This window comes from Neisseria subflava, from assembly GCF_003044935.1.
Lineage (GTDB): Bacteria > Pseudomonadota > Gammaproteobacteria > Burkholderiales > Neisseriaceae > Neisseria > Neisseria subflava_E.
The window spans coordinates 340,963-571,648 of sequence record NZ_POXP01000001.1; the positions used below are offsets into that span (position 1 = coordinate 340,963).

Consider the following 230,686-nt stretch of genomic DNA (forward strand, 5'->3'; position numbering starts at 1 on the left):
AAGTTAAAATGTACAACAGCAAACAGTTAATCAAACTAACCGCGTGCGTACCGTACATGCCTTACGCGTAGGTTTTGAAGTTACAGTAGGGGTGTAGCGTAACCACGCACGCGATAGGTTGAGTATACAGACTACAGTTTGCTAAAGTGAACAGTTAGAGCTTATTGGTTTAAATACTGTATTTTTGCATCATTTAAACTATCGGCTAGTTTTTGGATACTGTTCAGTAGTTTATCAATATCCTGTTCAGGATCAGCATAGAAATAGTCGATGGTGAACGTTAGAGTTTTACCAAACTGCTCAGGGATTGGGGGAAGAGCTAGAGCGCGCAGCTGGATACTATCTCCACCTCGTGCATAGTCGCGTACCCACCATGACAAAAACTCTAATGCATTCAATCCGGTTTCATCACGCGTAATCATGAAGTCGATCGAAATCAAGATTTCGTCCGATAAACCGCCATCAGTCCGTTTCAATGCACCTAACGGATAGTCACCAAACATGGGAAGCGTAAAATCATCCGATGTGATTTCGAATAGCATATGGCGATTTACCGCAGCAAGTTTGATACCGGGAATACTTTTAATGGCAGTACTGAGTTCTTGTACGGGTTGAGGAATATCGGAATTATCTTCGTCTGCTTCCGGCTCTAATTCTTGGTTATCTTGAGTAAATGCCAAATTTTCCTGTTCTAGCTCTACAACAATTTGTTTTACTTGGATTTTTGTTTCATCTTTTTCTTGTTTTTGTTTTAGCATAGTGGAGAGAAAGTCTTTAATACTCATGATAATGGTTATTCCTAAATTTGAGATAACAGTAAAGATTTGATTGTATTTTATTTTTTTAATGTGTCAAGATGACAAAATAATTTATAGATAAATAAACCTTAAAGTCAAGTGAGGTATGTGGCATAGCTACTCACGCGGTCGGTAGTGTTTTATAGCGCATTCACTCCCCAAAACTCATTACCGCTGTTTCTTTTGTTCCGCCCCAATCTAACAGCAGCCATCCATCTCGCACATAACGGTGGAACGACGAAAACGCCCAATCGCGGACATTGTCACATAATCCATGTTTGACAGGATTGAAATGGATGTAGTCCGCGTAACGTTGCAAATCCGTTTCGTCGCGCACGGTGTGTTCGTAAAAACGCCGTTGCCAAATACCGCGTTCGTTCCGCCGCTGTTTGCTGGCAGACAGGTTTTCTGCACGAGGGAAATGTGCGGAGAATTTGGTTTTAATCAGCCGCCAGCGCAGGGAATAATCTGCATCGTCAGGCGGCAGCGTCCAAATGGCGTGAATGTGGTTCGGCAGCACGCATACGGCGACGGTTTCAAAGGGATATTGTTTTTGCACATCCATATAAGCCGCACGCGAAGTCGATATGTTCGACAAGCAGGTGCGATTTCGGGTTGGCGAGTTTGACAGTGAAAAAGAATGTGCCGCCGGCAATGAAGTTTCTGCGATAACGCGCCATAGGATTTTTGCTTGTGGTTTGGGTGTTGGAGAAGGAATGGTTTATTGTTTAAGGTTTTAACTTCGTTGAAGCTGATGTTTTCAGACGACATTGGAGGCCGTCTGAAAGCTCTAGCTTCAACGAAGTTAAAAGTTGAAACAGCAAACCGTCAATCAAACCTTGAGTGTTGGGGAAGAAATGGTTCGTTATTTAAGGTTTTAACTTTGTTGAAACGGCAAACCGTCAATCAAGCAACTGAAAGCGCTAGCTTCAATGAAGTTAAAATTTAAAACGGCAAACTGTCAATCAAACAACCGCGTGCGTGCGTACCGCACATACGCGGGGGTGGGTATGCAGGCTAAAACTTCTTTGGTTGTTTATCAAAAAATTCTGAGTATAGAGTTGATACATCTATTGCAATATAATTTGGGGAACATTTAGGATTCATTCTACCTAGACGATGTCTAAACTGCGAACATGTCTCATGAGGGAAGACAAAATATTGTTTTTGGTAAATTGGTAGTTTAAAAAAATGCCGTGAGCAATGAGTGGAATATGTTACCTTTCCATCTAACTCATCTTTCTTGATATTTGATACTATTTTGTAATTAAGACGAAATTCAGCTAATACGGTAAAAATATTTTCATTATCCTCAATAAAAAAAGCTATATCCATTGATGGATTATTTTGCTTTTTCCCTTTTCTTCTCTCTCGGCGTGCACACTCAAGTGAGTCCAAATCTATACATAGATAACTATCATCAAATATGGGAGTATCGTAATCACGAGTCTTAGGGCTGAGTAATTTGTATGGCTCTTCTCCCATATCATCTTCTCGACAGATTATTTGATGTATAGAGATTTCAATCTGTTTACTTGCAAAATAATTTTTGAATATATTTTGAATGCAAGGAGGAGTGTTAATATATGACATTAATCCTCTCCATATTGTTCAAGTTTTTCATATGATATATTAAATGAGTCAAATATTTCTGAAATATTATCCCCCAAATCTTTAAAATCAAATTGCAGGTTAGATACTTGTTTTGCTAAATAAAAGTTAACTTTATCTTCAATCCCTTCTTTTTTAGGGATATATTTTAGAGACTGAACCATATCAGGACTATGTGTTGCAACGAATATTTTTGCACCGATATATTTATTAATCAGTGTCAGCATTCTTCCATACTCAACAATCCATTGAGGATGTAAATGAGCCTCTGGTTCATCTAGGATTAAGAGTGTCTTATCATTAATTGATTTATTTTTCACTAAAAAATTAATAATTGCAAAAGATTTTATTCCCGTTGCACAATCTCTTAAATCAATTTCGATGCCTTGTTTAGTTCTAAATACAAAATGATCTAACTCTTCATTATATTCAATAGTAGCATTTCCTTCTAATATATCATTAAAAAAGAATTTTTCAATATTTTGATTTGATCTATCATCAATGATGCTATCTTGATAAAGTAATTTTAAATTAACATCATTCCAGTGAGAAATTTCATTATTTCCTAGTAGCATAGGTGTATCTATATAAATTACATTTAAAATACTAAAAGGAGTCTGCATTGTTTGTTTTCCAGAAATAATTAATTCTGAAAATTCTGACACTTCAATTAAGTCTGGCAAACTAGCGGTATGGAAAGCTTCTCGAATTTCTCTGTGCAAGTATAATCTAGGTTTTGTAATAAGATGTTGATTGAATCGATTATATAAACTATTAACATATATCTTTAGAATATTAACAAAGGGTACCAAGTTTGTAGCAGATGAAAGTTGATCTAATTCAGTCTTTAAACTTGAATCACCCTTAAAAATATCCCTGAAAATTACGATAGATCGTTCTATTTGATTTTTTTTAATATCATCATTTTTTCCTTTATCTTCATTTATTTTATTTGATAACCAATCAAGAAAGTCCAAAATATTTCTTTCTTTAAGAAGAATATTATTCTCTTCAAATTCAAACAATCTTTGATGAATTGAAACGAGAAGTTGCGTATTAACCCGTATAGTATTTGATAAGTATATAACAGCACTTCTAAATTTGTTTAATTCACTATTTATCTCTTTTGCAACAGATTGTTCAAAATTATTAGTTACTTTGAATACATAATAAAGTAACTTGGATAAAGTACTTTTACCACATCCATTGAGCCCTGCAACAACAGTTATTCCATTAATTTTAATTTCGGCTTCGTGTATAGCTCTAAAATTTTTTACATGTAAGTTAATGATATCTTCGTTCATAGTGCTATCCTAAAAAGAGATTTCTAAATATCAAATAAAATATTTGCTAAATATTGACCAGTATAACTTTTTCTTATTTTTGCAACATCTTCTGGAAATCCTTTAGCAATAATCTGTCCCCCACCATCTCCCCCTTCAGGCCCTAAGTCGACAATATAATCAGCAGTTTTTATAACGTCAAGATTATGCTCGATAATCACTATCGAGTTGCCTTTGCCTTTCAGACGACCTATGACTTCCAGCAGCAGGGCGATGTCGGCAAAGTGTAGACCGGTGGTGGGTTCGTCGAGGATGTAGAGCGTTCTGCCGGTGTCGCGCTTGGAGAGTTCCAAGGCGAGTTTGACGCGCTGGGCTTCGCCGCCGGAGAGGGTGGTGGCGGACTGTCCGAGGCGGATGTAGCCGAGTCCTACGTCCATCAGGGTTTGCAGTTTACGCGATACGGTGGGAACGGCGTCGAAAAATTCGCGGGCTTCTTCAACGGTCATGTCGAGGACTTGGCTGATGTTTTTGCCTTTGTATTGGATTTCGAGGGTTTCGCGGTTGTAGCGTTTGCCGTGGCAGACTTCGCAGGGGACGTACACGTCGGGCAGGAAGTGCATTTCGACTTTGATGACGCCGTCGCCTTGGCAGGCTTCGCAGCGGCCGCCTTTGACGTTGAAGGAGAATCGACCGACGTTGTAGCCGCGTTCGCGCGAGAGGGGGACGCCGGCGAAGAGTTCGCGGATGGGGGTGAACAGGCCGGTGTAGGTGGCGGGGTTGGAGCGCGGGGTGCGGCCGATGGGGGATTGGTCTACGTTGATGACTTTGTCGAGGTGTTCGAGGCCGTGGATGTCGTCGTATGGGGCGGGTTCTTCTTGGGCGCGGTTGAGTTCGCGGGCGGTAATTTTGGCGAGGGTGTCGTTAATCAGGGTGGATTTGCCGCTGCCGGATACGCCGGTGATGCAGGTAATCAAACCGAGCGGCAGTTCGAGGGTGACGTTTTTGAGGTTGTTACCGCGCGCGCCTTTGAGGACGAGCATTCGCTCGGGATTGACGGGCGTGCGTTCAGACGGCACGGCAATGGATTTTTTGCCGCTGAGGTATTGTCCGGTAATGGAGTTTTCGCATTGGGCGACGTTTTCGGGGGTGTCGGCAATCAGTACGTTGCCGCCGTGTTCGCCTGCACCGGGGCCCATATCAACGACGAAATCGGCTTCGCGGATGGCGTCCTCGTCGTGTTCGACCACAATCACGCTGTTGCCCAAATCGCGCAGGCGTTTGAGGGTGGCGAGCAGGCGGTCGTTGTCGCGCTGATGCAGGCCGATGGAGGGTTCGTCCAAAACGTACATCACGCCGGTCAGGCCGCTGCCGATTTGGCTAGCGAGGCGGATGCGCTGGGCTTCGCCGCCGGAGAGGGTTTCGGCGGAGCGGCTCAAGTTTAGGTAATCCAGCCCGACGTTAATCAGGAAGCCGAGCCGCTCGGTGATTTCTTTGAGGATTTTTTCGGCGATTTGTTTTTTGTTACCGTCCAAATCCAGCGTTTCGAAAAATTGGTGGGTTTTGGTCAGCGGCCAGGCGGAGACTTCGTGCAACGGTTCGCCGCTGACGTAAACGTAGCGGGCTTCTTTGCGTAAACGTGCGCCGCCGCAGCTCGGGCAGGCACGGTGGTTCTGGTATTCGCGCAGTTTTTCGCGCACGGTTTCGCTGTCGGTTTCGCGGTAGCGGCGTTCGAGATTGGGAATGATGCCTTCAAAGGCGTGGCTGCGGTTGAAGGTGGTGCCGCGTTCGGACAGGTAGGTGAAGTCGATGACTTCTTTGCCCGATCCGTGCAACACGACTTTTTTGACTTTTTCAGGTAACGTTTCCCAAGCAGCATTGACATCAAATTTATAATGATGCGCCAGCGATTGAATCATTTGGAAATAGAATTGGTTGCGTTTGTCCCAGCCGTCAATCGCGCCTGCGGCTAAGGATAATTCCGGATGGGCGACCACTTTTTCGGGATCGAAGAAGTTGGTATTGCCTAAACCGTCGCAAGTCGGGCAAGAGCCCATCGGGTTGTTGAACGAAAACAGACGCGGCTCTAATTCGGGCAGACTGTACGAACATACGGGGCAGGCGAAACGCGCGGAGAACCAATGTTCTTCTCCGCTGTCCATTTCCATCGCCAGCGCGCGCTCGTTGCCGTGGCGCAGCGCGGTTTCAAAACTTTCTGCCAGCCGTTGTTTGATGTCGGCTTTTACTTTAACGCGGTCGATGACCACGTCGATGTTGTGCTTGATGTTTTTTTCCAGCTTCGGTACTTCGTCAAGCTGATAGACCTCGCCGTCCACGCGTACACGCGCAAAGCCCTGAGCCTGCAAGTCGGCAAAGAAATCGACAAACTCGCCCTTACGCTCACGCACCGCCGGCGCAAGAATCATCACGCGCGTGTCTTCCGGCAGTTTCAATACGGCATCGACCATCTGCGATACGGTTTGACTGGATAGCGGCAGGTTGTGTTCGGGGCAATACGGCGTACCGACGCGTGCGTACAAAAGACGCAGGTAATCGTGGATTTCCGTAACCGTGCCGACGGTGGAGCGCGGGTTGTGGCTGGTGGATTTCTGCTCGATGGAAATCGCGGGCGACAGGCCTTCGATCAAATCGACATCGGGTTTGTCCATCATCTGCAAAAATTGACGGGCATAGGCGGAAAGGCTCTCAACATAACGGCGTTGGCCTTCGGCATACAAAGTATCAAATGCCAGCGACGATTTGCCGCTGCCGGACAATCCTGTTACCACCACGAGCTTGTGGCGCGGAATGTCCAAATCGACATTTTTCAAATTATGCGTGCGTGCGCCGCGGATGCGGATGGTGTCATTATCGTGTGAATGTTTAGGATGATGGTTGCACATATTGTCAGGCCGTCTGAAAAATAAAATAAACGGCTATTGTAGCACTTTTCAAATGACAGACTGGATAGATAAAGCATTTGATATAAAAGAAACAAAGAGGCCGTCTGAAAATATGTTTTCAGACGGCCTTGATATAGGTGGATCAGCTTATCAGTCGATTTTGCGGAGAATTTCGCGCAGGGCTTTTTGCCAGTCGGACGGTTTGATACCGAATTCGGTCTCTAGGCGTGAGCAATCCATAATGCTGTATGCCGGACGCGGAGCGGGTAGGGGGTATTGTTCGGTGGTGATTGCGTTCAGTTCCGGAATGCGGAAGCTGTCGTCTAATTGGTGGGCGGTCTGAAAGATGGCTTTGGTAAATTCGTACCATGTTGCCGATTTATTGCCACAGTAATGGAAGATACCGCGTGGGGAAGTGGGCTGTTGCAATAAACTGATGATGGCATGAGCCAAGTCGCCTGCATAAGTCGGGCAGCCGGTTTGGTCGTGGACAATGGAGAGGGAATCGCGTTCTTTGGCAAGGCGCAGCATGGTTTTAACGAAATTGTTGCCGTATTCGCTAAACAGCCATGAAGTACGGACGATTGTACTTTCCGGATGCGCGGCTAAAGCCAAAAGCTCGCCCGCTACTTTGGATTGACCGTAAGTGCTGCGCGGATTGGTGTAGTCGGTTTCGCGGTAAGGGCATTTGCCTTCGCCGTCGAATACATAATCAGTGGAAATATGAATAAAGCGGGCGTGTGCGGCGCGGGCGGCTGCAGCCAGGTTGTGAACAGCGCTTGCATTGACGGCAAAAGCGGCTTCAGCGTTTTCTTCTGCTTTATCGACGGCAGTGTAAGCTGCGGCATTAACGATGGCATCTGGTTGGAAATTTTTGATCATGTGATGCACGGCTTCGGTATCGGTAATGTCCAGCGAAGTAGAGTCGGTAGCAATCAGTTCCCAATCTTCGGGCAGGCGGTCGCGCAGACAACGGGCAAGCTGGCCTTTGGCTCCGGTCAATAAAGTACGCATGGTTGAGTATCTCCTCTGATAGCTGTTAAATAGGTGTTCGTATCATTATAGTGTAAATACGACAAATTCACATTATTGGCGTAGAACAAAATGCAGAGGCGGCTGTATTTGGGTAAATTGTCGATATTATCTATCCAGAATAATAACCACTTATTGGTATTATGTTTGTTTACTATAACTAGAGTTAAAATTCAGCTTTTAACAAGATAGATAAAGGATCTATGCTGTTTGAGAGAGTGTGAATCAATGTTAATGTTTTTATTGTTGCTAGGATAATGGAATTTAAAAACAGGCGAAACTCCGTCCTTTTATCGGCAAATTCTACCGTTTGATATTTTTGAGTAAATATTTTGCAAAATATTACTAAAATAATAATTGGGCAAGGGCGGATTTGCTCGTTCCGTCAACCCAATATTTTATTAACTTTTGGGAGTAATTATTATGGCATACTGTTACGGGGGGTATTATACTAGACCCCTGGTTAGTTCTTACTGCGCTCCTGCGCCTAAGGCTTCCTACTCTTCTTACTACTGCGCTCCTGCAGCAAAATCTTCTGTTTCTATCGGCAGCATCGCTAGCATTGCCAGCGTCGGCGTGTCAGTAGTTAATGCGGTAACTGGTTTGGTTTCTGCTATTGCGGCTTTCTGCCCACCGGCAAAAACTCCTAACTACAAATGTGTTCCGGTTTGCCCACCTTACAACTGCGATCCAATCAAACCGATCCCATGTCCAAAACCACAACCTAAACCTCAGCCTAAGCCTCAACCAAAACCTGAGCCTAAACCTGAGCCACAGCCAGAACCGCAACCAGAACCAAAACCACAACCAAAACCTGAGCCTAAGCCAGAACCGAAACCTGAGCCTAAACCAGAACCAAAACCTGAGCCTAAGCCAGAGCCTAAACCAGAACCGAAACCTGAGCCAGACTGCAAAGACTGTGTTGACGACCATAACCAAAACAACTCATACGGTCACGAAGACAAAAACCCAGGTAATGTCATCCGAGCTGAAGACTGCAAAGACGGCAACGTTATCCGTGGTACCGATGCTAAAGATACCATTTATGGTACTGCTTGCGAAGACATCATCTACGGTGGCAACGGCACAGACGTAATCTACGCCGGTGCCGGTAACGACACCATTTACGGCGATGCCGACGGTGACTCTCTGTACGGTGAAGAAGGTAAAGACTACCTGCAAGGTGGTGCCGGTAACGACTACCTGAACGGTGGTTCCGGCGCGGACATCATGCGCGGTGGCGACGGTAACGACGTTTACTTCGTTGACAACGTTAACGACCAAGTTATCGAGTACGGCAATGCACACGCCGGTATTGATACTGTTCGTACCGTTATTGACTACACACTGACCGATCACGTTGAAAACCTGATTTTGCAAGGTATGCAAAACCTGAACGGTACCGGTAATTCTTTGAACAACAACATCGAAGGTAACGGCGGCAACAACCATCTGTACGGTTTGGCCGGCGACGACTGTCTGGTTGGTAAAGACGGTAACGACTACCTCGACGGCGGTGTCGGCAACGACATCCTGATCGGTGGTACCGGTAACGATACTTACTTCTTCGACAAAGGTTACGGTCACGACACTATCCGTGAAGAAAGTGGTAATGACACCCTGTTGTTCGGTAAAGGCGTTGCAGCTTCCGACGTATTGCTGAGCAAATCTGGTGCTAACCTGACTGTTTCTGTCGGTACTAACGATAGCATCACCATCGATGACTGGTTCACCGGTAACGATCACAAAGTTGAAAACTTCAAGTTTGCTGACGGTAGCACTTACCAAGTAACCGGCCACGGCGACTACTACTCTCTGTCTGCTGTGAACCAAATCCAAGATCAGACTCAAGCTTCTGTAATCTGATAGGATGGTGATTTTCAGGGTTCTTCTCTGAAATCAACGGTTAAGGCCATCTGAAACCAAAATATAAGGTTTCAGACGGCCTTTATTTTGTAAACAATCTGACGAAAAATTCCAAATTGGGCTAAAATACTGCATTCTTCTGTCTACCAAAGAGATACCCAAAATGTCTGAAATCAGCTTGAAAAAAATCTACTCCGGCAAAGTACGCGATTTATACGAAATTGACGATAAGCGAATGTTGATGGTTGCTTCCGACCGCCTGTCTGCATTTGATGTGATTTTGGATGACCCGATTCCGGGTAAAGGGGAGATTCTGACGCAGATTTCCAATTTTTGGTTTAAAAAACTGGCTCATGTCATGCCTAACCACTTTACCGGCCATACGGTTTACGACGTTTTGCCTGAAAACGAAGCCAAAGTTTTAGAAAAACGCGCCGTTGTGGCTAAAAAACTCACTCCGGTGAAAGTAGAGGCTATTGTGCGCGGTTATCTGGCAGGCAGCGGTTGGAAAGATTATCAAAAAACAGGTTCTGTTTGCGGGATTCAACTACCTGAAGGTATGCAGGAAGCGCAACAACTGCCTGAAGTGATTTTTACGCCATCAACCAAAGCCGAGGTTGGCGATCATGATGAAAACATCAGCTTTGAAGAATGCGAACGCATTATCGGAAAAGAATTGGCGGCGGAAGTGCGCACCAAAGCGATTCAGCTGTATACAGAAGCGGCCGAATATGCCAAATCTCGCGGCATTATTATTTGCGATACCAAGTTTGAATTTGGTTTGGATGAAGAAGGTACGCTGACTTTGATGGACGAAGTATTAACGCCTGACTCCAGCCGTTTTTGGCCTGCAGACCAATACAAAGTCGGCACCAATCCGCCGTCTTTTGACAAACAATTTGTCCGCGACTGGCTGGAGCAAAGCGGTTGGAATAAAAAAGCGCCTGCACCTAAAGTGCCTGCCGATGTGATTCAAAAAACAGTCGAAAAATATCAGGAAGCATTGACTTTGCTGACTCAGGATTGATTTTTAAGTTTAAAGGCCGTCTGAAAGAGATATGTTTCAGACGGCCTTTTTATTGTATAAATACTGGATTTTAAGGATGGTTGCCTTTATAATCGAGAGTTGTTTTCAGCGCCTTAAAGGCCGTCTGAAAGCTTGTTTATAACCTGCCGCACGGTCTGAAACCCTAACTATGCACATTCGGATTTTAGTGTGCATTATTAGTGTTTTAGCAGTGCGGTATTTTGAAAGGAACAATGATGTTCAATAAACACGTTAAGACCTTCCAATACGGTAATCAAACCGTTACTTTGGAAACCGGCGAAATCGCTCGCCAAGCCGCTGCTGCCGTTAAAGTATCTATGGGCGACACCGTTGTTTTGGTTGCTGTGACTACCAACAAAGAAGTGAAAGAAGGCCAAGACTTCTTCCCTCTGACTGTCGATTACCTCGAGCGTACTTACGCAGCAGGTAAAATCCCCGGCGGTTTCTTCAAACGCGAAGGCAAACAAAGCGAAAAAGAAATTCTGACCAGCCGTCTGATCGACCGTCCGATCCGTCCTTTGTTCCCTGAAGGTTTCTACCACGACATCCAAATCGTAGCGATGGTGGTGTCTGTTGACCCTGAAATTGATTCTGACATTCCTGCAATGTTGGGTGCATCTGCCGCGCTGGTGTTGAGCGGCGTACCGTTTGCTGGTCCGATTGGTGCGGCACGCGTGGGTTATGTAAACGGCGTGTACGTTTTGAACCCGACTAAAGCCGAATTGGCCAAATCACAATTGGACTTGGTGGTTGCCGGTACTTCTAAAGCCGTGTTGATGGTGGAATCCGAAGCCGACATCTTGTCTGAAGAAGTGATGTTGGGTGCGGTTGTTTACGGTCACGATCAAATGCAAGTGGCCATTAACGCCATCAATGAGTTTGCCGACGAAGTCAACCCGGAAGTTTGGGATTGGAAAGCACCTGAAACCAATGAAGAATTGGTTGCAAAAGTACGCGAAATTGCCGGCGAAACCATTAAAGAAGCGTTCAAAATCCGTCAAAAACAAGCGCGTTCTGCCAAATTGGACGAAGCTTGGAGTGCTGTAAAAGAAGCGTTGATTACCGAAGAAACCGACACTTTGGCAGCCAACGAAATCAAAGGCATTTTCAAACACTTGGAAGCCGATGTTGTCCGCAGCCAAATTTTGGACGGCCAACCGCGTATTGACGGTCGCGACACCCGCACTGTTCGTCCGTTGAACATTCAAACCGGCGTATTGCCGCGCACTCACGGTTCTGCACTGTTTACCCGTGGCGAAACCCAAGCTTTGGCGGTTGCAACTTTGGGCACTTCACGCGACGAGCAGATCATTGATGCGCTGTCCGGCGAATACACCGACCGCTTCATGCTGCACTACAACTTCCCTCCATACTCTACCGGCGAAGTGGGTCGCGTAGGAGCGCCAAAACGTCGTGAAATCGGTCACGGCCGTTTGGCTAAACGTGCATTGTTGGCCGTATTGCCAGAACCTGAAGATTTCAGCTACACCATGCGCGTGGTTTCTGAAATTACCGAATCCAACGGCTCTTCCTCTATGGCTTCCGTCTGCGGCGGCTGCTTGAGCCTGTTGTCTGCCGGTGTGCCTTTGAAAGCACACGTTGCCGGTATCGCCATGGGTCTGATTTTGGACAATAACAAATTTGCCGTTCTGACCGATATTTTGGGCGATGAAGACCACTTGGGCGATATGGACTTTAAAGTAGCCGGTACAACCGAAGGCGTGACCGCGCTGCAAATGGACATCAAAATCCAAGGTATTACCAAAGAAATCATGCAAATCGCTTTGGCTCAAGCCAAAGAAGCACGTTTGCACATCTTGGATCAGATGAAAGCCGCTGTTGCAGGTCCACAAGAGCTGTCAGCACACGCGCCACGCTTGTTCACCATGAAAATCAACCAAGACAAAATCCGTGATGTTATTGGTAAAGGTGGTGAAACCATTCGTTCGATTACTGCCGAAACCGGTACTGAAATCAATATCGCTGAAGACGGTACCATCACTATCGCTGCGACTACTCAAGAAGCAGGCGATGCAGCGAAAAAACGCATCGAAGAAATCACTGCCGAAGTGGAAGTGGGCAAAGTGTACGAAGGTACTGTGGTTAAAATCCTCGACAACAACGTTGGCGCGATTGTCAGCGTAATGCCGGGCAAAGACGGTTTGGTACACATCAGCCAAATCGCCCACGAGCGCGTACGCAATGTCAGCGACTACCTGCAAGTAGGTCAGGTTGTGAACGTGAAAGCATTGGAAGTAGACGATCGCGGCCGCGTACGCCTGTCTATCAAAGCTTTGCTGGAAGCTCCTGCTCGCGAAGAGAAAGCAACCGAATAATCTGATTATTCAAGCTTAAAACAAAAGGCCGTCTGAAATTTTCAGACGGCCTTTTGTTTATTTAAAAGATGAGTTTAAAAAACGGGTTTTGCCTTTACTTTGATGGAACGGATTACTACAATACTTGCAATTTAATAAATATATTAATCTCTCAAGGAGTATGCAATGAATGCTACACAATTAATCAGTCGGCTGACGCAAACCGTCGGCGAAAAATATATCATCACAGACCCGGCAAAAACTGAACAATACCGTCAAGGCTACCGTTTTGGCGAAGGTAAGGCGCTGGCAGTTGTCCGTCCTGGTACGGTTTTGGAAATGTGGCAAATCTTGCAGGCGTGTGTTGAGGCTGATGTTATCGTGATTACGCAGGCCGCCAATACCGGCCTGACCGGCGGCTCGACTCCTGACGGCAATGATTACGACCGCGATATCGTGATTGTAAATACCATGCGTCTGAACATCATTCAGCCGATTAACAATAACGAACAGGTTGTCTGCCTGCCCGGTTCTACCCTGAATCAATTGGAGCTGCTGCTGAAACCTTTAGGCCGTGAGCCGCACTCTGTAATTGGTTCGTCCTGTATCGGCGCATCTGTATTGGGTGGCGTATGTAATAACTCCGGCGGTGCATTGGTACAGCGTGGTCCGGCTTATACGGAAATGGCCCTGTTTGCGCAAATCAACGAAGAGGACAAGCTGGAGCTGGTCAACCATTTGGGCATTGATTTGGGCGAAACCCCTGAAGAAATTTTGACCAACTTGCAAGGTTTCCATTATCAGCGAAAAGACATTACGCAAGATGCCGGCAAAGGGCATGACCATGCATACTGCGATCATGTCCGCCAAGTGAATGAACCGACTGCCGCCCGTTTTAATGCCGACCCTGCACGCCATTACGAGGCTTCAGGCTGCGCGGGCAAGCTGATGGTATTTGCCGTGCGTCTGGATACGTTCCCTCAAGAAAAGCAAACTGCCGTGTTCTATATCGGCACCAATGATATTAATGAGCTGACCGATATTCGTCGTGCCGCTTTGAGCGAGTTTAAAAACCTGCCTATTTCCGGAGAGTATATCCATCGTCATGCTTTTGATATTGCTGCCGTTTATGGTAAAGATACGTTTTATATCATTAAGACGTTCGGTACCCACCAACTTCCGAAACTGTTTGATCTGAAAGCCCGTGTGGATAGATTCAGCAAAAAGATAAGTTTCTTACCAAAACACTTCTCTGATAAATTCATGCAACTGATCAGTAAAATTTTGCCTGATCACTTGCCGAAATCTATGCGCAACTATCGGGATAAATATGAACATCACCTAATTTTAAAAATGGGTGGCGAGGGCGTAGAAGAAGCGCGTGCTTTCTTGAAGGAATATTTTGCAACTCATGGCGGCGCATTCTTCGAATGTAATGCCGAAGAAACGCAGGCGGCCATGCTGCATCGCTTTGCTGTGGCTTCTGCCGCGATCCGCTATCGTTCTGTACATGATGATGAAGTAGAGGATTTGGTTGCACTCGATATCGCCTTGCGCCGTGATGATCGTGATTGGTTTGAAACACTGCCGCCTGAAATCGACAATAAAATCATCCATAAATTGTATTACGGACATTTTATGTGTCATGTGTTCCATCAGGACTACATCATTAAAAAAGGCAACGACTGCATGGCTTTGGAACATGAAATGCTCCATCTGCTTGACCAACGCGGCGCGCAATATCCTGCCGAGCACAACGTCGGTCATCTGTATGAAGCCAAGCCTGAACTGAAACAGTTCTATAAAAAACTTGACCCGACCAACAGCTTCAACCCCGGTATCGGTAAAACCAGTAAGAAGAAAAACTGGGCAGAATAAAGCATAGTTAATAAAGGCCGTCTGAATATTTCAGACGGCCTTTTTATATGCTTGCTTATCAGAACAGGTTGCTGATGAAAATCAGCAGAATCACCAACGGCACGAGGTATTTCACATAAGCAAACCAAATATTGACCGTCGTATGGTTGCCTTTATAGAGCAATTCGTCCTTCGCTTCATCCTTCATCACGAAACCGACAAACAGCGCGGAGCCGAGCGCGGTCAGCATAAACAGGATATTGCCGCTGATATAGTCAAAGGCATCAAAAATGTTTTTACCAAACACGGAAATATCTTTCCATGGGCCGTAGCTCAAAATAGACGGAATGTTGCCGAAGATGAAGATGGCGGCCAAGACAATCGTAATCGCGGCGGTACGGCGGATTTTGGTTTTCTCCTGAATCGTCGTAATCAACACTTCATAAATCGTCAGAGAAGTCGTCAGCGCGGCAATCAGAAGCAGTGAGAAGAAAATCACTGCAAACACCGGGCCTGCCCACATATTGGAAAACACGATCGGCAGGCTTTGGAACACCAGCGTCGGGCCGGAGTTAGGGGCGACGCCAAAGCTGAAGAGGGAAGGGAAAATCATAAAGCCGGCCAACACGGCAATCAAAGTGTTGGTAATCGCGGTAATCACGGCCGTCTGAACCAGATTTTCGTTTTTATCCAGATAGCTGGATAACGTAATCATCACGCCGAAACCCAAGCTTAAGGCGAAGAATACTTGGCCCAAAACGAAGACGAACAGTTCGGCTGTAATTTTGCTGAAGTCAGGCTTCAGATAGAAGATGATGCCTTCCATTGCGCCCGGCAGGGTAACGTTGCGCACAACCATGGCAATCAGGAATAAAAACAGCAAAGGCATCAGGTATTTTGCCGCTTTTTCAATACCACCGATCACGCCTTTGACCAAGATCCATTGGTTCACAACCACAAATAGGAAGGTGTAAAACGCAATTTCCCAAGGGCTGTTTTCGATGTGTTCGGTAAAGAAGCTTTTGGTGACTTCTCCGGAAACCGGACTGGAAATGTCCAAATTGCCGCCGATGATATTGATGATGTAGCTGATAACCCAGCCGCCGAGCACCATGTAATAGGCCATGATGCCGAATGCGCCGAGCAGGCCCATCCAGCCGACCAATTTCCAAACTTTGGCAACGGGTTTGCCATTCATTGTGCCGCCAAACGCATCCAGCGCGTTCACGCCTTTACGGCGGCCGATGACGTTTTCCACCAAAATCATCGGAATACCGATGACCAGCATGGCGATACAGAACAGAAACACATATGCACCGCCGCCGTTTTCACCGACCAAATACGGGAAACGCCAAGTTGCACCAAAGCCGACAGTCGCGCCGGCAACGGTAAGGATGTAAGTCAAACGGTTGGACCAGGTTTGACGGGGTTGATTGGAAGACATAAATACTCAGATGCATTAAAATAAAGACAACATTTTACCGCAAAGATTTAACGAATCTTGACTAAAGTCTGAAAAGAAAATTAGTTAAAAAAACTATGTAATGAAGAATTTTTAGTGGGTTTCTCTGGTTTGCTTGGTATTGAAACCTGCAAACAGAGAATTTGTCTGAAGCGATACGAATGATTGAAAGAGCCGTAACGATAAAGGCCGTCTGAAAAGTGGGATATGGGAAAGGGTTGTTGTGAGGAGATTGGATAGCACTAAGGTGTGCTTTCAAATATGTCGGCAACAAAGATGGTATTTCTCTAAGGTTGTCTAATAACATCCTGTAACCTTAGCTTGGATAGTCGCCGATGGTTTTTCTTTCTATAAAACGATTTGTCTGAAATTGGAATGGTACAGATTGATGCGGAAGAGACGAGAAAGAGAAAAGGAGGAATGGCAAGGTAATGAGTGGGAGATGAGGTTTAGTAATGATGGCTTCTTTAGATGAGAAAGGCCGTCTGAAAGTACGCCCGCTTGATTGCCAAATTTTAGATAAAAAAAACCATCTATACTAAGGGGAAAGTATAGATGGCCAAACACATTACGGGGAAAACGTCTTACTCACTTACTCACTTCTTTCGAAGCAAGTGTTACTCAGACAGGCGAATTATACAATAGTTCAGTCTTTACAGTGTTAAATTCTGTTAAATAAAAATGATAAGATTTAGATGTTTGATTTTAAATAAATAAAAAATCCATATTGTTTAAAAATTTATCGAAAAAATTTAGAACTTTTTTAGATTTGGATAAATTTCCATTCTCCCGCGGCCAAATCATCGACATTCCAGTCGCCGAATTTCTCACGGTGGAGCTGCTCGACACGGTTGCCTGCGGCTGCAATCATGCGTTTGACCTGATGGTATTTACCCTCGGTAATGGTCATCATCAATGTGGTTGGGGCGGCTAATACTGCTTCGACTGCGGCGACGGTTTCATGATCGTCATGCAGGAGAACGCCGTTTTTCAGCGTAGTGCAAAGGGTATCGTCGGCAGGATGTTTCAAAGTGACACGGTAGAGCTTCGGAACTTTGTGTTTGGGCGAGGTAACGCGATGGTTAAATTGCCCGTCGTTGGTAATAAGAATAATGCCGGTTGTGTCTGCATCCAAGCGGCCGACTGCCTGCATATCGATATTGCGCATGTGGTCGGGAAACAGACTGAAGATGCTTGGATATTGCTGGGGTTTGTGCGAAGTTTCGTAATCTGCAGGTTTATGAAGCAGAATGTAGAAATAGGGCATGGGGACGGCGGCAATTTCTTCGCCGTCAACAGACAGGGTGTGCACTTGAGACGGGTCGATATTGTCTTTGGCACGATTATGAATTTCGCCGTTAATGGCAATGCAGTCATTGTCTATCAGCCATTGGCATTGCTTGCGGCTGCCGAGGCCTTGCGATTGGATGTATTTGAGCAGTTGCATGGTTGGTTGAAAAGTAGGAAATGTTCAGACGGCCTTTATTGTACTGGAAAACCGGTTTTGAGGCTGTCTGAAAAGTAGGGGCAAAAAAATCGCCCCTTTAAAATGTTAAGGGGCGCAAAAGGAACACAAACCACTACCAAAAACTGTTACAGGGCAAATTCTCCTATTTGATGTGTTGCCGGATAAAGTGCTTTCATCAAGTCATGTGGTGAAAGCGAAAAATCTTTGCTGTTTGTCGTCAGACGGCCTTGCTGAGGCGTTAGCTCAAGCAATCGTGCGTTTGCCGATTGGATAAACTTGTTTTTCGTGCGCTGCATTTTTCTTTGCAGGGCGGAAACAACGCGGTTGTACAGACTGTCTTTTTGTTTGACTTCGCGTGTACCGGCAACCCAGCTCAAACGCGTATTGCCGTCTTCATCTTCAATCAGCAGGATGCCGGTTTCTGATTGGGGCGATTTGCCCATGCAAGGGAGCCAAACATAATAGCGGCCATCTAAAGTAATGAATACTGCGTCGTGTACTTCGCACTCATCGCAACACTTGGTGGCGATTAAAGAGCGGATGGCTTGTTGGTGCAGTCTCAGAATGTCAAGGGAGACTTGCTTAAAAATACTTTCGGGCATTTTCTTCTCCTTTCATTCTGTTGTGCGGTTGTTTTGTTTCGATGGGTTGTATTATACGGCGATTTTCTAAATTTGCAAATGATAATTGTTCCTATTATTTAATTTATAAGTAAGATATTAATTATTAAAGAAATTAAATTTAAAAAATTTTTTTAGAAATTGGGCTTTCTACTTAAAAATGCAGTAATAGATAGCCATTAAATGCAAAAAGAATAAAGGCCGTCTGAAAAAATCCAGCTATAAAAAGGTATTTCAAAAGCAGCTAAAGTTTTGCTGACTATACATTTCAGACGGCCTTCAGTATGATTCAGGACGTTTTGATAATTGCAGAAACTACCAACCATGAGCCAACGTCAGATTATCCTCGATACGGAAACTACGGGTCTTTATCCTGAAAACGGCGACCGTCTGGTCGAATTTGCCGGCTTGGAAATGATCAACCGCCAAATGACCGACTCCAACCTTCATTTATATGTCCACCCCGAACGCGATATGCCGGAGGAAGCGGCGAAGGTGCATGGTTTGACGATTGAAGTATTGGAAGCGAAGAATGCGCCGCCGTTTGCCCAAGTGGGTAAACAGATTGCTGACTTTATACGTGGTGCAGAGCTGATTATCCATAATGCCAAGTTTGACGTCGGCTTCCTGAATATGGAATTCCGCCGCATGGGCTTGCCTTCTATTGAGGAACTGGGTTGTAAAGTGACCGACACGCTGGCTATGGCACGTGAAATGTTTCCGGGACAAAAGGCAAGCTTGGATGCGTTGTGTAACCGCTTTTCCGTTGACCGCAGCAAACGGGTCTTGCACGGCGCGTTAATCGACTGTGAGCTTTTGGGTGAAGTCTATCTTGCCATGACGCGTCAGCAGTTCGACCTGATGGGCGGCGAGTCGGAAGAAGAGGGCGAAGTCAAACAAACCGTTATTGCGGAAACCAAACGTACGTCGCAGTTGAAAGTCATCAAAGCCAATGCGGACGAGCTGGCCGCACATGAAAAATATTTGGACGATTTGGGAGAAGCGTGTGTATGGCGCAAGGTTGAAACGCCTGATGAGGCCAATGCCGGAGCGTCAGCATGATACGCCGCAATATCGCTTTGATTCCTGCTGCCGGTGTGGGAGCGCGATTTGGTGCAGGAAAACCAAAACAATATGTTGAAATCAATGGTAAAACCGTATTGCAACATACCATAGAAATCTTTGAGCAACACCCCCGCATAGATTTAATTGCCGTTATTCTTTCGCCGGAAGATTCGGTTTTTCAGACTGCCCTGTCTGAGAAAGTACGCGTCTTTCGAGTAGGCGGCGCAAGTCGTGCCGAAACGGTACGCAATGGCGTATCTACTTTATTAGAACAAGGTTTGGCCGAGGCACAAGACAATATCTTGGTTCATGATGCCGCGCGCTGTTGCTTGCCTGCTGAAGCATTAACACGTTTGCTTGATGAGGCTGAAGAGAGCAATGAGGGCGGTATTCTGGCCATACCGGTGGCCGATACGCTCAAGCGGGCAGACGGCAGTCATCATATTGATGAAACCGTTGCACGCGCAGGATTATGGCAGGCGCAAACGCCGCAGCTTTTTCAGACGGCCTTATTAAATCGCGCCTTATCGGTTGATGATTTGAGTGAGATTACGGATGAAGCGTCAGCAGTTGAAAAACTGGGTATCCGGCCGCGCTTGGTGCAGGGCGATACGCGTAATTTAAAATTGACGCTGCCGCAAGACGAATACATTGTCAGATTGTTGCTCAAGGCCGTCTGAACAATCAAAACCCATTATTTAAGGAAGCAAACATGAATATCCGTATCGGACAGGGCTACGATGTCCATCAGTTGGTCGAAGGGCGAGATTTGATACTCGGCGGCGTAAACATTCCGTTTGAAAAAGGCTTGCTGGGTCATTCAGATGCCGATGCGCTGTTGCATGCGATTACCGATGCTCTGTTGGGTGCGGCCGGTTTGGGCGATATCGGCAGCCATTTTCCCGATACTGCCGCCGAGTTCAAAGATGCTGACAGCCGTGTGCTGTTGCGCGAGGCTTATCAAAGCGTGCAGGCATTGGGTTGGAAGGTGGTTAATGTCGATACGACCGTGATTGCGCAAAAGCCAAAACTTGCGCCACATATTCCGGCAATGCGCGCCAATATTGCCTCAGATTTGGGTTTGCCTGAAAACTGCGTGAACATCAAGGGTAAAACCAACGAAAAACTTGGCTATCTGGGACGTATGGAAGCCATTGAAGCACAAGCGGCAGTATTGCTGATTAAAGCCTAAGAGCTTAAAATTACTTTATTATTCAAACTGAAAGACTGACAATATGGCAACTCAAGACGAACTTAAACGCATTGCCGCCGAAAAAGCGGTGGAATATGTTCCTGAAAACGAATACATCGGTATCGGTACCGGCTCTACCATCAACTTTTTTATCGAAGCTTTGGGTAAAAGCGGTAAGAAAATCAAGGGTGCCGTATCTACTTCTAAAAAATCCAGCGAGCTTTTGGCAAAATACGAGATTCCAGAAGTTTCACTGAATGAAGTGATGGGTTTGGCGGTTTATGTTGACGGCGCAGATGAAGTCAACCACGCGCTGCAAATGATTAAAGGTGGCGGCGGTGCGCATTTGAACGAAAAAATCGTGGCCAGCGCATCCGATAAATTTGTCTGTATCGCTGATGAAAGCAAATACGTTTCCCGTTTGGGAAAATTCCCATTGCCGGTCGAAGTCGTTGAAAATGCCCGTTCGCTGGTGTCGCGCAAACTGCTTGCCATGGGCGGACAACCTGAGTTGCGTGTCGGCTATACTACTTTCTATGGCAACCAAATCGTCGATGTTCACGGCCTCAATATCGACCAAGCCCTGAAAATGGAAGACGAAATCAACAAAATCACCGGCGTACTCGAAAACGGTATTTTTGCCCGCGATGCCGCCGATGTGTTGGTTTTGGGTACGGCAGAAGGTGCAAAAGTCATCTTGCCTTGTCAGGATTAATGGAGATTAATCAATTTTAAAGGCCGTCTGAAAGTGCATCAGGTCTTTCAGACGGCCTTCAATTTGGCAAAATATGCAAATCAGTAAAATTATAAAATGGTTGCCCGTTGTTTTATCCGTGTTGGGCGCGCTTGGTTACAGCTCACGCGATACCGAGTTGATTCGTACCGGGGTAAGCGTTGCTGCAACATTGGCACAAGGCGACAATATCGGTTTGGAAAAGGTCAATGAATGGCTGGGAAAAAATGTCGTCAAAGCCACATCTGACACCAAAGCCGAAGCTAAACCTAAACCTAAACCGGAACAAAAACAAAAGTCATCGCGACAATCCTACACATACAACGGAAAAATCATCAAAATCCATGATGGCGATACCATGCACATTATCGATAGCGACGGCAGGAAACATAAAATCCGTATGGCCCATATCGATGCACCAGAAATCAATCAGGCTTATGGTACGCAATCACGAGACAATCTGATTGATGCTGCATTGAATAAAAAAGCCAAAGTCCGCGTGTTTGAAGCCGATCGCTACCAGCGCGAAGTTGCCCAAGTATCAGTCGGCACGATTAACTTGAATTTAATGCAGATACGGGATGGCGCCGCATGGCATTATGAAAGTTATGCCAAAAAACAACAAAGTAAAACTGCCTACACTGACTATTCGGCCGCACAAAAACAAGCCAAGGAAAAACGTAAAGGTTTATGGAAAAAAGATAATCCGCAAGCGCCTTGGCAATTTCGCCGTCAAAACCACGAGCAGCAGAACGGTAATAAAAAGCAGTCTGATAAACAATGGTTTGGGATTTGGTAGGTTTTAAGAAAGAGGCCGTCTGAAAACTTTCAGACAGCCTTTAATCATTAAGGTTTAGTATAAGATAAGAATGAGTGGCAGGTTTATGATTAGAGGGTAATAGAAATAAAAGTGTGGTGTAATATTTTTAAGAAGGGCGGATATGAAAAAAGACACCGTTAGCTGGTGTCTTTAGTATCTGGCAGAGAGGAAGGGATTCGAACCCTCGATACGTTATTCACGTATACACGCTTTCCAGGCGTGCGACTTAAACCACTCATCCACCTCTCTGTGGACTATTATCCTGACTTGTTATCAGAATAATGTAAAACTTGACTGATTGATTTATCAGTGGTGCCCAGGAGAAGACTCGAACTTCCACACCCGTGAGGATACTAGCACCTGAAGCTAGCGCGTCTACCAATTCCGCCACCTGGGCAATTTAAATTTTCTTAAGCAAAGAAGCACCAAATTATTTGGTGCCCAGGAGAAGACTCGAACTTCCACGCCCGTGAGGACACTAGCACCTGAAGCTAGCGCGTCTACCAATTCCGCCACCTGGGCTTTGCTTTATTCTTCAATTTAAGGTAGAGTTGACTACCTGAACTGCGAAGAAGCAGCTATTATATATTTTAAAAAAAGAATGTCAACTATCAAAATGAACAAAAATACTAAATCTTTAAATTTACGAGAAAAAGACCCGTATTTGGAGCGGGAGAAACAACGTTACGCTCATCCGTTGCCCAGCCGCGAATGGGTTATTGAATTATTGGAACAAAAAGGTGTGCCGACCAAAATCGAAGCTTTGGCACATGAATTGTCGATTGCAGAAGATGAATATGAATTCTTCGAACGCCGTCTGAAAGCGATGGCGCGTGATGGTCAGGTGTTGATTAACAGACGTGGCGCGGTGTGTGCGGCAGAAAAATTGGCATTGGTTAAATGCCGTGTCGAGGCGCATAAAGACGGCTTTGGTTTTGCCGTGCCGCTAACGCCGACAGGCGAGGGCGATTTTGTTTTGTATGAGCGTCAGATGCGTGGCGTGATGCATGGGGATATTGTTACCGTGCGTCCTGCTGGTATCGACCGCAGAGGCCGTCGTGAAGGTACGGTTTTGGATGTGGTGGAGCGTGCGCAGTCTAAAGTGGTCGGCCGTTTTTATATGGATCGCGGTGTGGCTATTTTGGAGGCCGAAGACAAGCGTTTGAGCCAAAGTATCGTGTTAGAGCCTGAAAGTGTGGCGAACTTTAAACCGCAATCCGGCCAAGTGATTGTGGCTGAAATTGAGACGTATCCTGAAGCGCATCGTCCTGCAGTGGCTAAGCTGATTGAAGTGTTGGGCGATTATGCCGACAGCGGTATGGAAATTGAAATCGCTGTACGCAAGCACCATTTGCCTCATCAATTCAGCGAAGCATGTGTCAAAGCCGCGAAGAAAATTCCTGATCATGTGCGTAAAACCGACTTGAAAGGGCGCGTGGATTTACGCGATTTGCCTTTGGTAACCATTGACGGCGAAACTGCGCGGGACTTTGACGATGCGGTTTTTGCTGAAAAAGTCGGCCGCAATTACCGTTTGGTGGTAGCGATTGCCGATGTCAGCCATTATGTCCGTCCTGATGACGGAATTGATGTAGATGCTCAGGAACGCAGTACCAGCGTGTATTTCCCACGCCGCGTGATTCCGATGCTGCCGGAGAAGTTGTCCAACGGTATCTGCTCGCTCAATCCTGATGTCGAACGCCTGTGTATGGTGTGCGATATGGTGATTACCTATGCAGGCAATATCAAGGAATACCGTTTCTATCCGGCAGTAATGCGTTCTCATGCGCGACTGACTTACAATCAAGTTTGGGATTGGATTTCAGACGGCCAGGATCATCCGTTTAAGCAGCAAATTGATACTCTGTATCAGTTATTTAAAATCTTACAGAAAAAACGTTTTGAGCGTGGCGCGGTTGAGTTTGAGAGCGTTGAGACTCAGATGATTTTTGATGACAACGGTAAAATCGACAAGATTGTTCCCGTCGTCCGCAACGATGCGCACAAGCTGATTGAAGAATGTATGTTGGCAGCGAATGTTTGCGCGGCAGAATTTTTGCTGAAAAACAAACATACGGCTTTGTTCCGCAATCACTTGGGCCCGACTCCTGAAAAACTGGCTACTTTACGCGAGCAGCTTGGTTTACTGGGGCTGAGTTTGGGGGGCGGCGATAATCCGACGCCGAAAGACTATGCTGCGCTTGCCGAGCAATTTAAAAACCGTCCGGACGCGGAGCTGTTGCAAGTGATGATGTTGCGTTCTATGCAGCAGGCGGTTTATGAGCCGCATTGCGACGGTCATTTTGGTCTGGCTTATAGCGCATATACACACTTTACTTCGCCTATCCGCCGTTATCCTGATTTGACGGTCCATCGTGCCATCAAGGCTGTGTTGAACGGACAAACTTACCAACCCAATAAAACCTGGCAGGCTTTGGGCGTGCATACCTCTTTCTGTGAGCGCCGAGCAGATGATGCCAGCCGCGATGTGGAAAACTGGCTGAAAACTTATTATATGCGCGACAAAGTCGGCGAAGTCTTTAGTGGCAAGATTTCGGGCATGACCAGCTTCGGTATTTTTGTAACGTTGGACGATATTCATATCGATGGCTTGGTACATATCAGCGATTTGGGAGAAGATTATTTCAACTTCCGTCCTGAAATTATGGCGATTGAGGGCGAACGCAGCGGTGTCCGTTTCAACATGGGCGATACGGTCACTGTGAAAGTCGCTCGTGCCGATTTGGATACCAGTAAGATTGATTTGACCTTAGTCAGCGGCGGTTCGGTCGGTAAGAAACGTGGCAGTAGAAAAGCAAAACCTGTGAGCAAGCCGATAGCTGCTGACAAACCTGTCGAAAAGCGTAAGCGTAAACTTTCGGCTAAAGAAATTGATGAAGCGTTGGCCGCTCCTGTGAAGGCAAAGAAGAGCAAGGTGAAAAGTAAACCTGCCTCCAAGCCGGCCAAGCCAAGCAAACCTAAAGCCGTAAGCAAGAAAAAAGTGCAGGCGAAAACAGCTTCCGTCAAAGCAGGGGGTAAAAATAATGCTCAAGGCAAAAGCGTGAAGATTAAAGTGAAGAAAGCTGCTAAGAAATAAGCTGCATTCAATTCAGGCCGTCTGAAAAATTTCAGACGGCCTGAATTTGTGATTTTATGAATAAAACCAAGGATAAATAAGATGATAAAACTATACGGTATTCCCAATTGCGATACGGTTAAAAAAGCGCGCAGTTGGTTGGCGGAAAACGGCATTGAGTTTGAGTTTGTAGATTTTAAGAAAAACGCCCCGACTGCCGAATTGATTGATGGCTGGATGGAGCAGGTAGCTTTGGAAATTTTGCTCAATAAAAGAGGCACGACTTGGCGCAAGTTGGATAAAGATGCGCAAGAATCTGCCGCCACAAAAGAAGGTGCGATTGCTTTAATGGTGGAAAATCCCAGCATCATCAAGCGGCCTGTATTGGTCAAAGAAGGACAGGTTCATGTCGGATTTTCAGTAGAAGCGTATCAGGAAATTTTCGGATAAGGTATTTTTAGATTTTTAGGCCGTCTGAAAAAAGCAAGCCTCGAAAAAATACGTTACAATACGCGCTTTGAGCCTGTTTTCAGGATTTTAAGATTTTTGCGGCAGCATTTTCCGGCTGCCGCGCCAAACTTTTCTTTCGGATAAATATGTTCCATATTGTTGAAAAATATAAAACACCCGCCCAGATTGTTTTAGGTATCATCGGTCTGACCTTTATCGGATTCGGTGCCAATAACTTGTCTTCGCCGGGTTCTGATTACATTGTCAAAGTCGGGGATGAGAAGGTCAGCGAGCATGCTTTACAGATTGCGATACAGAATGAGCAGGCTGCCGGCAATAATGCGCCTTCGCGTGATGCTATATTCCAATCTTTATTGCAACGTGCTTACCTGAAGCAGGGTGCCAAGCTGATGGGCATTGCTGTGTCTCAGGAACAAATCAAGCAAGTTATCGTGGATGATCCGAATTTCCATGATGCTTCCGGCAAATTTAGTCAGGATTTGCTCAAGAAGTATTTGGATCAGCGCAAAATGACAGAGGATCAGTTTGTTGAAGATATCCGCGAACAGTTCCAATTGCAAAATCTGTTGAATTTGGTGCAAAACGGTGCTTTGGTCAGCGATGCGCAAGCGCGTCAGTTGATTAACCTGACTCAAGCAACACGTACCATCCGGTCATTTACTTTCAGCCCTGAAGCATTTGCGGCACAAGTAAAAGTAGATGATGCGGCTTTGCAAAAGTATTATGAAGCGCATAAAAAAGATTACTTGATTCCTCAAGCCGTTAAGCTGGAATATGTGGCTTTGAACATCAAAGATTTGGCTGATAAGCAAACCGTCAGTGCGGAAGAAGTACAAAAAGCTTACGACAGCAAAAGTGTAGATTTGTCGCCAAGAGCCGAAATTGCGCATATTTTCATTCCGGTCATGCCTAACGGAGATGAAGCAAGCAATGCGGAAATTAAAGCCGAAGTAGACAAAATGGCTGCAGAGCTCAAAGCGCATCCAGATGCTTTTGCTGAGCTGGCAGCCAAGTACTCCAAAGATTTGTCCAGCAGCAATAAAGGCGGCAATTTGGGCTACCTGAGCAAAAGCGGTGGCAGTGGCTTTGGACCTGAATTTGATAAAGCGGCATTTGCATTGGGCAAAGGCGAAGTCAGCGATACCGTTAAATCGTCTTTGGGTTATCACGTCATTAAAGTTTTGAATGTCGAAGCTGAGCCGACTTTGGAACAAGCCAAAGCGCGTATTGAAGCAGCCTTGAAACTGAAAAAAGCGGCTTCTGCCTTTAATGCCGCTAAAGAAAAACTGGGTGAAGATACCTTCAATGATCCATCTTCTTTGGCAAAAGCAGCTGCCAATTCAGGTTTGAAAGTAGAAAGCCTGGATGAATGGGTGACCAAAGCGGGCGCGAAAGAAGCCGGCTTGCCTGAAGCGTTGATTAATGCCGCGTTTAGTGATGATGTACTGAAGAAAAAACACAATTCTGAAGTCATTGCCATCAACAACGAAACCGTTTGGGTCATTCGTGCGAAAGAAGTGCGCGAAGAGAAAATCGCACCATTTGCGGAAGTCAAAGACACTGTCCGTGCAGCATATCAGCGCTCTGAAGCCGCCAAACTGGCAGAGAAAAAAGCCCAGGAAACTTTGGCCGCATTGAAAGCCGGTAAAGCTGCCGATGTTCAATGGTCGCCTGTTTCTCAATTGAGTGCGCAAGATGCACGTAAAACCATGTCTCCGGAGGCTTATGCAGCTTTGTTGAAAGCGCACCCTGTCGGCGGTAAACCTGCGTACGCATTGTTGGAAGGTATGCCTGCACCAGTGATTATGGAAGTTCAGAGCATTTCTGCTCCTGAAAATGCCGATTCACAGATTCCGGCTGCCAAACAGGCTTTGGTTCAGCAGCTTTCCGCCAATGTTTTCGATGCCTTGCTCCAGTATTTGGATAAGAAAATCGATCGTACGCAAGGTGCACAACAAGTTAATAATGCTGCCGAATAAGCAGAATATTAGAGTAGGGCAGCCGGATGAATTCCGGCTGTTTTCTTATTTTTAGCTATCTTTTTAAAGGCCGTCTGAAATCATGAGTAAAAATCCTGATGCCTTTGTCCGCTTGATTAATGCATTAAAAATCCTGCCTAATGTCGGCCCGAAATCCGCTCAACGCATGGCTTACCAGCTTTTACAGTACAAACGCGAAGAAGCGCAGGAGTTGGTGGATGCTTTGCAGTTTGCCTTGAGACAGGTGCAGCATTGTCGGATGTGCAATACATTTTGCGAAGGCGATTTGTGTGAAATTTGCGCAGACGAAAAACGCGATAAAAGCCGTTTGATGATTGTGCATATGCCGGCGGATGTCTCCAGCATGGAGGCGGCCAATTGCCATGATGGCCTGTATTTTGTTTTGATGGGGCAAGTCAGCCCGGCGCAGGGGATGGATATTTCGGCAGTCGCATTAGATAAGCTGGTGGCCCGTTTGCAGGCGAGTGATATTGAGGAAATTATCATTGCAACCAACTTCACAGCCGAAGGCGACGCGACAGCATATATATTGGCGGAATTGTTTAAAAATCTTCCTTATAAAGTCAGCCGGTTGGCAAGGGGAATCCCTTTGGGCGGCGAGATGGAATATGTGGATGCCGGTACTTTGGCACAAGCTGTTTACGATAGAAGAAATATCCAATCTTAAATGCCAATATAAAAAGGCCGTCTGAATGTTTTTCAGACGGCCTTTTCATTGATTAAATCAGATTATTTGCAGCTGACGCCTTGAATTTGAGGAGTATCGCCGTTGCCGACTTTGAATGCGCATTTGGTTGCGCTGCTGCCGGATACGGTAACAACACCGTTTCCGCTGTTGAGGCTGACAGGTTCTTTTACGCCCATGCCGACAGCAGTGGCTGCCAGTTTTTGAACATCGGCGTCGGAGTAAGCGGTATTGTTTGAACTGATTTTGATTTCTTTGGCGGCATATGCATTGAAGCTGAATGATAAACCTACAGCTACGGATACGAGAGCCAAGAATTTTTTGCTGTTCATTAGTGTATTTCCTTTTTGATGGTGACAAAGTGTGTCACAGCTTCAGAATAAGGGCGATTGGCCGATTGTGCAAGTTTTTCGGCGGAATTTACGGGAAGATACATGGTTTTACATACACCTTATCCTTGAATGCTACATCAGTCGGGCAATCGGACGACCTGTCGGTTTTACGGTACAATAAGTATTTTTTGACAAACGAATGAGGCATTTTTGAATGGCTTCTTTAGAAACTTGGATAGGCCTGCGCTATCTGCGTGCGAAAAAACGCAACGGCTTTATGTCATTTATTACCATGATTTCAATCGCCGGTATCGCCTTGGGCGTAACGGCTCTGATTGTGGTGTTATCGGTAATGAATGGATTTCAGAAAGAGATACGCGGTCAATTGTTGAATGTCGCACCTCATGCGGAAATCGGCTATTACGATGTCGGCAGTGCGCCGGGTTGGCAGAGTTTGCGCGAATTTGTAAAAGGCAAAAAGGAAGTGTTGGCTAGCGCGCCTTATGTTTCCGATCAAGCTTTGCTTGCCAATGCCGGCGAAGTGCGCGGTGTGCAGATACGCGGTATTTTGCCGTCTGAAGAAAAAAATGTCGTTGATTACGGCAAGGATATGCCGGCCGGCAGTTTTGACGATTTGAAGCCGGGCGAATTTGATATTATTTTGGGTCAAGGGCTTGCTGAGGCATTGGGCACGGAGATTGGCGGCAAGGTTACAGTGATTACGCCAGAGGGTAATGTTACTCCTGCCGGCGTGGTGCCACGCTTGAAGCAGTTTAATGTGGTTGGTGTGGTAAAAACCGGTGTTTATGAGGTCGATAATACCTTGGCCATGACGCATATCAAGGATGCACAAGTCTTGTATCGACTGGGAGAAAATGTCGGTGGGCTGCGTTTGCGACTGGCTGATCCTCAGAATGCGCCCTCTTTCATTGCCAAGTTGATTCCTGATGCTAAAAAAGATGAAGTATGGGTGCGTGACTGGACGTTTAACAACCGCAGCTATTTTGAAGCTGTTGAGTTGGAAAAACGCATGATGTTTATCATTTTGACACTGATTATCGCGGTTGCTGCGTTTAACCTCGTTTCTTCTTTGGTAATGGCGGTAACGGAAAAGCAAGCCGATATTGCAATTTTGCGTACGTTGGGTTTGTCCCCGGGCGGCGTCATGAAGATTTTCTTGGTGCAGGGTGCTTTTGCGGGGTTCTTTGGTACGCTTGTTGGTGTCGTATGCGGTGTATTGCTGGGTTGGAATGTCGGTAAGATTGTCGCATTTTTTGAAGACCTGTTTGGCGTGCATTTGATTAACTCACAGGTTTATTTCATCGATTACCTGCCTAGTGATGTGAATTTGAAGGATGTCGCCGTTATTGCCTGCATTTCGCTTGGCTTGGCATTTATCGCCACACTGTATCCGAGCTGGCGTGCTGCGAAAACCCAACCCGCGGAGGCTTTACGTTATGAGTAAGACAATTTTGAAATGTATCGGCGTTGGCAAAAGCTATAATGACGGCGCATTGAATGTACAAGTGTTGAATCATTTGGATTTTGAAGTTGCCGAAGCGGAAAGCGTGAGTATTATCGGTTCATCAGGCAGCGGTAAATCTACGTTGCTGCACCTTCTTGGTGGCTTGGATATGCCGTCTGAAGGCAAGGTAATATTGATGGATCAGGATTTGGGCGGTTTGAGCCAAAAACAGTTGGGCGAATTGCGCAACCGTTATTTGGGCTTTGTGTATCAGTTCCACCATCTATTGCCTGAGTTTTCTGCGTTGGAAAATGTCATGATGCCGCTTTTAATCGGCAAAATGCCCAAGGCTATGGCCGAGGAGAAGGCTGTCAAGATGCTGAAGAAGGTCGGCTTGGACAAGCGTATGCTGCACCGTCCAAGCGAACTTTCCGGCGGCGAGCGTCAGCGTGCGGCGATTGCCCGTGCTTTGGTTAATAAGCCGAAATGCCTGTTGGCGGATGAACCGACGGGGAACCTTGACCGTAAAAATGCGCAAAATGTGCTGGACATGATGCTGGATTTGAAACGCGAATTGAACACCAGCCTGATTGTAGTGACCCATGATGATGAGCTGGCTGAGCGTTTCGACAGGGTAATGACCATGAAAGACGGCAGCCTGCAAGTGCTGCAATAAGGTTATTATTTCAGGCAAATATTTTATGCTTTGAACGGTATAATAGAGGCCGTCTGAAAAATAGGTTTTCATTTATGGAAACACTGTTTTTCAGACGGCCTTTCTTTTTCCGTATCCATCAATCCTGAGCCATGAACCCGACCGACTCTATCCTTTCCTCTGCCGCAGATGCGGCCATAGCGTTTTTCCGCCGCCACGAAGTACAGGGCGCATCCGTTATTGAGCCTTATGTGGTTCGACTGTTTGCAGCCTTGCAAAACGGGCATTCGTTTATTTACTTGGATAAAGCGGATGTCGATGCCTTAAGCAATTTGCCGAATTTAGTCGGCAATGCGGATAAACCGCTTATCCTGCAAGGCAGGAAATTGTTTTTAGGGCGGATGTGGCAGTTGGAGCATGATTTGGCTGTCGAAATCAAACGGCTGGCCAGTGCCGAGGCGGAAGAAGTGAATTTCATGGCGGCTTCAAAAAGCCTGAGTGATTGGTTTGATCCTAAAGACAGTAAAGAGCAGAGGGATGCTGCGGCTTTGGCCTTGCTGCAAAACTTTATGTTGATTACCGGCGGGCCGGGTACGGGTAAGACGACAACCGTCGCAAAGCTTTTGGGCCTGATTTGTAATAACAGTACGAAGTTGCCCCGTATCGCGTTGGCGGCACCGACGGGCAAAGCGGCTGCGCATATGGCACGGGCTTTGCAACGTGCTTTGGACGGTTTTGATTTGTCTCCGAGCGTCAAAGCGCATCTGGAAAACTTGGAAGGGCAGACTGTCCATCGTTTGTTGAAACTGCGTCCGCCGCAAATGCGCCCTGCGTTCAATCATGAATATCCGCTTGCATTGGATGTTTTGGTGGTGGATGAGGCTTCGATGTTGGATTTGCCGCTGGTATTGGATTTATTGCGCGCCGTGCCGACCGGTTGTCGTTTGGTGTTGCTTGGCGATGAAAACCAGTTGCCGTCGGTTGGGTTAGGAGCCGTATTGGCGGCATTGTCGCGTCCAACGGCTTTGGATAAAGAAACCGCTGAAAAGCTGGAAGTGTACCTGCCCAATCATGGCTTTGAGATAAAAGGGCAGCCACAGGCTTTATCACAAAACAATGCCAAATTGACGTTCAGTCACCGTTTTGGTGCAGACAGCGGTATCGGCTGTTTGGCAAGGGCGGTGGTGTCCGGGGAAAAGCAAACTGCGGTCGAACAGTTTGACAAGTTCCCCAAAGAATTGGAAATGAAACCAGGCCGTCTGAAAGAGCAGGTTGCTTTACTGTATCAAAAGCAACAGGATTATTGGCAGGCCGTGACAGAGAATAATGTTGCACTTGCCTATGGTCATGCTGCCGATGTGGTGGTATTGGCAGCTTGGCGGCAGGATGCGGATGATTTGAATCAGGCTTATCAAGAATACCTGCAACGACAAGGAAAAGTTTTGGGCGAAATGCCTTGGTTTGCCGGACAAATCATCATGATTACGCACAATGATTACATGCTGGAAGTGTTTAACGGCGACATCGGGCTGATTATGAAAGATGAAGAATCGTTGAATGGCTTGTCTGCCTATTTTCCTGAGAAAGATGGATTCAAAAAAATTGCCATCAGCCGTTTGCCGGATTTTGAATCGGCTTTTGCTATGACTGTGCACAAGAGCCAAGGTTCGGAATATCGGGAAGTATGGCTGTTACCTCCGTCAGTGCCTGCAACGACGGAGAGTGAAGAAGAGGCTCGAGGTTTAGATAAGGCTTTGCTTTACACAGCCATTACCCGCGCGCGTGAACGTTTTGTGTTTTGGGGAAATGCGGAGGAATTGTGTCAGGCTGTGGGATGCCATCAAAAACGCAGGACGGCATTGGCCGATGCCTTGAAATGGCAGTTTGAAGAGCCTGATGAGCAGGCTTCCGTTTGACCTGAATCAAGAGGCCGTCTGAAAGAGGATAAAGCGTTTAAATCTGCTTGACTGATTACACTAATTTACATACGATAAAAATAATTAGTAAATAAAATGAATAATTTATACAAAATTCATAATTTTGTACGCTTTATCGAATACTTCACTTTCAATATCTTCTTTTGGAGAGTCGGCATGAAATTTCAAACCAAACTGATTGCAACCTGTATTTTATTGGCTTCATCGTCTTATTCTTTAGCAGAAAATGCTGATGGCGGACGTGATGCGGTGGCTTTGGCCACCACCAACGATTATGTCAATTCTGGCAGTATTATTCGCAAAGATGACGATAAAATCAGCATTTTCAATGATTTGTTGACTGTGAATGGTGGCTTGCGCGTACGTGCGGATACCAAAGACATCAATGCCAACAACAGCAGCATCAATCCGACGCCTGAAGACACCAATACCAATTTTAATGCAGAGTTTTGGTTACGCGCAAAACTGTATAAAGATTGGAAATTGGTTGCGCAAATCGAGCCGAATATTGATTTGGAAACCGGTAAGTTCAACGGTGATCATGATGTGCCGGTGAATAAACTGTATGCCGAAGGTACTTTGTACAACAACATTAAAGCGCGTGTCGGTAAATTTGGCGCGTTCTCTTCATACGGTCGCGTATGGGATACCGAAGTAACCGGCGGCGAAATCTTCTTCGACAATAAAACCCTGCCTACCAAAATCTATGCGGGCCGCCGTACTGGCAATCTGAACGACAACGCATGGGGCATTGGCGGCCGCCGCAGACATTTTGCCGCGGTTCAAAGCATGTTGCCTGTGAATGAGAATATCAACGTCGGCGCAACCGTCAGCTACATGAAAGACATCGATGTACGCGGTGCGAAGAAAAATGCGGTCTTCGGAGAAATCGGTACGGACATCAAGTTTAATGACGATTGGCATTGGATGGCTGCAGTCAGCAAGTCCAATATCAAAGCCTATAATGATGCCGGCCAAAAAATCAAAAATGATGGCGTGTTCACGGAAGTGCGCTATAAATCAGCCGACTGGAACGTCCGCAATTCTTACGATGTATTCTTGAACTACCGCCGTGTCGGTTCATTGTCCGGTGTCTCTTCTGTTGAGGATTACAGCAAAAACGTCCAAGGCGTGCAAATCGGTGCGACCTATATCCCTTGGAAAAACTGGAAACTCAAAGGCTTCTATTTGGCCGGCAAACAGGTTACGCCTACCGTCGGCACGGATAAGCAGGACGTAAACGTTATCCGTGGTCAGTTAGAATATAAATTTTAATCATCACAAATAAAAACAGGCAGGATGTCCTGCCTGTTTTTGGTTTTCAGACGGCATGGATATGGAGCCGTCTGAAACAATGGATGAAACGCTTTACCAGCTATCGCGCTTCATACGGTCAAGCTGACGGCGGTCGCGTTTGGTTGGGCGTCCGTCCGGATAAGCGGCACTGATGCGGCTGGCCTGGTCGAGCTGTTTTTGAGCTTCGCGTTCGGCAGCCGTTTTCATGTCTTCTTCGTAGAGTAAACGCGCTTCCGGTGCCGGGCGGCGTTGATGATTGAGCGCGGCAACTTTGAATTTATAGGGTAGGGAGTTCAAAGTCATGTCGATGGTGTCGCCGGCAGAAATATTTTTGCTGTTTTTCACCTTCGAGCCGTTTACCAAAACCCTGCCCAGCTCAATATGTTTTTGTGCCAGCGCGCGGGTCTTGAAAAAGCGCGCGGCCCACAGCCATTTGTCCAAGCGCATGGACGAATTGTCATGATCGTTTTTCATAGCCTGTTTGAAATGATTGAACTGAATTGAAGTTTATCATAAGATACGGCACTTCATTCGTTTAGTGCAGATATACTATTTCTTTGTTAAAGGCCGTCTGAAAGATTTTTTATTGCAAAAGATGGCAGTTTCCCTTTGAGAAATGCTGTCAAATACGTCTGATTAGCGTATCATGTCAGCAACCGTTACCGAGAGCTTTGTTTTATGAAACCCGTTTTTTTGGACTTCGAACAACCCATCGCCGAATTAACCAATAAAATCGACGAGTTGCGATTCGTACAAGACGAATCTGCCGTTGATATTTCCGACGAGATTGCCAGACTGCAAAAGAAAAGCAGCGAGTTGACCAAGTCGATTTTCAGCAAGCTGACTCCGGCTCAAATTTCACAAGTGTCCCGTCATCCGCAACGTCCTTATACTTTAGACTACATCAACGGTATTTTTACTGATTTTGAAGAGTTGCACGGCGATCGCCATTATTCTGACGATCATGCCATTGTCGGCGGTTTGGCTCGTTTCAACGGCCAAAGCGTGATGGTTATCGGCCATCAGAAAGGTCGCGATACCAAAGAAAAAATCCGCCGAAATTTCGGTATGCCGCGTCCAGAGGGTTACCGTAAAGCGCTGCGCTTGATGCAGACTGCCGAAAAATTCAATATTCCGGTCATGACCTTTGTCGATACCCCGGGTGCGTATCCGGGCATTGGTGCAGAAGAACGCGGCCAGTCTGAAGCCATCGGCCGTAATTTGTACGAACTGACCCGCCTGCATGTGCCGGTATTGTGCACCATCATTGGCGAAGGCGGTTCGGGTGGTGCGTTGGCAGTGGCTGTCGGTGACTACGTCAATATGCTGCAATATTCGACTTATTCGGTGATTTCTCCCGAAGGTTGCGCCTCTATTCTTTGGAAAACCGCTGAAAAAGCAGCGGATGCCGCGCAAGCATTGGGTATTACCGCCAAACGCCTGCAAGAGTTGGATGTCATCGATAAAGTAATTGATGAGCCTTTGGGCGGCGCACACCGTGATTTTGAAACCACGATGAAAAACGTCAAAACCGTTTTGGAACAGCAATTAAGCGAAGCGCAAAGCATGACTATGCCTGACTTGCTTTCCCGCCGTTTCGACCGCATCATGGCTTACGGTAAATTTACCGATAAATAAGTTTGACTGTTGAAGAAGCAAGCAGATGCCGTCGCTGCTTGCTTTTTTTGTGTTCTATTTTTGAGTAATTCACAATTTCAGGCCGTCTGAAATGTCGCAAGTATCCCCTGATCCCCTATTTAAAAGTTTTCAAGCAGCTTTTCCTGATTTGCCGAGCTATACTGTTTTTGAAGTTGGCTTGAGTGGCGGATTGGATTCTGTCGTCCTATTGCATCTTTTGCACCGGATGCGCGAATTCCGCCGTTTTGATTTGCGTGCCGTCCATGTTCATCATGGTTTAAGCACCAATGCCGACAGTTGGGCAAAATTTTGTCAGGATTATTGTCAGCGTCTGAATGTTGCCTTGCGGGTGTGCCGTGTCAATGTGGAAAAACAAGAAAAAGGTTTGGAAGCGGCGGCTAGGGCTGCCCGATATCAGGCATTTTCAGACGGCCTGAAGAAAATTATTGTTTTGGCACATCACCGCAATGATCAAATCGAAACATTTATGCTGTCGGCTGTGCGCGGTGGCGGATTGCGCGGTATGGCGGCCATGCCGGTATGGCGTGATTTAAATGAAGAGATTCAAATTTGGCGGCCGCTTTTGGCATTTTTCCGTCAGGAACTGGCTGAGTATGCGCAACAGTGGGGGCTGTCTTTTGTCGAAGACGAAAGTAATGAAGACTCCGGCTATTTACGCAATTGGATGAGAAATCAGGCTTTACCGCAATGGCAGCAGCGTATTCCGAATTTTGAGCAGCAAATTTGTGCCAATGTTCGATTATTGCAGGAAGATTTGCAGCTTTTAGATGAATTGATTGAGTCTGAATACCAGCGCATCAGTCCAAACGGAATATTCAGCATCAGTCTGTGGCGACAATGTACGCCGCTTTTGCGTCGTCGGCTGCTTTGGTATTTTTTGCGAAAGCAAACGGAATCATTGCCTTCTTATCACAGTATTGTCGATTTTGCCCGAGTATTGGAAACCGCTGATCAGGCGCAGTTGAATTTGCCAGATGGGGAACTGGTCGCATATCGGGACAAGCTGTTTGTTTGTCAGGAAAGTGAGTTTCAAAAACTGCCTTGGTGTAATGGCAGGGAAGTTCAAGGCCGTCTGAAAGATATTTTGCTCGAAAATGGTTTTGTTTTATTACCGTTTAAGGGAGGTTTGTCGGAAGAGGAGTTGGAGAAGCCGGCGGTACTTAGAAGTGTGGCCAAAAGTGATGTGATTCAGTCGGGACAGAGGGAAAAATCAGTCGAAAAACTATTGCAAGAGTGTCATATTGTGCCACTCGTCCGTAAATATTGGCCGATTATCCTAAGTATGGGCAACAAGTGCCTTGCTGTTGTTAATCTTCGGGTGGGAAGCGATGTTCAAATAGGGGAAGGCTATCTGCCTGTTCATGAAAAGTTGGTCAAATATATAGCAGAAAAGCAAAGAGACTAACTGTAAATTTAGTAAGTATTAGTAATTTAACTACTTGTGCTAAGTGTATATATAATAAGCAATACAGCTTATGTTAGAGCATCTGCACGAATAAACTTTTGCGATTAAATGTAATCTTGTGGAACTATTTCAAAGCGATGCTGTCTTTATTGTGCACAGCACGCTTTACTATTTTTTGGTTTAAAGCAGTAAAACGATTAAAGGTTGGGTATGAACGATCGCCAAATAGATCAAGTTTTGGTGGAGCGCGCGCAGAAAGGTGACCATAAGGCATTCGAGATGCTGATGTCCAAGTATCAGCGTCGGCTAAACAGACTGATTTCCCGTTTTATTCAGGATGAGCATGAAGTGCACGATGTAACCCAAGAGGCAATGATTAGGGCTTATCGTGCGCTGGTTAATTTTCGAGGTGAGAGTGCATTTTATACGTGGCTGTACCGTATCGGTATCAATACGGCAAAGAATTTTCTGACCACTTCGGGTCGCCAGTTTTTTGTCAGCTCGGAAGCAGCCAATGAGGAGGGAGATGTTCTTGATTTAACCGATCAGATTGCGGATTACCATACGCCGGAAGCTGAAATGATGAATCGGGAAATCTTGCAGACCGTCGAAGCAAGCATTGCGCAACTGCCAGACGATATGCGTCAAGCCATTACGCTTAGGGAAATGGATGGCTTGTCTTATGAAGAAATAGCTCGGGTAGTGGATTGTCCGATAGGTACTGTACGTTCGCGTATTTTCAGAGCGCGTGAACTGATTGCAAAAGATTTGCGGCCGCTGTTGGATACTTCTGAAGATCAAAGGTGGTAATAAAAATGAACGAAAAAACAAATAAAGCATTGGAGTATGTGTCTGCATTGATGGACGGTGAAGCATTGACTGATGAGATGCTGGATGCCGTATTGGCAGACGAAGAAGCCATGCGCGCTTGGCATGAGTACCACATTATCGGCGACTGTATCCGTCAGGGCGCGGCGGTAAAGGTGGCTGATGAAAGCATGCAAAGCAAAGCATTTACAGTGCCTCAAGCCGAAGCTGAAGGCAAACAGGAAAAATATGCTCAGCGTGAAGCGGCCAATAGCGGCTTCTTCAAATTCTTCGCAGCCGTTGCCAGCGTGTGTGCCATTGCTGTGACGGCATGGCAGTTTACGCCGCAAACTTCTCGTGACACTCTGCCGGTTGCAGAGAAGTCTATTACTCAGCCTGCCCAAAATATCATTCCAGTGAGCGGTACACCTAGTGATAAAGCAGCTTCAGAGCCTGGCGAGACTGTTGTGCCGAATGCGGCAAAAGACGGTAAACTTGAAAACCGTCCGACTGTCCGTACCGAGCAGCAACATGAGCAGCAGACTGTTGTACAGTAAAAAATGAAATTATGTGAAACCCTTGCTTCATTGCAAGGGTTTTTTATTTTCGTAGCAAAACCGTCAGGCCGTCTGAAAGCATAGCTTCAACGAAGTCAAAACAGTTATAATGCGCTCCATGAAATTGATTACCTCTGCTCAAAACGAACAGCTCAAACATTTATTCCGTCTGCTGACGCAGGCCAAAGCAAGGCGTGAAAGCGGTGAAACCGTATTGGAAGGCGTACATCTGCTGCAAACTTATTTGCAAAGCGGCGGTACGCCCAAACAGGTTTATCTGCCTGAAAAGAAACAGCAACATCCTGAAATTCAAGACATGACGGCGCAGTTGGATGAGGGATTGATTACTTGGGTTGGTAACGAAGCACTGTCTAAAATCACCAGCCTGACCGATGCCGATGATGTGATGACTTGGATTGATATTCCGCAGCAGGCAGGTTTACCTTCAGACGGCGATTGTGTGGTATTGGAGCGGGTACAAGACCCCGGTAATGCAGGCACAATTTTGCGCAGCGCGGCGGCGGCAGGAGTCAAGCAAATTGTGTGCGGCAATGATTCCGTGGATATCTGGTCGCCTAAAGTGTTACGAGCGGGGATGGGCGCGCATTTTCTGCTGTCTATTTTCAGCCGAGTGGAATTATCCGCTTGGATAGAAACGTATCAGCATCAAATTTGGGCAACCGCCTTGGGCGGGCGCAATATCGGTTTGTATGAAATGAACCTCAGTCAACCTTGTGCTTGGGTATTTGGCAACGAAGGCAGCGGCGTGAGCGAAAGGGTAAAAGAGAAGGCCGATGCCTGTGTCAAAATTCCCATGTTGGGGCAAACCGAATCCCTGAATGTCGCGATGGCAGCAACGGTTTGTCTGTTTGAACAAATGCGGCAGCGTATCCATGCTCAGGCCGTCTGAAAACAATAATACGATTTTATTTTAAGGAACAAAAATGCAAATACTGACTTTTGATGAAGCGGCACGCAGCCGCTTGATGGAATTGTTGGATGCCAAATCCGAAGCCCACAACACCATGCGTTGTGATGAAGTTCAAGGTTTTATGATGGCTTTATTGAGCGGTCCGGATGCTTTGAATCCGACCAACTGGCTGCCTGAGATTTTAGGTGAAGAATCTTTGTTTGATGCCAAAGAGCGCACTGAAATCGAGCGTTTGGTGATGGCAATGGCCGCCGATATGCGCATGAAGCTCAACGAAAAAATTCTGCCTGATTTGTGGTTTTATGAAGATGAAGCCGGCAATCCGGATTTTTACACTTGGTGTAACGCCTACCTTTACGCATTGGATATTGTGCCTACCGATTGGTTTGAAGCAGTCGATCAGGAAGAGTTTGAAGATTTGTTCTATCCGATCATGGCTTTGGGGGGCATCTACGACGAAGAGGAAAACGGCGAAGTTATTTTACATCTGAATGAAAAAGAGTTGACCCAGCTGGAATCTGATTTGCCGCATGTCCTGCTTGATATTTACTGGTATTGGCAGTCCATCATCAATAAACCTCAAACCGTACGCCGTGAAGGCGAAAAAGTGGGGCGCAACGATCCTTGCCCTTGTGGCAGCGGTAAAAAATACAAAGCCTGTTGCGGTAAATAAATAGCGAAATAAAAAGGCCGTCTGAATGCTTGAAATTCAGACGGCCTTTAATGTTTTGTCTTAGAACAACGAGGCCAACCAAACAAACAGGATGGTCAGTGCAATGGTCAAGGCACAGCCGATTTTGGCTACTGTGCCGATGATGAAGCCGATAAACGTACCGATACCGACTTTGCCTGCCTGCCAAGTGTCTTTGCGTGCGATAAATTCGCCGATGGCCGCACCGGTCAACGGGCCGAGCAACAAGCCGGGAATGGAGAAGAATGCGCCGACGATGCCGCCGATAAATGCACCCCAAACCGCGGTTTTACTTGCGCCGGTATATTTTGCACCCAACGCACCCGCCACATAGTCCATCGCAGTACCGAATACGGCAACGATGGCCAAAAATGTCAGCGTACCCGAGCCAAACACTTGATAATCGCCGGCATAACCCAACAGCCATGCACCACCAAACATCAAACCCAATCCGGGCAAGGCAGGATAAATAGTGCCTAAAATACCGACAACAATGGCGATCAAGCCGAGAACGATGAGAACAGCAGTCATGAGGTTCCTTTTGAATTTAAGAGTGTAATAACGGCAGTATTATGGGCACGTTTTGTTATATTTTCATGAGAGATTGTGCAATAAAATGAAAAATTATCCGGAGGCGCGCTCAATTAAAATCGATGAATAAATATCTAAGCGAATTATTGTGAATCACGATCCGAATGATTGAATAAATTTCTATTCAAATATAAAAGCAGGCCTACCAATACGGCCAAGTACACTGCAACCCAATACGCATCTGTATAACCAATAGACTTTGCCAGCCGTAGGGCGGCAAAACCGGCCGCGTAACTGCCGAGCAGGACGACGGAAAATTGCAGGCTGCTGTCGAGTACGGCGGTGGCGCGGTCGGATTTGTCCATCACCAACGCCAGTATCACCGGCAGCAGCAGCGTGTAGCTCAGGCTCAGGGCGATGATTTGCGCGGGGGGCAGCCAAGAGTGGACGCGGGCGAGCGTATCGATGGCAGTCATGGACACCAAAAGCGGCAGTTGCAGCACGTAGAGTAGGAACACGAGTTTGCGGCGCGGATAATTGCGCGCAAACCAGCCCGACAGCGGCGTTACAATCAGGCAGGCAACAGGAATACCTACCGCCAAAATCCCGCCCGTCTGCTTCGGGTTGAAGCCCAAATCTGCCAGTTTGGGCACAAAGGTTGCCGCCATAAACGCATATGGTGCGGCAACGGCAAACAGCAAAACCAGCCACCGCCAGCCCGTTTCAGGCTGCCGCCAAAAGGAAATCAGCCGCCTCGCTAACGCCGTCAAACCGCCTTGCGCCGTCGGGCTGTCCGACTCGCGGTAGTACAAGAGTTGCAGCAGCATCAGCAAGCTGAACGCCAGCATAAAGCCGGCCGCCGCCGTCTGTCCGTATTCCTGATACAGCCACAATACCAGCGCACCGCCGATCATCTTGCCACCGCGCGCCGCCATCGTCTGAATCACGCCGCCGAAACCGCGTTCGCGGTGCGGCAGGACGATGCACGACAAACCCAGCATCGCGCAGCCGTACACCGCCGACATCGCCGAGAGCAGTACGCAGCAGGTCAAAAGCAGCGCGAAGTTCTGCGTTATGTCGGTACAGGCCATCAGCCCGAACACTGCCGAAAGCCCCAGCGTCGCCGCCAGCAGCCAGCTGCGAAACCGCCCGAACCGCCCCGCCGGCCGCCGCTCCATCAGTGCGGCAAACAATACCTTCGCTGCTTCGATACTGCCGATTAAATGAATCCAGCTCAGTTGGTTCAGGCTGTAACCGTGATTTTTCAAAATAGCGACCAGCGCGACCAGATAAAAACCGGTTAGCGTGAATTTGTAAGTGCTGCCGCCGATAAGCAGCAGCCAGTCGCGTGAGTTTGGAGAAGTCTGATTGTCGGACATCACATGATTCTTTTGAAGATGAGGCAAATAAAGGGACAAGGCCGTCTGAACATATTGGGTGGCAATACTTGATTTGTATTTAAATAGGTTTAGTATCTTTTCAGACGGCCTTCAATGCTTCTTCTGCGCGAAACAGGGCGGTTGTTTCATCTGCTTCGACGATGTAGTTCACGCCCAGCGCGGGGCCGAGTTTGGACGATTGTTCGCGGAAGAACGCCAGCTGCGCCACGTTGGGTTCGATAAGGAGCATGGCGGCGCAGCGTTCGGACAGTTGCGGCCGATGTGCCTTTATCCATTCGATGTAGGTTTTGCGATCGGCAATGCGCTGTTCATCGCTCACCTGCCGCCGCATCGGGGTGCAGACGGTGGCGAAGCGGCAGTTTTGGCTTAACAGGGTTTCGAATTCGGCCAGCCAGTCGGCGAAGTCGGCGACGTGGGTCAGGTCGGTCAGGTAGATGGTGCCTTCGGGCAGGGTTTTGGCGGGGGTGAAGTAGTGCATGGGATTCCTTTGGGTGTTTTGGAGGAATAAACGGTAGGTCGGGCATAAATGTCCAACCTATGTTTTTTCAGACGGCCTCCATCATTTCAGCTTCATTTAAAACTTCCATTCCGCGCTCACGCCTACGCTTCTGGGGCGTTGGTAGAGCGCGTCTTGGCGGTCGGCGCTGGAAATGAATATGGGTTGGCGGCGGTTGAACACGTTGTCGGCGTAGAGCGAGACGCGGCCTTGTTTGAAGTTGTAGGCGGTGTAGAGGTTGACTTGGTTGTATGCGCTGATTTTGCCTGATTCGGCATTGTCGGCAGCGGAGTAGTAGCCGCCGTAGAAGCGCACGTCGCCGCCGGCTTCCCAGCCTTTGTCGTTCAGGTATTTCACGCCGATGTTGGCGGTGTATTTGGGCGCGCGGCCGAGTTTGTTGCCTTCGATGCCGCTGTCGGGATAGCTTTTGATTTTGGTGTTGAGCAGTCCCAGTCCGGTGGTGAGTTTCAGGCTGTCGGTCGCCTGCCAGTCGGCGGCGAGTTCCGCGCCGTAGGTATGAACTTTTTTGGCGTTGCGGATGACGACGGAGTTGGTGCCAAGATAGAAGGGGAGCTGCATGTCGCGGTAGTGGTTCAGAAACAGGTTGCCGGAGAGTTGCAGGCGGCGGTCTGCGCTGCGCCAGCGGGTGTACCACTCGTAGTTGTTCACATATTCGGGTTCATAAGTGTAGGTTACGACGGGGCGGCCGAAGGTGATGCCCGCGCCGCCGGGGTTGTAGCCGCGCGCGGCTTTGATGCCGCTGACCCATTGGTCAGTGGGTTTGAAGGCGATATCGATTTTGGGCAGGAACACGGTCTGGCCTTTGTCTAAATCAAGGTGCAGTGCGCCGCTACCGCCGCTTCGTTTGTGCGTTTCTTTTTCAATGCGGGCGGCGGCCGTGATGTCCCATTTTTCGCTGGGGCTGTATGTGGTTTCGGCAAACAGGGCGCGCACGCTGTTGCGGTCGTCAAAGGTATTGCGGCCGCCGACGCTGCGGATATCCACCCATTCGTCTTGTTTGCTGCGGAAGTAGTGCAGCCCGGCAAGGCCTTTCAGACGGCCTTTGTTTGAAAAATGCAATACCGGCTCCCATTGCAGTTCGCGGCCTTTGAGTTCGGCGGGTACGCCTTGCGGGCTGACGGTCATCGGCAGGTGCAGCCGCTCGTTGTGGTAGCGGCCGTAAACCAGTTTGTTTTCCAGTTTTAGATAGTCGTTAAGCTGCCACGATACGTCCCAGATGCCTGATGTCGAGCCGGTTACGAACACGGGTTTTTCTTTTAAAAAACGGCGGCTGGCGGTGTTGCCCATGATTTCGTTTTGCGGAGCGCACGAACGGATATGGTTCAGTGTCAGGCGGCTGTAAAAATCGGGATGGTTTTCGGGCGTGAGCAGGAGTTTGAAGCGCACGTTGTTGTTTTCCACGCGGCGCGGGTTGCCGGTCGGCTCATAGGACACGAACGGCTCATAGCTTTCGCGCTGCTGCCGTTCCGCGCTCAAGCGGAAGGCAAGGTTGTTTTTCACAATCGGACCGGACACTACGCCGGCGATGTTGCGCGTTTTCTGGTTGCCCAAACCCAAGCGCAGCGCGCCTTCCCATTCGTCGGTCGGGTCTTTGGATCGCATCACCACCGCGCCCGCCACCGCGTTCTGCCCGCGCACATGGCTTTGCGGCCCGCGCAAGACTTCCACTTGCTGCATATCCCACAGCGACTGCGTGCCGAAGGCGTATTCATTGTAAGTGGCGGAGCGGCCGTCTATGGACAGGTTCAGGCGCGGCCGCGTGCCCGCAAAAAACGCCACCGCGCCGACGGCGGGGCCGGAGCCGTCCACGCCGCGCACGGTCGGTAAATCGTTACCGCTGCCCAAGTCCACCGTGTTCACGGTCTGTTTGAGTAGGTCGGTTGCGGAAAGATTGTGGCCGCTGCGGTCGATATTCGGCGTGGTGAAAACGCGGTTGGACGTGGCAGTTTCAAAGCCGCTGCGGTTGGTGCGTTCGCCGGTGACGACGACTTCTTCCAACTGCACTTGTTCCGCATCTTGTACCGCATCGGCGGCATAAATCCATTCGGAGGCGAAAGCGGCGGCAATCAATAGGGGGAGGCGGCGGAGGGTGTGTTTCTGCATTTCCTTATCCTTTCAGACGGCATACGACGGGGTGGATTGAACATCAGGTAATCCAATTGCTCCGTCAGTATGCAAATATTTGTGTTTACACATTTACATAAAATAAACTATTAATGTAAAGTATAAGAAATAAGAAACAGGAATGCAAGTGTTTATCATTCACTTTACTTCCCTCTTATCTTGTGAATCGACCAAAAAAAATCCCTCTCCTATTTTGGGGAGAAGGTTGGAGGAGGCAGATTCTGTAATCTTCATGAATTTGGCCTGCTAAGCATCCGATAGCCCTCATTCGTAGGGCGGAGCGGAGGGATAAGGAAAGAGGTCGTCTGAAAGCCGCCATATTGCCATTGCCGCCGTGGGGAAATATGATAAGCATCCGACTTGCGGATAACTTTAATGAAAAACCTTTATGAACAAAATCAAAATCTTCTTATCGTCATGACTGCCAGCAAACAACAAACCATCGCCGACACCGCCCGCCGCCTGTTCCGCGAACACGGTTTTTCCGCCGTATCCGTGGGCGGAATCTGCACCGAGGCCGCCGTCAGCCGCGTCACTTTTTACAAATATTACAGCGGTAAAAACGCACTCTTGCAGGCAATCGTTACCGAGCAGAAAAACTACGTCCGTGCCGAATTTGAAAATCTGCTTAAACGGCAATGCAGCTTGCGCGAAGCTGCCGAGGCTGTGTTTTCCCTGCAAAAACAATCATTTGAAGAGCTTTATTCCGCCGTTTTCCTGCGCGACATCGAAGAGAATACCGATTTAGAGCTGGAGCGGTTTTTCCACGAATTGAACGAAGAAAAATACGCCTTTATGCGCGGTTTCTTCCACACCCTGCAACAACGCCGCCTGATTCAGCCCGATTTGCCGGTGGAACTCATCGACCTGTTCATCCGTCAGGCGGATATATTGATGCGCCATCCTCAACTGACCGCGCTTTATGCCGCCGCGCCGCAAAAGCTGCCGCAAGACGTATTGGGATTGTTGCTGCACGGTTTGTCAGGGAAAGAATAGATAAAAAAGAATAGAAAAATTTTAAATATGAATATTCAGACGGCCTTTCGGTAAATAGCTACCGAAAGGCCGTCTGAAAATTAAATGGAATTATAAACCGCAGGTTTTAGGTTTGTTTGCCAGAATATTGATGACTTTGCGTTCGGCTTTTTGCGGCTCGATTTTGATTTCGCTTTCGTCTTCTTCGCTACCGTCGGAGAAACGTTCCGGCATTTTTTCGCTGTCAAACGCTAAGTCGCCACCATGTTTCAGGCTCTGACCGCGTTCCAAGCCGACAAAGTCAAAGAGTTCGGTATCGGCCAAATGCGATGGAACAACGTTTTGCAGGGCGGAGAACATCGATTCGATACGGCCGGGGAAGCGTTTGTCCCAATCGCGCAGCATGTCGCCGATGACTTGGCGTTGCAGGTTGGGCTGAGAGCCACAGAGGTTGCATGGAATAATTGGGAATTGCTTCAGCTCGGCGTATTTGATCAAGTCCTTCTCTTTGACATACGCCAGAGGACGGATGACAATGTGTTCGCCATTGTCGCTCACTAGCTTGGGCGGCATGGCTTTGAGTTTGCCGCCGTAAAACATATTCAGGAACATGGTAGCGAGGATGTCGTCGCGGTGGTGTCCCAAGGCGATTTTGGTGCAGCCCAATTCTTTTGCGGTGCGGTAGAGGATGCCGCGGCGCAGGCGGCTGCACAGCGAACAAGTCGTTTTGCCTTCGTCCAATACGCGTTTAACGGTGGAGTAGGTGTCTTCTTCAACGATTTTGTAGGGAACGCCGATGCTTTCGAGATAGGTCGGCAATACTTCTTCAGGGAAGCCCGGCTGTTTTTGGTCGAGATTGACGGCGACCAGTTCAAAATCAATCGGCGCACTGGCTTGAAGCTGGCGCAGAATGTCTAAAAGGGCGTAGCTGTCTTTGCCGCCGGAAAGGCAGACCATGATTTTGTCGCCCGGTTCGATCATGTTGAAATCGTTAATGGCATCGCCGACGGCGTGGCGCAGGCGTTTGCTGAGTTTGTTGTTTTCTAATTCTTGCTTGGTTTTTTTGGACATGGCTGTTTGTGCTTTGAAATAATAGAAAAATTTAAGGGCGGTATTGTACCGCAAAAGAATAAAGGCCGTCTGAAAAACTGCGCTTACTTGGTTGAAGCTGCGTTTTCAGACGGCCTGAGGATTGTGTTTTATTTGATTTGAAGGGCGGTGATTTTGATTTCAACCTTCCAGTCGGGCGAAGCCAGTTTCGCTTCCACGCAGGCGCGGGCCGGAGCGCGTTCAGGGGCTGTCCATGCATCCCAGGCTTCGTTCATGGCGGCGTAGTCGTTCATATCGGGCAGATAGATGGTGGCTTCTAAAATATGGGCTTTATCGGATTGGCATTGCGCGAGCCACGAATCGATTTGCGCCAAAACATTTTCAGTCTGCGCTTTGGCATCGGCTTCAGGATTTTCCGGAACCATGCCGGAGAGGAAAACCAAGCCGTTGGCTACGACGGCTTCTGAATAGCGTTTGCTTGCACCAAGATAGCGGATGTCCATGTTGTCTCCTGATTTCAAAAAGAAGGTATGGTAACATTGCGACTGTTTACGTTCCACATTTAAGAGGGGCCGTCTGAAAAGGATGGCAGAAAACAACCCATGAGTAAAGCAGAATATCCGGTTACGCAGGCAGTGCGCTTTTTACGCAGTAAGAAAATCGATTTTGTCCCTTATGTTTATGCGTATGAAGAACATGGCGGTACAGCGCGTTTTGCCGAATGTACGGGCAAGCCCGAGCATCAAGTCATCAAAACGATTGTCTTGCAGGATGAGCATAAAAAAGGCTTGGTTGTTTTAATGCATGGCGACAAACATATTTCCACCCGCAATCTGGCGCGCGAACTGGGCTTGAAACACATCGAGCCGGCAACGGCGGATCAGGCAGCGAAATGGACAGGATATTTGGTCGGTGGGACGTCTCCGTTCGGTATGAAAACCGCGTTGCCGGTTTATGTGGAAGAAAGCATTTGGGTTTTAGACGAGATTTTTATCAATGGCGGAAAACGTGGGTTTATCGTAGGCATGAAGCCTGAAAACCTGCGGACGCTTAATCCGCAAGATGTTCATGTTGCAGTGGACGCGTAAAGGAGGGGAATATAGATGGAACAAGTGAATTTATACGAAATCTTGGGTGTGTCTCAGGATGCTGATATCAACCTTATCCGCGAGGCTTATGGCAAATTGGTGACCAATCCGGATATTCAGAAAGATGCGGAGCGTTTCAAAGCCATCGGACAGGCGTTTGAAGTATTGTCTCATCCGGAAAAACGTTTGGCTTATGATGCGGCTATGCAGTACGAACGTCAGGAAGTTAAAGACAACAGCTTCAATGATACAGCGACAAATGTGGTCAACACGCCCAGCTCTGACGTAAAAAACTATGTTTTTATTGCTTATGTTACATATGCTGTGGGCTTATTGATTTTGTTTACCCCCGTTGTCGGTGTGATTATGGCGTATGTTAAACGCGATGAGGCTCAAGGCAGTATTTACGCCAGTCATATCGATTATTTGATTAAGACATTTTGGGTGTCTTTAGTGGGTACGGTTTTGGGAACTTTTACTACACTGATCTTAATTGGTTGGCTGATTTTGTTGGTAACTGCCATTTGGTTTATTTACCGTGTAGTCATCGGACTGATTAAACTGAATGAAGATAAGCCCATCTCCACTCAAGGATGGTTTTAAAGCATGGCATATTTATTGGCAAGTATCGTTTGCAGCGTGTTGGTGTCCGTATTGCTGAAAGTGGCGCGCAAGCAAAAAATCAATATCGAGCAGGCGGTGGCGGTGAACTATATCGTTGCCGTCACTTTGACCATGCTGGTGTTAAAGCCTGATTTGAGCAATCCGCAGGTATTTTTACCGACGTGGTGGCTTTTTGCGGCCTTGGGTATTTTGCTGCCAACCGTGTTTGTCATTATGGGCAAATCGGTAGATGCGGCAGGTATCGTCAAATCAGACGCAGCACAACGCTTATCGCTGTTTCTGCCGATTGTCGCTTCATTCATGCTTTTCCATGAGCAGTTGACTGAAGACCGTCTGATTGGTTTGGTATTGGCATTTACGGCACTGTTTTTCTTACTTTGGAAAAGCGATGGCGGCAAGAAATCCGGCGGCCTCAGTACGCAAGTGATGCTGCTTTTGGGCGTTTGGTGCGGCTACGGCGTCATCGATATTTTGTTCAAACAAGTGGCGAAAAGCGGTACCGCGTTTGCCGGTAATTTGCTGGTGGCGTTTTGTTTGGCTGGTATCTTGATGTTTGGCTACCTGTTTGCCAAAGGAAGCAAATGGACCAAAGAGGGCATCTTGGGCGGTATGATTTTAGGCTGCCTGAATTTTTTGAATATTGTTACCTACATTTCGGCACACCAAATCATGAAGGATAATCCGACTTTGGTTTTTGCCGGTATGAATATTGGCGTGATTGTTTTGGGTACGCTGATTGGTGCGGCAATGTTTAAAGAAAAAATCAGCAGCATTAATGCAGCTGGTATCAGTATTGCTATTTGCTCGATAGCCTGTCTGTTTTATTGGCCGCAAATTCGAAGCTTGGTAGGTTAAAAATACTTATGCCGTCTGAAAATTTTCAGACGGCCTTATTTTTATTATAAAATAGCCATTCATGCGCCGATTTGGCCGTATGGGAATTATTTTGCGCTTACGGGCGTTTCTATGTTAAACAAAGAAGTTGAACTCACACAATAATATCGATAGTTACATCATGAAACATATTAAAAAACACATTCAATACGCCGTTTTCGGCATGCTGGTATTGTCCGGTTGCCAATCGTATCAGGAAGATCAAAGCCGCCGCAGTAAAATGGCACAATTTGCGCTTAACCATCCCGTAGCCGCCCAAGTTATCGGCATGGAAGACGAAGGCTTAATCAATATGACCAGTAATGCCACACGCTTTGCCGAGCGTACAGGTTTGGACGACAAAGCAAACGGCGACAGCAGGGGAACACAGGTCAATGCCGTACGCCAAGCATTATGGCAGGCGGCGATTGCTTCTAAATTCGACAGCATTATTGCCGAAAAAGCAGGTAATGCGCGCCTGACGGATATGGAGTTGCGAGAAGGTAAAGACGACTACTTCAGCCGTTACCTTGCCGACCAGGCAGTCGATCAGCGAAACAACCGTATCGGCCGCAGTATCGGCAGTGCCAAACCCGACAGCGATATGAAGACGCTGGCGGCAAGCATTTTGTTCTACTACAACAAAGTAGGCTTATGGACGGCTTCCGAAGTGAACAACCGTTGGCGCATCAAACAGGAAAAACTTTCAGACGGCCAATATGCCGAGGCATTGAAAAATATCGCCAAATTGGATCAAAACGGCATGACCGAGCAGGAACGTAATAGTTATAAAACCGGTACGCTCAGCGAAATCAAACGTTCGGTCAAAGCCATACGTCAAGTCGAAGACTGATTTTAAGACTTCATTATTGAAAGGCAATTGTTATGAATTTCCCTCCGCGTTATGTCTCAAACACCCGTATGCGCCGTATGCGTAAAGACGATTTTTCACGTCGTCTGATGCGCGAGCATACTTTGACGGCAGATGATTTAATCTATCCAGTTTTTGTATTGGAAGGCCAGAATCAGGAAGAGGCAGTCCCATCCATGCCGGGTGTCAAACGCCAAAGTTTGGACAAATTGTTGTTTACCGCTGAAGAAGCACTGAAGCTCGGCATTCCTATGCTGGCTTTGTTTCCTGTGGTAACGCAAAACAAAACCGAGTTTGCGGAGGAAGCTTATAACCCTGAAGGCTTGGTGCCGACAGTGGTACGAACCCTGCGCGAGAAATTCCCAGAGCTGGGTATCATGACCGACGTTGCCTTGGATCCCTATACCATTCACGGCCAAGACGGTTTAACCGATGAAAATGGCTATGTCCTCAACGATGAAACCATTGAAGTTTTGGTAAAACAGGCTTTGTGTCATGCCGATGCAGGCGCACAAGTCATTGCCCCATCCGACATGATGGACGGACGTATTCTTGCCATCCGCGAAGCCTTAGAAGATGCCGGACATATCCATGCGCGCATCATGGCGTATTCGGCAAAATATGCTTCAGCATTCTACGGCCCGTTCCGCGATGCTGTCGGCAGCTCCGGCAATTTGGGTAAGGCAGACAAGAAAACCTACCAAATGGATCCTGCAAACACTAACGAAGCCTTGCACGAAGTAGCATTGGATATTCAAGAGGGCGCAGACATGGTAATGGTAAAACCGGGTCTGCCGTATCTGGATGTTGTCCGCCGAGTTAAAGACGAGTTCGGCGTACCGACTTATGCTTACCAAGTTTCCGGCGAATATGCCATGCTTCAGGCTGCCATTCAAAACGGTTGGCTGGATGGCGAAAAAACCATTTTGGAAAGCCTGTTGGCATTCAAACGCGCCGGTGCTGATGGTATTTTAACTTACTATGCGATTGAAGCGGCAAAATTGTTGAAGAAGTAAAATAAAGAAATAAATCAAAAAGCGGCAAACAGTGTTTATCCTGTTTAGCCGCTTTTTTGTATTACTTAAGATTGGCTCAATCATTATATTTCAGACGGCCTTGATACGGAAAAATGTATAGTTATTAATAGATTAATTGAAATCTAAGTTACTGAATTTCAAATTATGCAATTTTGAAATTTATGGTTTGTTTTTAATAATATCGTCTGATACTTAAGGCTTCCAATACGTTTTCAAGCAACGGCATGGTAACGAACGACAGTATTAATGAAGATACGATGCTTATCAGAATAATCTTATTTAAAAATTGAGCATATTGAGTTTTTGTAAAAGCCAAAGCCACAGCAATAATGAAATACAGTAATGTCATGAAAGGTGGGAACGCCAAGTAGTAAAAAGCAGCACCGCATATCACGCCGGATAGGACGATTTTGCTTAATTTGGACAGTTTCTCAAACTCAAGAGGAACGATAACTATTGAAAGCACAAATGGTTTAAAAAATAGATAATTCATTTGTGTAAATAGTGGATCAAATGCCCAATATTCTTTTATGCGGACGTATTTCAAAAAAATAAAGGTCTGTAGGAATATGGATAGTAATACACCATAGAAAATAACTTGTTTTTCAAGCTGCTTCTTAGAGTAGAATCCAGCAAGCCTGATAAAGGCAATGACAGCTGCAACTAAGCATAGACCCATTAGGAGGAAAAGGATAAATCCCATTTTTTTCTCAATTCATTATAAATATCGGTGGATTGAATTTTTAGTTTTCTTTAGAGCCTGACTAAGGTTTATTTTTTGAAAATCTAAAAAAATCTTGTATAGTAATTTTGACCAAATAAAGGTCGTCTGAAAAATAGCCTACTGATTTTTCAGACTAAGTAGCCTAGAAGGTGATCCGAATGTCCAATTATCGAATATTCAAGGAGGAAAAGGGGAAATAAAGGGGAGATTTGGAACAAAAACAGCTGAAATCCTGTATTTGGATCTCAGCTGTTGGGTAGAGTTTTTGCCCAGGCATAGACTTATTGATCCAATCGGATTGACTTACCTTTTATTCTGGTGCAAATACCTCCATCCTCTCCACATCGCATCAGTTTACCATTATCAATAGCTTTATTAATTTCCTCAACCCATTCTATACGTTTTATCTGGGTATTAGCCAGTTGAATAGAATAAACTATTGTACCTAAACATAATAGAGCAGTTAGGCAAAATAGAGTGATTGATGCTATTACCAAATATTTTAAATTTTTAGCTGATTGCTGCTGCTGTTTTTCAATTTCACGAGAATTTTCGAGCAACCATCTTCCACTTGTCTCCATCCTTTCGGTAAATTTATCTACTGACTGATTTAAACCACGATGTACTTCTTCTGCGGCTGTTTGCTTAATTGTATCTGCTGAGCGGTTCAAATCGGTAGTTGCTGTATTCAATTCTTGGAATGCTTGTGAAATTAATAGTTCAGCATTTTTTGCCCGCTTTTCTGTTTGCCCAGCTAAAGCAATAATATTATCAGTCAGATAATCAATTTTTTGGTCCAGATCCATATGCTTTCCTTAGCTTCGGGATATACCTGAAGCCCTTGATTGCTCTTCAGCCAATCTCATACTTTCCTGCTCCTGAAACATTTTTTCCGTATTTTGTTGTAAACCTCGATTAATGTTGGAAGCAAGTAGACTGTCTAGCGAATGTTGCATTGTTTTGTCGTCTGCTAATAATGCTGCAAAACCGTATTCACGGAATTCTTTAGAGGAAGCATTTGAAGCTAAAGGTTTGCTAAGATCAAGTTTATTTGCATCAGCATAAATAGTTTTATCGCTATGAGGATGTTTACCCTTATCTTGCATAAGATGCATTGACCGACTATCGAATATAGATTTTGGAGTAGGCGCACTATTAATAAACTCCTTAATCTTTTCCTGATCTCTATCAAATTTTTCTGTCATGTTACGTATGATTTTCATTTTTTCGAAAAGATTGGCATTCGCAAAACTGGCTGCAGCAAATAAAGTTTTTGCGGTAGCTACATCACCTCGATAGTCTGAAATCATAAATTTATTTGCTTCCGCTAGTTGGCGAGCACGAGTGTAATTATGTTCAGAAAGGATCGAATCTTTACCCACAAAATGATCAGATGAGTGAGCTTTATATGATCTTGCTGCTGCAGTCACCGCATGGTAAGCAGACGTATTGCTTTTATTGTTATAGCCAGATTTTTTTAATGGGGCAAGGTCGTCTTGTTCGGCTAGAATGATAACTTTGCCGTAATGCGGATTAGCAGAAGAGACGGCATCTGCGGCTTTAACGTAATTGATCACATCACCATTACCCTGTCGTACACCATGCATACGGACAGCGCCATATGCATTAAAGGTTACTCCTTCATGGCCAAAGCGGTATGTTTGAATTTGAACGTGTGTCCCACCGAGTGAGTGTCCGGTATGAGTAACAGAAGGTTTGGGTAGATATGGGTTTTTACTATGAAATTCTTCTGCTTTTGAAATAGCCATGCGTGTTAGTTTTTCTGCATCGGCTGATTGATTATTCATACTTCGGGTAACCATTTTTAAGTCTGTATACCCATCACTCAAATCCTTAAGACTGATCGCGGTTCCTCTATGGGCAGCGATAAAGTCATTGGTACGGACATCTTGATATACAGCACCATAATATCCAGTTTTCGGATTATTCCATACAGCAGCCACTTTATATTCATTACCTCCGATTCTAATAGTTTCATTTCCTTTGGTAACGGAGCGTGTGATATAAGCATCTACAGCCAAATCGGCATGTTGTTGTCTAGTAATTTTACTCATGGTTGAATTTCCTCCAGAGAGACAGTAATACTGAACATTTCTTTATGTTTTTCTGCATCATACAGTTCAGGTGACACTATGCCATAATGAACAGAATCAGTATAAAGAGTACCATCTTCTTTTTTTGAAAAGGGATATGTCCATTTCCAGTAATATTGTGTCAGTGTTTTTTTACTCAGTAGCTTTTCCAATATATCGCTAAAATTGAATCTAGTTTCTTCCGGTTTACCCGTTGCTGATAGTGAAAAACCAAATCCTTCAGGGTTCCAATGACAAACTCCGTCGCCAAAGTAGTCTTCATTTAAAACAGCATCTGCATATACAATGGATTCATATTCAAACTCATTGATTTGATGGATATCAAACTGTACATTTTTTTCAGGATGGGCGGGAGCTCCTTCAATTTTATTGATAATGTATGTACAATCCTCAGCTTTATAGCCAACACCCATCTTTCCCATGAGTTTTAAGGGGCCTGGAGCATCATTAATTTTAATTTTGAGGCGGTATGCCTGTTTAGGCTGAGGATTTAAATGAAATTTGGCTTCTGTCTCTTGTTGAATACTCATACTGTTCTCCGAATTACTACAAGCACTTATGCTGGAAATTGAAAGCAGGGTTGCAGTCAATAATACGGTCATCGGTTTCATTAGGTTGTCCTATTAGAATAGAGAGGATAGTCCGAAGACTGGTGCAGATGGCTTTTTATTTTACACGAATAAACTAGTGAATCAACATATTAATCATTTTGGACATTTCTTTATCGTTAGGAGAAGGCATTTTTAAGAAGCCTTTGATGGGAAATTATTGTTTTGTAGACACACTTGTTTATAATGATAGGTTCATCGAGTATAGATAAAATGCTGATACCTTGATAAAACAGCCTTTTCCTATCAATAGCCGGCACTCAAACAAAGTTTTGGGCTATTGATAGGAAAAGGCTGTTTTATCAAGGTATTAACTATTTACTACGTCTTAGTGGTGGCTACACCCGCCGTGGGTTTCACGCAAAGCTTCTGCTGCTTGCTCGTCTGCATGGTAGCTGGAGCGAACCATTGCGCCGATGGCGGCATTGGTAAAGCCCAATTCATATGCTTCTTTTTCAAAAACTTTGAATTGGTCGGGCGTTACATAGCGCAAGACGGGCAGGTGGCCGTCTGAAGGTTGCAGATATTGGCCGATGGTAATCATTTCGATATTGTTGGCACGCATATCGCGCATGATTTCGCGCACGTCCTCGTCTGTTTCGCCCAAGCCGACCATGATGCCGGATTTGGTCGGGATATGTGGCATCATTTCTTTGTAGCGGCGCAGAAGCTCGAGGGAGTGTTGGTAGTTGGCACCCGGACGGGCTTTTTTATACAGGCTTGGATGGGTTTCCAAGTTGTGGTTCATCACATCGGGCGGTGTTTCTGCCAAGATTTCCAGTGCGATGTCCAGACGGCCGCGGAAATCGGGAACAAGGATTTCGATTTTGGTATTCGGGCTGGTTTCGCGGATGGCTTTGATGCAGTCGGCGAAATGTTGTGCGCCGCCATCACGCAGGTCGTCACGGTCGACGGAAGTGATCACGACATAGCGCAGGTTCATGGACTTGACGGATTCGGCCAAGTGTTTAGGCTCGTCAGGATCCAACATGTTGGGGCGGCCATGGCCAACGTCACAGAATGGGCAGCGTCGGGTACAAATATCGCCCATAATCATGAATGTGGCCGTACCCTTGGTAAAGCATTCGCTGATATTTGGACAAGATGCTTCTTCGCATACAGTATGCATTTTTTGTTCGCGAAGAATGTTTTTGATTTCAAAGAATTTCTTGCCCGGTAATTTGGCACGGATCCATTCGGGCTTTTTCAATTTTTGTTCCAATGGAACAACTTTAATCGGAATGCGTGCAGTTTTATCTGCGCCTTTCAGTTTGATGCCGCGTTTTGGGTCGTTTTTTACTTCTTCACTCATGGTGATGTGTTCTTTCTGTCGTTATAAAGGCCGTCTGAAAAGCTGATTGCGGCCTTTATAGCCTAAGGGCTTGTGGGTTCAGAGGGGCAGTTAAAAGATGGTGTTGGAGCTGAATATTTTCAGACGGCCTTATGCCAGCTCTTTTTGTAAATGCTTGGTCAGTTTGTCTGAAACTTCTGCCAAACTGGGTGCCGGAGAGACGTAGTCGGCAATTTGGGTCATTTCCATACCGGCATAACCGCAGGGGTTGATATGGGTAAACGGACTTAAATCCATGTTCACGTTAAGCGCCAAGCCGTGGTAAACGGAGCCGTCTTTGATACGCAGGCCCAGGGAAGCGATTTTACGCTCGCCGACATAAACGCCGGGGCGTTTGGGATCGGCTGCTGCTTCGATGCCGTATTCTGCCAAGGTGGCGATGATGCTGTTTTCAAGTGCGGAAACAATATGGCGCACACTGGTCTTACGGCGTTTGAAATTGATCATCGTATAGACGACCAGTTGGCCGGGGCCGTGATAAGTAATTTGACCACCTCTGTCAATTTGGACAACGGGTATATCGTCGCGGATGAGGAGGTGTTCGGGTTTTCCGGCCAAGCCCTGGGTGAATACGGGCGGATGTTCGACCACCCATAATTCGTCTTCGGTGTTTTCGTCACGCGAGGCATTAAATGCCTTCATGGCTTCGAAAGTCGGCAGGTAATCGACCAAGCCTTTGTGCACGATTTTCATTACAGCACCACTTTTACCAATTCGTGTGAAGTCAGGTCGCGGTAGATATTGTCGAGCTGCTCTTGGTTGTCGACATTTACTTTGACGGTTGCGCTGGTGTAGTTGCCTTTGCTGCTTGGGCGCGTAGTAATGTGGTGCGGCTCGGTATCGGGAGCATGTTTGCGCACAGTTTCCAAGATGGCGGATTCAAATTCCGGATGAACCGCGCCCATGACTTTTACAGGAAAGGTGCAAGGGAATTCAATTAATGATTTTTTTTCAGTTGAGTCTGTCATGGTTTACTACCTTGTTTGGTTAGCCAGGGCCGTCTGAAAAGTTTTCAGACGGCCCAAAATCCGATATATTTTATCGTAAACGTCCATATCGGGCTATAAAAATGATGTTTTCGAAAATAGGTGCGGATAAGCTGTTTTCAAGTCTTGAAATGCAGCGCTTCAGCCCAATTTTGAGCTACATTCTGATTTAACAATGATTGAGATTTCTAACTATGCCGACAAAAGACAAATATTTCGAGGAATACAGTGCGCTGGCTACCTTGCCTTTACGCGATGTCGTGGTATATCCGCATATGGTATTGCCGCTGTTCGTCGGTCGTCCTAAATCGATTGCAGCCCTTGAGGCGGCAATGGCTAATGATGATCCGGTTTTCCTGTTGGCTCAGCTTGACCCTAATACAGAAGACCCTAAAGCTGAAGATTTGCACCAAACTGGTACTGTCGCCCAAGTTTTGCAGGTTTTGAAGCTGCCTGATGGCACCGTTAAAGTGTTGGTAGAAGGTATCCGTCGTGCGCGAGCATTGACGGTTGATGAAACAGGCGGATTGTTTTTGTCCCATGTTGAGGCGATTGATGAGAATAGCGACAAGGACAATCCTGAAATTGAGGCCTTGCGCCGTACTCTGCTGACTCAATTTGAGCAATATGCGAAATTGAACAAAAAAATCCCTGCCGAAGTCATCAGTACCATCAGCAGTATCGATGACAACAGCCGCCTTGCCGATACTATTGCCGCGCATTTGCAGCTGAAATTGGAGCAGCGTCAATATGTACTGGAAACTGCCGGCATTGTTGACCGTTTGGAATTTCTGCTGGCTCAGTTGGAAGCCGAACTCGACATCATGCAGGTCGAGAAGCGCATTCGTGGCCGTGTGAAACGCCAAATGGAAAAATCCCAACGCGAGTATTACTTGAATGAGCAAGTAAAAGCGATTCAGAAAGAGTTGGGCGAAGAAGACGAACGCGGCGAGCTGGACGCATTGGAAGCAAAAATCAAAGAAGCAGGCATGAGCAAAGATGCTGAAGAAAAATGTCTGTCTGAATTGAAAAAACTGAAAATGATGCCGCCGATGTCTGCGGAATCTACCGTCGTGCGCAACTATATTGATACTTTGCTTGAGTTGCCGTGGAAGAAAAAATCCCGTGTCAGCAAAGATATTGCCAAGGCTGATTTGATTTTGAATGCTGACCACTATGGTTTGGAAAAAGTCAAAGAGCGCATTTTGGAATATTTGGCTGTTCAAAAACGTATGGACAAGCTCAAAGGCCCGATTTTATGTCTGGTTGGCCCTCCGGGCGTGGGTAAAACTTCCTTGGGTGAGTCGATTGCCAAAGCCACAGGTCGCCAATATGTGCGTATGGCCTTGGGCGGCGTGAGTGACGAAAGCGAAATCCGCGGCCACCGCCGTACCTATATCGGCTCTATGCCGGGCAAAATCCTGCAAAACATGGCGAAAGCGGGTGTGAAAAATCCATTGTTCCTGCTGGATGAAATCGACAAGATGGGTAGCGATTTCCGCGGTGATCCGGCCAGTGCATTGCTTGAAGTGCTGGATCCTGAGCAAAACAACAAGTTCGCCGACCACTATGCCGAAGTCGATTATGATTTGAGCGATGTGATGTTTATTGCCACTTCAAATAGCTTGAATATCCCGACTCCGCTGCTTGACCGTATGGAAATTATCCGTCTGTCCGGTTATACAGAAGACGAAAAAATCAATATCGCCATGCAATACCTTGTGCCGAAACAAATGAAGCGCAATGGTGTGAAAGAGGGCGAGTTGGTGGTTGATGAAAGTGCAGTGCGCGATATTATCCGTTACTACACCCGTGAGGCCGGTGTCCGCTCGTTGGATCGCGAAATTGCCAAAATCTGCCGTAAAGTGGTGATGCAGGTTACTTTGAATGAGGACAAGAAAAAAGCGTCCAAATCCAAAACAGTAAGCAAGGCCAAACCTAAAGCGATTAAAGTTACTGAAAAAAATCTGCATGACTATCTGGGCGTGCGCCGTTTCGACTATGGTGTGGCCGAAAGTGAAAACCGCATCGGTCAGGTAACCGGTTTGGCTTGGACCGAAGTCGGTGGCGAGTTGTTGACTGTTGAGGCAGTAGCTTTGCCGGGCAAAGGTACGATTCAATGTACCGGCCAACTGGGCGAGGTCATGAAAGAATCGGTATCGGCCGCATGGTCGGTTGTCCGTTCTCGTGCTGAATCAGTGGGTCTGGCTCCTGATTTTTATGAGAAGAAAGACATTCACGTCCATGTACCTGAAGGTGCGACGCCGAAAGACGGTCCGAGCGCAGGTATCGCCATGACTTTGGCGATGGTTTCTGCCTTCACCAAAATTCCGGTGCGTGCAGACGTGGCGATGACCGGCGAAATCACTTTGCGTGGCGAAGTCTTGCCGATTGGCGGTTTGAAAGAAAAACTGCTGGCTGCTTTGCGCGGCGGTATCAAGCATGTATTGATTCCAAAAGACAACGTCAAAGATTTGGAAGAAATCCCTGAAAATGTCAAAACCGGTCTGACTATTCATCCGGTCAAATGGATTGATGAAGTGTTGGCTTTGGGTTTGGAAGCTCAGCCTGAGCAATGGGCGGCTGAATTGGCAGTTGCCGAGACCCCGCAAACTTCTAAGACGAAGTCAAGAACAAAGGCAACCAAGCATTAAGTTGGTCGTCTGATGTTGCAAAAAATGTGGTTTTGCCCTGAATGCCACAAAAATAGGGCAATTCCACATCTTTTACTTGACATGATAATTTCAGAATTGCTATAAAGTGCGTATGTGCTTTAAAAGTGCTTAAGCCCCGAGTATTCGGGCATTTCATCATTTTTTACGATAGGAAGGGACTAATTGTGAACAAGTCTGAATTGATCGAAGCAATTGCTCAAGAAGCCGGCATTTCCAAATCTGCTGCGCAAAAAGCTTTGGATGCTACTACTAATGCCGTAACCAACGCATTGAAAAACGGCGACACTGTTACTCTGGTCGGTTTCGGTACTTTCTACGTCGGCGAACGCGCCGAACGTCAAGGCCGCAACCCAAAAACTGGCGAGCCTTTGACTATTGCTGCTGCTAAAACTCCTAAATTCCGTGCCGGTAAAGCATTGAAAGACGCTCTGTAATTTATAGTCTTTCCCTGAATGGGAATAAAAAACCGATTTGATTCGGTTTTTTATTTTGAAGGCCGTCTGAAACCTTTCAGATGGCCTTTAGTTTGTTGAGTGCATAAAAAGGCTGAAATCCTAATGATAAAAGGATTTTAGCCTTTTTAGTTTATCTTGTTACATTTGATTTTTATATTGATATACCTTATCATTAAGGGAAACAATAACAGTATTCAAAACAAACCGCACTTATCGAAAGAAGGGGCAAATAGCCATTCGTAAACAATCTTTCAAATGTGCTACACATTCATCATACTTCTCACGTTTTTTCAATAATCTATTTTTAAAACAAAAAGAAAAGAGAGACTTATGTCTGCTGTTCCTTTGTCGCGCCTGAAAAAAGGCGCAGTCGTACATATTGATTCCATTGCTCCCAATCCTGTTTTTGGTGATTTGGATACCTTGGTAACCCGTCGTCTTGCAGATTTGGGTTTTTCCAGCGGAATGCCGTTGCAAGTGATTGCAGTGGGTGGTTTTGGGAGAGGCCCGTTTGCGGTACGTTTGGGTAACCAATCTCAATTTTCCCTGCGTTCGGAAGAGGCCGGGAAGATTATGTGTCGTATCGTTGAGGCCGTTTAAGGCCGTCTGAAAGAATAAGGAAAAATGATGGAACTAAGCTATTTTGCCTTGATTGGCGCGCCAAACTGCGGCAAAACCGTTTTGTTCAACGGTTTGACCGGCTCACATGCCAAGGTTGCCAATTATCCGGGCGTAACTGTCGATAAGCGCGAGGGCGCCTTCCTCGACGACGAGGCCGTCCGCATTATCGACCTGCCGGGCACATACAGCCTACGCACGACCAGCCCCGACGAAGCGGTGGCGAAAGATGTAATGGTAGGCAAGATGGGCATTCCGCCCGATGCCATTATTGCCGTTGCCGACGCGACCAACCTGCGTATGACCCTGCGCATGATTTTGGAACTGAAAACGCTGGGACTGCCTATGGTGGTGTCGCTGAATTTGAGCGACGTGGCCCGCAAAAGGGGCTTGAATATCGACGCGGCCAAACTGAGCGAGTTGTTGGATGCACCTGTTTTGGAAACAGTTGCAGTGAGCGCGTCGGGTGTACAGGCTGTACGCGAAGCCGTGGCGAAGCTGCCGCGCAAACGCTCTTTCCCCGCAAACCCCGCCTCTGCCGAACGCACGCTCGATGCGCTGGATAGCGACAAACTTTATCAAGAAGTCGAATCGATTTTGGCACAAGTGGTACGCACCCAGATGACGCTGCCCGCATGGCACAAAAAACTCGACGACATCGTGCTGCACCCCGTCTGGGGCATGATTATGCTGCTGGTCATCCTGTTTATGGTGTTCCAAGCGGTTTACACATGGGCGGCGCCGATTATGGACGCCATCGAAGGTGGCTTTACCGCGCTGGGCGAATGGATAGGCGCCAACATGGAGCCGGGCATCCTCAACGATTTGCTGGTCAACGGCGTCATTGCCGGTTTGGGCAGCGTGTTGGTGTTCCTGCCTCAGATTACGATTTTGTTTGCCTTTATCCTGCTATTGGAAGACTCAGGCTATCTGCCGCGTGCAGCCTTCCTGCTGGATAACATCATGGCAAAAAGCGGTTTGTCCGGCCGTTCGTTTATTCCCCTTTTGTCCAGCTTTGCCTGTGCCGTTCCTGCCGTGATGTCGGCGCGTACCATTAACGACCCGCGCGAACGCCTTGTTACCATCGCGGTTGCGCCGTTGCTGACTTGTTCCGCACGTTTGCCGGTGTATGCGCTGATTATCGCCGCTGTTATTCCTGACCGTACAGTGGGTGGGATTTTCAACCTGCAAGGCCTGACATTGTTTATTCTTTATATCGTAGGCATTCTGTCGGCCGCATTGGCAGCGTATATCATGAAACGCTTGGCGCGGATGAAAGGCAATGTGCAACAATTCCCACTTTTGATGGAATTGCCGACTTTCCGTACGCCTAACTTCAAACACATCATGACCAGCTTGTGGGATAGGGTAAAAGCCTTCCTGAAACGCGCGGGTACCATCATTTTTGCGTTGGCCGTGGTTCTGTGGGGCTTGGTAAGCTGGCCGCAACCGCCTGAAGGCGCAACCGGTGCCGCCATCGATTACAGCTTGGCAGGTACGCTTGGTCATGCTATTCAGCCGTTTTTTGCACCTTTAGGCTTTACTTGGGAAATGTGTATCGCCATGATTCCGGGTATTGCCGCGCGCGAAGTGGTCGTTGCCGCTTTGGGTACTGTTTACGCCGTCAGCGCATCGTCTGAAGATGCAGTACAAAACGCACTGATTCCTATCATACACAACAACTGGGGCTTGCCGACTGCCTTTGCCTTCTTGGCTTGGTATGTGTATGCTCCGATGTGTGCCGCGACTTTGGCCGTGATTAAACGCGAAACCAAATCCACGAAAAATATGCTTATGATTACAGGCTATTTGTTCCTGATGGCTTATTTTGCCGCATTCGTGGTTTACCAAATTTCTTCAAGGATACTATCATCATGACTCAATATATTATCGTCGGCTTGATTATGCTCGCCTGCGTATTCTTCCTCTTGCGAAAATTCGTGTTCAAACCGAAAAAACGCGACTGCAGCAGCGGCTGCGGCAAATGCGGCGGTTGCGGTTAAATAAAGAGGGTTAGGTAAAAGTAAAAGGCCGTCTGAAATGGTTTCAGACGGCCTTTTTTATTGCTCTATGGCTTTTCAGATGCAAAACTAGGTATTTAGAGCTTAGCACTAGGATTTATTGAATGGGAAGCCTGAAATGTCCAGTGATGGTGTAGCGGTAGAGGATATATCATCTTCACGGGTTCCTGAACCGATATTATGGATAATCAGAGGCCTATCGCCGATTTTTCGATCGGAGACGATGCCGATATGGGGACGGTTGCCTTTCAGTTCCCAAGTTACAATATCGCCAGCTTGATAGTTTGTATCTTGAACTGCCCAGCCTTGACGCGTGAAATAAGTTATTAGGTTAGGGACGCGGCGGTGATCGATATTAGTGTCCGGCTGTTTTAATCCCCAGCGTTTCGGATAAACGGAAAAATTCCGACTCATATCTTGATGAACAAGCTCTTGCAAATCTATATTTTGGTCACGTAAGGCTCGGATAATGACGTCTGTGCAAACGCCTTTTGATATCGGCACATCGCCCATCGGATAAGTGAGCTTCGTGTAAGCTGGGTCGTAACGAAGGGTTTTGCCAATTTGGTTTCGCGCAAATTGTACGATTTGCGGTGATGGTCCTTCGGGTTCGGTAATCTTCTGTTGTAGGAAATTGGTATTAATACTTGAGATAGAGTTGTGATGACGGGCAAAAAATACCGCTGTTGTAATCAGAAGGATAGAAAGCGCAATACTGAGAACTATGGGCTTAAAGAGAGTTTTGTGTTTCATGATATATGCACAGATTAGATGTTGTCTGCATTATTATCAGATTTTGGGGAGGCTTGGCAATGCATAATGGAAAAATGGTCTTGAGCAGGTATGTATAGGCTAATAATGGATGGGTGCTATTTGGGTATTACTAAAACATTTTTCGTAAATATAAATTTTAAATTGGCACATGATAAAAGGCCGTCTGAAAACTTTTCAGACGGCCTTGGTTATTGGAGAAGGCTTATTTCAACGCTTCCAACAGCTTTCCGTGTATTCCGCCGAAACCGCCGTTGCTCATGACCAAAATATGGTCGCCTGCTTCGGCATTTTTCACGATTTCGGCAACAAAGGCATCGAAGTCTTTGCCGACGTGCAGCTTGCTGCCTAAAGGCGCGAGGGCTTCGGCAACGTTCCAGTCCACGCCACCGGCGTAGCAGAACACTTGGTCGGCATCGTTTAAGCTTTCGGGCAGGGCGGCTTTCATGGTGCCGAGCTTCATGGTGTTGGAACGAGGCTCGAGGACGGCGAGGATGCGTGCGTTACCGACACGTTGGCGCAGGCCTTCGATGGTGGTTTCGATGGCGGTCGGATGGTGGGCGAAGTCGTCGTAAACAGTAATGCCGTTTACCGTGCCTTTGATTTCCATACGGCGTTTGACGTTTTTAAATGCACTCAAAGCTTCGCAGGCCGTCTGAATATCGACTCCGGCATGACGTGCGGCAGCGATGACGGCGAGGGCGTTCATGCGGTTGTGTTCGCCCATCAGTTCCCAAGCGACGTGTCCGACCGTTTCGCCGTGATGGCGTACGTCAAACGAGCCGTCGGCATGGACGGTACCAACCTGCCAGCCTTGTTCGGTACCGAATTTTTCTACGGGCGTCCAGCAGCCTTTGTCCAAAGTATCTTGCAGGCTTTGCTGCTGGCCGTTGCAGACGATGAGGCCTTCAGACGGCACGGTGCGCACGAGGTGGTGGAACTGGGTCTGTATCGCGCCTAAGTCGGCAAAAATGTCAGCGTGGTCGAATTCCAGATTGTTCAAAATGGCGGTACGTGGACGGTAGTGTACGAATTTGGAGCGTTTGTCAAAAAAGGCGGTATCGTATTCGTCGGCTTCGATAACGAAGAATGGGGATTTTGAGTTAGGGTCTTGGCGCGGGGGTTGTGGCAGACGGGCGGAAACGCTGAAGTTTTCCGGTACGCCACCAATCAGGAAGCCCGGAGCGAGACCGGCATATTCCAAGACCCAGGCGAGCATGGAGGCGGTAGTCGTTTTGCCGTGTGTGCCGGCTACACCGAGTACCCAATGATGGTGTAATACGTTTTCAGCAAGCCATTGCGGGCCGGAAATGTAAGGCAGGCCTTTATTCAAAATGGCTTCAATCACATCCATGCCGCGTTTGGCAACATTACCGATAACGTAAATATCGGCTTTAAATTCGTCCAATTGAGCGGCATCAAAACCTTCATGTACGTCTATGCCCAAGGCTTCAAGCTGGGTGCTCATCGGCGGATACATCTTTGCGTCGCAACCGCTGACTTTAAAACCTGCTTCTTTGGCAATAGCCGCTACGCCGCCCATAAATGTGCCGCCGATACCGATAATGTGGATGTGTTTCATGATAAGACTGTCTTTGGATAAATTAATTTTAAAGCCGTCATTATAACGGAGTTTGGATAAAGAAAGGGGTCGTCTGAAAAGTTAGACAACAATAAGAATAGGAAACAAATACGAGGAATTTGATTTTAAAAGGAGGGCATTGAGGTTTTGCAAGTATGGGATTGGGGTTAGCCCTGCTTTGGAAAGAGTTATTTGATACGGTAAAGTTGTTCACGAAGGTCAGGTGAAGCATTGCCTTGAATTCCTCCATACTTGATGGCGTGAGGTTTTCGGTAACTGGTTTATTTGGATAGACTTTAGAAAATGGATGGTTGTTGTTATTAAAATAATGCCGTCTGAGAAATAAGTCTTGATTAAAACAAGTCATGACTTTTTTCAGACGGCATTTATATCCTGTGTTTTACGATTTCTATTAAAGTGCTGCTTCTGAGCGTTCTCCGGTACGAATACGGATGGCTTCTTCAACCGGATAAATAAAGATTTTACCGTCACCGATTTTGCCGGAATGCGCGGTTTCTAAAATGGCATCCACAGCCTGATCGACTTTATCGTCAGCCAATACTAATTCGATTTTTACTTTAGGCAGAAAATCGACTGCGTATTCCGCGCCGCGATAAATTTCCGTATGGCCTTTTTGGCGGCCGAAACCTTTGACTTCGCTGACAGTCATGCCGGTAATGCCGATTTCGGTCAAGACTTCGCGCACATCGTCGAGTTTGAAAGGTTTGATAATGGCTTCGATTTTTTTCATATTAATTCTCCTTATTTGAGAAAAGGCCGTCTGAAACATTCAGACGGCCTTTGTTCCATCAAGTTCGTTCAAATTTTATTTGAGTGAACTTATTTCTTTTTCTGAGCAGGTAGGTCGGTACATACGCCCAATGCCACTTCCGCAGCCATACCGATGGATTCGCCCAGGGTTGGGTGTGGGTGGATGGTTTTACCGATATCGGCGGCATCACAGCCCATTTCAATCGCCAAGCAGACTTCACCGATCATATCGCCGCCGTTAGGACCAACGATACCGCCACCGATGATGCGGCCGGTTTCAGCATCAAAAATCAGCTTGGTGAAACCATTGTCGCAACCGTTGGCAATTGCACGGCCGGAAGCAGCCCATGGGAAGTTGGCTTTGGTAATTTTGCGGCCGGAAGCTTTGGCAGACAACTCGGTTTCGCCAACCCATGCCACTTCAGGAGAAGTGTAAGCAACACCCGGAATAACGCGCGCGTCAAAGTAGGCTTTATGGCCGGCACAGTTTTCCGCAGCAACGTGGCCTTCGTGAACGGCTTTGTGTGCCAACATCGGTTGACCGACGATGTCGCCGATAGCGTAGATGTGCGGCACGTTGGTGCGCATTTGTTTGTCCACTTCGATGAAGCCGCGGTCAGTTACAGCAACGCCTGCTTTTTCGGCGCTGATGAGTTTGCCGTTAGGCGCACGACCGGCAGCCACCAATACGGCATCGTAACGTTGTGGCTCTTTAGGCGCATTTGCACCTTCAAAAGTAACGTAAACGCCGTCTTCTTTAGGCTCAACAGCAACAGTTTTGGTGTTGATCATGATGTTGTCAAAACGGTATTCGTTTTGTTTTTGCCATACTTTAACCAAGTCGCGGTCTGCGCCTTGCATCAGGCCGTCCATCATTTCAACAACATCCAGGCGAGACCCCAAAGTGCTGTAAACCGTACCCATTTCGAGACCGATAATACCACCGCCGATGATCAACAGTTTGCCTGGTACTTCTTTCAGAGCCAGTGCACCGCTGGAATCGATGATGCGTGGATCTTCAGGAATGAAAGGCAGTTTGGTTACGCGGCTACCTGCTGCAATGATACAGTTTTTGAAGGCAACGATTTTTTTCTCGCCGGTAGGAGTCGCTTGCTCGTACACGTCGCCGGTAGTCAGCGACACTTCCAAGTGGTGCGGATCTAAGAATTGGCCGTCGCCTTGGATAACGTCTACTTTACGGCCTTTGGCCATGCCTGCCAAACCGGTAGTCAAACGGGAAACCACGCCGTCTTTGTAAGCACGCAGCATGTCGATATCGAGTTCAGGCTCTGGGTATTTGATACCGTTGGCAGCCAAGTGACGCACTTCATCGATAACGGCAGCATTGTGCAACAGGGCTTTGGAAGGGATACAGCCAACGTTCAAGCAAACGCCGCCCAAAGTTTTGTAACGCTCGACGATGGCAACTTTCAAGCCTTCGTCAGCAGCGGCAAATGCAGCAGAATAACCGCCAGGGCCGCCACCCAATACAACTACGTCGTATTCGGCATCGGCAGAACCGCCGAATTGAGCAGCTTGAGGAGCAGGAGCGGCTGCTTTAGGTGCTTCTTGTACAGGAGCGGCAGGCGCTTCGGCTTTAGGGGCAGCAGCTGCACCTTCGGCCTCAACGACAACAATCAAACCGCCTTCAGAGATTTTGTCGCCCACTTTAACTTTTACTTCTTTGACTACGCCTGCAACTTCGGCAGGTACGTCCATAGTGGCTTTATCGGTTTCCAAAGTAATCAGGGTATCGTCCACAGCAATGGTATCGCCCACATTTACTTCAACCGCAATAATATCTACATTTTCGTGACCGCCAATGTCGGGCACTTTCAATTCAACTAAGCTCATGTCTAATCTTTCTGAATGATGTTCGGACTTCTTTTTTCAGACGGCCTTTCTATATAGGCCGTCTGAAAATGCTCGGATTACAGGGTAATGCGGCGGAAGTCTTTCAACAGGTTAGCCAGGAATACGGTGAAGCGCATACCGGCGGCACCGTCGATGACACGGTGGTCAAAGGACAGGCTCAACGGGCACATCAGGCGAGGAGCAAATTCTTTGCCGTTCCAAACCGGTTTGATTTGGGATTTGCACACGCCCAAGATAGCAACTTCAGGAGCATTCACGATTGGTGTGAAACCTGTACCGCCGATACCGCCCAAGCTGGAAATAGTAAAGCATGCGCCTTGCATTTCTTGTGGTTTGAGCTTGCCTTCGCGGGCTTTTTTAGACAATTCGGTCAGCTCTTGGCTGATTTGTTTCAAGCCTTTTTGATCTACGTCTTTGATTACTGGAACAACCAAGCCGTTTGGCGTGTCTGCTGCGAAACCGATGTTGAAGTAGTTTTTCAGCACCAAGTTGTCGCCATCCAAAGAGGCATTGAATTCAGGGAAGGCTTTCAGCGCAGCAACAGAGGCTTTAATGATGAACGCCAATGGGGACAATTTCACGCCTTCACGTTCCCATTCTTTGTTCAGTTGTTTGCGGAATTCTTCCAATTCGGTCATGTCCGCTTCTTCGTGTACGGTAACGTGAGGAATCACAACCCAGTTGCGAGACAGGTTTTGACCGGAGATTTTCTTAATGCGAGACAGTTCTTTAACTTCGACGCTGCCGAATTTAGAGAAGTCAACTTTAGGCCATGGCAACAAGTCCAGACCACCGCCCAAAGAGGCAGCGGCAGGTTTGCCTACACCGCTTTGCATAACGGATTTAACGAAGGCTTTAACGTCTTCGCCCATGATACGGCCTTTCAGACCGGTACCTTTGACTTGACCCAGATCTACGCCCAATTCGCGTGCCAGTTTGCGTGCGGAAGGACCGGCATGAGCTTTGGCAAATGCAGCTTCGTCGATTTTGGCAGCTGCAGGTGCAGAAGGTGCAGGTGCAGCGGCTGGTGCGAGAGCGGCAGCAGGAGCTGGAGCAGCGGCTGGTGCAGATGCGGCAGCTTGAGCGACAGGAGCAGCTGCGGCGGAACCGGCGGTTTCTACTTCGATAATGGCAGAACCTTCAGATACTTTGTCGCCAACTTTTACAAATACGGCTTTAACCACACCGGCTTCTGTACATGGTACGTCCATAGTGGCTTTGTCGGTTTCCAAAGTAATCAGGGTGTCATCAACGGCAACAGTGTCGCCAACTTTAATTTCAACGGCAATAACGTCTACGTCAGAGTGACCGCCGATATCAGGTACAACAACTTTTACAGTTGCACCGCCTGCAGGGGCTGCGGCAGGCGCAGCAGCTGGAGCAGCAGGAGCTTCTGCTGCAGGGGCAGGAGCGGCATCAGTAGCGGCAGCACTGGTTTCAACGGTCAGAATAACGCCGCCTTCAGAGATTTTATCGCCAACTTTAACTTTAACTTCTTTCACGACGCCGGCTGCATCAGCAGGTACATCCATAGTGGCTTTGTCGGTTTCCAATGTAATCAGGGTGTCGTCAACGGCAATAGTGTCGCCTACTTTGACTTCTACGGCGATGATGTCGACGTTTTCATGACCGCCGATATCAGGGACTTTGATTTCTACGATACTCATTTGAGTTCCTTTAATATTTTCAGTTTGATGCCGTCTGAAAACTGTTTCACACGGCATCGGTACAGTTTGTCTGTTCAAACCTTTCAAGCATTCGGTTTTCAGACGGCCTAATGTTGGCATGAAGCAAACAGGCCGTCTGAAACATCAATTAGCGTTTCCAGCTAGGAGCTGCATCGGCTTTGATACCATATTTTTCAATGGCTTGTTGAACGGTTTCTTTGCTGACTTTGCCCTGTTCGGCCAGAGCGCTCAATGCAGCAACGGCAACGTTGTAGCGGTCAACTTCGAAGAAGCTACGAAGGTTGGCACGGCTGTCGGAACGACCGAAGCCATCGGTACCCAAGACGTGGTAGTCGTTAGGGATGTAGGCGCGGATACGGTCGGCATAGCTGCGGATGTAGTCGGTAGCGGCAATAACCGGACCGTCATGACCTTGAAGTTGAGAAGTAACAAACGGTACTTTTGCAGTTTCCAAAGGATTCAGGCGGTTGAAACGTTCTGCTTCGATAGCGTCGCGATGCAACAGGTTGAAAGATGGGCAAGACCAAATGTCTGCTTCTACGCCGAAGTCGGCTTTCAACAATTCGGCACCGGCAATTACTTCTTGCAGGATGGTACCGGAACCCATCAATTGGACTTTTTTATCGCCTTTGCCGCCGGCTTTCAGCAAGTACATACCTTTCAGGATGTCTTGTTCTACGCCTTCAGGCATGTCCGGATGGGTGTAGTTTTCATTCATCAGGGTGATGTAGTAGAACACATCTTCGTGGTTAACATACATGCGGCGCAAGCCATCGTGTACGATAACGGCTACTTCATATTGGAATGTCGGATCGTAAGTTACACAGTTTGGAATCAAGTCTGCTTGAATGTGGCTGTGGCCGTCTTCGTGTTGCAAACCTTCGCCATTCAGTGTTGTACGGCCGGCTGTACCACCCAGCAGAAAACCGCGTGCATGCATATCGCCTGCTGCCCATGCCAAGTCACCAACGCGTTGGAAGCCAAACATAGAGTAGTAGATGTAGAAAGGAATCATGGCAAAGTCGTTGTTTGCGTAGCTGGTCGCAGCAGCAATCCAGTCAGCCATGGCACCTGGTTCGTTAATACCTTCTTGCAAGATTTGACCGTCAACAGACTCTTTATAGAACATCAGTTGGTCTTTATCTTGAGGAGTGTATTGTTGGCCTTTAGGGTTCCAAATACCGTATTGACGGAACATACCTTCCATACCGAACGTACGGCTTTCATCTGGAACGATAGGCACCACGCGTTTGCCGATTTTTTTGTCTTTCAGCAAAGTAGACAGGATGCGGACGAAAGCCATGGTGGTTGAGAATTCACGGTCACCGCTGGATTTCAGTTGAGTCTCAAATGCTGACAACTCAGGCACTTCCAGAACTTCTTGGGTAGGTTTGCGTTGAGGCAGGTAGCCACCCAAAGCTTCACGGCGTGCATGCAGGTATTTGTATTCTTCGCTGTCGGGAGCAAAAGTCAGGTAAGGCAGGTTGCCACTGTCGATTTGCTCGTCGGTAACAGGAATGTCAAAGCGATCACGGAATTGTTTCAGAGAAGCTTTGTCCATTTTCTTGGCTTGGTGGGCAACGTTTTGACCTTCGCCGGATGCGCCCATGCCGTAACCTTTAATGGTTTTAGCCAAAATGACAGTAGGTTTGCCGTCAGCGTGGTTCACTGCGCGGTCGTAAGCGTTGTACACTTTTTGAGGATCATGGCCGCCGCGGTTCAATGCCCAAATTTGTTCATCAGTCATATCGGCGACCAATGCTTTCAGTTCAGGCGTATTGAAGAAGTGTTCGCGAACGTATGCACCGTCTTTGGATTTGTAAGTTTGGTAGTCACCGTCCAAGCACTCTTCCATACGTTTGCGCAGGATGCCATCTTTGTCTTTTGCCAAGAGGCGGTCCCAACGACGACCCCAGATGACTTTCACAACATTCCAGCCGGCGCCGGCAAAGTTGCCTTCCAGCTCTTGAATGATTTTGCCGTTACCGCGTACTGGACCGTCCAAACGTTGCAGGTTACAGTTGATGACGAATACCAGGTTATCCAAGCCTTCGCGTGAAGCCAGAGCAATAGCACCTTGGCTTTCAGGTTCATCCATTTCGCCGTCGCCACAGAATACCCATACTTTACGGCCTTTGGTTTTAGCCAGGCCGCGAGATTCCAAGTATTTCAGGAAACGGGCTTGGTAAATCGCCATCAATGGGCCAAGACCCATAGATACGGTTGGGAATTGCCAGAAGTCAGGCAACAGGTGAGGGTGAGGATAGGAAGGCAGACCATGACCGGCAACTTCTTGACGGAAGTTGTTCAATTGGTCTTCAGTCAGACGGCCTTCAACGAAAGCGCGTGCGTAGATACCAGGGGCAACGTGGCCTTGGAAGAATACCAAATCGCCTTCTTCGCCTTCACCTTTAGCTTTCCAGAAGTGGTTGAAGCCGACTTCGTACATAGTGGCGGCTGATTGGAAAGATGCAATGTGTCCACCCAATTCCAAATCTTTTTTACCTGCGCGCAAAACGATAGCGGCAGCGTTCCAACGAACGAATGCACGGATACGGTGTTCGATGTTTTGGTCGCCGGGGATGCCTTTTTCGTCTTCAACGGAAACGGTGTTCAAGTATGGAGTAGTGGTGCCATGAGGCATACGGATGCCTTTGTCACGGCTGTATTTGACCAAACTTTCCAGCAGATACTGGGCGCGTTCGCTGCCTTCATATTCTAAAACAGAGCTTAACGCGTCTAACCATTCTTTGGTTTCAATTGGGTCAACATCGTGTAATTGGGTGGACATAATATCTATCCTTGTGTTGAGTGTTTTTCAATGACGGAGTATTACTCCGATATTTTCGTTTGTGAATAAATACGGCTTATAAACGAAAATTCCAAGAGTCAAATTCGAAAAAATTTTAATTATTTAAATATTTTCAATACGTTATATGAGGCAATGAAAATTCTGAAAAATTAAAATTTTTTGCAAACTGGCTAACCTGCAAATGCTATCAGTAATTGGGCAAACTGGCAAATCGCGCTGTTGATATTAATAGGAGGGTAGAGGTTGAATTGATAATTTTTAAAAGTGCCCTTATGATGGTTTTAAAATTAGAATATTAAACAGACACGGTAAAAGTCTCTGTTGTTTGGATGAAAAAAATCAAATACGAAAATTAATTTTCAAAATTTGTCTAAAATCGAAAATTAAATTTAAACTTTGAGTTTGAAAAAGAAAATTCAGACCGTGTTATTTTTTACAAGCGAATGGGCCGTCTGAAGATTTTGGAAGAGGTTAAGAAAGAGTGAAATTTTAAGAGGACGATGATTGAGGAAGGGAAAATTAAAAAATGACATGCACAGGCTGGTTGAATAGCTGGCATGTCATTTGTTAGTAGTCTGAGAATTTCAGACGGCCTTTAAACTGCAGAGGATTTTTGAGCAAATTGCTTCCATTGAGCTAAAAGCTCTTTGAGAACATCTTGCTGCTCATGTCCATGTTGGATGGCTTCTTGCAGCCAAAAACATGCATTATTGATGTCTTTCTCTACACCCAGGCCGTGGTAATACAGACAGGCAAGATTATATTGAGCCATTGTATCCCTTTGTTTGGCTGCTGCCTCAAACCATTTCGCCGCTTGGGCATAATCGACAGGTACACCTTGTCCGCTGTAATACATCATGCCAAGATTGGTTTGTGATTTACTGTGTCCTCGTTCTGCAGACTGAAGGTATAGCTCCAGTGCTTCAGCATAATTTTGTTGGCGTTTTAAGCCATAGTGCGCTGCAAATGCCAGCTTGTAAAGACGTTCAGCTTCCTGACGTTGGAGGGCGATTTCTTTCGTCAGCTGATAGTTTTGCTGGTTATTCAATGCGCTGTCAGACAGAAGTTTTTGGTAAGCGACAAGATTACCTAAATCAGCCGAGCGTTGATAATATTGACGCGCGGTGTCTGCATCAACTGCTCGTCCCAATCCGTAGCGATGGATATCGCCTAAAAGACGCAATCCTTCCGGGTCATTTTGATCTGCAGCCAATTTAGCATGCTGATAGGCCTTTTGAGGGTCTCGTTCGGTGTTTTTACCCAGAAGATAGATTTCGGCAAGTGCTACATGCGCATTGCTGTCACCTTGTTCGGCAGCTTTTTCAAACCATTCCAATGCTTCAGCAGGATTTGATACGGCTAAGAGTTCTGCAAGAGAAGTTTGCGCTGGAACAATGTCGTAATCGGCGGCAATACGCAAATGTTCGATTGCTTTTTCAGGGTTTTGTGCAACACCTTGCCCCAATTTGTATTGAAGGCCGAGTTGCCAGTGTGCCGCAATAAATCCCTGTGCAGCGGATTGCTGATAAAGTTTATGGGAATATTCCAAATCAGGAGAGCTGGAATATTGGTAATGCTGGGCTAAGAAGTATTGTGCCTGAGGATTTTGTTGTTCGGCAGCTTTCAGTGCCCATTTGACTGCTTCTTGGTCATTGCCATTGTCTGCATATAAACGCATCAGGCGCAGTTGGGCAGGAGCCAATCCTTCTTCGGCAAGCTCTTGATAGGCTGCGATGAGCTTTTCTACTTCTATTCCATTATTTTCTTGTAATTGGAGAAGATTATAGCGGGCGTATGGATGACCAGCTCTTGCAGCTTGCTTTAAATATTCAACTGCAATTGCCAAATCTTGTGCATTTTCGTGGTGTTCGATCAGGCATCCTGCCAGCTGAAATGCAGCCTCAACATGCCCGGCTTCTGCTGCTTCGCAGAGCAATGGGATGGCCCGTGCAAAGTCAGGTGGGTCTTGAGTGATTAATTTTTCTGCCAGAAGAAAAGATTCTTCATATTGTTGAGCATTCATCGGTTTGCTTTTATATTTTGTGAAGGATTAAGAATAAAATAATCGGCCGACAGGGTGCGGCCGTTATGATTTTGTAATTTTGAGGTTATTTACAAAAACAGGCAACCGTATTTGTATTTTTATACTTAGAATAATGGAATAATTTGTCTTATGCTGCATAAATACAACAGAGGCATGTGATAAAGTGGGTTGAGAAAATACTTCTGCTGTTTATTCACTTTAAATTATTTATCGTCCGGTTTTTTACGCCACAAAACAAGTAATTTGCCAATATGTTGCACCAGTTGAGCACCCAGTGTTTCACACAGGGTATTGCAAATTTCAATACGTTCTGCACGGTCATCGCCAAAAACACGGACTTTAATCAATTCGTGTGCTGTCAATGCGGCGTCGGTTTCTTTAATGACGGAGTCGGTCAAACCTTGTTGGCCAACAATAACAACGGGATGAAGGTGGTGTGCTTGGGCTTTCAATGCCAAAATTTCTTTGGTGCTTAATTTGTTGTCGCTCATATTAATAAGTATCCAATTAAAAAGAATAATGGCTATATTGTACGCGATTTAGAACATTTACGGGGGAAATAACGTACAATGCTGATTTTAACTTAAGCATTTCAAATCAAGATGGCTGTACGCTCAAAATCTTCAAAAGCATGGCTGCATGAGCACGTCAACGATCATTATGTCCATATGGCACAAAAGGACGGATATCGTGCCAGAGCGGCTTATAAATTATTGGAAATCAATCAAAAAGATAAATTAATCAAGCCAGGTACGGTTTTGGCGGATTTGGGTAGCGCGCCGGGAAGTTGGTCACAGGTAGCGGCCAAGCTGGTCGGTAAAACAGGGGCAGTGTTCGCTTTGGATATTTTACCGATGGATGCGATTGATGGTGTGTCGTTTATCCAGGGCGACTTTAGGGAAGATGCTGTTTTGGAGCAGTTTGAAGCCTTATTGGATAATCGTCCGTTAGACCTTGTAATCTGCGATATGGCACCCAATATGTCAGGCAATGCCGTAACAGACCAGGCACGCAGTTTTTATTTGTGTGAACTGGCTTTAGATTTTGCCTCCCAACATTTGAAAACCGGAGGCAGTTTTTTAGTGAAGGTGTTTCAAGGTGCGGGTTATCAGGAGTATACGGCGGCTATGCGCGAAATTTTTGCCAGTGTACAAACTCGAAAGCCGGATGCTTCCCGCAATCGTTCCAGTGAGATTTACCTATTAGGTAAAAATAAACGCTGACAATGTAGGGTGGGTGCTTTAAAATTCTTTCCCTTGATTTTATTTATTTTGTAACCATGGAGCCTGTTCAGTGGGGAATACCATTAAAAACATATTAGTCTGGGTAGTGGGTGGTGCTATGCTTTTAGCAGCATTCAATGCGCTCAGCGATAAGCAGGAAGATAAACAGCAAATCGAATATTCTCAATTTATTCAGCAAGTTAATAGTGGCGAAGTATCCAATGTCAATATTGAAGGATCTGTTGTCAGCGGCTATCTGATTAAAGGTGAGCGCACCGATAAAACTGCCTTCTATACCAATGCGCCTTTGGATGACAACTTGGTTAAAACACTGTTGGACAACAAAGTACGCGTCAAAGTGACTCCGGAAGAAAAACCAAGCATGCTGGCCAGTCTGTTTTACAGCCTGCTGCCTGTTTTGTTGTTGATTGGTGCATGGTTCTACTTCATGCGCATGCAAAGCGGCGGTGGCGGTAAAGGCGGCGCATTCTCTTTTGGTAAGAGCCGTGCACGTTTGTTGGACAAAGATTCCAATAAAGTGACTTTTGCTGATGTTGCCGGTTGTGATGAGGCAAAAGAAGAAGTACAAGAAATCGTGGATTACCTGAAATCGCCTAACCGTTACCAAAGCCTGGGTGGTCGCGTACCGCGCGGTATTTTGTTGGCCGGTAGCCCTGGTACAGGTAAAACATTACTGGCCAAAGCGATTGCTGGTGAGGCCGGTGTGCCATTCTTCAGTATTTCAGGTTCTGACTTCGTAGAAATGTTTGTCGGTGTCGGCGCGAGCCGTGTCCGCGATATGTTCGAGCAGGCCAAGAAAAACGCGCCATGTATCATCTTTATCGATGAAATTGATGCTGTCGGCCGTCAGCGCGGTGCCGGTTTGGGCGGTGGCAATGATGAGCGTGAGCAAACATTAAACCAATTATTGGTTGAAATGGATGGTTTTGAAAGTAATCAAACCGTTATTGTGATTGCAGCAACCAACCGCCCTGATGTACTTGACCCTGCGTTGCAGCGTCCGGGCCGTTTTGACCGTCAAGTCGTTGTTCCATTGCCTGATATCCGTGGCCGTGAGCAAATCTTGAAAGTACACGCTAAAAAAGTACCTTTGGATGCATCCGTAGATTTAACTTCTTTAGCTCGCGGTACACCTGGTTTTTCAGGTGCGGATTTGGCAAACTTGGTCAATGAAGCAGCTTTGTTTGCCGGTCGTCGTAATAAAGTTAAAGTCGATCAAAGCGACTTTGAAGATGCTAAAGACAAAATCTACATGGGTCCGGAGCGTCGCAGTATGGTAATGCACGAAGATGAAAAACGTGCGACAGCCTATCATGAGGCCGGTCATGCAATCGTAGCGGAAAGCCTGCCGTTTACCGATCCGGTTCACAAGGTAACCATTATGCCTCGTGGCCGTGCATTGGGTTTGACTTGGCAACTGCCTGAGCGTGACCGCATCAGTATGTACAAAGACCAAATGCTGAGCCAGCTCTCAATCTTGTTTGGTGGCCGTATTGCTGAAGATATTTTTATTGGCCGTATTTCTACCGGCGCATCTAACGACTTCGAGCGTGCAACTCAAATGGCACGCGAGATGGTAACGCGTTATGGTATGAGCGACAAAATGGGTGTGATGGTTTATGCTGAGAACGAAGGTGAGGTATTCTTGGGTCGCAGCGTAACCCGTTCTCAAAATATTTCCGAGAAAACCCAACAAGATATCGATGCGGAAATCCGCCGTATTTTGGATGAGCAATACCAAGTGGCTTACAAAATCTTGGATGAAAATCGCGATAAGATGGAAACCATGTGCAAGGCACTGATGGATTGGGAAACCATCGATCGAGACCAAGTTTTGGAAATTATGGCCGGTAAACAGCCTAGTCCACCTAAGGATTACAGCCACAATGTCCGCGATGACAAAGTAGAAGAGCCTGAAGCACCTGTTGCTGAAGCTGTTGAACCTGTTGAGCAAAATGAGGTTCAGAATACTGAGTCAGTAGAAGCAGACAAAACAGATAAATCTGTATAAGGCTTGAAACAGAAAACGGTAGCTTTTAAGCTACCGTTTTTATTTTGAAGATAAGCTAAAGGTCTCAGGCCGTCTGAAAATTTTCAGACGGCCTAATTTTATTTGGTTAATTACAAAACAGCCAAAGCCGCTTCGTAGTCAGGCTCATTTGCAATTTCAGAAACCAACTCAGCGTGGAGAACTTGGTTTTGCTCGTTCAAAACCACCACTGCGCGGGCAGTCAGGCCGCGTAATGGGCTTTCTGTCAGTGTAACACCGTAATCGTTAGAAAAGCTGCTGCGGAATGTGGAAAGTGTCACTACATTTTCCAAACCTTCTGCGCCGCAGAAACGGGCTTGTGCAAACGGTAAATCGGCAGAAATGCACAAAATAACGGTATTATCCAAAGACGAGGCATGTTTGTTGAAAGTGCGGACGGACTGGGCGCATACGCCGGTGTCAATGCTGGGGAAAATATTCAGCACTTTGCGTTTGCCTGCAAAGTCAGCCAATGATTTCTCAGATAGGTCTGCTGCTACCAATGTGAAATCAGGTGCAACCTGGCCGATGGCAGGCAAATTGCCGTTTGTAGAAATAGGTGAGCCTTGGAAAGTAACTTGGGCCATGATTCAGTCCTTGTGTCAGGGGGAAAATAGGATGGTCAGGGGTTTAGTAATGACGGCGGCGGAAATAGAACATGCCTTCGCTGTCAATTTCTAAAATATAGCGGCCGTTTTGGACGGCAGCATAACCGCTTTTGCCTTCGGTATAAGGCTGTAAAGCAGCGTGTGAAATCAAATAGTCAGTCAGCTTGCTGCCGTCTTGGGCAATATTGTCCACCATTTTTGCAAAGGCAGTGTGGCAGACGCCGTTGGCTGACCAGCCGGCTGGAACACCTTTTTCATTTTTTTCCATGCATTGGCCGCTGATGACTTCTAAGTCGGTAGGGTGCTTGCCAATCAGATTAATGACACCACCCTCTATGCCGTTAATCGGGTAGGTACGTTGTTTTTTGCCTTCTTTGGTTTCGCCTTCTTGTGCTGTACCCAAATCCAAACCGGATATGGCTTGTTCATCGATATATTTAACTTTGAAGGTAGGCTTGGGTGCTTTGCCTGAAGCAGCATCATTGGCTACAGTATCTTCAGATTTACCGCCGCAGGCAGCCAAAGACAGGCTGAGTAAGATAAGGGGGAAGGTTTTTTTCATATGAGAAACCCTAGAAAACGATTATATTTCAAATGATAAACGATATTATGGCCGTCTGAAATATTCAGACGGCCTTACTATTATTATTTCAACGGACGAATACCTACTGCATCGCGTACTTTATCCAACAATTCGCGTGCTTCTTTACGCGCTTTTTGTGCGCCGGCCTGCAAAATGTCTTCAATTTGAGAGGGTTTGGCTGTTAACTCATTGTAACGCTCGCGGGGTTCTGCGAGTTCGGCATTGATTTTTGTACCCAAGAGTTTCTTAGCCTCACCCCAAGCAAGGCCTTCGGCCAGCATTTGCGTGAACTCGGCAGTTTCAGACGGCGTGGAGAAGGCTTTGTAGATTTCAAACAGAGGACTTTCATCAGTCTGTTTCGGCTCGCCGGGTTCTTTCATATTGGTGATGATTTTGTTAACCGATTTTTGGGTCTTCTTGTCGTTTTCCCAAAGCGGAATGGTGTTGCCGTAGGATTTGGACATTTTGCGTCCGTCCAAGCCGACCAAGAGTTCGACATTTTCGTCGATTTTCACTTCTGGCAGGGTGAAGAGTTCTTGGAAGCGGTGGTTGAAGCGGCCGGCAATATCGCGAGCCATTTCAACGTGTTGGATTTGGTCGCGACCGACCGGTACTTCATGGGCATTGAACATAAGAATGTCGGCAGTCATGAGGATAGGGTAGCTGTACAGGCCCATTTCCACGCCATGATCCGGATCTTCCTGACCGTTTTCGGTATTTGCCTGTACTGCGGCTTTATAAGCGTGGGCGCGGTTCATCAGGCCTTTTGCGGTGATACAGGTCAGAATCCAGTTCAACTCCATTACTTCGGGAATATCGCTTTGACGGTAGAAAGTGGTCTGTTCAGGGTTGAGTCCGCAGGCGAGCCATGTGGCGGCAACAGCTTGAGTAGATTGATGAATCATTTCTGGCTCATGACATTTGATGATGCCGTGATAGTCGGCCAAAAAGAGGAATGATTCGGTATTGGAATCTTGTGCTGCGCGGATAGCCGGGCGGATGGCACCGACATAGTTGCCCAAGTGTGGAATACCTGTTGTGGTAACGCCTGTTAAAACTCGTTTTTTGCTCATGAAAGTATCCTTCGGCACAAAGGCCGTCTGAAAATAAATATGGTGCCGATTATACCTGATTATTCTTGATTTTTCAGACGGCCTTTTGAGTAAAGGGTAACTGGATAATAAAGTTATACACATAAAATTATAAAAATAAAACTTTATAAAACAATAAGGTAATAAAAATTTTTGGTTAATGGAGTAAATAGCTATTGAGTTATCCACATTTGCGCTTATATAGGCTCTAACAGAATATATTTGAAGAGGAACTTAAAATGAGATTTGATAAATTGACTGCCAAATTTCAGCAAGCTTTGCAAGAAGGTCAAAGTTTGGCTTTGGTTGCGGACAGCAGCTACCTTGAGGCCGGCTTTATCTTAAAAGCGTTGCTTGACGATCAAAACAGTGGTGCCGCTGCGTTACTTGCTCATGCAGGTGTGAATGTGCCTCAAGTAAAACAACGTTTGCAGCAACATTTGAGCAGCTTGCCAAAAGTATCCGGTCAAGGTGGCGACATTATGCCTAGCCGTGAGCTGCAAGCTGTGTTAAACCTGATGGATAAGGCTGCAACCAAACGCGGCGATGCCTATATCGCCAGCGAACTTTTCCTGCTTGCCTTGGTACAACAGAACGATGCGACCGGCAAAATCCTGAAAGAAGCCGGTGCGACCGAACAAAATATCAATGCCGCGATCGATGCGGTACGAGGAGGACAAAACGTGAACGATGCGAATGCCGAAGACCAACGCGATGCTTTGAAAAAATACACACTCGACCTGACTCAACGCGCCCGAGACGGCAAGCTCGACCCTGTTATTGGTCGTGATGATGAAATTCGTCGTGCAATTCAGGTATTGCAACGCCGTACCAAAAACAACCCTGTGCTGATTGGTGAGCCTGGTGTGGGTAAAACCGCTATTGTTGAAGGTTTGGCGCAACGTATTGTTAACGGCGAAGTGCCTGAATCCCTGCGTAACAAACGCCTGCTGGTTTTGGATTTGGCGGCTTTGATTGCCGGCGCGAAATACCGTGGCGAATTTGAAGAACGCTTGAAAGGCGTGTTGAACGACTTGGCTAAAGATGACGGTAACACTCTGATTTTCATTGATGAAATCCATACTTTGGTCGGCGCGGGCAAAACCGACGGCGCAATGGATGCGGGCAATATGTTGAAACCGGCTTTGGCGCGCGGCGAATTGCACTGTATCGGTGCGACCACTTTGGATGAATACCGTCAATACATCGAAAAAGACGCGGCACTCGAACGCCGTTTCCAAAAAGTATTGGTTGGCGAGCCAAGCGTGGAGGATACCATCGCTATTTTACGCGGTTTGCAAGAGCGTTATGAAATCCACCACGGTATCGATATTACCGACCCTGCTATCGTTGCCGCAGCGGAGTTGAGCGACCGTTATATTACCGACCGCTTCCTGCCTGATAAAGCGATTGATTTGATCGATGAAGCAGCCAGCCGCATCAAAATGGAGTTGGACAGCAAACCTGAGCAAATGGATAAACTTGACCGTCGCATTATCCAGCTCAAAATGGAGAAAATGCACGTTGCCAAAGAAAGCGATGATGCCAGCAAGAAACGTCTGGAATTGATAGACGAAGAAATCGACGGCTTGCAAAAAGAATACGCCGATTTGGACGAAATCTGGAAAGCAGAAAAAGCCGCCTCTTCCAGCACCGCCGACATCAAAAAACAGATGGACGACATCAAAGTCAAAATCGAGCAGGCCAAACGTCAAGGCGATTTTGCCCGTGCGTCCGAACTCGAATACGGTGAGTTGCCTAAATTGGGCGCACAGTTGCAAGCTGCGGAAAGTAACCCCGACGGCAAAAAACAAAACAAACTCTTCCGTACCGAAGTTGGTGCGGACGAAGTGGCCGAAATCGTTTCCCGTATGACCGGTATCCCTGTGTCCAAAATGATGGAAGGTGAACGCGATAAGCTGCTGAAGATGGAAGAAGTATTGCACCGCCGCGTGGTTGGTCAAGACGAAGCCGTGCGTGCCGTGTCCGACGCTATCCGCCGCAGCCGTTCCGGTTTGGCCGATCCGAATAAACCTTATGGCAGCTTCCTGTTCTTAGGCCCGACTGGTGTGGGTAAGACCGAATTGTGTAAGGCATTGGCAGGTTTCCTGTTCGACAGCGAAGATCATTTGATTCGTATCGATATGTCCGAATACATGGAAAAACATGCTGTTGCCCGCTTAATCGGCGCGCCTCCGGGCTATGTCGGCTACGAAGAAGGCGGTTACCTGACTGAGCAAGTCCGCCGCAAACCATACAGTGTGATTCTTTTGGATGAAGTGGAAAAAGCCCATCCAGACGTGTTCAACATCCTGTTGCAAGTATTGGATGACGGTCGCCTGACCGATGGACAAGGCCGCACTGTGGACTTTAAAAATACTGTTATCGTCATGACTTCCAACATCGGTAGCCAACATATCCAACAAATGGGTACTCAGGACTACGAAGCGGTGAAAGAAGTTGTGATGGAGGATGTGAAAGAACATTTCCGTCCTGAAATGATCAACCGTATTGACGAAGTAGTCGTGTTCCATGGTTTGGATCAGGCCAATATCCGCAGCATTGCGAAAATCCAGCTTAAAGGTTTGGAGAAACGTTTGGAAGCACAACATCTGCATCTGAAAGTCGATGATGCTGCCTTGGATCTGATTGCCGAAGCCGGTTTTGATCCTGTGTATGGTGCCCGTCCGCTCAAACGCGCCATCCAGTCAGAAATCGAAAATACGCTGGCAAAAGCATTACTTGAAGGTAAATATGCACCTGATAGCACAATCCATGTTAAAGAAGAGGATGGTAAGCTCTTGTTTGCATAAGGTTAAAACAATGTAGTATGTTGTTGTAAAAGGCCGTCTGAAAGAATTCAGACGGCCTTTCTTAGTTATTGATTCACATCATATATTTGTTATGTAATTTGATTATTCATTGAATTCTAGAGAATATTAATTGAAAATCTTGTTCTATAGGTTGACAAAGAATGCGATATAATCTGACCTGTTTGCCGAGGTTCTTGCTAAATATCTCATTTTGTGTAATAATACTACAATGCAAAAACTGACTAATCAAAATCTTCACATTATTTTGTCGGAGCGCTTAAATGATACCGACTTTGTTCTTATTCTCAATGCATTAATCAAATTTTTGCGCAGAGGAGGCAAAAAACAGGCTTCCGAACGTTTCGATTTGATTTTATCTACTTTAAAACAAGACGATGCTTTATGCCGTCAATTCAGCCTGCGCTTCTATGCCTGGCTGTCCAAAGTTCACATCTATCCTGCGCTGATTAAGCTGGGTATTTTCTCGCGCCATAGTTTTACTCGGGAGATGGGCATACGGATTTACGAACGTTTCAGCCCGTCTTATAAAGACTTTTCCAATCTGCGCGAAGTATTTTTATATCTTTTTCATTCGAAAAACGATGATAAATGGTTGCAAACTTTGAGTTTGCGCCAATGGTTGAGTATGTATGAGTTGTTGCAGGGTAAGGCGGATCCTACTTTGCTTCAGACGGCCAGCCGACAGTTGGCAGATGCCCGTTTGCGTGCAGTAGAAATGCTGTCTATTTGGATTGCTTCCGAAGCGATTGAGCCGGATTTAATACGGATTGCCCCCCGTTTGTTGGAGGCAGATTCGGCATTTGTTGCCTTACAACGTGAAATTGCAAAATTGGTAGAACACTATCGCCACAGTGAAGAAACTTACGACACGGCGCACTTGGAGGTCATGTTTGACCAGTGCGACAAGCAAATTGAGTATCTGCGTCGTCGTGGTACAGGAGCAGGGTCTGGCTCATCAGTGAAAGTGGCGCACTTGCTGGAGCGTTTGCAGCAAACTATCAGCCGTCTGAAACTGTTGACCAATATTCAAATTGAAACCGGCAGCCGCACCCGCTTAACCATCAATCTGATGAATGCGATGATTTATGCGGCGGTGGAGCAATACAGCACCAGCCACTTGCGTAAAAGCAGTATCCGAATGCTGGCACGCAGTATTACGGAAAACAAAAGCCATCATGGTGAGCATTACATTACGCGCAACCGTAGTGAATATTTCAAAATGTTTTATTCTGCAGCAGGTGGCGGTGTAATTATTGCTTTGATGGCATTGAATAAAATCCATATTGCGTCTTTGGGATTCGGCGAGTTTACTACTTCATTCCTTGCCGGGCTTAACTACGGCTTAGGCTTTATGCTGATTCATATGCTGCACTGTACCGTTGCGACCAAACAGCCTGCTATGACGGCGGCGAGCTTTGCCGAGCAGGTGGACTCAAATGAAGGCAGCAAAGCAGTGGACAACAAATTGGCAAAACTGCTGATTGACGTGTGTCGTTCGCAAAGTGTTGCCGTGTTTGGCAATGTATCGATTGCCGTATTGTTGGCGGCGGGGATCGCTTGGGGCTATGCTTACACGCATGGCCAGCCTTTGTTGAATGAGGCGGTTACAGCCTACCAGCTTAAATCTATTGAGATTTTTACTCAGCCGACCTTATGGTATGCCGCTATTGCCGGTGTATGGTTGTTTTGCTCGGGGATTATTGCCGGCTTCTTTGACAACCGTTCTGATTATCTGAACCTGCGTCAGCGCCTGCCGTTTAATCCGTTTTTACGAAAAATCATGCGTCCGCAGCCGCGCCGCCGTTTGGCCGCTTATATTCATAAGCATTACGGCTCGCTTATGGGCAATTTTATTTTCGGTATGCTTTTGGGGATGACCGGCTATTTCGGCCATCTTTTCGGCTTGCCGCTGGATATTCGCCATGTGGCGTTTTCTTCGGCAAATTTGGGTTATGCCGCGATTAGCGGTCATGCAGATATATTCACTTTTATGCTTGGCTTGGCAAGTGTATTGGCAATCGGTATGGTGAATCTGGTGGTCAGCTTTTCTTTAGCTTTGGCCGTTGCGCTCCGTTCTCGAGGCACGCGTTTGGGCAGTATGCGTAATCTGCTGAAGAGTTTCTGGAGTCAAGTGAAAGCCAATCCTTTGATTTTGCTGTATCCGGTTCAAGTGAATAATAAAGACAACGCGAAGTAAGATTGAAGAAAGGCCGTCTGAATATATATTTTTCAGACGGCCTTTTGATTTAAAAACTATAAAGATTAGGCTTGCAGAGAGGCGCGGTTTTCCAAAACTTGGTCAATCAAACCATATTCTTTAGCTTCATCGGCAGACATATAATTGTCGCGGTCGGTATCGCGTTCCAAGTCGGCCAAATCGCGATCACAATGTTTGGCGAGTAAGCGGTTCAGTTTCTCTTTGATTTTCAGCAGCTCTTTAGCGTGAATTTCAATATCGGAAGCCTGACCGGCCAAGCCGCCGCTGATGAGCGGTTGGTGAATCATGATGCGGCTGTTTGGCAGGGCAAAGCGTTTGCCTTTTTCGCCTGCGGACAACAGGAATGCTCCCATGCTTGCCGCTTGGCCCAAGCATAAAGTAGAAACATGAGGCTTGATGAAGTTCATGGTGTCGTAAATCGACATACCGGCAGTAACCGAACCGCCCGGAGAGTTGATATAGAAGAAGATATCTTTATCAGGGTTTTCACTTTCCAAGAACAGTAATTGCGCAACAACCAAGTTGGCAGATTCGTCTGTCACCGGGCCGATCAAGAAAACGATGCGCTCTTTCAAAAGGCGTGAGTAGATGTCGAATGCGCGCTCGCCGCGACCGCTTTGTTCGATAACGGTAGGGACAAGGTAATTATTGAAATCGAAGGACATTTTTGTCTCCTGTTAATGTTGGAAAAGCACCAAAGCATTTAAAGCGCTTCGGTGCTTTTGATTGTCTGTTTCAGACGGCCTTGGAGCAATTAAGCTTGTGCGCCCATTACTTCGTCAAAAGACAGCGCTTTTTCGGTTACTTTAGCTTTGCTCAGAACGAAATCAACAACGTTGCTTTCTACTGCCAAAGAAGTCGGGCCTTGCAGGCGGGAAAGCTCTGCGTAGTACCAGTCGATAACTTCTTGAGGATCTTCGTAGCTTTCTGCGAAGTTGGCAACAACGGCTTTGATTTGGTCTTCAGTTGGCTCAAGTTTGTTTTCTTCAACCAATTTAGCCAAAATCAGACCCAAGGCAACGCGGCGTTCTGCTTGTTCTTTGAACATATCCAAAGGCAGATCCAAGTTGGCAGCGTCAGCCATACCTTGGTTAACGAAGTTTTGTTTCATTTCGTTTGCCAAGCGGGCCGCTTCTTCGTTGACCAAAGCAACAGGAACTTGCAAGTCAGTCGCTTTGAGCAGGGCGTTCATGACAGATTCTTTGGTTTGTTCACCGATGCGACGTTCAACTTCGCGGCCGACGTTTTTCTTCACTTCTTCACGCATTTTGGCAACGTCGCCGTCTTCAATACCCAGAGCTTTAGCAAAGTCAGCGTTAACTTCAGGCAAAGTAGCTTCAGAAACGTTGTTCAGAGTGATGGTGAATACGGCAGATTTACCGGCAACATCTTTACCGTGGTAGTCTTCAGGGAAGTTTACGGTAACATCTTTGCTTTCACCGGCTTTCATGCCGACAACACCGGCTTCGAATTCAGGCAACATTTGACCTGCGCCCAATACGAAAGCGTAGTTTTTAGACGCGCCGCCAGCGAAAGGTTCGCCGTCGATTTTGCCTTCAAAGTCGATGATGACGCGGTCGCCGTTTTGGGCTTCGCGGTCAACATGGTTGAAGCGGGTGCGTTGTTTACGCAGAATTTCTACAGTTTGGTCAACTTCGGCATCGCCAACGGTTGCAGTAACTTTTTCTACTTCTTGGGCAGACAGGTCACCAATAGTTACTTCAGGGAAAACTTCAAAAATAGCGGCAACTTTGAAAGACTCTTGATCGTCTTGTTCTTCAACGCCTTCAAAGCGTGGGTAACCGGCAACTTTCAATTCTTGGGCAACGGCAACTTCGTAGAATTCGCGTTGTACCAATTCGTTGATAACGTCGTTTTGTGCGCTTGCGCCGTATATTTGGGCAATCATTTTGAACGGTGCTTTACCCGGACGGAAGCCGTCAATTTTTGCGCGGCGTTGGGTTTGTTTCAGTTTTTTCTCAGTTTCTGCGTTGATTTTGGACCAAGGCAGAGACAATACTACTTTGCGTTCCAGATTTTCTAAAGTTTCAACAGTTACGCTCATCGTAAGCCCTTAAATTTGTTGTGTTTAAACGGTTATCCTTCTGCTCAGTATTCCGAAGAATTTCGGAAGCGTGCATAAGGTCAAAATTTAGCTGCTTAGTATAACACAATGTTTCATGAATAACATAAAAAGGCCGTCTGAAAAGTGGGGAATTCTTTTCAGACGGCCTTTGCGTTTCGATATTGTTGTTTTTTACAGCTGGTCTTTTTGAGCCAGAATCCGTCGGCTGCCGTTGATGTCTGCCGGAGAGAGAACTCCGGCATTTTCAAGCGCATCTACCAAATTGGCGGCACGGTTGTAGCCGATGCGTAATTGGCGTTGCAGTGCGGAGATGGAAGTTTTCCGGCTTTCCAATACGAAGGCAACGGCTTGATCGAATAGCTCATCGCTGTTTGCATTCGGATTGACAATATTGGTGGTTTCGATGGCCGCTTCGCCACTGAGCAGACCTTCCACATAATTGGTTGGAGCCTGTTCTTTGACGAAATTGACGACCTGATGCACTTCATCATCGGAAACAAACGCACCTTGCAGGCGTGTCGGTTCTGCGCTACCCGGTTGCAGGAATAATGAGTCGCCGTATTTGAGTAATTCGTCCGCACCCATTTGGTCAAGAATGGTGCGGCTGTCGATTTTGCTTTGTACGGTAAAGGCCATGCGTGTCGGAATGTTGGCTTTAATCAGGCCGGTAACCACATCAACGCTTGGGCGTTGGGTGGCGACAATCATGTGTATGCCTGCTGCACGCGCTTTTTGGGCAAGGCGTGCGATTTGCTGCTCGACGGATTTGCGTTCGGTCATCATCAAGTCAGCCAACTCATCGATAACGACTACAATCAACGGCAGTTTTTCCAGAGGCTCGGGATCATCGGGATTTAAGCTGAACGGATTGAGTAATGGCTTGCCTGCCGCTTTGGCCTGTTCGACTTTTTGGTTGAAGCCGTCCAGATTGCGCACGCCGGCATGGGAAAGCAGGCGATAGCGTTTTTCCATTTCGGCAACGCACCAGTTTAACGCTTGCCCTGCCTCGCGCATATCGGTTACAACCGGGCAGAGCAGGTGTGGAATGCCGTCGTAAATGCTCAATTCCAGCATTTTCGGGTCAATCATAATGAAGCGGACTTCGTCGGGCGAGGCTTTGAAGAGCATGGACATAATCATGCCGTTCACGCCGACGGATTTACCCGATCCGGTCATACCTGCGACCAAAAGATGAGGCATTTTTGCCAAGTCGCCGACAACGGGCGTACCTGCAATATCTTTACCCAAAGCAACGGTCAGTTTGGACTTGGCATCGGTAAACACGGGAGAAGAGAGGATCTCACTCAACATCACGTCTTGGCGTTTCTCATTGGGTAATTCGATGCCCATGGTGTTTTTACCGGCAATGGTTTCTACGATACGTACCGCTTGCAGAGACATTGAGCGCGCCAAATCTTTGGACAGGGCGACAATTTGGCTGCCTTTGACACCTTGTGCCGGTTCGATTTCGTAGCGGGTAATCACAGGGCCGGAAGTGGCGGAAACAACCTGTACGCCAATGCCAAATTCAGCCAGTTTGGCTTCAATTAATTCTGCGGTCTGTTGCAATTCATCCGGATTGACGGCAACCGGTTCTTTAGACGGCATACGCAACAGGTTCATGTTGGGTTTGTGGTATTCGCCGTTGTTTTTAGGCTCGGTATCGTCAAACAGGGAAGTTTGGATTTTAGGGGGCGGCGCAACGGATACGGCAACGGTTTTGCGGTTGCTGCTGCTGCCTGCCAACGGAGCAACCGGGGTGGCGGTAATGGTTTTGGCCTCTTTAACCATGCGGCGCGTATTTTGGGTTTCCAAAGCTTCGGAGTGGACATCTTCTTTTTTATTTTGGAATTGAGACAGTTTTTTCATTAGGCTGCCAAACAGGCCGCCCATATGGCTGCCGGATTTGGCCATGACTTCCAACCATGACACCTGAGCCAGCAGGGAAATGGACAACAGCAACATCACCAGCATAATCAACAGGCTGCCTGATTTGCCCAACAGCCAAGCCAAGCCTGAGCCCGCAAGTAAGCCGACCAAGCCGCCGGCGCCAACGGGAAGGGATTCGCTTAATGCGTTGTCAAACAGGAAGTGTTCGATAATCGGGCTGCACACCAGCAGGAGAAACAATGCCAAAGCGGCTACGCCATGATTGTAGGGCTTGTGGTTTTCCTGCTTTTTCATGGGGCGGAAATTTTTGTAGAGGAAAACGCAAGAGGCGGCTATCCACCACCAAAACGATAAGCCGAACAGATAATATCCAACATCGGAAAGATAGGAGCCAAAGAGGCCGCCGAGGTTGGCAACATCATTGCTTTTGGGAACGCTGCGCGACCATGCAGGATCGTCCATGCTGAAGCTGGCCAGGGAAATGGCCAGATAAATGGTGATAACCAAGCCAAACAGCCATAAAGCATCATTAATCAAGTTGACGACATGCTCGGGACGCGCTTTTTTTTCTTCGTTTTTTTGCAGCTCTTTGGCGGCTTTCAGGCGTTGGGAGACTTTATTGTCGGCTTGAGTTTGTGCTTTAGTGGATTTGCGTGTGGTCGGTTTGGCTGCCGGTTTGGTAGAGACGCGTTTTTTTGTTTGGGTTTTAGAAGATTTTGCAGTCATGAGATAAAGGCCGTCTGAAAAGACCGGAGGTAATGTGCGTAAAGGGCAAATTATACCGTATTTACTAGGCACAAGAAATTGAAACGGGCGTAATCATTTTAGGATTCAGGCCGTCTGTTCGGCGTGACGAAAATTTTGGATTTCGTTTCCACCTGTTCAGACGGCCTGATGTTTTGATTGATTTGGACTTACATTCTGCCCAGTTCGCGCTGGAGGGCTTGAATATTTTTCTCCCTATCCAAAACCGCACCTTGCAATGTGCTGATGGCCTGTTGATTGACGCTGCCGCCTTTGGCTGTCCGTGCTTGGCTCAGTTGCTTTTTGGCATCGGCCAAAGCCGCGCGTTCATTGGATAACTCGGTTTCCAAAATAGAACGGCGACTGTTGACGCCGGAGGATTTTGGAACCGGAGGAGGAGCTGTTTCAGAAGCGGTGCGGACAGGGGCAGGTTTGGGTGTTGCCTTATTGTTGGATTTTGCCGCTGTATTTTTGCTTTTTGCCGGAGCAGTTTGTGATGTCGGCGCATTGAGTGTAGGCGCATCGCTAACCGGGGCATCGTATCGGCTGCTGCTGTATTTGCCGACAATCGGCAAGTCGTTGACGGCTTGGCAGTTTCCGCTTGGGCGCGAGGTATAGACAATCGAGCCGTTGACTTCGCAGGTGTAGATTTTTGCGGCGTGGGCTTGGCTGTTGAAAACAGCAAGCGGCAGCAGGGATAGGGTAAGCAGATATTTTTTCATGATTCAGGTAGGGCTGATTCGTTGCAGTTGAGCATTTTATTCTTGTTCAGACGGCATGGGCTGCTGTTTTTTAGCTTTTTTACCGTTCTTGTTTTTGCTCGGTTTGTCGGCTTTTTTCTCTTGTTTATCGGATTTTTCCGCGCGTGCCTTTTTCTTAGGCTTTGCACTTGCGCGTTCATCAGAGGCATTGAGGCTGCGGATGTTGAGGTGGTAACCGCTGCCTTGATGGCCGCTGATTTTAGGCAATTCGGCCTGTGCGCAGGAGGATTTGGGTTCGGAAGTATAGCTGCCGTTGCCGCAGGAATAAACTGCGGCGGCTGCGTGAAGAGAAATGCCCAAGACGAAAGAGGATACGAGGAAGTATCCGGCTTGTTTGATGGTTGAAGTCATGTTTTTCCGTATTGTGTTTTTTTTCAGACGGCCTGATGGCTCTATTTTTATTGGGAAAACTCGGCTTCGACATCAACTTGGATTTGCTCAAGCTCTTCCTGCCATTGCAGCCAGTTTTCTTCCAGTTGCGTTAATTTTACTTTAGTTTCTGTTAATTGTGCGAGTGTCTCTTGCAATTTGGGTTTATTTTCTTCTGAATAAGCAGATTCTTGTGCCAAAAATGCTTCACAGGCCGTCTGAATATCAGTCAATCGTGCGATTTCTTTTTCGGCTTTGTCGATTTTTTGCTGAATCGGTTTGCTGCGTTTGGCTTTTTCCTGACGAATTTGTGCCTCGATACGCTTGGTGTCCTTGCGGCTTTGGCTTTGTGCAGATGCGGCGGGGGCCGTTGCAGCGTTTTCTTGTGCCAACCGCCATTGACGGTAGTCGTTCAAATCGCCGTCAAAGTTGTTCAGACGGCCTTTGTCGATAAGGAGGAAGCTGTCGGTAGTCGCTTCAAGCAGGCTGCGGTCGTGCGAAACAACAATCAATGCGCCTTGGAAACTTTGCAGGGCAAGTGTCAGGGCGTGGCGCATATCCAAGTCTAGGTGGTTGGTCGGTTCGTCAAGCAGCAGCAGATTAGGTTTTTGCCAGATAATCATGGCAAGGGCGAGCCGCGCTTTTTCACCGCCCGAAAAAGGCTCGGTCTTTTGAACCGCCATATCGCCGACAAAGTTGAAACCACCTAAAAAGTTGCGGATTTCCTGTTCGCGGACTTCGGGCGAAAGCTGTTGGATATGCCAAACCGGACTTTGGTCTGCACGTAAGGTATCCAGTTGGTGCTGGGCAAAATAGCCGATATTGAGCTTTTCGGAGCGGACGATGCTGCCGGAAAGTAAATCGATTTTTCCTGCCAATGCTTTGATAAATGTGGATTTACCGCTGCCGTTAACGCCCAACAGGCCGTAACGTGCGCCGCTTTCCAGAGACAAGGTGATATCGTGCAAAACGGTATTGTTGCCATAGCCCAAGTCGGCATGGTCGAGTTTTAACAATGGATTGGGCAGGTGGGTCGGATTGGCAAACTCAAAGGAAAACTCGCTATCCAAATGCGCAGGGGCGATGCGCTCAAGTTTGGCTAATGCCTTCATGCGGCTTTGGGCTTGTACGGCCTTTGTGGCTTTGGCTTTGAAACGGTCGATAAAGGATTGCAGATGTTTGATTTGCGCCTGCTGTTTGACGTAGGCGGCTTGTTGTTGCGCCAGACGTTGGGCGCGTTCGGCTTGATAGAAATCGTAATTGCCGCCGTATTGGGTCAGTTTTTGTTGCGACAGTTCGATGGTTTGTGTTGTGGTGGCATTCAAGAAGTCGCGGTCATGGGAGATGATGATTTGCGTACAGGGCAGGGAAGCGAGATGGTTTTCCAGCCACAACACGGTTTCTAAATCCAAATGGTTGGTCGGTTCGTCCAAAAGCAACAAATCGGCACGACAAATCAGCGCTTGGGCAAGGTTGAGGCGCATACGCCAGCCGCCGGAGAAGGATTTGACGGGGCGGGTATGTTCTTCTTGCGCAAAACCTAAGCCGTTAAGCAGTTTGGCGGCGCGTGCCGGCGCGGTATAGGCATCGATTTCTTCAAGTTTGGCGTGATATTCGGCTTGCCTCATGCCGTCGTTTTGCGCTTCTGCATGGGTCAAGGCCGTCTGAAAAGCCTGCAATTCGGCATCGCCTTGCAAAACGTAGTCTAAAGCGGAAATATCTAAATCAGGCGTTTCTTGAGAGACAGAAGCCAGACGCCATGTTTTGGGAATAAGAATTTCGCCGCCATCTTGTGTGATTTCACCTTTTATCAGCGCAAACAGGCTGGATTTGCCCGTACCGTTTTTACCGATTAAACCAACGCGTTGGCCGGGGTTGATTACGGCATCGGCTTTATCGAGCAGGACTTTCAAACCGCGTTGCAGGGTGAGTTTTTTGATTTCTATCATGATGGCAGGCAAGAGGGTGTAAAACGAAAGGCGTTATTTTACCTGAAAAGACATATAAAAGGCCGTCTGAACAAGTATGAAAACGAAATCAACGATTTCTATTTCACTTATTCAGACGGCCTTTATGAAATGACGGTCGGAAAGGCTTTCAAATTGTCTGTCGTTTCAATTAAATTTGAAGATCGCCATTGTCCGCACGGATTTGGCGCAGGAATTTTTGTGTCCGCTCATGTTTGGGATGATTGAACAAATCTTGCGGGCTGCCTTGTTCGACAATAACGCCGCCGTCCATCACGACAACGGTGGTTGCCACTTCCAAGGCAAATTTGATTTCATGCGTAACGACAACCATGGTCCAGCCTTCTTGTGCCAACTCCTTCATGGTATCCAAAACATCTTGCACCAATTCAGGGTCAAGCGCGGAAGTCGGCTCGTCAAACAGCATCAGTTCAGGCTGAATCGCCAATGCTCGGGCAATGCCGACACGCTGCTGTTGACCGCCGGAAAGCTGGTAGGGGTAGAGGTCAATTTTATCGCCCAAACCGACTTTTTTAAGCAATTTGACAGCCTCTTCACGCGCTTTGGCGACAGGCTTACCTTGTACGGCAACCGGCCCTTCCATAACATTTTCCAACGCAGTTTTGTGCGGAAAGAGGTTGTATTGTTGAAACACCATGCCGGACTTGCGGCGCAGTGCCAAAATATCGTGTTTGCTTGGTTTTTTGGAAAAATCGATGCTTAACGGCTGCGCGTTGTCAAACTCGATCTGACCTTGTTCTGGCATTTCCAAAGCATTTAAACAGCGCAAAAACGTGGTTTTACCTGAGCCGGACGGGCCTAGGATAACAACCACCTGTCCTTTGCCGACATCCAAATCGATGCCGCGCAAAATGGTATTTTCGCCAAAGGTCTTATGGATATTGCGGATTTTAATCATGACAACTCCTTATTTGGCGACATAGCGGTCGAAACGTTTTTCCAAACGCGCCTGAATCAAAAACAGCACTTTGCAGAAACACCAATAAACCAATGCGGCTTCGATATAAACGGGCAAAAAGTCATAAGTACGGTTTGCTGTCTCTTGGGCAACACGGAAAAGCTCGGTTACCGTTACCACTGCGGCAAGCGAGGTGTTTTTGAACAGGCCGATAAACTCGTTGCTTAAAGGTGGTACGGCAACGCGGAATGCCTGCGGTGCGACAATGCGGCGGAAAGTCTGCATATAGGTCATACCGATAGAGAAACCTGCTTCCCATTGGCCTTTAGGTACGGACAAAATTGCCGCGCGTATGGTTTCGGAAGCGTATGCGCCGACGTTGAGCGAAAAGCCGATGATAGCGGCAGGAATCGGATCGATATAGATGCCGACGGAAGGCAAACCATAGAATACGATGACCAACTGCACCAAAAGCGGCGTACCGCGAATGACGGAAATATAAAATTCCACCAGCTTCAGCAAGCATTTTTGGAAAATGCCGCCGGAGGGCATGATTCGCACCAAAGCAACGGCTACGGCAATAATCATGCCGATAACGAAAGAAGCGATCGCCAAAGGCAAAGACACTGCGAAGCCGGCTTTAACCATGGGCCAAAACGCGCTGATGAGCATATCAGCACGTGTTTCCGTCATAAACGGCAGAGAGGCAAGGAAATTATTTAACACTGATGTCTTTTCCGAAGAATTGTTCACCCAGTTTTTTCAGCGTGCCGTCGGCTTTCAGTTCAGTCATGGCTGTGCTGAATTTAGCCAATGCTTCATCATTGCCTTTATTGACAATCAAGCCGGAGCCGACTTTTTCGTCAGCCGGGGCAGACCAAACGATTTTTACACCGGCATTTGGGTTTTTCTTCAGGTAATCCAATACCGCCAATTCGTCGTTCAGGGTTGCGTCGGCACGTTTTTGTTCAATCAGGGTCAACGATTGCGCCAAACCATCAACAGCCACCAAATCTGCGCCTGCAGCTTTGGCTTTTTCGCCATAGTTACTGGTCAGGGATTGTGCGGTTTTCACGCCTTTGATGTCGTTGATAGATTTGATGTTGCTGTCTTTACGGGCAACCAATACGGCACCGCTCCAGCTGTAAGGCTCGGATTTATCAAAAGTCGCTTGACGCTCAGGGCTGGTCAGGCCGACTTGGTTGGCAACCACGTCGAAACGGCCGGCTTTCAAACCTGCCATCATGGAGTCCCATTGTGTTTCTTTAAATTCGACTTTTACGCCCAATTTGTCGGCAACGGCGCGGGTAACTTCGACATCGTAGCCGGTCAATTTGCCGTCTTTGTCGTGGTAGGTGAAGGGTGCGTAAGTGCCCTCTGTGCCGACAGTGATGGTGCCTTTGTTGTTGATACGCTCAATCAGTGAGCCGGAAGCCGCGCCGGATTGGGCCGGTGCAGAAGAAGCTGAGTTGCTGCCTTCTCCGCCGCAAGCAGCCAAAACTACTGCAGCGATGGTGCCGAGTACGAATTTTTTCAACATGGATTTTTACTCCTGATTTTTAGTGTGTCATCTGGTATTAAAGCATGCATTCTAAGCGAAACTGCCCAAAATACAAAATACATCTTATTTCTTGAAAGGCCGTCTGAACGCTGATGTGTTCAGACGGCCTTGAGTGGTGTATCAAAATTTCGGCTTATGCAATTTCAAGCCACATGACTTGATAGGGTTGCAGTACCAAATCCTGATTCAGGGAAACGGTTTGACCGCTGATCAAATCGTGTGCTTTAAACGGCATGGCTTGCAGCGTATGCGCACTGATGGTTTGCGGATGTTCGCTGAAGTTGCCGAATGCCAATAGTGCGTTGTTGCGCATATAGCCGATGATGTGTTTGTTGTTGGTGTTGAAGGTGACCAATCTGTCGCCATTAAAGCGCGGATTGCTTTGGCGGGTGGAAATCATATGGCGCAAACTTTGGAAGATTTGACCGGCAGTGGTCGAGCTGTCATGGCGTTGGTTGTACAACTCCTCATTGTAACGAGGACGGTGTGCCCAGCGGCTGTCGTCGCTCTTGTTGCTGTCGTTCGACCAGTCGTCGTCGTTGAGCGTACCGACTTCGTCGCCTAGGTAAATCAGCGGCAGGCCGCCGGTACTCAAAGTAATACTGTACAAAAGTTTGATGCGGTCAACGGCATATGGATCGTTTTGCGCCAAGCCGACCAATGCTGCGGCTGTACCGCTGACACGGCAGTCGCCTGTGTTTGGGTTGTATTGGAACGGTACACCGCGCGCGAAGCTGCCGTCGAAATGGTTGACGAAGAAGCGGTTGAGGAATTGTCGGTGGTCGTAGCCGTGGATGCCGAACTGCCATGCGTCCTCATCGGCAAATGTCCAGCCGATGTCGTCATGGCTGCGGACGTAGTTGACCCATGCAGTGTGGTCGGGCAGGTTGTGGCGGTAGGTCAGTGCTTGATGGAGCAGGTTGACTTCGCGCGTGGCAAGGGTGTTCCACAACAATGCCATTTGCAGCGGGTTGTAACCGATCTGGCATTCATCTTGGCTGATGTATTGGACAACTTGGTCAGGGTGGACGATGGCTTCGGATTTGAAGAACACGGCCGGGGCGGCAATACGCATCACAGAGTTAAACACGCGAATTAAGGCATGGGCTTGCGGCAGGTTTTCGCAGCTTGTGCCCATTTGTTTCCAAATAAAGGCAACGGCATCCATGCGCAGAATATCAACGCCCAAGTTGGCAAGGAACATCATTTCGCCTGCCATAGCGCGGAATACCCATGGGTTGCTGTAATTCAAGTCCCATTGGAAGGAGTTGAACGTCGTCCATACCCAGCGTCCGTCTTCCAGTTGGGAGAAGCCGCCCGGATGTTGGTCGGGGAAGATTTCACGCAGGGTGCGGTCGTATTGGTCGGGCATCCAACGGTCAGGGAAAATGTAGTAGAAATTGTCGTAGAGCGGGTCGCCGGCGGCGCAGCGTTTTGCCCATTCGTGTTCATTGGAAGTGTGGTTAAAGATGAAATCGACAACGGCGGAAATGCCTGCTTCGTGCAGTGCGGCAATGACATCGCGTAAGTCGTCTATCGTACCCAAAGCCGGATTGACATCGCGGTAGCTGCTGACTGCATAGCCGCCGTCGCTTTTGCCTTCAGGACATTTAAACAGGGGCATCAGGTGCAGATAGGTCAGGCCCAATTCTTGGAAATAAGGGATTTTGGCTTTCAAGCCTTGCAGATCGCCTGCGAACAAATCGACGTAGCACACGCCGCCGACCTGTTTGTTGGACAAAATCCAGTCAGGATCGTTTTCGCGCGCGATATCGATATCTTTTAAAGATGCGTTGCGTTGGGAATAGCTTTGCCATGCTTGGGCAATCAGTTGCTCCAGCATGGGGAGGACGGCTTCGTTGTTATTGTAAACGTTGTCCAGCTCGTGCATCAGTTTGGGAAAGTGTTCTTCAAGCCGTCTGTCAAACTGTTTCCAGTCTTCAGATGCCTCGATGCTTGCACGCTGTTCGGGAGTATAAATCGATAAGGTGCGTTCTTTAAGGTGATGCAAGGTCAAATCAACCTGTTGAGTCTGGGTCAACATAATGCCTACTCCGAAGTTAAGGTGAAATTGTTTTGAAGCTTGGTTTCACTTCTTTTGCAAATCCATGCCGATTGTGGGCGGCTAAGATTGTAATTTTGCGTCAAGAAACTGTCTCAATGATACTGGAAGTGCTTGAGTGTGCATAGGGTTTTCGCGGCTCTGGAAAAGGTTTTTTCAAGTGTTTGATTTTGATTAAAAGTAGGGTTGAGTATACGGAAAGTAGCTTTTTGACGAACTTATCTTTCAGACGGCCTGAGTCTTGTGAGAAAAACTTTTATTTTTATTGTCTTAGATATCTTTTTATTCCAATATGGCCGTCTGAAACATATTTACAGCATAGCGGATTGCTTGTTTCATCTAAAAACGTGTCATAGAGATTAAGTTCATGACTTCTGATGTAAATCAAAATTCTATAAAGAGGCAGTGATTGTGTTTTGAAGAGGGAAGGAATGTACGAGTTTCATTTATTAAAAAATGAATCCATCAGTTTTCTTATTGATAGTGGTTATTATGTAGATTATCAAGTTAATAAGGAAAAGGTGTTTGTCTGGTTTGTCATGCTTTTTTAATATTATTTTTTAAAATTAGACTTGACCCATTACAAGCAATTACTTAAAGTACCCATCTTATTTTTACACAAGAAAACGGGTTGTCCCGTTCCAAAAAAATGAGCGCAATCAAACCACCACAAATCACCGTATTCGACAGCAAGCCAACCGATGCTTATTTCTTCGGTACTTGCGTTCTTGACCTTTTCATGCCCGAAGCAGGCATGGATGCCATCACTTTAATCGAACAACAGGGCATCCGTATCCATTATCCGATGGAGCAAAGCTGCTGTGGTCAACCGGCCTATTCGTCAGGTCATCCTAAAGAAGCCTTTGATGTTGCCAAAGCGCAACTGGATTTATTCCCTGAAAATTGGCCGATTGTCGTGCCTTCTGGTTCTTGCGGCGGCATGATGAAACACCACTGGCCGACTTTGTTCAAAGGCACCGAGTACGAGCAAAAAGCGATTGATTGTGCCAACCGTATCATTGAATTCACCCACTTCCTGCTGGCGATTGGTTACAAACCTGAAGATAAAGGAGAGCCGGTTAAAGTGGCTGTCCATACTTCCTGCGCTGCACGTCGCGAGATGAATGTCCATTTGTCAGGCTGGCAGCTGATTGACGGCATGGAAAATGTTGAACGTATCGTTCACGACCATGAAAGTGAATGCTGCGGTTTTGGCGGTACATTCTCTGTAAAACAAGCCGATATTTCCGGCGCGATGGTAACCGACAAAGTTGCAGCACTGAAAGAAACAGGCGCAACTGAAATCATCAGCGCGGACTGCGGCTGCATGATGAATATCGGCGGTAAAATTGCCAAAGACGAACCCAATATGCCACGTCCGAAACATATTGCATCTTTCCTGTTGGAACGTACCGGAGGTAAAGCATGAGCGCGCGCGAAAATATTTTAGCGAAACTGAAAAAAGCCGATGCCTTGCCGATGGAAGAACCGCCAGTTTTCGATTATTACCGTGAAATGGGTGTTTCTTGGGCAAACGATGTCGAGCGTTTGAAACATTGGGCGGCTGCCATGCGTGCCGTCAAAACTGAAATCTATTGGGTTACCAAATCCAACTGGCCGCAAGTATTCCGTCAAGCAGCCGAAGGCAAAGGCTTGAAAAACATTCTGCTCCCATTGGAAACAGAACATGGTCAGCTGGCCCGTGCAGCTTTGGCCGATACCAATATTGAACCTCGTGGTTTTGAGCGAAAAATCGACGACTGGAAAAACGAATTCTTTACCGATATTGAGGCCGGTTTTAGCGGCTCGAAATGCGGTATTGCCCGTACCGGTACGATTATGCTGGAGTCCAGCCCTCTTGAGCCGCGCAGCCTGAGTTTGGTTCCGCCCGTGCATTTCTGCCTGTTTGACACCAGTAAAATGTACAACGAATTCCATAATGCTGTTGAAGGCGAAAAACTGGTAGAAAAAGGCATGCCTACCAACGTTATTTTGATTTCTGGCCCGTCCAAGACTGCCGATATTCAATTGACTTTGGCCTATGGTGCACACGGCCCGCGCGATTTGGTGGTTTTGGCCGTTCTGCCTGATCATATTTCCCCTGCCGATTTGGAGGAAAAAGCATGAGTTCCCAAACCATTAAATTCCATATGAAGCCGGAAACATTCAAGCAAAACGCTGCGATTTCTTTGCAAGACAAGCCTCTGCGTAAAAGCTTGCGCACAGCGATGGATATGCTGATGACCAAGCGTAAAGCCGTTTTGACAGATGAAGAAGAGCTGCAAAGCCTGCGTGACTTGTGTGAGCATGTCCGTCAACGTTCGTTGTCCAAATTACCTGCATTATTGGAACAATTAGAAGCAAACCTGACCAAGTTGGGCGTTAAAGTCCACTGGGCGGAAACACCTGCTGAAGCTTGCCAAATCATTCACAACATCATTACCGATAAAAACGGTAAGCTGATGGTGAAAGGCAAATCTATGGTCAGCGAAGAGATTGAGCTGAACCATTATCTGCAAGACCAAGGCATCAAAGCAGTTGAGAGCGACTTGGGCGAGTTTATCGTTCAAATGGCTGGCGAGAAACCAACCCATATCGTGATGCCTGCCATTCACAAGACCAAAGAGCAGGTTAGCGAGCTTTTCCATCAAAACCTTGGCACGCCTTTGACAGACGATGTAGATCAGCTAACCGGATTTGCCCGTAAAGCATTGCGCGATATTTACAGCATTGCCGATGTTGGTTTGAGCGGTGTGAACTTTGCCGTTGCGGAAACGGGTACTTTGTGTCTGGTTGAAAACGAAGGCAACGGCCGCTTGAGTACCACTGTACCGCCTGTGCACATCGCCATTACCGGTATTGAAAAAGTGGTTGCGAAGCTGTCGGATGTTCCGCCTTTGTACAGCCTGTTGCCACGCTCCGCCATTGGTCAGAACATTACCACTTATTTCAATATGATTACCGGCCCTCGCCGTAGCGAAGAGCTGGATGGTCCTCAAGAAATGCACTTGGTACTGCTTGATAACGGTCGTAGCCAAGCGTATGCAGAAGATCAAATGCGCCGTACCTTGCAATGTATCCGTTGCGGTGCGTGTATGAACCACTGTCCGGTTTATACCCGTATCGGCGGTGCGGCTTACGGTACGACTTATCCCGGCCCGATTGGCGAGATTATCTCTCCGCACTTGTTGGGCTTGGATGCGACACGCGATCTGCCGACTGCGTGTACCATGTGCGGTGCCTGTGTTGAAGTTTGTCCGGTACGCATTCCGATTACCGAACAAATGCAACGTCTGCGTGTTGAAGCGCAACGTTCGCCAACCGAAACCGTTCCTCATCCTATCCGTGGTCAAGGTGCATCGCATACTTTCGGCGAACAAATGGCATGGCGTACGTTTAACGGTATTTTCAGCGGCAGTAAAGCTTATCGAGCATTCGGCTGGGCTGCTACCAAATTCCGTGCATTGACGCCAAGCAAGCAGTTAAGCTGGACCAATAACCATGTTCCGATGAAACCTGCCAAGCAAACATTGCATGAGATGATGGCAGAAAGAAAACGTCAGCAAGAAAAAGCATAAGACTTGAAAATAAAACCTGAGGGATAAAAGCCTCAGGTTTTATTTTTTATTAAATACTGCTGGTGTAGCATCGCTATTTGTAAAGGCATTTGATTTGATTATTGTATTTTGATTCTTTTGAATAAAAAGGCCGTCTGAAAGATTTTCAGACGGCCTTTATTACATCCAAAAGTTTTTGTCTAAGTCCTTAGAGCAATACTTTTTCTACACCGCCGTTATTGGCTTTTTTCACAAACTCATCCAGCCAGTTTTCGCCGAGGATGTGTTTTGCCATTTCGATGACGATGTAGTCTGCAGGCATATTGTTGTCGTCGGCGTAGCGGCTCAAGCCTTGCAGGCAGGCTGGGCAGGAGGTAAGCATTTTGACAGGTTCGCCCTGCGGCAGCTCTTTGAGGTTTTTCTCAATTTCCTCTTGTTTGCGGAACTTGACCTGAGTGGCAATGTCTGGTCGTTTGACGGCAAACATACCGGACTCGCCGCAACAGCGGTCGCTTAAGACGACTTTCTGTCCCATCAGGCTGCTGGCCATTTGGGTGGCGTTCATAGTTTTAATCGGGGTATGGCAAGGGTCGTGGTAGAGGTATTGCTGACCTTTCACGCCGTTTAGTTGCACCCCTTTTTCAAGCAGATATTCGTGGATATCGATGATACGGCAGCCTGGGAAGATTTCTTCAAAACGGTATTTTTCCAGTTGGTCATAGCAGGTACCGCAACTGACGACGACGGTCTTAATGTCGAGGTAGTTGAGGGTGTTTGCCATACGGTGGAAAGCCACGCGGTTGTTGGTGCTCATTTCTTCGGCTTTAGCCTTATTGCCGCCTGCGTCTTGTGGATAGCCGCAACACATATAGCCGGGTGGCAGGACGGTTTGTACGCCGACATGCCAAAGCATGGCTTGAACGGCAAGCCCGATTTGGCTGAACAAGCGCTCAGAGCCGCAGCCGGGGAAGTAGAACACAGCTTCGGCATCTTCGGGCGCGGCGGGATTGCGGATGATGGGGATGCTTTTGTCGTCTTCTATGCCGAGCATGGAGCGCGGTGTTTTGGCGGGCACGCTTTTGGGCAAAGGACGGTTGATGAAATGGATAACCTGTTCTTTGATTGAGGCGGTACCGACGGTGGATTTCGGTTCGGCTTTTTGCTTTTTAGTGCCAATCGGAAGAAGTTTGCCGATTTTGTAGGCAAAGTTTTGCGCTGGGAAGCCGGTCTGTATCATGGCGGCACGAAGAGCTTTGATGGTTTTTGGGCCTGTGGCGTTCAAAAATGCCATGCCCATTGAAGCCGCAGGCGCAAAGCGTTTGTGGCCGGAATCGGCAAGGTAGTTACGGACGGCTACGGTAACGTCGCCAAAGTCGATGTTGACAGGGCAAGGTTTAACGCAGCGGTGGCACACGGTGCAGTGGTCGCCGATGTCCATCAGTTCTTCAAAATGTTTGATGGAAACGCCGCGACGGGTTTGTTCTTCGTATAAGAAGGCTTCGGTCAGCAAGCCTACGCCGAGGATTTTGTTGCGGGGACTGTACAGCAGGTTGGCACGCGGAACGTGAGTAGAGCAAACGGGTTTACATTTGCCGCAGCGCAGACAGTCTTTGACGGAATCAGCGATGGTGCCGAGGTCTGATTTTTCCATAATCAGCGATTCCGCTCCCAAAAGCTCGAAGGACGGCGTATAGGCGTTGCGCAGGTCCGAGCCTTTCATCAGTTTGTGACGGTTGAAGGTGTGTTTGGGATCGACTTGGTTTTTGTAGTTCCAAAACGGTTGCAAATCTTCATCGGTCAAAAATTCGAGCTTGGTAATGCCGATGCCGTGTTCGCCGGAAATTACGCCGCCGAGCGAACGGGCGATTTTCATGATGCGTTCTACAGAACGGTAGGCCGTCTGAAGCATTTCGGCATCGTCTGAGTTAACCGGAATATTGGTATGAACGTTACCGTCGCCGGCGTGCATATGCAGGGCGACAAAGACGCGGCTGCGTACGGTTTTGGCATGGATTTTGCCCAAGCCTTGGATAATTTTGGTATCGGTTTTGCCGCTGAAAATTTCAGAAAGAGGCTTCATTACGTCTGCTTTGACAGACACGCGCAGGCGGAAATCGCGGAAGGCAATAAAGCAGCTTTCATTGTCTTTGGCTTCGGGAGCGGCATGGACGGCTGCGCCATAGCGAGCTTTATAGTCGGCAAGTGGCGCATCCAAGTTAGCAAGCAACCATTCCCAACGCGCTTTGACAGCGGAAACGTGGGCTAGGGCGTGTTTGCCGCGTTCGCCCAATAGTTCGGCGGTTGGCAGGTCTGTTCCCATTTTGTCGATGGGGAGTTTGCCGGACAGATATTGCTCCAAGGCGGCACAGAGTTTGAGCTTGTTTTGGATGGAAAGCTCAATGTTGATGCGTTCGATGCCGTCTGAATACTCACCGAGTCTTTCGAGTGGGATTACCACGTCTTCATTGATTTTAAAGGCGTTGGTGTGTTTGGCTATGGCGGCGGTGCGGCTGCGGTCAAGCCAGAAGGTTTTGCGGGCTTCGGGAGATATGGCGATAAAGCCTTCGCCGTCGCGGGCGCGGGCGAGTTCGCAGATGTGTTCGGCGGCTGCCTGTACGGCGGTTTCGTCGTCGGAAACCACGTCTGCCAGCAAGACCATTTTCGGCCGCCCTTTGCCTGCTGCTTTGGTGGCATAACCGACAGCGCGGACGTAACGCCAGTCTAAATGCTCCAAACCCGCCAGCCGTACGCTTTCATGGGTAAGCAAGAAGTCGCGGATTTCGACAATGGACGGCGTGGCGGTGGCGACCGTACCGAAAAATTCCATACACACAGTGCGCGTGTATTTCGGCATTTTATGTAACACGAAAGCAACGCTGGTGATGATGCCGTCCGTGCCTTCTTTTTGTACGCCGGGCAGGCCGCTCAAGAATTTGTCGGTAACGTCTTTGCCCAAACCGACTTTGCGGAATTTGTGGCCGGGGATTTCCAAACGTTTGGTATTGACGATATTGCGGCCGTCTGAATCCAGCGTATGTACGTCAAACACGGCGATTTCTTCGTCGTGGATTTTGCCGAAATTGTGGCGCACGCGTTCAATACGCAACCATTCGCCTTGAGGATTGACCATGTTCCAGTAGGCGAGGTTGTCCAAGGTAGTACCCCACAGCACGGCTTTTTTACCGCCTGCGTTCATCGCCACATTACCGCCCACGCAAGACGCATCGGCGGAAGTCGGATCAACGGCGAACACTAAACCTGCCTGATGCGCGGTTTCTTCTACCCGGCGGGTTACTACGCCTGCGCCGCAATGGATAATCGGATGTCTGCCGTCCAAGCCTGCCAGCTCAACGTATTCGACGCCGCGATGCTTGTCGAGTTTTTCGGTATTGATGACTGCGCTGTTTGCGTCCAAAGGTACTGCGCCGCCGGTATAACCCGTACCGCCGCCGCGCGGGATAATAACTAAGTCCAACTCGATTAAGGCGCGCACTAAAGGCGCGATCTCTGCCTCGGTATCAGGATTGACGACGACAAATGGATACTCCACGCGCCAGTCGGTCGCATCGGTAACGTGCGTTACGCGAGCCAAGCCGTCAAACATGATGTTGTGCGGCTTGGTGATTTTGCTTAAGCGTTCCAAAATCTGATGGCGTTTTTGGCTGGTTTCATCAAAACTGCTATCAAAATGCTCGACTGCTTTTTCTGCTGCGGCAACCAAGACATCCACTTGCCGATTATCGTCGCGGCGTTTGCGGATTTCATTTAAGCGGTGGCGCATTTCGCGTACCAACGCGGCGCGGCGTTTTGGGTGCTCCAGCAAGTCATCGACTAGATACGGATTGCGCACGACCACCCAAATATCGCCCAATACTTCAAACAGCATTCGTGCTGAACGTCCTGTTTTGCGTTGACCGCGCAGGTCTTGCAGAATTTGCCACGCTTCGTTGCCCAACAGTCGGATGACGATTTCGCGGTCGGTATAAGAAGTATAGTTATAGGGAATTTCTCGAATACGCTGAGGGGCAGTAGTCGTGGTCATGGTCGTGTTCCGTTGATGGATGTAATGTTTTTATATTAAAGGCCGTCTGAAAAATGCAATTTCTTCTTGATGGCGTAAAGTGTTAATGTAGTGTAATTTTCGATATTTTTCAACGGAAAAGACAATAAACATTTCAATGGGAATGATTTGCAACTAGGCAATATTGTTTACAATCTTGTCGTGTAAATGGTTTTCAGACGGCCTGAGAGATTTTATCGCTTGAGTTTTTCTGTAAAACCGCTATAATGCGTTTCTTCTATGGCGGGTCTCCCCGCATGGTAATTCGGAACACCGGGTCAGGGGCGGAAGCCAGCAGCCCACTCTGATGAGCCAGTGCCGGGGGTTCGGCTCGCCACCTTATTCAAAAATGCCGGAGATGGTTAAGTCTCCGGCATTTTTCATTGTATAAAGCGTAAGAAAAAGGCCGTCTGAAATCTCATTTTCAGACGGCCTTTGAGTTTATGAACCAGCTATTTATGCTTCTTCTGATTTTGTATTGGGCAAAACGCAGTTCAGAATAATCGCCAATACGGCGCACAAACCTACACCGGCGAAGCTCAAAGTACCTACTTTGATAATCATGCCGCCGATACCGGTCGTCAATACGGAGCTGACGATAACCAGATTTTTCGGCTGCATCAAATCGACTTTCGCATCAATCAACGTTTTGATGCCCAAAGAGGCGATTGTACCGAACAGCAGCAACATAATGCCGCCCATAACCGGCATAGGAATCGAAGCCAAAAACGCGTTGAACTTACCGAAAAACGCCATGAAAATCGCAAAAATTGCCGCCCAAGTCATGATAACGGGGTTGCTGTTTTTGGTAATCATCACCGCGCCGGTCACCTCGCCGTAAGTGGTCACAGGAGGGCCGCCGATCAAACCGGCCACGCACACGCCCAAGCCGTCGCCGGCGAGGGTTTTGTCTAAGCCAGGGTCTTTGGTGTAGTTTTTGCCGGTCACATTACCGATGGCCATAATGCCGCCAATGTGTTCGATGGCAGGGGCAATGGCAACGGGTAACATAAACAAGGCAGCCTGCCAATTGACTTGAGGCGTTTCAAAATGAGGGACGGCAAACCAAGGAGCGTTGATGATGGCGCTGGTATCGACCAAGCCCATGATCAACGCCAACACATAGCCTGAAGCCACGCCGATCAGAATCGGAATCAGCTTCATCATCTTGCTGCCGAAGACAGAAACAATGACGGTTACCGCAAAGGTAAAGCCGGAGAGAATCAGCGAGTCGATATAGTCGATGACCTGTTTTCCATCCGCCTGACCCATAGCCATGCTGCTGGCTGCAGCGGCCACGGACAAGCCGATTACCATAATTACCGGACCGATAACCACGGGCGGCAACAGCTTGTGTACCGCATCCAGACCGCGCCATCTGATCAGAGCGGCAAAAACAAAGTACATGAAACCTGCCGCAAACAGACCGAACATGGTAGAAGGCAGGCCCCATTCGCCGATGGAGTAGATAATCGGTGCAATAAAGGCAAAAGAAGAGCCGAGGAAAATCGGCACTTTACGTTTGGTAACCAATTGGAACAACAAGGTGCCCAAGCCTGCGCCCAATAATGCCAAAGCCGGGTTCAGTCCCGTCAGAAGCGGTACAAGCACCATGGCACCGAATGCGACAAACAAAATCTGCGCACCGGCTACCGCCGTTTTAAGCTGATTCATAAAAGCTCCGAAGAAAATTCAAACGGCGCAGATTATACTGATTTATCCTAATTGTGAACATTTATTTACAAAAGGCCGTCTGAACATATGTAACGATGACACCTGTTCAGACGGCCTTGTTCAATAGCGGATGGTTAATAACTTATCAAAATCGATTAGGAAAATTTTCAGCCGCGTGTTTCGCGCCAAACCAAATAATCGCGCAGGGGCGGCATGGGCGGATTGATGCAGTGCGGACAGATGCCGGTTGTGTCTTCATCGTCGCTGTCGATATGGTAGTCGTTTGGATCGAAGCGCACCTGCTGCATGACGGCTTGCGCCAAAGCTTGCGCCTGTACGACATCAAAGCGGAATTTTTCAAGGATTTCGTTTAATAGGCGGATTTCGCCGTCGCTGAAAGATTCGCTGTGTTTGACAATGAGACGTTGATAATCTTCATTGCTGATTTTTTCGTGAAGTAAATCGGTCTGGATAGTCATGATTTTTATTGTTGAAATAAGATGGTCAAGGTGCGGATTATAGCAGATATCGTGGTGGCTGTTTTAAAGGCTGTGTTCTGGTTCGGAAAGTGCCTCTGTTTTGGCTTTTTTTGGCATTAGGCTATTTAATTTTGAGTTAATTGCTTGGTAATCGTCGCTATAAAAAAATTCTCCGATATATATGGTTTCCCCATGATAAACAAATGACCATGCACCTTGTTTACTATTTGGTTGTCGTAAGGGGCTGGAGATGGTGGATGTATTCCTTCTCTGGCTCAAATAGTTACGTAGTGTTATTTTAGTGTTTTTAGTATTTGCATGGTTCTCATGTGGCTGCCATTGCGCTATTTCTACGAGTGAAAATTTTTTACCTTTTCCCAATCCAAACAGCGTGAACTGGTGTGAAAGTATTCCATTTTGAACATGAATATGTTCTTGTCCAAAAAGTTGCCACAGTAAGTCATAAATACATTGGAAAGAAAGCAGACCCAAAAATATGAGGAGTATGATATTAAATACTGATTCAAAGTTTAAATTTGGAATGTTTGCCAATATCAATAGTACGATTACAAGGTCTCTGCAAGTTAATAGAAGTTTGAGTCGGTTACGTATAATTTTTGCTGACAAGGTAATTTTGCTAGGTGTTTGTTCAATTTTATAACGCGAAGATGTCATCAATATCCTCTTACTTTGTCTGCCTGATACGCTTTTTGCAGCGGTGTAATTTGTGCTAAGCGGGCATGATCGATTTGTTCGGCAATTAAATGGGCTTTCCCTTGTGCGCGGCACTCGGTGGCAATTTTGCCTGCATCTACTTGGTTGGCGGCCTCAAGTAAGGCCAGCCAGTGTTCGCGTTGCGGATAGGGGGTGTCTTTAAGGTTCAGACGGCCTTGTTTGTCGGCCACGCAGACGTTTAAGGCCGTCTGAAAACGTTCGGGGCGGCGGAATGCATCGGTTTTTTTCAAAACATTCAAAATGGTTTTGCTTTTAAACTGCCCGACTTGATGGAGCATGATGTGCCAACGGCAGACGAGTTCGGCAAGCTCGGCGCAGTGTTTGGGTGCGCGCAGGCGTTGATTGACTTCGCGGACGGGTTCGACGCCGTTGACGTCGTGTTCGTAGTGTTTCGGCAGGATATCGGCCGGTGTTTTTGCCTTGCCCAAGTCGTGCAATAAGGCGGCATAGCGTTCGGCGAGGGACAGATTCATTTCTGCGGCTCGTTGTACAACCATCAGCGTATGAATACCGCTGTCGATTTCAGGATGATAATCGGCGCGTTGCGGTACGCCAAAAAGGGCATCGACTTCGGGCAGCAAGACTTTGAGTGCGCCGCATTCGCGTAAAACTTCAATCATTCGGCGCGGATTTTTCTCCATCAAACCTTTGGCCAATTCCTGCCAGACGCGTTCGGCAACCAAGGCATCCGCTTCTCCGTTTTCTACCATTTGCCGCATCAGCGACATGGTTTCATCGGCAATTTGAAAACCATAACGCGCGGCAAAACGGGCAATACGCAAAATCCGTACGGGGTCTTCGGCAAAGGCAGGCGAAACGTGGCGCAGGATGCCGGCCGCCAAATCTTGTTGTCCGCCGAAAGGGTCGATGATCGTGCCATCTGCATCCTGAGCCATGGCATTGATGGTCAGGTCGCGGCGCATCAGGTCTTGTTCCAGCGTAACGTCTTTATCGGCATGAAAACTGAATCCGGCATAGCCTTTGGCGGTTTTGCGCTCGGTACGGGCGAGGGCGTATTCTTCGTGGCTGTCCGGATGGAGAAAGACGGGAAAATCTTTGCCGACCGGCTGATAGCCTTGAGCCAACATGGTTTGCGCATCTGCACCGACGACTACCCAATCGCGGTCTTTGACGGGCAGGCCTAACAGATGGTCGCGGACGGCGCCGCCGACAAGATAGGTTTTGATGGTTTGTGTATTCATATAAAAATCGAACGATATAAAAAGGCCGTCTGAAAAGCCGTATTGGGTTTTCAGACGGCCTGAGTCAGAACGCTATTATGAGGCTTTAGGCTTGTTGCCGTCGATGATTTTCAAACCGGCGGACACCAAGCTGCCGATATCGGCAACGTTGGCAGGCATAATCAGCGTGTTGCTTTCTTTAGCCAAATTGCTGAAGGCAGCAACGTATTGCTCGGCAACTTTCAGGTTGACGGCTTCAGCACCGCCCTCTGAGCGAACCGCCTCGGCGATTTTACGGATGGCGTCGGCGTTGGCTTCGGCCACCAGGCGCAGGGCTTCAGCTTCACCTTGTGCGCGGTTGATGCGGGCGATTTTTTCACCGTTTGACGCATTGATGGCGGCTTGCGCTTCACCTTCGGATTGTTGGATTTCTGCCTCGCGCTGACCGCTGGCAAGGTTGATCTGCTCGATTTTACGGCCTTCGGATTCGGCAATGCGCGCGCGTTTTTCACGTTCGGCGGTAATTTGCGCCTGCATTGAGCGCAGAATTTCTTGCGGCGGAACCAAGTCTTTGATTTCGTAACGCAATACTTTCACACCCCAAGCGCCTGCCGCTTCGTCCAAAGCAGCAACAACAATGCTGTTGATTTCGTCGCGTTCTTCAAAGGTTTTATCCAATTCCATGCGGCCGATGACAGATCGCAAAGTTGTCTGCGCAAGCTGGGTAATCGCCATGATGTAGTTGCTGGAACCATATGAAGCGAGTTTAGGATCGGTAACTTGGAAGTAGATGATGCCGTCCACAGTCAGCTGAGTGTTGTCGCGGGTAATACAGACTTGGCTGGGAACATCCAAAGGAACTTCTTTCAGCGAGTGACGATAGGCGACACGGTCGATAAATGGGATAAGGATGTTCAGACCTGCAGTCAGCGCTTTGTGAAAACGGCCTAATCGTTCGACTACATAAACTTCCTGTTGCGGTACAACGATAAAGGATTTGAAACCAAAAACAACAACAACGATGAGGATGAGGACGGGGAGACTGAGCAGAAATTCCATAATGTTTCCTTATGATGATGGTTGGGAGAGTGTGCGGATAATCAGTAGATTACCGTTTTTGGCAGTAATGACTGCACTTGAGGCCGTCTGAAAAGTATCTTGGGGCCGTTCGGCTTGCGCCTGCCAGTGTGTACCGCGGTAGGCGACTTCGTAAATATTGTCATGCAGGTGGCATAGGATGCGGACATTTTGCCCAATATCCAAATCATCGTTGAGTGCTTGGGGAGCCAACTGGTTTTTCAGACGGCCGTGTACCAGCCAGATACCAAGTGCGCTGATGATGGCAGCGGTCAAAACGGCGGTAGAAAAGTGACTGCTTAATCCGTACATGATTCCGGCGGCGGCCAGCGCTACGCTGACCACCAAAAGATAAACCGTTCCGATAAACAATTCGACAATCAGAACAACGGCGGCGGCAACAAACCATATCGTCATGCGGCATATCCTTTTAATAATCTTTTGATAATCCTTATCATAATGGCAATGGCTTAAAATGAAAAGGCTAAGGCTGAAAATTATTTCAGTTATAATAAGTCCATTCAAATACGGAGCGGCAAACAATGCAGACTTGGCACGAGGCAATTGGTGCGGAAAAAGAGAAGGCGTATTTTCAAACGATTTTGGAGAAGGTTCGCCATGAAAGGCAGGCGGGGATAACCGTTTATCCGCCCGAGCGCGATGTATTCAATGCCTTTCGGACAACGGAGTTCGGACAAGTAAAGGTAGTGATATTGGGGCAAGACCCGTATCACGGCGCGGGTCAGGCGCATGGTTTGGCGTTTTCCGTGCAGCCTGAAATTGCGGTGCCACCGTCACTGGTCAATATTTATAAAGAATTGGCGACGGATATTGAGGGATTCCAGATTCCGCAACATGGCTATTTGCAGCATTGGGCGGAACAGGGCGTGTTGCTATTGAACACGGTGTTGACTGTCCGTGCCGGTGCGGCGCATTCCCATGCGACTTTTGGCTGGGAGGCGTTTACCGATGAAGTCATCCGACAATTGGATAAGGAACGCGAACATTTAGTCTTTATGCTCTGGGGCAGCCATGCGCAGAAGAAAGGCGCGTTTATAGACCGCAACCGTCATTTGGTGCTGACCGCGCCGCATCCTTCGCCTTTATCGGCGTATCGTGGCTTTTTCGGCTGCAAACATTTTTCGCAGGCAAACGCTTATTTGCAGGCGCATGGTTTAGAGCCGATTGATTGGCAGGTTTAAATAAGATGAAAGGCCGTCTGAAAGCAGATTTTCAGACGGCCTTATGATTTAGTCTCAAATCGAATATTCAATCAGTTCGTTTTGAGAAAAGACATAAACCTGTTTCGGAATCAGCTTCAATTCTTTGCCTTCGGCGATTTGGTAACGCGCGGCATCGCTGCCAGCCAGCGTGATATGTACGTCCTGTTTGTCGTGTTTCACCACAATATGCGTCAATGCGCCGACGGCGTGGATTTTTTCGATTTCGGCGCGGATCATCGGTGTTTCGTTTTCGGCGGCCAGCTGCCATTCGTGCGGACGAATGTAGCCGATGGCAGTTTGCTCCTGCCATTTGTATTGCGCGTCCAATTTCCATGCGAAGCCGTTGTAATGCCAGATGCCTTTTTCGATGCGTCCTTCAAAAGCATCGGTTTCGCCGAGGAACTCGGTAACGAAGGCGTTTTCGGGTTTGCGGTAAATGGCTTCGGCGCTGCCGGTTTGTTCGATTTTGCCGTGGTTCATGACGACGATTTCGTCGGAAACTTCAAGGGCTTCTTCTTGGTCGTGTGTGACCAAAATGCTGGTTACGCCCAAGTTGTGATGGATGTCGCGCAGCCAGGTACGCAATTCTTTGCGTACTTTGGCATCCAAAGCGCCGAAGGGTTCGTCCAAAAGCAGGAGTTTCGGTTCGACTGCAAGCGCACGGGCGAGGGCGATGCGTTGGCGTTGTCCGCCGGAGAGCTGGTGCGGATAGGATTTGGCGAGGTGGGAGAGCTGTACGAGTTTCAGCAATTCTTCGACTTTGGCGCGGATTTGTTCTTTGGACGGGCGTTCGGATTTGGGCAATACGGTCAAACCGAAAGCAACGTTGTCAAACACGTTCATATGGCGGAAAAGGGCGTAGTGTTGGAACACGAAACCGACTTTGCGCTCGCGCACATGCTTGGCGGTGACGTCTTGCCCGTCAAAGAGAATTTGGCCACCGTCGGCGTTTTCCAGCCCGGCGATGATGCGCAGGAGCGTGGTTTTGCCGCAGCCGGAAGGGCCGAGCAGGGAAACGAGTTTGCCGGTGGGGACGTTGAGGTTGATGTTTTTCAGCGCGTGGAATGCTCCGAAGTGTTTGTTTAAATTTTGAATAGTGATGCTCATACTGCGTTCCTTTCGGCGGCGGCGAGTTTTTTGTCTTGTAATTTTGTGATGATGTTTTGCACCAGCAAGGTGGCCAAGGCTAAAAGTGCCAATACGCCGGAGAGGGCGAATGCGCCGGTGAAGTTGTATTCGTTGTAGAAGATTTCGACCAAAAGCGGGATGGTGTTGGTTTCGCCGCGTATGTGTCCCGATACTACGCTGACTGCGCCGAATTCGCCCATCGCGCGGGCGTTGGTAAGGATGATGCCGTAGAGTAGCGCCCATTTGATGTTGGGCAGGGTAACGCGCCAAAACATCTGCCAGCCGCTTGCGCCGAGAATCAGCGCGGCCTGTTCTTCGTTGTCTCCCTGCGCCTGCATCAAAGGAATGATTTCACGCGCAACAAAGGGGAAGGTAACGAACAGCGTCGCCAAAATAATGCCGGGGATGGCGAAGATAATCTGTATGCCTTGCGCTTCGAGCCAGCCGCCCAATGCCGTGTGCGCGCCGAACAATAAGACGAACATCAAACCGGCCACCACGGGTGATACGGAAAACGGCAAATCGAGCAGGGTGGTCAGCAACTGCTTGCCTAGGAAGTCAAAACGGGTCAGCAGCCACGCCATCGCCACACCCAGTACGGCATTGACGGGAACGACAATCAGCGCGGTAATCAGTGTTAATTTGATGGCAGACCATGCTTCGGGATCGGTCAGAGATTGCAGGTACAAATCCCAACCGCCTTTTAAGGCCTCGTAGAATACGGCAACCAAAGGCACGACCAGCATCAGCAGCAGAAAGCCCAAGGCAGTAGCAGTCAGCAACACGCGCAGCCAACGCGGTTCGCTCAGGTTTGGATTGGTAGAATGGGTTTTCATGTTAGTGAAGTCTCGATTTATTCTTGTATCCGTTTAGGCCGTCTGAAAAATGTTTGCTTGATGTTTCAGACGGCCTATTGTTTGTTAAACCTTCGCTCCGGCACGGCGGCTCAAGGTCCATTGCATGATGTTTAAAATCAGCAGGATGACAAACGAAATCATCAGCATAAACAGAGCAACGGCAGACGCACCCTGAGCATCGTATTGCTCCAGTTTGCCGGTAATAATCAAGGGCAGGATTTCAGACACCATCGGAATATTGCCCGCGATAAAAATGACCGAGCCGTATTCGCCGGTAGAGCGGGCAAACATCATGCCTGCGCCGGTCAACAGGGCCGGCGTGATTTCAGGTAAAAGGACGCGGCGGAACGTAGTCCAACGGCTTGCGCCCAACGTCGCCGCCGCTTCTTCATACTCGCCCGACAATTCTTCCAATACCGGCTGTACGGCACGGACGATAAAGGGCAGGCTGACGACAATCAGTGCAATCCAGATGCCGATGGGCGTAAAGGCGATTTTGATGCCCAAAGGCTCGAAAAAACGACCTATCCAGCCATTGGGCGCATACAAGGTTGCCAACGCAATGCCTGTTACCGCCGTCGGCAGCGCAAACGGCAAATCGACCAAAGCGTTTACCAATCCTTTGCCCGGAAATTCATAGCGCACCAATACCCAGGCAACCAACGTGCCGAACACGATATTGGTCAACATCGCATAAAACGACATCCGCAAACTCAGCCAGACGGCCGCCAAGACATTGGGTTCGGTAATTGTGTTCCAAAATCCGCTCCAGCCGATTTCCGCCGCTTTGGCCGCCATCATCGCAAACGGCAAAACCACCAAAAGCGACAGGCATAAAACCGTCAAACCCAGGCTGAGCTTGAAACCCGGCAATACAGAAGGCGTTTTGAGTAACAACATAATGGCAACCGTCAGAATTTAATACACGCTTACTTTAACAAGGCCGTCTGAAAACTGGAAAGAATGCTTTGTTAGGTATAAAGACGATTTTGTTATATTGAAAAGATGAAAAGGCCGTCTGAAAACCAAATTTCAGACGGCCTTGCTGGTGTGGTAAGGATCAATAGGCAACAGGATCTTGAGATGCAGGTTGGCGTTGCGCCGCGTCATAGTTTTCCTGAGCCGAGCGGACGGCTTTTTCCAAACCCTTGATCCGTTCGAGATAGCGGGCATAGTTGCGTTCATTGCCATAACGCACTTTTTTGCCTTCTTCCAAATTTTTCTTGGCGGTATCCAAAGCACGCTTGGCCGCACCGACATCAGCCGGATTGACCGGGGCGACAGCTTCTTCCGCCTGCTCGGCTTTGCTTGGGGAAGTCGGCGTTGCCGGTGTTGAAACAGGCGCAGAAGTATATACGGACGGTTTGCCGATATTGCTGGCTTTGCAGTTTTTGCCGCCGGCTTGGGTATAGACTTTGCGGCCGGCAGAATCGGTGCATTCAAAAATAGGCGCGGCGGAAACCGCAGTTGTCAAAGCGAGCAGTAATGTGCAGATCCAGATTTTGTTCATTTTTATTTTTCCTTAAAACCATTTCCACCAAACAAACAAAGCCGCAATCATGATGATGTTGGCGAAGAGGATGGGTTTCCACTGTCTGGGTGCGCGTCGTAATTCAGTGCCAGATCGCGTGCGGCGGATATAGAAAAACGGGCTGAGCAGCATAGAGGCGGCACATACCAAGATAATCACGGCGTAATAGATTTTGTGCGTTTCCATATCGTTTCTCCGTTTTAGACGGCCTGAAATGCTGACTACAACGCATTTTTGTGTGAAGCGCTGCCTGTTTTCATCTTAACATCGAAATTGGGCACATTCGCCATGGCCTCAATCCTGAGGTCTTTGCAAAAATATGCTACAATCGCGTCCGATTATAACATTCTATTTATAAAGGTTTTACGAATAATGATTTCTACCAACGGCATCACCATGCAGTTCGGCGCAAAGCCGCTGTTTGAAAACGTATCCGTCAAATTCGGCGAAGGCAACCGTTACGGCTTGATCGGCGCCAACGGCTCAGGCAAATCCACCTTCATGAAAATCCTCGGCGGCGATTTGGAACAGACTGCCGGCGAAGTCGCGATTGAAAACGGCGTGCGTTTGGGTAAATTGCGCCAAGACCAGTTTGCCTACGAAGACATGCGCGTGCTGGATGTGGTGATGATGGGTCACACCGAAATGTGGGCGGCAATGACCGAACGCGACGCGATTTACGCCAATCCCGAAGCTACTGAAGACGATTACATGAAAGCCGCAGAACTGGAAGCCAAGTTCGCCGAATACGACGGCTACACCGCCGAAGCACGCGCTGCCGAATTGTTGAGCGGCGTGGGCATTTCTGAAGATTTGCACAATGCGACCATGGCAGAAGTTGCCCCAGGCTTCAAACTGCGCGTATTGCTGGCGCAAGCCCTGTTCTCCAAACCAGACGTATTGCTCTTGGACGAACCGACCAATAACTTGGATATTAATACTATCCGCTGGTTGGAAGGCGTGTTGAACCAATACGACTCCACCATGATTATCATCTCGCACGACCGTCACTTTTTGAACGAAGTCTGCACCCACATGGCGGATTTGGACTACAACACCATCACCATCTATCCGGGCAACTACGACGACTATATGCTCGCTTCCGCCCAATCGCGTGAGCGCGCCCTGAAAGACAACGCCAAAGCCAAAGAGAAACTGCAAGAGCTGCAAGAGTTCGTCGCCCGCTTCTCTGCCAACAAATCCAAAGCTCGTCAGGCAACCAGCCGTCTGAAACAGGCAGACAAAATTAAATCGGAGATGGTCGAAGTCAAACCTTCTACCCGTCAAAACCCATATATCCGTTTTGAAGCCGACGAAAAAGCCAAATTGCACCGTCAGGCTGTGGAAGTTGAAAAACTGGCCAAACGTTTTGAAACCCAGTTGTTTAAAAACCTGAACTTCATCCTTGAAGCAGGCCAACGCCTTGCCATCATCGGCCCGAACGGCGCAGGTAAATCCACCTTGCTGAAACTCTTGGCAGGCGCGTACAACCCCGAATATTCAGACGGCCTGTTGCCGGACGAAGGCACCATCAAATGGGCGGAAAAAGCCAGTGTCGGCTACTATCCGCAAGACCATGAAAACGACTTCGACGTCGATATGGACCTGAGCGAATGGATGCGCCAATGGGGACAGGAAGGCGACGACGAACAAGTCATCCGCGGCACTTTGGGCCGCTTGCTCTTCGGCAGCAACGATGTCGTGAAAAAAGTGAAGGTTCTCTCCGGTGGCGAAAAAGGCCGTATGCTTTACGGCAAACTGTTGCTGTTGAAACCCAATGTCTTGGTTATGGACGAACCGACCAACCACATGGACATGGAAAGCATCGAATCCTTGAACATGGCGCTGGAAAAATACAACGGCACGCTGATTTTCGTCTCACACGACCGTCAGTTTGTATCTTCATTGGCTACCCAAATCATCGAATTGGATGGCAAAGGCGGATATGAACACTACCTGGGTGATTACGAAAGCTATCTGGAGAAAAAAGGCTTAGTTTAAGCTCATACTGATAACCTATTAAGGTATTGAAATGCCGTCTGAAAACCGTTGTGTTTTCAGACGGCATTTTTTTCTTTATCAAACTTAATAATAGATTACTGAACTTTTATGCTAATTTTATGACCAATAGGAGCTTGTATCGTAGATTAATTTAAAAATACAATATTTTTGAAGGAATATATCAAATGGTAGACCTTAAAACTGTAGTGCCAAACGCTTCCCAATATGGTGCAAAACTTGCCTACACGACTTATGAGGCAGAACAAGGCGAGTTGAAGAACGGTATCGTTGAGAACCACTCTTCTTCTAAAGAAACAGATCGCGCAACTGCCCGTGAAGCAAGCGGTCAGGCATATGTCGATTTGCCGACCAATGCGTCCGTTTCATTTATTGCGCAAGCAGAAGCCAATGCCGCAACCATCCGTTATACCGTTCCTGACGGTGAAAGCGGTAAAGTAGAAGTCAAAGTCAATAATACAGTGATCGGTACTTTGGATTTATCTTCCAAATCCAACTGGCAATATTTGGATAACTATACATATCATCCGAATGACGATATTAAAGTTCATGATACGCCTGCGGCAGATAGGCTTGCCCGCTTCCAATTTGACGAAGTCAGCCAATTATTTAAAGATGCCCATATCAATAAAGGAGATACAGTTACTATCACTAATCTCGACAGCACGCCCGTAGGCATTGACTTGGTTGACTTGGAAAAGGCACCGGACGCCATTAGACAGCCTGAAAACAGTGTCAGCATTACTGATTTCGGCGCAATTGCCAATGACGGCTCGGATGATTACCAAGCATTTATGGCTGCGATTGAATCTGCAAAAGCGTCTAAAAAATCTGTTTACATTCCTGAAGGTCAATTTGATTTTTCACGACCGATTTCTCTTTATGTTCCTGATGGCATTAAGATTACCGGTGCAGGGCAATGGCACACTAAGTTACATTTTTTGAATACTGAAGCTGCTAAATACGATGATAATGGGTATGTGAGCGGTGGTGGCGGTATTACTTTTGAGCCCGGTAGTAAAGATATAGATTTGGGCAATCTCTCTATGGATTCAAATCTAAATTCAAGACATGATGAGAAAGCCAATTATAAAGGGATATCCGGCACTTTAGGTACTGGCTCTTCTATTCACGATATCAAAATTGAACATTTTGAAGTAGGTGTTTGGATTGGGGATTATTCTAAAAACAAACCTTTAAATTACACCGATGGTTTGACTATCTCCAATGCCACTATTCGTAATAACTTTGCAGACGGCGTTAACTTTGCCCAAGGTACCAGTAATTCCACCGTTATCAATTCCAATATCCGCGGCAATGGTGATGATGGCTTAGCAACATGGTCAAGTCATCATGAGAATACCAATGCCCATGTTGCTGAAAATAACCGCTTTTTGAATAATACCGTTGAATTAGGCTGGCGTGCAGCAGGTATTGGTATCTTTGGCGGTAAAGGTCATGAAGTAGCCAATAACCTTATTAAAGATAATGCCAATTGGGGTGGCGTACGCTTAAACACTGTATTCAAAAACAGCCATAATTTTGATTTCAATGATACGGGTATTTCCGTTCATGATAACTTGCTGGTAAACAATGGGACTAATACGGACACATATGGTCGTGTTAAAGGTTCTATAGATTTGGAAGAAGGCAGGGATTATGCTACTCCAGAAAATGTTATTTTGGGAGAACTCAACAATATCAAAATTGAAAATAACACTATTGTGAATAATCTTTCCGACCAAGAGATTACTAAAACCCGTAATCCTAAAGAAGGCAATATTCCGGAGCCTGTAAACGAGACTACATTAACCATCGAAAATAATCATAGCCTTTCGGTAGCAGAAAATACTTCTGCAAAAAATGTAGCGGAAATAGATGATCACAGTCTTACCCAAGCTGCGAATCATTTAGGTGCTGATAATATCATCACAATTACAGACAGCAGCCATGCTCTTGTCAGCGGCGGCGATGGCAATGACCGTATCAGAGGCGGTTTGGGCAATGATACGATTAACGGTGATTCAGGTGATGACATCATTTTCGGCTATGGTGGAGATGACCGTCTTAATGGCGGTCTTGGTAACGACTCTGTACATGGAGGCAATGGCAACGATACTTTATGGGGCGAAAGTGGCAATGACCGTTTGAATGGCGGCGATAGTAACGACGTTTTGTTCGGCGGACAAGGAACCGATTACTTGGTAGGCGGTAAGGGTGCCGATACTTATGTTTTCAGCCTTGGAGAAGGTAAGGATACGATTACCGATAATGTGGGCGAACATAATGCACTGCAATTCGGCCAAAATATCTCTGTTAATGACCTGCATATTGATGCCATCACTGATGTTCGAGGTAATATCGATTGGAAAATTACCATCAAGGGATCAGAAGGGGACAGCATAACCATCAATGACCAATTCGTTTCCGGTAAAACTGATGCTGTGATTGATACCTTCCGTTTCGATGAAGGTACATTGAGCCTGCAAGAGTTGATGGGTAGGTTGTCAGGTAATGGCAATATCAGTAATTTGTCAGACGTCAATACGCATACTGACCGCATGAGCTACTCGTCTGTCGATACGGTTGATGTTCACGATGACACAGCATCTACCGCCAACGCTGGAATTATCTAATTAGCTGTCTTTTAGGCTGAATAAAGGCCGTCTGAAATCTAGAAAATAGGTTTCAGACGGCCTTTATTTATGTTTTGATAGAAAGAGGATTAACTGAATAAACCTTTAAACCACAACACAATCGCGTCCCACATACGGCGCAACCAGCTGCCTTCTTCCACGCCGGTTAGGGCGACGACGTCTTTTTCGGCAATGACTTTGCCGTCTTTCATGACTTTCAGTTTGCCCAATACTTGGCCTTTTTCAATTGGGGCGAGGACAGGCTGAAGTGTTTCTAAGATAGGTTTGACGTTTTTGCCGGTATCGTGGGGGATGGTAATGTAAACATCGTCCAAGAAACCGATGTCTACGGCTTTGGTGCTGCCTTTGTAAACTTTGACTTGGGAAATTACTTCTCCGCCGTTATAAAGTTTGGGTGTATCAAATGCCTGTAACGCCCAGTTGAGCAGTTTGCTGCTTTCACTGGCGCGCGCTTCGGTAGATTCGGCACCGGCAAGGATGGAAACAATACGGCGGTTGTTGCGTTTGCTGGAAGCGGCGAGATGGTAGCCTGCGCCTTCAGAATAGCCGGTTTTCAAACCGTCGATACTGCTGTCGCGATAGAGCAGAAGATTGCGGTTGGGCTGCTCGATATTATTGTATTTGAAAGATTTATTTGCAAATAAAGGATAATATTTCGGATAGTCATTAATGAGCGCGGCTGCCAAGATGGCAAGGTCGCCAACGGTTGAAACATGGCCGTTAGAAGAAATACCGGTCGGGTTGTTGAAGTGGGTGTGCTTCATGCCCAAGCGTTTTGCTTCTTCATTCATTTGTTTGACGAATTCGTCGATAGAGCCGTTGCCGATGGCTTCTGCAAGGGTAATGGCGGCATCGTTGGCCGATTGGATGGTTGTACCCTTAATCAAGGAGCTGACGCTGACAGGAACTTTCGGATCAAGGAACATGCGCGAACCTTCGACTTTCCATGCGGCATTGGAAACGGTCAGCATTTGGCTTGCTTCAAGTGTACCGTTTTCCAGTGCTTTAAAGGCAAGGTAGGCGGTCATCATTTGCGTCAACGCGGCTGGCTCGATAGGTGTATCGGCATTATTGGATGCCAAGGTTTGCTTGCTGTGCAGGTCGGTAACGATATAGGCCGTCGCCGCAATTTCCGGCGGCGTTGTCGGGCTGTTTATGCTGTGCAGCAGCGGCTGCGTTTGAGCCTCGCTTTGTACGGCAGGTGCAGATGCAACCGGGTCGGCAGCGAGGGCAGGAGTATTCAAGAGGGCAGCAAAAATTAAGCTAAGTAGCGTTTTTTTCATCATTATTTGTGGATTTGAATATGAGTGGATACTGTTATGAAGCAAACAGTTTGGCATATTAAATAGATATTAAGCGGACATTATACCGTCTCATTTAGGCTTTGCTAAGATTTTTCTTGCCTTCAGACGGCCTCAGGGGTATGGTTTTAACTTTTTCCTCAGGCCGATTCGGTCGAATGACAATTTATTTTCGAACACTGAATACCATGAACCATCCTCTTCCTCTTTCCGATTATCTAACCCGTATTTTGACCGCTTCCGTTTATGATGTGGCCGTAGAAACGCCTTTAGATTTGGCACGCAGTCTGTCAGGTCGTCTGAACAATCAGGTTTTGCTCAAACGTGAAGATTTGCAGCCGGTGTTTTCGTTCAAAATCCGTGGTGCGTACAACAAAATGGCGAAGCTGCCTAAAGAAGCCTTGGATTGTGGCGTGATTGCTGCCAGCGCGGGCAACCATGCGCAGGGTGTGGCTTTATCGGCGCAGTATTTGGGTTGCCGCGCCGTCATCGTGATGCCGGAAACAACGCCTAAAATCAAAATTGACGCGGTAAAGAGCCGAGGCGGCGAAGTGGTATTGAAAGGCGTGTCTTACAACGATGCCTATGATTATGCGATGGAGTTGGCAGAAAAGGAAAAACTGACCTATATCGCGCCATTTGATGATCCTGACGTAATTGCCGGTCAGGGAACCATCGGCATGGAAATCCTCCGTCAACACCGCAATATCAATGCGATTTTTGTTCCGATTGGCGGCGGCGGTTTGGCAGCAGGCGTAGCGGCATTTATCAAACAGGTTTGTCCTGAGATTAAAGTCATTGGCGTGCAAACCGATGATTCTTGCTGTATGAAGCAATCGGTCGAGGCTGGAGAAATCGTACATTTGAAAGATGTCGGCCTGTTTTCAGACGGCACGGCTGTTAAAGTAGTGGGCGAGGAAACCTTCCGCCTATGTAAAGAGCTGTTGGACGAAATTATTACGGTCAATACGGATATGTTGTGCGGCGCGATTAAAGATATTTTTGACGATACGCGCAGCATTACCGAACCTGCAGGCGCATTGGCGCTTGCCGGCTTGAAGGCTTACGTTGCGAAAAACAATATCCAAGGTCAAAACCTGGTTGCCGTCACCAGCGGCGCCAACATGAACTTCCACCGTTTACGCCACGTTTCAGAGCGCAGTGAGCTGGGCGAGGGTAACGAAGGCATTTTCGCCGTTACCATTCCCGAAGAAAAGGGCAGCTTCCTCAAGTTTATCAATTTGTTGGGAAGCCGGAACATTACTGAGTTCAACTATCGCTACGGCAGCGATAAAAATGCGCATATTTTTGTCGGCTTGCAAACCGCCGGTGCGCAAGACTTGGCCGTCATTAGTGAACAACTGACTGAAGCAGGCCTGCCCAATGTCGATTTGACCAATGATGAAATCGCCAAAATCCATATCCGTTACATGGTCGGCGGCCGTACGGAAAAAGTAGCCAACGAACGTTTGGTCAGCTTTGAATTTCCTGAACGCCCGGGTGCGTTGTCCCGTTTCTTGAACCATATGCGTGCCGAATGGAATATTACCTTGTTCCATTATCGCAATCATGGTGCGGACTACGGCCGTATTTTGGTCGGTATCGATGTACCTGAAAGCGACAATGAGGCTTTTGCCGACTTCTTGGATAGCTTGGGTTATGTCTATAAAGAGGAAACCGACAATCCGGCCTATAAACTTTTCTTGGCTTAATCAGTAAGATAAAAGGCCGTCTGAAATTTTTCAGACGGCCTTGTGTTTTATGTTTGGCTTTATTTCTTACGGAATACCAAGTCCCAAACGCCATGACCCAACCGCTTGCCTCGGGCTTCAAATTTGGTTTCAGGACGATAATCAGGCGTAGGGGCGTAATCGGCAGCCGTGTTTTGCAAAGCGTCGAAACTGCTCAAAACCTCCAGCATTTGCACGGCGTATTCTTCCCAGTCGGTCGCCATATGGACATAGCCGCCGCTTTTGAGTTTGGGCAGCAGCTTTTCAACAAACGGCACTTGTACCAAGCGGCGTTTGTTGTGGCGCTTTTTGTGCCAAGGGTCAGGGAAGAAAATATGAATGCCGTCTAAAGAACCGTCTTCCAGCATCTTTTCCACTACTTCCACCGCATCATGACGCATTACGCGGATGTTGGAAATGTGTTCTTCCTCAATCAGTTTCAAGATATTGCCCACGCCCGGGCCGTGAACATCAATCGCTAAAAAGTCGGTATTGGGCAGACGTTTGGCGATTTCCACCGTTGCGACACCCATACCGAAACCGATTTCCAAAACTTTAGGGTTGTCCCGTCCAAAAGTGCGGTTCAAATCTAAAGGGGCTTCTTGGAAGTCCACACCGAATTGCGGCCACATCGTATCAATGGCGCGCTGTTGGGCCGCGGTCATATGGCCTTGGCGCAAGACAAAACTGCGGATACTGCGTTTGTGTTCTTCTGGAACGGTATTTTCGGGTGTATTTTCTGGAATATTTTCGGACATGTTGTTTTAAATCAGTGGGAAATCAAATAAAAAGGCCGTCTGAAAGAATCAGACAACCCTGCATATAAATCGGCGTGATTATAGCGAATAAACACTTTTCCTGAAACCTTTTAAAAAGAAGGTTTCAGACGGCCTGATTAAGACAATACCGGTTGCGGTACTTTGTGTTGCACCGCATAAACCGCTGCTTGAACGCGGCTGCTTAGGTTCAACTTGCGCAACAGGTTTTGCACATGCACTTTGACGGTTGACTCTGCCAAGTTCAAATGACGGGCAATGATTTTGTTGCTGTGTCCGGCGGCAAGATAGCCCAAGATTTCCATTTCGCGCGGGGTCAGTTGCTCCAGCAGATGGTCTGAGCGGGAAGGAGATGGAGAAATCAGCGATTGCACCAAGCGGCTGGTCATTTCCGGAGAGAAGACATTGTCGCCATCGACGGCTTTGCGAATGCTTTCCAACAGGAAGTCGGCATTGATGTTTTTCAGCAAAAAGCCTTTTGCGCCCATACGCATACATTCGGTCAAGTCGTCACTGTCTTCGGAAACAGTCAGCATGATGACGGTCAGTTGCGGATTGATGCTCAGAATTTGAGCCAATGCTTCGCGGCCGTTCATGACCGGCATATCTAAGTCCAGCAAAACCACATCAGGCTTGAGCTGCTCAACCATTTTTACGCCGGCCAGGCCGTCTGAAGCTTCGCCGACGACTTCAAAATCAGGCTGGCGCGAAAGCAAAGCCTTGATACCGCTGCGAAATAGGGTGTGGTCGTCAATAAGGGTAATTTTAATCGTCATGATGCTGTTCTCATTTGTTGCGGCAAAGTCAGCATAACCGCCGTACCTTGCCCAATCTGCGATGTAATGGCCAATTCTGCGTTAATCCGTTGGGCCCGTTCCTGCATAATGCCCAAGCCGACATGTTCGCCTGAAGGCCGGTTTGATAGGTGTTCTTTATTAAAGCCTGCGCCGTCGTCCCGAATCGTCATGACAAAATCGCCGTGGTTAGCAATTTCGACGCTGACATGTTGCGCACGCGCGTGCTTCCGGATATTGGACAGGCTTTCCTGCAAGATGAAGATGATTTGCAAATGCTCATCATAATTCAAAGCCTGCCCGTCGTCCTGCCATTTTAAATCAACTGGAATACCGGTTTGTCGTTCAAAACGCGCCAGCAGCGATTCTACCGCTTCAGGGAAATCTTTATTACTGATTTTGGTGCGGAAATTCATCAGAAGTTCGCGTACGTCTTCGTAGCATTCCTGCACGCCGTCTTTAATGAAGCCGATATTTTCTTCTGCCTGCTCGCGTTGGTTTGAAGCAAACGCGCTTTCCAACATTTGCACCTGCAAATTCAAAAAGGTCAGGGCTTGTGCAATGCTGTCATGCAAACCTTGTGCAATCAAGTTGCGTTCTTGCAAGACAGCAAGCAGGCGGCGTTCTTGTTCCATGCGGTTGTTGGCGATGGAAATCCCCAGCTGCCCGCTTAAAGTCTGCAACAATTTTTCGTCTTGCTCATCAGGCATATGGCCGTCTGAAAAATACAGGGTCAGTACGCCGAGCTGTTCGTCTTGATAAACGATCGGAAATTCTACACGATTTCCCTCTTCGGTTTCACCGACACTTGCCGCCAAGTCAGAGCGTTTGCGTTCTTCATCGGAAAGATATACTGTACCGCCCAAAGCGGAAAACGCCGGCAGAATCTGAGCCAAAAATTCTTCTGCGGCCTGTTGCGGCGTAAAGGTTTGGTGCAGGTTGCGCGTAGTCTGGTAGAGCAGGGTCAAGTCACGGTTTTGCCGGGCCAAGTCTTGGGTTTGTTGGGCAACCTGTCCTTCTAAATCCGTATAAAGCGTTTTCAGACGGCGGCTCATTTGGTTGAAGCCCTTGCTGACTTGGGCGAATTCACGAATTTGGTCTGTATCGATTTGTACCCCGAAACGACCTTCGCTGATGGTTTCTACCCCGTCGCGCAATTTTTCCAGCGGCCGGATGATCCACGAATAATGCCAAACAATCATCAAGCCGGCAGCCACTAAAATCATCAACATCATCGCCATTTGAAAACGGCGCAGCCACAAAGTATTTTGCTCGTTGGCGTTTTCCATCGCTTGTAAAAACAGCTCGATATTGCCGGCAAAACGGTATAGGCCGATTTGGGTCGGCCGCTCGTAATGTTGCAAAGAAGGCTTGATGTTGGATTCCCAATCAATCAACAGCATCGATTGGATCAAATCGTAAGCCAGCGGCATTTGTGACGGAATCAGCGGATGAATGGCATCGCTTTGCGTTACATTGGCCAGCGTACGTTCAAATTCTTTGATTTGGTTGTCAATTTGCGCATTGGGCGTACGGACGCTTGCCATATAAGCCAAACGATATACCTGCATTTTCAAGCTGCCCGCATCTTCAATCGTTTTGGCCGCGCTTTCCAAACGCCAAGAAAGCAGCAGGGTAAAGGCAATCGACAAAAAAGCCGAGCCGACCCATAACACAGTCAGTAGTTTTAAACGCGAGGACAGGCTCAGGCCGTCTGAAGATCCGGAGAATAAATGCATAAAGCACGCAGGAAGACTAATCCGATAATCTTATAAAAATATCATTCTTTCGGCCTATAAACAACCTGTCTAAAATAATTGTATGGTTATGATAAGAAAAAACAGGGGTTTAATGTAAAATCATGTTATGATAAAATTCATCTTAAGTGAATTAAATCACAAAATCAGGTTTCAGACGGCCTGAAGCCTTAAAAACTTATTCCATAAATACAACATCGCGAATAACACTTACACACTCTGCTTTGCAAAGGACTACCAAAATGAAAATTTTTGCACTGATATTGGCCGGCGGGCAGGGAAGCCGGATGGGAGGTGTCGATAAAGGGTTGGTGCAATGGCACAACAAAGCCTTGATAGACCACGTTATCGAAAAAATCCGCCCGCAAGTCAGCCATATCGCCATCAGTGCCAACCGCAATCTCGAATCCTACGCCCAACGCAGCGCACACGTTTTCTCCGATGCGCGTCAATGGCAACATTACGGTCCTTTAGCCGCCTTATGTACTGCCGCCAACGATTTACAAATTGCCACTGCCGATTGGCTGCTTATCGTCTCCTGCGATATGCCTCGCCTGCCTGAAAACTTGGTTTCCCAGTTTGAGACCATCGCCAAACGCACGCCGTTGTGCAATGCATTTTACGTTGAAACCCCGTCCAGACCGCATTACAGCGTGATGTTTATCCGTCCGCAAATCCTGCAAAGCACCGTGCCATACCTTTATTCAGGAATGCGCAGCATCCGCGGCTGGTTGCAACAACAGCGCGCGCGGGTTGTCCATTTCCCTCATGAGCAGGATTTTATCAGCTACAACACGGAAAACGATTTGGCCCAGCCTTTGTAGCTGGGTAGGTAGAAGCAATAAGCTTCTGATGAACTGAATTGTTTTGCAATAAAGTATTTTATAAAAGCTTTAGGCCGTCTGAACAACAGACGGCCTTTGTTTTGTCATTTTAAAGTTAAATGAATTATAGGCAACCAGCAAAGTTTTCTGTTGCCAATGGTTCCCTGCCTAGTAAAGCTGCAAAATCAGAATAGTCAGCGCATGAGCCTTGCTTGAGTAGGGCAAAGCTGTTTCGGCTGATAATGCCGTTGCTGAGGATGTTTGCCAACGGCAGCGCTGGCTCAAGCAGGCGTAGGGGAACGGACAGAATACGTTGTGGCGGTTTATGGTTCAGGGTTTGGCGGATGGTGGTCAGGTATTCCGCCAAAGTCAGTGTTTTGCTGCCGGTCATATTGATGATGCTATAGTCGGTGTCGGTTTGGATGGCAAGTTTGGCTAAACCTTCGGCAACATCGGCAAGGTGTACAGGCTGTAAATGAAAGCGACCGGCTTCCGGTAAGGGAAGTAAAGGGAGGCGGGCTAGTTTGATGAATAGCTCGCAACTGGTTCCTCCTCGTCCGTAAACGACGGATGGTCTGGCTATGGCAATCGGTATGCCGCTTTGGGCGATGGCATCATCTCCACGCCCTTTGCTGCCGACAAAGTTGATGGATTGAGATGGATCGGCACCCAGTGCGGATAGTTGCACCCAGCGTTTTATACCTGCTGCTTTTGCCCATGCGGCGAGCCGTTTGGGCGTGTGGTGGTGTACGGTTTCGAGTATTTCGGCATGACGGCTCATGATACCGATGCAGTTGATGAGGACATCTTGCCCTTCCAATAAACGGCGTGCGGCGGTTTCGTTGGGATGAAGAAAGTCGAAGGCGCGGCGGTCGGGCGTGCAAACTTGGTGACCTTGTTCTTTGAGGATTTGAACGGTACGGCTGCCAATAAAGCCGCTGCCTCCGAAAATAATGATGTTCATATGCTTTTCTTTATATTGTTAATAAGGCCGTCTGAAAACCTTTAAATCGGTTTCATCACCATCAGGAAGTAAATCACGATAGTGGCGCAAAAGGCAGGGTAGCCGAGCAATTCCCAGCGTCTGGCGTAACGCCAGTAGGGCTCCGGAATGGTGTCTGCGTTTTCTTTGTGCGCTTTTTCGGCAATTTTTGCCATGCGGATTTGCAGCCAAACAACAGGCAGCCAGCAAATGCCTGAAAAAATGTATAAGGCCAGCGTCATCCATACCCAATTTTGTTCCAGCATGGTGGCAACAGTGTAGCCTCGTTCATACAGCATCCATAAGCCAGATAAGGGTTGGAAAATGACGGCGGGGGTTGTAAACCACCAATCTGCTTTGATGACCCAATGTGAGACGACCGACTGCGCGGCAACCGAACCGCTGCGGTTTGCCCAAAAGAGGTAAAACGCTGTACCAAAACCGGTACCGACCATTAAGGTAGCCGAGATGATGTGCAGGGTTTTAACGATTAAATAGGTATTCATTTTTTATCTCCTACGGATTGATACAAGAAAAATAAAGTAGCCATAATCGGCAGGTTTTTTACCAAAGGCGCAAATGGATGTGCCCACATTTCGGGCAGCCCGAAGGCGATAATCAGGCTGTATTCCGCGACGGTTATCAATTGCAGCAGCCATACTGATGAATGGGAACGAAGGCGGCTGAAGCATAAAAAAGCAAAACCAATGTCCAGCAGAGAAGCGGCGATTAATGTAGGCCATTGCAACGGATTGGGAATACCGACCGAATGTAGCAAATCCAATGACATTTCAGGCATGAAAAACAGAGGTTGGGTACCGCTCCAGAGCCATAGCAGCCCCATTGAGTAAGGCAGGTAGGCGGGAGTTGTGTGTGTAGTGTTGCCGGACATATTGGTTTCCTAATTTCATTTTGGTTTGTTTATATTTTAGTCTGTTATTTCTAAAATTTCTGTTAAAAGAGAAATTATAGGGTAAAAAATTTTAGATAGGTTTCTAGATTGTTTCCTTAGGAGGGAAATCCATATCCAGTGATTCAAAATCTACCAAAGAATATCAAGCTTCAGATAAACATGCCCATGCAAGGCTGCCATGAGCATGTTTCCATATCCTAAATAGCATTGGCTATGTTTATTGAGAACAAGTCCATTGCCATCATCGGAAAAATTTTTGTATTCCAGCGCCTATTTTCAAAATTTTTACCATGGTTGAAGTAGAAAGCTTCAGCATTTCATTTGCCCACATGGTCAGCGTACTGATGAAATCATGGGTTTGTCGGATTCGCTGCTTGGCAGTTTCATTTTCCTGACTAAATTCAGGGCTGTCGATCAGGCTTTGCAAAAATTGCCGCGTCGGTTCGATTTCACGCTGCATACGCACTTCTGCAATGGTACGGAACAAAGTCCAGACATCATCCGAAGTTTCAAAATGATCGCGCCTATCGCCCAGGATATGCACGTTATGCACCAGTCTCAGGTTTTGCAGCTCTTTGATGCTGTTGCTGACATTGGAGCGCGCTACGCCGAGCGTTTCGGTAATTTCTTCGGCGTTCATCGGTCTGCCTAAGATGTAGAGCAGGGCATGGATTTGTGCAACGGTACGATTGACACCCCATTTGGTACCCATTTCACCCCAATGGAGGATAAATTTTTCAGTGGTCGGATTCAGTTTCATAGTGATGGTATTCTATTTTTATCTTTTATTTCTGTCAATACAGAAATAAAGAAATTTTTGGCCGTCTGAAATAAAATGTTCAGACGGCCTTTTATATAAATCCTTATCCTACATATTCTCTCAGAAGCTCAAGCCCCTATCAGTCATGATTTCTTATCAGTAAAAGATGTTGTTCGTAAACCGGTATTTTTTGAATAAAAATTTATCCGTACAATCCGCTGTATCCGATAACGAGGAGTAAATCATGAAAAAAATGCCTGTATTGTTTGTTGGGCATGGCAGCCCGATGAATGTGTTAGATAAAGAAAACCCGTTCAATCAGAATTTCAGCCTAATTACGCAAAAGTTTGCCAAACCAAAAGCCATTTTGATGATTTCAGCGCATTGGTACAGCAGCCGTTTGCAGGTGACATCAGGTAAACACCCTGAAATGATTTACGATTTCTACGGCTTTCCTGAAGAGCTCAGCCAAATGCAATATCCCGCGCCCGGTTCGCCCGAGTTGGCGGAGCAAGTGAAGTCATTATTACAGCCGGAAAATGTCGAGTTGAACCCAACGCGTGGTTTTGATCATGGCGCATGGGCGGTGTTGAAATTTCTCTATCCCGATGCCGATATTCCCGTAGTGCAACTGAGCCTTAACCGTTTGCAATCGGCGGAATGGCATTTCAACTTGGCGAAAAAATTATCTGCTTTACGCGAACAAGGCGTGTTGATTATCGGCAGCGGCAATATTGTGCATAATCTGAGGGCGATAAGCTGGGAACATATCGATCAAATCGGTGCAGGATATGACTGGGCGTTTGCTTTCCGTGAAACGGTCAATCAGGCGATTGCGGTACAAGATAATGAAACTCTGGTGCATTATGAGCAGCTGGGCGAAAAGGCCGAGCTTTCTGTACCAACGCCGGATCATTACTTACCGTTGCTGTACATCATGGCATTACGCGAACCGCAAGACAAGATTACATTTTTCAACGATAAGTTGATTGCAGGATCGCTCAGCATGACGTCGGTTTTGGTGGGATAAAAAGGGAAGAATCAGAACAAAACAAACTATTCTGTATTTGTTCGAGCTACTTTGCAGATGGTGCCGAATTATTTCAGACGGCATTTTATATCTATATAAAAGCCTTAACCTATATCAGTAAAGATGAAATTAAGCCTGTAAGTTTAGAATATAAATAATTTGAACAGAATATGAGGTTGTATTTGAAAAATTTTAAAATTTAACCCATTTTGAGAAGAGAAAAGGCCGTCTGAATTTCAGACGGCCTTTGTGTAGATAGATTATCGATGTACGACTATTTCGATAATGGGTGCAATCTCTTTGTCACGGGAAGCAGGACACTGCTGGAGGAAGCGGCGGCGGGCGCTGATGGTGTCTTGCGCGTATTTGTGCTGAATGGAATAGAACCTGTGCAGTGCAGGGTTGCATTCTTTAGGCGGCGTACCCGGAGAAGTCAGGCAGGTAATGGCCTCGCAGGCATATTTTTTATCGCCTGTCAGCAGCTTGCCGGCAATATCTGAAGCATTGACTACAGGCATAGAAAACGGCAGCAGGGCTGTGGTTAAAACAAAAATGGATAAATTTTTCATTGTGTCGTACTCGTTAAAATAGAATTGGGATTAGAGGAGGGCATCAAAGACCGTCTGAACAACAGACAGCTTTTGGTCTATTAGAATTTTGGCATAGAGCAGCCTTCAGGGGTAATAATTCTGCATTGTAAAGCTCCACGTTTTTGACATTTTCTTAATGCCTCCGCTTCAGCCATACCCGGGGGGGTTACGGCAAAAAAAGCTGAACCATCTTTTGCTTGAGCAACAGCGATACAGCCATTACGAACCCAGGCTCTAACTTTACACGGTTTATTTGTTCCACCTTCTTCGCAGGTTTTAATGGCCAGCTTTTTTGCAGCCTCAAGTGAATCCATCTCAAGTGCGCCACCTGAAATACCTGTTTTAGGATTGATTGCCCATGCTCCGTATTTTGAAGGAACATTGATATTGACAACACTTGGTTGGCTCTGAGTGTAACCGTTATTCGAAGATTGTGGTCTTCCTACGTTATATAGAATCTGTCGACCCGAACTATCGATAATGCGACAGGTACCTGTTGCAGGCTGATATTCTCCGCCACAACCGTTAGCATAAATATTCAGGCTAACTAGCCCTAATAGTACTAAAAGCAATTTTTTCATTACAAATCCAATCTTTTATTTTTTCAAATTTAATATTTGAATGTAGAAATACTAGGATGGTTTATTTACTTGGCTGGGTTGTTTCATGGCATCGGTAGATGTACTTCCTGTCTGCTGGATACCACCAGTTGTCCATGTATTTCGTGAATTTGAATCATAATTATCATTATTGACTGAATTGCCATCTCGATTCTGAACATTATGATTAGTCTGCTGCTGTTGGCTATTCATACCCGGCGGTGTTGCAGGCTGACCATTTCCCCAACCCTGCATTGCATTGTATCCGGAGTAGGATGCCATGATACCGTTAAACCACATGCCTGCCATAGGCGGTACGGTAATCAGCAGGGTGGAGAGCATCAAACCCAAGCCCAGCTGCTGGGTAACGGTTTCCATAATGCCGGTTGTGCCGCCTTCACCGATGACGGTTGCCACAAATTTGCCGGCTGCCGCGCCGCCGAATAAGTGGCCCACCAAGTCCATGGAAATCTCCGCCATAACGCCGAGCAAGACGCTGGAGAAGATAGTAGCTAATCCGAAGTATAGCCATTTTTGGAACAGCGGAGCGGTTCTTTTAAACAGGAGGCACAAAATAAAAATAGGTGCGAAAACGACTATTTATAAAAGGCCGTCTGAATTTCAGACGGCCTTTGTGCAGATAGATTATCGATGTACGACTATTTCGATAATAGGGGCAATCTCTTTATCACGGGAAGCAGGACACTGCTGGAGGAAGCGGCGGCGTGCGCTGATGGTATCTTGCGCGTATTTGTGGTGAATGGAATAGAACCTGTGCAGTGCAGGGTTGCATTCTTTAGGCGGCGTACCTGGAGAAGTCAGGCAGGTAATGGCCTCGCAGGCATATTTTTTATCGCCTGTCAGCAGTTTTCCGGCAATATCTGAAGCGTTGACTACAGGCATAGAAAACGGCAGCAGGGCTGCGGTTAAAACAAAAATGGATAAATTTTTCATCGTGTCGTACTCGTTAAAATTAAATTGGTAATTAGAGGGGGATATCAAAGGCCATCTGAACAACAGACAGCTTTGGGTTTATTAGAATTTAGGCAGAGAGCAAGTTTCAGGGAGAAAAATCTTACATCCATGAGCACCAGCATTCTGGCATCTTCTTAAAGCTTTTGTTTCGGTAAGTCCTGGTTCTGCTGCAACTGTGAATAGTCTTGATCTCCTGCCTTCATCTCCCTGTGCACTGGCAATACAACCATTTCTTGCCCATGCAAGTATTTTACATGGTGCATTACTTCCACCACGTTCACAAGTTCTGATGGCTTCTCTCTCCGCAGCAGCTCGGGAATCCATATCGAGTGCACCACCTGACATACCTGTTTTCATGTTCATGGCCAGTGCCATATATTTTGAAGGAACCTCGATATTAATAATTTCCGTAGGTTGATTTTGTTGATATTGACGAGACGACGTACAGTTGGGATTATAGCCATATTGACACAGCGCCGGATTGTTTTGCAATGCTCCTCTAGTTACGGGGTCAGCAGCATAAATATTCAGGCTTGTCAGTCCTAACAATACAAAAAGCAATTTTTTCATTATGAATCCAATCTTTTATTTTTTTTTAAATATTTTTAATATTTAAATGTAGAAATACTAGGATGGTTTACTTCCTTTGCCGGGTTGTCCGGGTTGTTTCATGGTATCGGTAGTTGTACTTCCTGTCTGGCTGTCACCAGTTGTCCACTTATAGCGTTGATCTAAGCCAACAGTTGCATTATCGGACGAATTACCAGCTGCATTCTGAACATTATAATTAGCTTGCCTGCTAGCACCACCATCCAAATGCGGCGGAACTTCTTGGCGATTTCCATTTCCATTGCCGATAACTGAGTAGGCGCTGAAGCTACCCATCACACCGTTAAACCACATACCTGCCATAGGCGGAGAGCATCAAACCCAAGCCCAGCTGCTGGGTAACGGTTTCCATAATGCCGGTTGTGCCTCCTTCGCCGATGACGGTTGCCACAAATTTGCCGGCTGCCGCGCCGCCGAATAAGTGGCCCACCAAGTCCATGGAAATCTCCGCCATGACGCCGAGCAGGACACTGGAGAAGATAGTAGCCAATCCGAAGTATAGCCATTTTTGGAACAGCGGAGCGGTTCTTTTGAACAGGAGGCATAAAATAAAGATGGGCGCGAAACCGACTATTTACAAAAGGCCGTCTGAATTTCAGACGGCCTTTGTGTCGATAGATTATCGATGTACGACTATTTCGATAATAGGTGCAATCTCTTTGTCACGAGAAGCAGGACACTGCTGGAGGAAGCGGCGGCGTGCGCTGATGGTATCTTGCGCGTATTTGTGGTGAATGGAATAGAACCGGTGCAGTGCAGGGTTGCATTCTTTAGGTGGCGTACCCGGAGAAGTCAGGCAGGTAATGGCCTCGCAGGCATATTTTTTATCGCCTGTCAGCAGCTTGCCGGCAATATCTGAAGCGTTGACGGCAGAGGCAGAAAACGGCATCAGGGCTGCGGTTAAAACAAAAATAGATAAATTTTTCATCATGTCGTACTCGTTAAAATAGAACGGAGAGATTAGGGGAAAGTATAGCGTATAAGAATTAGGGTAAAGAGCAACCCTCTGGCATTAAGATTCTACATTCTTTTGCGCCTGTATTAGTACAATTTTCCATAGCTGTTTGTTCGGAAACTCCTTGCTCAGCAGCACCGCCAATAATTATAGGAGTACCTTTTAAATTTCCTACGGCCGCAGCAATGCAACCATTTCTAACCCATTTAAGAATTTCACAAGAAGCTCCTTTACTACCTTTCTTACAACGTTTAATTGCTTCACTTCTTGCTTCTGCTAATGACCTATGGTTTAAAGAACCTGTAATATGACCAGCCTTTTTACTGATTGCTATAGCTCCGAACCTAGATGGGACGTGTACATCTACATATTCTATTTTCTTTTGTGGCTTAGCTACTTTTGATTGTGGAACATTATATAAAATTTGCCGACCAGAGCTATCAATAATACGACAAGTTCCAGTTGCAGGCTGATATTCGCCACCACAACCATTAGCATATATATTTAAGCTTGTTAAACTTAATATAATTAGAATCAGTTTCTTCATTACGAGTCTCCTTCTTTGGTTGTTTTTCTATTAGCTAATCCAATTTGTGTCTGTTCTTGAGTTTTTATAATATTAGTATTTGTAGGTTGCAAAGAATTCCCATATTCCGCCATTGTATATGGTGTAAAATTAGTCGAGTGATTAGAATTTTGAATCATTTTTTCACTAACCTGATTAGCTCTCTGTTCTACTTGTGATTGACTATTCATCCCCGGTGGCGTAGCAGGCTGACCGTTTCCCCAGCCCTGCATTGCATTGTATCCGGAGTAGGATGCCATGATACCGTTAAACCACATGCCTGCCATAGGCGGTACGGTAATCAGTAAGGTGGAGAGCATCAGACCCAAGCCCAGTTGTTGGGTAACGGTTTCCATAATGCCGGTAGTGCCGCCTTCACCGATGACGGTTGCCACAAATTTGCCGGCTGCCGCGCCGCCGAATAAGTGGCCCACCAAGTCCATGGAAATCTCCGCCATGACGCCGAGCAAGACGCTGGAGAAGATGGTAGCCAATCCGAAGTATAGCCATTTTTGGAACAGCGGAGCGGTTCTTTTGAATAGGAGGCACAAAATAAAGATAGGCGCGAAACCGACTATTTACAAAAGGCCGTCTGAATATCAGACGGCCTTTTGTAGATAGATTATCTATGTACGACTATTTCGATAATGGGTGCAATCTCTTTGTCACGAGAAGCAGGACACTGCTGGAGGAAGCGGCGGCGTGCGCTGATGGTGTCTTGCGCGTATTTGTGGTGAATGGAATAGAACCTGTGCAGTGAAGGGTTGCATTCTTTAGGCGGCGTACCCGGAGAAGTCAGGCAGGTAATGGCCTCACAGGCATATTTTTTATCGCCAGTCAGCAGCTTGCCGGCAATATCTGAAGCATTGACGGCAGAGGTAGAAAACGGTAGCAGAGCCGCTGTTAAAACAAAAATAGATAAGTGTTTCATCGTGTCGTACTCGTTAAAATTAAATTGGTAATTAGAGGAGGATATCAAAGGTCTTCTAAACAACAGACGGCTTTGAGTCTATTAGAATTTAGGTAGTGAGCAGCCCTCAGGCGTAGTAATTCTACATTGTACAGCTCCCGAAGCCTGACATTTCCTTAAGGCTGTCGGTTCTGCTTGACCAATAGAGGGTTCTGTTCCATAGAATGTTTTCAGTTTTTTGCCAGATTTTCCTTGAGCAACGGCGATACAGCCGTTCCTAACAGACACTCCAATTACACATGGTGCGTTACGCCCACCTTGCTCACAAGTTTTAATAGCTAGTTTCTTGGCAGCAGCAAGTGAATCCATTTCAATGGCACCAGCTGAAATACCTGTTTTAAGGTTGACTGCCCACGCCCCATATTTTGAAGGTACATTGATAACTTCTGTTTGACTCTGAGGAGAATTACTATTGGAAGATTGAGGCTTACCAACGTTATACAGAATTTGTCGGCCCGAGCTGTCAATAATACGACAGGTTCCAGTTGCCGGTTGGTATTCGCCGCCACAACCGTTGGCATAAATATTTAGACTAGTCAGTCCTAACAGTATAAAAAGAAATTTGTTCATTACACAGTCCAATCTTCTGTTTTATGAATATGAATATTTTTAATATTTAAATGTAGCAATGCTAGGATAGTTTATTCCTTTTGCCATGTTGTTCAGGTTGTTTCATAGCATCGGTAGTCGTATTTCCTGTCTGACTCCCACCTGTTGTCCACGTCTCGTGGTAATTGATGTTTGGCTGACTATTTTTGGACTCATGGGAGAAATTCTGCACATTATGACTAGCCTGCGCTTGTTGACTATTCATCCCCGGTGGCGTAGCAGGCTGACCGTTTCCCCAGCCCTGCATTGCATTGTATCCGGAGTAGGATGCCATGATACCGTTAAACCACATGCCTGCCATAGGCGGTACGGTAATCAGCAGGGTAGAGAGCATCAGACCCAAGCCCAGCTGTTGGGTAACGGTTTCCATAATGCCGGTTGTGCCGCCTTCACCGATGACGGTTGCCACAAATTTGCCGGCTGCCGCGCCGCCGAATAAGTGGCCCACCAAGTCCATGGAAATCTCCGCCATGACGCCGAGCAAGACGCTGGAGAAGATAGTAGCTAATCCGAAGTATAGCCATTTTTGGAACAGCGGAGCGGTTCTTTTGAACAGGAGGCATAAAATAAAGATGGGCGCGAAACCGACAAACAGGGAAATCGCGATACGGTACATGATGAGCATGGTGCCTGCCACGACGGCAGGACCTGCCGTACCTACTCCGGCAAACCATTTGGCTTCGGAAAGCTTATCTTCCAGATGATCATCATCTGCGGTATCGATGGCAGAAAGGCTAGATAGGACAAGTTGAGTTGTTTTCAGGTTTAAGTCGATTTTACAGCCGGTAATATAGGAGGTCTGTTCGGTCAGACACTCGCTGCCGAAATCGTTATTGCCATGCATAATTTGACTGATGCCATTGGCAAGATTATCAGTCAATACACGGACGCTAAAGCCACTGCCTAAGGAAACTCCAAGCGCAATGGCAATAACAACATAGTTTTTACCAAGGCTGAAAATAAATCCTTTGAGACCTTCCTGACTCCGGCCTGTTACGATCAGATAGCCCTGAATCATAATCCATAATGTCAGCAATGCCAAAACCATTGTAAGGGCGAGGTTTAAGTTTTTAGATAAGACTACTTCGGTAAAGTAGCCGATTCGCGCATAAAGATAGTCGCGAATGCCAGTATAAAGGAGTAAATCCATCATAATGAGAAGAGCTTTCGATTAATTTTTGTAAAACGATGAGATGATCGATTTGTCTGGGCCGTCTGAAACCGATCCGGTTCAGACGGCCTTATACTCAATTTGGTTTATAAATCGGTTTGATTTTGTTTTCGATTTTTCCCCTCTTTTCAACTTCCCTATTTGTTCTTTCTCTAAAGCGATCCGTAGCTTCAGTCAGTTTGCCGTATGTAACTCCTTTAGTGATGTTTTTGTTCAAACTGCTGCCGGTCAGCTGTTCTTTGGTCAGCATTTTGCGCATTGAGTTGTAATATGCAATCTGGCTGTCTAAAAATTCAATTTTGTTCTTGTACTGATTGTACTTGGCAATTACGGCATTTACTTGTATCTGTACATTGTTTTCGGCAGTTTCAGCTTTACCTGCCTGATTCGAGTAATTAAAACCTTTCGTGTCTTTAGACAAAGGGGTTGCAGCAGCCATTGAACTTGCTGATGTGCCTTGGGATTTTACTAAGCCATTGATTCTGTCAAAATCTTTTTTAAGATCGTCATCTATTTCAATCAAAAGGTCATATTTATTTTGTTCTAATTCTGTAATTTTTAGACAAATCGCACCCGAAGCAGGGTTGTCACGTTGTATTGCCCTACATTTTTTCTTGCGTCGTTCAAACATTCTTTTTACTTGAGAAGATTCTCGAACATTTGTATCTGCGCCTTTTAATTTGTCCAACCCCCCACGAGTGAGAGCGGATAATTGAGCCTGCCAGTTCATCAGCTGCTGGAAGGCATTGGTCATCGCTGCTCCATCAAATACAGGAATACCTGTTGCTGTTACGGATGTATTTCCCAGCATTCCTGCGCACACTAAAACTGCAGACAGTTTTCTCATTGTGTTTTTCATTTGCTTACAATCTTTCTTAAATTAAATTAAATTATTTAAACGTATCCAAGTTTTTTGTTTTTCAGTAAGGATCATCTGAAATACTTGCTGCTTTCAGACGGCCTTTGGGTTTATTCGTCTATACGACTAATCCGCGTTGCGCATCACATTGGCGCTTGCTTTCTTACCAGAACCCTTACGTTCATCGTAGAAGGTCTGTAACCAATCCTCCGGTCTTACCGCATCAATGCCGACACCAAGACGTTCGGCCGTTTTCTTGATGATGACGTCCATGATGTCGATGTTGTCGGTACTGGCGGAGATAACAGCCAATTCGTCGTCAAATCCGCGCAGGTTGAGCTGGCATACTGCGGAAGCATGGCCCTGTTTGACTAAGAAACAGCGGCTGCGCTCGTCCAGGCTTTTAATCACTTGGAACTCTGAGTCGGTCAGCTTCAGTCCATCGATGTAGTCTTTTTTATCTGCATTCGGATTTGGCAGCAGTATCATGGTAGCTGTCTGCTCAATCAGTGCTGCAGAAATATCGCTTTTGAGGGCGTCTTCCGGAGACTGGGTGGCAAAGATACCCATACCGTTTTGCTTACGGATGGTTTTTTGTTTGTTTTTGGCAAACTCTTTCAAGCCGCCTTCGCCATCAAGGATTTTCCAGAATTCATCCATGATGTAGATGAAGCGGCGACCATCGATAAGCTCTTCCATTCGATGGATAAGATAACCGATGACTGGATCGCGTACCTGTGGGTTTTCAATCACGTCGGTGTAGTCGAAGCCGATGATGTTGGCACCACTGAAGTCGATTTTGTCCTGAGGGTTATCAAAGACCCAGCCGAGACTGTTTCCTCTAGTCCATTTGCGGATATTGGCATAGAGGGAATCGTCGCCGGTATTGGGCAGCGATTTTTGGAAGTTAGAAATACTGCGCAGTGCCATTGGGGTATCAAGCATGGCTCGAACGGCGCGCAGGATATCGTCGTCTTCTGCTGCTGAATAGTGCGCCTTGCCACCTAATTGCTTCATAAGGCCACAGAGGAATTGGACATTTGCCTCTGTATTTTCGCATTGGAAGGGGTTGAAGCCGGTCGGCTGACCGCTTTCCAGCGCCATATAGGCACCACCACAGGCTCTGACGAAGATTTCGGCACCACGGTCTTTATCGAAGAAGAAGATAGTGGGTTTGGGATCGTATTTTTGTACCTGGCTGAGGAGGAAGTTGATAAGTGCTGTTTTACCGGTACCAGACTTACCAATAACCATAGTATTGGCAATGGCTTTTTCTCCTTCGGAATCTTCACCTTCGAGGGTTGCATGGAAGTTGAAATAGTAGGGCTGGCCATTGGTCGTCTGAAGAACGGTAACGCATTGCCCCCATGGATTGCCTTCACGTTTACCAGCGGCAAAGTTGTGAAGAGGACAAAGGCCCAAGAAATTTAACGATGAGAGATTGGCAATACGAGTGCGGTAGTTCCAGTTACCTGGAAGCTGGGCATAATATGCAGCGCAGACGGCCAAGTCTTCTTTGGTCGTTACGAAGCCTGCATTGGAAAGCTCGGCTCGGGCAGAGGCAATGTTTTGGGAAAGTTGCTCTTGGCTGTCGGCGTAGATAGCAAGGCTAAAATGGTAGCCGCCAAGAACGAAATTGCCGGATGCGAGCTGATCCATTGCATGGTCGAGTTCTGCAATTTGGGTAAAGGATTTGTCGCCGGAAGAGATCATCATGCCACGAGTGCGCTCGAGGGTTTTCATAGCATCGTATCGGCTCATTGGGCTGAAACTATGGGTGATGACGTATTCAACATCCAAATATTTGAGCCCGTTAAGCACGCCGGGATAGGTGCCGTCAGGGTATTCTTTAAGGTTGAGTATGGCACCGTAGTGGTTTTTACCCTCAGGAGTACGGACGATATAGTCGCCGGTTTTGGAAGAAAAGAGATGTCGACTAAGGGGTAAGTAGTTGTAAACTGGGGCTGGAAGTACGGGAACTGGCTCGTTAACGCGGTTAAGGATGTAACCGAAAAGTTCGAGGGTTTCAGAGAATACAGTCCCATTTTTACCTTCATACATACCAAGTCGGTATGGATGGTAGTCTTTGAGAACAGCCTCAAGGTTGGTTGCTAATTCATTTAGCATACCGATAGCTTGCTCCTGTTCGGCCTTCAGACGATCGATATTACCTGATTTATCAACAAACTTTTTGCCGTCAACAACTGGGCGATAAATCATGGTCAAGTAAAGCTCGTTGTTCATGAGCTTTTCTTTAGAAAGTCGGGAAAAATAGCGGTCGGAGAGGCTTTGATTGAAAGACTCTTGAAATTTTGGGCGCAAATCAATGCCGCGGTGGCGGCGAATGTCATGTACCCAGAAGGCAACATTGACATAGTCCGGAGCGCGCAAGGATTGGAGTAAACGATTAAATGTGTTGTGTTTGTGTTCGAGCTCCCATTCTTCTCGACCTACAAAAGGAAGGCCGGATAGGTGCCATGTTGTCAGGTAATCCCCCCCAGTGGTTTTGACAATGGTTGGGGAAACATGGGTGGAGAGGGATACGAATTGACTGATTGATGCGTCAGGAGTAAACATTTTATTTGTTTTTTGTGTTGAAATCGTCCGACAGACAAAAATGTCTGCCGGATGTTTTGTTGTCATTGTTTGGGAGGATTGTTGCGGTATTCGTTAGGCGAGAAGCACCATGTATCAGGAAACTCCTCTCGGTTTCTGGCTTTAAGTCTAAATTTCAGACGTAAACCTAGAAAACGAAAAATCATATCATCCCGCTTGGCCATCTGCCTCATAATCAGGATGATGAAGGGAATAGTCAATAAAAAAAACATATTGAAGTACATTCCCATCAATAATCCTGAACCGGCCCCTATAAAAAATGGCACATAAGGGACGCCTAGAAAAGTAGCCGGACGTGTACATCCTCGAAAAACGATGTTCTTCTGCATGGTGTTAATTATGCAAAAAATTGCATTGCTTGCATCATGATTGATGCTGTTTTAGCAGAACAAGAATCCGCATTGCCAACCAGCATTCTTGCAATTTGACCTGCTGCGCCAATCAATACACCACCAATCAAAATAGGAGCAACATCGGAAATACGTTTGTGCGCAAAAGCAATTTGATAGCCAGCAAAAATGATGGCGATGGTTACAACTGCGACAGACATCAGATTTAATACGGTGTGAATATTTCTGATGAATGTACAGGCACCACCACCAACAGCAGTAAAATCATCTTCTGCCAGACCTACTGTCGGTGCCAAAAATGCTGCAGCAACAAAAGCTGCTGTTGCAACATTTTCAGCAGTAAAGCGGGATTTTTTTTGAATCTGAGTGTTTTTCATTTGAAAATTCCTATGTTTATTACAGGTTGATGTGGAAAAAAACTATCTAAAAGACTGCTGCGCTATCTTTATATGTATTGCTTTTCGCTTGTGCGGTACTATTATCTTGCAAGGAGTGTTGGTTTTTAGAGATAGTGGCAGAGTATGGTTGTGGATTAGCGGTAACTGTCAAATTTGGGCGGTTAGCTTGTTGTGCTGGTATTTGGCCCATAGGGCGAGGGGTATTCACAGTATTGCTGATGACAGGAATGGCATTTTGTGGGATTGCTCTCCCTTTCCCCATGGATGAAAAAATTTTTTGCACATATCCATGCTTATAACCGGTTACAAAGTTACCGGAATAATAACAGCTGAAAGATTTACCCCAGTCTTTTGCACGATTGTAGCATTCTCGCAATATGTGCGAGCCTGCCTTGACGTTTGGGCACACTTGGAATGCATGTTCGTAGGAATGCAACCCGTATTTTTTTAAATTGTATCGGTTAACTTGAGCTAATCCTAAGGAGAAGTTAAATCCTTTTTGTTCCAACATTCTAGCAGTAGCGACTGCTTCAGCCAAATTTTTAGGCTGTCTTTGTAAGCGTCCGCCTACAACACCTATAGCGTATGGGTTGCCTGAGGATTCAACTCTCACGACATGATGCATAATATCATGCGGAACAGCTAAGTCGGCGCAGGAAAAAAACATGATGTTGAGATGAAAATATGAATTTGTATTGACGTGAAATTTAGCACAGATTAAAATAATTAACAAGATTTTAACCAATAAAAATAACCAAACATGAATTGTCTTTTCTTCATTTTTAATTAAGACGCTTTGGTTGTAACTTAAGTTGTTTTATAAGGTGCTATGTATGTTTCTTTTAAGAACGCTGTTGCTGTCTGCTAGTGTGGGCGCGCTAATGGCAGGTTGTGCAAATCAGTCTGCTCCAGATTTCCCAAGTTCATGGAAGCCATTAAATGAACTACCTGATCAGGTAACTGAGATTCCTCTTGTCAAACCTCATGTTTATCAAGTGACACGACTTGATACAACTGTAAAAGGTTTGTTGGAGCGTTGGGGAGAAGAGGCGAAGATGCCTGTTGTTTATGACTATACGCTTGATTTTACTTTGTATAAGAAAGTATCAACAATACGAAATACCGATCTTGATAATGCCTTAAGTGAATTATCTAAACTTTATGAAGATAAAGGGATGGTTTTCTATGTTCAAAATGGTGTCATTATGGCGCATAAGAGAATGGATGTTGCTGTGAAAAACAGTGGAAAGAAAAAACATGAGAGATCAGCAAAAGCTGATGTAAAAACTCAAGATTAAAATGGAAACATATGTTCAAATCAAGTAAAAATACTACTGATGGTAATATCCAAAAGGCTGTAAAAAGATCTTTGGATTTTGAAACGACCTTGGTTGATATCCGCAAAAAAAGTGAGAAAAGGGCATGGATTGTTGCCGGTATTTCTACCTTCTCTTCTTTGTGTCTGCTTGGCGGATTATTTTATATTTTGCCGCTGAAAGAAAAAGAACCTTATCTTGTTATGGCTGATGTCTATACGGGACAAGCTACTGTTGCTAAACTAGCCGGCGATTGGAATAATTTAGATATTACTAAAAATGAAGCAGTAAATAAGAGTAATATTTCCCACTTTATTATTGCTAGAGAATCTTTTGATAGTCAGATTATTTATGATAATGACTGGGCTACAGTTTATTCTATGTCGGTTGCAGGGGTATCTGACAGCTATCGCAATCTGATGAATAAAAGTAACCCGAATAGCCCATTTAATCTTTATGGGTCTGCTCAGTCAATTCGCGTTAAGATTTTGAGTATCGTCCTTAATAATAGTGGAAAGGCCGATGGTCGCGATGCTAGCGCAACAGTAAGATTCCAAAGATTTTTATTAAATAAGGGTACTGGCATATCAAGATTTATGGATAGCAATGTTGCTACTCTGACCTATACTTATAATAGCAATTTGAAGATGGATGAAAAGTATAGGTTAAAAAATCCCCTGGGATTCCAGGTATTGTCTTATCGTGTTGATCCTGATGCTAGTGAATCACCTGTTCAAGATTTATCTTCAGATTATCTTTCAGCAGGAACATCATCTGAAAGCCAAGCTCAGCAACAAGTACAAAGTGTACCTCAGCCCCAGTTAGAAGCTCCTACATCTGTAGATAATGATGTTCCTAATGCTTCTCCTATATCTGTTGAAAGTGGAAATCAATAATGTTAAGAAAAATGTTTTTAGCAACAGCAGCATCGTGTTTGTTGCAAGGAAGCGTCTATGCTGCAGCTATTCAAGAGTATACGTTTCAAGAAAATACAACTTATCCCGTTCATACGGCACAAGGCGTAGTCACACAAATTGAACTTGACTCTCGTGAAAAGGTTAAAGATTTTGGTGCGGGCCTAAGTGGTGGATGGGATTTGGTACGTAGAGAAAATGTGTTTTATCTGCGTCCAAAGGCTGATGCAGTTGATACTAATCTTATTGTTCGTACTCAGGCTCACCAATATATTTTTGAGCTTAAGGTTATGAAAAATGTTGTTGGTAATTTAGCAGAAGCTTCAGACAAAGGGGTGAATTATCAAGTTAAATTCAGATATCCCGATTCTACGGATTTCAGTCTTCGTGCTAGTACTTTGGCTGGTTATAGCCTGAAATATGATTCTTCTAAAATCTATAATACTAATTATGATGTGGCTGCAAATGAAAAATCTCGTTGGCTAGTTCCTTTAAAAGTCTATGATGATGGCAGATTTACCTATGTCCACTTGAATAAGGGCAAGTTCACAGGTGATTTTCCTGCTGTTTATGGCAGAAAATCAGAGAAAGGAGCTGAGTTTGTCTTAAACAGTAATGTTGAAGGTAATGTAGTTATTGTCCATGGGACTTATCCATTCTTAGTTTTGAGACATGGAAATGATGTGGTTGGATTAAAAAGGAATTAAGAATGTCTGATAAGCTAAATAATGAACATCACAAAGATAGTGAATCATCACAAAATTTATATTCAAGCCAATACGAACAAGAACAATTGGCGGGACTTGAGGAGAATGCTCCTCAACTAAATGCTCCTGTTGATCGCACAGTCAACAAAAAAGCTATTGCGTTTATTGTAGCTGCAGGTTTTGGGTTAGCTGGGCTAGGGGCATTTGCCTATCATCAATTTAGTGGTTCTGATGAAGCTCCCCCTCCAGAACGTCCTCAGGTAGTTACTGTACCAGATTTACCTGCTCCGGAGCCTCAAGTTACTGAGATACCTCCAGTTGACTTAGTGGAAGAGCAGAAGCCTGATCCAGAGAGTTCTAAAACTACCGAATCTGTTAAGCCACCAATAGAAATATCATCTCCACCGATAGTAGAGACCCCTCCGCCTATAATTCCTAATATTCCCGTGCAGCCTGTGGATATGTCTGCCAACACGGATTCTAAATTTGTTGAAGATGGGGAGGCTGCTCAGAAAGAGTCGGGAGCAAGCATAGCTCAAGCTAATGCTGTTCGTTATATGCATAACAGGGATAAATTACTTTTACAGGGTACTTATTTACGCTGCGTATTAGAAACTAAAATTGTTTCTGAAGTAAAAGGATTTACATCTTGTATTATCACTGAGCCTGTATATTCTGCCAGTGGAAAATATCTCTTGTTACCGAAAGGTTCGAAAGTAATGGGACAATATGGTTCCAGTAATCCTACTGGTCCGCGAATGGAGGTTATTTGGAATCGAATCATAACACCAGAAGGCGTTGATGTAACACTGGAATCTCCTGGAGTAGATAATCTTGGTGCAGCTGGCCATGTTGGTAAATTTAAGTCTCATTGGGGATCACGTTTGGCATCAGCTTTATTGATTAGTATGATTTCTGATGCTTTTAAATATGCTGCTACTGAATATGGCCCACAAGGACAAACGGTTACAACCAACACATCAACTACCACTAATCCTTACCAGAGTGATACAGCCAATACATTGAAGCAACAGGCTATCAATCAACTTGAGCGAAATAATGCTCGTCCCAATACAGTAACGATCAATCAAGGGACCTTGATTAATATTTATACTGCCCAGGACATTGATTTCAGTTCGGTTATGCAGTAATTTTAAGGGCCGTCTGTTTTTTCAGACGGCCTAATTATTATGCGTTTATCATAAAGAATAATTGCTGATGAAGCCTCTTGTCCTACTATTATCTATAGTTCTATTACCAACTGTAGTCCTAAGAGTTTGTATAGAGCGGTGTGCATGAGTATTATCAAAATAGCAAAAAATATTTAGTTCAAACATACAGTGAAACTGCCAAGGATAGTACTAAAAGAGAGTGATAAATTTCATAATACACATTAGTAGAACTAACTGAGCTTTCCATTATTACCTTAGGCTGTCTGAAAACTAATATCTTCACTAGAAATCTAAAACAATCTATTCCTTTGACTTACAGGTATTGAAATGACTCTAAAAAACAAATCTATTATTACGGTAGTTTTACTATTAATTTCTTTCATATTAGGCTGTTACCTTTCAGGCTTTATCCTGCTGCAATGGTTAGGCTTAGATAAAACGCCCTTACTACTTACAACATGGTTCAAATACTATAATACGTCGGATATTCCTCAGGTTGCTAAATATTCACTGCAAATTAAAACATCAGGAATTGTTGGATTTGGTTTTACTTTTCTGATTGCCCTGCTTGGTTTAATTCCTATTTGGCGCACTGCCTCCCAAAGTCTTCATGGGGAAGCACGATTTGCAGGGATGGCTGATTTGACAAAAGCAGGATTTTTCAAACAAACAGATACTTCAATTGTCGTCGGTAAATACAACGGCAAATTGTTACATTACAATGGCCAGCAATTCGCATTGTTGGCAGCGCCGACACGTTCAGGTAAAGGTGTCGGTATCGTTATTCCGAACCTGTTAAGTTATAAAGGATCGGTAGTTGTTTTGGACATCAAACAGGAGAACTTCAATTTAACTAGCGGCTACCGCAAAGAAGTATTAGGTCAGGAAGTCTATTTGTTCAACCCGTTTGCCGAAGATGGAAGGACACACCGTTGGAATCCGTTTACCTACGTTTCTTCTGATCCTGACCAGCGAGTATCGGATTTAATGTCGATAGCTGCAATGCTATATCCTGATGGAGATAGCCGTGATAAGTTCTGGGTAGCGCAGGCAAGAAATGCGTTTTTGGCGTTTTCACTTTATTGTTTTGATGAGCATGAAGCAATGGCTGACTTTTCTGTGGAGGGCAAAGAAAATGAGCCAGCTTGTACATTAGGGAAAATATATCGCCTTTCATCAGGTAATGGAACAGAGCTCAAGGAGTATTTTACATCTTTATCACAACAACCATATCTCAGCGAGGCTACAAAAACTGCTTTTTCCGGTTTAATCTCTCAGGAAAAAGAAACCTTTGGTTCTATCATGGGTACGTTTAAAGAACCTCTCAACCCATGGATTAATCCCGTCATTGATGCCGCCACTTCCGCTGATGATTTTCTGTTGACTGACGTACGTAAAAAGAAAATGACTGTTTATATCGGCATTCTTCCTAACAAACTTGCTGAATCAAGAGTCATTGTTAACCTCTTTTTCTCTCAACTTATCAACCAAAATACGAAAGAGCTACCTCAGGATAATCCAGATTTAAAACACCAATGTATGTTGTTAATGGACGAATTCACAAGTATCGGTAAAGTTGAAATTATTGCTCATTCTGTCAGCTATATGGCAGGTTACAACATTCGCCTATTTCCGATTATACAATCAGTTGCCCAGCTGGATGCTGTTTATGGCAAAGAATATGCACGTACTATTATCACTAACCATGCTTTGCAAATCATCTATACACCTAGAGAACAGCAGGATGCAAATGAATACTCTGAAATGTTGGGCTATACTACAGTGAAAAGAAAAAATATCAGCCGTGGTCGTGAACGTAGTGTCTCGGAAAGCGAAGAGCGCCGCGCACTGATGTTGCCGCAAGAGTTAAAGGCAATGAGCCAAGATAAGGAAATTATCCTTTACGAAGGTATGTCACATCCGGCGCAAGTGGGGAAAATCCGTTATTACCAAGATGGGACATTTACTAAACGATTGATGGGGTCAGTAAAGGTCGCCTCGTTAAAAGGAAAACGGTAATAGTAATGAAAGTTCGAGGCCGTCTGAAAATGAAATTTGCAAAATGACTAAAAAGGAATTTATATGAAGCTATTGGCAATTACAGCCATATTAACTGTATGCTTGATGACTTCCTGTACTCCGCAGATTAGTAATAAAAATATTAAGGATTCTTCCAAGATGCAGAATATAGAAAAAGAAATAACTATGGAACAAGTGCGCAATCGTTGCCGAAGTATGTTGCACAAAGTGGAAAATCGGGATGATCTAATCAAGCAGATGTATGATACGGCTTTTAAAGATGACTGCCTGTATGCAATGTATGCGCTAGAATTAGAAGATATTTGGCAAATTCCAGTTGTTGAAGGACATGTTAATAATCATTTCGAAAATTTTACTTCCCCTATTGGATTATATGTGGCAGTACGTCATACCTCATATAAAACCAGTTTCATTATTTTACCGACCAAACAATATTTCAAAGAAAAAATAAGTATTTTTCCTGAAAACAGATTTCCTGATTTTTTACCAAAGCCTAAGGAGAAAGAAATGCCTCCTGAGTATGGAGATTATTATCCACGACGTGGAACTGACCCGATTAAAGAGCTGGTTGATTACTACTGGCGTGAAAATGGTCGTGAAATAATTGCAGCAAACAACGGTTCTGGAGCAATCACATCATTTACTTTTTATAGTAATACAGAAATGAGTCCGATGGGTTATTGATACAGAGACTAATATATAATGACTAAATTAAACGAAAAAGCAGAAACTCAATTAAGAATATTAGGTTTTCATAATAAACGGTTCAACTCCACTATGTCAGAATTGGACAGGATAAAGGCAGATTATGAGCTGGTTAGACAAATTAATCAGTTTAGCAGTAACGGACAAGGTTTTTTCGAAGCTAAAGATAGCAAGAGTAATGCATACTATAACTCTAAAGATAGAAATATCTATTTTCTACCAGGTTCAAAGTATACTACTGCTACAGCAGTAGCCCATGAAATAGGACATGCATTGGGTAAATATCAGGCTAAATCAGCGAGTTATTATAATACTGCTAAAGCTTATGCTCAAGCACGAGGCTATGGAGAAGCAGAGGCAATCTTTAATGAAGCACGTATGATTGCTTATGAAGAGCGAAATAATGGAAGTGCCTATAGTACTCAAATTAGCGGTGATCTTTATCCTTATATCAAGGGTAAATCTTTTGAGCAAGTTAAGGATTTGATTGCTCGCCAAAATATGTATGGTATGCGTCCAAATTCAGAAGAAAATGAATCGATTAAATTGAGTTATTATGAAAAGGATATTTATTACTTTCTGAATACCCGTACCAATTTTACCAAAGACTTTTCTGAGGCATTCTTAAGGCCGGAAGATAAACAAGTATTTGTTAAACATATGGCAAATTATGACACTTTTGGAAATAAGGGTAACAATAAAGTCGTTGCTGATGGATCATATAGCCGTGATAGTTTATTAATAGGCAGATCTAAGACTTTCTTAAAAAGTGGTGCATATATGTATGGAGATGCCGGTGATGATATTCTAAAAGGTACTAATCAAAATGACATTTTATTAGGCGGTAGTGGTAATGATGTATTAATTGGTGGTAATGGTAATGATGTTTTAGCCGGTAATTCCGGAAGAGATAAATTATTTGGTGGTAAAGGACATGACAAATATCGTGCTGATAATTTAGATATTATCCGAGATTCAGACGGCAAGGGTGAAGTGTCATTAAATGGCCATATATTACAGGGTGGTGTACGTGATTTATCTCAACCAAACCGTTTCGTTTACCGTAGTGCTAGAATGGTATATGAATGGGATAGAAATACAGGGACATTAGATGTAAATGGTCTTAAAATTGAAAATTTCAAAAATGGTGATTTAGGAATTCATTTAAAAGAACAAAAAACAGGCCAAAAAACAGGCCAATATAATGATGTTGTTAGAGTACATTCTGCTACGGGAATAGATGGTATTAAGATTTTGCGTCAACCTCGGAATACCAACATGGCTCATACTTCAGCTCCTAGCAATGGGGATGATATGTACACTAATCAGCCTTTGAATTTGGAAGCAATCCCGCAAAATGCCCTAAATATCTATCAGCAGAGTAAAAAAATTTTTACTGAATTCTGTAATAAAAAAGATATTATCTACGATGAAAGAAGCCTAGATAATATTGCTATGGCACTGGCTGCTGAAGGGTACGCAAACAAGATGAGAGGTGCATCTCTTATTAATATCAAAGAAAATGGACATATTCTTATTGGTGATAAAGCTCCTGAATTAAGAACTGCTTCTGTGGATATGCAGAAAGCTGCGGTTACTCCGATAGAGGAGAGTATTATCAAAGTACAAACAACAACTCAGCAATTTGAATTAGAAACACAACAAAAGCAGTTAACACAAGCCAGATGGCTGAGTATTTCTTAGGCTAAAATGAAAAATACACCTAAGGTTCAAGTATTATTGTAATTAAATTTTTGAATAAACTTATTTTAAACATGGATGAATTAAACTCAACAATTTCAGCAGATTTCTTAGATTATCAATACGAAGTATTGGGAATTACCTCTTTCCTGAAAGATCCTGATGTTACAGAAATTTGTATTAATAGGCCGGGAGAGGTATTTCTTGAGACTTCTCGAGGTTGGAAAAAGGTAGAAGTAGATACGCTAAACTTTGATAGGGCACGTCAGTTCTGTACAGCTGTTGTTAATGAAAGTAATACTGGTCAACGAATTACAGAGGCAGAGCCGATGGTATCGTTGACATTCCCAACAGGACAACGTGCCCAATTTGTGATTCCTCCTGCCTGTGATGCAGGAAAAGCTTCAATTACGATCCGTTTGCCATCAAAACACACAAAGAGCTTAAGTCAGTATAGTAAAGATGGTTTCTTTAGTCAGATTATTGAGTTAAATGGAGAATTATCTCCTCAAGATAAGGAATTAGTAGAACTGAAGAACAATCGGAACTACGAAGAATTTTTTAAAAAAGCCGTTGAATATAAAAAGAATATAGTCGTTTCAGGTGCAACTGGTAGCGGTAAGACTACTTTCATGAAAGCATTGGTTAATCACATTCCTTTAAGTGAGCGACTAATCAGCATTGAGGATGCTAGGGAGCTATTTATTCCTCATGAAAATGTAGTTCATTTACTTTACTCAAAAGGTGGACAAGGTAGTTCAAATATTACGGCAAAAAGTTGTATGGAATCCTGTCTGCGTATGAAGCCAGATAGAATTATTCTAGCAGAGCTACGTGGTGACGAATCATTTTATTTTATTCGAAATTGTGCATCTGGACACCCGGGATCTATTACAAGTTGCCATGCTGGTAGCACGGAACAAACATGGGATCAATTAGCATTAATGGTAAAAGCTTCACCAGAAGGAAGTGGTCTGGAGTTTGAAGTTATTAAAAACCTGCTTAGACAGACCATTGATATTGTTGTGCACATTAAAGCTCATGCTGGACAACGTTATATTACGGGTATTGATTTTAATCCTATCAAAACTTGATATTGAACATGATGCAATTGAAGCAATATATCATTTGGATGATACAGAATGTGTGAAACATAAAAAGCAACCGTAGGTTTATGTTGTTAAGGTTGTGGCTTAAAGGCCGTCTGAAAATCTTTCAGACGGCCTTAATGCTTTACTACTTAAAACCATCAGGTTCATTTAGCGGAATTCAAACAGCTCTTGATGCAATGAGAGTGTCTTAAGACTTCCTGCAATTATGACTACCACAAAGCCATAGGCTGCGAGTTTTACTATTCTGAACGCCTTGTGCAATATGATCAGTGGACAATCTTTGAGTTTCAGAAGGAATATAGTAGAACGTAACATTCGCTTGTTGAGCTAAATCTTTCCATTGGTCGATTATTTCTGCAGATAAATTTCTATCGGCATGGAACCAGTCAATCGTTTGAAAGGCGTAAAACCAATACTGTTACTCACCCAAATTTGTTCATTTTTATCTGAAAAATTGAAGCGGCCATATGCACCATCAATTTGAATGGTATCGCTGATGTTCAAACGTTGAGGCAGACGATGGGTGTAGTCTCCCAAGTCTTTGATAATAAGATTGATTTGTTGATTTTCAGGATTCCAGTTGGAAGCGATGGTAAATGGGTGGCTTTCTCCATGTGCAGGTAAAAAGAGGAATTGACCGGCTGGTGCCTTGCCATTTTTGCGCATTCAGGGTAAGTGAAAGAAGGGAGCCGTTTTGGTTCATGGCAGTTACTGTTGCCGTTTGCGGTTTACCAATGCGTTTAAAGAGGGCGGGGAGCGAACAAATACTACCGAAGAATAGGGCGGTAGCCAGCAACCAGCCAAGTGGCTGAGCCCAGTAAGTAAAGTTTGCCAATACAATGGTGTGCCATACAAGTGCAAGATAGACTGGGACAATTAAGATGTGACGTTTGGCAAACCAACGGTAGGGAATAAGTTGGATCAGTGCGATAACCAATAAGACGACTGCAACGTAAAAAGCAATCTCACCCACTTCTTCAGCAAAATGACGCTGGGTAACCAACCAATCTTTTAAAGTCAAGACTTCCTGCATCGGCGGGCGCGGCGGCTTTTTGCCGTCAAACAGTCCGAGTTTTACCAGCCATTTGGGAAATTGCTTACTGGTCCAATGCAGGATACTGCCTGAAAGGGCAATTATGCCCAACCATTTATGCAGGCGGTACATTTTATCCAATCCGCCAAATAGTCCTTCCAACATTTTGGGATGTACTGCAAGAATCATACAAGCACTCATGGCCAGTATGCTGATGCTACTGGTGAACTGTAATAATAGGTTGCGTATGGGAAATACACCCACTTGTCTGGAAATGGCGCGGCAAACAGCCATAAAGCGAATATGCCGCCGAAAAAGATGGCTAAGGTCAGTTTGAGATTTCTCATTTTGGTTGTTCCTTATGGATGGGAATATGAAGCGGCCTGCCGTTTGCGGGGATTGTATGTGGGGAAAATTAGATGGAAATTATTGGTGTGGGTAAAGGTTTACCTGTTGAGGCCGTCTGAAAAGTACAGGCTGCTTTTTGGGTTTTCAGACGACCTCCAGAGCAGCCTGTACTCAGGTATTTTGGATTGACTAACGCGAGCTATCTGCCAAATACTTTCCGCCAGGCATTCGGATTGATTTTAAACTTGGCTTTGAACTGCAAACGTAGGTTTGCCGCACTGCCGAAGCCGCTTTGTTCGGCGATGCGTTCTATCGGTAAATCCGTATTTTCCAATAAGTCCTGTACCTGCCATAGCCGCTCTGTGGTGAGCCACTCACCGAAATTCATGCCTGTGGCTTGAGAAAAATGGCGGATAAAGGTTCGGCGGGAAACGGCTAATTTTTTTGCCAAATCGTCCAAGCGGTATGAGGTGGCAAGGTTTTGGCGCAGTTCGTCCAATAAGTGATTGATTTTGTCATCGGCGGTACGACGTTCGACAGGTCGGTGGATAAACTGTGCCTGCCCGCCTTCGCGGTGTGGTGCCGCAACCAAGGTACGGGCAAGGTCGTTGGCAACGGTTGCACCGTGGATTTTGCGGATGAGGTACAGGCAACAATCCAGCCCGCCCGCCGCACCTGCCGATGTTAAGAAGTTGCCGTCTTCCGCATAAAGGCGGTTGGTATCCAGATGAATTTTGGGGAAACGGCGGACAAAGTCGTCTTCGGCAAGCCAGTGGGTCGCGGCGGTTCTGCCGTCTAAAAGTCCTGTGTAGGCAAGGGCGTAAGTGCCGTAACATAGGGCGGTGATATGCGCACCACGTTTCGCTGCCCGCTGTAAATTCTCAGCCAGTTCCGGCGTCGGGGTTTCTTCAATATTGCGCCAGCCTGCGATGACGATGATGTCGGCTTCTTCCGTCAAATCCAATCCGCCGTGTACGGGAATGCTTACGCCCAGTGCCGTGATAACGTCTTGGCCGTCGTCGGAACAGATTTTCAGGTCAAAGAGTGGATTGTCCCGATAGGCCGTCTGAAAAACAGAAAAGGGAATGTTGAAGACAAAATCATTCATGCCCGATTGAGCATATAGCACGATTTTTGGGACAGTTTGATTTTGGCGAAACTCGTTATGCTCGTTTTCAGACGATATTTTGGCACTATCCTTACGTTTATTGGCAATATTGCCTATTTTAGCCGATGCACCTGCTGCTTAAAATACGCTCCATGATTTTTTAAGGAGCAACATCATGAAATTCAAGCAATTTATTCTTGCCACTGTTTTGGGCGCGACAGCCTTTTCCGCTTGGGCAGACGATTCATACCAACATATCCGTAACGCTACTGCCAAAGTCGAATACGCAGGACAGACGTTTTTGATTGACCCTTTTTTCGCCCCCAAGCATTCCATGAACGGCTTTGCCGGCACGTTCAATAACCAAGCCAAAATGCCGCTGGTCGGGCTGCCAATGAGTGTGAATAAAATTTTGGACGGTGTGGATGCAGTTATCGTTACCCATACTCACGAAGACCATTGGGACGAAACCGCCGCACGTTCCATTCCGAAAAAACTGCCCGTATATGTGCAGCACCAAGCCGACGCGGCAAAAATCCGCAGCCAAGGCTTTACTGATGTACGCGTGTTGAACGGCAGCACTGTCTTCAACGGCGTAACCATCAGCAAAACCGGCGGCGTACATGGCACAGAGGCAATGTATGCCAACCCTCAGCTAGCCGAAATCTTAGGTGATGCAATGGGTGTAGTATTCCAAAGCAGCGGACACAAAACCGCTTATATTATGGGTGATACTGTGTGGACGGCAGATGTAAACAAAGCATTGAACCGCTACAAACCCGATTATCTGATTATGAACACGGGCTACGCGCTGATTTCAGGCATTTCAGACGGCATTATTATGGGGACGGCTGATGTATTAAAAGCCAGCCAAGTCATGCCTAAAGCCAAAATCATCACCGTACACATGGATACCGTGAATCATACCGCCGTCAGCCGCGCCGATATGCGTAAATTTATACGCGGTCAAGGCATTGAAAGCCGTGTGAACGTTCCGGAAGACGGAGAAATCGTGAAACTGGATTGATAAACGACACATTACCCTAAGCAGCCTGCACCTTGTTTTTCAAAGTGCAGGCTGCTTTATTTTTTCGCTGCTTTTGTTAAACCGTCCAACCATGCTTGATGGCCGTTTACCATTGGATTTGGCACAGTTTCTGCCAAGCCTTTGGCGAGTTTGCCGATTTGGCTTTCTTCGGTTAATACACGCACGCGGTTGTTAGGCAGGCTTTCTAAAATCCAAGCGCCGAAAATTAAAGTGGTGGTGCTGGCGATTAACGAAAGCATCGTACAAAATCAGCTTGAACAGCAGTAAATTGACTTTGCACTGGTGACACCAGACTTCCAAGCACCGGATATTCACGCAAAAAATTTGTATGATGAACGCTACATCTGTGCCGTTCGCCGCGATTACCCAATAGCCCAACAAACAGAACTTACCCTTGAGCAATTTTGTGAGTGAGAGCAAGCCTTAATTTCCTATCATGGCGGCAGCTTCAGCGGTGTTATTGACCAAGCCCTGAAAGCGATGTGGCTACAAAGAAATGTCAGCCTATCGGTACAAAACTTTATTGTTTTGCCTGAATTACTAGAACAAAGCGATTTATTGGTAGTCGTGCCTGAGCGCTTGATTATTCATTTAAACAATTTCAAACACTTTGAACCGCCCCTTGAAATTCAAGGCTTCACCAAAACCCTTATTTGGCACGAACGGACACATAAAGATCCTGCATATCGCTGGGTTAGAGAGTTGATAGAAGAGGCTTGTTTGGTTGAAGAGAAATAATGAATGCTAATTATAGATATGAGAAATTTTCCTTTATGGTCTGTAAATAACGTGTAGGTGAATGCACTTTTAAAATATGCAGTAAAAAGGCATAATTTAAGACCTCATTTTTCAGAATTATTTGTTGTAGGAGCAAAAAGATGAATATTTTATTATTGGATGGCGGTAAAAATTTCGGCCATTCACATGGCGAGTTGAACCACACGCTTCATAAAAAAGCGAAAGAAGTTTTGGCCGCACTTGGACACAATGTAAAAGAAACCGTGATTGATGCCGGCTATGATGTTGAAGCAGAAATTGAAAAATTCTTATGGATAGATGCAGTGATTTGGCAGATGCCAGGCTGGTGGATGCACGAACCTTGGACAGTGAAAAAATACATAGACGAAGTATTAACCGCCGGACACGGCAAGCTTTACCATAGTGATGGTCGCCATCGTGTCAATCCGACTGAAGGCTACGGCACAGGTGGCTTGTTGCAAGGCAAAAAACACATGCTTTCACTTACTTGGAATGCGCCGATTGAAGCTTTCACCCGCGAAGGCGATTTCTTCGAAGGTAAAGGCGTGGATGCTTTATACATGCACTTCCACAAACTCAATGAGTTCATCGGTTTGACCCGTCTGCCGACATTCTTATGTAACGATGTGATCAAAAATCCACAAGTAGAACAATACTTATCCGATTACCAAGCACACTTGGAAAAAGTGTTCGGCTAATGGCAAAAAAGGTGGGTAAAAATGCCCACCTTTTTTATTATCGTTGAATAGTTGTGATCATTGTAAATGAGCCACATCATTAAGTTGCTCAATATGAAAACCGCTTTCACTATCGTATTTCACAATACTGATCGAAGTATTCAACAATGACACGGATTTACCCTCATCACGATGGTTTTCCCAAGTCGCTCCGTCTAGTAAGGATAATAAAAGCCGCAAGGTATGGCCATGCGATACCACTAAAATATTGGCTCCCGATTGATGTACCTTAATGATATCGTAAATAGCGGCCATTGCACGTACTGCTAATTGTTCAAAGGTTTCGCCACCATTGCTTAATGCTTTATAAGATGCCGGGTCATTGGTCAGTTGTCTGAATTCGGTTAACTTCCGCAGGTCAGCGATCTGCATACCTTCCCAACTTCCAAAAGATTGCTCATTTAGTCCACAGTGCTGAAAAAGAGGAATAGGACGCTGACCGATAATATGGCCAGCCGTATCAATGGCGCGTTGTAAAATACTGGAATAAGCAGCGGTAAATTCTACTTGTTGTAGCGCCGCCCCGGTTTTCTGAGCTCCTGCAATCCCTTGTTCGGTCAGTGGTGAATTACCGGATCCCTGCAAAAGCCCCTGTTCGTTCCATTGGGTACGGCCATGGCGAATAAAATAAAATGTGAGCTGTTTTGACATCATAATTCCTTGGAGAACGGGAAGTATAGGGTATAACTAACTTATGATGCAAAGGCCGTCTGAAACGATAATTTCAGACGGCCTTTTTACTTTAACGTGTGCCGTTTAGATACGGTCGTGCCTGGAGGATAACAAGCTTACCATTGTCAAACGCCCATTCGATATCCTGCTCGCCATTAGCAAATAGCTGTTTGATTCGTTGGCCGGTTTGGTCAAGGCGACGTATTTGTTCTTGATTCATCACGTTGCCACTGGTTACAGGCACCTCCCGTACTCCACCGTTTTTATCCAGTTGCAACGCTGTGGTTTCATTAGAGGAGCTGAGACGTTGTACAGAATCATTGCGACGGTTATAGACCACCTGTTCGGCTACCCGTTTGCCTTCAACGACACGAATACCCAACCCGCGTTTGGCGGCAATGTAGGAGCTGTTTTTCTGAGCAGTATCATAGGGATTGATGGTAACCAACACGCCTGAGAGATCTGCATTGATGCTTTGTTGCACAAAGACACTCATTTTCACGCTATCGTGAGGCAGTCCGGCAATACGGCGGGCTTCGTATGCGCTGTAATTGAAGACGGAAGCCCAAGATTGCTTCACCGCTTCGACCAACGCGTTTTCATCGGTCACATTTGGCACGGTGGTGTACAGCCCTGCGCCGCTGAAATTGGGCAGGTCTTCGGAATTAGAGGAGCTGCGGACAAACACGCCTTTGCTGTTTAATTGATTGCGCCATTTTTCAGCCCATCTATGTTTCCATTCCAACGGGATTTCGGCATCGGTAATTTTTTTCTGCAGCGTGAGTAAAGCAGTGCGGCGCTTGCGGTTGTCTCCATCACTTTGCGTTTCGATTTGTGCCAGTATCGTCGCGTTAATACCCAGCCTATCCATCATGGCTTGATAGTAGGCAAAGGGAATGCAGAATCCGTCAGGTACATTACTGCCTGCAATATGGGCGCGGATATGGCCGAGGTTGGCAGCCTTACTGCCGCAGTAACGGCTGTCATCATGGCGCAGGTTTGTCAAAGCCCGAAGGCTGTAATCGGAAACATCGGGTTGGGGCAGGGTAAGGCCGTCTGAAAAGCTTTTGCTGGTAGTGTTCCGGTTGGTTTGGACAATTCGGTATTGCTTAGCAGTCGCTTCAAATTCAATACGATGGCCAATATATGGGGCTAGGATTTTTTCTGCGTCTTTAAGGTAAATATTGGGAATCCCCCAGCCGCGTGCCAATACATTCACATGCGATAGTGCAGTAGATGGTTTCTCACTAATAATCCCCACCACAGGTGGCAGCTCTAGGGGAACCTCTTTCAAAATAATAATATCATCGGCACCGACATTATAAAGATCATCTTCTTTGGCAATAACGCGTAATGTGCCTATCGCTTTACCTTGGTTTAGAGGCAGGTAGGGGAAATTTTTAATCAAACTTTCTTGGGTAATAAAAGGAACTTTGCTTTGCTCGGCAACGGTTTCCTGCCATAAAGAATTGGTTTTATAACGCAACGGAGCGTAGAAACTGTTTTTCAGACGGCCTGCCGCCAATTTCAACAATTCAGGCGTGATTTTGTCTCCTTCCCAAAACTCATAAACATATTCCTGAGTACTATTCTGCCAACTGATCGTACCAAACAGATAACGCCGGTTAGGACTACGGTATTGTTGATTCAATTCAGTTTTTGACAGCATGGGTTTCAAGATAGTAGCCAGATAGTGCTCATGCAGCCGAAATTTGGGAGTATTGATGTAGTCGGTACGGTTATTATCTTCACGATCGATGAGGAAAAGGATATGAGGAATTTCATATTCACTACCTTGTTCATAGATACGCGAAAGTAAGTCAAAATCAGCCTGGCTTTTGATTGCAGATAACGCAGGAACTTGTGTTTTAACTGGAGTGACTGCAGTTTGACGCTTTTCAGACTCGTAATAAGAAGGCTTACGCGCCGTTGGTGCAGCCGTATCGACTGTCTCAGCTTCAGGACGGCACGCTGAAAGTAAAAACAATATTGGGAGGCAAAAAGCAGGTTTCATGATGTTGTCGGTTATCCAAATCAGATGAAAAGAAATATACCTATTGTAAAAATCTAAATCAAACTGTTTGTTGCCTGGATAAATCAGTTTTATCATCTGATATTAAATAGGCCGTCTGAAATTACGTTTCAGACGGTCTTTTAGATTGTCAACACTCCTAAAATATTCATGGACCTGAATACTTTAAAACAAGTTATTGAAATTTAGAAGAAGGAAGAAGAAATAGAAAAAACGATGAGTAGGATAAGGTAAAGTAGAATTTCCAATATTTCTTAAATATTACCATTCAGACTGTATTTTCCCCATTAATCACTATCTATTTACCATCAGTATCATCTTAGTTAAGATGTCTGAATATTGTTATAAACCACAATTTAGAGTAACGTGTAAATACGTTGAAGCATCAGACAATCAACGAACATGAATGTATCCTGATCAAGTTATCTTAAAGTAATATTTAATTTGCTCATGATATTGAATAAGGACTTTACTGATGAAACCTTTTATCCTGCTGCTATCTGCAGCTTTATTGTCAACTTTTAGCCTAAATGCTTGTACGGATAGAAATAATATGAGTGTCCAAGAACAAACAGAAGCACGTTTCAAATTGAACCCCGAGCCGAAACAACCATACAGGATTAAGGTTAAGATTAATAATGCACCGGGGCCGATGAAACCTATAAACGATATGTATATTGGTTATGCAGCAAGAAATTGTTCTTATACCATTAGTCGGTTGGCAGGTGCGAAGGCATCTCCTGAAAAAAATATTCCAATCAAAATGAATTTGGTCGGACATGATGAATACGAAGTACTCTTCTATGCTGATGCTGTACTGGATGAAGATTATTTCGGAGAAGGTGTCTGCCAGTGGAAGCCTGAAAATTTTGGAGCTTCATTTAAGGCGACTGGTAAAAAGGAAGAAACTGAATTCAATATCAGCGATGTAATGGAAAATCTTGAAAAAGAAAAAACACTGACCAAATATTATTGGAAGCGAGGGTATCCGTATGATAAAAATGAAGATGGTTTACCAGATGAAAGAATAGCCCCTGATTTTGGGGAAAATACTTTGGAAGGTTATGGACCGGGACCTCATAATGTCAATGATTTTTTTAGTATTACCGTTACTTTAGAGGAAATTAAACCATGACCCAACTAAGCAAACAAGAACATGCCGACCTTGCCCAAGATTCCTATGAAAACCATGTGGTTACTCTCTAATAAAACCTTAGTTAGATGTCTGTACCAATGAGATTGTTGTCGCTTATAGGGGGGGGAGACGTCATCGACAGAGAAAACAGTAAAGAACTAGTAGTCGGTGGCGAAAGAATGTTATGGCTTGAAGGTGGTCTCAGATTGAAGGGCCCAAAAAATGTGGCATGGTTCTGGGTGTAATTTGACGGCTGCTGCCTATGATTTAACAACCAATTTGACTTATCGTGAAGGCGAAATCATCAAGTTTTATGCCCGGAAAGGTAGCAATACGACTGACCTTATTCAGTTTACCGTTATCAATACTGCACTGGTAATGGGTGTCCATGCCGATACCACTGACAATACGGTAACAGTTAAAACCATTATGCCGACAGAAAAAGGGGATATTGCCGATATGGTTAAAATTGTGAGCAACCAATTTGATTCTGGTATTAAGGTTGGCGATATAGCTATATTGACAGAGGATGCCGTAACGGGGATGTCGGCTGAAAAAGCAACTGCTGTAAAAAGGCGGCTCATACCGACTACGAATATAAAAAATCTGCAATGGCTGGCTGCGGGAGCGGTGAAGGCTATGGATTTTTCAGACGGCCTTATTGACCGCAGTTACATTCCCGAATATGCCAAGAACACCCAATTTATTCGTGGTCAGCGCCGTCTGAATCTTTATGCTTACGATGCCGACATTACTATGTGGCAGACAAGCACTAGATACAGTATCCGTTTTACCCGAGGAAATTCCGCCAAAGGCGCCCTTGAATACGCAATCGGTTATGCCAAATCCCAAGTTTCCAAGGTAAGGGTCAGCACTAATTGTAGCCTGATGAAATAGAGTAGGGCAAAGATAGTGAATTGTGCCAACTTTGTTTAAACTTATTCAAAACCGATTAGATGGTCTTATTTTCATTAATTCTATCTTTTTTCTCTCTACAATTAGTTATTATCACTTATAACTACTGTCAATCCCTGCATTTTAGTTTCCACCGGTTCTCCTACTTTTTTCAATCTTTCCTTAATCATGTGAGAACCTTTTCTTTTTCAGTCAATGACGTTATTTATTGGAGAAAAGTTTTCACTATCAGCCTTAACAATCACTATTAAAATGCGCGCCAATATTTTGCCGTCTAGCGTATGCGGCTTGGGCGACGGCGAGGCTACATTCGAGTAGGTTACGGTTTTCGTATTCAGACGCGGTGTGTGGTTTGGCCAGGTTTTGCTTCCAAAGCCGAAGTTGGGCGATAGCATGGCGCAGGCCGGTATCGTTGCGTAGGATACCCAGATGACGTTGGTTGAACGTCTGCAGGACGGGGCGGCTGAATGTGTTTTGGAGGCCGTCTGAAAAGATGCCTGCTTCGGCGGTGGGGTTTTCAGACGACCTTTGGGACGGTGCAGTTTGGGATGCTTGTCCGTCCGCGATGGTTTGGGCGGCAAGCCTTGCGGTAACGACGCATTCGAGCAGGGAGTTGCTGGCGAGGCGGTTGGCTCCGTGCAAGCCGGTGCAGGCTGTTTCGCCTAAGGCATAGAGCTGTGGCAGGGAGGTTCTGCCGCTGGGGTCGGTTTGGATGCCGCCGCAGGTATAGTGTTGCACGGGGCGGACGGGGATGGCTTGGCGCGTGATGTCCAAGCCGCATTGGGACAGGCAGTGCCGATGGATGGACGGGAAATGCTGGCGGACGAACGCTGCGGGTTGGCGGCTGATGTCGAGCGAGACGAAGTCTTGCGTTTGCTTGGCGATTTCGGCGGCGATGGCGCGGGCAACGATGTCACGCGGCGCGAGTTCGGCGCGGCGGTCGTAATGCGGCATAAACCGTTCGCCCGATTGGTTGGTCAGGATGCCGCCTTCGCCGCGCACGGCTTCGGAAATCAGGAAGGTGCGGCCGTTTTCAGACGGCCTTGCCAAGCCTGTGGGGTGGAATTGGATAAATTCGAGGTTTTCGACTGCGCAGCCTGCGCGTATTGCCATGGCGATGGCGTCGCCCGTGCATTCGGGCGGCGTGGTGGTGGCGGCGTAAATCTGTCCCAAGCCGCCGCCCGCGAGTACGGTATGGCGGGCGCGGATGCGGTAGGTTTCTTGCGTTCGGCAGTCGAGGACGGTCAATCCGCACGCCGCGCCTGATTCGGTTTGGATGTCCAACGCCATCTGCCGCTCGCAAATGCGGATGTTCGGGCGGCAACGTATTTGGGCAATCAGGCTCTGCATGACGGCTTCACCTGTGTAGTCGGCGACGTGGGCGATTCGGCGGCAGGTATGCCCACCTTCGCGCGTCAGGTGCAGGTCGTTATTATTTTGGTCGAACGCCACACCCTGCGCCAGCAGCCATTCGATTGCCGGTTTGCCCTGCGATAAGATGGTACGGACGGCGGCTTCGTCGCACAAACCTGCACCCGCTTCCAAAGTATCGGCGACGTGTTTTTCGATGTTGTCCTCTCCCGACCACGCCGCCGCAATCCCGCCTTGCGCATGACGGCTTGCGGTGTCGTCCAGCCGGTTTTTGCACAAAATGACGATGCGGAACGATTCAGGCAGCGACAGGGCGAGCGTCAGTGCCGCCAGCCCGTTTCCGGCAATCAATACGTCGCAATCGGTTTGCATGGTGTTGTCCTTGTTTGAGAGGTCGTCTGAAACGGCAATATTGACGGCAAATCAGGCGGGACCCATGCCGTTGAACACATCTTTTTTCTTCAGTCCTGCCGCGAAGTCGAGCATACGCTGCAAAGGCAGTTTGGCGGCTTCGCCCAGCTTTCTGTCCAACAGAATTTCGTTGTGTCTGCTTGTCAGGGCGTATTTGATGCCGCCCAGCGAATTCATCGCCATCCACGGGCAGAACGCGCAGCTTTTGCAGCTTCCGCCGTTGCCTGCCGTCGGCGCGGCGATGAATTCTTTGTCGGGTGCCTGCTTTTGCATTTCGTGCAGGATGCCCAAATCGGTCGCCACGATGAATTTTTTTTCGGGGCGCGATACGGCGGCTTTGAGCAGTTTGCTGGTCGAGCCGACCACATCGCCCAGTTCGATGACGCTTTGCGGCGATTCGGGATGAACCAGCACCACGGCGTCGGAATGTTCCGCTTTCAACGCCGCCAGCTCCTGCCCCTTGAATTCGTTGTGGACGATGCACGAACCCTGCCACAGCAGCATATCCGCGCCCGTTTCGCGGCGGATGTAGTCGCCGAGGTGGCGGTCGGGTCCCCAAATCAGCTTCTCGCCGCGCGATTTCAGATACGACACGATTTCCAACGCCACCGAAGAGGTTACCACCCAGTCGGCACGCGCTTTTACGGCGGCGGAAGTGTTGGCGTACACTACGACCGTACGGTCGGGGTGTTGGTCGCAAAACGCTGAAAACGCTTCTTCGGGACAACCCAAATCCAAAGAACATTCCGCTTCCAAATCAGGCATCAGCACTGTTTTTTCAGGGCAGAGGATTTTCGCGCTCTCGCCCATGAAGCGCACGCCCGCCACCACCAGCGTGTCGGCTTCGTGTTCCGCGCCGAAACGCGCCATCTCCAACGAATCGCCCACGCATCCGCCCGTTTCCAAAGCCAAATCCTGAATCAGCGGATCAACGTAATAATGCGCTACCAAGACCGCGTTTTTCTCCTTCAACAAAGCCTTGATTTCATCTTTCAGACGGCCTGCCGTCTCGCGGTCGGGCGTGTCGGCAACCTTCGCCCACGCCTGACGGATTTGGCAGGCGGAAGTCGGCGTTTGGATGAGGGGCATATCGTAATCGAACGAGCGGCGGGCGGCGGTTTGCATGAGACTTCCTTATGGCTGGTTTTTCAGACGGCATGAAGGTTTGCCGTTTATATTTTGAAATAGTTTTTATATTATGCTCAACTTGAGTATAATATGCAAGATCGTCTGAAAACCGCTTTGGTTTACAATAAGGTTTTCTATTGAATGAAAGCCACGCATGGATGCCTATCCTGAAACAGCGGCCAATCCGCAAAGTATCGTCGAGCTTGTTCCTGTACTGATCGCCATTACAAATGGCAGCTTGAGGGTTTTGACAGTTGCCCAAGGAGAGCTATTACCCAATGGCTTGCTTGCACCACTTCGCCACTCCTTGCAGGCAGGGGTCAGGATGTGGGTCGCCAAGCAGACATCTCAGCCTATGGGTTATGTAGAACAGCTTTATACGTTTGTCGATACGCGCCGCCAAAACGAGCAAGGCCTGCCTGTCTTATACGTCAGCTATTTGGGACTGGTGCGCGAAGCGGCCGACAGCATTCTTCATCCCGATGCGAAATGGCAGGACTGCTACTGCTATTTTCCGTGGGAAGATTTGCGTGCTGACGGCGGGCAGCGCGACGCCATCGTCAGCCGCCTGCGCATTTGGGCAAACTCGGCGGATACGGAGGAAGTGCGCCAGAAGCGGCTCAAGCGCATTCATTTGTGCTGGGGGGTAGAACCTGAAAACTGGTCGGAAGAATACGTTTTGCAACGCTATGAAATGCTGTATGAAAGCGGCCTGATAGCGGAAGCCACCGAGCTTCAGGAAAACTTCGACTTCGCACTCACGGGGCAGCCCATGCGCCACGACCACCGTCGTGTACTGGCGACAGCCTTATCCCGCCTACGCGCCAAAATCAAATACCGTCCCGTGATTTTTGAACTGATGCCGCCCGAATTTACACTGCTGCAACTGCAAAACAGCGTCGAAGCCATCAGCGGCAGATTGTTGCATAAGCAAAACTTCCGCCGCCAGATTCAGCAGCAAAACCTCATCGAGCCGTCGGATACCGGCGTATCAGGCAGTAAAGGCCGTCCTGCACAGCTTTACCGATTCCGCGACGATGTCCTGCCCGATCAGCTGATTTCTGATATCGGACTGCCGCTGGGCAGTCGCTAACTGATTTTCAGACGGCCTCAAATTAAATTTTGCCCCATCGGGCAATATCAATATTTTTCAACAAAGGAACCTTCATGTCGTCTGAGAATAGTCTTCTACCTCTACCCGATACCCTGTTGCGCCCCATGGTAGAACAAGCCTTGAGCGAAGATCTGGGCAGGCGAGGAGATATTACGTCCGCAGCTGTCATCGCTCCCGATAAAACTGCCAAACTTTTCCTGAACAGTCGTGAGGACGGCATAATCGCAGGCATGGACTTGGCGCGTCTTGCCTTTCAGACGATGAATCCGTCCGTCCGTTTCCAAGCTGAAATTCAAGACGGGCAAGCCGTTCGCGCAGGTCAGACGCTTGCCGCCGTCGAAGGCAACGCCCGCGCGCTGCTCGCCGCTGAACGCACCGCGCTCAACTACCTCACGCACTTAAGCGGCATCGCCACCGCCACCGCACGTGCCGTTGCCGAAGTCGCTGAATACGGCACAGACATCGTGTGCAGCCGCAAAACCATCCCACTGCTTCGCGTCCTGCAAAAATACGCCGTCAGGGCAGGCGGCGGCGTGAACCACCGCATGGGCTTGGACGACGCCGTGCTCATCAAAGACAACCACCTCGCCTATTGCGGCAGCATCGCCCAAGCCGTGCAGCAGGCAAAACAGGCTGTCGGACCGTTGACCTGCGTGGAAATCGAAGTGGACACGTTGGCACAACTGGACGAAGCCATCGCAGCGGGCGCGGAACGGATTTTGCTGGACAACATGGACGACGAAACCCTGAAAGAAGCGGCAAACCGCTGCCACACGCAAACCGCCCACCCACACACCGTCTATTGCGAAGCATCGGGCGGCATCGGCTTCGATCGCTTATGGAGCGTAGCGCAAACCGGCGTGGACGGCATCGCCCTCGGTTATCTGACCCACAGCAGCCATTCGTTGGATATAGGATTGGATTTCGTGGCTTAAATTTCGAGTTTGCTATAAAGCAAAGGCCGTCTGAAATATAGACGTTTCATTTTCAAGCAGCCTTTTTGCTTCCAAAGCAGAAGATATAAAAATTATGCAGGTTAGCTTCAACTTTCATATAACATAAAAGAGTAGGGCATAACTAAGCCATCATGAAAAAAGCCGTCTGAAACCCAATGTTCAGACGGCTTTTTACTCCCAAAATGATTAATTGATCATTACCATTTTCCAGTTATCCCAATACGGATTGTCCTGCCCGGTGCGGGCATATAGGAGCGGCTCATCGGGTCGAGGTAGTAGCGGTTGGTCAGGTTGCTGCCCACAAGCTCGGCGGTCAGATTTTTGCCGATTTTGTAGCGCAAATAGGCGTCCCATATGGCGACAGGCTGCCAACGCATGGTATCTGTATCCGCTTGAAGATTATAGTCATTGATACGGTTTAATTGATCGTAATATGCCTGCCATACCGTACGGCGGTTTCGATACACACGGCTGTGATAATGGAAGCGGATGCCGCTTTCCAGCTTGTTACGGAAGAAGCGTCCGCCCAAATCAGCATCAATCGACCAGCGCGGTTGAACCATACTGGCAAGATAACCGTTATCGGTCAAACCGCCGTAATTGCATTCGGGCGCGGGAATAAATCCGCCGCCAGTCAAGTAACTGGAATCATGTACACTGGAAACGGAAAAAGATTTGTCGCAAACTTTGTTTTTGAGCGTACGCAATACGCCGACTCCTCCAAAAAACCTGCCGCTGTCGAAGCGTGCCTGTAACTCCACGCCGGTACGGATTTGTTTGTCGAATTGCTCGAATTCAAAATTCTCGTCCCTGTCGATGATATTTTTGGTTTTGTTGCGGAAGTAGTTGATGCGGAAATCCGCATTTTTCATTTTTGGAAACAGTCCAGTTAAATCATGAATGTAGCCGACTTCCCAGTTTTTGGCGTGTTCGGGCTGCCAACCGTATCCCATTCGTGCAAATGAACCCGCAGCAGTCGAGAAGCCATAAGTCCCCTCAAATATGCTGGGGAAACGTAGGGATTCGGTATAGCGCAGATAGGCTCGGGCATTATCGGTAAAATTGACGGCGGCTGAGAATGCAGGAGCCCATCCGCTGCCACCCTGTTTGTGGGCGCGCTGCAGTTCGTTAGGTGTAATAGGAGCCCTATACATTCTTAGAATGTCATAATTAGGTATATATTTTTGAACTACGCGCGGACTGTCGGGATTGCTTGGATCATAAGCAGGATTGACGGCTTGACTATGCAACTCGGGAATAGCAAACCAAGGATGATTGGCAGGATTCAGACGACCTTTGTCGTCTTTCAGCCAATAGTATTTCAGCTTATCCAGCCTTGGTCTGTTTTCGTCATGAAAGGGAGTAAGATTTAATATTGCCACCCCTCTATCATCTATTACGATACTGTCTCTTGCCGCATTGAATTCGTCATTGTTAACCGCATTCAGATAATCACGATATTCCTGCTCGGTTGCTACACGGGTAAACTGAAATACCTGACCTCGATTGACTTGTAAGGGATTGTTGTATTTGTCAAATCCGGTTTTTAACCGCTCGTTGTCGTCCTGTATCTTGAAGTTGGTATAGCGCGCTCCTGCCGTCAGAGTCAGCCAGCTCATCGGCTGGTAGCGGAAATTGAAACCAAAATTCCATTCTCTGCGCCTACCGTTTCTCGGCTCGCCGAATCTTGTCAGCTCGGTATTGGTAACCAATTGCTTTGCTTCTATTTCCTCCCTGTATTTGTCCAAGCCGTCATGGCTCAATTCTTCTGAAAACTCATTGCGCGATCTCAATTTTTCATTCTGGAAGTCACCTATCAGAGTCAACGTCAGCTTGTCATGCAGCTTCATGCGGTTGGAAAAATTGAAACCGTTACGGGTATTGTTAGCATAGTAGGCATTGCCCTCTATGGTATTGAAGCGTCCGTTGGTATTCGGAAGCTGTTCGACGACATTCGGTTTTTTCGTGTAACCCAATGCCTCATACATGCGCTTGGTTTCTTCATTGTAGGTATTCCAGCGACTCATCACAGTTTTCCACATCATTAAATTGTCCACCCTGTCTTCATACAGGGCGTCGCCGGGCGAACCGCCTGCAGTATTGGTTTTGGATTTGGTACGGGTCGTCCACAATGACGCATCGAAATCTATCCAACGGCTGCCTTCGGGCTTCCATGAATAGTCGATATTGTAGGAACGCTGTTTCACCCATGCCCTCGGCCACTCCGCAATTTTATTTAAATTGTCGGGCGTACTGAAAATCGGGCCGATGACGCGGGAAGGCATGATTTCGCCGAAAGTGGAGTCGGTATGGCGCAGGCCGAATTTGAGCGTTTGGCGGTTCGGCAGGCGGAAGGTGGTTTTACCCAGCCATGATTTATTTTCCAGCGAAGTATTGGTTACCTCTCCGCCCGGATGATAAAAAAGTCCGATACGGGCAATATCGGGTGCACCCAGCATGGCTTCACTACCGTAAAATTTTTCGCCTCTTGCAGCGGCATCTGCAATCTGCCTGTTTAATTCATTGACCGTTTCCATTGTCCAAGGACCGATATAGCCGTAGCGCTCCGCCTCTTTTTTGCCGGAAAAATAATTGCCTTTACTGCGGTAGGCATAGGCGAGCATGGCATCGAAATTGTCCTGCTTGGTGGCGGCGGCAATGCGGTAGGCTTTATCCTCCCCAAATCTATTGCGTCCGCTGAAACGTTGATTGACGCGGTCGGTATCATTCAACATCGCCCGCCAAATACCGCCAAGCGCGACAGCAGGTGCATCCAATGTCCGATAATCAACTGATTTTTCATAGACATTGGTACGCTGCTTGATAGAATTATTGGCAGCTTCCGCCTTCACTTCAAAGCCGTATTTCTGCCCTTCGGGGACAATATCGTCGGCATCGATGGTTTTCAGGGCGACGGAGCCGCCTATGCCGCTTTTCATATCACGGCTGAACGAGGGGCCTTTTTCGATGGAAACGCTGCTGATGATGTTGGGGTCGACGTAGTTGCGGTTGTTTGCGCCTGCGTAGCCGCGCCAGACGGTAATCGCCTGCTCCGTGCCGTCGATGGTAACGGGAATCCGCCCCTGCCCCTGCACGCCGCGTATATTGGGATCCAGCGCGCCGCTGTTGCGCGCGTCACCGCTGTACACGCCGGACATACCGCTCAAAAGGTCGGATACGGTGTTGCCCTTGAAGGTTTCGACTTCGTTTTTGCTCTTGTAAAGATTGACGATTTCGCGGGTATAGACGCGGTTTTTACCGATTTCGTCTTTATTGCGTGTGCCTTTGACAGTTATGGTATCGAGAATAACTGTCGAATTATCTGCAGCATAAACGGCAGGGACGAAACCAATGGCGGCGATGCAGGCGGAGAGGGTGGTGACTTTGATCGGTTGCATAGAATGTATCCATATAACTTGATTGGTAAGGCCGTCTGAACAAGACAGACCGGAAATAGATGCGATTACACTCTGACTAAAATAATACAAATAAGTTTGATTATTATTTATAATTTTATGAAATTCTAACTAATTTTAATAATATGGAAATGTTTTTTGAGTTTGAGGTAAATAGAAGGGTGAGAAATAAGAGGAACAAATAAAAACTTGTTTGAATATTTCAGACAGGCTTGGATTCGGATTCCAAATGCAACATCCGAATACCAGTGGTTGGAACAGATTCAAGAATAAAACACTTGGCGTTTCGTGGCTAAATGTTTTCCTCTGCGATGTACTTCTCGATCATTGTCGATGATGGTGTCGGCCTCCTAATTGCCGATGCGGGATTTTTGGTCGACAACGGCAGGTCTGTTTTCTATGCCGACGCGGTCGGGCACTTTGCCTCTGATCCATGAATTATTTATCCAGCTACGTCATACTATATTTTGCGTTTTTGAAGTGGTTTTTAGTGCTATCTTGTGGTTCCTAAACTTGCAAAAACTGCCTATTTGTTTTATAAATGAAAACCATTTTTATTCAAATAATAGGGTCATGTAATGAAAAAGAAATCGATTGCCTGTGTGGTAGGGGCGGTTTTTTCCGGACAGTTATATGCGGCTCAGATGCCGGTGGCTCAGGCAGAAATAGAACCTGTGGTGGTTACGGCCGACCGCAATGCGCAAACCTTGGATAAAGCCGCTCCGAATGTGTCGGTTATCGGACGCAAAACCTTGAATCAAGCCTCGGCGCAGAATTTGGACGATATCGTGATGTATGAGCCCGGCGTCAGCGTGCCGTCAGACAACAACCGCCGCGGTCATGCCGGTATCAATATCCGAGGCATAGACGGCAACCGCATTCTGATGATGGTGGACGGCGTGCGCATTCCCGAATCTTATGCAGGCGGCGGCTCCAACGGCGCGATTTCGGGACGTGATATGGTCGAAAGCGACACGCTCAAGCAGGTCGATATTGTCAAAGGCCCTTATTCCGCGCTGTACGGCAGCGATGCGCTCGGTGGCGTAGTGAACATGGTGACGCTCTCACCGAGTGATTTCGTCGATGCGGGCAAACGCGGGCATTTCGGTTTGAAACACGGCTACCGCAGCCGCGACCGCAGCCATGGAGTTACTGCGACTGTGGCAGGTTTCCATGAAAACGCTGAAGGTCTGCTGATGCTGACGCGCCGTCAAGGTCATGAAACCGAAAATATGGGCAGCGATACCAGCTACTCGACTGCGCGTACTGCCACCAATCCACAGAAAAACAATGCCTACAATATCTTGGCGAAAGGCAATATCGGCAACGAACGCCACCGCTTGGAAACTTTGTACGAACAGTATTACCACGCCAACGATACCGTATTGGCAAACGGCTTGGGTTCGCAATCGCACGGGCCGGTAACCATCGCAACATCTGAGAGCAATGCTCGCGACCGTATCCGCCGTCAACGTATCGAAGCGGGCTACCGCTACGCTGGCGAAGGCCGTCTGAAAGAAGCCAACCTGACTGCCTATCAGCAAAAACTGCGTACGGAAGACGATGCTGTCGATGCGAGTATTACGCGTATGGGCGCGCGCCAATTAGGTAACTCGACCCGTTATTCCGACTACGGTTTCAATCAGACCATACGCGGGCTGAACGGGCGCGGCGTGTGGGAATTTGACGGCGCGGTCAAACAAACCGTCGTTGCCGGCGCAGAATACAAACACACTGAGACCGCCCGTCCGCGCGACAGCCTGACAGTGGACAATCTGACCGGCGCCGTCAGCAAAGTTTATGCAGGCAGCACCTATCCGAATAAAACCTTCCCCGACAGCAAGCGCAAAACGTTCAGCGTTTACGCGCAAGACAGCCTGACCTTCGGCAACGGCATCGTCCTGACCCCGGCCTTGCGTTACGAAAAAGACAAGCTGAACACGTCGACCGACCAAGCCTATCTCAACGCCAATCCCAGCGGAACGGCGACGCGCTTTAGCGATTCCGCGTTTACGCCCAGCCTGCGCCTGAGCGTGCCGATGGGTGAGCAGTTCACCGGTTTTGCCACTTATTCCCAAGGCTTCCGTACGCCGCCGTTTGACAGCGCAACCATGGCGTTTACCAATACGACCTACGGCTATGCCGTCATTCCCAATGCCAAACTCAAATCCGAACGCTCCAACAGCTTTGAATTGGGGATGAAGTTCAAAAACGAACGCGCCCGTGCGCAAGTCACCGCGTTCTACAACCGTTACCGTAACTTCATCAACCGCACTGAAATCGGCACCTCCACCGTTGGCAGACGCCCGATTATCCAGTACCAATATCAAAACCTTGATCACGTCAAAACCTACGGTGCCGAAGCTTCTGCCGCCTACAAATTCCTGCCGGGCTGGCAAGTCTCCGGCAGCATCGCTTGGATGCGAGGTGAGCAGCAGGACGGCAAACCATTGGATTCCGCTTATCCGCTTAACGGCGTTTTGGGTTTGGATTACACGCAGGAAAAATGGGGTGTCGGCACCAAGCTGCGCTGGTCGAAAAAACACAGCCGCGTCAGCAGCGACACTGTTTTCCAAGCGCCGGGTTATGGCGTATGGGATGTCGGCGCGTGGTACAAGCCGTTTAAAAACCTTGAAATCGGCGCAAACATCTACAACGTCGGCAACAAAAAATACTGGCAGCACGCAGACGTTGCCGGCATGAGCCGTACCAGTGTGATGGACTTGTACACTGAAAGCGGCCGCAATTTCGCCGCAACCGTACAACTGAAGTTCTAATGTGATTCAACCGTTTTCAGACGGCCTGAGAAAGCGAGCAGGCCGTCTGAAAGCATGCGACAAGGAAAAACAATGAAACTCAAACTCCTCCTGCTTTCCGCGCTTATTTCGTTGGCCGGCACTGCACACGCGCAACGCATCGTCGTGTTGACACCCGATACGGCAGACATCGTTGCCGCGCTCGGCGCATTGGACGAAATCGTCGGCCGCGATCAGACCGTTCAAAATCCGGCGTTGAAAAACAAGCCCAGTATCGGCATTCATCGCCGTCTGACGGTTGAACCGATTGTGGCCGCCAAACCCGACATCGTCATCGGTTCATGGATGGCGCAGCCTGCCGATATTTTTGCCCACCTGCAAAAAGCAGGCATTAAAGCCGTCAATGTTGCGCCCGATGACAGCATCGCCGCCTATCCGCAAAGTATCCGCAACATTGGTCAGCTTATCGGCAAAAGCGCGCAGGCGGACAAGTTGGCCAGTAAGTGGCAGGCGGATATGAAACAGCAGCCTTCCAGCGGCAAACGCTACCTCTTCAGCTACGACGGGCGCATCGTATCGGGCAAGAATACTGCCGCCGACGAAATCATCCGCCGTGCCGGCGGTATCAATGCCGCAGCCGCCATTGACGGCCTCAAACCGATGACGCGTGAGGCATGGATTGCGGCCAAACCTGACATCATCATTATTGCCGACCACAACACCGCCATGATAGGCAACGTCAAAACCTTTGCCGCACGCCCCGAAATCGCCGGCTCGCCTGCCGCGAAAAACGGCAAGATTTATTTGTGGAAGGCCAACGATATGTTCCGTTACGGGCTGGATACGCCGCAAGTGATTCAGCGTTTGCACGGTTTGGCGAAATAAACGCGCCTGTTTTGAAAAACCTGTCTGATTTTTGTTTTCAGACGGCCTTGATTTGTTCCTTCTTATTGAGGAGGAAGCAAAACGGTTGTCTTAAAAATGCCGTCTGAAACCGTCCCTCAATCCGCTTAAACCGCATGATGTCATGAAACCGCATACCCTTACCCTCTGCCTGCTGCTTACTGCCGCCGCCGTTTATTTGTGCTGCGGCATCGGCTTTGGTGCATGGGAGTCGCCGTTGGCGATGGATGAAACCGTTCGCCAAATCCGTTTACCGCGCATCTATACCGCACTTTTGGTCGGAGCCGGTTTGTCCGCTTCGGGGGCGGCATTGCAGGCTTTATTTGAGAACCCGCTGGCCGATCCGAGTTTGATCGGGACATCGGGCGGGGCGGCCTTGGGCGTGATTGTGTTATTGGCTTTGGGCGGCGGCGCGATGGGTGTGCCGGCGGCGGCTTTTCTCGGTGCATTGGGTGTGTGCCTGTTGATTTTGGCGGTGCACAAACTGCTCGGCGGCGGTACTTTGGGATTGCTGGTGTTGGGGTTTGTGTTGAGCGCGTTTTCGGGCGCGGTAGTCAGCATGATTTTGTTTTTATCGGACGATTTGGTATTGCGCAGCGCGACCACATGGCTGTCGGGCAGCCTTGCCGAAGCCGGTTTCTCATCGCCTGTCGCGGCAATCGCGGTCATGTTGCCCGGTTTTCTGATTTTGCTGTCGGCAGGCAGGCGGTTGGACGTTTTGATGACGGGGGAGGACACGGCTGCCAGTATGGGGGTATCAGTTGGGGCTTTGCGTGTACAAACCGTAATCGGCGCGGCATTGATGACAGGGGCGGCGGTATCGCTTTCGGGCATCATCGGTTTTCTCGGCATGATGATCCCCAATGTGCTGGCGCAAGCCGTCGGCGGCAGCCGCCGCAAACTGATTGCGCTGTCGGCTTGGTTGGGCGCAGTGTTTTTGATGGTGGTGGACGGAGCGGCGCGCTGGCTGACATACCCTGTCGATCTGCCGGTCGGGATCGTGATTGCCTTATTGGGCGGACCGTTTTTTATGTATTTGTTTATCAAGCCTTTGAAAAGCCGTTGATGCCTAAACAGGCCGTCTGAAACTTCATTGCCCCATATCTTTTGCCATGCACACCTTATTTCAAATCTGTAATCTTTCCGTCCGTGTCCAAGACAAAACCCTGCTTGAAATCGATCAACTGGATATACCTTCGGGCATGACTGTCATTATCGGCCCGAATGGTGCGGGCAAATCTACTTTGCTGCGGGCCTTAATCGGGCAAACAGGGCAGGGGGAAATCACGCTTTTCGGTGAGGCCATTGCGCCGCAAATCCGCGCGGGCAGGGTGGCATGGGTCGGGCAGCATGGCTGTTACAACATGCCGATGACCGTACGCGAATACATTTCGTTGGCGTCATTCGTACAAAAAGGCCGTCTGAACCATGAATGGGCGGACGAGTTGCTCGATTATTTTGATTTGACGGCATTGGCGGATAAGCGCATCGGCAAGCTATCAGGCGGCGAGCAACAACGCGCCAACATCATCCGCGCCCTGTTGCAAAACGCGCCGGTCTTGCTTTTGGACGAACCGTGCAACCATCTCGATATCCGCCATCAACACCGCCTGATGCGGTATTTGGTCGGGCATTCAAACCGTGCCTCATCAATGATGGTATTGCACGATTTAAACCTCGCCGCGCGTTATGCGGAACATCTTATTTTGATGAATAAGGGAAAAGTCGTTGCATCAGGCAAGGTGGGAGAAGTGATGCGCCCCGACTTGCTTGAATCGGTTTACGGTTGGCAGATACGCCGTTGCGAAGATGAAGCAGGGTTTTATTTCAGAAGCTGAGTGCCAAGAGGCCGTCTGAAAACGATAAAGAAAATTTATTTTATCGTTCAAAAATAAAACGAGATGGGAGGATGTTCCCGGCTTGAAGAACCAGATTTTGCGCATTTCACAAGTAACATGCCGATTTCTATTAAATAGAATTACATTTAATTATTTATAGAATACAATATTTTAAAATAATACTGATTTTTAATTACATAAAAATATTGACAAGAAAACGATGATGGTTATTTAATATAACAATCTTATTGATAACTTTTATTAATCATTATCATGGTACAGCAGCTTGTTTGGACTCCGAAACAATCCGCACCCAAGGCATTTCCCGAACGTCAGGCATTAATGCCCGTTTGGGGCGGCGTTCCAATGCCGCGTCCCCAGTGGCAGAACATTTGGAAGAAAAAGCTTCCCCATGCCACCGATGTGGACGCGCTTGCTTATCTGCATATTCCATTTTGCGCCAACCATTGCGTTTTTTGCGGCTTCTACCGTAATGCGTGGAAGGACAGCCAAAGCAGCGTGTACACCGACAAAATTATCGAAGAAATGGCCGCTGAAGCTGAAGTTCGTACAGGCAAGGGCAAAATCCGAGCTGTTTATTTCGGGGGGGGAACGCCGACCGCGTTGCTTACGGAAGACCTCGTCCGCCTGATTCGTGCCTGCTACCAATATCTGCCGCTTGCCGAAGACTGCGAGTTCACCATCGAAGGGCGCATGAGCCATTTCGATTTGGAAAAAGCACAGGCCTGTCTCGAAGCAGGGGCCAACCGAATTTCCATCGGCGTACAAACTTTCAATACCGCCATCCGCCGCCGTCTCGGCCGAAAAAACAGCGGCGACGAGGCGTTTGAATATTTGGCAAAATTGTGCGAACTCGATGCCGTGATTGTGGCCGATCTAATGTTCGGCCTGCCCAATCAAACCGATGAAGTTTGGCAAAACGATATCGCCCGCGCCGCCGAGTTGCCGCTGTCCGGTTTGGATACGTATGCGTTCAACCTTTATCCCATGCTGCCCATCAATCGCATGATTGAAAAAGGCGCATTTCCGACACCGCCGGGTTTCGATATTCAGGCAGACCAATATGCCTACACGGTTGAAACACTGCTGGAAAAAGGCTGGGAACAGGTCAGCAACAGCCACTTCGCCTATCCCGGCCGCGGCGAGCGCAACCGCTACAATACCCTGATCAAATCCGACATTCCCTGTTTGGCGTTCGGCTCCGGCGCAGGCGGTAACTTCGGCGGTTTCAGCTATCAGGTGCAGGGCGATTTGGAGAGTTATCTTGCTACGCCGAAAGGCGAGAAAAACATCGCGTTTATGAGCGGCCATAGTCCAAATAAAGCACTGCTCAGCAAAGTTCAGCACGATATTGAAACAGGCCGTCTGAATCCATTATTGTTTGACGGCAACAAAGCAGCGCAAAAGCTGATTGCCCAATGGCAGGAAATGCAGCTTTTTAAAGAACCTGATTCAGACGGCATTATCCGTTTGAATACCAGTGGCCGTTATTGGTCGCCCACCCTTATCCGCAAACTCATGCTCACTCTTCCAACTCAAGAAAAGGATCAAACCATGCAAAAACTTTCAGCCGAACAACAAACCATGTTGCGTCAATCATTGGAAAAAAATCCCGGCCAAGTACTGGAAATGCTGGCAGCGCAAAACCAATGCAGTTTTGAAGACGTTATCCGCTGCCTGCCTGAAGAGAACGTGCGCCAAACCGAAGGCAGCCGCATAGTCGAAATCCTCCAAGCCGTTGCCGCATGGAATGAATCCGTTACCTTCATCGCCCACACCCCCGATGCCATCGTCGAAGTTAGCGGCAAACTACCTAACGGCAAAGTCGGCCGCGGCTTCTACAACTTTGACCATCCCGAAACCGACGGCGGCGTACACGGCCACATCTACTATGAAAACTGCGCCTCCATCTACCTTTTGGAACGCCCGTTTATGGGTAAAGCCACTTGCTCGCTCAACTTTATCAACCGCAACGGCGGCGCCATGTTTAAAATTTTCGTCGGCCGCGATGAAGCAGGCGAGTTGAAACAACATCAAATCGAAGCCATGCGCAAACTGTTTGATGCCGCTTAAACGGTTTCAGACGGCCTGAAAATCCGTTCCTTGTTACATAGAGGAGCGGATTTTCTAACAATAAACATCTACCATACAAAGGACCCCAAACATGCAACTCATCTTCGGAGCCAACGGGCCGTCCGGTCGCGCCTATATCCGCACATTGACTGACTCAGCCGATACCGTCGCCGTATTAAGAAAGCCGTCTGAAGACAGCTTTTTTGCCGAACACAATATTCAAATCGTCGTCGCCGATGCGCTTGATGCCGACGCGCTCGATAAAGCGTTGGCACAATATCGTCCCGATACCGTGATCAGTTTTGTCGGCGGTAAAAACGAAGAGGGTATCCGCAGCGATGCGCTGGGCAATATCAACATCATTGCCGCGACGAAAGCCGCCAATCCGCAAGCCCGCTTTGTATTGATTACCAGCATGGGCTGCGGTGAACAATGGGACATGATGAGCGAGCCGTTCAAACAGGCACTCGGCGAAGCCGTCCGAGCCAAAACAGAAGCCGAAATCTATCTCAAACAAAGCAGTTTGAATTGGACCATCTTGCGCCCCTGCGGCCTTGCCGATGGCGAAGATAATGCCTATACCTTGACACAAAATGCCCAAGAAATTCCGCAAAAATACATGACGCGCAACGGCTTGGCCGCTGCCGTTGCTACCATTGTCGGCCAAGCGGACAGCAAGGGCGAAACGTATAGCGTTGGTGCGGCATAACCGGATTGAATATATTGTCCACTTTCCATTGTTAAAGTTGGAGTAGGTAATTGATTAGCAGCCGATCAAACAATAAAGGATTTGCTGAGAAAAGGCTGGGAGATATAAATAAAAGGCCGTCTGAAAAATTTCAGACGGCCTTTTATTTCTTGCTTTATTCTCCAAATACTGCCCGATCGAAACGTTCAATATAGGCGACTAAATTTGCTTTGGTTCTTGCATATAGCGCAATTTCAGTGTCGATGGGGGTAAGAATCAGGTTTGCAACAACAGGCACGATGGACACATCAACGGAGGTTAATTCTTCGCCGAAAAAGTAGGATTTTGTGCCTAAGTAGTTGCTAATGGCATCTAAATCTCCTTTTCCGAAGGCGTAAATATCGGATTGCGTGTGTCTTCCGATACCATGTCCGTACATTTCTTTTTTCGCGTTTTCCTGTAACACAGCAAAAATCGCTTCGGCTTGTTCGGTCGGCATGCCATCAAACATTGCCTTCATCATAAATGGTTTGCTGAGAGGATCGACGAAACGGTTATATACGACCATCCAATATAAATGTTCTTCTGTCATACGGCGAAAGGCTTCAGCAATCGCTTTTTGTTCAGGCGTTAAATGTTTATCTAAATCAATGCCGTAGGTTTCGGTTAGATAACGCTGAATGAGAGAGCTATCAGGGATCAACTTCTCGCCATCCTGCAATACCGGAACTTTGCCTTTAGGCATTTTGCTGAGATCGGCAACATATTCTTTTTCGAAATCTAAGCCGGATAAACGCAGCATCGCTTCAGTTTTCCAAGCGAAAGGTGATGAACTGCGAATTTTACCTTCACCGGGTAAAGTAAATAATTTAAGCATTTTTTTTCCTTTCATTATTTGTTATTCAAATACGGTTCTACAATAGTCCAAACAGCCGGGAAGTTCAAGACAAATACCGGATGTGGCGAATTTGTGCATGACTGCCAGCGCAATCAGTCAAGTCATTCGCAAGCTGGAAAATTATTACGGCGTCAAATTGCTTAACCGCACCACACGCAGCCTCACGCCGACAGCATCTCGCGCCCATTGGCACAATGGCAAACCTTGATTTGTGCTTCCCCAGACTATTTGCACAAACTCCCCACCAGCACCCTTTATGCCACCACCGCACATCGCACCCAATCAGCAAAAGTACGCACCGTATTGGATTGCTTAATGCGTTGTTTTGGTGAAGGGATAAATAAAAAGCCTTGAAATCTGACCGCACTTTAACGAAACTTTGTACTATTATTTCAATTCGCGATACATGTTAGGGAGTGATTTATGAAGTCCAAACTATCCGCGCTCGTCGCTACAACCCTTCTCGCCGCCTGTTCCACCGTTCCGCAACATAATGAGCAGGCGAAAGCCCTGTTGGACGAAGGCATCGCCTTGTATCAAAAACAGGATTACCAACATGCAATGCCCTACTTTGAGCAAGCTCAACAGGCTGGGCATATGAAAGCGCCGCGTTATCTGGGGCTGATGTATCTGAACGGTGAAGGTATCACCAAGAATGCGAAAACCGCTTTTACCTACTTCATGCAAGCGGCAGAAGAGGGCGACATCACCGGGCAATACTGGCTCGGCCATTGCTACGAAAACGGCATCGGCACGGCAAAAGACATGACCAAAGCCGTACATTGGTATCAAGAGTCTGCTAAACGAGGCGACCATATTTCCCAGCCAGCTATTGATGCGTTGAACCGTTTAGGCATCGAAAAAAATTAATGATTTCCCGCAAAATTTAAGGAGTTTCCACGATGAAGAAAACCGTAACGATGATTGCTGCAAGCTTGTTACTTGCCGCTTGCAATACCACCCCAAATGCGACTGAAAAAGCAATGACGACTCAAAACATGCAAAATACAGCTTGGGACAAACAATACGGCGGCGCGGATAAATCCTACGATAGTCGCTTGCTTGCCTTGCGTGAACAAATTGCACCTCGTTTTGAAGTGTTAACGTTTAAAGATCCCAAAACAGGCAAAGAAATGCAGTACAACCTGTACATCCCGAAAAATCTTGAGCCAGGTCGCAAATATCCGTTAGTCATGTTTATCGCAGATGCCAGCACAGCAGGAAAAGGCGTAAAAGCCCCACTAATGCAAGGCTACGGCGGCATCATCTGGGCAACCGATGAAGCGCAGGCGAAATACCCAGCCTTTGTCCTTGTACCGTCTTACACCAAAACGGCAGTCAACGATAAATGGGAAACAACTGAAGAAGTCCCCATGACCTTACGCCTTGTCAAAAATCTGATCGCCGAAAAAGCGATTGATACCAATCGTGTTTATACCACGGGTCAATCCATGGGCGGTATGATTTCATTCTACCTAAATAGTATCGATCCTAACTTCTTTGCGGCTTCTATGTTTGTCGGCAGTCAATGGGATATCAATGTTTTAAAACCATTGGAGAAAGCGAAGTTTATTTATACCGTTTCGGCTGCCGATCCAAAAGCCTCTGCAGGCATGGCTCAAGTTGGAAAAATGCTGAAACAAGATAAAGTCAGCTACGCCGAAACTGAGTTCTCTGCCAAATTACCGCAGACCGAACAAGACGCAAAAGTCCAACAAATGCTTGCCCAAGGCAAACGTATTAACTTCATCCGTTTCACACCAAATACCGTAATTCCGGAAAACTCAACCCACAAAGGTGCAGAGCATATGTACTCATTTGATTACGCCTATTTACTCGAACCTGCCCGTGATTGGTTGATGAATCAGAAGAAAGGAAAATAATCTTAAAATACAAGCGGTTAGATTTTGAAGATGATTTACAAAAATACCTAAAAAACTGACCGCTCTTTGTTATGAAAAAAAACGTCTGAAAAACAGGATAGGGGTGCAGCATCGTAGGCACGCATTCAAAAAATCAGACCAATGGCAGCCTGCACTGTTTCAGGTAGCCTGAAACAGTGTGGTTTAGATTCAGTTTCATTGTGACACGTCTGTTAGTAGTCTTTAAAAGGCTAATCATTAACTTTTAAGGACTTTCTAGGTTGTTAAATTAACTTTTAATTCATATTTTTTAAGTACAATATAACAGTCCATTTTTCGGACGAGCTTTTCCTAATCTTCACAGGAGACACAATATGAGCAACACCCCCACCATCCTACAGAACCCTCTCACCAACAAAGATACCGCTTTCACATTGGAAGAGCGAGCAAAATATGGCCTGACCGGCCGCCTACCTGTCGTTGTAGAAACGCTCGAACAACAGGCCACGCGTGCTTACCGCCAGTTTTCATCCTATGAAAAAAATATTGAAAAATATATCTTTCTTGATCAACTGCACAACCGCAACGAAGTACTGTACTACAAACTCCTGATTGACCATCTAGCCGAAATGCTACCCGTCGTTTACGACCCCACTGTCGGCGAAGCAATTAAAAAATGGAGCCGCGACTACCGCCGTTCGCGAGCTATCTATCTGGATGTAAACCATCCTGAAAACATCCGTGCATCGTTTGAAACGCTGGGCTTGGGTGCAAATGATGTAGATTTGATTGTGGTTTCCGATGCGGAAGAGATTTTGGGTATCGGCGACTGGGGTGTGAACGGCACGGATATTTCCGTCGGCAAACTGGCAGTTTATACTGCTGCTGCAGGCATTCATCCCAGCCGCACCATTGCTGTGAATCTAGATGTGGGTACAGATAATGAAGCCCTGCTCAATGATCCCACTTATTTGGGCAATCGCCATGCCCGCGTACGTGGTGAACGCTACGACGCATTGATTGCAAACTACCTGAAAACTGCTGCTGAAATGTTCCCCAATGCGCTTTTGCACTTTGAAGACTTCGGTCCGTCCAATGCCCGCCGCATTTTGGTGGAGAACCGCCGACAATATCGTATTTTCAACGACGATATGCAGGGAACTGGCGCGATTGTGATGGCTGCCGTATTCTCTGGCCTAAAAGTGACCAAACAGACCTTTGCCGAACAGCGGTTGGTGGTGTACGGTGCAGGCACCGCAGGTACGGGTATGGCCGACCAAATCAGTGCGGCGATGGAGCGCGAAGGCCTGAGTCGCGAAGAAGCGAAACAACGCGTATGGCTGATTGACATCAACGGACTGGTTACTGACGACATGGACGGCTTGCCTGATTACCAGCAGGAATATGCCCGACCCGCCACCGAAGTTGCCGACTGGGCGAAAACGGACGGTAAAATCGGCTTGCTCGAAGTTGTAAAACAAGTAAAACCGACTATCTTGATTGGCACATCCACCGATCACGGCGCATTCACTGAAGACGTAGTCAAAGCCCTATGTGCGGGCGTGGAGCGCCCAATTCTGCTGCCGTTATCTAACCCGACCGAGAAAATCGAAGTGATGCCGAATGAGGCTATAAAATGGTCGGATGGCAAAGCACTCATTTCTGTCGGCATCCCCGTGCCACCCGTGCCGTATAAAGGCGTGAACTACGAAATCGGTCAAGCTAACAACGCCATGCTTTACCCAGGGTTGGGGCTGGGGGTTATCGTTTCCGGTGCGAAACACGTTACTGACGGGATGCTGCTGGCTGCAGCTGAAGCAGTCGCCTCGCAAGTCAATCCGCAGGACGAAGGCGCGTCGCTCCTGCCATCGGTGAATAACCTGCGTGCATCGTCTGCTACTGTTGCTGTTGCTGTTGCCAAACAGGCGGTCAAGGACGGTGTAGCGACCAAGCAGCCTGAAAACTGGGTACAGGCGGTGCAGGACGCAATGTGGCAGGCGGTATATGAATAAGGTCTCCTAGAAGCTATAAGGCTACCTGAAAGCAAAAAGCAGTCTGAAATCCATGCAAAGAAGTCAGGCTGCTTTTACATTTTCAGACGACCTCCACCCGCAGCGTATCCACAATCAACTTAAATACATTCGAATGCCCGCGGCGGCTGGGGTAATAGAGGTAAAGCGGTTCGTAAGTCATAGCATACTCAGGCAACAGCTCGACCAGGTGCCCCGAATTGAGTGCATCCGCTACGCTCATATGTGCTATCCACGCAATGCCAAGGCCGTCTGAAACGGCTTGCAGACGCAGATGATTGTTGATGGAAAACTGCGATTTTGGCGTGAACGTAATCAGCTCTTTTTTGTATTTGAATTCCCACTGTATCTCCGTGCCGTGTTCAGCGGAGAGTTTTATGCCGATAAGGCGGTGTTGCTGCAGATCATCAATATTTTTCGGTGAACCGTGTTGCGCCAAATAATCGGGCGAGGCAACCAATACCATTTTGAGCGGTGCGGAAATTGGCACCGCAATCATCTCTTTCGCTACCTTGTTACCTAACCGAACGCCCATATCAAATCCTTCTTTCACAATATCTGCCCAACGATCGTCCACCACGATTTCCAAGCGGATTTTCGGGTATTGGTTCAAAATCGGCTTTAATTTTGGATACAACACGGCTTCCGCTGCCATCGCCGGGGCGTTGATGCGAATCAATCCCGATGGCGTATTCAAAAAATCATTTAATGCATCGACTTCTTGGTTTATGGCTTGATAAAGTGGGGAAAGTTGGTCGAAAAGCTGCTGCCCCGCTTCGGTCAGCGACACATTGCGCGTAGTGCGGTTGAACAGGCGCAAATTTAGCCGCGTTTCTAAATTTTTCATGCTGTGGCTCAACGCCGAAGAAGAAATCCCCAAAAGCTGTCCCGCTTTTACAAAACTCTGTGTTTGCGCCAGTGTTAAAAAATAATTCAGCTCGTTAAAGTTCTGCATTTTCTCTTTAAACTCTCTTTTATTAGTGAATTTAATTCATTGCATCATAAAGCTAAACCCTATTTATCTCAATAAAAACAAATCATAAAATGACTGCAACTTCATGAGAGTAAACAGAAGACAATATCCGTAAACATCACATCCTTTTTTTATAAATTATTTATTCTAGGAGTAAAAATGAACATTTTATTATTAAACGGTGGTAAAGCTTTCGGCCATTCTCATGGTGAGTTAAACCACACGCTTCACAAAAAAGCAAAAGAAGTTTTGACCGCACTTGGACACAATGTAAAAGAAACTGTGATTGATGCTGGCTATGATATTGAGGCAGAAATCGAAAAATTCTTGTGGATGGATGCCGTGATTTGGCAGATGCCTGTTTGGTGGATGCACGAGCCTTGGACAGTGAAGAAATACATAGACGAAGTATTTATCGCTGGACACGGCAAGCTTTACCACAGTGATGGCCGTCATCGTGTCAGCCCGACCGAAGGCTTCGGTACAGGTGGTTTATTGCAAGGCAAAAAACACATGCTTTCGCTTACGTGGAATGCGCCGATTGAAGCGTTCACCCGTGAAGGCGACTTCTTTGAAGGCAAAGATGTGGATGCTGTGTACATGCCTTTCCACAAACTCAACGAGTTTATCGGTTTGACCCGTCTACCGACATTTACATGTAACGATGTAGTTAAAAATCCACAAGTAGAACAATACTTCGCAGACTACCAAGCACATTTGAAAAAAGTGTTCGGTTAATAATAAAACATCAACTTGAAGCGGTGGGCTTTTGCCCACCATTTTGTCAGTCGCTAATTGGTACGAAATATGGCAAATCCGTGGCGCAAGTGATTACCCGCTGGCTGGTGGAACGTGGCATCATTGTATTGGCAAAATCCACCAAACCCGAACGTATGGCGGAAAACTTGAACGTCTTTGATTTTGCTCTCAGCGATGAAGACAAAGCCGAAATTGCCAAACTGGACGGCACGTTCGCCGCCATTGTCAATCACGACACGGTGGATAATTTGAAGCGCATCTCCGCGTGGAAAATGGGCGTGTAAGTGTAGCGAAAAACCATCTGCAATTCATCATATGAAAGGACAAAACATGATTAACGGGTTAGATATCGAACGTTTCCGAACTACCATGGCAGCGGTTGAAAACGACCATGCAAAAGGCAAGGCAGTATTACGCGCCGATTCGCGCTGGGTATCCGGCACGAAGAATGAAATCTCCGTGCGCCGCTTCCCTGCCTTTACCACAGACGAACCGAAAAACATGGGCGGTGAAAACGCCGCCCCAAATCCGGTGGAATACCTGATCAGCGCTGCGGCAGGCTGCTGCTCCATAGGTTTCGAGTTGCAAGCAGCATTGGCAGGCGTGAAACTGGAACAGTTTGAAATATCCGCAAGTGGCGGTATCGACATGGCCAAACTGTTCGGCATGGAAGATGGCTACGGCGGACTGGATAATCTGGTGCTAACCATAAAAGTAAAAGCCGACGCCGACCTTCCTACCCTGCAAAATTTCGCCGACCGCTCAGCCGCTACCTCCCCAGTGTTGAACAGCCTGAAAGCGCGGGCAAAAGTGGTTGTGGAAAAAATCTAGACGACTCAAAACGTTTTCTTGTTTTCATTTCGTTAAAAGCCCCTTTTCTGGACAACTAGAAAAGGGCTTAATCGCTCAAAGGAGGACATGGCATGCAACAACTGCACACTTTGAAAGACATCGAACAGGCCATCGCCACACACCCTTTAGTATCACTGTACATCAAAGCCCCAATCTGCGGTGTTTGTACGGTCGTGGCCGCCCAACTTGACTCAGCTTTGGCGGAGGAAGGAAATGTGTATGCCGTAAAAGCTGATATTGCTGAAATACCCGAAATGGCGGGACGTTTCCACGTGCTGACCGTACCTGCATGGCTGCTGTTTTATCAAGGCAAGGAAGTAGAACGGATGGCCCGCTTCATCCCTCAGGCACAGATGAAGCAGACATTGGCAAAATGGACAAAAGTAGCAGAAAGCGAACATCAGTAACCGGTCTATCAATGTTTCAGACGGCTGCGGTCTTGATAATGATGCAAGTGGTCAAGTTTTTAAGATGATTTGCAAAACACTTAAAAATTTGACCGCTCTTTATTACGAAAAGGTCGTCTGAAACAGCTTGTAGACTGAGATAATGATTGATGAAACGCTGTGATTTGTACACTAAAACCATCTTCTGAAAATTCCCTTTGACATTCCCCATCTTTCTCTCTAAAATACGTTCAAATTTTTAAACATATAAACTCAAGAAACCGAATATGCCGCAACAAACCATGAATTTAATGCGCGAGTGCATTCCTATTTTTACTGTGTTGAGCGATGAAAACCGCCATCAAATCCTGCGCGTGCTGTGGGAACACGGCAAGATGAATGTGAATGAGCTGACCGAGCATCTACATCTGTCGCGTCCTGCGGTGTCGCATCATTTGAAAATTATGTTGCAAGCCGGTGCGGTGGCGGTGGAACAGGTCGGCAAAGAGCGGTTTTACAGTATTGCCATGGCGGATGCGGTGGCGAAGTTGAGACAGCTTGCTGATTTGATGGCTCAAAATTGCCCGCTTTCAAAATAGGGTTATCTGTTAACCCTTTATTTTTATCCAAATACGTTTACATTTTTAAACTTATCAACTTAAAGGAAAGAATTATGTTATTTACCCCGTTCACTTTTCAAAACGGAAAGGGTACTAAAAACCGTATCTTCAAATCCGCCATGGAAGAGCAACTTGCCCAAAACGACCAGCCGTCTGAAAAACTCGTCCGCCTGTACGACACTTGGGCAAAAGGCGGTGCAGGTGTGTTGGTTACGGGCAATGTGATGGTCGCCGAAAGCGGCAAAGGTTCGATAAATGATGTGGTGATTTCAGACGACCGCAGCCTTGAGATGCTGAAAAAATGGGCGAAAGCAGGCACGCAAAACGACACGCTGCTCATCATGCAAATCAACCATGCGGGTAAACAGTCGCCTGCGGTGGTCAATAAAACGCCGCTTGCGCCGAGCGCCGTGCCGTTGGTGGGCATGGACGGCTTTATCAACCCGCCGCGTGAATTGACTGCCGATGAAATCAACGGGCTGATTCAGCAATTCGTACAAACCGCGAAAATTGCCGAACAGGCAGGGTTTTCAGGCGTACAAATTCACGCTGCGCACGGCTATCTCATCAGCCAATTCCTTTCGCCGCATCACAACCGCCGCCAAGACCAGTGGGGCGGCAGCTTGGAAAACCGTATGCGCTTCCTTTTGGAAACCTACACCGCCATCCGCGCTGCCGTGTGCAAAGATTTCTTGGTGGGAGTAAAACTCAATTCGGCAGATTTCCAAAAAGGCGGATTTGACGAAAGCGAATCGGTGCAGGTGGTACAAAAACTGTCGAAAATGGGCATTGATTTTATTGAAGTTTCCGGTGGCAACTACGAAAGCCCGCAAATGCTCGCGGCTAAAGACAGCACCCGCAAACGCGAAGCCTTCTTCATCGATTACGCCGAAAAAGCCCGTGCAGTCAGCCAAGCTCCGCTGATTATCACCGGCGGCTTCCGTTCGCAAAACGCCATGGAAGACGCCTTATCCAGCGGCCATTTGGATTTGGTCGGTGTCGCTCGTCCGTTTGCCTTAGTGCCTGATTTAGCAAAAAAAATGCAAAACGGCACCTACCAAACCGTGAAAACCGACCGCATCCAAACAGGCGTGGCGTTGGTTGATAAAAAAGCAGGCGCGATGCTGGAAATGAATTGGTACATGACGCAAATGGATTTAATCGGACAAGGCAAACAGCCTGATCCCAAATTGTCAGCGTGGAAAGTATTGCTGAAAACTTTATGGGAAAATGGCAAGGCAGGTTTGAGTACGGGCAGGGCTTTATGATGAAAGCGGTTGGATTTGAAGGAGGATTAAATTTTAAAATTTAACCGTATATAGAAGCATGGAATATAAATAAATTGATACTAAAAAACCGTTTGAATCTTTAAGTTCAAATGGTTTTTAGAATTTTAGATATCCACTGAGCGATACAAAAGATCCTGTTCTTTGAAAGTGACTTAGAATAAGAATTTAAAAAATACTAATTAAATTACTAAATTATGATTATAACTTATAATAATTTAACATAATATAAATTAATTTCCTTTTCCCTATTCTTCTACAAATTCCGCTGTTTTGTTCCTATATGTCAAATGAGAATTAATGATACTCTAGAGAGTGTGCTCATAGTACTACAATTTTTAGTATAAAATCAATAGGTTTTAAGAAATTTGTCAGTTCAATTATGCTATAACTCTATCACTTAATTATTTAGTAGCGGAATAGGGCCGTGGGGACATACCCTAAGCTCTTTAAATTCTTTGAGAATAGAGAAATGCAGTACAAATACTTGGTAATGTAAATGCCACCTAAATTCTAAAAACTAGTAAAAGAGGTCCGTTTTAAGCCATAAGGGACTTGAAAACGGAAAGACCACATATCCTAACCTAATTATTAATATCAGCTTAATAATCAAGTGAGTCTTTCGTGGCTTATCGTATGCAGGAAAACTGCTACAATAAAATAACCATTAATAAACCATCCCTTAAATCTATTCAGTCTACCTGAAACCCAAAAAGCAGCATGCACATGGTTTTACAGAAACCCTGTAAACGGCAAAGCTATCTCTATAAGGAAAACAACATGAATCTAGCCATCACTGGTTCCAGCGGCAACATCGGCGGCATGGTCGCCCAACACCTCAGTACACGCGACCTACCGCTTATTCTGCCACTGCGCAACCCCGCCAAAGTACCCGATCTGCCGAACTGCGAGGCGCGGCGGTTTGCCTATGGCGATTTGGAGCTTGCTAAGCAGGCTTTAAATGGGGTGGACGTGCTGTTTATGGTGTCTGCCGCCGAAAGTCCGATGCGCGAACAGGAGCATTTGACTTTGGTGCAGGCTGCTTCGGAAGCAGGCGTGAAACATATTGTCTATCTCTCTTTTGCTCAAGCGGCGTTGGACAGTACCTTCACGCTGGCGCGCACTCATGCGGTTACCGAAAATGCAATCCGGCAAACAAATATGCGCTACACCTTTCTGCGCGACAATTTTTACAGTGAGATGATGGCAACAATTGCTAACGCAGACGGCATCATCGCAGGCCCAGCTGACAACGGGCGCGTTGCCTGCGTTTCACAGCGCGATGTTGCCCAAGCAGCGGCAAACATCATCGCCAACATCGCATGCGGAAACCACCACCATGATAATCAGATCTACACGCTGACCGGTTCCCAATCATTAAACTTCGCTGAAATAGCCGCCGTCTTAACCGAAATCACCGGCAAACCGCACTGCTACCACAATGAAACTGTGGAAGAAGCCTTCGCCAGCCGCAAAGCTGAGTATCCTGACACGCCCGATTGGCAGATTGAAGCCTGGGTTTCTACCTACACTGCCATTGCTAAAGGCGAGCTTGCTACCGTTTCAGACGACCTGTCGCAGTTGTTGGAACGAGCACCGCTTAGTTTTGAAGACGTAGTAAAGGCAAAATATGCAAAATAATCTTGTCCCATTTATCGAGTTTCGTGGCACAGGCAAGCATTATGACGGCAAATATGCTGTGCGCGATTTGGATTTGACCATTTATCAGGGTGAATTTTTCGTGTTGGTAGGTGGCTCGGGCAGCGGCAAATCCACCACTTTACGCATGATTAACGCGCTAATTGAACCGACCGATGGCAACGTTTATCTGCACGGGAAACGGATTAAAGACTACGACATCCGCCAGCTCCGCCACCAAATTGGTTACGTATTGCAGCAAATCGCGCTTTTCCCCACCATGACCGTCGCGGAAAATATCGAACTCATGCCTGACGTACTGGGCTGGCCGAAAGCTGAACGCAAAACGCGTGTGAATGAATTATTGGAGCTGGTGGAACTTGACCCTGCGCACTACCGCGACCGCTATCCGCACGAACTTTCCGGCGGTGAACAGCAGCGCATCGGTATTTTGCGAGCCATTGCAGCCAAGCCCCAAGTTCTGCTGATGGACGAACCGTTTTCAGCACTTGACCCGCTGGTACGCACCGTGCTGCAAGACCAAATTGCTATGATTCACCAAAAATTTGGCACCACTATCGTTTTCGTTACCCATGATATGCAGGAAGCCGCCAAACTCGCTTGCCGTATCGGTGTAATGCATAATGGCAAACTGGTACAAATTGACACACCTGAAGAAATCAAAAAGCAGCCGGCAAATGATTATGTGCAATCGCTGTTTTCCACCGCCGATGCACCCGATGCCGAACGCATCATCCACCAATTCTTACGGTTGGATAAACAGGGACAGGAAGCTGTGAGAAGGGCAGTGTTATGATGGTGAAGGTCGTCTGAAACCTCTTTCAAGGCGCTAATACCTTGCTGTAAAGCAAACATAAACATCTATTATTCAACGTACTAAACATAAAATTTAAAACTATGTTCTCATCCCTAAACGTTACCCCGGCAGAACTCTGGCAAATGCTGCTTACGCATTTATGGCTTTCCGGCCTGGCTTTGCTCGCTGCAGTGGCGATTGCAGTTCCTGCGGCCGTGTTGTTTGCGCGCAGACAGCGGGCAGCGGAGGCGGTATTGCAGTTCACCAATATATTGCAAACCATTCCGTCTTTGGCGCTGCTGGGTTTGCTGATTCCGTTTGTCGGTATCGGTTCGCCGCCTGTCTTGATTGCGCTCACGCTATACGCGCTGTTGCCTATTTTTCAAAATACCTATTTGGGGCTGACTCAAATCGACCAATCGATTCAAGATGCGTACACCGCATTCGGACTATCGCGCTGGCAATCATTGTGGCGGATTGAGCTGCCGATGGCTTTGCCTGCCATGATTTCAGGCATTCGCACGGCGGCGGTGCTGATTGTCGGCACGGCAACTCTGGCGGCGCTAATTGGCGCAGGCGGTTTGGGTAACCTGATTCTGCTCGGTATTGACCGCAACAACATGACAATGACGTTTACCGGCGCATTGCTCTCCGCGTTATTGGCTGTCGGTGTAAGCGGCATTATCGGGCTGTTGCAGAAATCGCAACGCAAGTTGCCGATTATTCTTGCATTGGCGGTAGGCTTCGGCGCACTCGGTATGTCGCAGATTTCATTTACACCTGCTACAAAAAACGTGGTGGTTGCCGGCAAAATGGGGAGTGAGCCGGATATTCTGATTAACATGTATAAATTATTGATTGAACGTGAGAATTCGAACGTGAAAGTCACAGTCAAACCTAATTTTGGCAAAACTACTTTCCTGTTTAGCGCACTGAATAGTGGCGAAATCGATATTTATCCTGAATTCACCGGCACAGTGCTGGAAGCCTTAGTACAAGTACCAACTGAACAGAAGAACCGCCATCTGTCGCCAGATGAAACCTATCAACGGGGCAAACAATTATTGGCGGAACAATATCAGCTAGAGTTTCTACCACCGATGTCTTATCAGAACACTTACGCGTTGGCGGTCAAAGAAAGCTACGGTGCATCGCACCAACTGAAGACAATCAGCGACTTGAAGCAGGTAGCGCCCGATATCCGAGCAGGTTTCTCACTGGAATTTATCGACCGAGCGGATGGCTATAAAGGCATGCAGGCAGCCGGTATCACGCTAAAACATATTGTTAGCTTGGAACCTGCCTTACGCTATACGGCATTGTTGAATGACAAAATCAACCTAGTGGAAGCCTTTTCCACTGATGCAGAATTGAAAAAATATCGATTGCGCTTGCTGAAAGATGATATTTCCCTGTTCCCCGCCTATCAGGGCGCACCGCTGATGAAAGTAGAATTTGCTGAAAAAAATCCTCAAATTGTGACCGCACTTAACCGACTGGCGGGAAAAATTAGCGAAGAGGAAATGAGCGAGATGAACTACCGCGTGAAAGTGCAAGGCGAAAGCGCGGAAAACGTGGCTCGGAATTATTTAGAGAAAAATGGGTTGTTAGGAAAGTAAAATTGGCAGTAGGCTACCTGAAAGCATCAAATTCTTAGGGAGGTATTATGAAAGCCGTAAAAATCAAAGGCTTCTGCATCAACCATTCCGAGATTTTCACGCGTGAAGGTAAATCGCCGTCTGTCCAATTTCCGTGCATCTTGGGCATTGAATGTGTAGGCGAAGTGGTGCAAAGTTCCACACCTGCACTGGCGGTTGGACAAAAGGTTGTCTTCTATTATGGGAGAAATGGGGCGCGCCTTTGACGGCAGCTACGCCGAATATGTGTTGCTGCCAAACGAGCAAATTTACCCCAAACATACCGATTTGGATTGGACAACCCTTGCCGCAATTCCCGAAACTTACTACACCGCGTTCGGCTCATTACAGCAGCTTCGTATCGCGCCGCAAGATCGTGTATTGGTGCGTGGTGCCAGCAGCGGTGTGGGCATAGCCTTTGCAAAGCTTCTTAAAGTACGGTTTCCGCATATCGTATTACACGGTTCAACGCGTAATCCTGCCAAAGCTACCCATCTGCAAGCAGTCGGATTTGACGAAGTGATTACTGAAGCCGATGGCAAACTACAAACCGACCAAAGCTATGACAAAATTCTGGAATTGGTCGGGCCGGCAACTTTGTGTGATTCTTTCACCCGCATCAACGAATACGGCATCGTCTGCAATACAGGGCAGCTAGGTAATATATGATACGTAAACGGTTTTGATCCGATTATCGAACTCAAAAACAACAGCTATCTCACCGCCTTTCATTCGGGCAATGTGTCGCAAGCCAAGCTGGATGCGATGTTTGACTATATCTGGCAATTTAATGTGAAAATCTTAATTGAACGCGTGTTTACATTGGAACAAGTTCCCGAAGCCCACCGTTTTTTGCAAAGCGCGGATGGGTTTGGGAAAGTGGTGGTAGTCAATGAATAGGGCTATCTAAAATTCTATCAAAGAAATTTAATCATGCTTTGGAATAAAACTGTGATCTGAATTGGTTTCATGGATATTGATAAAGAGAAGGCCGTCTGAAATTCTTCAGATGGCCTTTTATATTTGAATTATGTAAGTGATTGTACAACTAGAAGAAACAGGACTTAGCAGGCTAAAATACTAGTATTATGAATTTAACATAATATAAATTATGCGAACCTGAACTAGCATGATGCAATAGTCTTTTCTACAAATTATGGCCATAACCAAGCCCATGTGCTTCTGCCTTCGCCTTGCAGTAAAACTAAAGTTCTATAAGCTGAGGCTGTGTTCATGCATTCGAAGCCGACTCCGTAGGCTGATAAGGCTGCAGCAATTTTGGGATGCAGGAATCGTTGTTTTGCTCCTGTACCTATGATAATGACTTCAGGACGGTTTTCTGCTGTTTCAATTGCTGATATAAAAATTTGTTCATTTAATTCTTCGATGGTTGTTTGAGGAATGATGCTCACTTTACCATCTTGCCAGCAAATGGGTTCTGAGTATGTTTGTTCTCCGATTTGCAATATGTCTTGTGAGGATGAAAAAAATGTTGTGGCTTCATCGATATGGTTTTCTGTGATTTTCATGGCAATTCCTGTTTTTATGGTAGAACGATTTTTCAGACGGCCTTGGGAAACTTACAAAAAAAGGTGCAAAATCAAGCAATATCAGGTAGGATTCAACGTTTAACCTTGTGCATTGATGCTTTGCTCTGAATTTACGATTGCAAGCGATTATAACAAGCCTTGGTTTTTCGTGATTATTTTAAAGTATCGGCTCAAAAGGAGACACAATGAAGCCAGTAAATATCGGTCTTTTAGGTTTGGGTACAGTCGGTGGCGGTACGGCCACTGTATTGCAGGACAACGCTGCGGAAATCAGCCGCCGCTTGGGACGTGAAGTCCGTATTTCTGCTGTTTGTGATTTGAGCGAAGAAAAAGCCAAACAAATTTGCCCGAATGCTGCTTTTATCAAAGATCCGTTTGAGCTGCTTCAACATCAAGATGTTGATGTTGTTGTTGAATTGTTTGGTGGCACCGGTATTGCCAAAGATGCGGTATTGAAAGCGATTGAAAACGGCAAACACATTGTTACTGCCAATAAAAAATTGCTGGCTGAATACGGCAATGAAATTTTTCCTTTGGCAGAAGAAAAAAATGTCATGGTACAGTTTGAAGCTGCTGTTGCCGGCGGTATCCCTATTATCAAGGCTTTGCGTGAAGGCTTAGCTGCAAACCAAATCCGCAGCATCGCCGGCATTATTAATGGTACCAGCAACTTCATCCTTACTGAAATGCGTGAAAAAGGCAGCGCGTTTGCAGACGTATTGAAAGAAGCTCAGGCTTTGGGCTATGCGGAAGCCGACCCTACTTTTGATATCGAAGGTCATGATGCCGGCCATAAAATCACCATCATGAGCGCATTGGCATTTGGTACGCCGATGAACTTTTCTGCCTGCTATCTGGAGGGCATCAGCAAACTCGACAGCCGCGATATCAAATACGCTGAAGAGCTTGGCTACCGTATCAAATTGTTGGGTATTACCCGTAAAACCGACAAAGGCATCGAGTTGCGTGTACACCCTACTCTGATTCCTGAAAGCCGTCTGCTGGCTAACGTTAACGGCGTGATGAATGCTGTCCGCGTCAATGCCGATATGGTCGGTGAAACCTTGTATTATGGTGCAGGTGCAGGCGCATTGCCGACTGCTTCTGCCGTAGTTGCCGATATCATTGATATTGCCCGCCTGATTGAAGCGGAAACTGACCATCGTGTTCCTCACTTGGCATTCCAACCTTCACAAGTTCAAGCGCAAAATATTCTGCCTATGGATGAAATCACCAGCAGCTATTATCTGCGCGTTCAAGCAACTGACGAACCGGGCACGTTGGGTCAAATTGCCGCACTCTTGGCCAAAGAAAATGTTTCTATCGAGGCTCTGATTCAAAAAGGCGTGATTAATCAAAGTACTGCCGAAATTGTGATTCTGACCCACACCACAGTGGAACACAATGTCAAACGCGCTATCGCAGCGATTGAGGCACTGAGCTGCGTGGATGCTCCGATCACTATGATCCGCATGGAAAGCCTGCATGACTGAGCAACAAACGGAAAGACCGTCTGAAGAGCAACTGGCGGCCAGAAAGAAAGCCAAGGCAAAAATCCGTACCATCCGTATTTGGGCATGGGTTATTTTGTCTTTGCTGGCTCTGACTGCCCTGCTCTCACAATGCGCCATGAACAAGCCGCAGATGAAACAAAATGTGGTGGAATCTTGTGTGAAAAACATTCCTTTTGCTGAAAAATGGCAAGCTGATTTAAAGGCAAAAGGTTTGGATGCGCAAAACGAGAAATTGGCTCAAGACTATTGTGTCTGCATGTGGGATCAGCCCTTAAGCAAACTCTCTGACGAGCAAATCCGAAACTTCGGCAAAATCAGCCCTGAGGAGCAACTCAAACTCTTGGGTGGCGCTGAAGCTTTTGAGGCACGCGATAGGCAATGTGTGGCTGATTTAAAGGCTGAGTAAACCAATATCGGTTTAAATCAAAGCTACAAGGCCGTCTGGAATTTCAGACGGCCTTTCCTATATTAAATAAACAGTAATAAGAATTGATTTCATTATATTTTAAGTTTAAGATAGCTTGGTTAATTGCTTTTCTATGGTTGTTACCATGCGTTACCACTTTCCTATTGCCGTTGATATTTATGATTTTTTGTATACCGGCCGGTTTGACTATCTGGAAATCGGACAATCGGCAGAGTCTATTTTGCAGATGTTTCCTGCGCCTGATTGCGTCCCTAAAGGCTTGTTGGTACAAAAAGGCTGGAATATTTGGCTTTATGGCGATATCGAACTGCATTTCTCCGACAATCGGCTGACTCAGATTCGTGCTGATTTTCAGCCTGATGCTGCATTAAGCGGCGGCCGTTGGGTAAAGTTGAATCCGTGGTTTTTTGCAAATGGCTGCCTTGATGTATATGCCGTCATTCAACGCTTGGTACAACGCAATATCGATTTTATTAAAACGGAAACGCATACCAATTTGATTTTACAGCTGCAAAGCGGGGTCGAATTGATTTTTGAAAAATGTCGGGGCATGCAACTTGCCTCGTTCCGCAAACAAAAAGCCTCCCTGCCCCATTGGGCGCGTGAAACAGCTTCTTAAATAAAACAATGCCGTCTGAAAACATCATTTCAGACGGCATTATTAGTTACAAACCATTCAATAATTGTCGGATTTTCGTCATCGCCATAGAAGTCTGTTCATCACAGCCCTCAGTCCCTACTCCGCTATCAAAGCAATCAATGCTGCTGACGCTGCAAAAGTGGGCATAGGCCATTTTTAACTCCCTGGCCAAAACGGCTTCGGGCATACCGGTCATACCGAGTACATCTACGCCGTCACGTCGATAACGGGCGATTTCTGCGCGGGTCGGACGGCGCGGGCCTTGCAGGCAACCATAAATGGCGGAGTCGTAAATCGGCACATTGTGCGCTTTCGTGATATTTAACAACTTTTGTCGCAATTCATTGCAATAAGGGTTGAAAAAATCGGTATGGACAACCGGGCATTCTTGGCCTTCAAAAAAAGTATCTTTACGGCCATAGGTATAGTCGATCAAATCGTCCGGCAACACCAAGCTGCCGTTTTCAAAATCGGGATTGATACCGACGACTGAAGAAATGGCAATGATGTTTTCAACGCCTAAAGAATGTAACGCCCAAATATTGGCGCGGTAGTTGATTTCATGTGGCGCGATGGTATGACTGAAGCCGTGTCGGGCAAGAAAAACAATATCCAAACGCCCCAACCTGCCGAACAAAATAGGGCTGCTGGTTAAGCCGTATGGAGTGCGTACGATTTTTCGTTCAGTAATTTCGAGTTCCGGCAGTTTGGTCAAACCGCTGCCGCCGATAATGGCTAACATATAAACTTCCTTTGTTATCAATGGCCGTCTGAAACTTGGATTTCAGACGGCCTTAATATTATCGATTTATTTATGTTTGTAGAAATGGCTGCCGAAATAGGCAGATGCGCCTTCACGCAATAAAACCAATGTTACGGCGGCAAGCGGCAGACCGGCAAGCATACCGACAAAACCCATCAGTTGTCCGAAAGCCATCAACGAGAAAATCACCCAGAACGGAGACAAACCGATGCGGTCGCCGACGATTTTAGGCGTAATGAAAAAGCTTTCCAAGAATTGTCCGACACCGAATACAGCCCAGACCATCAACAAGCCCTGCCATGAGCCATATTGCAAAAGCGCGGCAACTGTTGCCAGCAAAAGGCCGGTAAATGCACCCAAATACGGAATAAATACCAAAATACCGGCAATCATACCGATGGCAAAGCCGGAATCCAAACCGACCAGCATCAAGCCCAAGCCATAGACCAAGCCCATGATCATCATAACCATCAGCTGGCCGCGCAGAAACTCGCCCAAAACTTCATCCATATTGCCGCTGATACGCGTGTAGGTCTCGATAAAACGGCGTGGAACCAGTTTGCTGATTCCGGAAGACCAGCGTTTCCAATCCAACAAGAAGTAATACAGCAACAAAGGCAACAACACCAAATTGCTGACGCCGCTGATCACGTTGCCGCTTTGACGCATCAAGGTCGGAATCCATTCTTTGAGCGTATTGCTCAACTCATCAGTATGCGACTGCAACCATGCGATGATTGATTCTTGATCGATTTGAATATAATCCCCACTGACGCTGTTGAGCCACGGCAGCAGTTTGTTTTGAACAAAGCCCACGATTTGCGGCAGGCGTTCGGCCAGATTGTTAAACTGGTTCAACAACATAGGTACGATAATCAGCACCAACGACAGCAATATCAGCAAAGCCAGTGCCATAATAATCATAGAGGCCGGCGCGCGGCGGATACGCTTCAATTGAAGCCACTCGACCAAGGGATTCAAAACATAGGCCAAAACGGCGGCTACAATAAACGGCGTCAAAACATCGCCCAAGGCATATAAAAGCCAAATAAAGGCTGCGATAACGCAAGCCATAATAATCCACGGTTTTGCGCCGCGCGCTTTCTTTTGATACATAAAAAGGTGTTCCCCAGTTGATGCTTAAGGTTTTCAAAATAAATAAGCAGTATAACAGATTCACAAAGGCCGTCTGAAAGCGTGACGGCTATTAAGATAAAATAAAAATTGTTGACAATAATGCCAAAAAATTCAGCCTGAATCCTCCAATTTAAGATAAAATACGCTCCGACAATCTACCCATACCCGAATAAGGAAATCCAATGAGCACTTCTTTGAGCTATCGTGACGCAGGCGTGGATATCGACGCAGGCGATCAACTGGTCGAAAACATCAAACCTTTTGCCAAGCGTACTATGCGCCCTGAAGTGTTGGGTGATTTGGGCGGTTTCGGCGCTTTGGTTGAAATCGGCAAAAAATACAAAAATCCGGTATTGGTTTCCGGTACGGATGGCGTCGGCACCAAGCTGAAACTGGCATTCGACTGGGATAAACACGATACTGTCGGCATCGATTTGGTTGCCATGAGCGTCAACGACATTTTGGTTCAAGGTGCGGAACCTTTGTTCTTCTTGGACTATTTCGCTTGCGGTAAGCTGGATGTTGCCCGCGCGACTGATGTGATTAAAGGCATTGCCCAAGGCTGCGAAGAATCCGGTTGCGCTTTGATTGGCGGTGAAACTGCCGAAATGCCGGGCATGTATCCCGAAGGCGAATACGACTTGGCCGGTTTTGCCGTCGGCGTTGTTGAAAAAGAACGCGTGATTAACGGCCGCAGCATTCAGGCCGGAGACGTTGTTTTGGGCTTGGCTTCCAATGGAGCACACTCCAACGGCTACTCTTTGGTACGCAAAATCATCGAGCGCGACAATCCCGATTTGGACGCGGAATTCGACAACGGCAAAACCTTGCGCGAAGCCATCATCGCCCCTACCCGCCTGTATGTGAAACCTATCCTTGCCGCTTTGGAAAAATTTACCATTAAAGGCATGGCCCATATTACCGGCGGCGGCATTACCGAAAACGTACCTCGCGTTTTGCCTGAAAATACCGTCGCACAAATCGATGCCAAAGCGTGGGAATTGCCTAAACTGTTCCAATGGCTGCAAAAAGCAGGCAATGTGGAAACCCAAGAAATGTACCGTACATTCAACTGCGGTATCGGCATGGTCGTTATCATTGCAAAAGAAGATGCCGATGCAGTACAAGCATTCTTGAGCGAACAAGGCGAAACCGTTTACCGTTTGGGCGCAGTTCGTGAGCGCAACGGTGACGAACATCAAACCCAAGTGGCTTGATTGAGATGTAATTAAAAAAGTGCGGATGATGAATCCGCACTTTTTATTGTTTATGATCTAGGAAAATCTTCGCCCTAGCCTACTTCTTCCAAAAAGCCGGCCAACTGAGCAGTATCGTGGGCAATCATCAGCTCTTCATTGGTTGGAACAACCAAGACAGCCGGCATAGAACCTGTCGGGCTGATGATACCTGAGTTGCCGTAGCGTTTGTCCATATTGGCTTTGGTGTCGATGTGCAGACCCAAGAAATCAAGATAGGAAACGGTTTTGGCACGGATATTACGCGAGTTTTCGCCGATACCGCCGGTGAACACGAGTGCGTCAACGCCGCCACAAGCCACAGCCATAGAAGCAATATATTTGGCAAGGCGGTAAGTCATTACTTCCAGAGCCAAACGTGCGCCTTCATGGCCTTCATCCGCAGCGATTTCCAAAGAACGGCAGTCATTGGAGAGTTCGGAAATACCGAGCAAGCCTGATTTTTTGTTCAGCATTTCATCAACTTGAGCAACATCCAATCCGGCATGTGAAGTCAGATAGCTGTATACGCCCGGATCGATGTCGCCGCAACGGGTACCCATCACCAAGCCTTCAATCGGCGTGAAGCCCATACTGGTGTCAACGGATTTCCCGTTTTTAATGGCGGTAATGGATGCGCCGTTGCCTAAGTGGGCAATAATCATACGGATGTCTTCCAACGGTTTGCCCAAGATACGTGCGGCTTCAGGGGCAACGTAACGCATGCTGGTACCGTGGAAACCGTAGCGGCGGAAAGCGTATTTTTTACGCAATTCGCGCGGAACGGCATAAGTGTAGGCACGCTCCGGCATGGTTTGGTGGAACGAAGTATCCATCACGCCGACATTGGGCAGGCCCGGGAAATGCTCTTGCGCAGCCAAAATGCCGTTGATATTGGCAGGATTGTGCAACGGAGCGAGCGGAATGCAGGCATTGAGTTCGTCCATTACTGCTTGGTCGATCAAAACAGATTCGCTGTATTTTTCGCCGCCGTGGGCGATGCGGTGGCCGATGGCTTTAATGCGGTCGTGCAGGCCGTGTTTTTCAAGCTCTTTCAACAGCATACCTACGGCACCGGCATGATCATTACGGCCGGTCAAAGCTGTTTGGCATTTTTTGCCGTCTTTGCTGAACGTAATGACTGCTTCGGGCGTACCCAAACGTTCGCCGAGACAGCTTAAGAGAACTTTGCCGTTTTTACGGTCGATAACGGCACCTTTGAGTGAAGAGCTGCCGCAGTTCAGAACAAGAATGAGTTGGTTGGACATGGTGTTTCTCCTTTGAATTTTTGATTGTTTTTTTGGCTTCAGGCCGTCTGAAAAGAGCAAAAACATTTGAGAGCTTTCCAGATTGCCTTTGGTTTGGTGTTTAGTCAGGCTTTATGCCCAACCCTAATCTTCATTGCAGGTATCGCTACCTGACTAAAATCTGCTTATTTGGTTTTCAGACGGCCTTGTTTAATAGCGTGGCCGTCTGAAAACTTAAAAGCAATCTTCCGGCACCCGGACTTGTCCTTCCATAATCACGCGTGCACTACGGCTCATGACCGCTTTGGTGGCCGTCCATTGTCCGTCCTGACATTCGGCGGCTGCACCGACACGCAGTGTGCCTGACGGATGGCCGAAACGGACTTCTTTACGCGCTCCGCCTCCGGCTGCAAGGTTGACCAGCGTACCGGGCACGGCGGCGGCGGTAGCGATGGCAACTGAAGCGGTACCCATCATGGCGTGGTGCAATTTGCCCATGCTCAACGCGCGTACCAATAAATCAATGTCGGCAGCTTTGACGGTTTTGCCGCTTGAAGCAGTGTAATCGGCCGCAGGGGCGACAAAAGCGACTTTCGGAGTATGGGCGCGGGTGGCGGCTTCGGATATGTCGCTGATCAAGCCCATTTTCAGCGCGCCATACGCACGGATGGTTTCAAATTTTTCCAGAGCTGCGGCATCGTTGTTGATGTCGTCTTGCAACTCTTTGCCTGTGTAGCCCAAATCTGCGGCATTCAGGAAAATGGTTGGAATACCGGCATTGATAAGCGTGGCTTTCAGACGGCCTATATTCGGCACATCAATTTCATCGACCAAATTGCCGGTTGGGAACATACTGCCTTCGCCGTCGGCCGGATCAAGAAATTCGATTTGTACTTCGGCTGCCGGGAACGTTACGCCGTCAAGCTCAAAATCGCCTGTTTCCAAAACTGCGCCGTTTTGCATCGGTACATGGGCAATAATGGTTTTGCCGATGTTTTTCTGCCAAATTTTGACGGTACACAGGCCGTCTGAAGGGATTTTGTCTTTATCGACCAAGCCTTGCTCGATGGCAAATGCGCCCACGGCGGCAGTCAGATTGCCGCAGTTGCCGCTCCAATCGACAAAAGGTTTGTCGATGGAAACTTGTCCGAACAAGTAATCAACATCGTGATCGGCGCGTTCGGATTTGTCCAAAATTACGGCTTTGCTGGTGGACGAACTGGCATTGCCTAAACCGTCAATCTGTTTGCCGTAAGGGTCGGGGCTGCCGAGTACGCGCAAGAGGATTTTGTCGCGTGCCTCGCCTGCTTCCTGCGCAGCTGCCGGCAGATCGGTGCGTTTGAAGAAAATGCCTTTAGATGTACCGCCGCGGTAGTAAACGGCTGGAATTTTAATTTGCGGCATTTCGAGTTCTCCTTTGTATTTCTAGTATGGTTTTTTCAGACGGCCTCTCAAACATTCGAGGCCGTCTGAAAACCTTTTTGAGCGTAGCCCGGACATTTTGATCATGCCCGATTTACCTTACGCTGCATTTCCTTCTAAAAAGTCTTGTGCGAAACGTTGCAACACACCACCGGCTTCATATACCAACACTTCTTCTGCGGTATCGAGGCGGCAGGTAACCGGAACTTTGACGGTTTCGCCGTTTTTACGGTGGATGACGAGGGTCAGGTCGCAGCGCGGTGTGCGTTCGCCGACAACGTCGTAGGTTTCCGTGCCGTCCAGTTGCAGGGTGTGGCGGTTGGTACCCGGTTTGAACTGCAGCGGCAACACGCCCATACCGATCAAGTTGGTGCGGTGGATACGCTCGAAGCCTTCGGCAACAATCGCTTCCACACCGGCGAGGCGCACGCCTTTTGCAGCCCAGTCGCGGCTTGAGCCTTGACCGTAGTCCGCACCGGCAATGATGATGAGTGGCTGTTTGCGGTTCATATAGGTTTCGATGGCTTCCCACATGCGCATGGTTTGACCTTCTGGTTCAACGCGTGCCAGCGAACCTTGGCGTACGCTGCCGTCTTCGTTTCTCACCATTTCGTTAAACAGTTTCGGATTGGCGAAGGTTGCGCGTTGGGCGGTCAAGTGATCGCCGCGGTGGGTGGCGTAAGAGTTGAAGTCTTCTTCAGGCAAACCCATTTTCGCCAAATATTCGCCTGCGGCACTGCTGGCCAAAATCGCATTGGATGGCGAGAGGTGGTCGGTGGTAATGTTGTCGGGCAAAATCGCCAGCGGACGCATACCGCTCAATGTACGTTCCCCAGCCAATGCGCCTTCCCAGTAAGGTGGGCGGCGGATATAGGTGGACATAGGACGCCAGTCGTACAGCGGGCTTGGTGCTTTTTGCGCTGTGCCGGTGTCGAACATTGGGATATAAACGTCGCGGAATTGTTGCGGTTTCACATATTCGGCAACGATGGCATCGATTTCTTCATCGGTAGGCCAGATGTCTTTCAGGCGGATTTCTTTGCCGTCTGCAACGCCGAGTACGTCATTTTCAATATCGAAACGGATGCTGCCTGCCAGCGCGTAGGCAACGACCAACGGAGGCGAAGCGAGGAAAGCCTGTTTCGCATACGGATGGATACGGCCGTCGAAGTTGCGGTTGCCCGAAAGTACGGCGGTGGCGTACAAATCGCGGTCGATGATTTCTTTCTGGATTTTCGGATCCAGCGCGCCGCTCATGCCGTTACAGGTGGTACATGCGAAGGCAACGATACCGAAGCCGAGTTTTTCCATTTCAGGCAGCAGGCCTGCTTCTTTCAAATAGATTTCGGCTACTTTTGAACCCGGGGCAAACGAAGATTTCACCCAAGGTTTGCGTTGCAAGCCAAGACGGTTGGCATTGCGTGCCAACAGCGCGGCGGCAACAACGTTGCGCGGATTGGAAGTATTGGTACACGAAGTAATCGCGGCAATAATCACTGCACCGTCAGGCATTTGGCCGTCTGAAGGCTCTTCATAAGGTTTAGCCAAGCCTTTGCTGGCCAAATCGGCGGTTGCAAAACGGGCATGTGGGTTACTTGGGCCTGCCATGTTGCGTGTTACGCTGCTCAAATCAAATTTCAAAACACGAGGATAAACGGCGGTTTTCAAGGCATCTGCCCACAAGCCTGCGGTTTTGGCGTAGTTTTCCACCAATTTCACTTGCGCGTCGTCGCGGCCGGTCAGTTTCAAATAATCAATGGTCTGCTCATCAATAGCGAACATCGCAGCAGTCGCGCCGAACTCAGGGGTCATGTTGGAAATAGTGGCACGGTCGCCGATGGAGAGGCTTCTTGCGCCCTCGCCAAAGAATTCGACAAATGCACCAACCACGCGCTCTTTACGCAAGAATTCGGTCAGTGCCAACACGATGTCGGTGGCAGTAATGCCCGGCTGGCGTTTGCCGGTCAGCTCAACGCCGACAATATCAGGCAGACGCATCATGGAGGCACGGCCCAACATTACGGTTTCGGCTTCCAAACCACCCACACCTACGGAAATCACGCCCAATGAATCGACGTGCGGCGTATGTGAGTCAGTACCGACGCAGGTGTCAGGGAATGCTACGCCGTTTTTGACTTGGACAACCGGCGACATTTTTTCCAAATTGATTTGGTGCATAATGCCGTTGCCCGCAGGAATCACGTCCACATTTTCAAATGCGGTTTTTGTCCAGTTGATGAAGTGGAAACGGTCTTCGTTACGTCTGTCTTCGATTTCGCGGTTTTTGCGGAAGGCATCAGGATCGTAACCGCCGCATTCAACGGCCAAAGAGTGGTCGACGATGAGCTGGGTTTGCACCACCGGATTCACTTTGGAAGGATCGCCGCCTTTTTCGGCAATTGCATCACGCAGGCCCGCCAAATCCACCAACGCTGTCTGACCCAGAATATCGTGACACACCACGCGCGCCGGATACCAAGGGAAGTCGATTTCCTGCTTTCCCTCAATCAGTTGGCCCAGCCAGCTTTGCAGTGTAGGCAGGTCGACTTTGTCTGCGCGGTTGACCAAGTTCTCAGCCAAGATACGGCTTGTATAAGGCAGCTTGTCGTAAGAGCCTGGTTTGATGTCTTCACACGCCTGACGCGCGTCGTAATATTCCAAATCCGTACCGGGCAAAGCTTTGCGGTAGCGTTGGTTGGCAGTCATGTCGGTTCTCCTAAATCTATTCTTTTTTTGGTTTTGGGGTTTCAGACGGCCTGTTGATTCGGACCTTAAGGCCGTCTGAAACCATAAATTCTGTTTTATTGCTTGTTGTCTGAAATCTATTCGCGGTATGAAAAAAAATTGCTGCTCCGCTACCATCATTCCCGTATAGACGGAAATCCAAACTTAAATCTTTCAGCACTCTTTACAGCAGAACATTTCAACTTTTGAATTTCTGCCTGTATGGGAATGACGACAGCAGAGCAGCATGTTTTCCAAACGGCCGGCTCTCTCTCTCGCATACTGCACTAGGCCGTCGAAAAACGAAAACTTAATTTATTCATTGTTTTCAAACGGCATTTCGAGATGGGGTGGGCTGGCGGCCCACCCTGCTGTTACGCGTATTAGCGGTTTTCAATCTCCACGAATGCCAAATCTTCAGGGCCTGTGTAGTTTGCGCTCGGACGGATGATTTTGCCGTCTTTGCGTTGCTCGAGAACGTGTGCGCTCCAACCGGTTGTACGGGAAATTACGAACAGCGGTGTGAACATAGCGGTCGGTACGCCCAATTTTTGGTAGGAAACGGCGGAGAACCAGTCCAGATTCGGGAACATTTTTTTCTCTTCCCACATCACGCTCTCCAAGCGTTCGGCAATGTCAAAGAGGCGCATATCGCCGGTTTCTTTGCTCAAACCGCGTGCCACTTCTTTAATGACAACGTTGCGAGGGTCGGAAATGGTGTACACCGGATGACCGAAACCGATCACGATTTCTTTGCGGCCGATGCGTTCGCGGATGTCTGCTTCGGCTTCGTCGGCATTGCGGTAGCGTTTTTGAATATCGTAAGCCACCTCGTTCGCACCGCCGTGTTTCGGACCTTTCAACGCGCCGATTGCACCGGTAATGCTGGAGTACATATCAGAGCCTGTACCGGCAATCACGCGGGCAGTGAAGGTAGAAGCGTTGAACTCGTGTTCGGCATACAGAATCAGTGAAACGTGCATGGCTTTGATGTGTGATTCGCTTGGGCGTTTGCCGTGCAACAGGTGCAGGAAATGACCGCCGATGGTCTCTTCGTCGCTTTCAACTTCAATGCGTTTGCCGTTGTGCGAATATTGATACCAGTACAGCAGGAGGCTGCCGAGGCTGGCAATCAGTTTGTCGGCGATGTCGCGCGCTTCACTTTCCGGATGGCTTTCACGTTCAGGATGAACGCAGCCCAGCATGGATACGCCGGTACGCATCACATCCATCGGATGGGTATGTGCAGGCAGGCTTTCCAAAACTTTAATCACACGGATAGGCAGGCCGCGCATGGATTTGAGCTTGGTTTTATAAGCGGCCAGCTCGAATTTGTTGGGCAGATGACCGTGAATCAGCAGGTGGGCAACTTCTTCAAACTCGCATTTTTGTGCCAAATCCAAGATGTCGTAACCGCGATAGCTCAAATCGTTGCCGGTACGGCCAACGGTACACAATTCGGTATTACCGGCCGCAACGCCAGAAAGCGCAACGGATTTTTTAGGTTTGAAAGTCGGGGTTTGAGTAGTTTCAGTCATGGTATTTCTCCTTTGTATTTTTGTGGGTTTTATTTTTCAGACGGCCGATGCGGATTTGTTGAAAGGCCGTCTGAAAGCGGTTACTTATTTTTGAAACAATTTATCCAGTTTTTGCTCGAAGGCATGATAGTTCAGATGCTCGTACAGCTCGGCACGGGTTTGCATACTGTCAACCACTGCGGCCTGAGTTCCATCGCGCATAATCGCTTCATAAACATTCAGAGCGGCTTTGCTTGCTGCGCGGAATGACGACAGTGGATACAGCACCAGTGACACGCCGTTTTCAGCCAGCTCGCTTTGGGTATAAAGCGGAGTGGAACCAAACTCGGTAATGTTGGCCAATACAGGTACTTTCACTGCATCTGCAAATTGGCGGTACATTTTCAAATCGGTCATGGCTTCAGGGAAAATCATGTCCGCACCGGCTTCGACACAAGCCTGAGCGCGTTCGATAGCGGCATCCAAACCTTCTACCGCCAGCGCATCGGTACGCGCCATAATCACAAAGTTCTCATCAACGCGGGCATCTACGGCAGCTTTGATACGGTCGACCATTTCATCTTTAGAAACGATGGCTTTGTTCGGACGGTGGCCGCAGCGTTTTTGCGCTACCTGATCTTCGATGTGAACCGCTGCAACACCAGCGCGTTCAAAGTTGCGAATGGTACGGGCAATATTGAATGCACCGCCCCAACCCACATCGATGTCCACCAGCAGAGGCGTATCCACGTTGTCCGTAATGCGTCGTGCGTCAATCAGCACGTCTTCCATTGTGGTAATACCCAAATCAGGGATACCGCAAGAGCAGGCTGCCACGCCGCCGCCAGACAGATAAATCGCCTTGAAACCGCTTTGGGTGGCCAATCGTGCAAAGTAAGCATTGACGCAACCGACTACGGCAAGAGGATTCGATTCTTTCACGGCTTGACGGAAACGCGCTCCGGCAGAGTGTTGGCTCATCATATTTCTCCTTTATAGACTTTTTTCAGTATTAATCGGACGGTCCAGTTTTTTACAACTTGAAATGAACCGTTTAAAAAGAAACAATCGTTCTAAAAACTGTTTTCAGACGGCCTGTAAAATTTCAATCATCAACTATCTGAAAATTTAAAATCAATAAATACAAATAGTTATCAAAACTAATAAATACAATAAGGCTGAAGCGAAGGTATACGTTTTTTAATTTTTATTAATTAGTATATGAATGCTGTTGGGGATACAGATATTTTAAAACCCGAAGCGTTTGTAGGAATACGGAAACTGGATTCGGGTTGAGAGCCTTCAGACCGTCGGGACTGCCAATAAGCTGGCGGCGACGGGAGCGGCAGAGACGGGAGAAAATCTATAACAAGAGAGAGTGGTTTGATACAGATTCATGATGATGTTCCTTTGTAGTGCGATGTAGTTTTTATTTATGGAAACAAATTTAAAAAATAAAACCGGTCTTGTCAAACACTTTTTTCAAAAAAATTATAAAAAATTCAGTTATTAATAAACGATTTTTTTGCAACAAATGTAAAAAACGGACAGGCTGTACCACATCAAACCCTTGTGTGGCCTAGCTTCTGTCCGTTTTGTGTTTTTGGCTGATAGTCAGAATAATTGTAAACAATCTGTCTAAAAATAATTTATAATTGATTCATTTATAAAGAACTTTTAAAGATGCCATCTGAAAAAATTAAAATTTTTGCCTTTAAATTTTCAGACGGCCTTTGCATGATGACTACTCTGCACTAAATGCCGTCTGAAAAGTCTGTTTGCCAATGGTAATGTCGGCAGTGTAATCATGGCGGCCTTCGACGCAAAACGGCAAGCGGATTTGCGCAGCCTGCCAACTTTGCGGCGATTGTTGCGTCAGGTTGTAGCGGTTGAAACCCATGTCCATGTTTTTCATACTGAAACTGATACTGACCGCGCCCGTATTCTTCGGCACATTCTCCACCACAATATCAAACGGCTCGTGTGTATTGATGGAAGTCGCACGCACTTTTGAACCGTCAGGCAGGACGCAGCCTTGTGTCAGACTACATTCGACTACATTCGCTTTTGTCTGTTGCCGCTGCCACCAATCCAAAAGCAGCAGTTTGGCCGCTGCAAACACAATCAGTAAAACAGCGGCAATCAGTAGTTTTTGATTTTTTCTCATTTCAGACGGCCTCAATGTCATTATCGATCAAAACAGCATGCACACCCATGCTCTGCCACTGTTCACGATAAATGGAAACCATACTTTCCGGAGCAGCCGCAATCAACGGCATAGCCACGCCTTGCGCCAAAATATCGACAACTTGCTTGGCTACCTCTTCATTCGCTACTTTCCAAACGACAGCATCGGCATTTTGCACCTGCTGCCATTGTTCGGCATTTTCAATGATTGGCCACACGCTGGGCGCTTCTATCGGTTTGCCTTGTTGCCAATCGGCAAAATTCAACAATACGGCAGATGCGGTTTGATGCTGAGCCGACTGATACGGCACAACATGATATTCGCCCATGCTGTTTTGACCGCTCAAGCCGCTTTTCAGACGGCCTTGAAGCTGGCGCGGAATGGATAGGGAACGTAATAATGCGCTATTGGCAGGCAACATCGGCGTAACAGTAAAATCCCCTGCCTTTTGCCATGCCCATTTCTGCCCTTCCCTCGATTGGATTTCTCCCGCCCATTGGTCGGCTTCCACCCATAAAAAATGCAGGCGTACATGTGCGTGTTCGTAGGAATGGACTTTGGTCAGCCACGGCGTAGCGGCAAGGATACGGATACCGAGTTCTTCTTCAAACTCGCGTTGCAAGGCTTGAAAATCGCTTTCGCCTGCCTCAACCTTGCCTCCGGCAAATTCCCAATAGCCGGCATACGGTTTTCCTTCGGGGCGGGAACTGAGCAGGTAGCGGCCGTTTTGGTCGAGCAAAATTCCGGCAACCACTTGCACCAATGGACGTGTGTCTTCAGTCATCATGAGCTTATTCTTATATGCGGCAGGCGGCGACACCTGCCGATTTATGCGTAAAAAAACGATGTCGGGCTTATACGCCCGACCTTCAATAAATACCAAACCCTTCAGGCCGTCTGAAAAAGATGCTTTATTTCAGAATACTTAAATCCGGCCTTATTTTTCCGCAATGACAAAAGCCATGACGGTATCTTCTTCATCGCTCATACTGAGATGGCAGCTTCGGATACCCTGTTCCTCCAGCCATTTAGTCAAAGCCGGTGCAAAAAACAATTCAGGTTTGCCCAGTGCATCATGCCCGACACCGATATTGCGGAAAGACACCACGCCGCGTATGCCCGTCCCGACGGCTTTGGCAAAAGCCTCTTTGGCGGCAAAGCGTTTGGCAAGATAGTTGACCGGTTTGCCTGCCTGCGGAAACTCCAACAGCTCTTCTGGGCTGAGAATGCGTTGCGCAAATGCCAGTCCGAATTTTTTGTTCAGGCGGATAATGCGTTTGAGGGAAACAATGTCTGTACCAATTCCGTAAATCATGGGTCTGCTCCTTGTTTAAATAGTCAGGCCGTCTGAAAGTGTGGATACCGGCCAAAGCCAATTGCCTTAGTCGGTATGACTGATGCCGTTAAGGCAGCATTCTGGCTCTGAACATGATTTCCTTCATTTGGCGGACAGCTTCTGGCAAGCCGAGGAAGAGTGCTTGGGAAATCAGCGAATGGCCAATGTTCAACTCACGGATGGCCAGAATTTGAGCAATCGGCGTAACGTTGTGAATGGTCAGGCCGTGTCCGGCGTTAACGACCAAACCCAAATCGCTGGCGTAATGCGCGCCGTTTTGAATGCGCTCGAATTGTTTCATTTGTTCGGCATGGCTGTGCGCATCGGCATATGCACCGGTGTGCAACTCGATAACGGGCGCGCCGACATCATAAGCGGCTTGGATTTGCGCGTTGTCGGCATCGATAAACAAGGACACGCGGATGCCTGCGTCGGTCAAGATTTTGGTGAACTCGGCTACTTTATCCTGTTGCGCCAATACGTCCAAACCGCCTTCGGTGGTTACTTCTTGACGTTTTTCAGGCACGATGCACACATCTTCCGGCATGACGTTGAGCGCGTTTTCCAGCATTTCTTCCGTCAGCGCCATTTCCAAATTCAGGCGCGTGCGGATGGCGTTTTTAACGGCGAACACGTCCGCATCTTTAATATGGCGGCGGTCTTCACGCAAGTGCATGGTAATCAAATCTGCACCGTGGGTTTCCGCAATCAGCGCTGCTTCGACAGGGCTGGGATAAATCGTACCGCGCGCATTGCGGACGGTGGCAATATGGTCGATGTTTACGCCTAACAACATAATAATGTCCTTTCTTTAAGGTTTCAGACGGCCTGAACCTTCTCATATCAAAGGCCGTCTGAAAAAAATTCAACTGCCCAAGCCAAACTGCTGTAACTGCTGCAAAACCTGCCGAGACTTAATGCCCTCGGGCAGAAGGTTGTCAATCAAAAGCCGCGTCACTTTCAAAGCCTGCCCGAGGCTTTCCTGATGAACGAAACTGCCTTCCCTCAAATCGATTAACGTCGCACCCGATACGGCAACGCCTTTATTGAGCGGATGGAAACGGTCGGCCTCGGCCAAAGGCACCACAGCCTCTTCCGGTGTGAGCCAATAAGTTTCTTCGCCGTTGATTTCATTGCCGTTGCCGTCATGGAACAAATCGGGGGCAAAGCCCAAGCGTGTCAGTAGCGTCCATTCAAAACGGCGCAAAGCGGCAATGTGGTTGGCCTCGCAACAAATGGTTTTCATGGTTTCCGCCAAAACATCGTAAAGCTCGGGCAATGGGTCTTCACGGACGGTCAACTTCAGCATCAGCTCGTTCACATACAATCCGCTGAACAAAGCTCTGCCCTGCGGCTGAGGCCAACCTCCTATCCATTCGGCGCGATGCAGGGTCTTCAATTCTTGCGAGCCATACCAAGACGCGCTCACCGGCACAAACGGCACCAACACGCCGCGCAATTCGCTCTGCCGTTTGCGCGCGCTTCTGGCCAATAAAGCCACCCGCCCATAACGGCAGCTGAAAGCCTCCACCCACAAGCTGCTCTCGCGCCACGGGGCGGAAGCAAGCAGAAAGATAGGTTCGTGGTTGATGCGGTTTGGTTGCGCCATAAGGGTTTGGAAAGATAAAGATTGTGTCGATTATAACGGAAAATCGACACAAAAGGCCGTCTGAAAGTCCACCTTCTATAAAGGCCGTCTGAAAACCTTTATAATCCGTTTTGAATGAATAACTGACTTTCCTGTGTTTATGCCGAAATTCCCTTTTAAATCCGCCCTTTCCCTGCTCTCTGCAGCCCTATTATCCGCCTGCTCCTTGGTGAAATACCAACCCGTTGCCGGTATTGATGCAGTCGATTTGAAGCAAGGCTACCGCTTTGAAACCAGCAAACTCCAGCGGGAAGACGATGACGATACCTTAATTGTCGTCATGTTTTCAGGCGGAGGAACACGTGCGGCGGCGTTGGGTTATGGCGTTTTAGAACAGCTCAACCAGCAGCAGGTAACCATCGGCGGCAAAAGAAAATCCTTGCTGGCCAACGTCGATGTCGTTGTCGGCGTATCTGGCGGCTCGGTTTTGGCGGCTTATTTTGCACTCAAGGGCGAAGAAACCATTCCCTTGTTTTATAAACGTTTCCTACACCAAAACTTCCAACGCCAAGTCGTCAAACAGGCATTCTCCATGTCCAATCTGCCCCGACTGGCCTCGCCTGAATACGGACGCGGCGATCTGTTGCAGGAGCAGTTTGAAAACTACCTTTTCGGCAAAACCACTTTCCGCGATTTGGAAAAAAATGCCAAGGGCCCGTTTGCCATCATTTCCGCCACCGATATGGGCATAGGCGAGCGTTTCAATTTCACGCAGGAATATTTCGACCCGATGTGTATCGACTTGGGCGACTTGCGACTTGCCCGCGCCGTCGCAGCTTCAAGCTCCGTGCCTATGGTATTTGCACCGATTACCCTAAACAACAACGGCGGACGCTGCAGCTACACGCCGCCGATCAAAATCGAAGATGCAGACGACAGCGAAACAGGCAGACAACAAAGCCGCACCATAAAAGAATTTTACGAGCGCTTCCAAAAATACGCAGACGGGAAAAACCGACCCTACATCCACCTGATAGACGGCGGCCTGACCGACAATCTGGGTATGCGCAGCCTTTTGGATATGACGGAAATGTACCCGGAAAAAATCCTGACAAACAAAATCCTGCAAAACAACATCCGCCATATCGTCGTCATCAACGTCAATGCGCAAAACCAAGTCAGCAGCAATTTAGACAAAACCGCGGCCGTTCCCGGTTTCCGCGACGTCGTCTCCTCCATCGTCAATATCCCCATTGACCAAAACTCGCAAGAATCCCTGCGCCGTTTCCGTGCCTTCGTCGATCAGTGGAATAAAGACAAACAAACCGACGGCATCAGCTTCTCCTTCGTCAGCCTCAACCTCAAAGACCTCCCTCCTTCCGAGCTGAGGGAAAAAGTATTGAACATTCCGACTAGTTTTTATCTGCCGCCGGAAGATGTGGACAACCTGCGTACCGCCGCTGCCGAACTGATGAAGCAATCGTTGGACTACCGCAACCTGCTGACAGAATTTGCAGCGCACCACAATCCCGATGCCATCTTTGCCGAACCGCCGCCGGACGCTAAAGATTTCAAACCGTTAAATGAAAAAGAAACACAGAAACAATCTGTTCCATAAAGTATTGCTCTGTTAAAATAGACAAATAGATTTCAACCCCTTCAGACGGCCTCAGAGATAAAGGCCGTCTGAAAAAATATCAAAAACAGAACACAACCATGACCGAAAAAACCACGCCTATCGTTACCGATATTGACCGCCCTATTCTCGTTCCGCCAGGCGGCCATAAAAAAGTCCTGCTGCATTCTTGCTGCGCCCCATGTTCCGGCGAAGTGATGGAAGCCATGCTTGCCAGCGGCATCGACTACACCATTTATTTTTACAACCCCAATATCCATCCGCACAAAGAATATATGTTGCGCAAAGAAGAAAATATGCGCTTTGCGGACAAATTCGGTATCCCCTTTGTCGATAAAGACGACGACTACGAAAACGACCGCAAAGAATGGTTTGCCAAAGCCAAAGGCATGGAATTCGAACCCGAACGCGGTATCCGCTGCACCATGTGTTTCGATATGCGTTTTGAAAAAGCGGCGCAATACGCCCATGAAAACGGCTTCCATGTTTTCACCAGCTCACTGGGCATTTCACGCTGGAAAGACATGAAACAGATCAACGGCTGCGGCCATCGCGCTGCCGAACCGTACGATGACTTGGTTTATTGGGATTTCAACTGGCGCAAAGGCGGCGGCAGCGCACGCATGATTGAAATCAGTAAGCGCGAGCATTTCTACCAACAAGAATACTGCGGTTGCGCCTACTCCCTGCGCGATTCTAATGCCCACCGCAAATCGCAAGGCCGCATCCCCATCAAGCTGGGCGTATTGTATTACGGTGATGAATCCACCCAATACGAGCCTCAAGCCGAAAACAAAATCATTGTTGAGAAATAAATATCAAAGGCCGTCTGAAACATTCAGACGGCCTTTGTTTAAATCAGACGATTAACGGCGGCGGAATTTGCCGTGATCAAAATCATCAAATGCCTGATAAGCAGCTTGGCATTGGATTTTTTGCTCGGCATAAGGCAAACCGCGGAACGCTTTTGCCACTTTTCGGTTTTCCCTCAACTCGGCCTTGTTGCCTTTGTAGCGATACCAAGCTGCACGGCGCTCAAGGTATCTTTTACAAGCAGGATGCAATTTGTTTTTCTTCGCATACTGGTGTTTGCTCGCTTGATGGACGTGCGGTTTGGCCGCCGCTTCGGCAGAATAAGCACCCAAGCTCAATACGGCAACCGCCGCTAGTGCGGAACCTAAATTTTTCAACATTAACATGATTCACCTCCTAAATAGTTTTTCCATTATATGTTTCGCCAGGGCACCGGCAAAACACCCATTTTTTACATGACAAAAATGTGGTTAATTACTACATCATACTACTTGCTTTGCAAAATTTAACACACCTTCCATTTAGACGAAATCTGAATATAAATTTCTTTATTTCATAAGCCTCTAGCCAATGCCTGGCCAAATGTGATGCAAACGCAAAATAATGCCAAATCGCCACAAAGCCACATGAAACCTAGTCTGAGCCATCTTCCTCCTTAACCAGCCCCCGAAAAAAGCGCATTGTCAAGTCTAGTTAAACAAAGAAAAATACATTATATTGTGCCGTTCAAAGCAATCACATACCGTATCTTGTGTTTTTTAATGGGAAGACTGAACAATGAATGCAGCAACGAATATTAAAGTAACCAAACGCGACGGACGCTTGGAAGATATCAATTTAGACAAAATCCACCGTGTTGTTACTTGGGCGGCAGAAGGCCTACAAAACGTCTCCGTATCGCAAGTCGAGCTCAAATCACATATTCAGTTTTACAACGGTATCCGTACCGACGACATCCATGAGACCATCATCAAGGCCGCGGCCGACCTGATCTCACAAGATACGCCCGATTATCAATATCTGGCCGCCCGCCTCGCCATTTTCCATCTACGCAAAATCGCTTATGGCGAATTCGAACCGCCTCACCTCTACGATCACGTTAAAAAACTGACTGAAGCAGGCAAATACGACCGCCACGTCATCGCAGATTACAGCCGCGAAGAATTCGACGAGCTGAATGCCTATATCGACCACAGCCGCGATATGACCTTCTCTTATGCTGCCGTAAAACAGCTGGAAGGCAAATATCTGGTTCAAAACCGTGTTACCCGCCAAATTTATGAAACGCCTCAGTTCTTATACATTTTGGTGGCCATGTGTCTCTTCAGCAAATATCCGAAAGAGACCCGTTTGGATTACGTCAAACGTTTTTACGACGCCGTTTCCACATTCAAAGTATCGCTGCCTACGCCTATCATGAGCGGCGTGCGTACGCCTACCCGTCAATTCTCAAGCTGCGTATTGATTGAATGCGATGACAGCCTCGACTCCATCAACGCCACCACCAGCGCGATTGTGAAATACGTTTCCCAGCGTGCAGGCATCGGCATCAATGCCGGCCGTATCCGCGGCTTGGGTAGCGAAATCCGTGGCGGCGAAGCGCAACACACCGGCTGTATCCCATTCTTCAAAATGTTCCAAGCGGCCGTTAAGTCCTGCTCGCAAGGCGGCGTACGCGGTGGCGCGGCAACCTTGTTCTACCCATTGTGGCACATCGAAGCCGAAAGCCTGTTGGTATTGAAAAACAACCGAGGCGTAGAAGACAACCGTATCCGCCAACTGGACTACGGCGTACAAATCAACCGCCTGCTGTACACCCGCTTGATCAAAGGCGGCAACATTACCCTGTTCTCGCCGAATGAAGTTCCGGGTTTGTATGATGCCTTCTTCGCCGACCAAGACGAATTCGAGCGTCTCTACACTCAATACGAGCAAGATCCAAACATCCGCAAACGTACTTTGCCGGCAACAGAATTGTTCTCCACCCTGATGCAGGAGCGCGCCGGTACCGGTCGTATCTATATCCAAAACGTTGACCACTGCAACACGCACAGCCCGTTTGATCCGCGCGTTGCGCCTGTTCATCAGTCCAACTTGTGCATGGAAATCGCCCTGCCGACCAAACCTTTGGACAACATCAACGATCCGAACGGCGAAATCGCCCTATGTACCTTGTCCGCCTTCAACTTGGGCGCATTGAACAACTTGGACGAACTGAAGGAGCTTGCCGATTTGACCGTACGCGCACTTGATGCCCTGCTGGATTATCAAGACTATCCGGTTGCTGCAGCACGCACCGCGACCATGAACCGCCGCACACTCGGCATTGGCGTCATCAACTACGCCTACTATCTGGCGAAAAACGGCGTACGTTACAGCGACGACTCCGCCCTCGGCCTGACCCACCGTACCTTTGAAGCCATGCAGTATTACCTGCTCAAAGCATCGGTAAACCTTGCCAAAGAATACGGCGCATGCCCGCTGTTCAACCAAACCGTTTATTCGCAAGGCAAACTGCCTATCGACACCTACAAAAAAGACTTGGACACCGTGTGCAGCGAGCCTTTGCACTACGACTGGGAAAGCCTGCGTGCCGACATCGTCAAATACGGCCTGCGCAACTCTACCCTGACCGCACTCATGCCGTCTGAAACCAGCTCGCAAATTGCCAACGCCACCAACGGCATCGAGCCTCCACGCGGCCTAGTCAGCGTTAAAGCATCAAAAGACGGTATTTTGAAACAAGTCGTACCGGAATTTGAAACCCTGAAAGATGCCTACGAAACCCTGTGGCAGCTTCCCGGCAACGAAGGCTACCTGAAACTCGTTGGTGTAATGCAAAAATTCGTCGATCAATCGATTTCCGCCAATACCGCCTACGACCCGAACAAATTTGAAGGCAGCAAAGTTTCCATGAAACAAATGCTGAAAGACCTGCTGACCGCCTATAAATACGGCGTCAAAACCCTGTACTACCACAACACCCGCGACGGCGCGGACGATACGCAGGCCGATATTCAAGATGATGGCTGCGCTGGTGGGGCTTGTAAGATTTGAGCATATTAAAGATTGTTGAAGATTTGTAAGAAAATTTAATATGAGTATTATGGATACAACAGCTATAACTATTTTAACTGCAGGTGCTACAACATTATTGACAAAGGGAGCTGAGGCACCAGCTCATACATTAAATCTAGTGTGGAAACAAGTATTTGGACCTATTGATTTATGGATGGAAAAACAACAATTAAAAAGGAAAAAAGAGTTAGCTGATTTCAGTGATAGACTTAATAAAAATTTAGAAAAAATTCCTCAAGAAGAAATTCAAGAACCTAAATATAGTATTTTAGGACCTGCAATCGAGGCATCTCAATATTACCTTGAAGAAGAAGAGCTTAGAGAAATATTTGCAAAATTAGTATCTTCCTCCTTCGATGCTAGAAATAATGGAAAGATCCACAATAGCTTTGTTGAAAAAGTTAAGTCTTTATCATCCCATGATGCAAAACTTCTTCAATTAATGAAAGACTTAAAAAGTCTAGCAATTAGCAAATATTATATTAAAAAAAATAATGACAATGCATTAATTTTTTTTAATTTAATTGTTTGCCTTGCATTTGGAGAGCAAGACATTGAAAAAACGGCAATATCTATAGATAATTTAATCCAATTAGGTTTGGTACGTATTGATTTTGATAGATGTTTTCAAGATGATAAGCAATATGAAGATTTTTATTCTACTAGTTTACTTGAGTCTTTAAGCATATGTAATCCACTTACAGATTTAAAATTAAAAATTCAAAGTTTATTAGAAAAAAATTATTCTAAAAATGAAATTGCTTTAGATTTGAATATTTCTATTTTAGATATTGAGGATTGTTTAGAAGAAAAAAAAGTAGAGTTGAAAAAAGGGGTGTGTGAATTAACTTCATTAGGAAATATGTTTGTGAATATATGTTGTTGATTTATATAAATACGTACTCTTTAAATTTGTAAATTCTATCCCTAAGAGAAACAGCTATGTCCTGCGAACACTTAACTATGTCATACAGCACCTTTTCAAAAACCAAAAACGACGCGCTGAAAGAGCCGATGTTTTTTGGTCAGCCGGTAAATGTCGCCCGTTATGACCAGCAGAAATACGAAGTATTTGAAAAACTGATCGAAAAACAATTGTCTTTCTTCTGGCGTCCGGAAGAAATCGACGTATCGCGCGACCGTATCGACTACGCCAATCTGCCCGAACACGAAAAACATATTTTCATCAGCAATCTGAAATACCAAACTCTGCTCGATTCGATCCAAGGCCGCAGCCCAAATGTTGCGTTCTTGCCTTTGGTGTCGATTCCCGAGCTGGAAACTTGGATTGAAACGTGGAGCTTCAGCGAAACCATTCACTCGCGCAGCTACACTCATATCATCCGTAATATCGTGAATGATCCTTCGGTCGTGTTCGATGATATTGTGCAAAACAAATACATCATCGCCCGCGCTGAAGATATTGCCTGCTATTACGATGATTTAATTGAATACACCCAGTATTACAATCTGTTGGGCGAAGGTTCGCACAATATCGGCGGCAAGCTTGTTACCGTATCTTTGCGTGAGTTAAAGAAAAAGCTCTATCTCTGCCTGATGTGCGTCAATGTATTGGAAGCCATCCGCTTCTACGTTTCATTCGCCTGCTCTTTCGCCTTTGCCGAGCGCGAATTGATGGAAGGCAACGCTAAAATCATCAAGCTGATTGCCCGTGACGAAGCCCTGCATTTAACCAGCACCCAGCATATGCTCAACCTGATGCGTGCCGGTGCCGATGATCCTGAAATGGCTGAAATCGCCAATGAATTGCAGGACGAATGCTTCAACCTCTTCAAAAAAGCAGCCGAGCAGGAAAAAGAATGGGCGGCTTATCTGTTTAAAGACGGCTCAATGATTGGCCTGAACAAGGAAATTCTGGCTCAATACGTTGAATACATTACCAATCTGCGTATGCAGGCGGTTGGCCTTCCTGCCGGATTTGAAGGTGCGACCCAAAATCCGATTCCTTGGATCAACGCATGGCTGTCTTCTGACAATGTACAGGTTGCGCCGCAGGAAGTGGAAATTTCTTCTTACTTAATCGGTCAGATTGATTCGGAAGTCAGCGCGGACGATTTGGGCGATTTCGAGCTGTAAACCGCGTTTCAGACGGCCTTTGGGCGTAACCGGCCGTCTGAAAATCTCTTTTCAATCCTCAAGGTATAACCAAAAATGAAGATTTATGGCGACATTGCGGTAAAAGCAGCTGAATCATATTCTAAATATGAAGATATGGAACAAGCTTGGACAGAGATTGCGGCATCATTTCCCATCAAGGAGTCAATTAGAAAAAAAGGATGCCCAAAGAATGCATTTTTGGGATTGTGTCGTGCGAGGTTGGTTAAAGGAATCAACCCGGAAAAAGTCAAAACCAAACATTCCAAAAACGGAGAATATGCCGTTGCAGCGGTCAGTCTTTTAAAAAATGATCCCGAATGGGCAAATCAGAAAAAATCCGTTTTCTGGCGCGAAATTGTGGGTAATGAAAAAAAATATAACAGCCAGCTTCATGTCGTTTTGGCCTTGTGGGAAAAAGGCTTGATTATTTGAATTTATATATTTAAGGCCGTCTGAAACATTGTTCAGACGGCCTCTATGCCCTAAAACACACATGGCACTCATTAGCACACACGACAAAACCTTCCAACTCCAACAAGGCGAAACCTTATTGGAGGGCTTGGAGCGCACTGGACACGAAGTTGAATACCAATGTCGCAGCGGTTATTGCGGTTCATGCCGGGTTAAAATCTTGGATGGGAAAGTCTCTTATGATAATTTTCCGCTCGCTTTTGTCGCGCCCGGAGAAATTTTGCCGTGCTGCTGCCGGGTTACTGAAGACATCAAACTCGATTGTCGGGAGCGCATCAAAGAGCCGGATTTATTTGATGTCGATTTATTTGAAGACAAATAAAAAATGCCGTCTGAACATTGCGGTCGAAATCTTTGATTTCATTTCCACCGTTCAGACGGCATTTTGTATGGTTAAGCTTATTTACGCTCACCAACCGGCAAAACAGTACGGCCGAAAGATTCGTTGATGACCTCTGCCGCTGCCAAGTAGAACGCACCAAGTGCAGTTACCAAGCCTAAGCAACCGCCGATATGGACGATGCTATGATTTTCCATACCATCACCAATACCCAGTGCAAAGAAAGTCAGTGTCAAGCAAAAGAAAATACCGCTCAATACTTTAGGTTTGGTCAAGGTGGCCACAAACATCATCAGCGAAAACATACCCCATGCGCAAAGATACCAGCCGATAAATGCCGGAGCTGTTTCACCTTTGAAAAAGATGGTAAACAAAGCCCATGTCCACCAGAATGCGCCATAGCTGATAAAAGCGGTAAAGCCAAATGTATTGCCTTTCTTGAACTCAAACATACCGGCAATAACTTGGGCAATACCACCAAAGGCGAGAGCCATGCCCAAAACTAAGCCGACACCCTCTTGAGCAGTAAAAAAGCCGCCGTTAATCAGACTGAGCAACCAAGTTGTCAGTGCAAAGCCACACAGGCCTACTGGACCTGGGTTCGCTAGGTTTTCTTTAGTAGTAGTCATTTTATTTCTCCTCTGGTTATTAAAATAGGAAACCCATTGTTACCTATTTTATTTAAAATTAAAAGAAATAAATTTAAAAAAATCAGGCCGTCTGAAAAATATTTTTCAAACGGCCTTGAATATTAATAATTAAACTATCCCAAAATGGCCAAGATTTTCCTCAATTCATTGGCATCAATTTGACCGGGGGCCGACGTTTTTCCTGCTGCGCCAAAGGTTACGGCCGAGCCGAAAACCGAGCCGGCCAGACGACTGATTGCACCGATTTTATTCATAGACATAGTAATAATCGGGCAGTTTATACTTTGTGAAACATCATATGTTGCCTGTAATAAGGTCAATACATCTTGCGGCGATTGCGGCATAACGGCAATTTTGCAGATATCCGCGCCCCACTCGGCCATTGTTTTCAGACGGCCTGTAATCTCTGCCAAAGACGGCGTGGCTTGGAAATCGTGATTGCAAAGTAAGGCGGCAGTTTGATACTCATGCGCCAAAGCAATGGTTTGTTTTACGCCGCTTTCTTGGGCAAAAAGCTCGATGTCGATAATATCGGCTTGTTTGGAACGGATGATTTTTTCCAATAATTCAAAATAATAGTCGTCAGAACAAGGCGTATTGCCCCCCTCTTGCGCCCTTCTAAACGTAAACAGCAAAGGCTTGCCAGGAAAAGCCTGTCGGACAATGCCTAATTGCTCGGCAATAAAATCGGCATCAAGCGCTTCTTGGAAAAAATCCGCACGAAATTCAATAATGTCAAAAGCCGTATCTTTCAATACGCGCAAAGCCTGCTCCAATTCCTGCGTATTGGCGGCCACCAGCGGCACGGCAATTTTAGGCAGGCCTTTGCCGATCTCGATATTTTTGATGATGACAGATTTCATATTGTTCCTTTTTGCTGTTCAAACCAATCAGTGCAGATGCTCGTAAATGGTTTCCGCCAATGCTTTGCTGATGCCTTCAACTTTTTCCAAGTCCTCGCGGCTGGCCGCAATCACGCCGCGCAGACCGCCAAATCGGGTAAGCAATGCTTGGCGGCGTTTGCTGCCGATACCGGGGATTTCGCTGAGTGAGGAAGTAACGCGTGCTTTGTCGCGTTTTTTGCGGTGGCCTGTAATCGCAAAGCGGTGCGACTCATCGCGTACGGTTTGCAATAAATGCAAGGCCGGGCTGTTGGGCGGCAGGCGGAAGACTTCGCCGGTAAAAGGCAGAATGAGTTCTTCCATACCGGCTTTGCGCTCGGGGCCTTTGGCGATACCGACCAAAGGTATTTGCAGCCCGAGTTCTTCCCATACCGATACGGCTACGCCGATTTGCCCTTTGCCGCCGTCAATCAACACGACATCCGGCCATTTGACGCTTTCGCCGTTGGCTTCGGCTTCCTGCATTTTACCGTAACGGCGCGTTAGGACTTCACGCATGGCGGCGTAGTCATCGCCGGGTTTGGCAGTCGTGATGTTGTAGCGGCGGTATTGCGAAGGCTGGATGTTTTGCTCATCGTACACAACGCAGGATGCAATAGTGGCCTCGCCTTGCGTGTGGCTGATATCGAAACATTCAAGGCGGTTGAGGCCGTCTGAATCCATGCCGAGGATTTTGGCCAGTTCATCAATACGGTGTTGCTGGCTGCTTTGTTGCAGGCGGCGTTGTGCAATCGCCATTTGTGCGTTTTGTTCCGCCATTTTCAACCAGACTTTGCGTTCGCCTATGGTCTTGGTGACAAACTGCATCTGCTTGCCGTGTTCGCCTTCCAAAGCCTCTTTCAGCGCATCGGGAACGGGAAAGTTGCTGATAATGATATCGGGTTTGCTTTTGCCCAAATAATGTTGGGCAACGAAGGCTTCGGCGTAATCTTGTCCGTTTGGCTCAGGATCGTTTTTGGTGTCAGGGAAAAAGCTTTTGTCGCCGACATGCCGCCCGCCGCGGATGCTGACCCAGTGTACGCAGACCAGGCCGTCTGAAACCGCTAGCGCAAGCAAATCAATATCGTTGGGATTGTTCGGATTTTTACTGTCGATAAACTGATTACTCTGCATGATGCCGAGCGCTTGAATTTGATCGCGGTAACGGGCTGCTTCCTCAAATTGCAGATTGGCGGCGGCGGTTTGCATTTTGTGTTGCAAGGTACGCGTCAATTCGTCGGTTTTGCCATTGAGGAAAGTCGCGGCTTCACGCACGCTGTCACGATAATCTTCTTCGCTGATATGACCGACACAAGGCGCGGTGCAGCGTTTGATTTGGTAAAGCAGACAAGGACGATCGCGATGCTCGAATACACTGTCTTCGCAGGTACGCAGCATAAAGACTTTTTGCAACACTTGAATGCTGTCGCGCACGGCGTTGCTGTTGGGATACGGACCGAAATATTGATTAGGCTTTTTCAACGTGCCGCGGTAATACGCCATTTGCGGATATTGATGGCCGCTGAGCATCAAATAAGGATAGCTTTTGTCATCGCGGAAAAGGATATTGTATTTCGGCGACAAGGCTTTGATGAAGTTGTTTTCGAGAATCAGCGCTTCGGCTTCGGAACGCGTGATGGTGGTTTCGATATGGCGAACCTGTTTTACCATCAATGCAATACGCGGCGAATGGTCGTTTTTTTGGAAATAGCTGGAAACGCGCCGCTTGAGATTGACCGCTTTGCCGACATACAAAACATTGTTGTCTTCATCAAAAAAACGGTACACGCCCGGAAGATTGGGCAGATTTTTCAGAAAAAGAGGTAAATCGAACGGTTCGGTTGCGCTCACGGGATTTTCTTTTGGAATAAGCAGGCCGTCTGAAAACTTTTCAGACGGCCTTTTTCATTGACGTTTAAGATTCTTGAGACGGAGTATCTTCAGCTTCTACCACTTGGTTTTCAGCTGCATCGCTTTCTAAAGCGGCTTCATCTTCAGCCTCTTCAGCCACTCGCTCCAAGCTGACCAAGGTTTCGCCTTCATCCAGATTAATCAGGCGGACACCTGCGGCAGCGCGGCCGGTCTCGCGGATTTGCTCAACTTTGGTACGAATCAGGACACCGCCGCTGGTAATCAGCATCAGATCATCGGTTTCGCTGACCAAAGTCGCGGCAACCAAATCGCCGTTGCGCTCGCCGGTATTGATGGCGATATTGCCTTGTCCACCTTTGTTTTTACGGCTGTAATCGGCAATCGGGGTACGTTTGCCATAGCCGTTGGCAGTAGCGGTCAAAACTTGCAAATCGCTTTGCTCGGCTTCAGGGGCGAAGGTAATCAGGCTGACAATCTTGCCATCGGCCGGCAGGCGCATACCGCGCAAACCGCCGCTGCCGCGACCGGACGGACGGACACCGTGTTTGCCGCTTGGCAATGCGTTTTCAGCATTTTCATCATCCAAGCCGTCTGAATCTTCGTTTTCGGTTTCGATATCGGCATCTTCTACTTCATCGTTACCGGATTTTTCCCAATATTCGTTAAAGCGGATGGCTTTGCCCAAGTTGGAGAACAACATAATATCGTCCGCACCGCCGGTTTGCGCTGCGCCGACCAAGTAATCGCCTTCTTTAAGCGCGATGGCTTTGATGCCTTGGCTGCGGACGTTTTTAAACGCAGACAGCTGGACTTTTTTCACCATGCCTTGTGCAGTGGCGAAGAAGACGTATTGGTCTTCCGGGAACTCGCGGACGGCCAAAATCGCGCTGACTTTTTCGCCCTCTTCCAATTGGATAACGTTGTTGATCGGACGACCGCGGCTGTTGCGGCCGCCTTCCGGCAGTTTGTACACTTTAATCCAATGGCACTTGCCCAAATTGGTAAAGCACATCAAATAATCATGCGTATTGGCAACAAACAGGGTTTCGATAAAGTCTTCGTCTTTGGTTGCCGCTGCCTGTTTGCCGCGGCCACCGCGACGCTGCGCCTGATAATCGGTGGTCGGCTGGGTTTTGATGTAGCCACCATGAGTTAGGGTAACGACCATTTCGCGTTGCGGAATCAGGTCTTCATCGGCGATATCGCCGCCAAACGGATTGATTTCGCTGCGACGCTCATCGCCAAAGTTGGCTTTGATGTCTGCCAATTCTTCGCGGATGATTTGGGTAACGCGCTCTGGTTTGGAAAGAATATCCACGAAATCAATGATTTTACTCATCAGGTTTTTATATTCGCCGACAATTTCTTCCTGATCGAGGCCGGTCAGGTTACGCAGGCTCATGCGCAAAATGGCATCAGCTTGCAATTCGCTCAGGTAATAGCCTTGGCTGTGCAGACCCAAATTCTCTGGCAAGCCTTCAGGGCGCATCATGTGCAGGTCCAAATCCGTGCGGCTGAGCATGTCTTCAACCAAGCTGCTGCGCCATGGGCGGGACAGCAGTTTTTCTTTGGCTTCCGGCGCATTGGCAGATTCTTTGATCAGACGGATAATTTCGTCGATATTGGACAAGGCAACTGCTTTACCTTCGGCAATATGGCCTTCATGACGCGCTTTTTTCAGGCGGAATAAAGTACGACGGGTAACGACTTCGCGACGATGGCGCAGGAATTCGGACAGGATTTGTTTCAGGTTCAGCAAACGCGGCTGGCCGTCAACCAAGGCCACCATGTTGATACCGAAGCTGTCTTGCAGCTGGGTCAGTTTGTAGAGTTGGTTCAAAACGACTTCGGCATTTTCATTGCGTTTCAATTCGATCACGACACGCATACCGGATTTGTCGGACTCGTCGCGCAGGTCGGATACGCCTTCCAACGTTTTTTCGCGTACCAACTCACCGATTTTCTCAACCAACTTGGCTTTGTTTACTTGATATGGGATTTCATCGATAACGATGGCTTCGCGTTCGCCGTTTTTACCGATAGGCTCGATATGGGTTTTCCCGCGCATTACCACGCGGCCGCGGCCGGTTTTATAGCCTTCGCGCACGCCGCTCAAGCCGTAAATAGTTGCGCCAGTTGGAAAATCGGGCGCTTGGATGATATTGATCAGCTCGTCGATTTCAGTTTCAGGCTCGTCCAACAAACGCAGGCAGGCATTGATGGTATCGCCCAAATTGTGCGGCGGGATATTGGTTGCCATACCGACGGCAATACCGGACGAACCATTGACTAACAGCGCGGGAAAACGGGTCGGTAATACCAGCGGCTCATGTTCGCTGCCGTCATAGTTGGGGCCGAAGTTGACGGTTTCTTCTTCAATATCCGCCAGCATTTCATGGGAAATTTTTTCCATGCGGATTTCGGTATAACGCATGGCTGCTGCTGCCAAGCCGTCGACAGAACCAAAGTTGCCCTGACCATCGATCAGCACATAACGCATGGAGAAGTCTTGCGCCATGCGGACGATGGTGTCGTAAACGGCTATATCGCCGTGGGGGTGGTATTTACCGATAACGTCGCCGACGATACGCGCCGATTTTTTATAGGCGGAATTCCAGTTGTTTTTCAACTCGTGCATCGCGTACAACACGCGGCGGTGTACCGGCTTGAGACCGTCGCGGACATCCGGCAGGGCTCGTCCCACAATTACGCTCATGGCGTAATCGAGGTAGCTCTTGCGCATTTCGTCTTCAAGGCTGACAGGCAGGGTTTCAAGTGCAAATTTATGGTCGTTGCGGATGGTTGCGTCGGTCATGATTATCTGTAATTTCGTATGGCAAAAATCTTGTTGATTCTACCACAAAACAAGCGGTTTATGGCTTTTGCGTGAAGGCCGTCTGAAACAGGATTTCAGACGGCCTTCATTATTTAATAAATTGAATTTAGTTGCAGCCAGAATCTTCGTTCGCAGCCTGCAGACTCAACTCTTTACGCTTTTTAGCCCTTTCATAACGGCAGCGTTGGCGCGGTGTATTGATTTCCAAAGGTGGGACAGGAACCGGCTTACCGTCTTCAACAGCAACCATGGTGAAGTAGCAGCTGTTGGTATGACGCACTTCGCCAGTGTGGATGTTTTGCGCCTCCACACGGATACCGACTTCCATAGAAGTACGGCCGGTGTAGTTGATACTAGCGTAAAAGGTTACCAGTTCGCCGACATGAATAGGCTCTTTAAACAATACTTTATCAACAGACAGAGTAACGCAATAGGTTCCGCTGTAACGGCAGGCGCAGGAATATGCCACTTGGTCGAGCAGGCGCAGAAGATCGCCGCCGTGAACATTGCCGCTGAAGTTTGCCGTATAAGGCATCATCAGTTCGGACATGATCAGTTCATGGGAAGGTAGTTGGCGTTCCGGTTTCATCGTTTATTCTCCTTTTGATATTTATTTTAAAATTGTCTGAAAACTTCAGACTGCACATGTGCAAAATCATTCTACCGTTTTTAATCGTTGAATTTCAACCCATTGCCTTCCTGTTTACAGCCATTTTCTACGTGAGAAGAAAATCAGCAGTCCGATAATAATGCACAGCATCACACCCAAAACCATGAAATAGCCGTAATGCCAATGCAGCTCGGGCATATTGTCGAAGTTCATGCCATAGATGCCGGTGATGACGGTCAGCGGCATAAAGATAATGGTAATAACCGTCAACACGCGCATTTGCTGGTTCATGCGGTTGGATTGGAAGGAAAGATAAATATCCATCATGCTCAACACCATATCACGCGAGGCATCAAGCGACTCGATAAGCTGCATATTGTGGTCGTACACGTCGCGCAGATAGACGGTCGATTCGCCTTTGAAAATGGCAAAATCGCCGCGTACGGCCAGTTGGTAGAACACATCGCGCAATGGTAAGAGCGTGCGCCGCAGACGGACGGCATCTCGCTTGAGGCGATGAATCTTACTGAGAATATCGCTGTTTTCGTTTTTAAACAGTGACTTGTCTATTGCTTCGACACGGTTGTTGTACGATTCCAAAACGATGAAATAGTCGTCCACAATACGGTCAAGCAGGCAATAAGCAAGAAACGCTGTATTTTTGTTCAAAATATTGTGCGGATTTTCGTGCATCTGCCGGCGAAGATGGCTGAACAAGCCCAACGGTTTTTGTTGGAAAGACAACACAAAATCTTTGCCGATAATCACATACACTTGGTCGGAATGGAGCTTGCCTGTGGAGGTATAGTGGTAAACCTGTGCGGCAGTAAAAACATAGCTGCCGTAGTCTTCAATTTTCGGACGCTGCTTGCGGCTGAGAATGTCTTCAATAACCAGCTCATGGATGCCGTAAGGCTCAAGCGCGTGTTTGAGCAAGACAACATCATTGATACCGACAAAATGCAGCCAGTTGATTTGACCTTCTTGCGGGCAGGCAATATCGGGCAAGTTTTTTCCGGCAAGATAATCATGCTGAGCAAAGGTATCGGCGGAATATAAGGTTTGGTGGATGGCAGAACGCGGGGCATTGTCGGTATTGCTGCGCTGCATGGTTTGGTCTTGCAGATTGTCGGTTATCTCAATTGGATTGGCTGGTTTGCTCATAAAAATAAATCATGTTTTTTAGTTAGAATGAATTGTACAGACAGAAAAGGCCGTCTGAAAACTGATTTTCAGACGGCCTGATGACATTGATTAATGTTTTATTAGGCTTGAGGCGCTGTTTATTCCAACTCTAATGCCGCGGCGAGTAAGGACAGGCGCGCCATTACGCCGTAAACATAGAGGCGGTTGTGTTCGTTGTCCACGTCGCAGTCTTTTTCGGAGCGCGGCATACCGAGCGAGTCCCATTGTTCAAATACGCGTTTGCAGGCTTCAGGCGCTTCTTGGGAATTGTCGCCACTGCCGGTGGGAATGCTGTTGGACAGTGGCACAAATACCATACCGCCGGCATTGAGGTTTTCGTCTGCGCCGCGCCCTTCGTGTACGCGGAAGAAGCCGCCGATTACGAAACGGTCCATCATATACACGACAGGTTCGCACACGGCGCCGTTCATAGTTTCGTAAGTATAAATACCTTCTTGGACAATAACTTCGCTAACTTCCAAGCCTTCTTTGACTTTCGCCATTTTGTTGCGGTTTTTACGGTTCAAGCCGCGCACTTCATCCGCAGATTTAACGCTCATCACGCCCATACCGTAAGTACCTGCGTCGGCTTTCACAATAACGAAAGGCTGGTCGGCAATACCCAATTCGTCGTATTTGGCTTGAATTTTCGCCAATACACGCTCTACCGCGCCTGCTAGCGCATCCTCCCCTTCACGCTCTTGGAAATCCAGACCGCTGATTTTTTCAAAATAAGGATTGATTTGCCATTCGTCGATGTCAATCAACTTGGCAAAGTCGGCTGCAACTTGGTTGTACGCACCGAAGTGTTCGGTCTTACGGCGAGTCGTCCAGCCGCCGTGCAATGGAGGCAATACGGTTTGACTGATGCCTTTAAGGATTTCAGGAACACCCGCTGACAAGTCATTGTTCAACAAAACAACGCAAGGCGAGAAACCGTCTGCGAGATGTACACGCTCACGGGTACGCAATAAAGGCTCAAGTAAAATTTTGTCGCCTAATGCGGTTTCAAACTCGGTTGGCTCAGTCACTTCCGGATTCAGGCTGCCCAAGCGCACTTCGTATCCTGCCGAACGCAAAATCTCGCTGAGTGCGTAAACGTTTTGCAGATAGAATGTGTTGCGCGTGTGGTTTTCAGGAATAATCAATACGGATTTTGCCGTTTCACATGCACGCTGTACCGCATCTTGCGCGGCAACCGCCGCCAGCGGGATAAAGTTGGGATTCAAATTATTGAAGCCGCCCGGAAACAGGTTCATATCGATAGATGAAATTTTGTAACCGGCATTACGGATGTCAACCGAACCATAAAATGGTGGACGGTGTTCGTTCCAATGCGAACGGAACCATGCTTCGATTTTGGCATGATTGGCAAGGACTTTTTTCTCAAATTCCCGTAATTGAGTCAGATGCTCAGGAGCCATTACCGGTAATTTCATTCTTTATACCTCTTGGTAAGTGTGGATGTTGAGTGAGAATGATAGAACTTTTTAGTGCATTTCGACAAGTATTCTTTCAGATAAGATGCATCTTTTTGTCAACAATTCTACAATTTGTCTAATTTTTGACAAGTGTTTTTGAAACTTTGCAACAAATTTTAAAAATTGGACAAATTCCTATTGCGCAGCCCCTATAAAAAGCCTAAAATCCGCCCATAAACGCAAACCATCATTCATACCTACCAATAGCAAAGAATACTCATCATGAGCGCACAAACCCTTTACGATAAACTTTGGAACAGCCACGTCGTCCGCGAAGAAGAAGACGGCACTGTCCTGCTTTACATCGACCGACACCTGGTTCACGAAGTAACCAGCCCGCAAGCATTTGAAGGCTTGAAAATGGCCGGCCGCAAACTCTGGCGTATTGACAGCGTAGTCTCCACAGCCGACCACAACACCCCGACAGGCGACTGGGACAAAGGTATCCAAGATCCGATTTCCAAACTGCAAGTCGACACTTTGGACAAAAACATTAAAGAGTTTGGCGCACTCGCCTACTTCCCGTTCATGGATAAAGGTCAAGGCATTGTGCACGTTATGGGCCCGGAGCAAGGTGCTACCCTGCCCGGCATGACCGTTGTCTGCGGCGACTCGCACACTTCTACTCACGGCGCATTCGGCGCATTGGCGCACGGTATCGGCACTTCCGAAGTCGAGCACACCATGGCGACCCAATGTATTACCGCTAAAAAATCCAAATCCATGCTGATTTCCGTTGAAGGCCGTCTGAAACCCGGCGTTACCGCCAAAGACGTGGCGCTTTATATCATCGGCCAAATCGGTACGGCAGGCGGTACAGGCTACGCCATTGAATTTGGCGGCGAAGCCATCCGCAGCCTTTCCATGGAAGGCCGCATGACCTTGTGCAATATGGCGATTGAAGCCGGTGCGCGCTCAGGCATGGTTGCCGTCGACCAAACCACCATCGACTATGTAAAAGGCAAACCTTTCGCACCTAAAGGCGAAGCGTGGGATAAAGCCGTCGAGTACTGGCGCACGCTGGTGTCTGACGAAGGCGCCGTATTCGATAAAGAATACCACTTCAAAGCCGAAGACATCGAACCTCAAGTAACTTGGGGCACCTCGCCTGAAATGGTTTTAGACATCAGCAGCAAAGTGCCTAATCCTGCCGAAGAAACCGATCCGGTCAAACGCAGCGGCATGGAACGCGCCCTTGAATACATGGGCTTGGAAGCCGGTACACCATTAAACGAAATCCCTGTCGATATCGTCTTTATCGGTTCTTGCACCAACAGCCGTATCGAAGACTTGCGCGAAGCCGCCGCCATCGCCAAAGGCCGTAAAAAAGCGGACAATGTACAACGCGTATTGATTGTTCCCGGATCCGGTTTGGTTAAAGAACAGGCCGAAAAAGAAGGCTTGCACGAAGTGTTTATAGAAGCCGGTTTTGAATGGCGCGAGCCGGGTTGCTCTATGTGCCTCGCCATGAATGCCGACCGCCTGACCTCGGGACAACGTTGCGCCTCTACTTCCAACCGGAACTTTGAAGGCCGTCAAGGCAACGGCGGACGCACCCACCTCGTCAGCCCTGCCATGGCAGCCGCAGCCGCGGTGACCGGCCACTTTACCGATATCCGCACTATGGCTTAAAATATTTTCAGACGGCCTTTATTCATCAGGCCGACTGAAACAATACCTTGCTCAAACAAGTTTTCTTATTATATTGCGCAAAACGTCCGAAAACCTTCTTAATCATTGATAACTTGAAAGGAATCTAGTATGAAAAAACTGTTTGCATTGGCTGCCGCAGCCCTTATTCTGTCAGCTTGTTCCAGCACTTGGTCCGGCGCAAAAGACGATACCAGCCGCAATTGGGACAAAACCAAAGAAACCGCAGAACACGTTGCCGACAAAACTGGCGAAGCCGTTAAAAAAGGCGGCAATGCAGTAGGCCGCGGCATGAGCCATGTTGGAGAAAAAATCGAAGCCGCTACCGAATAATTCGGTAAATCAGGCCGTCTGAAGCTCCTAACTCCGTTTCAGACGGCCTGATACATTAT

The 230,686-nt window shown here is 47.1% G+C and carries 212 protein-coding genes, 3 tRNA genes, 1 other RNA gene and 3 pseudogenes; 100 read left to right on the plus strand and 119 right to left on the minus strand.

The features are described 5' to 3' along the window. Positions 1 to 161 precede the first annotated feature (161 nt). A complete protein-coding gene (locus tag DBY95_RS10585; protein ID WP_199903843.1) occupies positions 162 to 785 on the minus strand; it encodes a hypothetical protein in 624 nt (207 codons plus the stop codon). A gap of 163 nt (positions 786 to 948) precedes the next feature. After that, positions 949 to 1,395, minus strand: a complete 447-nt coding sequence (locus tag DBY95_RS01700) for an REP-associated tyrosine transposase (protein WP_234394565.1) — start codon at positions 1,393 to 1,395, stop codon at positions 949 to 951. 126 nt (positions 1,396 to 1,521) lie between these two features. Between DBY95_RS01700 and DBY95_RS01705 the strand changes: the two genes are divergently transcribed. Continuing rightward, positions 1,522 to 1,746 (plus strand): hypothetical protein, encoded by a 225-nt coding sequence (locus tag DBY95_RS01705; protein ID WP_107723163.1) that lies wholly within the window; start codon positions 1,522 to 1,524, stop codon positions 1,744 to 1,746. A 68-nt stretch (positions 1,747 to 1,814) separates the two neighbouring features. Here DBY95_RS01705 and DBY95_RS10540 read toward each other — a convergent pair whose 3' ends face one another. The 4 genes from DBY95_RS10540 to rfbD all read right to left on the minus strand — a co-directional run bounded on the left by DBY95_RS10540 (position 1,815) and on the right by rfbD (position 7,605). Further along, positions 1,815 to 2,390 (minus strand): hypothetical protein, encoded by a 576-nt coding sequence (locus tag DBY95_RS10540; protein WP_159068461.1) that lies wholly within the window; start codon positions 2,388 to 2,390, stop codon positions 1,815 to 1,817. After that, complete coding sequence (locus DBY95_RS01710; protein WP_107723164.1) at positions 2,390 to 3,712, minus strand: AAA family ATPase; 1,323 nt, start codon at positions 3,710 to 3,712, stop codon at positions 2,390 to 2,392. Before DBY95_RS01710 ends, DBY95_RS10540 begins: the two co-directional genes overlap by 1 nt. A gap of 23 nt (positions 3,713 to 3,735) precedes the next feature. Then, positions 3,736 to 6,591, minus strand: a complete 2,856-nt coding sequence (gene uvrA / locus DBY95_RS01715; protein ID WP_107723165.1) for an excinuclease ABC subunit UvrA — start codon at positions 6,589 to 6,591, stop codon at positions 3,736 to 3,738. 150 nt (positions 6,592 to 6,741) lie between these two features. Next, positions 6,742 to 7,605: a dTDP-4-dehydrorhamnose reductase gene (gene rfbD / locus DBY95_RS01720; RefSeq protein WP_107723166.1), complete on the minus strand. Its 864-nt coding sequence runs from the start codon at positions 7,603 to 7,605 to the stop codon at positions 6,742 to 6,744. Positions 7,606 to 8,046: 441 nt separating this feature from the next. On the opposite strand from rfbD, the gene DBY95_RS01725 reads away from it, so the two are divergent. The 4 genes from DBY95_RS01725 (at position 8,047) to dld (ending at position 14,730) form a co-directional block, all read left to right on the plus strand. Continuing rightward, entirely contained in the window at positions 8,047 to 9,489 is a 1,443-nt protein-coding gene (locus DBY95_RS01725) for a calcium-binding protein (protein WP_432760674.1), read from the plus strand. A gap of 163 nt (positions 9,490 to 9,652) precedes the next feature. Next, positions 9,653 to 10,516: a phosphoribosylaminoimidazolesuccinocarboxamide synthase gene (locus tag DBY95_RS01730; protein WP_107723167.1), complete on the plus strand. Its 864-nt coding sequence runs from the start codon at positions 9,653 to 9,655 to the stop codon at positions 10,514 to 10,516. A gap of 233 nt (positions 10,517 to 10,749) precedes the next feature. Next, complete coding sequence (gene pnp, locus DBY95_RS01740; RefSeq protein ID WP_107723168.1) at positions 10,750 to 12,873, plus strand: polyribonucleotide nucleotidyltransferase; 2,124 nt, start codon at positions 10,750 to 10,752, stop codon at positions 12,871 to 12,873. 165 nt (positions 12,874 to 13,038) lie between these two features. Continuing rightward, positions 13,039 to 14,730, plus strand: coding sequence for a D-lactate dehydrogenase (gene dld, locus DBY95_RS01745; RefSeq protein ID WP_107723169.1), 1,692 nt, complete (start codon positions 13,039 to 13,041; stop codon positions 14,728 to 14,730). Positions 14,731 to 14,788: 58 nt separating this feature from the next. Here the strand turns inward: dld and DBY95_RS01750 are convergent, their stop codons facing one another. The 3 genes from DBY95_RS01750 to DBY95_RS01760 form a co-directional block, all read right to left on the minus strand. Continuing rightward, positions 14,789 to 16,153: a sodium-dependent transporter gene (locus tag DBY95_RS01750; RefSeq protein WP_107723170.1), complete on the minus strand. Its 1,365-nt coding sequence runs from the start codon at positions 16,151 to 16,153 to the stop codon at positions 14,789 to 14,791. Between the two features lie 781 nt (positions 16,154 to 16,934). Further along, positions 16,935 to 17,618, minus strand: coding sequence for a 16S rRNA pseudouridine(516) synthase (locus DBY95_RS01755; protein WP_107723171.1), 684 nt, complete (start codon positions 17,616 to 17,618; stop codon positions 16,935 to 16,937). Positions 17,619 to 17,764: 146 nt separating this feature from the next. After that, the gene (locus DBY95_RS01760; protein ID WP_003683363.1) at positions 17,765 to 18,241 is read right to left on the minus strand and encodes a hypothetical protein; all 477 of its coding nucleotides are present in this window, start codon (positions 18,239 to 18,241) and stop codon (positions 17,765 to 17,767) included. A gap of 342 nt (positions 18,242 to 18,583) precedes the next feature. On the opposite strand from DBY95_RS01760, the gene dnaQ reads away from it, so the two are divergent. From dnaQ to DBY95_RS01785, 5 genes are all read left to right on the plus strand, one after another. Next, the gene (gene dnaQ / locus DBY95_RS01765; RefSeq protein WP_107723172.1) at positions 18,584 to 19,321 is read left to right on the plus strand and encodes a DNA polymerase III subunit epsilon; all 738 of its coding nucleotides are present in this window, start codon (positions 18,584 to 18,586) and stop codon (positions 19,319 to 19,321) included. After that, positions 19,318 to 20,004, plus strand: a complete 687-nt coding sequence (ispD, locus tag DBY95_RS01770; RefSeq protein ID WP_107723173.1) for a 2-C-methyl-D-erythritol 4-phosphate cytidylyltransferase — start codon at positions 19,318 to 19,320, stop codon at positions 20,002 to 20,004. The genes dnaQ and ispD overlap by 4 nt, the downstream gene beginning before the upstream one ends. A 32-nt stretch (positions 20,005 to 20,036) precedes the next feature. After that, a complete protein-coding gene (ispF, locus tag DBY95_RS01775) occupies positions 20,037 to 20,516 on the plus strand; it encodes a 2-C-methyl-D-erythritol 2,4-cyclodiphosphate synthase (RefSeq protein ID WP_107723174.1) in 480 nt (159 codons plus the stop codon). 43 nt (positions 20,517 to 20,559) lie between these two features. After that, complete coding sequence (gene rpiA, locus DBY95_RS01780) at positions 20,560 to 21,231, plus strand: ribose-5-phosphate isomerase RpiA (protein ID WP_107723175.1); 672 nt, start codon at positions 20,560 to 20,562, stop codon at positions 21,229 to 21,231. Between the two features lie 73 nt (positions 21,232 to 21,304). Further along, complete coding sequence (locus DBY95_RS01785) at positions 21,305 to 22,048, plus strand: thermonuclease family protein (protein ID WP_107723176.1); 744 nt, start codon at positions 21,305 to 21,307, stop codon at positions 22,046 to 22,048. A 179-nt stretch (positions 22,049 to 22,227) separates the two neighbouring features. Here DBY95_RS01785 and DBY95_RS01790 read toward each other — a convergent pair. From DBY95_RS01790 to DBY95_RS01800, 3 genes are all read right to left on the minus strand, one after another. Next, positions 22,228 to 22,318 (minus strand) — tRNA-Ser (locus tag DBY95_RS01790). 61 nt (positions 22,319 to 22,379) lie between these two features. Continuing rightward, positions 22,380 to 22,466: transfer RNA gene (locus tag DBY95_RS01795), tRNA-Leu, on the minus strand. Positions 22,467 to 22,504: 38 nt separating this feature from the next. Continuing rightward, positions 22,505 to 22,591 (minus strand) — tRNA-Leu (locus tag DBY95_RS01800). A gap of 79 nt (positions 22,592 to 22,670) precedes the next feature. Between DBY95_RS01800 and rnr the strand changes: the two genes are divergently transcribed. From rnr to recR, 4 genes are all read left to right on the plus strand, one after another. Further along, the gene (rnr, locus tag DBY95_RS01805) at positions 22,671 to 25,166 is read left to right on the plus strand and encodes a ribonuclease R (protein WP_199903844.1); all 2,496 of its coding nucleotides are present in this window, start codon (positions 22,671 to 22,673) and stop codon (positions 25,164 to 25,166) included. An 81-nt stretch (positions 25,167 to 25,247) separates the two neighbouring features. Next, positions 25,248 to 25,595, plus strand: coding sequence for an ArsC family reductase (locus tag DBY95_RS01810; protein WP_107723177.1), 348 nt, complete (start codon positions 25,248 to 25,250; stop codon positions 25,593 to 25,595). Between the two features lie 146 nt (positions 25,596 to 25,741). After that, positions 25,742 to 27,595, plus strand: a complete 1,854-nt coding sequence (locus DBY95_RS01815) for a SurA N-terminal domain-containing protein (protein WP_107723178.1) — start codon at positions 25,742 to 25,744, stop codon at positions 27,593 to 27,595. A gap of 82 nt (positions 27,596 to 27,677) precedes the next feature. Continuing rightward, complete coding sequence (recR, locus tag DBY95_RS01820) at positions 27,678 to 28,283, plus strand: recombination mediator RecR (protein ID WP_107723179.1); 606 nt, start codon at positions 27,678 to 27,680, stop codon at positions 28,281 to 28,283. 62 nt (positions 28,284 to 28,345) lie between these two features. Here the strand turns inward: recR and DBY95_RS01825 are convergent, their stop codons facing one another. Beyond that, entirely contained in the window at positions 28,346 to 28,633 is a 288-nt protein-coding gene (locus DBY95_RS01825) for a hypothetical protein (protein ID WP_003683377.1), read from the minus strand. 214 nt (positions 28,634 to 28,847) lie between these two features. On the opposite strand from DBY95_RS01825, the gene DBY95_RS01830 reads away from it, so the two are divergent. The 4 genes from DBY95_RS01830 (at position 28,848) to DBY95_RS01845 (ending at position 33,965) form a co-directional block, all read left to right on the plus strand. Next, positions 28,848 to 30,098: a lipoprotein-releasing ABC transporter permease subunit gene (locus DBY95_RS01830; protein WP_063075294.1), complete on the plus strand. Its 1,251-nt coding sequence runs from the start codon at positions 28,848 to 28,850 to the stop codon at positions 30,096 to 30,098. After that, entirely contained in the window at positions 30,091 to 30,774 is a 684-nt protein-coding gene (lolD, locus tag DBY95_RS01835; RefSeq protein WP_107723180.1) for a lipoprotein-releasing ABC transporter ATP-binding protein LolD, read from the plus strand. The genes DBY95_RS01830 and lolD overlap by 8 nt, the downstream gene beginning before the upstream one ends. A 131-nt stretch (positions 30,775 to 30,905) precedes the next feature. Continuing rightward, the gene (gene recD, locus DBY95_RS01840) at positions 30,906 to 32,669 is read left to right on the plus strand and encodes an exodeoxyribonuclease V subunit alpha (protein WP_107723181.1); all 1,764 of its coding nucleotides are present in this window, start codon (positions 30,906 to 30,908) and stop codon (positions 32,667 to 32,669) included. A 96-nt stretch (positions 32,670 to 32,765) separates the two neighbouring features. Continuing rightward, positions 32,766 to 33,965, plus strand: a complete 1,200-nt coding sequence (locus DBY95_RS01845) for a hypothetical protein (RefSeq protein ID WP_107723182.1) — start codon at positions 32,766 to 32,768, stop codon at positions 33,963 to 33,965. Between the two features lie 93 nt (positions 33,966 to 34,058). On the opposite strand, the gene DBY95_RS01850 is transcribed toward DBY95_RS01845, so the two are convergent. Further along, complete coding sequence (locus DBY95_RS01850; protein WP_003679090.1) at positions 34,059 to 34,460, minus strand: RNA-binding S4 domain-containing protein; 402 nt, start codon at positions 34,458 to 34,460, stop codon at positions 34,059 to 34,061. A gap of 204 nt (positions 34,461 to 34,664) precedes the next feature. Between DBY95_RS01850 and DBY95_RS01855 the strand changes: the two genes are divergently transcribed. From DBY95_RS01855 to DBY95_RS01880, 6 genes are all read left to right on the plus strand, one after another. Further along, complete coding sequence (locus tag DBY95_RS01855; RefSeq protein WP_049333774.1) at positions 34,665 to 35,624, plus strand: acetyl-CoA carboxylase carboxyltransferase subunit alpha; 960 nt, start codon at positions 34,665 to 34,667, stop codon at positions 35,622 to 35,624. A gap of 91 nt (positions 35,625 to 35,715) precedes the next feature. Further along, entirely contained in the window at positions 35,716 to 37,050 is a 1,335-nt protein-coding gene (gene tilS / locus DBY95_RS01860; RefSeq protein ID WP_107723183.1) for a tRNA lysidine(34) synthetase TilS, read from the plus strand. 210 nt (positions 37,051 to 37,260) lie between these two features. Next, positions 37,261 to 37,860, plus strand: coding sequence for an RNA polymerase sigma factor RpoE (rpoE, locus tag DBY95_RS01865; protein ID WP_004519728.1), 600 nt, complete (start codon positions 37,261 to 37,263; stop codon positions 37,858 to 37,860). 5 nt (positions 37,861 to 37,865) lie between these two features. Beyond that, positions 37,866 to 38,414, plus strand: coding sequence for a sigma-E factor negative regulatory protein (locus DBY95_RS01870; RefSeq protein WP_107723184.1), 549 nt, complete (start codon positions 37,866 to 37,868; stop codon positions 38,412 to 38,414). A gap of 118 nt (positions 38,415 to 38,532) precedes the next feature. Beyond that, positions 38,533 to 39,324: a TrmH family RNA methyltransferase gene (locus DBY95_RS01875; RefSeq protein ID WP_107723658.1), complete on the plus strand. Its 792-nt coding sequence runs from the start codon at positions 38,533 to 38,535 to the stop codon at positions 39,322 to 39,324. 34 nt (positions 39,325 to 39,358) lie between these two features. After that, positions 39,359 to 40,018: a YecA family protein gene (locus DBY95_RS01880; protein WP_107723185.1), complete on the plus strand. Its 660-nt coding sequence runs from the start codon at positions 39,359 to 39,361 to the stop codon at positions 40,016 to 40,018. Between the two features lie 60 nt (positions 40,019 to 40,078). On the opposite strand, the gene DBY95_RS01885 is transcribed toward DBY95_RS01880, so the two are convergent. The 4 genes from DBY95_RS01885 to DBY95_RS01900 form a co-directional block, all read right to left on the minus strand. Beyond that, positions 40,079 to 40,567 (minus strand): DUF456 domain-containing protein, encoded by a 489-nt coding sequence (locus DBY95_RS01885; RefSeq protein WP_049333782.1) that lies wholly within the window; start codon positions 40,565 to 40,567, stop codon positions 40,079 to 40,081. Positions 40,568 to 40,710: 143 nt separating this feature from the next. After that, positions 40,711 to 41,946 carry an MFS transporter gene (locus DBY95_RS01890; RefSeq protein ID WP_107723186.1) on the minus strand — a complete coding sequence of 412 codons (1,236 nt, stop codon included), beginning with the start codon at positions 41,944 to 41,946 and terminating at the stop codon, positions 40,711 to 40,713. Between the two features lie 100 nt (positions 41,947 to 42,046). Continuing rightward, a complete protein-coding gene (locus DBY95_RS01895; RefSeq protein WP_107723187.1) occupies positions 42,047 to 42,445 on the minus strand; it encodes an extensin in 399 nt (132 codons plus the stop codon). A 96-nt stretch (positions 42,446 to 42,541) separates the two neighbouring features. Next, on the minus strand, positions 42,542 to 44,587 hold the full coding sequence (locus DBY95_RS01900) for a TonB-dependent receptor (protein WP_107723188.1): 2,046 nt from the start codon (positions 44,585 to 44,587) through the stop codon (positions 42,542 to 42,544). A 396-nt stretch (positions 44,588 to 44,983) separates the two neighbouring features. Between DBY95_RS01900 and DBY95_RS01905 the strand changes: the two genes are divergently transcribed. Beyond that, positions 44,984 to 45,604 carry a TetR/AcrR family transcriptional regulator gene (locus DBY95_RS01905; protein WP_107723189.1) on the plus strand — a complete coding sequence of 207 codons (621 nt, stop codon included), beginning with the start codon at positions 44,984 to 44,986 and terminating at the stop codon, positions 45,602 to 45,604. A gap of 90 nt (positions 45,605 to 45,694) precedes the next feature. Here the strand turns inward: DBY95_RS01905 and ttcA are convergent, their stop codons facing one another. Beyond that, positions 45,695 to 46,654 (minus strand): tRNA 2-thiocytidine(32) synthetase TtcA, encoded by a 960-nt coding sequence (ttcA, locus tag DBY95_RS01910; protein WP_004519719.1) that lies wholly within the window; start codon positions 46,652 to 46,654, stop codon positions 45,695 to 45,697. A gap of 128 nt (positions 46,655 to 46,782) precedes the next feature. After that, complete coding sequence (locus DBY95_RS01915; protein WP_003683286.1) at positions 46,783 to 47,136, minus strand: RidA family protein; 354 nt, start codon at positions 47,134 to 47,136, stop codon at positions 46,783 to 46,785. Positions 47,137 to 47,235: 99 nt separating this feature from the next. Here DBY95_RS01915 and ybaK point away from each other — a divergent pair, with 99 nt between their 5' ends. The 5 genes from ybaK (at position 47,236) to hemB (ending at position 51,105) form a co-directional block, all read left to right on the plus strand. Continuing rightward, entirely contained in the window at positions 47,236 to 47,721 is a 486-nt protein-coding gene (gene ybaK / locus DBY95_RS01920) for a Cys-tRNA(Pro) deacylase (RefSeq protein WP_107723190.1), read from the plus strand. 15 nt (positions 47,722 to 47,736) lie between these two features. Beyond that, entirely contained in the window at positions 47,737 to 48,324 is a 588-nt protein-coding gene (locus DBY95_RS01925) for a DnaJ domain-containing protein (protein ID WP_107723191.1), read from the plus strand. Between the two features lie 3 nt (positions 48,325 to 48,327). Next, complete coding sequence (locus tag DBY95_RS01930; protein WP_107723192.1) at positions 48,328 to 49,200, plus strand: DMT family transporter; 873 nt, start codon at positions 48,328 to 48,330, stop codon at positions 49,198 to 49,200. A 160-nt stretch (positions 49,201 to 49,360) separates the two neighbouring features. After that, entirely contained in the window at positions 49,361 to 50,071 is a 711-nt protein-coding gene (locus DBY95_RS01935; protein ID WP_107723193.1) for a DUF6973 domain-containing protein, read from the plus strand. 32 nt (positions 50,072 to 50,103) lie between these two features. Further along, positions 50,104 to 51,105: a porphobilinogen synthase gene (hemB, locus tag DBY95_RS01940; RefSeq protein ID WP_107723194.1), complete on the plus strand. Its 1,002-nt coding sequence runs from the start codon at positions 50,104 to 50,106 to the stop codon at positions 51,103 to 51,105. Between the two features lie 193 nt (positions 51,106 to 51,298). Here the strand turns inward: hemB and DBY95_RS01945 are convergent, their stop codons facing one another. The 7 genes from DBY95_RS01945 to DBY95_RS01975 form a co-directional block, all read right to left on the minus strand. Then, positions 51,299 to 51,829, minus strand: coding sequence for a hypothetical protein (locus DBY95_RS01945; protein ID WP_107723195.1), 531 nt, complete (start codon positions 51,827 to 51,829; stop codon positions 51,299 to 51,301). A gap of 302 nt (positions 51,830 to 52,131) precedes the next feature. Further along, positions 52,132 to 52,656, minus strand: a complete 525-nt coding sequence (locus tag DBY95_RS01950) for a hypothetical protein (protein ID WP_107723196.1) — start codon at positions 52,654 to 52,656, stop codon at positions 52,132 to 52,134. A gap of 9 nt (positions 52,657 to 52,665) precedes the next feature. Next, positions 52,666 to 53,925 (minus strand): lipase, encoded by a 1,260-nt coding sequence (locus tag DBY95_RS01955; RefSeq protein ID WP_107723197.1) that lies wholly within the window; start codon positions 53,923 to 53,925, stop codon positions 52,666 to 52,668. After that, a complete protein-coding gene (locus DBY95_RS01960; RefSeq protein ID WP_107723198.1) occupies positions 53,922 to 54,575 on the minus strand; it encodes a hypothetical protein in 654 nt (217 codons plus the stop codon). The genes DBY95_RS01955 and DBY95_RS01960 overlap by 4 nt, the downstream gene beginning before the upstream one ends. Positions 54,576 to 54,900: 325 nt before the next feature. Further along, the gene (gene lipA, locus DBY95_RS01965) at positions 54,901 to 55,884 is read right to left on the minus strand and encodes a lipoyl synthase (RefSeq protein ID WP_003683323.1); all 984 of its coding nucleotides are present in this window, start codon (positions 55,882 to 55,884) and stop codon (positions 54,901 to 54,903) included. Positions 55,885 to 56,013: 129 nt separating this feature from the next. After that, complete coding sequence (gene lipB, locus DBY95_RS01970; protein WP_049352317.1) at positions 56,014 to 56,616, minus strand: lipoyl(octanoyl) transferase LipB; 603 nt, start codon at positions 56,614 to 56,616, stop codon at positions 56,014 to 56,016. Then, complete coding sequence (locus tag DBY95_RS01975; RefSeq protein ID WP_049328369.1) at positions 56,616 to 56,891, minus strand: HP0495 family protein; 276 nt, start codon at positions 56,889 to 56,891, stop codon at positions 56,616 to 56,618. The genes lipB and DBY95_RS01975 overlap by 1 nt, the downstream gene beginning before the upstream one ends. Positions 56,892 to 57,103: 212 nt before the next feature. Here DBY95_RS01975 and lon point away from each other — a divergent pair, with 212 nt between their 5' ends. The 5 genes from lon to DBY95_RS02000 all read left to right on the plus strand — a co-directional run bounded on the left by lon (position 57,104) and on the right by DBY95_RS02000 (position 62,660). Then, a complete protein-coding gene (gene lon, locus DBY95_RS01980) occupies positions 57,104 to 59,563 on the plus strand; it encodes an endopeptidase La (protein ID WP_107723199.1) in 2,460 nt (819 codons plus the stop codon). Positions 59,564 to 59,748: 185 nt separating this feature from the next. After that, on the plus strand, positions 59,749 to 60,018 hold the full coding sequence (locus DBY95_RS01985; RefSeq protein WP_003683413.1) for an HU family DNA-binding protein: 270 nt from the start codon (positions 59,749 to 59,751) through the stop codon (positions 60,016 to 60,018). A 351-nt stretch (positions 60,019 to 60,369) separates the two neighbouring features. Then, positions 60,370 to 60,639, plus strand: a complete 270-nt coding sequence (locus tag DBY95_RS01990) for a FeoA family protein (protein WP_003746882.1) — start codon at positions 60,370 to 60,372, stop codon at positions 60,637 to 60,639. A gap of 27 nt (positions 60,640 to 60,666) precedes the next feature. Beyond that, on the plus strand, positions 60,667 to 62,535 hold the full coding sequence (feoB, locus tag DBY95_RS01995; protein ID WP_070646101.1) for a ferrous iron transporter B: 1,869 nt from the start codon (positions 60,667 to 60,669) through the stop codon (positions 62,533 to 62,535). After that, the gene (locus tag DBY95_RS02000; RefSeq protein ID WP_003683546.1) at positions 62,532 to 62,660 is read left to right on the plus strand and encodes a FeoB-associated Cys-rich membrane protein; all 129 of its coding nucleotides are present in this window, start codon (positions 62,532 to 62,534) and stop codon (positions 62,658 to 62,660) included. Before feoB ends, DBY95_RS02000 begins: the two co-directional genes overlap by 4 nt. A 108-nt stretch (positions 62,661 to 62,768) precedes the next feature. Here DBY95_RS02000 and DBY95_RS02005 read toward each other — a convergent pair whose 3' ends face one another. The 8 genes from DBY95_RS02005 to yhbY all read right to left on the minus strand — a co-directional run bounded on the left by DBY95_RS02005 (position 62,769) and on the right by yhbY (position 74,712). Then, on the minus strand, positions 62,769 to 63,431 hold the full coding sequence (locus DBY95_RS02005; protein WP_234394567.1) for a DUF1287 domain-containing protein: 663 nt from the start codon (positions 63,429 to 63,431) through the stop codon (positions 62,769 to 62,771). A 223-nt stretch (positions 63,432 to 63,654) separates the two neighbouring features. Continuing rightward, complete coding sequence (gene mpl, locus DBY95_RS02010) at positions 63,655 to 65,031, minus strand: UDP-N-acetylmuramate:L-alanyl-gamma-D-glutamyl-meso-diaminopimelate ligase (RefSeq protein ID WP_107723200.1); 1,377 nt, start codon at positions 65,029 to 65,031, stop codon at positions 63,655 to 63,657. A 412-nt stretch (positions 65,032 to 65,443) separates the two neighbouring features. Further along, entirely contained in the window at positions 65,444 to 65,782 is a 339-nt protein-coding gene (locus tag DBY95_RS02015) for a P-II family nitrogen regulator (protein ID WP_063069030.1), read from the minus strand. Positions 65,783 to 65,871: 89 nt separating this feature from the next. Next, positions 65,872 to 67,656: a dihydrolipoyl dehydrogenase gene (lpdA, locus tag DBY95_RS02020; RefSeq protein WP_107723201.1), complete on the minus strand. Its 1,785-nt coding sequence runs from the start codon at positions 67,654 to 67,656 to the stop codon at positions 65,872 to 65,874. 77 nt (positions 67,657 to 67,733) lie between these two features. Continuing rightward, positions 67,734 to 69,344, minus strand: a complete 1,611-nt coding sequence (aceF, locus tag DBY95_RS02025; protein WP_107723202.1) for a dihydrolipoyllysine-residue acetyltransferase — start codon at positions 69,342 to 69,344, stop codon at positions 67,734 to 67,736. A gap of 148 nt (positions 69,345 to 69,492) precedes the next feature. After that, on the minus strand, positions 69,493 to 72,156 hold the full coding sequence (aceE, locus tag DBY95_RS02030; RefSeq protein ID WP_107723203.1) for a pyruvate dehydrogenase (acetyl-transferring), homodimeric type: 2,664 nt from the start codon (positions 72,154 to 72,156) through the stop codon (positions 69,493 to 69,495). Between the two features lie 616 nt (positions 72,157 to 72,772). Then, the gene (locus DBY95_RS02035; RefSeq protein WP_107723204.1) at positions 72,773 to 74,200 is read right to left on the minus strand and encodes a tetratricopeptide repeat protein; all 1,428 of its coding nucleotides are present in this window, start codon (positions 74,198 to 74,200) and stop codon (positions 72,773 to 72,775) included. A 224-nt stretch (positions 74,201 to 74,424) separates the two neighbouring features. Continuing rightward, positions 74,425 to 74,712: a ribosome assembly RNA-binding protein YhbY gene (gene yhbY / locus DBY95_RS02040; RefSeq protein ID WP_107723205.1), complete on the minus strand. Its 288-nt coding sequence runs from the start codon at positions 74,710 to 74,712 to the stop codon at positions 74,425 to 74,427. A gap of 111 nt (positions 74,713 to 74,823) precedes the next feature. On the opposite strand from yhbY, the gene DBY95_RS02045 reads away from it, so the two are divergent. Then, a complete protein-coding gene (locus DBY95_RS02045) occupies positions 74,824 to 75,444 on the plus strand; it encodes an RlmE family RNA methyltransferase (protein WP_107723206.1) in 621 nt (206 codons plus the stop codon). Positions 75,445 to 75,514: 70 nt separating this feature from the next. After that, complete coding sequence (gene ftsH / locus DBY95_RS02050) at positions 75,515 to 77,476, plus strand: ATP-dependent zinc metalloprotease FtsH (RefSeq protein ID WP_107723207.1); 1,962 nt, start codon at positions 75,515 to 75,517, stop codon at positions 77,474 to 77,476. 110 nt (positions 77,477 to 77,586) lie between these two features. Here the strand turns inward: ftsH and tpx are convergent, their stop codons facing one another. The 3 genes from tpx to trpS form a co-directional block, all read right to left on the minus strand. Next, positions 77,587 to 78,081, minus strand: a complete 495-nt coding sequence (tpx, locus tag DBY95_RS02055; RefSeq protein ID WP_107723208.1) for a thiol peroxidase — start codon at positions 78,079 to 78,081, stop codon at positions 77,587 to 77,589. A 43-nt stretch (positions 78,082 to 78,124) separates the two neighbouring features. Beyond that, complete coding sequence (locus DBY95_RS02060) at positions 78,125 to 78,664, minus strand: hypothetical protein (protein ID WP_107723209.1); 540 nt, start codon at positions 78,662 to 78,664, stop codon at positions 78,125 to 78,127. 83 nt (positions 78,665 to 78,747) lie between these two features. Further along, positions 78,748 to 79,758, minus strand: a complete 1,011-nt coding sequence (gene trpS / locus DBY95_RS02065) for a tryptophan--tRNA ligase (RefSeq protein WP_107723210.1) — start codon at positions 79,756 to 79,758, stop codon at positions 78,748 to 78,750. A 257-nt stretch (positions 79,759 to 80,015) separates the two neighbouring features. Here trpS and clpB point away from each other — a divergent pair, with 257 nt between their 5' ends. Both clpB and DBY95_RS02075 read left to right on the plus strand, forming a co-directional pair. Beyond that, positions 80,016 to 82,589: an ATP-dependent chaperone ClpB gene (gene clpB, locus DBY95_RS02070; RefSeq protein WP_107723211.1), complete on the plus strand. Its 2,574-nt coding sequence runs from the start codon at positions 80,016 to 80,018 to the stop codon at positions 82,587 to 82,589. A gap of 229 nt (positions 82,590 to 82,818) precedes the next feature. Next, complete coding sequence (locus DBY95_RS02075) at positions 82,819 to 84,807, plus strand: site-specific recombinase (RefSeq protein ID WP_107723212.1); 1,989 nt, start codon at positions 82,819 to 82,821, stop codon at positions 84,805 to 84,807. Between the two features lie 65 nt (positions 84,808 to 84,872). Here the strand turns inward: DBY95_RS02075 and clpP are convergent, their stop codons facing one another. The 11 genes and pseudogenes from clpP to DBY95_RS02125 all read right to left on the minus strand — a co-directional run bounded on the left by clpP (position 84,873) and on the right by DBY95_RS02125 (position 97,169). Then, positions 84,873 to 85,493, minus strand: coding sequence for an ATP-dependent Clp endopeptidase proteolytic subunit ClpP (gene clpP / locus DBY95_RS02080; protein ID WP_003683589.1), 621 nt, complete (start codon positions 85,491 to 85,493; stop codon positions 84,873 to 84,875). Between the two features lie 89 nt (positions 85,494 to 85,582). Next, positions 85,583 to 86,893, minus strand: a complete 1,311-nt coding sequence (tig, locus tag DBY95_RS02085) for a trigger factor (RefSeq protein ID WP_107723213.1) — start codon at positions 86,891 to 86,893, stop codon at positions 85,583 to 85,585. Between the two features lie 192 nt (positions 86,894 to 87,085). Then, positions 87,086 to 88,726: pseudogene (locus DBY95_RS02090) on the minus strand (DNA translocase FtsK); the annotation flags it as partial. 101 nt (positions 88,727 to 88,827) lie between these two features. After that, positions 88,828 to 89,530 (minus strand): annotated as a pseudogene (locus DBY95_RS10780) (DNA translocase FtsK 4TM domain-containing protein); the annotation flags it as partial. Between the two features lie 188 nt (positions 89,531 to 89,718). After that, positions 89,719 to 90,270, minus strand: coding sequence for a hypothetical protein (locus tag DBY95_RS02095; protein ID WP_070765493.1), 552 nt, complete (start codon positions 90,268 to 90,270; stop codon positions 89,719 to 89,721). Between the two features lie 36 nt (positions 90,271 to 90,306). Further along, entirely contained in the window at positions 90,307 to 90,660 is a 354-nt protein-coding gene (locus DBY95_RS02100) for a nucleolar protein (protein ID WP_070826253.1), read from the minus strand. A 47-nt stretch (positions 90,661 to 90,707) separates the two neighbouring features. Continuing rightward, positions 90,708 to 92,627: an ATP-binding cassette domain-containing protein gene (locus DBY95_RS02105; RefSeq protein WP_107723215.1), complete on the minus strand. Its 1,920-nt coding sequence runs from the start codon at positions 92,625 to 92,627 to the stop codon at positions 90,708 to 90,710. 169 nt (positions 92,628 to 92,796) lie between these two features. Further along, positions 92,797 to 93,564, minus strand: coding sequence for an amino acid ABC transporter ATP-binding protein (locus DBY95_RS02110; RefSeq protein WP_070826255.1), 768 nt, complete (start codon positions 93,562 to 93,564; stop codon positions 92,797 to 92,799). A gap of 9 nt (positions 93,565 to 93,573) precedes the next feature. Continuing rightward, the gene (locus DBY95_RS02115) at positions 93,574 to 94,290 is read right to left on the minus strand and encodes an amino acid ABC transporter permease (RefSeq protein WP_049336124.1); all 717 of its coding nucleotides are present in this window, start codon (positions 94,288 to 94,290) and stop codon (positions 93,574 to 93,576) included. Continuing rightward, a complete protein-coding gene (locus DBY95_RS02120; RefSeq protein ID WP_107723216.1) occupies positions 94,280 to 95,104 on the minus strand; it encodes an amino acid ABC transporter substrate-binding protein in 825 nt (274 codons plus the stop codon). The genes DBY95_RS02115 and DBY95_RS02120 overlap by 11 nt, the downstream gene beginning before the upstream one ends. Before the next feature lie 154 nt (positions 95,105 to 95,258). Next, a complete protein-coding gene (locus DBY95_RS02125; RefSeq protein ID WP_107723217.1) occupies positions 95,259 to 97,169 on the minus strand; it encodes an alpha-amylase family protein in 1,911 nt (636 codons plus the stop codon). Between the two features lie 667 nt (positions 97,170 to 97,836). On the opposite strand from DBY95_RS02125, the gene DBY95_RS02130 reads away from it, so the two are divergent. Genes DBY95_RS02130 through DBY95_RS02140 form a run of 3 tightly spaced genes read left to right on the plus strand, consistent with a single transcriptional unit; the run spans position 97,837 to position 100,765 of the window. Continuing rightward, positions 97,837 to 98,616: a (Fe-S)-binding protein gene (locus DBY95_RS02130; protein ID WP_049323225.1), complete on the plus strand. Its 780-nt coding sequence runs from the start codon at positions 97,837 to 97,839 to the stop codon at positions 98,614 to 98,616. Then, positions 98,613 to 99,314, plus strand: a complete 702-nt coding sequence (locus tag DBY95_RS02135; RefSeq protein WP_107723218.1) for a LutC/YkgG family protein — start codon at positions 98,613 to 98,615, stop codon at positions 99,312 to 99,314. Before DBY95_RS02130 ends, DBY95_RS02135 begins: the two co-directional genes overlap by 4 nt. Beyond that, positions 99,311 to 100,765: a LutB/LldF family L-lactate oxidation iron-sulfur protein gene (locus DBY95_RS02140; RefSeq protein WP_107723219.1), complete on the plus strand. Its 1,455-nt coding sequence runs from the start codon at positions 99,311 to 99,313 to the stop codon at positions 100,763 to 100,765. The genes DBY95_RS02135 and DBY95_RS02140 overlap by 4 nt, the downstream gene beginning before the upstream one ends. A gap of 187 nt (positions 100,766 to 100,952) precedes the next feature. Here the strand turns inward: DBY95_RS02140 and DBY95_RS02145 are convergent, their stop codons facing one another. Further along, positions 100,953 to 104,786: a DUF3683 domain-containing protein gene (locus tag DBY95_RS02145; RefSeq protein ID WP_107723220.1), complete on the minus strand. Its 3,834-nt coding sequence runs from the start codon at positions 104,784 to 104,786 to the stop codon at positions 100,953 to 100,955. Between the two features lie 260 nt (positions 104,787 to 105,046). On the opposite strand from DBY95_RS02145, the gene ffs reads away from it, so the two are divergent. Then, an RNA gene (ffs, locus tag DBY95_RS02150) (signal recognition particle sRNA small type) lies at positions 105,047 to 105,143 on the plus strand. Between the two features lie 117 nt (positions 105,144 to 105,260). On the opposite strand, the gene DBY95_RS02155 is transcribed toward ffs, so the two are convergent. The 6 genes from DBY95_RS02155 to DBY95_RS02180 all read right to left on the minus strand — a co-directional run bounded on the left by DBY95_RS02155 (position 105,261) and on the right by DBY95_RS02180 (position 110,367). Further along, complete coding sequence (locus DBY95_RS02155) at positions 105,261 to 106,478, minus strand: uracil-xanthine permease family protein (RefSeq protein WP_003679234.1); 1,218 nt, start codon at positions 106,476 to 106,478, stop codon at positions 105,261 to 105,263. A 167-nt stretch (positions 106,479 to 106,645) separates the two neighbouring features. Continuing rightward, positions 106,646 to 106,957, minus strand: a complete 312-nt coding sequence (locus DBY95_RS02160) for a hypothetical protein (protein ID WP_003679235.1) — start codon at positions 106,955 to 106,957, stop codon at positions 106,646 to 106,648. Positions 106,958 to 107,020: 63 nt separating this feature from the next. Beyond that, positions 107,021 to 107,632, minus strand: coding sequence for a hypothetical protein (locus DBY95_RS02165; protein ID WP_107723221.1), 612 nt, complete (start codon positions 107,630 to 107,632; stop codon positions 107,021 to 107,023). Further along, positions 107,632 to 108,894, minus strand: coding sequence for a multifunctional CCA addition/repair protein (locus DBY95_RS02170; RefSeq protein WP_063069006.1), 1,263 nt, complete (start codon positions 108,892 to 108,894; stop codon positions 107,632 to 107,634). The genes DBY95_RS02165 and DBY95_RS02170 overlap by 1 nt, the downstream gene beginning before the upstream one ends. Before the next feature lie 75 nt (positions 108,895 to 108,969). Next, positions 108,970 to 109,932: an SPFH domain-containing protein gene (locus tag DBY95_RS02175; RefSeq protein WP_039863787.1), complete on the minus strand. Its 963-nt coding sequence runs from the start codon at positions 109,930 to 109,932 to the stop codon at positions 108,970 to 108,972. Positions 109,933 to 109,941: 9 nt separating this feature from the next. After that, on the minus strand, positions 109,942 to 110,367 hold the full coding sequence (locus DBY95_RS02180) for an NfeD family protein (RefSeq protein ID WP_107723222.1): 426 nt from the start codon (positions 110,365 to 110,367) through the stop codon (positions 109,942 to 109,944). Between the two features lie 125 nt (positions 110,368 to 110,492). Here DBY95_RS02180 and ung point away from each other — a divergent pair, with 125 nt between their 5' ends. Then, on the plus strand, positions 110,493 to 111,152 hold the full coding sequence (ung, locus tag DBY95_RS02185; protein ID WP_107723223.1) for a uracil-DNA glycosylase: 660 nt from the start codon (positions 110,493 to 110,495) through the stop codon (positions 111,150 to 111,152). Positions 111,153 to 111,206: 54 nt separating this feature from the next. On the opposite strand, the gene DBY95_RS02190 is transcribed toward ung, so the two are convergent. From DBY95_RS02190 to DBY95_RS02210, 5 genes are all read right to left on the minus strand, one after another. After that, positions 111,207 to 112,280, minus strand: a complete 1,074-nt coding sequence (locus tag DBY95_RS02190) for a sulfate/molybdate ABC transporter ATP-binding protein (RefSeq protein ID WP_107723224.1) — start codon at positions 112,278 to 112,280, stop codon at positions 111,207 to 111,209. Next, positions 112,277 to 113,137: a sulfate ABC transporter permease subunit CysW gene (gene cysW / locus DBY95_RS02195; protein WP_107723225.1), complete on the minus strand. Its 861-nt coding sequence runs from the start codon at positions 113,135 to 113,137 to the stop codon at positions 112,277 to 112,279. Before cysW ends, DBY95_RS02190 begins: the two co-directional genes overlap by 4 nt. 84 nt (positions 113,138 to 113,221) lie before the next feature. Beyond that, the gene (gene cysT / locus DBY95_RS02200) at positions 113,222 to 114,058 is read right to left on the minus strand and encodes a sulfate ABC transporter permease subunit CysT (protein ID WP_003683475.1); all 837 of its coding nucleotides are present in this window, start codon (positions 114,056 to 114,058) and stop codon (positions 113,222 to 113,224) included. 160 nt (positions 114,059 to 114,218) lie between these two features. After that, the gene (locus DBY95_RS02205; RefSeq protein ID WP_107723226.1) at positions 114,219 to 114,668 is read right to left on the minus strand and encodes a DUF4124 domain-containing protein; all 450 of its coding nucleotides are present in this window, start codon (positions 114,666 to 114,668) and stop codon (positions 114,219 to 114,221) included. Positions 114,669 to 114,680: 12 nt separating this feature from the next. Then, positions 114,681 to 114,875, minus strand: a complete 195-nt coding sequence (locus DBY95_RS02210) for a hypothetical protein (RefSeq protein ID WP_070632972.1) — start codon at positions 114,873 to 114,875, stop codon at positions 114,681 to 114,683. Positions 114,876 to 115,061: 186 nt separating this feature from the next. Here DBY95_RS02210 and DBY95_RS02215 point away from each other — a divergent pair, with 186 nt between their 5' ends. Then, positions 115,062 to 116,690, plus strand: coding sequence for an ABC-F family ATPase (locus tag DBY95_RS02215; RefSeq protein ID WP_003683571.1), 1,629 nt, complete (start codon positions 115,062 to 115,064; stop codon positions 116,688 to 116,690). Between the two features lie 185 nt (positions 116,691 to 116,875). Next, positions 116,876 to 119,344 (plus strand): calcium-binding protein, encoded by a 2,469-nt coding sequence (locus DBY95_RS10725; RefSeq protein WP_107723227.1) that lies wholly within the window; start codon positions 116,876 to 116,878, stop codon positions 119,342 to 119,344. 89 nt (positions 119,345 to 119,433) lie between these two features. Here DBY95_RS10725 and DBY95_RS02225 read toward each other — a convergent pair whose 3' ends face one another. Then, the gene (locus DBY95_RS02225; RefSeq protein ID WP_107723228.1) at positions 119,434 to 120,651 is read right to left on the minus strand and encodes a D-alanyl-D-alanine carboxypeptidase family protein; all 1,218 of its coding nucleotides are present in this window, start codon (positions 120,649 to 120,651) and stop codon (positions 119,434 to 119,436) included. A 203-nt stretch (positions 120,652 to 120,854) separates the two neighbouring features. Between DBY95_RS02225 and ilvA the strand changes: the two genes are divergently transcribed. Then, positions 120,855 to 122,378 (plus strand): threonine ammonia-lyase, biosynthetic, encoded by a 1,524-nt coding sequence (gene ilvA, locus DBY95_RS02230; RefSeq protein WP_107723229.1) that lies wholly within the window; start codon positions 120,855 to 120,857, stop codon positions 122,376 to 122,378. A gap of 59 nt (positions 122,379 to 122,437) precedes the next feature. On the opposite strand, the gene trmB is transcribed toward ilvA, so the two are convergent. From trmB to DBY95_RS02245, 3 genes are all read right to left on the minus strand, one after another. Then, the gene (gene trmB / locus DBY95_RS02235) at positions 122,438 to 123,154 is read right to left on the minus strand and encodes a tRNA (guanosine(46)-N7)-methyltransferase TrmB (RefSeq protein WP_107723230.1); all 717 of its coding nucleotides are present in this window, start codon (positions 123,152 to 123,154) and stop codon (positions 122,438 to 122,440) included. Between the two features lie 137 nt (positions 123,155 to 123,291). Beyond that, positions 123,292 to 123,948 carry a response regulator gene (locus DBY95_RS02240; protein WP_003680203.1) on the minus strand — a complete coding sequence of 219 codons (657 nt, stop codon included), beginning with the start codon at positions 123,946 to 123,948 and terminating at the stop codon, positions 123,292 to 123,294. Beyond that, on the minus strand, positions 123,945 to 125,705 hold the full coding sequence (locus tag DBY95_RS02245) for a histidine kinase (protein ID WP_107723231.1): 1,761 nt from the start codon (positions 125,703 to 125,705) through the stop codon (positions 123,945 to 123,947). Before DBY95_RS02245 ends, DBY95_RS02240 begins: the two co-directional genes overlap by 4 nt. A 260-nt stretch (positions 125,706 to 125,965) precedes the next feature. Here DBY95_RS02245 and mobA point away from each other — a divergent pair, with 260 nt between their 5' ends. Then, complete coding sequence (gene mobA / locus DBY95_RS02250; RefSeq protein ID WP_063068994.1) at positions 125,966 to 126,547, plus strand: molybdenum cofactor guanylyltransferase MobA; 582 nt, start codon at positions 125,966 to 125,968, stop codon at positions 126,545 to 126,547. A 124-nt stretch (positions 126,548 to 126,671) separates the two neighbouring features. Here the strand turns inward: mobA and DBY95_RS02255 are convergent, their stop codons facing one another. The 4 genes from DBY95_RS02255 to DBY95_RS02270 all read right to left on the minus strand — a co-directional run bounded on the left by DBY95_RS02255 (position 126,672) and on the right by DBY95_RS02270 (position 129,202). Next, positions 126,672 to 127,511: an NAD-dependent epimerase/dehydratase family protein gene (locus DBY95_RS02255; RefSeq protein ID WP_107723232.1), complete on the minus strand. Its 840-nt coding sequence runs from the start codon at positions 127,509 to 127,511 to the stop codon at positions 126,672 to 126,674. Between the two features lie 41 nt (positions 127,512 to 127,552). After that, entirely contained in the window at positions 127,553 to 128,035 is a 483-nt protein-coding gene (locus tag DBY95_RS02260; RefSeq protein ID WP_063075737.1) for a DUF2269 family protein, read from the minus strand. After that, a complete protein-coding gene (locus tag DBY95_RS02265; RefSeq protein ID WP_107723233.1) occupies positions 128,032 to 128,421 on the minus strand; it encodes a DoxX-like family protein in 390 nt (129 codons plus the stop codon). The genes DBY95_RS02260 and DBY95_RS02265 overlap by 4 nt, the downstream gene beginning before the upstream one ends. A 262-nt stretch (positions 128,422 to 128,683) precedes the next feature. Beyond that, a complete protein-coding gene (locus DBY95_RS02270; RefSeq protein WP_107723234.1) occupies positions 128,684 to 129,202 on the minus strand; it encodes a GbsR/MarR family transcriptional regulator in 519 nt (172 codons plus the stop codon). 244 nt (positions 129,203 to 129,446) lie between these two features. Between DBY95_RS02270 and ygiD the strand changes: the two genes are divergently transcribed. Beyond that, positions 129,447 to 130,232 carry a 4,5-DOPA dioxygenase extradiol gene (gene ygiD / locus DBY95_RS02275; protein WP_107723235.1) on the plus strand — a complete coding sequence of 262 codons (786 nt, stop codon included), beginning with the start codon at positions 129,447 to 129,449 and terminating at the stop codon, positions 130,230 to 130,232. A gap of 260 nt (positions 130,233 to 130,492) precedes the next feature. Here the strand turns inward: ygiD and DBY95_RS02280 are convergent, their stop codons facing one another. The 18 genes from DBY95_RS02280 to DBY95_RS02360 all read right to left on the minus strand — a co-directional run bounded on the left by DBY95_RS02280 (position 130,493) and on the right by DBY95_RS02360 (position 142,231). Continuing rightward, complete coding sequence (locus DBY95_RS02280) at positions 130,493 to 130,801, minus strand: TrbM/KikA/MpfK family conjugal transfer protein (RefSeq protein WP_107723236.1); 309 nt, start codon at positions 130,799 to 130,801, stop codon at positions 130,493 to 130,495. Between the two features lie 80 nt (positions 130,802 to 130,881). Then, positions 130,882 to 131,403 carry a DUF4189 domain-containing protein gene (locus DBY95_RS02285; RefSeq protein WP_107723237.1) on the minus strand — a complete coding sequence of 174 codons (522 nt, stop codon included), beginning with the start codon at positions 131,401 to 131,403 and terminating at the stop codon, positions 130,882 to 130,884. A gap of 51 nt (positions 131,404 to 131,454) precedes the next feature. Beyond that, a complete protein-coding gene (locus DBY95_RS02290) occupies positions 131,455 to 132,021 on the minus strand; it encodes a type IV secretion system protein (protein WP_107723238.1) in 567 nt (188 codons plus the stop codon). Positions 132,022 to 132,066: 45 nt separating this feature from the next. After that, the gene (locus tag DBY95_RS02295) at positions 132,067 to 132,375 is read right to left on the minus strand and encodes a TrbM/KikA/MpfK family conjugal transfer protein (RefSeq protein WP_107723239.1); all 309 of its coding nucleotides are present in this window, start codon (positions 132,373 to 132,375) and stop codon (positions 132,067 to 132,069) included. Between the two features lie 81 nt (positions 132,376 to 132,456). Continuing rightward, positions 132,457 to 132,966, minus strand: coding sequence for a DUF4189 domain-containing protein (locus tag DBY95_RS02300; RefSeq protein ID WP_107723240.1), 510 nt, complete (start codon positions 132,964 to 132,966; stop codon positions 132,457 to 132,459). Between the two features lie 57 nt (positions 132,967 to 133,023). Further along, positions 133,024 to 133,308, minus strand: coding sequence for a hypothetical protein (locus DBY95_RS10545; protein ID WP_159068462.1), 285 nt, complete (start codon positions 133,306 to 133,308; stop codon positions 133,024 to 133,026). Beyond that, the gene (locus DBY95_RS02305; protein WP_107723241.1) at positions 133,289 to 133,579 is read right to left on the minus strand and encodes a type IV secretion system protein; all 291 of its coding nucleotides are present in this window, start codon (positions 133,577 to 133,579) and stop codon (positions 133,289 to 133,291) included. Before DBY95_RS02305 ends, DBY95_RS10545 begins: the two co-directional genes overlap by 20 nt. 45 nt (positions 133,580 to 133,624) lie before the next feature. Further along, complete coding sequence (locus tag DBY95_RS02310; RefSeq protein WP_107723242.1) at positions 133,625 to 133,936, minus strand: TrbM/KikA/MpfK family conjugal transfer protein; 312 nt, start codon at positions 133,934 to 133,936, stop codon at positions 133,625 to 133,627. Positions 133,937 to 133,991: 55 nt separating this feature from the next. Beyond that, positions 133,992 to 134,507, minus strand: coding sequence for a DUF4189 domain-containing protein (locus tag DBY95_RS02315; protein ID WP_107723243.1), 516 nt, complete (start codon positions 134,505 to 134,507; stop codon positions 133,992 to 133,994). Then, positions 134,507 to 135,103 (minus strand): type IV secretion system protein, encoded by a 597-nt coding sequence (locus tag DBY95_RS02320; protein WP_107723244.1) that lies wholly within the window; start codon positions 135,101 to 135,103, stop codon positions 134,507 to 134,509. Before DBY95_RS02320 ends, DBY95_RS02315 begins: the two co-directional genes overlap by 1 nt. A gap of 44 nt (positions 135,104 to 135,147) precedes the next feature. Beyond that, positions 135,148 to 135,456 (minus strand): TrbM/KikA/MpfK family conjugal transfer protein, encoded by a 309-nt coding sequence (locus tag DBY95_RS02325; RefSeq protein WP_107723245.1) that lies wholly within the window; start codon positions 135,454 to 135,456, stop codon positions 135,148 to 135,150. 81 nt (positions 135,457 to 135,537) lie between these two features. After that, on the minus strand, positions 135,538 to 136,065 hold the full coding sequence (locus tag DBY95_RS02330) for a DUF4189 domain-containing protein (protein WP_107723246.1): 528 nt from the start codon (positions 136,063 to 136,065) through the stop codon (positions 135,538 to 135,540). Between the two features lie 61 nt (positions 136,066 to 136,126). After that, the gene (locus DBY95_RS02335; protein WP_107723247.1) at positions 136,127 to 137,257 is read right to left on the minus strand and encodes a type IV secretion system protein; all 1,131 of its coding nucleotides are present in this window, start codon (positions 137,255 to 137,257) and stop codon (positions 136,127 to 136,129) included. Between the two features lie 94 nt (positions 137,258 to 137,351). After that, positions 137,352 to 138,134, minus strand: coding sequence for a hypothetical protein (locus tag DBY95_RS02340; RefSeq protein ID WP_107723248.1), 783 nt, complete (start codon positions 138,132 to 138,134; stop codon positions 137,352 to 137,354). A 126-nt stretch (positions 138,135 to 138,260) separates the two neighbouring features. After that, complete coding sequence (locus DBY95_RS02345) at positions 138,261 to 140,711, minus strand: VirB4 family type IV secretion/conjugal transfer ATPase (RefSeq protein ID WP_107723249.1); 2,451 nt, start codon at positions 140,709 to 140,711, stop codon at positions 138,261 to 138,263. A gap of 62 nt (positions 140,712 to 140,773) precedes the next feature. Continuing rightward, positions 140,774 to 141,079 (minus strand): type IV secretion system protein VirB3, encoded by a 306-nt coding sequence (locus tag DBY95_RS02350; protein ID WP_107723250.1) that lies wholly within the window; start codon positions 141,077 to 141,079, stop codon positions 140,774 to 140,776. 8 nt (positions 141,080 to 141,087) lie between these two features. Continuing rightward, a complete protein-coding gene (locus DBY95_RS02355; RefSeq protein WP_107723251.1) occupies positions 141,088 to 141,477 on the minus strand; it encodes a TrbC/VirB2 family protein in 390 nt (129 codons plus the stop codon). A 46-nt stretch (positions 141,478 to 141,523) separates the two neighbouring features. Then, a complete protein-coding gene (locus tag DBY95_RS02360) occupies positions 141,524 to 142,231 on the minus strand; it encodes a lytic transglycosylase domain-containing protein (RefSeq protein WP_349289976.1) in 708 nt (235 codons plus the stop codon). A 100-nt stretch (positions 142,232 to 142,331) separates the two neighbouring features. On the opposite strand from DBY95_RS02360, the gene DBY95_RS02365 reads away from it, so the two are divergent. The 8 genes from DBY95_RS02365 to virB11 all read left to right on the plus strand — a co-directional run bounded on the left by DBY95_RS02365 (position 142,332) and on the right by virB11 (position 151,147). Beyond that, complete coding sequence (locus DBY95_RS02365) at positions 142,332 to 142,796, plus strand: hypothetical protein (RefSeq protein ID WP_063075750.1); 465 nt, start codon at positions 142,332 to 142,334, stop codon at positions 142,794 to 142,796. Between the two features lie 11 nt (positions 142,797 to 142,807). After that, positions 142,808 to 143,710: a virB8 family protein gene (locus DBY95_RS02370; RefSeq protein ID WP_107723252.1), complete on the plus strand. Its 903-nt coding sequence runs from the start codon at positions 142,808 to 142,810 to the stop codon at positions 143,708 to 143,710. After that, positions 143,710 to 144,435 (plus strand): TrbG/VirB9 family P-type conjugative transfer protein, encoded by a 726-nt coding sequence (locus DBY95_RS02375; RefSeq protein ID WP_063068979.1) that lies wholly within the window; start codon positions 143,710 to 143,712, stop codon positions 144,433 to 144,435. Before DBY95_RS02370 ends, DBY95_RS02375 begins: the two co-directional genes overlap by 1 nt. A 2-nt stretch (positions 144,436 to 144,437) precedes the next feature. Beyond that, positions 144,438 to 145,586, plus strand: a complete 1,149-nt coding sequence (locus tag DBY95_RS02380; RefSeq protein WP_107723253.1) for a TrbI/VirB10 family protein — start codon at positions 144,438 to 144,440, stop codon at positions 145,584 to 145,586. Positions 145,587 to 145,934: 348 nt separating this feature from the next. Beyond that, positions 145,935 to 147,626, plus strand: a complete 1,692-nt coding sequence (locus tag DBY95_RS02385; protein ID WP_107723254.1) for a type IV secretory system conjugative DNA transfer family protein — start codon at positions 145,935 to 145,937, stop codon at positions 147,624 to 147,626. A 63-nt stretch (positions 147,627 to 147,689) separates the two neighbouring features. After that, positions 147,690 to 148,331, plus strand: coding sequence for a hypothetical protein (locus DBY95_RS02390; RefSeq protein ID WP_234394570.1), 642 nt, complete (start codon positions 147,690 to 147,692; stop codon positions 148,329 to 148,331). 18 nt (positions 148,332 to 148,349) lie between these two features. Beyond that, the gene (locus DBY95_RS02395; protein WP_107723255.1) at positions 148,350 to 150,056 is read left to right on the plus strand and encodes a calcium-binding protein; all 1,707 of its coding nucleotides are present in this window, start codon (positions 148,350 to 148,352) and stop codon (positions 150,054 to 150,056) included. Positions 150,057 to 150,127: 71 nt separating this feature from the next. After that, positions 150,128 to 151,147 (plus strand): P-type DNA transfer ATPase VirB11, encoded by a 1,020-nt coding sequence (virB11, locus tag DBY95_RS02400; protein WP_107723661.1) that lies wholly within the window; start codon positions 150,128 to 150,130, stop codon positions 151,145 to 151,147. 366 nt (positions 151,148 to 151,513) lie between these two features. On the opposite strand, the gene DBY95_RS10635 is transcribed toward virB11, so the two are convergent. From DBY95_RS10635 to DBY95_RS02410, 3 genes are all read right to left on the minus strand, one after another. Continuing rightward, positions 151,514 to 151,831, minus strand: coding sequence for an FAD-binding oxidoreductase (locus tag DBY95_RS10635; RefSeq protein WP_234394571.1), 318 nt, complete (start codon positions 151,829 to 151,831; stop codon positions 151,514 to 151,516). Then, positions 151,734 to 152,492 carry a ferric reductase-like transmembrane domain-containing protein gene (locus tag DBY95_RS10640; protein WP_234394572.1) on the minus strand — a complete coding sequence of 253 codons (759 nt, stop codon included), beginning with the start codon at positions 152,490 to 152,492 and terminating at the stop codon, positions 151,734 to 151,736. The genes DBY95_RS10635 and DBY95_RS10640 overlap by 98 nt, the downstream gene beginning before the upstream one ends. A 253-nt stretch (positions 152,493 to 152,745) precedes the next feature. Further along, positions 152,746 to 153,675, minus strand: coding sequence for a GlxA family transcriptional regulator (locus DBY95_RS02410; RefSeq protein ID WP_283122211.1), 930 nt, complete (start codon positions 153,673 to 153,675; stop codon positions 152,746 to 152,748). Between the two features lie 154 nt (positions 153,676 to 153,829). Between DBY95_RS02410 and DBY95_RS02415 the strand changes: the two genes are divergently transcribed. Next, the gene (locus DBY95_RS02415; RefSeq protein WP_107723257.1) at positions 153,830 to 154,681 is read left to right on the plus strand and encodes an MBL fold metallo-hydrolase; all 852 of its coding nucleotides are present in this window, start codon (positions 153,830 to 153,832) and stop codon (positions 154,679 to 154,681) included. A 56-nt stretch (positions 154,682 to 154,737) separates the two neighbouring features. Here DBY95_RS02415 and DBY95_RS02420 read toward each other — a convergent pair whose 3' ends face one another. Beyond that, a complete protein-coding gene (locus DBY95_RS02420) occupies positions 154,738 to 154,941 on the minus strand; it encodes a hypothetical protein (protein WP_107723258.1) in 204 nt (67 codons plus the stop codon). Positions 154,942 to 154,981: 40 nt separating this feature from the next. On the opposite strand from DBY95_RS02420, the gene DBY95_RS10645 reads away from it, so the two are divergent. The 3 genes from DBY95_RS10645 to DBY95_RS02430 all read left to right on the plus strand — a co-directional run bounded on the left by DBY95_RS10645 (position 154,982) and on the right by DBY95_RS02430 (position 156,159). Beyond that, positions 154,982 to 155,116 carry a hypothetical protein gene (locus DBY95_RS10645; RefSeq protein ID WP_293203256.1) on the plus strand — a complete coding sequence of 45 codons (135 nt, stop codon included), beginning with the start codon at positions 154,982 to 154,984 and terminating at the stop codon, positions 155,114 to 155,116. 66 nt (positions 155,117 to 155,182) lie between these two features. Then, a complete protein-coding gene (locus DBY95_RS10650) occupies positions 155,183 to 155,440 on the plus strand; it encodes a hypothetical protein (RefSeq protein WP_234394575.1) in 258 nt (85 codons plus the stop codon). 140 nt (positions 155,441 to 155,580) lie between these two features. After that, positions 155,581 to 156,159, plus strand: a complete 579-nt coding sequence (locus tag DBY95_RS02430) for an NAD(P)H-dependent oxidoreductase (RefSeq protein WP_107723259.1) — start codon at positions 155,581 to 155,583, stop codon at positions 156,157 to 156,159. Positions 156,160 to 156,216: 57 nt separating this feature from the next. Here DBY95_RS02430 and DBY95_RS02435 read toward each other — a convergent pair whose 3' ends face one another. After that, a complete protein-coding gene (locus DBY95_RS02435; RefSeq protein ID WP_107723260.1) occupies positions 156,217 to 156,849 on the minus strand; it encodes a histidine phosphatase family protein in 633 nt (210 codons plus the stop codon). Positions 156,850 to 156,940: 91 nt separating this feature from the next. After that, on the minus strand, positions 156,941 to 158,884 hold the full coding sequence (locus DBY95_RS02440) for a PEP/pyruvate-binding domain-containing protein (RefSeq protein ID WP_107723662.1): 1,944 nt from the start codon (positions 158,882 to 158,884) through the stop codon (positions 156,941 to 156,943). Between the two features lie 493 nt (positions 158,885 to 159,377). Between DBY95_RS02440 and DBY95_RS02445 the strand changes: the two genes are divergently transcribed. Continuing rightward, on the plus strand, positions 159,378 to 160,037 hold the full coding sequence (locus DBY95_RS02445; protein WP_234394576.1) for a hypothetical protein: 660 nt from the start codon (positions 159,378 to 159,380) through the stop codon (positions 160,035 to 160,037). A gap of 222 nt (positions 160,038 to 160,259) precedes the next feature. Further along, positions 160,260 to 160,934, plus strand: coding sequence for a hypothetical protein (locus DBY95_RS02450; RefSeq protein ID WP_107723261.1), 675 nt, complete (start codon positions 160,260 to 160,262; stop codon positions 160,932 to 160,934). 252 nt (positions 160,935 to 161,186) lie between these two features. Here the strand turns inward: DBY95_RS02450 and nadB are convergent, their stop codons facing one another. Continuing rightward, on the minus strand, positions 161,187 to 162,695 hold the full coding sequence (gene nadB / locus DBY95_RS02455; protein ID WP_107723262.1) for an L-aspartate oxidase: 1,509 nt from the start codon (positions 162,693 to 162,695) through the stop codon (positions 161,187 to 161,189). A 51-nt stretch (positions 162,696 to 162,746) separates the two neighbouring features. Beyond that, positions 162,747 to 163,859 carry a quinolinate synthase NadA gene (nadA, locus tag DBY95_RS02460; RefSeq protein WP_107723263.1) on the minus strand — a complete coding sequence of 371 codons (1,113 nt, stop codon included), beginning with the start codon at positions 163,857 to 163,859 and terminating at the stop codon, positions 162,747 to 162,749. A gap of 157 nt (positions 163,860 to 164,016) precedes the next feature. Here nadA and DBY95_RS02465 point away from each other — a divergent pair, with 157 nt between their 5' ends. Both DBY95_RS02465 and nadC read left to right on the plus strand, forming a co-directional pair. Continuing rightward, positions 164,017 to 164,955 carry an NUDIX hydrolase gene (locus DBY95_RS02465; RefSeq protein WP_107723264.1) on the plus strand — a complete coding sequence of 313 codons (939 nt, stop codon included), beginning with the start codon at positions 164,017 to 164,019 and terminating at the stop codon, positions 164,953 to 164,955. 74 nt (positions 164,956 to 165,029) lie between these two features. Continuing rightward, positions 165,030 to 165,911, plus strand: coding sequence for a carboxylating nicotinate-nucleotide diphosphorylase (gene nadC, locus DBY95_RS02470; protein ID WP_107723265.1), 882 nt, complete (start codon positions 165,030 to 165,032; stop codon positions 165,909 to 165,911). 218 nt (positions 165,912 to 166,129) lie between these two features. On the opposite strand, the gene DBY95_RS02475 is transcribed toward nadC, so the two are convergent. Then, positions 166,130 to 169,330 (minus strand): TonB-dependent receptor domain-containing protein, encoded by a 3,201-nt coding sequence (locus tag DBY95_RS02475; RefSeq protein WP_107723266.1) that lies wholly within the window; start codon positions 169,328 to 169,330, stop codon positions 166,130 to 166,132. Between the two features lie 596 nt (positions 169,331 to 169,926). Here DBY95_RS02475 and DBY95_RS02480 point away from each other — a divergent pair. From DBY95_RS02480 to DBY95_RS02505, 6 genes are all read left to right on the plus strand, one after another. Continuing rightward, entirely contained in the window at positions 169,927 to 172,125 is a 2,199-nt protein-coding gene (locus tag DBY95_RS02480; RefSeq protein WP_107723267.1) for a TonB-dependent hemoglobin/transferrin/lactoferrin family receptor, read from the plus strand. A gap of 72 nt (positions 172,126 to 172,197) precedes the next feature. Next, entirely contained in the window at positions 172,198 to 172,989 is a 792-nt protein-coding gene (locus DBY95_RS02485; RefSeq protein WP_107723268.1) for a heme/hemin ABC transporter substrate-binding protein, read from the plus strand. 142 nt (positions 172,990 to 173,131) lie between these two features. Further along, positions 173,132 to 174,073 carry a FecCD family ABC transporter permease gene (locus DBY95_RS02490; protein ID WP_107723269.1) on the plus strand — a complete coding sequence of 314 codons (942 nt, stop codon included), beginning with the start codon at positions 173,132 to 173,134 and terminating at the stop codon, positions 174,071 to 174,073. 46 nt (positions 174,074 to 174,119) lie between these two features. Next, positions 174,120 to 174,845 (plus strand): ABC transporter ATP-binding protein, encoded by a 726-nt coding sequence (locus DBY95_RS02495; RefSeq protein ID WP_107723270.1) that lies wholly within the window; start codon positions 174,120 to 174,122, stop codon positions 174,843 to 174,845. Between the two features lie 273 nt (positions 174,846 to 175,118). Then, a complete protein-coding gene (gene hutW / locus DBY95_RS02500) occupies positions 175,119 to 176,939 on the plus strand; it encodes a heme anaerobic degradation radical SAM methyltransferase ChuW/HutW (protein ID WP_107723271.1) in 1,821 nt (606 codons plus the stop codon). Positions 176,940 to 177,030: 91 nt separating this feature from the next. Beyond that, positions 177,031 to 177,648, plus strand: a complete 618-nt coding sequence (locus tag DBY95_RS02505) for an NAD(P)H-binding protein (RefSeq protein WP_107723272.1) — start codon at positions 177,031 to 177,033, stop codon at positions 177,646 to 177,648. 154 nt (positions 177,649 to 177,802) lie between these two features. Here the strand turns inward: DBY95_RS02505 and DBY95_RS02510 are convergent, their stop codons facing one another. Continuing rightward, entirely contained in the window at positions 177,803 to 178,504 is a 702-nt protein-coding gene (locus DBY95_RS02510; protein ID WP_159068464.1) for a glutathione S-transferase family protein, read from the minus strand. A gap of 85 nt (positions 178,505 to 178,589) precedes the next feature. Between DBY95_RS02510 and DBY95_RS02515 the strand changes: the two are divergent. From DBY95_RS02515 to DBY95_RS02530, 4 genes and pseudogenes are all read left to right on the plus strand, one after another. Further along, positions 178,590 to 178,709: pseudogene (locus DBY95_RS02515) on the plus strand (LysR family transcriptional regulator); the annotation flags it as partial. A gap of 239 nt (positions 178,710 to 178,948) precedes the next feature. Then, complete coding sequence (locus DBY95_RS02520) at positions 178,949 to 179,395, plus strand: tetratricopeptide repeat protein (RefSeq protein WP_107723275.1); 447 nt, start codon at positions 178,949 to 178,951, stop codon at positions 179,393 to 179,395. Between the two features lie 32 nt (positions 179,396 to 179,427). Beyond that, positions 179,428 to 180,408, plus strand: coding sequence for a pyrroline-5-carboxylate reductase (locus DBY95_RS02525; protein ID WP_107723276.1), 981 nt, complete (start codon positions 179,428 to 179,430; stop codon positions 180,406 to 180,408). A 353-nt stretch (positions 180,409 to 180,761) separates the two neighbouring features. Continuing rightward, positions 180,762 to 182,399 (plus strand): NAD-dependent malic enzyme, encoded by a 1,638-nt coding sequence (locus DBY95_RS02530; RefSeq protein WP_107723277.1) that lies wholly within the window; start codon positions 180,762 to 180,764, stop codon positions 182,397 to 182,399. An 82-nt stretch (positions 182,400 to 182,481) separates the two neighbouring features. On the opposite strand, the gene DBY95_RS02535 is transcribed toward DBY95_RS02530, so the two are convergent. Next, positions 182,482 to 183,372: a LysR family transcriptional regulator gene (locus tag DBY95_RS02535; RefSeq protein WP_107723278.1), complete on the minus strand. Its 891-nt coding sequence runs from the start codon at positions 183,370 to 183,372 to the stop codon at positions 182,482 to 182,484. A 177-nt stretch (positions 183,373 to 183,549) separates the two neighbouring features. Here DBY95_RS02535 and DBY95_RS02540 point away from each other — a divergent pair, with 177 nt between their 5' ends. From DBY95_RS02540 to DBY95_RS10590, 12 genes are all read left to right on the plus strand, one after another. Then, positions 183,550 to 184,128, plus strand: a complete 579-nt coding sequence (locus tag DBY95_RS02540; protein ID WP_107723279.1) for an NAD(P)H-dependent oxidoreductase — start codon at positions 183,550 to 183,552, stop codon at positions 184,126 to 184,128. An 80-nt stretch (positions 184,129 to 184,208) separates the two neighbouring features. After that, the gene (locus DBY95_RS02545) at positions 184,209 to 184,433 is read left to right on the plus strand and encodes an aldo/keto reductase (protein WP_234394577.1); all 225 of its coding nucleotides are present in this window, start codon (positions 184,209 to 184,211) and stop codon (positions 184,431 to 184,433) included. 46 nt (positions 184,434 to 184,479) lie between these two features. Continuing rightward, the gene (locus DBY95_RS02550; RefSeq protein ID WP_224783358.1) at positions 184,480 to 184,980 is read left to right on the plus strand and encodes an OsmC family protein; all 501 of its coding nucleotides are present in this window, start codon (positions 184,480 to 184,482) and stop codon (positions 184,978 to 184,980) included. Positions 184,981 to 185,072: 92 nt separating this feature from the next. Further along, positions 185,073 to 185,408, plus strand: a complete 336-nt coding sequence (locus DBY95_RS02555; RefSeq protein ID WP_107723280.1) for a thioredoxin family protein — start codon at positions 185,073 to 185,075, stop codon at positions 185,406 to 185,408. A 266-nt stretch (positions 185,409 to 185,674) separates the two neighbouring features. After that, positions 185,675 to 185,986, plus strand: a complete 312-nt coding sequence (locus DBY95_RS02565; RefSeq protein WP_107723282.1) for an ArsR/SmtB family transcription factor — start codon at positions 185,675 to 185,677, stop codon at positions 185,984 to 185,986. 74 nt (positions 185,987 to 186,060) lie between these two features. Next, positions 186,061 to 187,275, plus strand: coding sequence for an NADH:flavin oxidoreductase/NADH oxidase family protein (locus DBY95_RS02570; protein WP_107723283.1), 1,215 nt, complete (start codon positions 186,061 to 186,063; stop codon positions 187,273 to 187,275). Between the two features lie 798 nt (positions 187,276 to 188,073). Then, entirely contained in the window at positions 188,074 to 188,934 is an 861-nt protein-coding gene (locus tag DBY95_RS02575) for an SDR family oxidoreductase (RefSeq protein WP_107723284.1), read from the plus strand. Further along, entirely contained in the window at positions 188,924 to 189,748 is an 825-nt protein-coding gene (locus DBY95_RS02580; RefSeq protein WP_107723285.1) for an ABC transporter ATP-binding protein, read from the plus strand. Before DBY95_RS02575 ends, DBY95_RS02580 begins: the two co-directional genes overlap by 11 nt. 101 nt (positions 189,749 to 189,849) lie before the next feature. Beyond that, complete coding sequence (locus tag DBY95_RS02585) at positions 189,850 to 191,367, plus strand: ABC transporter permease/substrate-binding protein (RefSeq protein ID WP_107723286.1); 1,518 nt, start codon at positions 189,850 to 189,852, stop codon at positions 191,365 to 191,367. A gap of 47 nt (positions 191,368 to 191,414) precedes the next feature. Further along, positions 191,415 to 191,612, plus strand: coding sequence for an alcohol dehydrogenase catalytic domain-containing protein (locus DBY95_RS02590; protein ID WP_079453972.1), 198 nt, complete (start codon positions 191,415 to 191,417; stop codon positions 191,610 to 191,612). Next, positions 191,587 to 192,054 (plus strand): hypothetical protein, encoded by a 468-nt coding sequence (locus DBY95_RS02595; protein WP_199903846.1) that lies wholly within the window; start codon positions 191,587 to 191,589, stop codon positions 192,052 to 192,054. Before DBY95_RS02590 ends, DBY95_RS02595 begins: the two co-directional genes overlap by 26 nt. 96 nt (positions 192,055 to 192,150) lie before the next feature. After that, positions 192,151 to 192,285 (plus strand): zinc-binding dehydrogenase, encoded by a 135-nt coding sequence (locus DBY95_RS10590; RefSeq protein ID WP_234394578.1) that lies wholly within the window; start codon positions 192,151 to 192,153, stop codon positions 192,283 to 192,285. Positions 192,286 to 192,539: 254 nt separating this feature from the next. Here DBY95_RS10590 and DBY95_RS02600 read toward each other — a convergent pair whose 3' ends face one another. Continuing rightward, positions 192,540 to 192,914, minus strand: a complete 375-nt coding sequence (locus DBY95_RS02600; RefSeq protein ID WP_107723287.1) for an MTH938/NDUFAF3 family protein — start codon at positions 192,912 to 192,914, stop codon at positions 192,540 to 192,542. Positions 192,915 to 193,120: 206 nt separating this feature from the next. On the opposite strand from DBY95_RS02600, the gene DBY95_RS02605 reads away from it, so the two are divergent. The 3 genes from DBY95_RS02605 to DBY95_RS02615 all read left to right on the plus strand — a co-directional run bounded on the left by DBY95_RS02605 (position 193,121) and on the right by DBY95_RS02615 (position 195,495). Then, the gene (locus DBY95_RS02605) at positions 193,121 to 194,428 is read left to right on the plus strand and encodes a homoserine dehydrogenase (RefSeq protein ID WP_107723288.1); all 1,308 of its coding nucleotides are present in this window, start codon (positions 193,121 to 193,123) and stop codon (positions 194,426 to 194,428) included. Next, entirely contained in the window at positions 194,421 to 194,855 is a 435-nt protein-coding gene (locus DBY95_RS02610) for a hypothetical protein (protein WP_107723289.1), read from the plus strand. Before DBY95_RS02605 ends, DBY95_RS02610 begins: the two co-directional genes overlap by 8 nt. Before the next feature lie 145 nt (positions 194,856 to 195,000). Next, positions 195,001 to 195,495, plus strand: coding sequence for a hypothetical protein (locus DBY95_RS02615; RefSeq protein WP_049328665.1), 495 nt, complete (start codon positions 195,001 to 195,003; stop codon positions 195,493 to 195,495). A gap of 46 nt (positions 195,496 to 195,541) precedes the next feature. Here the strand turns inward: DBY95_RS02615 and DBY95_RS02620 are convergent, their stop codons facing one another. Further along, a complete protein-coding gene (locus tag DBY95_RS02620) occupies positions 195,542 to 196,258 on the minus strand; it encodes an S-methyl-5'-thioinosine phosphorylase (protein ID WP_107723291.1) in 717 nt (238 codons plus the stop codon). Positions 196,259 to 196,324: 66 nt separating this feature from the next. Continuing rightward, entirely contained in the window at positions 196,325 to 197,395 is a 1,071-nt protein-coding gene (locus DBY95_RS02625; RefSeq protein WP_070625529.1) for an AI-2E family transporter, read from the minus strand. A gap of 203 nt (positions 197,396 to 197,598) precedes the next feature. On the opposite strand from DBY95_RS02625, the gene purM reads away from it, so the two are divergent. Continuing rightward, entirely contained in the window at positions 197,599 to 198,633 is a 1,035-nt protein-coding gene (purM, locus tag DBY95_RS02630; RefSeq protein ID WP_003686290.1) for a phosphoribosylformylglycinamidine cyclo-ligase, read from the plus strand. 74 nt (positions 198,634 to 198,707) lie between these two features. On the opposite strand, the gene DBY95_RS02635 is transcribed toward purM, so the two are convergent. The 10 genes from DBY95_RS02635 to recO all read right to left on the minus strand — a co-directional run bounded on the left by DBY95_RS02635 (position 198,708) and on the right by recO (position 210,694). Then, on the minus strand, positions 198,708 to 199,919 hold the full coding sequence (locus DBY95_RS02635) for an acetate kinase (protein ID WP_070461921.1): 1,212 nt from the start codon (positions 199,917 to 199,919) through the stop codon (positions 198,708 to 198,710). Between the two features lie 213 nt (positions 199,920 to 200,132). Beyond that, complete coding sequence (gene prpF, locus DBY95_RS02640; protein ID WP_107723292.1) at positions 200,133 to 201,302, minus strand: 2-methylaconitate cis-trans isomerase PrpF; 1,170 nt, start codon at positions 201,300 to 201,302, stop codon at positions 200,133 to 200,135. 117 nt (positions 201,303 to 201,419) lie between these two features. Next, positions 201,420 to 204,026, minus strand: coding sequence for a Fe/S-dependent 2-methylisocitrate dehydratase AcnD (gene acnD, locus DBY95_RS02645; RefSeq protein ID WP_107723293.1), 2,607 nt, complete (start codon positions 204,024 to 204,026; stop codon positions 201,420 to 201,422). Between the two features lie 401 nt (positions 204,027 to 204,427). Continuing rightward, on the minus strand, positions 204,428 to 205,582 hold the full coding sequence (gene prpC, locus DBY95_RS02650) for a bifunctional 2-methylcitrate synthase/citrate synthase (RefSeq protein ID WP_063075771.1): 1,155 nt from the start codon (positions 205,580 to 205,582) through the stop codon (positions 204,428 to 204,430). An 84-nt stretch (positions 205,583 to 205,666) separates the two neighbouring features. Next, entirely contained in the window at positions 205,667 to 206,542 is an 876-nt protein-coding gene (gene prpB / locus DBY95_RS02655; protein WP_039862334.1) for a methylisocitrate lyase, read from the minus strand. A gap of 763 nt (positions 206,543 to 207,305) precedes the next feature. Beyond that, positions 207,306 to 207,728, minus strand: a complete 423-nt coding sequence (locus tag DBY95_RS02660) for a hypothetical protein (RefSeq protein WP_107723294.1) — start codon at positions 207,726 to 207,728, stop codon at positions 207,306 to 207,308. 1 nt (position 207,729) lies between these two features. After that, complete coding sequence (locus tag DBY95_RS02665; RefSeq protein WP_234394592.1) at positions 207,730 to 208,533, minus strand: NUDIX domain-containing protein; 804 nt, start codon at positions 208,531 to 208,533, stop codon at positions 207,730 to 207,732. Between the two features lie 153 nt (positions 208,534 to 208,686). Then, the gene (acpS, locus tag DBY95_RS02670) at positions 208,687 to 209,064 is read right to left on the minus strand and encodes a holo-ACP synthase (RefSeq protein ID WP_003686416.1); all 378 of its coding nucleotides are present in this window, start codon (positions 209,062 to 209,064) and stop codon (positions 208,687 to 208,689) included. A gap of 88 nt (positions 209,065 to 209,152) precedes the next feature. Beyond that, a complete protein-coding gene (pdxJ, locus tag DBY95_RS02675; RefSeq protein ID WP_107723296.1) occupies positions 209,153 to 209,881 on the minus strand; it encodes a pyridoxine 5'-phosphate synthase in 729 nt (242 codons plus the stop codon). A 69-nt stretch (positions 209,882 to 209,950) separates the two neighbouring features. After that, the gene (gene recO / locus DBY95_RS02680; protein ID WP_070588490.1) at positions 209,951 to 210,694 is read right to left on the minus strand and encodes a DNA repair protein RecO; all 744 of its coding nucleotides are present in this window, start codon (positions 210,692 to 210,694) and stop codon (positions 209,951 to 209,953) included. A gap of 139 nt (positions 210,695 to 210,833) precedes the next feature. Here recO and DBY95_RS02685 point away from each other — a divergent pair, with 139 nt between their 5' ends. Further along, entirely contained in the window at positions 210,834 to 212,291 is a 1,458-nt protein-coding gene (locus tag DBY95_RS02685) for a patatin-like phospholipase family protein (RefSeq protein WP_107723297.1), read from the plus strand. Between the two features lie 98 nt (positions 212,292 to 212,389). Then, positions 212,390 to 213,124: an epoxyqueuosine reductase QueH gene (locus DBY95_RS02690; protein WP_101756277.1), complete on the plus strand. Its 735-nt coding sequence runs from the start codon at positions 212,390 to 212,392 to the stop codon at positions 213,122 to 213,124. Positions 213,125 to 213,175: 51 nt separating this feature from the next. Here the strand turns inward: DBY95_RS02690 and DBY95_RS02695 are convergent, their stop codons facing one another. Continuing rightward, positions 213,176 to 213,508, minus strand: coding sequence for a stress response protein (locus DBY95_RS02695; RefSeq protein ID WP_107723298.1), 333 nt, complete (start codon positions 213,506 to 213,508; stop codon positions 213,176 to 213,178). Positions 213,509 to 213,899: 391 nt separating this feature from the next. Between DBY95_RS02695 and nrdA the strand changes: the two genes are divergently transcribed. From nrdA to yfaE, 5 genes are all read left to right on the plus strand, one after another. Continuing rightward, positions 213,900 to 216,179: a class 1a ribonucleoside-diphosphate reductase subunit alpha gene (gene nrdA, locus DBY95_RS02700; protein WP_107723299.1), complete on the plus strand. Its 2,280-nt coding sequence runs from the start codon at positions 213,900 to 213,902 to the stop codon at positions 216,177 to 216,179. A 40-nt stretch (positions 216,180 to 216,219) separates the two neighbouring features. After that, positions 216,220 to 217,086, plus strand: a complete 867-nt coding sequence (locus tag DBY95_RS02705) for a DUF4393 domain-containing protein (protein ID WP_107723300.1) — start codon at positions 216,220 to 216,222, stop codon at positions 217,084 to 217,086. Between the two features lie 77 nt (positions 217,087 to 217,163). Then, on the plus strand, positions 217,164 to 218,297 hold the full coding sequence (nrdB, locus tag DBY95_RS02710; RefSeq protein ID WP_049331034.1) for a class Ia ribonucleoside-diphosphate reductase subunit beta: 1,134 nt from the start codon (positions 217,164 to 217,166) through the stop codon (positions 218,295 to 218,297). Positions 218,298 to 218,372: 75 nt separating this feature from the next. Then, positions 218,373 to 218,750, plus strand: coding sequence for a DUF6979 family protein (locus tag DBY95_RS02715; protein WP_107723301.1), 378 nt, complete (start codon positions 218,373 to 218,375; stop codon positions 218,748 to 218,750). A 61-nt stretch (positions 218,751 to 218,811) separates the two neighbouring features. Further along, positions 218,812 to 219,111 (plus strand): class I ribonucleotide reductase maintenance protein YfaE, encoded by a 300-nt coding sequence (gene yfaE / locus DBY95_RS02720; protein ID WP_003686421.1) that lies wholly within the window; start codon positions 218,812 to 218,814, stop codon positions 219,109 to 219,111. Positions 219,112 to 219,188: 77 nt separating this feature from the next. Here yfaE and DBY95_RS02725 read toward each other — a convergent pair whose 3' ends face one another. The 7 genes from DBY95_RS02725 to gshA form a co-directional block, all read right to left on the minus strand. Further along, complete coding sequence (locus DBY95_RS02725) at positions 219,189 to 219,758, minus strand: acetate uptake transporter (RefSeq protein ID WP_063067856.1); 570 nt, start codon at positions 219,756 to 219,758, stop codon at positions 219,189 to 219,191. A 134-nt stretch (positions 219,759 to 219,892) separates the two neighbouring features. After that, positions 219,893 to 220,642 carry a type I 3-dehydroquinate dehydratase gene (aroD, locus tag DBY95_RS02730; protein WP_107723302.1) on the minus strand — a complete coding sequence of 250 codons (750 nt, stop codon included), beginning with the start codon at positions 220,640 to 220,642 and terminating at the stop codon, positions 219,893 to 219,895. Between the two features lie 27 nt (positions 220,643 to 220,669). Then, complete coding sequence (gene uvrC, locus DBY95_RS02735; RefSeq protein WP_107723303.1) at positions 220,670 to 222,511, minus strand: excinuclease ABC subunit UvrC; 1,842 nt, start codon at positions 222,509 to 222,511, stop codon at positions 220,670 to 220,672. A 64-nt stretch (positions 222,512 to 222,575) separates the two neighbouring features. Then, positions 222,576 to 225,347, minus strand: coding sequence for a DNA gyrase subunit A (gyrA, locus tag DBY95_RS02740; protein WP_107723304.1), 2,772 nt, complete (start codon positions 225,345 to 225,347; stop codon positions 222,576 to 222,578). Between the two features lie 127 nt (positions 225,348 to 225,474). Next, a complete protein-coding gene (locus DBY95_RS02745; protein WP_049331010.1) occupies positions 225,475 to 225,957 on the minus strand; it encodes an acyl-CoA thioesterase in 483 nt (160 codons plus the stop codon). 114 nt (positions 225,958 to 226,071) lie between these two features. Beyond that, positions 226,072 to 227,142, minus strand: a complete 1,071-nt coding sequence (gene corA / locus DBY95_RS02750; protein ID WP_107723305.1) for a magnesium/cobalt transporter CorA — start codon at positions 227,140 to 227,142, stop codon at positions 226,072 to 226,074. Between the two features lie 119 nt (positions 227,143 to 227,261). Beyond that, on the minus strand, positions 227,262 to 228,602 hold the full coding sequence (gene gshA, locus DBY95_RS02755; protein WP_107723306.1) for a glutamate--cysteine ligase: 1,341 nt from the start codon (positions 228,600 to 228,602) through the stop codon (positions 227,262 to 227,264). Between the two features lie 264 nt (positions 228,603 to 228,866). Between gshA and leuC the strand changes: the two genes are divergently transcribed. Together leuC and DBY95_RS02765 are read left to right on the plus strand one after the other, a co-directional pair. Beyond that, positions 228,867 to 230,276 carry a 3-isopropylmalate dehydratase large subunit gene (leuC, locus tag DBY95_RS02760; protein ID WP_070644806.1) on the plus strand — a complete coding sequence of 470 codons (1,410 nt, stop codon included), beginning with the start codon at positions 228,867 to 228,869 and terminating at the stop codon, positions 230,274 to 230,276. 129 nt (positions 230,277 to 230,405) lie between these two features. Further along, positions 230,406 to 230,627, plus strand: a complete 222-nt coding sequence (locus DBY95_RS02765; protein WP_070644808.1) for a hypothetical protein — start codon at positions 230,406 to 230,408, stop codon at positions 230,625 to 230,627. Positions 230,628 to 230,686: the final 59 nt, after the last annotated feature.

Coding starts and splice junctions, on each gene's coding strand:
- DBY95_RS02035 (WP_107723204.1), bottom strand. CDS start 74,200: ATGAATGCTCAACAATATGAAGAATCTTTTCTTCTGGCAGAAAAATTA.
- lipA (WP_003683323.1), bottom strand. CDS start 55,884: ATGAGTGAAGAAGTAAAAAACGACCCAAAACGCGGCATCAAACTGAAA.
- gshA (WP_107723306.1), bottom strand. CDS start 228,602: ATGAAATTACCGGTAATGGCTCCTGAGCATCTGACTCAATTACGGGAA.
- DBY95_RS02120 (WP_107723216.1), bottom strand. CDS start 95,104: ATGTTGAAAAAATTCGTACTCGGCACCATCGCTGCAGTAGTTTTGGCT.
- ttcA (WP_004519719.1), bottom strand. CDS start 46,654: ATGTCCAAAAAAACCAAGCAAGAATTAGAAAACAACAAACTCAGCAAA.
- DBY95_RS02300 (WP_107723240.1), bottom strand. CDS start 132,966: ATGAAAAAATTGCTTTTTGTATTGTTAGGACTGACAAGCCTGAATATT.
- DBY95_RS01850 (WP_003679090.1), bottom strand. CDS start 34,460: ATGAAAAACGATCATGACAATTCGTCCATGCGCTTGGACAAATGGCTG.
- DBY95_RS02260 (WP_063075737.1), bottom strand. CDS start 128,035: ATGAATACCTATTTAATCGTTAAAACCCTGCACATCATCTCGGCTACC.
- acnD (WP_107723293.1), bottom strand. CDS start 204,026: ATGACTGCCAACCAACGCTACCGCAAAGCTTTGCCCGGTACGGATTTG.
- DBY95_RS02615 (WP_049328665.1), top strand. CDS start 195,001: ATGCGTTACCACTTTCCTATTGCCGTTGATATTTATGATTTTTTGTAT.
- purM (WP_003686290.1), top strand. CDS start 197,599: ATGAGCACTTCTTTGAGCTATCGTGACGCAGGCGTGGATATCGACGCA.
- DBY95_RS02170 (WP_063069006.1), bottom strand. CDS start 108,894: ATGAATACACAAACCATCAAAACCTATCTTGTCGGCGGCGCCGTCCGC.
- ispD (WP_107723173.1), top strand. CDS start 19,318: ATGATACGCCGCAATATCGCTTTGATTCCTGCTGCCGGTGTGGGAGCG.
- DBY95_RS10640 (WP_234394572.1), bottom strand. CDS start 152,492: ATGGCTGTTTGCCGCGCCATTTCCAGACAAGTGGGTGTATTTCCCATA.
- DBY95_RS02145 (WP_107723220.1), bottom strand. CDS start 104,786: ATGACCACGACTACTGCCCCTCAGCGTATTCGAGAAATTCCCTATAAC.
- aroD (WP_107723302.1), bottom strand. CDS start 220,642: ATGAAATCTGTCATCATCAAAAATATCGAGATCGGCAAAGGCCTGCCT.
- DBY95_RS01755 (WP_107723171.1), bottom strand. CDS start 17,618: ATGCAACTGCTCAAATACATCCAATCGCAAGGCCTCGGCAGCCGCAAG.
- DBY95_RS02310 (WP_107723242.1), bottom strand. CDS start 133,936: ATGATGAAAAATTTATCTATTTTTGTTTTAACCGCAGCCCTGATGCCG.
- DBY95_RS01875 (WP_107723658.1), top strand. CDS start 38,533: ATGAAATTGATTACCTCTGCTCAAAACGAACAGCTCAAACATTTATTC.
- DBY95_RS01945 (WP_107723195.1), bottom strand. CDS start 51,829: ATGGGATTTATCCTTTTCCTCCTAATGGGTCTATGCTTAGTTGCAGCT.
- aceF (WP_107723202.1), bottom strand. CDS start 69,344: ATGAGTATCGTAGAAATCAAAGTCCCTGATATCGGCGGTCATGAAAAC.
- DBY95_RS02110 (WP_070826255.1), bottom strand. CDS start 93,564: ATGATTAAAATCCGCAATATCCATAAGACCTTTGGCGAAAATACCATT.
- DBY95_RS01815 (WP_107723178.1), top strand. CDS start 25,742: ATGTTCCATATTGTTGAAAAATATAAAACACCCGCCCAGATTGTTTTA.
- DBY95_RS02165 (WP_107723221.1), bottom strand. CDS start 107,632: ATGACATCTTCGCGTTATAAAATTGAACAAACACCTAGCAAAATTACC.
- DBY95_RS02525 (WP_107723276.1), top strand. CDS start 179,428: ATGAAGAAAACCGTAACGATGATTGCTGCAAGCTTGTTACTTGCCGCT.
- DBY95_RS02520 (WP_107723275.1), top strand. CDS start 178,949: ATGAAGTCCAAACTATCCGCGCTCGTCGCTACAACCCTTCTCGCCGCC.
- recO (WP_070588490.1), bottom strand. CDS start 210,694: ATGGCGCAACCAAACCGCATCAACCACGAACCTATCTTTCTGCTTGCT.
- DBY95_RS10540 (WP_159068461.1), bottom strand. CDS start 2,390: ATGTCATATATTAACACTCCTCCTTGCATTCAAAATATATTCAAAAAT.
- DBY95_RS10650 (WP_234394575.1), top strand. CDS start 155,183: ATGTGGCTACAAAGAAATGTCAGCCTATCGGTACAAAACTTTATTGTT.
- DBY95_RS02135 (WP_107723218.1), top strand. CDS start 98,613: ATGAGCGCGCGCGAAAATATTTTAGCGAAACTGAAAAAAGCCGATGCC.
- DBY95_RS02575 (WP_107723284.1), top strand. CDS start 188,074: ATGAATCTAGCCATCACTGGTTCCAGCGGCAACATCGGCGGCATGGTC.
- DBY95_RS10585 (WP_199903843.1), bottom strand. CDS start 785: ATGAGTATTAAAGACTTTCTCTCCACTATGCTAAAACAAAAACAAGAA.
- DBY95_RS02635 (WP_070461921.1), bottom strand. CDS start 199,919: ATGTCCAACCAACTCATTCTTGTTCTGAACTGCGGCAGCTCTTCACTC.
- DBY95_RS02335 (WP_107723247.1), bottom strand. CDS start 137,257: ATGATGGATTTACTCCTTTATACTGGCATTCGCGACTATCTTTATGCG.
- DBY95_RS01710 (WP_107723164.1), bottom strand. CDS start 3,712: ATGAACGAAGATATCATTAACTTACATGTAAAAAATTTTAGAGCTATA.
- DBY95_RS02765 (WP_070644808.1), top strand. CDS start 230,406: ATGAAAAAACTGTTTGCATTGGCTGCCGCAGCCCTTATTCTGTCAGCT.
- DBY95_RS01890 (WP_107723186.1), bottom strand. CDS start 41,946: ATGTCCGACAATCAGACTTCTCCAAACTCACGCGACTGGCTGCTGCTT.
- DBY95_RS02180 (WP_107723222.1), bottom strand. CDS start 110,367: ATGACGATATGGTTTGTTGCCGCCGCCGTTGTTCTGATTGTCGAATTG.
- DBY95_RS02330 (WP_107723246.1), bottom strand. CDS start 136,065: ATGAACAAATTTCTTTTTATACTGTTAGGACTGACTAGTCTAAATATT.
- clpP (WP_003683589.1), bottom strand. CDS start 85,493: ATGTCCTTCGATTTCAATAATTACCTTGTCCCTACCGTTATCGAACAA.
- DBY95_RS02125 (WP_107723217.1), bottom strand. CDS start 97,169: ATGTTGACCCAGACTCAACAGGTTGATTTGACCTTGCATCACCTTAAA.
- DBY95_RS02340 (WP_107723248.1), bottom strand. CDS start 138,134: ATGAAAAACACAATGAGAAAACTGTCTGCAGTTTTAGTGTGCGCAGGA.
- DBY95_RS01990 (WP_003746882.1), top strand. CDS start 60,370: ATGTCTGCTGTTCCTTTGTCGCGCCTGAAAAAAGGCGCAGTCGTACAT.
- DBY95_RS02510 (WP_159068464.1), bottom strand. CDS start 178,504: ATGCTTAAATTATTTACTTTACCCGGTGAAGGTAAAATTCGCAGTTCA.
- DBY95_RS01905 (WP_107723189.1), top strand. CDS start 44,984: ATGAAAAACCTTTATGAACAAAATCAAAATCTTCTTATCGTCATGACT.
- DBY95_RS01950 (WP_107723196.1), bottom strand. CDS start 52,656: ATGGATCTGGACCAAAAAATTGATTATCTGACTGATAATATTATTGCT.
- DBY95_RS02565 (WP_107723282.1), top strand. CDS start 185,675: ATGCCGCAACAAACCATGAATTTAATGCGCGAGTGCATTCCTATTTTT.
- DBY95_RS01925 (WP_107723191.1), top strand. CDS start 47,737: ATGGAACAAGTGAATTTATACGAAATCTTGGGTGTGTCTCAGGATGCT.
- rnr (WP_199903844.1), top strand. CDS start 22,671: ATGTCAACTATCAAAATGAACAAAAATACTAAATCTTTAAATTTACGA.
- DBY95_RS10590 (WP_234394578.1), top strand. CDS start 192,151: ATGTTTGACTATATCTGGCAATTTAATGTGAAAATCTTAATTGAACGC.
- DBY95_RS02095 (WP_070765493.1), bottom strand. CDS start 90,270: ATGAAAAAATATCTGCTTACCCTATCCCTGCTGCCGCTTGCTGTTTTC.
- DBY95_RS01810 (WP_107723177.1), top strand. CDS start 25,248: ATGATAAAACTATACGGTATTCCCAATTGCGATACGGTTAAAAAAGCG.
- DBY95_RS01930 (WP_107723192.1), top strand. CDS start 48,328: ATGGCATATTTATTGGCAAGTATCGTTTGCAGCGTGTTGGTGTCCGTA.
- DBY95_RS02270 (WP_107723234.1), bottom strand. CDS start 129,202: ATGAAACTGAATCCGACCACTGAAAAATTTATCCTCCATTGGGGTGAA.
- cysT (WP_003683475.1), bottom strand. CDS start 114,058: ATGTTGTTACTCAAAACGCCTTCTGTATTGCCGGGTTTCAAGCTCAGC.
- DBY95_RS01915 (WP_003683286.1), bottom strand. CDS start 47,136: ATGGACATCCGCTATCTTGGTGCAAGCAAACGCTATTCAGAAGCCGTC.
- DBY95_RS02045 (WP_107723206.1), top strand. CDS start 74,824: ATGGCTGTACGCTCAAAATCTTCAAAAGCATGGCTGCATGAGCACGTC.
- DBY95_RS01845 (WP_107723182.1), top strand. CDS start 32,766: ATGAATAATTTATACAAAATTCATAATTTTGTACGCTTTATCGAATAC.
- DBY95_RS02440 (WP_107723662.1), bottom strand. CDS start 158,884: ATGAAACCTGCTTTTTGCCTCCCAATATTGTTTTTACTTTCAGCGTGC.
- DBY95_RS02660 (WP_107723294.1), bottom strand. CDS start 207,728: ATGAGAAAAAATCAAAAACTACTGATTGCCGCTGTTTTACTGATTGTG.
- aceE (WP_107723203.1), bottom strand. CDS start 72,156: ATGTCCACCCAATTACACGATGTTGACCCAATTGAAACCAAAGAATGG.
- ygiD (WP_107723235.1), top strand. CDS start 129,447: ATGAAAAAAATGCCTGTATTGTTTGTTGGGCATGGCAGCCCGATGAAT.
- DBY95_RS02000 (WP_003683546.1), top strand. CDS start 62,532: ATGACTCAATATATTATCGTCGGCTTGATTATGCTCGCCTGCGTATTC.
- DBY95_RS02530 (WP_107723277.1), top strand. CDS start 180,762: ATGAGCAACACCCCCACCATCCTACAGAACCCTCTCACCAACAAAGAT.
- DBY95_RS01885 (WP_049333782.1), bottom strand. CDS start 40,567: ATGACTGCTGTTCTCATCGTTCTCGGCTTGATCGCCATTGTTGTCGGT.
- dld (WP_107723169.1), top strand. CDS start 13,039: ATGAATGCTACACAATTAATCAGTCGGCTGACGCAAACCGTCGGCGAA.
- DBY95_RS02395 (WP_107723255.1), top strand. CDS start 148,350: ATGACTAAATTAAACGAAAAAGCAGAAACTCAATTAAGAATATTAGGT.
- DBY95_RS02620 (WP_107723291.1), bottom strand. CDS start 196,258: ATGTTAGCCATTATCGGCGGCAGCGGTTTGACCAAACTGCCGGAACTC.
- corA (WP_107723305.1), bottom strand. CDS start 227,142: ATGAGCAAACCAGCCAATCCAATTGAGATAACCGACAATCTGCAAGAC.
- DBY95_RS02570 (WP_107723283.1), top strand. CDS start 186,061: ATGTTATTTACCCCGTTCACTTTTCAAAACGGAAAGGGTACTAAAAAC.
- DBY95_RS01825 (WP_003683377.1), bottom strand. CDS start 28,633: ATGAACAGCAAAAAATTCTTGGCTCTCGTATCCGTAGCTGTAGGTTTA.
- DBY95_RS02370 (WP_107723252.1), top strand. CDS start 142,808: ATGTTCAAATCAAGTAAAAATACTACTGATGGTAATATCCAAAAGGCT.
- trpS (WP_107723210.1), bottom strand. CDS start 79,758: ATGAGCAAAAAACGAGTTTTAACAGGCGTTACCACAACAGGTATTCCA.
- DBY95_RS02190 (WP_107723224.1), bottom strand. CDS start 112,280: ATGAGCATCACTATTCAAAATTTAAACAAACACTTCGGAGCATTCCAC.
- DBY95_RS02315 (WP_107723243.1), bottom strand. CDS start 134,507: ATGAAGAAACTGATTCTAATTATATTAAGTTTAACAAGCTTAAATATA.
- DBY95_RS01975 (WP_049328369.1), bottom strand. CDS start 56,891: ATGACAGACTCAACTGAAAAAAAATCATTAATTGAATTCCCTTGCACC.
- ung (WP_107723223.1), top strand. CDS start 110,493: ATGCAGACTTGGCACGAGGCAATTGGTGCGGAAAAAGAGAAGGCGTAT.
- DBY95_RS02255 (WP_107723232.1), bottom strand. CDS start 127,511: ATGAACATCATTATTTTCGGAGGCAGCGGCTTTATTGGCAGCCGTACC.
- DBY95_RS01785 (WP_107723176.1), top strand. CDS start 21,305: ATGCAAATCAGTAAAATTATAAAATGGTTGCCCGTTGTTTTATCCGTG.
- nadC (WP_107723265.1), top strand. CDS start 165,030: ATGTCGTCTGAGAATAGTCTTCTACCTCTACCCGATACCCTGTTGCGC.
- DBY95_RS02130 (WP_049323225.1), top strand. CDS start 97,837: ATGAGCGCAATCAAACCACCACAAATCACCGTATTCGACAGCAAGCCA.
- DBY95_RS02490 (WP_107723269.1), top strand. CDS start 173,132: ATGAAACCGCATACCCTTACCCTCTGCCTGCTGCTTACTGCCGCCGCC.
- mobA (WP_063068994.1), top strand. CDS start 125,966: ATGAAAATTTTTGCACTGATATTGGCCGGCGGGCAGGGAAGCCGGATG.
- hutW (WP_107723271.1), top strand. CDS start 175,119: ATGGTACAGCAGCTTGTTTGGACTCCGAAACAATCCGCACCCAAGGCA.
- DBY95_RS02625 (WP_070625529.1), bottom strand. CDS start 197,395: ATGTATCAAAAGAAAGCGCGCGGCGCAAAACCGTGGATTATTATGGCT.
- DBY95_RS02355 (WP_107723251.1), bottom strand. CDS start 141,477: ATGAAAAACACTCAGATTCAAAAAAAATCCCGCTTTACTGCTGAAAAT.
- DBY95_RS02475 (WP_107723266.1), bottom strand. CDS start 169,330: ATGCAACCGATCAAAGTCACCACCCTCTCCGCCTGCATCGCCGCCATT.
- DBY95_RS02380 (WP_107723253.1), top strand. CDS start 144,438: ATGTCTGATAAGCTAAATAATGAACATCACAAAGATAGTGAATCATCA.
- DBY95_RS02690 (WP_101756277.1), top strand. CDS start 212,390: ATGACCGAAAAAACCACGCCTATCGTTACCGATATTGACCGCCCTATT.
- DBY95_RS02210 (WP_070632972.1), bottom strand. CDS start 114,875: ATGGAAACGCACAAAATCTATTACGCCGTGATTATCTTGGTATGTGCC.
- tig (WP_107723213.1), bottom strand. CDS start 86,893: ATGAGCGTAACTGTTGAAACTTTAGAAAATCTGGAACGCAAAGTAGTA.
- prpB (WP_039862334.1), bottom strand. CDS start 206,542: ATGAGCCAACACTCTGCCGGAGCGCGTTTCCGTCAAGCCGTGAAAGAA.
- gyrA (WP_107723304.1), bottom strand. CDS start 225,347: ATGACCGACGCAACCATCCGCAACGACCATAAATTTGCACTTGAAACC.
- pdxJ (WP_107723296.1), bottom strand. CDS start 209,881: ATGTTGTTAGGCGTAAACATCGACCATATTGCCACCGTCCGCAATGCG.
- DBY95_RS02465 (WP_107723264.1), top strand. CDS start 164,017: ATGGATGCCTATCCTGAAACAGCGGCCAATCCGCAAAGTATCGTCGAG.
- recD (WP_107723181.1), top strand. CDS start 30,906: ATGAACCCGACCGACTCTATCCTTTCCTCTGCCGCAGATGCGGCCATA.
- DBY95_RS02535 (WP_107723278.1), bottom strand. CDS start 183,372: ATGCAGAACTTTAACGAGCTGAATTATTTTTTAACACTGGCGCAAACA.
- DBY95_RS02285 (WP_107723237.1), bottom strand. CDS start 131,403: ATGAAAAAATTGCTTTTAGTACTATTAGGGCTAGTTAGCCTGAATATT.
- DBY95_RS02480 (WP_107723267.1), top strand. CDS start 169,927: ATGAAAAAGAAATCGATTGCCTGTGTGGTAGGGGCGGTTTTTTCCGGA.
- DBY95_RS02685 (WP_107723297.1), top strand. CDS start 210,834: ATGCCGAAATTCCCTTTTAAATCCGCCCTTTCCCTGCTCTCTGCAGCC.
- DBY95_RS02550 (WP_224783358.1), top strand. CDS start 184,480: ATGATTAACGGGTTAGATATCGAACGTTTCCGAACTACCATGGCAGCG.
- DBY95_RS01725 (WP_432760674.1), top strand. CDS start 8,047: ATGGCATACTGTTACGGGGGGTATTATACTAGACCCCTGGTTAGTTCT.
- pnp (WP_107723168.1), top strand. CDS start 10,750: ATGATGTTCAATAAACACGTTAAGACCTTCCAATACGGTAATCAAACC.
- DBY95_RS02295 (WP_107723239.1), bottom strand. CDS start 132,375: ATGAAAAATTTATCCATTTTTGTTTTAACCGCAGCCCTGCTGCCGTTT.
- DBY95_RS02215 (WP_003683571.1), top strand. CDS start 115,062: ATGATTTCTACCAACGGCATCACCATGCAGTTCGGCGCAAAGCCGCTG.
- DBY95_RS02280 (WP_107723236.1), bottom strand. CDS start 130,801: ATGAAAAATTTATCCATTTTTGTTTTAACCACAGCCCTGCTGCCGTTT.
- DBY95_RS01880 (WP_107723185.1), top strand. CDS start 39,359: ATGCAAATACTGACTTTTGATGAAGCGGCACGCAGCCGCTTGATGGAA.
- DBY95_RS01960 (WP_107723198.1), bottom strand. CDS start 54,575: ATGAAACCGATGACCGTATTATTGACTGCAACCCTGCTTTCAATTTCC.
- mpl (WP_107723200.1), bottom strand. CDS start 65,031: ATGAAACACATCCACATTATCGGTATCGGCGGCACATTTATGGGCGGC.
- nadB (WP_107723262.1), bottom strand. CDS start 162,695: ATGCAAACCGATTGCGACGTATTGATTGCCGGAAACGGGCTGGCGGCA.
- ybaK (WP_107723190.1), top strand. CDS start 47,236: ATGAGTAAAGCAGAATATCCGGTTACGCAGGCAGTGCGCTTTTTACGC.
- recR (WP_107723179.1), top strand. CDS start 27,678: ATGAGTAAAAATCCTGATGCCTTTGTCCGCTTGATTAATGCATTAAAA.
- rpiA (WP_107723175.1), top strand. CDS start 20,560: ATGGCAACTCAAGACGAACTTAAACGCATTGCCGCCGAAAAAGCGGTG.
- DBY95_RS02435 (WP_107723260.1), bottom strand. CDS start 156,849: ATGTCAAAACAGCTCACATTTTATTTTATTCGCCATGGCCGTACCCAA.
- DBY95_RS02240 (WP_003680203.1), bottom strand. CDS start 123,948: ATGACGATTAAAATTACCCTTATTGACGACCACACCCTATTTCGCAGC.
- ispF (WP_107723174.1), top strand. CDS start 20,037: ATGAATATCCGTATCGGACAGGGCTACGATGTCCATCAGTTGGTCGAA.
- DBY95_RS10545 (WP_159068462.1), bottom strand. CDS start 133,308: ATGGCAGGTATGTGGTTTAACGGTGTGATGGGTAGCTTCAGCGCCTAC.
- trmB (WP_107723230.1), bottom strand. CDS start 123,154: ATGTCCGAAAATATTCCAGAAAATACACCCGAAAATACCGTTCCAGAA.
- DBY95_RS02420 (WP_107723258.1), bottom strand. CDS start 154,941: ATGCTTTCGTTAATCGCCAGCACCACCACTTTAATTTTCGGCGCTTGG.
- clpB (WP_107723211.1), top strand. CDS start 80,016: ATGAGATTTGATAAATTGACTGCCAAATTTCAGCAAGCTTTGCAAGAA.
- DBY95_RS02600 (WP_107723287.1), bottom strand. CDS start 192,914: ATGAAAATCACAGAAAACCATATCGATGAAGCCACAACATTTTTTTCA.
- DBY95_RS01750 (WP_107723170.1), bottom strand. CDS start 16,153: ATGTCTTCCAATCAACCCCGTCAAACCTGGTCCAACCGTTTGACTTAC.
- DBY95_RS02605 (WP_107723288.1), top strand. CDS start 193,121: ATGAAGCCAGTAAATATCGGTCTTTTAGGTTTGGGTACAGTCGGTGGC.
- DBY95_RS02015 (WP_063069030.1), bottom strand. CDS start 65,782: ATGAAAAAAATCGAAGCCATTATCAAACCTTTCAAACTCGACGATGTG.
- lolD (WP_107723180.1), top strand. CDS start 30,091: ATGAGTAAGACAATTTTGAAATGTATCGGCGTTGGCAAAAGCTATAAT.
- DBY95_RS02665 (WP_234394592.1), bottom strand. CDS start 208,533: ATGACTGAAGACACACGTCCATTGGTGCAAGTGGTTGCCGGAATTTTG.
- DBY95_RS02060 (WP_107723209.1), bottom strand. CDS start 78,664: ATGAAAAAAACCTTCCCCCTTATCTTACTCAGCCTGTCTTTGGCTGCC.
- DBY95_RS02590 (WP_079453972.1), top strand. CDS start 191,415: ATGAAAGCCGTAAAAATCAAAGGCTTCTGCATCAACCATTCCGAGATT.
- DBY95_RS02100 (WP_070826253.1), bottom strand. CDS start 90,660: ATGACTTCAACCATCAAACAAGCCGGATACTTCCTCGTATCCTCTTTC.
- DBY95_RS02715 (WP_107723301.1), top strand. CDS start 218,373: ATGAAGATTTATGGCGACATTGCGGTAAAAGCAGCTGAATCATATTCT.
- DBY95_RS02365 (WP_063075750.1), top strand. CDS start 142,332: ATGTTTCTTTTAAGAACGCTGTTGCTGTCTGCTAGTGTGGGCGCGCTA.
- DBY95_RS02505 (WP_107723272.1), top strand. CDS start 177,031: ATGCAACTCATCTTCGGAGCCAACGGGCCGTCCGGTCGCGCCTATATC.
- DBY95_RS02695 (WP_107723298.1), bottom strand. CDS start 213,508: ATGTTAATGTTGAAAAATTTAGGTTCCGCACTAGCGGCGGTTGCCGTA.
- DBY95_RS02005 (WP_234394567.1), bottom strand. CDS start 63,431: ATGAAACACAAAACTCTCTTTAAGCCCATAGTTCTCAGTATTGCGCTT.
- DBY95_RS02485 (WP_107723268.1), top strand. CDS start 172,198: ATGAAACTCAAACTCCTCCTGCTTTCCGCGCTTATTTCGTTGGCCGGC.
- leuC (WP_070644806.1), top strand. CDS start 228,867: ATGAGCGCACAAACCCTTTACGATAAACTTTGGAACAGCCACGTCGTC.
- ilvA (WP_107723229.1), top strand. CDS start 120,855: ATGAACCATCCTCTTCCTCTTTCCGATTATCTAACCCGTATTTTGACC.
- lon (WP_107723199.1), top strand. CDS start 57,104: ATGCCGACAAAAGACAAATATTTCGAGGAATACAGTGCGCTGGCTACC.
- DBY95_RS02160 (WP_003679235.1), bottom strand. CDS start 106,957: ATGACTATCCAGACCGATTTACTTCACGAAAAAATCAGCAATGAAGAT.
- hemB (WP_107723194.1), top strand. CDS start 50,104: ATGAATTTCCCTCCGCGTTATGTCTCAAACACCCGTATGCGCCGTATG.
- DBY95_RS01900 (WP_107723188.1), bottom strand. CDS start 44,587: ATGCAGAAACACACCCTCCGCCGCCTCCCCCTATTGATTGCCGCCGCT.
- DBY95_RS02725 (WP_063067856.1), bottom strand. CDS start 219,758: ATGACTACTACTAAAGAAAACCTAGCGAACCCAGGTCCAGTAGGCCTG.
- DBY95_RS02415 (WP_107723257.1), top strand. CDS start 153,830: ATGAAATTCAAGCAATTTATTCTTGCCACTGTTTTGGGCGCGACAGCC.
- rfbD (WP_107723166.1), bottom strand. CDS start 7,605: ATGCGTACTTTATTGACCGGAGCCAAAGGCCAGCTTGCCCGTTGTCTG.
- DBY95_RS02245 (WP_107723231.1), bottom strand. CDS start 125,705: ATGCATTTATTCTCCGGATCTTCAGACGGCCTGAGCCTGTCCTCGCGT.
- rpoE (WP_004519728.1), top strand. CDS start 37,261: ATGAACGATCGCCAAATAGATCAAGTTTTGGTGGAGCGCGCGCAGAAA.
- DBY95_RS02540 (WP_107723279.1), top strand. CDS start 183,550: ATGAACATTTTATTATTAAACGGTGGTAAAGCTTTCGGCCATTCTCAT.
- DBY95_RS01955 (WP_107723197.1), bottom strand. CDS start 53,925: ATGAGTAAAATTACTAGACAACAACATGCCGATTTGGCTGTAGATGCT.
- DBY95_RS02155 (WP_003679234.1), bottom strand. CDS start 106,478: ATGAATCAGCTTAAAACGGCGGTAGCCGGTGCGCAGATTTTGTTTGTC.
- DBY95_RS02445 (WP_234394576.1), top strand. CDS start 159,378: ATGAAACCTTTTATCCTGCTGCTATCTGCAGCTTTATTGTCAACTTTT.
- lpdA (WP_107723201.1), bottom strand. CDS start 67,656: ATGAGCTTAGTTGAATTGAAAGTGCCCGACATTGGCGGTCACGAAAAT.
- tilS (WP_107723183.1), top strand. CDS start 35,716: ATGTCGCAAGTATCCCCTGATCCCCTATTTAAAAGTTTTCAAGCAGCT.
- yfaE (WP_003686421.1), top strand. CDS start 218,812: ATGGCACTCATTAGCACACACGACAAAACCTTCCAACTCCAACAAGGC.
- nadA (WP_107723263.1), bottom strand. CDS start 163,859: ATGCAAACCGCCGCCCGCCGCTCGTTCGATTACGATATGCCCCTCATC.
- DBY95_RS02225 (WP_107723228.1), bottom strand. CDS start 120,651: ATGATGAAAAAAACGCTACTTAGCTTAATTTTTGCTGCCCTCTTGAAT.
- DBY95_RS02175 (WP_039863787.1), bottom strand. CDS start 109,932: ATGGAATTTCTGCTCAGTCTCCCCGTCCTCATCCTCATCGTTGTTGTT.
- DBY95_RS02325 (WP_107723245.1), bottom strand. CDS start 135,456: ATGAAACACTTATCTATTTTTGTTTTAACAGCGGCTCTGCTACCGTTT.
- DBY95_RS02610 (WP_107723289.1), top strand. CDS start 194,421: ATGACTGAGCAACAAACGGAAAGACCGTCTGAAGAGCAACTGGCGGCC.
- DBY95_RS02705 (WP_107723300.1), top strand. CDS start 216,220: ATGAGTATTATGGATACAACAGCTATAACTATTTTAACTGCAGGTGCT.
- DBY95_RS01870 (WP_107723184.1), top strand. CDS start 37,866: ATGAACGAAAAAACAAATAAAGCATTGGAGTATGTGTCTGCATTGATG.
- DBY95_RS02745 (WP_049331010.1), bottom strand. CDS start 225,957: ATGAAACCGGAACGCCAACTACCTTCCCATGAACTGATCATGTCCGAA.
- DBY95_RS02555 (WP_107723280.1), top strand. CDS start 185,073: ATGCAACAACTGCACACTTTGAAAGACATCGAACAGGCCATCGCCACA.
- DBY95_RS02205 (WP_107723226.1), bottom strand. CDS start 114,668: ATGAACAAAATCTGGATCTGCACATTACTGCTCGCTTTGACAACTGCG.
- DBY95_RS02345 (WP_107723249.1), bottom strand. CDS start 140,711: ATGTTTACTCCTGACGCATCAATCAGTCAATTCGTATCCCTCTCCACC.
- DBY95_RS02495 (WP_107723270.1), top strand. CDS start 174,120: ATGCACACCTTATTTCAAATCTGTAATCTTTCCGTCCGTGTCCAAGAC.
- DBY95_RS02265 (WP_107723233.1), bottom strand. CDS start 128,421: ATGTCCGGCAACACTACACACACAACTCCCGCCTACCTGCCTTACTCA.
- DBY95_RS01895 (WP_107723187.1), bottom strand. CDS start 42,445: ATGCACTACTTCACCCCCGCCAAAACCCTGCCCGAAGGCACCATCTAC.
- yhbY (WP_107723205.1), bottom strand. CDS start 74,712: ATGAGCGACAACAAATTAAGCACCAAAGAAATTTTGGCATTGAAAGCC.
- DBY95_RS02430 (WP_107723259.1), top strand. CDS start 155,581: ATGAATATTTTATTATTGGATGGCGGTAAAAATTTCGGCCATTCACAT.
- DBY95_RS02595 (WP_199903846.1), top strand. CDS start 191,587: ATGGGAGAAATGGGGCGCGCCTTTGACGGCAGCTACGCCGAATATGTG.
- DBY95_RS02385 (WP_107723254.1), top strand. CDS start 145,935: ATGACTCTAAAAAACAAATCTATTATTACGGTAGTTTTACTATTAATT.
- DBY95_RS01935 (WP_107723193.1), top strand. CDS start 49,361: ATGAAACATATTAAAAAACACATTCAATACGCCGTTTTCGGCATGCTG.
- DBY95_RS02390 (WP_234394570.1), top strand. CDS start 147,690: ATGAAGCTATTGGCAATTACAGCCATATTAACTGTATGCTTGATGACT.
- nrdB (WP_049331034.1), top strand. CDS start 217,164: ATGTCATACAGCACCTTTTCAAAAACCAAAAACGACGCGCTGAAAGAG.
- DBY95_RS02375 (WP_063068979.1), top strand. CDS start 143,710: ATGTTAAGAAAAATGTTTTTAGCAACAGCAGCATCGTGTTTGTTGCAA.
- lipB (WP_049352317.1), bottom strand. CDS start 56,616: ATGAAAATCGTGCACAAAGGCTTGGTCGATTACCTGCCGACTTTCGAA.
- DBY95_RS01830 (WP_063075294.1), top strand. CDS start 28,848: ATGGCTTCTTTAGAAACTTGGATAGGCCTGCGCTATCTGCGTGCGAAA.
- DBY95_RS10635 (WP_234394571.1), bottom strand. CDS start 151,831: ATGCGCAAAAATGGCAAGGCACCAGCCGGTCAATTCCTCTTTTTACCT.
- DBY95_RS02075 (WP_107723212.1), top strand. CDS start 82,819: ATGCAAAAACTGACTAATCAAAATCTTCACATTATTTTGTCGGAGCGC.
- DBY95_RS02580 (WP_107723285.1), top strand. CDS start 188,924: ATGCAAAATAATCTTGTCCCATTTATCGAGTTTCGTGGCACAGGCAAG.
- nrdA (WP_107723299.1), top strand. CDS start 213,900: ATGAATGCAGCAACGAATATTAAAGTAACCAAACGCGACGGACGCTTG.
- DBY95_RS02140 (WP_107723219.1), top strand. CDS start 99,311: ATGAGTTCCCAAACCATTAAATTCCATATGAAGCCGGAAACATTCAAG.
- tpx (WP_107723208.1), bottom strand. CDS start 78,081: ATGGCCCAAGTTACTTTCCAAGGCTCACCTATTTCTACAAACGGCAAT.
- dnaQ (WP_107723172.1), top strand. CDS start 18,584: ATGAGCCAACGTCAGATTATCCTCGATACGGAAACTACGGGTCTTTAT.
- virB11 (WP_107723661.1), top strand. CDS start 150,128: ATGGATGAATTAAACTCAACAATTTCAGCAGATTTCTTAGATTATCAA.
- prpC (WP_063075771.1), bottom strand. CDS start 205,582: ATGACTGAAACTACTCAAACCCCGACTTTCAAACCTAAAAAATCCGTT.
- uvrA (WP_107723165.1), bottom strand. CDS start 6,591: ATGTGCAACCATCATCCTAAACATTCACACGATAATGACACCATCCGC.
- DBY95_RS01855 (WP_049333774.1), top strand. CDS start 34,665: ATGAAACCCGTTTTTTTGGACTTCGAACAACCCATCGCCGAATTAACC.
- prpF (WP_107723292.1), bottom strand. CDS start 201,302: ATGCCGCAAATTAAAATTCCAGCCGTTTACTACCGCGGCGGTACATCT.
- feoB (WP_070646101.1), top strand. CDS start 60,667: ATGGAACTAAGCTATTTTGCCTTGATTGGCGCGCCAAACTGCGGCAAA.
- DBY95_RS10725 (WP_107723227.1), top strand. CDS start 116,876: ATGGTAGACCTTAAAACTGTAGTGCCAAACGCTTCCCAATATGGTGCA.
- DBY95_RS01730 (WP_107723167.1), top strand. CDS start 9,653: ATGTCTGAAATCAGCTTGAAAAAAATCTACTCCGGCAAAGTACGCGAT.
- DBY95_RS02350 (WP_107723250.1), bottom strand. CDS start 141,079: ATGCAGAAGAACATCGTTTTTCGAGGATGTACACGTCCGGCTACTTTT.
- cysW (WP_107723225.1), bottom strand. CDS start 113,137: ATGAAAACCCATTCTACCAATCCAAACCTGAGCGAACCGCGTTGGCTG.
- DBY95_RS02585 (WP_107723286.1), top strand. CDS start 189,850: ATGTTCTCATCCCTAAACGTTACCCCGGCAGAACTCTGGCAAATGCTG.
- DBY95_RS02105 (WP_107723215.1), bottom strand. CDS start 92,627: ATGATAGAAATCAAAAAACTCACCCTGCAACGCGGTTTGAAAGTCCTG.
- DBY95_RS01760 (WP_003683363.1), bottom strand. CDS start 18,241: ATGCCCGAAAGTATTTTTAAGCAAGTCTCCCTTGACATTCTGAGACTG.
- DBY95_RS02450 (WP_107723261.1), top strand. CDS start 160,260: ATGTGGCATGGTTCTGGGTGTAATTTGACGGCTGCTGCCTATGATTTA.
- acpS (WP_003686416.1), bottom strand. CDS start 209,064: ATGATTTACGGAATTGGTACAGACATTGTTTCCCTCAAACGCATTATC.